The organism is Flavobacterium sp. HJSW_4 (genome assembly GCF_042436695.1).
Lineage (GTDB): Bacteria > Bacteroidota > Bacteroidia > Flavobacteriales > Flavobacteriaceae > Flavobacterium.
On record NZ_JBHNPP010000003.1, the window covers coordinates 1 to 230686 of the forward strand.

Annotated in this window: 214 protein-coding genes and 1 tRNA gene (1 of these 215 cut by a window edge); 143 read left to right on the forward strand and 72 right to left on the reverse strand. The window is 32.7% G+C overall.

Going from position 1 to position 230686, the window contains the following annotated elements; all coding sequences use genetic code 11:
- Positions 1 to 195: 195 nt before the first annotated feature.
- The 5 genes from ACE01P_RS03290 to ACE01P_RS03310 all read left to right on the forward strand — a co-directional run bounded on the left by ACE01P_RS03290 (position 196) and on the right by ACE01P_RS03310 (position 4934).
- Entirely contained in the window at positions 196 to 948 is a 753-nt protein-coding gene (locus ACE01P_RS03290) for a phage baseplate assembly protein V (RefSeq protein ID WP_379694119.1), read from the forward strand.
- An 11-nt stretch (positions 949 to 959) separates the two neighbouring features.
- Positions 960 to 1130: a hypothetical protein gene (locus ACE01P_RS03295; protein WP_379694122.1), complete on the forward strand. Its 171-nt coding sequence runs from the start codon at positions 960 to 962 to the stop codon at positions 1128 to 1130.
- Positions 1131 to 1134: 4 nt separating this feature from the next.
- Entirely contained in the window at positions 1135 to 2535 is a 1401-nt protein-coding gene (locus ACE01P_RS03300) for a T6SS phospholipase effector Tle1-like catalytic domain-containing protein (protein ID WP_379694125.1), read from the forward strand.
- Between the two features lie 38 nt (positions 2536 to 2573).
- On the forward strand, positions 2574 to 3632 hold the full coding sequence (locus ACE01P_RS03305) for a DUF2931 family protein (protein WP_379694127.1): 1059 nt from the start codon (positions 2574 to 2576) through the stop codon (positions 3630 to 3632).
- A 147-nt stretch (positions 3633 to 3779) separates the two neighbouring features.
- Positions 3780 to 4934, forward strand: a complete 1155-nt coding sequence (locus ACE01P_RS03310) for an iron-containing alcohol dehydrogenase (protein WP_379694130.1) — start codon at positions 3780 to 3782, stop codon at positions 4932 to 4934.
- Between the two features lie 89 nt (positions 4935 to 5023).
- Here the strand turns inward: ACE01P_RS03310 and ACE01P_RS03315 are convergent, their stop codons facing one another.
- Entirely contained in the window at positions 5024 to 5884 is an 861-nt protein-coding gene (locus ACE01P_RS03315) for an AraC family transcriptional regulator (RefSeq protein WP_379694133.1), read from the reverse strand.
- 155 nt (positions 5885 to 6039) lie between these two features.
- Between ACE01P_RS03315 and ACE01P_RS03320 the strand changes: the two genes are divergently transcribed.
- Positions 6040 to 6711 carry a family 16 glycoside hydrolase gene (locus tag ACE01P_RS03320; RefSeq protein WP_379694135.1) on the forward strand — a complete coding sequence of 224 codons (672 nt, stop codon included), beginning with the start codon at positions 6040 to 6042 and terminating at the stop codon, positions 6709 to 6711.
- Positions 6712 to 6788: 77 nt separating this feature from the next.
- Here ACE01P_RS03320 and ACE01P_RS03325 read toward each other — a convergent pair whose 3' ends face one another.
- The 6 genes from ACE01P_RS03325 to ACE01P_RS03350 all read right to left on the reverse strand — a co-directional run bounded on the left by ACE01P_RS03325 (position 6789) and on the right by ACE01P_RS03350 (position 12114).
- Positions 6789 to 7688 carry a helix-turn-helix domain-containing protein gene (locus ACE01P_RS03325; RefSeq protein WP_379694138.1) on the reverse strand — a complete coding sequence of 300 codons (900 nt, stop codon included), beginning with the start codon at positions 7686 to 7688 and terminating at the stop codon, positions 6789 to 6791.
- Positions 7689 to 7706: 18 nt separating this feature from the next.
- Positions 7707 to 8705, reverse strand: a complete 999-nt coding sequence (locus tag ACE01P_RS03330) for an aldo/keto reductase (RefSeq protein ID WP_379694141.1) — start codon at positions 8703 to 8705, stop codon at positions 7707 to 7709.
- Between the two features lie 105 nt (positions 8706 to 8810).
- Positions 8811 to 9680, reverse strand: a complete 870-nt coding sequence (locus ACE01P_RS03335; RefSeq protein WP_379694144.1) for a helix-turn-helix domain-containing protein — start codon at positions 9678 to 9680, stop codon at positions 8811 to 8813.
- A 134-nt stretch (positions 9681 to 9814) separates the two neighbouring features.
- Positions 9815 to 10360 carry a cysteine hydrolase family protein gene (locus tag ACE01P_RS03340; RefSeq protein WP_379694147.1) on the reverse strand — a complete coding sequence of 182 codons (546 nt, stop codon included), beginning with the start codon at positions 10358 to 10360 and terminating at the stop codon, positions 9815 to 9817.
- Between the two features lie 151 nt (positions 10361 to 10511).
- Positions 10512 to 11396: an aromatic amino acid DMT transporter YddG gene (gene yddG, locus ACE01P_RS03345; RefSeq protein WP_379694150.1), complete on the reverse strand. Its 885-nt coding sequence runs from the start codon at positions 11394 to 11396 to the stop codon at positions 10512 to 10514.
- A gap of 145 nt (positions 11397 to 11541) precedes the next feature.
- Complete coding sequence (locus tag ACE01P_RS03350) at positions 11542 to 12114, reverse strand: Crp/Fnr family transcriptional regulator (protein WP_379694153.1); 573 nt, start codon at positions 12112 to 12114, stop codon at positions 11542 to 11544.
- Between the two features lie 150 nt (positions 12115 to 12264).
- Here ACE01P_RS03350 and ACE01P_RS03355 point away from each other — a divergent pair, with 150 nt between their 5' ends.
- Positions 12265 to 13287: an LLM class flavin-dependent oxidoreductase gene (locus ACE01P_RS03355; protein ID WP_379694155.1), complete on the forward strand. Its 1023-nt coding sequence runs from the start codon at positions 12265 to 12267 to the stop codon at positions 13285 to 13287.
- Between the two features lie 58 nt (positions 13288 to 13345).
- On the opposite strand, the gene ACE01P_RS03360 is transcribed toward ACE01P_RS03355, so the two are convergent.
- Positions 13346 to 15724: an outer membrane beta-barrel protein gene (locus ACE01P_RS03360; protein ID WP_379694157.1), complete on the reverse strand. Its 2379-nt coding sequence runs from the start codon at positions 15722 to 15724 to the stop codon at positions 13346 to 13348.
- Positions 15725 to 15859: 135 nt separating this feature from the next.
- Here ACE01P_RS03360 and ACE01P_RS03365 point away from each other — a divergent pair, with 135 nt between their 5' ends.
- The 3 genes from ACE01P_RS03365 to ACE01P_RS03375 are packed head-to-tail and all read left to right on the forward strand — an operon-like array spanning position 15860 to position 18719.
- Positions 15860 to 17500, forward strand: coding sequence for a histidine kinase (locus ACE01P_RS03365; RefSeq protein ID WP_379694159.1), 1641 nt, complete (start codon positions 15860 to 15862; stop codon positions 17498 to 17500).
- A gap of 1 nt (position 17501) precedes the next feature.
- Entirely contained in the window at positions 17502 to 18197 is a 696-nt protein-coding gene (locus ACE01P_RS03370) for a LytR/AlgR family response regulator transcription factor (protein WP_379694162.1), read from the forward strand.
- Positions 18198 to 18233: 36 nt separating this feature from the next.
- On the forward strand, positions 18234 to 18719 hold the full coding sequence (locus tag ACE01P_RS03375) for a GNAT family N-acetyltransferase (RefSeq protein WP_379694165.1): 486 nt from the start codon (positions 18234 to 18236) through the stop codon (positions 18717 to 18719).
- 15 nt (positions 18720 to 18734) lie between these two features.
- Here the strand turns inward: ACE01P_RS03375 and pip are convergent, their stop codons facing one another.
- Positions 18735 to 19634, reverse strand: a complete 900-nt coding sequence (pip, locus tag ACE01P_RS03380) for a prolyl aminopeptidase (RefSeq protein WP_379694168.1) — start codon at positions 19632 to 19634, stop codon at positions 18735 to 18737.
- 202 nt (positions 19635 to 19836) lie between these two features.
- On the opposite strand from pip, the gene ACE01P_RS03385 reads away from it, so the two are divergent.
- Positions 19837 to 20811 (forward strand): GNAT family N-acetyltransferase, encoded by a 975-nt coding sequence (locus ACE01P_RS03385; protein WP_379694171.1) that lies wholly within the window; start codon positions 19837 to 19839, stop codon positions 20809 to 20811.
- Positions 20812 to 20911: 100 nt separating this feature from the next.
- Here ACE01P_RS03385 and ACE01P_RS03390 read toward each other — a convergent pair whose 3' ends face one another.
- A complete protein-coding gene (locus tag ACE01P_RS03390) occupies positions 20912 to 21700 on the reverse strand; it encodes a polysaccharide lyase (RefSeq protein ID WP_379694174.1) in 789 nt (262 codons plus the stop codon).
- 292 nt (positions 21701 to 21992) lie between these two features.
- Here ACE01P_RS03390 and ACE01P_RS03395 point away from each other — a divergent pair, with 292 nt between their 5' ends.
- A complete protein-coding gene (locus ACE01P_RS03395; protein WP_379694177.1) occupies positions 21993 to 22451 on the forward strand; it encodes a hypothetical protein in 459 nt (152 codons plus the stop codon).
- Positions 22452 to 22753: 302 nt separating this feature from the next.
- The gene (gene katG / locus ACE01P_RS03400; protein WP_379694180.1) at positions 22754 to 25027 is read left to right on the forward strand and encodes a catalase/peroxidase HPI; all 2274 of its coding nucleotides are present in this window, start codon (positions 22754 to 22756) and stop codon (positions 25025 to 25027) included.
- Positions 25028 to 25084: 57 nt separating this feature from the next.
- Here the strand turns inward: katG and ACE01P_RS03405 are convergent, their stop codons facing one another.
- The 4 genes from ACE01P_RS03405 to ACE01P_RS03420 all read right to left on the reverse strand — a co-directional run bounded on the left by ACE01P_RS03405 (position 25085) and on the right by ACE01P_RS03420 (position 27490).
- Positions 25085 to 25543 carry an RNA methyltransferase gene (locus tag ACE01P_RS03405; RefSeq protein WP_379694182.1) on the reverse strand — a complete coding sequence of 153 codons (459 nt, stop codon included), beginning with the start codon at positions 25541 to 25543 and terminating at the stop codon, positions 25085 to 25087.
- Positions 25544 to 25662: 119 nt separating this feature from the next.
- On the reverse strand, positions 25663 to 26538 hold the full coding sequence (locus ACE01P_RS03410) for a helix-turn-helix domain-containing protein (protein ID WP_379694185.1): 876 nt from the start codon (positions 26536 to 26538) through the stop codon (positions 25663 to 25665).
- A 4-nt stretch (positions 26539 to 26542) separates the two neighbouring features.
- Positions 26543 to 27007, reverse strand: coding sequence for a nucleoside deaminase (locus ACE01P_RS03415; RefSeq protein ID WP_379694188.1), 465 nt, complete (start codon positions 27005 to 27007; stop codon positions 26543 to 26545).
- Between the two features lie 117 nt (positions 27008 to 27124).
- A complete protein-coding gene (locus tag ACE01P_RS03420; RefSeq protein WP_379694191.1) occupies positions 27125 to 27490 on the reverse strand; it encodes a DsrE family protein in 366 nt (121 codons plus the stop codon).
- Between the two features lie 218 nt (positions 27491 to 27708).
- Here ACE01P_RS03420 and ACE01P_RS03425 point away from each other — a divergent pair, with 218 nt between their 5' ends.
- Positions 27709 to 28797 carry an NADH:flavin oxidoreductase gene (locus ACE01P_RS03425; protein ID WP_379694194.1) on the forward strand — a complete coding sequence of 363 codons (1089 nt, stop codon included), beginning with the start codon at positions 27709 to 27711 and terminating at the stop codon, positions 28795 to 28797.
- A gap of 107 nt (positions 28798 to 28904) precedes the next feature.
- On the forward strand, positions 28905 to 30263 hold the full coding sequence (locus tag ACE01P_RS03430) for an NAD-dependent succinate-semialdehyde dehydrogenase (RefSeq protein WP_379694196.1): 1359 nt from the start codon (positions 28905 to 28907) through the stop codon (positions 30261 to 30263).
- A 67-nt stretch (positions 30264 to 30330) separates the two neighbouring features.
- Here the strand turns inward: ACE01P_RS03430 and ACE01P_RS03435 are convergent, their stop codons facing one another.
- Positions 30331 to 30936 (reverse strand): hypothetical protein, encoded by a 606-nt coding sequence (locus tag ACE01P_RS03435; RefSeq protein WP_379694199.1) that lies wholly within the window; start codon positions 30934 to 30936, stop codon positions 30331 to 30333.
- A 176-nt stretch (positions 30937 to 31112) separates the two neighbouring features.
- Between ACE01P_RS03435 and ACE01P_RS03440 the strand changes: the two genes are divergently transcribed.
- Positions 31113 to 31811, forward strand: a complete 699-nt coding sequence (locus ACE01P_RS03440; RefSeq protein WP_379694202.1) for a DUF1826 domain-containing protein — start codon at positions 31113 to 31115, stop codon at positions 31809 to 31811.
- Between the two features lie 32 nt (positions 31812 to 31843).
- Here ACE01P_RS03440 and ACE01P_RS03445 read toward each other — a convergent pair whose 3' ends face one another.
- A complete protein-coding gene (locus tag ACE01P_RS03445; RefSeq protein WP_379694204.1) occupies positions 31844 to 32791 on the reverse strand; it encodes a hypothetical protein in 948 nt (315 codons plus the stop codon).
- Positions 32792 to 33039: 248 nt separating this feature from the next.
- On the opposite strand from ACE01P_RS03445, the gene ACE01P_RS03450 reads away from it, so the two are divergent.
- From ACE01P_RS03450 to ACE01P_RS03485, 8 genes are all read left to right on the forward strand, one after another.
- Complete coding sequence (locus tag ACE01P_RS03450; RefSeq protein ID WP_379694206.1) at positions 33040 to 33639, forward strand: murein L,D-transpeptidase catalytic domain-containing protein; 600 nt, start codon at positions 33040 to 33042, stop codon at positions 33637 to 33639.
- 77 nt (positions 33640 to 33716) lie between these two features.
- Positions 33717 to 34172, forward strand: a complete 456-nt coding sequence (locus tag ACE01P_RS03455) for a CAP domain-containing protein (protein ID WP_379694208.1) — start codon at positions 33717 to 33719, stop codon at positions 34170 to 34172.
- Between the two features lie 81 nt (positions 34173 to 34253).
- The gene (locus ACE01P_RS03460) at positions 34254 to 34841 is read left to right on the forward strand and encodes a hypothetical protein (protein WP_379694211.1); all 588 of its coding nucleotides are present in this window, start codon (positions 34254 to 34256) and stop codon (positions 34839 to 34841) included.
- A 50-nt stretch (positions 34842 to 34891) separates the two neighbouring features.
- On the forward strand, positions 34892 to 35614 hold the full coding sequence (locus tag ACE01P_RS03465) for a hypothetical protein (RefSeq protein WP_379694213.1): 723 nt from the start codon (positions 34892 to 34894) through the stop codon (positions 35612 to 35614).
- Positions 35615 to 35650: 36 nt separating this feature from the next.
- Entirely contained in the window at positions 35651 to 36502 is an 852-nt protein-coding gene (locus ACE01P_RS03470; protein WP_379694215.1) for a hypothetical protein, read from the forward strand.
- A gap of 36 nt (positions 36503 to 36538) precedes the next feature.
- Positions 36539 to 37576 (forward strand): glycine-rich domain-containing protein, encoded by a 1038-nt coding sequence (locus tag ACE01P_RS03475; protein WP_379694217.1) that lies wholly within the window; start codon positions 36539 to 36541, stop codon positions 37574 to 37576.
- Positions 37577 to 37610: 34 nt separating this feature from the next.
- The gene (locus tag ACE01P_RS03480) at positions 37611 to 39443 is read left to right on the forward strand and encodes a gliding motility-associated C-terminal domain-containing protein (RefSeq protein ID WP_379694220.1); all 1833 of its coding nucleotides are present in this window, start codon (positions 37611 to 37613) and stop codon (positions 39441 to 39443) included.
- A 185-nt stretch (positions 39444 to 39628) separates the two neighbouring features.
- Positions 39629 to 40618: a helix-turn-helix domain-containing protein gene (locus ACE01P_RS03485; protein WP_379694222.1), complete on the forward strand. Its 990-nt coding sequence runs from the start codon at positions 39629 to 39631 to the stop codon at positions 40616 to 40618.
- Between the two features lie 121 nt (positions 40619 to 40739).
- Here the strand turns inward: ACE01P_RS03485 and ACE01P_RS03490 are convergent, their stop codons facing one another.
- Positions 40740 to 41723 (reverse strand): hypothetical protein, encoded by a 984-nt coding sequence (locus ACE01P_RS03490; RefSeq protein ID WP_379694224.1) that lies wholly within the window; start codon positions 41721 to 41723, stop codon positions 40740 to 40742.
- Between the two features lie 335 nt (positions 41724 to 42058).
- Between ACE01P_RS03490 and ACE01P_RS03495 the strand changes: the two genes are divergently transcribed.
- Positions 42059 to 43036 (forward strand): helix-turn-helix domain-containing protein, encoded by a 978-nt coding sequence (locus ACE01P_RS03495; protein ID WP_379694226.1) that lies wholly within the window; start codon positions 42059 to 42061, stop codon positions 43034 to 43036.
- 41 nt (positions 43037 to 43077) lie between these two features.
- Here ACE01P_RS03495 and ACE01P_RS03500 read toward each other — a convergent pair whose 3' ends face one another.
- Positions 43078 to 44082 (reverse strand): helix-turn-helix domain-containing protein, encoded by a 1005-nt coding sequence (locus ACE01P_RS03500; protein ID WP_379694229.1) that lies wholly within the window; start codon positions 44080 to 44082, stop codon positions 43078 to 43080.
- A 214-nt stretch (positions 44083 to 44296) separates the two neighbouring features.
- Here ACE01P_RS03500 and ACE01P_RS03505 point away from each other — a divergent pair, with 214 nt between their 5' ends.
- From ACE01P_RS03505 to ACE01P_RS03520, 4 genes are all read left to right on the forward strand, one after another.
- Positions 44297 to 44947, forward strand: coding sequence for a response regulator (locus ACE01P_RS03505; RefSeq protein ID WP_379694231.1), 651 nt, complete (start codon positions 44297 to 44299; stop codon positions 44945 to 44947).
- Positions 44948 to 45510: 563 nt separating this feature from the next.
- The gene (locus tag ACE01P_RS03510; RefSeq protein ID WP_379694233.1) at positions 45511 to 46155 is read left to right on the forward strand and encodes a response regulator; all 645 of its coding nucleotides are present in this window, start codon (positions 45511 to 45513) and stop codon (positions 46153 to 46155) included.
- 36 nt (positions 46156 to 46191) lie between these two features.
- Positions 46192 to 47943: a sensor histidine kinase gene (locus tag ACE01P_RS03515; protein WP_379694235.1), complete on the forward strand. Its 1752-nt coding sequence runs from the start codon at positions 46192 to 46194 to the stop codon at positions 47941 to 47943.
- 186 nt (positions 47944 to 48129) lie between these two features.
- Positions 48130 to 49554 carry an amino acid permease gene (locus ACE01P_RS03520; protein ID WP_379694237.1) on the forward strand — a complete coding sequence of 475 codons (1425 nt, stop codon included), beginning with the start codon at positions 48130 to 48132 and terminating at the stop codon, positions 49552 to 49554.
- 139 nt (positions 49555 to 49693) lie between these two features.
- Here the strand turns inward: ACE01P_RS03520 and ACE01P_RS03525 are convergent, their stop codons facing one another.
- The 3 genes from ACE01P_RS03525 to ACE01P_RS03535 all read right to left on the reverse strand — a co-directional run bounded on the left by ACE01P_RS03525 (position 49694) and on the right by ACE01P_RS03535 (position 52820).
- Positions 49694 to 50596, reverse strand: a complete 903-nt coding sequence (locus ACE01P_RS03525) for a hypothetical protein (RefSeq protein WP_379694239.1) — start codon at positions 50594 to 50596, stop codon at positions 49694 to 49696.
- 2 nt (positions 50597 to 50598) lie between these two features.
- Positions 50599 to 52044 carry a DUF3696 domain-containing protein gene (locus tag ACE01P_RS03530; protein WP_379694241.1) on the reverse strand — a complete coding sequence of 482 codons (1446 nt, stop codon included), beginning with the start codon at positions 52042 to 52044 and terminating at the stop codon, positions 50599 to 50601.
- Between the two features lie 371 nt (positions 52045 to 52415).
- Complete coding sequence (locus ACE01P_RS03535) at positions 52416 to 52820, reverse strand: XRE family transcriptional regulator (RefSeq protein ID WP_379694243.1); 405 nt, start codon at positions 52818 to 52820, stop codon at positions 52416 to 52418.
- A gap of 182 nt (positions 52821 to 53002) precedes the next feature.
- Between ACE01P_RS03535 and ACE01P_RS03540 the strand changes: the two genes are divergently transcribed.
- Positions 53003 to 53530, forward strand: a complete 528-nt coding sequence (locus ACE01P_RS03540; protein WP_379694246.1) for a hypothetical protein — start codon at positions 53003 to 53005, stop codon at positions 53528 to 53530.
- A 77-nt stretch (positions 53531 to 53607) separates the two neighbouring features.
- Here ACE01P_RS03540 and ACE01P_RS03545 read toward each other — a convergent pair whose 3' ends face one another.
- Positions 53608 to 55140: a hypothetical protein gene (locus tag ACE01P_RS03545; RefSeq protein ID WP_379694248.1), complete on the reverse strand. Its 1533-nt coding sequence runs from the start codon at positions 55138 to 55140 to the stop codon at positions 53608 to 53610.
- 98 nt (positions 55141 to 55238) lie between these two features.
- Entirely contained in the window at positions 55239 to 57347 is a 2109-nt protein-coding gene (locus ACE01P_RS03550) for a hypothetical protein (protein ID WP_379694250.1), read from the reverse strand.
- Positions 57348 to 57862: 515 nt separating this feature from the next.
- Between ACE01P_RS03550 and ACE01P_RS03555 the strand changes: the two genes are divergently transcribed.
- From ACE01P_RS03555 to ACE01P_RS03595, 9 genes are all read left to right on the forward strand, one after another.
- Positions 57863 to 58675, forward strand: coding sequence for a formate/nitrite transporter family protein (locus ACE01P_RS03555; RefSeq protein ID WP_379694252.1), 813 nt, complete (start codon positions 57863 to 57865; stop codon positions 58673 to 58675).
- 82 nt (positions 58676 to 58757) lie between these two features.
- Positions 58758 to 59558, forward strand: a complete 801-nt coding sequence (gene modA / locus ACE01P_RS03560) for a molybdate ABC transporter substrate-binding protein (protein ID WP_379694254.1) — start codon at positions 58758 to 58760, stop codon at positions 59556 to 59558.
- A complete protein-coding gene (locus ACE01P_RS03565; RefSeq protein ID WP_379694256.1) occupies positions 59555 to 59959 on the forward strand; it encodes a molybdopterin-binding protein in 405 nt (134 codons plus the stop codon). The genes modA and ACE01P_RS03565 overlap by 4 nt, the downstream gene beginning before the upstream one ends.
- A complete protein-coding gene (gene modB / locus ACE01P_RS03570) occupies positions 59952 to 60626 on the forward strand; it encodes a molybdate ABC transporter permease subunit (protein ID WP_379694258.1) in 675 nt (224 codons plus the stop codon). The genes ACE01P_RS03565 and modB overlap by 8 nt, the downstream gene beginning before the upstream one ends.
- Entirely contained in the window at positions 60626 to 61501 is an 876-nt protein-coding gene (locus ACE01P_RS03575) for an ABC transporter ATP-binding protein (RefSeq protein ID WP_379694260.1), read from the forward strand. Before modB ends, ACE01P_RS03575 begins: the two co-directional genes overlap by 1 nt.
- A gap of 133 nt (positions 61502 to 61634) precedes the next feature.
- Complete coding sequence (locus tag ACE01P_RS03580) at positions 61635 to 62714, forward strand: cytochrome-c peroxidase (RefSeq protein WP_379694262.1); 1080 nt, start codon at positions 61635 to 61637, stop codon at positions 62712 to 62714.
- A 17-nt stretch (positions 62715 to 62731) separates the two neighbouring features.
- Positions 62732 to 63247, forward strand: coding sequence for a molybdopterin-dependent oxidoreductase (locus tag ACE01P_RS03585; RefSeq protein ID WP_379694264.1), 516 nt, complete (start codon positions 62732 to 62734; stop codon positions 63245 to 63247).
- Positions 63248 to 63590: 343 nt separating this feature from the next.
- Positions 63591 to 64052, forward strand: coding sequence for a cupin domain-containing protein (locus ACE01P_RS03590; RefSeq protein ID WP_379694266.1), 462 nt, complete (start codon positions 63591 to 63593; stop codon positions 64050 to 64052).
- Between the two features lie 18 nt (positions 64053 to 64070).
- Positions 64071 to 64952, forward strand: coding sequence for a dihydrodipicolinate synthase family protein (locus ACE01P_RS03595; protein WP_379694269.1), 882 nt, complete (start codon positions 64071 to 64073; stop codon positions 64950 to 64952).
- 82 nt (positions 64953 to 65034) lie between these two features.
- Here ACE01P_RS03595 and ACE01P_RS03600 read toward each other — a convergent pair whose 3' ends face one another.
- Entirely contained in the window at positions 65035 to 66540 is a 1506-nt protein-coding gene (locus ACE01P_RS03600; protein WP_379694272.1) for a S41 family peptidase, read from the reverse strand.
- A gap of 57 nt (positions 66541 to 66597) precedes the next feature.
- On the opposite strand from ACE01P_RS03600, the gene ACE01P_RS03605 reads away from it, so the two are divergent.
- On the forward strand, positions 66598 to 66978 hold the full coding sequence (locus tag ACE01P_RS03605; RefSeq protein ID WP_379694276.1) for a hypothetical protein: 381 nt from the start codon (positions 66598 to 66600) through the stop codon (positions 66976 to 66978).
- 49 nt (positions 66979 to 67027) lie between these two features.
- Here the strand turns inward: ACE01P_RS03605 and ACE01P_RS03610 are convergent, their stop codons facing one another.
- Positions 67028 to 67933, reverse strand: a complete 906-nt coding sequence (locus ACE01P_RS03610) for a helix-turn-helix domain-containing protein (protein ID WP_379694277.1) — start codon at positions 67931 to 67933, stop codon at positions 67028 to 67030.
- A 216-nt stretch (positions 67934 to 68149) separates the two neighbouring features.
- On the opposite strand from ACE01P_RS03610, the gene ACE01P_RS03615 reads away from it, so the two are divergent.
- The 10 genes from ACE01P_RS03615 to ACE01P_RS03660 all read left to right on the forward strand — a co-directional run bounded on the left by ACE01P_RS03615 (position 68150) and on the right by ACE01P_RS03660 (position 78176).
- Entirely contained in the window at positions 68150 to 69343 is a 1194-nt protein-coding gene (locus tag ACE01P_RS03615; RefSeq protein WP_379694280.1) for an NAD(P)-dependent alcohol dehydrogenase, read from the forward strand.
- Positions 69344 to 69355: 12 nt separating this feature from the next.
- On the forward strand, positions 69356 to 70111 hold the full coding sequence (locus ACE01P_RS03620; protein ID WP_379694283.1) for an SDR family NAD(P)-dependent oxidoreductase: 756 nt from the start codon (positions 69356 to 69358) through the stop codon (positions 70109 to 70111).
- A gap of 65 nt (positions 70112 to 70176) precedes the next feature.
- A complete protein-coding gene (locus tag ACE01P_RS03625) occupies positions 70177 to 70524 on the forward strand; it encodes a cyclophilin-like fold protein (protein WP_379694285.1) in 348 nt (115 codons plus the stop codon).
- 8 nt (positions 70525 to 70532) lie between these two features.
- Positions 70533 to 71027 (forward strand): cupin domain-containing protein, encoded by a 495-nt coding sequence (locus tag ACE01P_RS03630; protein WP_379694287.1) that lies wholly within the window; start codon positions 70533 to 70535, stop codon positions 71025 to 71027.
- Positions 71028 to 71036: 9 nt separating this feature from the next.
- Positions 71037 to 71768 (forward strand): carboxymuconolactone decarboxylase family protein, encoded by a 732-nt coding sequence (locus ACE01P_RS03635; protein WP_379694290.1) that lies wholly within the window; start codon positions 71037 to 71039, stop codon positions 71766 to 71768.
- 7 nt (positions 71769 to 71775) lie between these two features.
- A complete protein-coding gene (locus tag ACE01P_RS03640; protein WP_379694292.1) occupies positions 71776 to 72189 on the forward strand; it encodes a putative quinol monooxygenase in 414 nt (137 codons plus the stop codon).
- A 191-nt stretch (positions 72190 to 72380) separates the two neighbouring features.
- Positions 72381 to 73634, forward strand: a complete 1254-nt coding sequence (locus ACE01P_RS03645) for a TolC family protein (RefSeq protein WP_379694294.1) — start codon at positions 72381 to 72383, stop codon at positions 73632 to 73634.
- Between the two features lie 48 nt (positions 73635 to 73682).
- Positions 73683 to 74693 (forward strand): efflux RND transporter periplasmic adaptor subunit, encoded by a 1011-nt coding sequence (locus tag ACE01P_RS03650; protein ID WP_379694296.1) that lies wholly within the window; start codon positions 73683 to 73685, stop codon positions 74691 to 74693.
- 65 nt (positions 74694 to 74758) lie between these two features.
- Positions 74759 to 75058, forward strand: a complete 300-nt coding sequence (locus ACE01P_RS03655) for a DUF190 domain-containing protein (RefSeq protein ID WP_379694298.1) — start codon at positions 74759 to 74761, stop codon at positions 75056 to 75058.
- Between the two features lie 4 nt (positions 75059 to 75062).
- Positions 75063 to 78176: an efflux RND transporter permease subunit gene (locus ACE01P_RS03660; RefSeq protein ID WP_379694301.1), complete on the forward strand. Its 3114-nt coding sequence runs from the start codon at positions 75063 to 75065 to the stop codon at positions 78174 to 78176.
- A gap of 256 nt (positions 78177 to 78432) precedes the next feature.
- Here ACE01P_RS03660 and ACE01P_RS03665 read toward each other — a convergent pair.
- Positions 78433 to 78506, reverse strand: a tRNA-Arg gene (locus ACE01P_RS03665).
- Between the two features lie 116 nt (positions 78507 to 78622).
- On the opposite strand from ACE01P_RS03665, the gene ACE01P_RS03670 reads away from it, so the two are divergent.
- The gene (locus ACE01P_RS03670) at positions 78623 to 79135 is read left to right on the forward strand and encodes an adenine phosphoribosyltransferase (RefSeq protein ID WP_379694304.1); all 513 of its coding nucleotides are present in this window, start codon (positions 78623 to 78625) and stop codon (positions 79133 to 79135) included.
- A 1-nt stretch (position 79136) separates the two neighbouring features.
- Here ACE01P_RS03670 and ACE01P_RS03675 read toward each other — a convergent pair whose 3' ends face one another.
- The 4 genes from ACE01P_RS03675 to ACE01P_RS03690 form a co-directional block, all read right to left on the reverse strand.
- Entirely contained in the window at positions 79137 to 79787 is a 651-nt protein-coding gene (locus ACE01P_RS03675; RefSeq protein WP_379694307.1) for a response regulator, read from the reverse strand.
- A complete protein-coding gene (locus ACE01P_RS03680) occupies positions 79777 to 80433 on the reverse strand; it encodes a sensor histidine kinase (RefSeq protein WP_379694310.1) in 657 nt (218 codons plus the stop codon). Before ACE01P_RS03680 ends, ACE01P_RS03675 begins: the two co-directional genes overlap by 11 nt.
- Before the next feature lie 98 nt (positions 80434 to 80531).
- Entirely contained in the window at positions 80532 to 81179 is a 648-nt protein-coding gene (locus ACE01P_RS03685; protein WP_379694313.1) for a hypothetical protein, read from the reverse strand.
- A gap of 7 nt (positions 81180 to 81186) precedes the next feature.
- The gene (locus ACE01P_RS03690) at positions 81187 to 81618 is read right to left on the reverse strand and encodes a hypothetical protein (protein WP_379694316.1); all 432 of its coding nucleotides are present in this window, start codon (positions 81616 to 81618) and stop codon (positions 81187 to 81189) included.
- Between the two features lie 255 nt (positions 81619 to 81873).
- Between ACE01P_RS03690 and ACE01P_RS03695 the strand changes: the two genes are divergently transcribed.
- From ACE01P_RS03695 to ACE01P_RS03705, 3 genes are all read left to right on the forward strand, one after another.
- Positions 81874 to 83889 carry a hypothetical protein gene (locus ACE01P_RS03695; RefSeq protein WP_379694319.1) on the forward strand — a complete coding sequence of 672 codons (2016 nt, stop codon included), beginning with the start codon at positions 81874 to 81876 and terminating at the stop codon, positions 83887 to 83889.
- A gap of 77 nt (positions 83890 to 83966) precedes the next feature.
- Complete coding sequence (locus tag ACE01P_RS03700; RefSeq protein WP_379694322.1) at positions 83967 to 86114, forward strand: hypothetical protein; 2148 nt, start codon at positions 83967 to 83969, stop codon at positions 86112 to 86114.
- Positions 86114 to 86935, forward strand: coding sequence for an N-acetylmuramidase domain-containing protein (locus ACE01P_RS03705; RefSeq protein ID WP_379694325.1), 822 nt, complete (start codon positions 86114 to 86116; stop codon positions 86933 to 86935). Before ACE01P_RS03700 ends, ACE01P_RS03705 begins: the two co-directional genes overlap by 1 nt.
- A gap of 177 nt (positions 86936 to 87112) precedes the next feature.
- Here ACE01P_RS03705 and pheT read toward each other — a convergent pair whose 3' ends face one another.
- Positions 87113 to 89533: a phenylalanine--tRNA ligase subunit beta gene (pheT, locus tag ACE01P_RS03710; RefSeq protein WP_379694328.1), complete on the reverse strand. Its 2421-nt coding sequence runs from the start codon at positions 89531 to 89533 to the stop codon at positions 87113 to 87115.
- 274 nt (positions 89534 to 89807) lie between these two features.
- Between pheT and ACE01P_RS03715 the strand changes: the two genes are divergently transcribed.
- Entirely contained in the window at positions 89808 to 91313 is a 1506-nt protein-coding gene (locus tag ACE01P_RS03715) for an aldehyde dehydrogenase family protein (protein ID WP_379694330.1), read from the forward strand.
- Between the two features lie 184 nt (positions 91314 to 91497).
- Positions 91498 to 91872: a DUF779 domain-containing protein gene (locus ACE01P_RS03720; protein WP_379694810.1), complete on the forward strand. Its 375-nt coding sequence runs from the start codon at positions 91498 to 91500 to the stop codon at positions 91870 to 91872.
- Positions 91873 to 91952: 80 nt separating this feature from the next.
- On the opposite strand, the gene ACE01P_RS03725 is transcribed toward ACE01P_RS03720, so the two are convergent.
- From ACE01P_RS03725 to ACE01P_RS03745, 5 genes are all read right to left on the reverse strand, one after another.
- The gene (locus tag ACE01P_RS03725) at positions 91953 to 92876 is read right to left on the reverse strand and encodes an AraC family transcriptional regulator N-terminal domain-containing protein (RefSeq protein ID WP_379694333.1); all 924 of its coding nucleotides are present in this window, start codon (positions 92874 to 92876) and stop codon (positions 91953 to 91955) included.
- 71 nt (positions 92877 to 92947) lie between these two features.
- Positions 92948 to 93805 carry a bestrophin family protein gene (locus tag ACE01P_RS03730; RefSeq protein WP_379694336.1) on the reverse strand — a complete coding sequence of 286 codons (858 nt, stop codon included), beginning with the start codon at positions 93803 to 93805 and terminating at the stop codon, positions 92948 to 92950.
- Between the two features lie 26 nt (positions 93806 to 93831).
- Complete coding sequence (locus tag ACE01P_RS03735; protein ID WP_379694339.1) at positions 93832 to 95142, reverse strand: TolC family protein; 1311 nt, start codon at positions 95140 to 95142, stop codon at positions 93832 to 93834.
- 37 nt (positions 95143 to 95179) lie between these two features.
- Complete coding sequence (locus tag ACE01P_RS03740; RefSeq protein ID WP_379694341.1) at positions 95180 to 98278, reverse strand: efflux RND transporter permease subunit; 3099 nt, start codon at positions 98276 to 98278, stop codon at positions 95180 to 95182.
- A gap of 82 nt (positions 98279 to 98360) precedes the next feature.
- Positions 98361 to 99422 (reverse strand): efflux RND transporter periplasmic adaptor subunit, encoded by a 1062-nt coding sequence (locus ACE01P_RS03745; RefSeq protein WP_379694343.1) that lies wholly within the window; start codon positions 99420 to 99422, stop codon positions 98361 to 98363.
- Between the two features lie 477 nt (positions 99423 to 99899).
- On the opposite strand from ACE01P_RS03745, the gene ACE01P_RS03750 reads away from it, so the two are divergent.
- The 3 genes from ACE01P_RS03750 (at position 99900) to ACE01P_RS03760 (ending at position 102059) form a co-directional block, all read left to right on the forward strand.
- Entirely contained in the window at positions 99900 to 100499 is a 600-nt protein-coding gene (locus ACE01P_RS03750) for a TlpA family protein disulfide reductase (RefSeq protein WP_379694346.1), read from the forward strand.
- A gap of 30 nt (positions 100500 to 100529) precedes the next feature.
- Complete coding sequence (locus tag ACE01P_RS03755; protein ID WP_379694348.1) at positions 100530 to 101384, forward strand: hypothetical protein; 855 nt, start codon at positions 100530 to 100532, stop codon at positions 101382 to 101384.
- A 72-nt stretch (positions 101385 to 101456) separates the two neighbouring features.
- On the forward strand, positions 101457 to 102059 hold the full coding sequence (locus ACE01P_RS03760; protein ID WP_379694351.1) for a PAS domain-containing protein: 603 nt from the start codon (positions 101457 to 101459) through the stop codon (positions 102057 to 102059).
- A 183-nt stretch (positions 102060 to 102242) separates the two neighbouring features.
- Here ACE01P_RS03760 and recG read toward each other — a convergent pair whose 3' ends face one another.
- Positions 102243 to 104351 carry an ATP-dependent DNA helicase RecG gene (gene recG / locus ACE01P_RS03765; protein ID WP_379694354.1) on the reverse strand — a complete coding sequence of 703 codons (2109 nt, stop codon included), beginning with the start codon at positions 104349 to 104351 and terminating at the stop codon, positions 102243 to 102245.
- A 242-nt stretch (positions 104352 to 104593) separates the two neighbouring features.
- Here recG and ACE01P_RS03770 point away from each other — a divergent pair, with 242 nt between their 5' ends.
- From ACE01P_RS03770 to ACE01P_RS03785, 4 genes are all read left to right on the forward strand, one after another.
- Positions 104594 to 105025 (forward strand): hypothetical protein, encoded by a 432-nt coding sequence (locus ACE01P_RS03770; RefSeq protein WP_379694357.1) that lies wholly within the window; start codon positions 104594 to 104596, stop codon positions 105023 to 105025.
- A 128-nt stretch (positions 105026 to 105153) separates the two neighbouring features.
- A complete protein-coding gene (locus ACE01P_RS03775; RefSeq protein WP_379694359.1) occupies positions 105154 to 106926 on the forward strand; it encodes a hypothetical protein in 1773 nt (590 codons plus the stop codon).
- Positions 106927 to 106959: 33 nt separating this feature from the next.
- The gene (locus ACE01P_RS03780; RefSeq protein ID WP_379694362.1) at positions 106960 to 107499 is read left to right on the forward strand and encodes a DUF1697 domain-containing protein; all 540 of its coding nucleotides are present in this window, start codon (positions 106960 to 106962) and stop codon (positions 107497 to 107499) included.
- Entirely contained in the window at positions 107499 to 107900 is a 402-nt protein-coding gene (locus tag ACE01P_RS03785; RefSeq protein ID WP_379694365.1) for a DUF4348 domain-containing protein, read from the forward strand. The genes ACE01P_RS03780 and ACE01P_RS03785 overlap by 1 nt, the downstream gene beginning before the upstream one ends.
- Positions 107901 to 107903: 3 nt before the next feature.
- Here ACE01P_RS03785 and ACE01P_RS03790 read toward each other — a convergent pair whose 3' ends face one another.
- Genes ACE01P_RS03790 through ACE01P_RS03800 form a run of 3 tightly spaced genes read right to left on the reverse strand, consistent with a single transcriptional unit; the run spans position 107904 to position 109533 of the window.
- Entirely contained in the window at positions 107904 to 108407 is a 504-nt protein-coding gene (locus ACE01P_RS03790) for a hypothetical protein (RefSeq protein WP_379694368.1), read from the reverse strand.
- 1 nt (position 108408) lies between these two features.
- The gene (locus tag ACE01P_RS03795) at positions 108409 to 108789 is read right to left on the reverse strand and encodes a hypothetical protein (RefSeq protein WP_379694370.1); all 381 of its coding nucleotides are present in this window, start codon (positions 108787 to 108789) and stop codon (positions 108409 to 108411) included.
- Entirely contained in the window at positions 108790 to 109533 is a 744-nt protein-coding gene (locus tag ACE01P_RS03800; RefSeq protein ID WP_379694372.1) for a diphthine--ammonia ligase, read from the reverse strand.
- A gap of 96 nt (positions 109534 to 109629) precedes the next feature.
- Between ACE01P_RS03800 and ACE01P_RS03805 the strand changes: the two genes are divergently transcribed.
- A complete protein-coding gene (locus tag ACE01P_RS03805) occupies positions 109630 to 111690 on the forward strand; it encodes a M1 family metallopeptidase (RefSeq protein ID WP_379694374.1) in 2061 nt (686 codons plus the stop codon).
- A gap of 154 nt (positions 111691 to 111844) precedes the next feature.
- Positions 111845 to 112750 carry a patatin family protein gene (locus ACE01P_RS03810; RefSeq protein ID WP_379694376.1) on the forward strand — a complete coding sequence of 302 codons (906 nt, stop codon included), beginning with the start codon at positions 111845 to 111847 and terminating at the stop codon, positions 112748 to 112750.
- Positions 112751 to 112838: 88 nt separating this feature from the next.
- Here ACE01P_RS03810 and ACE01P_RS03815 read toward each other — a convergent pair whose 3' ends face one another.
- A complete protein-coding gene (locus tag ACE01P_RS03815) occupies positions 112839 to 113363 on the reverse strand; it encodes a hypothetical protein (protein ID WP_379694379.1) in 525 nt (174 codons plus the stop codon).
- A gap of 124 nt (positions 113364 to 113487) precedes the next feature.
- Between ACE01P_RS03815 and ACE01P_RS03820 the strand changes: the two genes are divergently transcribed.
- The 3 genes from ACE01P_RS03820 (at position 113488) to ACE01P_RS03830 (ending at position 117593) form a co-directional block, all read left to right on the forward strand.
- Positions 113488 to 114255 carry a sulfite exporter TauE/SafE family protein gene (locus ACE01P_RS03820; RefSeq protein WP_379694382.1) on the forward strand — a complete coding sequence of 256 codons (768 nt, stop codon included), beginning with the start codon at positions 113488 to 113490 and terminating at the stop codon, positions 114253 to 114255.
- A 299-nt stretch (positions 114256 to 114554) separates the two neighbouring features.
- Positions 114555 to 116891, forward strand: a complete 2337-nt coding sequence (locus ACE01P_RS03825; RefSeq protein ID WP_379694385.1) for an ATP-dependent helicase — start codon at positions 114555 to 114557, stop codon at positions 116889 to 116891.
- A gap of 81 nt (positions 116892 to 116972) precedes the next feature.
- Entirely contained in the window at positions 116973 to 117593 is a 621-nt protein-coding gene (locus tag ACE01P_RS03830) for an L-threonylcarbamoyladenylate synthase (RefSeq protein WP_379694388.1), read from the forward strand.
- 188 nt (positions 117594 to 117781) lie between these two features.
- On the opposite strand, the gene ACE01P_RS03835 is transcribed toward ACE01P_RS03830, so the two are convergent.
- From ACE01P_RS03835 to ACE01P_RS03845, 3 genes are read right to left on the reverse strand one after another with little or no spacing between them, the layout of a single operon-like run.
- Entirely contained in the window at positions 117782 to 118615 is an 834-nt protein-coding gene (locus ACE01P_RS03835) for a flagellar motor protein MotB (RefSeq protein ID WP_379694390.1), read from the reverse strand.
- Positions 118616 to 118647: 32 nt separating this feature from the next.
- Positions 118648 to 119667: a glycosyltransferase gene (locus tag ACE01P_RS03840; RefSeq protein ID WP_379694392.1), complete on the reverse strand. Its 1020-nt coding sequence runs from the start codon at positions 119665 to 119667 to the stop codon at positions 118648 to 118650.
- A gap of 22 nt (positions 119668 to 119689) precedes the next feature.
- Positions 119690 to 120142: a type I restriction enzyme HsdR N-terminal domain-containing protein gene (locus ACE01P_RS03845; protein WP_379694813.1), complete on the reverse strand. Its 453-nt coding sequence runs from the start codon at positions 120140 to 120142 to the stop codon at positions 119690 to 119692.
- A gap of 68 nt (positions 120143 to 120210) precedes the next feature.
- On the opposite strand from ACE01P_RS03845, the gene holA reads away from it, so the two are divergent.
- The 3 genes from holA (at position 120211) to ettA (ending at position 123201) form a co-directional block, all read left to right on the forward strand.
- Positions 120211 to 121215, forward strand: coding sequence for a DNA polymerase III subunit delta (gene holA / locus ACE01P_RS03850; RefSeq protein ID WP_379694394.1), 1005 nt, complete (start codon positions 120211 to 120213; stop codon positions 121213 to 121215).
- Positions 121216 to 121277: 62 nt separating this feature from the next.
- Complete coding sequence (locus ACE01P_RS03855) at positions 121278 to 121460, forward strand: CAL67264 family membrane protein (RefSeq protein WP_198855722.1); 183 nt, start codon at positions 121278 to 121280, stop codon at positions 121458 to 121460.
- A 49-nt stretch (positions 121461 to 121509) separates the two neighbouring features.
- Positions 121510 to 123201: an energy-dependent translational throttle protein EttA gene (gene ettA / locus ACE01P_RS03860; RefSeq protein WP_144212865.1), complete on the forward strand. Its 1692-nt coding sequence runs from the start codon at positions 121510 to 121512 to the stop codon at positions 123199 to 123201.
- Between the two features lie 226 nt (positions 123202 to 123427).
- Here ettA and ACE01P_RS03865 read toward each other — a convergent pair whose 3' ends face one another.
- Together ACE01P_RS03865 and ACE01P_RS03870 are read right to left on the reverse strand one after the other, a co-directional pair.
- On the reverse strand, positions 123428 to 123841 hold the full coding sequence (locus ACE01P_RS03865) for a thiol-disulfide oxidoreductase DCC family protein (RefSeq protein ID WP_379694397.1): 414 nt from the start codon (positions 123839 to 123841) through the stop codon (positions 123428 to 123430).
- Positions 123842 to 124106: 265 nt separating this feature from the next.
- Complete coding sequence (locus ACE01P_RS03870) at positions 124107 to 126272, reverse strand: DNA mismatch repair protein MutS (protein WP_379694399.1); 2166 nt, start codon at positions 126270 to 126272, stop codon at positions 124107 to 124109.
- 181 nt (positions 126273 to 126453) lie between these two features.
- Between ACE01P_RS03870 and ACE01P_RS03875 the strand changes: the two genes are divergently transcribed.
- The gene (locus ACE01P_RS03875) at positions 126454 to 127119 is read left to right on the forward strand and encodes a uracil-DNA glycosylase (RefSeq protein WP_379694401.1); all 666 of its coding nucleotides are present in this window, start codon (positions 126454 to 126456) and stop codon (positions 127117 to 127119) included.
- A 146-nt stretch (positions 127120 to 127265) separates the two neighbouring features.
- Here the strand turns inward: ACE01P_RS03875 and ACE01P_RS03880 are convergent, their stop codons facing one another.
- The 4 genes from ACE01P_RS03880 to ACE01P_RS03895 form a co-directional block, all read right to left on the reverse strand.
- Positions 127266 to 127640, reverse strand: a complete 375-nt coding sequence (locus tag ACE01P_RS03880) for a DUF4258 domain-containing protein (protein ID WP_379694404.1) — start codon at positions 127638 to 127640, stop codon at positions 127266 to 127268.
- Positions 127641 to 127676: 36 nt separating this feature from the next.
- Positions 127677 to 128876: an alanine dehydrogenase gene (locus ACE01P_RS03885; RefSeq protein WP_379694406.1), complete on the reverse strand. Its 1200-nt coding sequence runs from the start codon at positions 128874 to 128876 to the stop codon at positions 127677 to 127679.
- A 147-nt stretch (positions 128877 to 129023) separates the two neighbouring features.
- Positions 129024 to 129431: a tRNA (adenosine(37)-N6)-threonylcarbamoyltransferase complex ATPase subunit type 1 TsaE gene (gene tsaE / locus ACE01P_RS03890; protein WP_379694408.1), complete on the reverse strand. Its 408-nt coding sequence runs from the start codon at positions 129429 to 129431 to the stop codon at positions 129024 to 129026.
- A 156-nt stretch (positions 129432 to 129587) separates the two neighbouring features.
- Complete coding sequence (locus ACE01P_RS03895) at positions 129588 to 131141, reverse strand: PglZ domain-containing protein (RefSeq protein ID WP_379694410.1); 1554 nt, start codon at positions 131139 to 131141, stop codon at positions 129588 to 129590.
- 223 nt (positions 131142 to 131364) lie between these two features.
- Between ACE01P_RS03895 and ACE01P_RS03900 the strand changes: the two genes are divergently transcribed.
- The 22 genes from ACE01P_RS03900 to ACE01P_RS04005 all read left to right on the forward strand — a co-directional run bounded on the left by ACE01P_RS03900 (position 131365) and on the right by ACE01P_RS04005 (position 158403).
- Entirely contained in the window at positions 131365 to 132594 is a 1230-nt protein-coding gene (locus ACE01P_RS03900; protein ID WP_379694413.1) for an HD domain-containing protein, read from the forward strand.
- A gap of 39 nt (positions 132595 to 132633) precedes the next feature.
- The gene (lpxD, locus tag ACE01P_RS03905) at positions 132634 to 133677 is read left to right on the forward strand and encodes a UDP-3-O-(3-hydroxymyristoyl)glucosamine N-acyltransferase (RefSeq protein ID WP_379694416.1); all 1044 of its coding nucleotides are present in this window, start codon (positions 132634 to 132636) and stop codon (positions 133675 to 133677) included.
- Positions 133670 to 135058 (forward strand): bifunctional UDP-3-O-[3-hydroxymyristoyl] N-acetylglucosamine deacetylase/3-hydroxyacyl-ACP dehydratase, encoded by a 1389-nt coding sequence (locus ACE01P_RS03910; RefSeq protein ID WP_379694418.1) that lies wholly within the window; start codon positions 133670 to 133672, stop codon positions 135056 to 135058. Before lpxD ends, ACE01P_RS03910 begins: the two co-directional genes overlap by 8 nt.
- Before the next feature lie 75 nt (positions 135059 to 135133).
- Positions 135134 to 135919 carry an acyl-ACP--UDP-N-acetylglucosamine O-acyltransferase gene (gene lpxA / locus ACE01P_RS03915; RefSeq protein ID WP_125720656.1) on the forward strand — a complete coding sequence of 262 codons (786 nt, stop codon included), beginning with the start codon at positions 135134 to 135136 and terminating at the stop codon, positions 135917 to 135919.
- 126 nt (positions 135920 to 136045) lie between these two features.
- The gene (gene efp / locus ACE01P_RS03920) at positions 136046 to 136612 is read left to right on the forward strand and encodes an elongation factor P (RefSeq protein WP_379694421.1); all 567 of its coding nucleotides are present in this window, start codon (positions 136046 to 136048) and stop codon (positions 136610 to 136612) included.
- A 121-nt stretch (positions 136613 to 136733) separates the two neighbouring features.
- Positions 136734 to 137663 carry a UDP-3-O-(3-hydroxymyristoyl)glucosamine N-acyltransferase gene (locus tag ACE01P_RS03925; protein ID WP_379694424.1) on the forward strand — a complete coding sequence of 310 codons (930 nt, stop codon included), beginning with the start codon at positions 136734 to 136736 and terminating at the stop codon, positions 137661 to 137663.
- Position 137664: 1 nt separating this feature from the next.
- Complete coding sequence (locus ACE01P_RS03930; RefSeq protein WP_379694427.1) at positions 137665 to 138027, forward strand: nuclear transport factor 2 family protein; 363 nt, start codon at positions 137665 to 137667, stop codon at positions 138025 to 138027.
- A gap of 86 nt (positions 138028 to 138113) precedes the next feature.
- Positions 138114 to 138986 carry a succinate--CoA ligase subunit alpha gene (gene sucD, locus ACE01P_RS03935; RefSeq protein ID WP_144212837.1) on the forward strand — a complete coding sequence of 291 codons (873 nt, stop codon included), beginning with the start codon at positions 138114 to 138116 and terminating at the stop codon, positions 138984 to 138986.
- Positions 138987 to 139123: 137 nt separating this feature from the next.
- On the forward strand, positions 139124 to 139552 hold the full coding sequence (locus tag ACE01P_RS03940; protein WP_379694429.1) for a hypothetical protein: 429 nt from the start codon (positions 139124 to 139126) through the stop codon (positions 139550 to 139552).
- A gap of 123 nt (positions 139553 to 139675) precedes the next feature.
- On the forward strand, positions 139676 to 142204 hold the full coding sequence (locus ACE01P_RS03945) for a T9SS type A sorting domain-containing protein (protein ID WP_379694432.1): 2529 nt from the start codon (positions 139676 to 139678) through the stop codon (positions 142202 to 142204).
- 465 nt (positions 142205 to 142669) lie between these two features.
- Complete coding sequence (locus ACE01P_RS03950) at positions 142670 to 143275, forward strand: RNA polymerase sigma factor (RefSeq protein WP_379694435.1); 606 nt, start codon at positions 142670 to 142672, stop codon at positions 143273 to 143275.
- A gap of 90 nt (positions 143276 to 143365) precedes the next feature.
- Positions 143366 to 144481, forward strand: a complete 1116-nt coding sequence (locus ACE01P_RS03955) for a FecR family protein (protein WP_379694438.1) — start codon at positions 143366 to 143368, stop codon at positions 144479 to 144481.
- A gap of 231 nt (positions 144482 to 144712) precedes the next feature.
- Positions 144713 to 148423: a SusC/RagA family TonB-linked outer membrane protein gene (locus ACE01P_RS03960; protein WP_379694440.1), complete on the forward strand. Its 3711-nt coding sequence runs from the start codon at positions 144713 to 144715 to the stop codon at positions 148421 to 148423.
- Positions 148424 to 148436: 13 nt separating this feature from the next.
- Positions 148437 to 149924: a RagB/SusD family nutrient uptake outer membrane protein gene (locus ACE01P_RS03965; protein WP_379694443.1), complete on the forward strand. Its 1488-nt coding sequence runs from the start codon at positions 148437 to 148439 to the stop codon at positions 149922 to 149924.
- 19 nt (positions 149925 to 149943) lie between these two features.
- Positions 149944 to 150801, forward strand: coding sequence for a putative zinc-binding metallopeptidase (locus ACE01P_RS03970; RefSeq protein ID WP_379694446.1), 858 nt, complete (start codon positions 149944 to 149946; stop codon positions 150799 to 150801).
- A 30-nt stretch (positions 150802 to 150831) separates the two neighbouring features.
- Positions 150832 to 152196, forward strand: coding sequence for a DUF4302 domain-containing protein (locus ACE01P_RS03975; RefSeq protein WP_379694449.1), 1365 nt, complete (start codon positions 150832 to 150834; stop codon positions 152194 to 152196).
- 88 nt (positions 152197 to 152284) lie between these two features.
- Entirely contained in the window at positions 152285 to 152467 is a 183-nt protein-coding gene (locus ACE01P_RS03980) for a hypothetical protein (RefSeq protein WP_379694452.1), read from the forward strand.
- Between the two features lie 249 nt (positions 152468 to 152716).
- Positions 152717 to 153463, forward strand: a complete 747-nt coding sequence (gene fabG / locus ACE01P_RS03985; RefSeq protein ID WP_071637930.1) for a 3-oxoacyl-[acyl-carrier-protein] reductase — start codon at positions 152717 to 152719, stop codon at positions 153461 to 153463.
- A 148-nt stretch (positions 153464 to 153611) separates the two neighbouring features.
- Positions 153612 to 155639: a hypothetical protein gene (locus ACE01P_RS03990; RefSeq protein WP_379694454.1), complete on the forward strand. Its 2028-nt coding sequence runs from the start codon at positions 153612 to 153614 to the stop codon at positions 155637 to 155639.
- A gap of 26 nt (positions 155640 to 155665) precedes the next feature.
- On the forward strand, positions 155666 to 156454 hold the full coding sequence (locus ACE01P_RS03995; protein WP_379694457.1) for a hypothetical protein: 789 nt from the start codon (positions 155666 to 155668) through the stop codon (positions 156452 to 156454).
- Positions 156455 to 156465: 11 nt separating this feature from the next.
- A complete protein-coding gene (locus ACE01P_RS04000; RefSeq protein WP_379694459.1) occupies positions 156466 to 157362 on the forward strand; it encodes a LysR family transcriptional regulator in 897 nt (298 codons plus the stop codon).
- 75 nt (positions 157363 to 157437) lie between these two features.
- Positions 157438 to 158403, forward strand: a complete 966-nt coding sequence (locus tag ACE01P_RS04005) for a YeiH family protein (RefSeq protein WP_379694462.1) — start codon at positions 157438 to 157440, stop codon at positions 158401 to 158403.
- A gap of 2 nt (positions 158404 to 158405) precedes the next feature.
- On the opposite strand, the gene ACE01P_RS04010 is transcribed toward ACE01P_RS04005, so the two are convergent.
- Positions 158406 to 159356, reverse strand: a complete 951-nt coding sequence (locus tag ACE01P_RS04010; RefSeq protein ID WP_379694464.1) for a hypothetical protein — start codon at positions 159354 to 159356, stop codon at positions 158406 to 158408.
- Between the two features lie 172 nt (positions 159357 to 159528).
- Here ACE01P_RS04010 and ACE01P_RS04015 point away from each other — a divergent pair, with 172 nt between their 5' ends.
- Positions 159529 to 160527 (forward strand): zinc dependent phospholipase C family protein, encoded by a 999-nt coding sequence (locus ACE01P_RS04015; protein ID WP_379694466.1) that lies wholly within the window; start codon positions 159529 to 159531, stop codon positions 160525 to 160527.
- Between the two features lie 279 nt (positions 160528 to 160806).
- Here the strand turns inward: ACE01P_RS04015 and ACE01P_RS04020 are convergent, their stop codons facing one another.
- Positions 160807 to 162945, reverse strand: a complete 2139-nt coding sequence (locus ACE01P_RS04020; RefSeq protein ID WP_379694469.1) for an LTA synthase family protein — start codon at positions 162943 to 162945, stop codon at positions 160807 to 160809.
- 199 nt (positions 162946 to 163144) lie between these two features.
- On the opposite strand from ACE01P_RS04020, the gene ACE01P_RS04025 reads away from it, so the two are divergent.
- The 11 genes from ACE01P_RS04025 to ACE01P_RS04075 all read left to right on the forward strand — a co-directional run bounded on the left by ACE01P_RS04025 (position 163145) and on the right by ACE01P_RS04075 (position 173895).
- Positions 163145 to 163807 (forward strand): response regulator transcription factor, encoded by a 663-nt coding sequence (locus ACE01P_RS04025; RefSeq protein WP_379694471.1) that lies wholly within the window; start codon positions 163145 to 163147, stop codon positions 163805 to 163807.
- Positions 163808 to 163811: 4 nt separating this feature from the next.
- On the forward strand, positions 163812 to 165212 hold the full coding sequence (locus ACE01P_RS04030) for an ATP-binding protein (protein WP_379694473.1): 1401 nt from the start codon (positions 163812 to 163814) through the stop codon (positions 165210 to 165212).
- A 312-nt stretch (positions 165213 to 165524) separates the two neighbouring features.
- On the forward strand, positions 165525 to 166382 hold the full coding sequence (hisG, locus tag ACE01P_RS04035) for an ATP phosphoribosyltransferase (protein ID WP_379694475.1): 858 nt from the start codon (positions 165525 to 165527) through the stop codon (positions 166380 to 166382).
- A gap of 109 nt (positions 166383 to 166491) precedes the next feature.
- Positions 166492 to 167775, forward strand: coding sequence for a histidinol dehydrogenase (hisD, locus tag ACE01P_RS04040; protein ID WP_379694477.1), 1284 nt, complete (start codon positions 166492 to 166494; stop codon positions 167773 to 167775).
- Positions 167776 to 167865: 90 nt separating this feature from the next.
- Positions 167866 to 168915: a histidinol-phosphate transaminase gene (hisC, locus tag ACE01P_RS04045; RefSeq protein ID WP_379694480.1), complete on the forward strand. Its 1050-nt coding sequence runs from the start codon at positions 167866 to 167868 to the stop codon at positions 168913 to 168915.
- Positions 168916 to 169000: 85 nt separating this feature from the next.
- Positions 169001 to 170137, forward strand: coding sequence for a bifunctional histidinol-phosphatase/imidazoleglycerol-phosphate dehydratase HisB (hisB, locus tag ACE01P_RS04050; RefSeq protein ID WP_379694482.1), 1137 nt, complete (start codon positions 169001 to 169003; stop codon positions 170135 to 170137).
- A 67-nt stretch (positions 170138 to 170204) separates the two neighbouring features.
- A complete protein-coding gene (gene hisH, locus ACE01P_RS04055; RefSeq protein WP_379694485.1) occupies positions 170205 to 170786 on the forward strand; it encodes an imidazole glycerol phosphate synthase subunit HisH in 582 nt (193 codons plus the stop codon).
- A gap of 85 nt (positions 170787 to 170871) precedes the next feature.
- Positions 170872 to 171597, forward strand: coding sequence for a 1-(5-phosphoribosyl)-5-[(5-phosphoribosylamino)methylideneamino]imidazole-4-carboxamide isomerase (gene hisA / locus ACE01P_RS04060; RefSeq protein WP_379694487.1), 726 nt, complete (start codon positions 170872 to 170874; stop codon positions 171595 to 171597).
- Positions 171598 to 171697: 100 nt separating this feature from the next.
- On the forward strand, positions 171698 to 172453 hold the full coding sequence (gene hisF, locus ACE01P_RS04065) for an imidazole glycerol phosphate synthase subunit HisF (protein ID WP_379694489.1): 756 nt from the start codon (positions 171698 to 171700) through the stop codon (positions 172451 to 172453).
- Between the two features lie 90 nt (positions 172454 to 172543).
- Positions 172544 to 173146: a bifunctional phosphoribosyl-AMP cyclohydrolase/phosphoribosyl-ATP diphosphatase HisIE gene (gene hisIE / locus ACE01P_RS04070; protein WP_379694816.1), complete on the forward strand. Its 603-nt coding sequence runs from the start codon at positions 172544 to 172546 to the stop codon at positions 173144 to 173146.
- 113 nt (positions 173147 to 173259) lie between these two features.
- Entirely contained in the window at positions 173260 to 173895 is a 636-nt protein-coding gene (locus tag ACE01P_RS04075; protein WP_379694492.1) for a hypothetical protein, read from the forward strand.
- On the opposite strand, the gene ACE01P_RS04080 is transcribed toward ACE01P_RS04075, so the two are convergent.
- The gene (locus tag ACE01P_RS04080; protein ID WP_379694494.1) at positions 173862 to 174560 is read right to left on the reverse strand and encodes a carbohydrate-binding family 9-like protein; all 699 of its coding nucleotides are present in this window, start codon (positions 174558 to 174560) and stop codon (positions 173862 to 173864) included. The two genes, ACE01P_RS04075 and ACE01P_RS04080, sit on opposite strands and share 34 nt — an antisense overlap.
- 144 nt (positions 174561 to 174704) lie before the next feature.
- Here ACE01P_RS04080 and ACE01P_RS04085 point away from each other — a divergent pair, with 144 nt between their 5' ends.
- Positions 174705 to 176360, forward strand: coding sequence for a M1 family metallopeptidase (locus ACE01P_RS04085; protein WP_379694497.1), 1656 nt, complete (start codon positions 174705 to 174707; stop codon positions 176358 to 176360).
- A gap of 155 nt (positions 176361 to 176515) precedes the next feature.
- Positions 176516 to 178171, forward strand: coding sequence for a M1 family metallopeptidase (locus tag ACE01P_RS04090; protein ID WP_379694499.1), 1656 nt, complete (start codon positions 176516 to 176518; stop codon positions 178169 to 178171).
- 230 nt (positions 178172 to 178401) lie between these two features.
- Here the strand turns inward: ACE01P_RS04090 and ACE01P_RS04095 are convergent, their stop codons facing one another.
- On the reverse strand, positions 178402 to 179946 hold the full coding sequence (locus ACE01P_RS04095; RefSeq protein ID WP_379694501.1) for a hypothetical protein: 1545 nt from the start codon (positions 179944 to 179946) through the stop codon (positions 178402 to 178404).
- Between the two features lie 155 nt (positions 179947 to 180101).
- Here ACE01P_RS04095 and ACE01P_RS04100 point away from each other — a divergent pair, with 155 nt between their 5' ends.
- The 7 genes from ACE01P_RS04100 to acs all read left to right on the forward strand — a co-directional run bounded on the left by ACE01P_RS04100 (position 180102) and on the right by acs (position 190714).
- Positions 180102 to 181277 (forward strand): 2-isopropylmalate synthase, encoded by a 1176-nt coding sequence (locus ACE01P_RS04100; RefSeq protein WP_379694504.1) that lies wholly within the window; start codon positions 180102 to 180104, stop codon positions 181275 to 181277.
- 57 nt (positions 181278 to 181334) lie between these two features.
- Positions 181335 to 182453, forward strand: a complete 1119-nt coding sequence (gene leuB, locus ACE01P_RS04105; RefSeq protein ID WP_379694506.1) for a 3-isopropylmalate dehydrogenase — start codon at positions 181335 to 181337, stop codon at positions 182451 to 182453.
- 269 nt (positions 182454 to 182722) lie between these two features.
- Entirely contained in the window at positions 182723 to 184396 is a 1674-nt protein-coding gene (gene ilvD / locus ACE01P_RS04110) for a dihydroxy-acid dehydratase (RefSeq protein WP_379694509.1), read from the forward strand.
- Between the two features lie 83 nt (positions 184397 to 184479).
- Complete coding sequence (gene ilvB, locus ACE01P_RS04115; RefSeq protein WP_379694511.1) at positions 184480 to 186168, forward strand: biosynthetic-type acetolactate synthase large subunit; 1689 nt, start codon at positions 184480 to 184482, stop codon at positions 186166 to 186168.
- An 88-nt stretch (positions 186169 to 186256) separates the two neighbouring features.
- Complete coding sequence (ilvN, locus tag ACE01P_RS04120) at positions 186257 to 186778, forward strand: acetolactate synthase small subunit (protein ID WP_111291077.1); 522 nt, start codon at positions 186257 to 186259, stop codon at positions 186776 to 186778.
- A gap of 60 nt (positions 186779 to 186838) precedes the next feature.
- Positions 186839 to 188308: a ketol-acid reductoisomerase gene (gene ilvC, locus ACE01P_RS04125; RefSeq protein WP_379694513.1), complete on the forward strand. Its 1470-nt coding sequence runs from the start codon at positions 186839 to 186841 to the stop codon at positions 188306 to 188308.
- A gap of 495 nt (positions 188309 to 188803) precedes the next feature.
- On the forward strand, positions 188804 to 190714 hold the full coding sequence (gene acs, locus ACE01P_RS04130) for an acetate--CoA ligase (RefSeq protein WP_379694515.1): 1911 nt from the start codon (positions 188804 to 188806) through the stop codon (positions 190712 to 190714).
- A gap of 192 nt (positions 190715 to 190906) precedes the next feature.
- On the opposite strand, the gene ACE01P_RS04135 is transcribed toward acs, so the two are convergent.
- From ACE01P_RS04135 to ACE01P_RS04150, 4 genes are all read right to left on the reverse strand, one after another.
- Complete coding sequence (locus ACE01P_RS04135; RefSeq protein WP_379694518.1) at positions 190907 to 191503, reverse strand: PolC-type DNA polymerase III; 597 nt, start codon at positions 191501 to 191503, stop codon at positions 190907 to 190909.
- A gap of 3 nt (positions 191504 to 191506) precedes the next feature.
- The gene (locus tag ACE01P_RS04140) at positions 191507 to 193423 is read right to left on the reverse strand and encodes a DUF294 nucleotidyltransferase-like domain-containing protein (protein WP_379694520.1); all 1917 of its coding nucleotides are present in this window, start codon (positions 193421 to 193423) and stop codon (positions 191507 to 191509) included.
- A 742-nt stretch (positions 193424 to 194165) separates the two neighbouring features.
- The gene (locus tag ACE01P_RS04145; protein ID WP_379694522.1) at positions 194166 to 194549 is read right to left on the reverse strand and encodes a hypothetical protein; all 384 of its coding nucleotides are present in this window, start codon (positions 194547 to 194549) and stop codon (positions 194166 to 194168) included.
- An 89-nt stretch (positions 194550 to 194638) separates the two neighbouring features.
- The gene (locus ACE01P_RS04150) at positions 194639 to 195055 is read right to left on the reverse strand and encodes a hypothetical protein (protein WP_379694525.1); all 417 of its coding nucleotides are present in this window, start codon (positions 195053 to 195055) and stop codon (positions 194639 to 194641) included.
- Between the two features lie 147 nt (positions 195056 to 195202).
- Here ACE01P_RS04150 and ACE01P_RS04155 point away from each other — a divergent pair, with 147 nt between their 5' ends.
- Positions 195203 to 196432, forward strand: a complete 1230-nt coding sequence (locus ACE01P_RS04155; protein WP_379694527.1) for a multidrug effflux MFS transporter — start codon at positions 195203 to 195205, stop codon at positions 196430 to 196432.
- A gap of 102 nt (positions 196433 to 196534) precedes the next feature.
- On the opposite strand, the gene ACE01P_RS04160 is transcribed toward ACE01P_RS04155, so the two are convergent.
- The 4 genes from ACE01P_RS04160 to ACE01P_RS04175 form a co-directional block, all read right to left on the reverse strand.
- The gene (locus tag ACE01P_RS04160; RefSeq protein ID WP_379694529.1) at positions 196535 to 197800 is read right to left on the reverse strand and encodes an NAD(P)/FAD-dependent oxidoreductase; all 1266 of its coding nucleotides are present in this window, start codon (positions 197798 to 197800) and stop codon (positions 196535 to 196537) included.
- A 77-nt stretch (positions 197801 to 197877) separates the two neighbouring features.
- Complete coding sequence (locus ACE01P_RS04165; protein ID WP_379694531.1) at positions 197878 to 199215, reverse strand: DEAD/DEAH box helicase; 1338 nt, start codon at positions 199213 to 199215, stop codon at positions 197878 to 197880.
- Between the two features lie 204 nt (positions 199216 to 199419).
- The gene (locus ACE01P_RS04170; protein WP_379694534.1) at positions 199420 to 200958 is read right to left on the reverse strand and encodes a DEAD/DEAH box helicase; all 1539 of its coding nucleotides are present in this window, start codon (positions 200956 to 200958) and stop codon (positions 199420 to 199422) included.
- Between the two features lie 109 nt (positions 200959 to 201067).
- The gene (locus ACE01P_RS04175) at positions 201068 to 201601 is read right to left on the reverse strand and encodes a DUF6155 family protein (RefSeq protein WP_379694537.1); all 534 of its coding nucleotides are present in this window, start codon (positions 201599 to 201601) and stop codon (positions 201068 to 201070) included.
- Positions 201602 to 201741: 140 nt separating this feature from the next.
- On the opposite strand from ACE01P_RS04175, the gene ACE01P_RS04180 reads away from it, so the two are divergent.
- Positions 201742 to 202026 (forward strand): DUF3817 domain-containing protein, encoded by a 285-nt coding sequence (locus tag ACE01P_RS04180; RefSeq protein WP_379694540.1) that lies wholly within the window; start codon positions 201742 to 201744, stop codon positions 202024 to 202026.
- Positions 202019 to 203266 carry a mechanosensitive ion channel family protein gene (locus ACE01P_RS04185; RefSeq protein ID WP_379694543.1) on the forward strand — a complete coding sequence of 416 codons (1248 nt, stop codon included), beginning with the start codon at positions 202019 to 202021 and terminating at the stop codon, positions 203264 to 203266. The genes ACE01P_RS04180 and ACE01P_RS04185 overlap by 8 nt, the downstream gene beginning before the upstream one ends.
- Positions 203267 to 203454: 188 nt before the next feature.
- Here the strand turns inward: ACE01P_RS04185 and ACE01P_RS04190 are convergent, their stop codons facing one another.
- The gene (locus tag ACE01P_RS04190; protein ID WP_379694546.1) at positions 203455 to 203874 is read right to left on the reverse strand and encodes a hypothetical protein; all 420 of its coding nucleotides are present in this window, start codon (positions 203872 to 203874) and stop codon (positions 203455 to 203457) included.
- Between the two features lie 80 nt (positions 203875 to 203954).
- Between ACE01P_RS04190 and ACE01P_RS04195 the strand changes: the two genes are divergently transcribed.
- Positions 203955 to 204356, forward strand: coding sequence for a glyoxalase (locus ACE01P_RS04195; RefSeq protein ID WP_379694549.1), 402 nt, complete (start codon positions 203955 to 203957; stop codon positions 204354 to 204356).
- 103 nt (positions 204357 to 204459) lie between these two features.
- On the opposite strand, the gene ACE01P_RS04200 is transcribed toward ACE01P_RS04195, so the two are convergent.
- Entirely contained in the window at positions 204460 to 206436 is a 1977-nt protein-coding gene (locus ACE01P_RS04200) for a thiamine pyrophosphate-dependent enzyme (RefSeq protein WP_379694552.1), read from the reverse strand.
- A gap of 190 nt (positions 206437 to 206626) precedes the next feature.
- On the opposite strand from ACE01P_RS04200, the gene ACE01P_RS04205 reads away from it, so the two are divergent.
- The 9 genes from ACE01P_RS04205 (at position 206627) to abc-f (ending at position 214441) form a co-directional block, all read left to right on the forward strand.
- Entirely contained in the window at positions 206627 to 207577 is a 951-nt protein-coding gene (locus ACE01P_RS04205; RefSeq protein WP_379694555.1) for an isopenicillin N synthase family dioxygenase, read from the forward strand.
- Positions 207578 to 207690: 113 nt separating this feature from the next.
- Positions 207691 to 208023 carry a translation initiation factor gene (locus tag ACE01P_RS04210; RefSeq protein WP_379694558.1) on the forward strand — a complete coding sequence of 111 codons (333 nt, stop codon included), beginning with the start codon at positions 207691 to 207693 and terminating at the stop codon, positions 208021 to 208023.
- Positions 208024 to 208202: 179 nt separating this feature from the next.
- Complete coding sequence (locus ACE01P_RS04215) at positions 208203 to 209072, forward strand: nucleoside phosphorylase (RefSeq protein ID WP_379694560.1); 870 nt, start codon at positions 208203 to 208205, stop codon at positions 209070 to 209072.
- 72 nt (positions 209073 to 209144) lie between these two features.
- On the forward strand, positions 209145 to 209537 hold the full coding sequence (locus ACE01P_RS04220; RefSeq protein ID WP_379694562.1) for a VOC family protein: 393 nt from the start codon (positions 209145 to 209147) through the stop codon (positions 209535 to 209537).
- On the forward strand, positions 209537 to 210013 hold the full coding sequence (locus tag ACE01P_RS04225) for a DUF4265 domain-containing protein (RefSeq protein ID WP_379694565.1): 477 nt from the start codon (positions 209537 to 209539) through the stop codon (positions 210011 to 210013). The genes ACE01P_RS04220 and ACE01P_RS04225 overlap by 1 nt, the downstream gene beginning before the upstream one ends.
- 243 nt (positions 210014 to 210256) lie before the next feature.
- Complete coding sequence (locus ACE01P_RS04230; RefSeq protein ID WP_379694568.1) at positions 210257 to 211108, forward strand: substrate-binding domain-containing protein; 852 nt, start codon at positions 210257 to 210259, stop codon at positions 211106 to 211108.
- An 18-nt stretch (positions 211109 to 211126) separates the two neighbouring features.
- Positions 211127 to 212059: a transglutaminase gene (locus ACE01P_RS04235; RefSeq protein ID WP_379694571.1), complete on the forward strand. Its 933-nt coding sequence runs from the start codon at positions 211127 to 211129 to the stop codon at positions 212057 to 212059.
- A gap of 216 nt (positions 212060 to 212275) precedes the next feature.
- Positions 212276 to 212647, forward strand: coding sequence for a hypothetical protein (locus ACE01P_RS04240; protein WP_379694574.1), 372 nt, complete (start codon positions 212276 to 212278; stop codon positions 212645 to 212647).
- Between the two features lie 207 nt (positions 212648 to 212854).
- Positions 212855 to 214441, forward strand: a complete 1587-nt coding sequence (gene abc-f, locus ACE01P_RS04245) for a ribosomal protection-like ABC-F family protein (protein ID WP_379694576.1) — start codon at positions 212855 to 212857, stop codon at positions 214439 to 214441.
- 24 nt (positions 214442 to 214465) lie between these two features.
- Here the strand turns inward: abc-f and ACE01P_RS04250 are convergent, their stop codons facing one another.
- On the reverse strand, positions 214466 to 215440 hold the full coding sequence (locus tag ACE01P_RS04250) for an alpha/beta fold hydrolase (RefSeq protein ID WP_379694579.1): 975 nt from the start codon (positions 215438 to 215440) through the stop codon (positions 214466 to 214468).
- A gap of 232 nt (positions 215441 to 215672) precedes the next feature.
- On the opposite strand from ACE01P_RS04250, the gene ACE01P_RS04255 reads away from it, so the two are divergent.
- The 5 genes from ACE01P_RS04255 to ACE01P_RS04275 all read left to right on the forward strand — a co-directional run bounded on the left by ACE01P_RS04255 (position 215673) and on the right by ACE01P_RS04275 (position 218598).
- Positions 215673 to 216725: a linear amide C-N hydrolase gene (locus ACE01P_RS04255; protein WP_379694582.1), complete on the forward strand. Its 1053-nt coding sequence runs from the start codon at positions 215673 to 215675 to the stop codon at positions 216723 to 216725.
- Between the two features lie 128 nt (positions 216726 to 216853).
- On the forward strand, positions 216854 to 217171 hold the full coding sequence (locus tag ACE01P_RS04260; protein WP_008464153.1) for a helix-turn-helix transcriptional regulator: 318 nt from the start codon (positions 216854 to 216856) through the stop codon (positions 217169 to 217171).
- 4 nt (positions 217172 to 217175) lie between these two features.
- Positions 217176 to 217643 (forward strand): SRPBCC domain-containing protein, encoded by a 468-nt coding sequence (locus ACE01P_RS04265; RefSeq protein ID WP_379694586.1) that lies wholly within the window; start codon positions 217176 to 217178, stop codon positions 217641 to 217643.
- A gap of 7 nt (positions 217644 to 217650) precedes the next feature.
- Positions 217651 to 218028, forward strand: a complete 378-nt coding sequence (locus ACE01P_RS04270) for a DoxX family protein (RefSeq protein ID WP_379694589.1) — start codon at positions 217651 to 217653, stop codon at positions 218026 to 218028.
- Between the two features lie 12 nt (positions 218029 to 218040).
- Positions 218041 to 218598 (forward strand): DUF4256 domain-containing protein, encoded by a 558-nt coding sequence (locus tag ACE01P_RS04275; protein ID WP_379694591.1) that lies wholly within the window; start codon positions 218041 to 218043, stop codon positions 218596 to 218598.
- A gap of 36 nt (positions 218599 to 218634) precedes the next feature.
- Here the strand turns inward: ACE01P_RS04275 and ACE01P_RS04280 are convergent, their stop codons facing one another.
- Positions 218635 to 218985, reverse strand: coding sequence for a DUF2200 domain-containing protein (locus tag ACE01P_RS04280; RefSeq protein ID WP_379694593.1), 351 nt, complete (start codon positions 218983 to 218985; stop codon positions 218635 to 218637).
- A gap of 125 nt (positions 218986 to 219110) precedes the next feature.
- Between ACE01P_RS04280 and ACE01P_RS04285 the strand changes: the two genes are divergently transcribed.
- Positions 219111 to 219509, forward strand: a complete 399-nt coding sequence (locus ACE01P_RS04285) for a VOC family protein (protein WP_379694595.1) — start codon at positions 219111 to 219113, stop codon at positions 219507 to 219509.
- Between the two features lie 169 nt (positions 219510 to 219678).
- The gene (locus ACE01P_RS04290; RefSeq protein ID WP_379694597.1) at positions 219679 to 220095 is read left to right on the forward strand and encodes a serine acetyltransferase; all 417 of its coding nucleotides are present in this window, start codon (positions 219679 to 219681) and stop codon (positions 220093 to 220095) included.
- Positions 220096 to 220150: 55 nt separating this feature from the next.
- Here ACE01P_RS04290 and map read toward each other — a convergent pair whose 3' ends face one another.
- The 4 genes from map to ACE01P_RS04310 all read right to left on the reverse strand — a co-directional run bounded on the left by map (position 220151) and on the right by ACE01P_RS04310 (position 222867).
- On the reverse strand, positions 220151 to 220915 hold the full coding sequence (map, locus tag ACE01P_RS04295; RefSeq protein WP_379694599.1) for a type I methionyl aminopeptidase: 765 nt from the start codon (positions 220913 to 220915) through the stop codon (positions 220151 to 220153).
- A 116-nt stretch (positions 220916 to 221031) separates the two neighbouring features.
- The gene (locus ACE01P_RS04300; protein WP_379694602.1) at positions 221032 to 221769 is read right to left on the reverse strand and encodes an SDR family oxidoreductase; all 738 of its coding nucleotides are present in this window, start codon (positions 221767 to 221769) and stop codon (positions 221032 to 221034) included.
- Between the two features lie 78 nt (positions 221770 to 221847).
- Complete coding sequence (locus ACE01P_RS04305) at positions 221848 to 222417, reverse strand: Crp/Fnr family transcriptional regulator (RefSeq protein ID WP_379694604.1); 570 nt, start codon at positions 222415 to 222417, stop codon at positions 221848 to 221850.
- A 54-nt stretch (positions 222418 to 222471) separates the two neighbouring features.
- The gene (locus tag ACE01P_RS04310; RefSeq protein WP_379694606.1) at positions 222472 to 222867 is read right to left on the reverse strand and encodes a VOC family protein; all 396 of its coding nucleotides are present in this window, start codon (positions 222865 to 222867) and stop codon (positions 222472 to 222474) included.
- Between the two features lie 181 nt (positions 222868 to 223048).
- On the opposite strand from ACE01P_RS04310, the gene ACE01P_RS04315 reads away from it, so the two are divergent.
- The 5 genes from ACE01P_RS04315 (at position 223049) to ACE01P_RS04335 (ending at position 227258) form a co-directional block, all read left to right on the forward strand.
- The gene (locus ACE01P_RS04315; RefSeq protein WP_379694608.1) at positions 223049 to 223567 is read left to right on the forward strand and encodes a hypothetical protein; all 519 of its coding nucleotides are present in this window, start codon (positions 223049 to 223051) and stop codon (positions 223565 to 223567) included.
- A 13-nt stretch (positions 223568 to 223580) separates the two neighbouring features.
- Positions 223581 to 224153, forward strand: coding sequence for a hypothetical protein (locus ACE01P_RS04320; RefSeq protein WP_379694610.1), 573 nt, complete (start codon positions 223581 to 223583; stop codon positions 224151 to 224153).
- 15 nt (positions 224154 to 224168) lie between these two features.
- Positions 224169 to 224675, forward strand: coding sequence for an endonuclease V (locus ACE01P_RS04325; RefSeq protein WP_379694612.1), 507 nt, complete (start codon positions 224169 to 224171; stop codon positions 224673 to 224675).
- Between the two features lie 117 nt (positions 224676 to 224792).
- Positions 224793 to 226229 carry an MBOAT family O-acyltransferase gene (locus ACE01P_RS04330; RefSeq protein WP_379694615.1) on the forward strand — a complete coding sequence of 479 codons (1437 nt, stop codon included), beginning with the start codon at positions 224793 to 224795 and terminating at the stop codon, positions 226227 to 226229.
- Positions 226230 to 226232: 3 nt separating this feature from the next.
- On the forward strand, positions 226233 to 227258 hold the full coding sequence (locus tag ACE01P_RS04335) for a hypothetical protein (RefSeq protein ID WP_379694618.1): 1026 nt from the start codon (positions 226233 to 226235) through the stop codon (positions 227256 to 227258).
- 41 nt (positions 227259 to 227299) lie between these two features.
- Here ACE01P_RS04335 and ACE01P_RS04340 read toward each other — a convergent pair whose 3' ends face one another.
- Complete coding sequence (locus ACE01P_RS04340) at positions 227300 to 227881, reverse strand: bifunctional (p)ppGpp synthetase/guanosine-3',5'-bis(diphosphate) 3'-pyrophosphohydrolase (protein ID WP_379694620.1); 582 nt, start codon at positions 227879 to 227881, stop codon at positions 227300 to 227302.
- Positions 227882 to 228015: 134 nt separating this feature from the next.
- Between ACE01P_RS04340 and ACE01P_RS04345 the strand changes: the two genes are divergently transcribed.
- Positions 228016 to 228501, forward strand: coding sequence for a hypothetical protein (locus ACE01P_RS04345; protein ID WP_379694622.1), 486 nt, complete (start codon positions 228016 to 228018; stop codon positions 228499 to 228501).
- 20 nt (positions 228502 to 228521) lie between these two features.
- A complete protein-coding gene (locus ACE01P_RS04350) occupies positions 228522 to 229451 on the forward strand; it encodes a DUF2268 domain-containing putative Zn-dependent protease (protein WP_379694625.1) in 930 nt (309 codons plus the stop codon).
- A 5-nt stretch (positions 229452 to 229456) separates the two neighbouring features.
- Here the strand turns inward: ACE01P_RS04350 and ACE01P_RS04355 are convergent, their stop codons facing one another.
- Positions 229457 to 230017 carry a hypothetical protein gene (locus ACE01P_RS04355; RefSeq protein ID WP_379694627.1) on the reverse strand — a complete coding sequence of 187 codons (561 nt, stop codon included), beginning with the start codon at positions 230015 to 230017 and terminating at the stop codon, positions 229457 to 229459.
- A gap of 160 nt (positions 230018 to 230177) precedes the next feature.
- Here ACE01P_RS04355 and ACE01P_RS04360 point away from each other — a divergent pair, with 160 nt between their 5' ends.
- Positions 230178 to 230686, forward strand: partial view of a hypothetical protein gene (locus ACE01P_RS04360; RefSeq protein WP_379694629.1) — the 5' portion only. The gene runs 13 nt beyond the window's last position; 509 of the gene's 522 nt are visible here — the first part of the coding sequence; its start codon is at positions 230178 to 230180; the stop codon falls past the right edge of the window.

Sequence of the window (230686 nt, forward strand, 5' to 3'; positions counted from 1 at the left end):
AAAGCGTCAAGCGAAGTTCCGGGAATCATCCTTGGAAATCTGGTGAGAATAAGCGGAGTGGACATGCAGCTCGAAAGCTCGTACCGCGTAACGCAGATCACGCATTTGTGCGATGACGGAGGCAGCTACGAAAACCATTTTACAGCAGTAAACTTTAACGGCTCCGTATTTTCGCCCAAAACCAATCCCGATCTGGTGCCGCGATGCAAAAGCCAGACGGCAACGGTAACCGCCAATGCGGACCCGGACGGACTAAGCGGAGTGCAGGTGCAGATGCCGTGGCAGGAAGCATCGGGACAGACGACGCCTTACATTCCGCTGGTGCAGAAATACGGAGGAAACGCGAGAGGCTCCCATATTATCCCAGAAGTGGGAGACACCGTTTTTGTGGATTTCCAAGGAGGCAACGCCGAACTGCCTATCGTTGTGGGGACTATGACGAGCAATAAAGAAAAAAGCGGTTTCAGCACGCCGAATAATGATTTGAAAGTGATGAGAACGCGAAGCGGCAACAAAGCTATTTTTAATGATGAAACAGGAGACATTACAATTGAAAGCGAGAAAGGTCAGACGCTGGCAGTGCTTTACGGCGATGGAAATATCAAAATAAAAGCTCCGAAGAATATTGAGTTGGAAGCGGGAGAGGATGTTCTTATCACAGCAGGTAAAAATGTGAAAATTGAAGCTAAAGAAGATATTGAAGTTGAAGCAGGAAACAATATGACACAGGAAGCGGGAAATGATATTTTTATAAATGCTGAGGGTGATATTAACGAATCTGGAGACAATAAAACCGAAAGCATAACAGAAAATTATACTAGAAGCTCAAGTGAATCTGTACAGTTTGCAGAAGAGGTGACTATCATGAGCACCAAAGAAAATATGCTGTTAGAGAGTTCTCAAAAGACAGTTGAAATTAACAGCGCTGAGAAATCTAACTTATTTTAAAATTATTGTTTATGGGAATTAACAAAACAGCGAAAAATTTAAATATAAAAATTAAGAATACTTACAGGTCTTCTTCTAAGACAATAAATGAAACCAGTGAAAAGGTGGAAATTGTTGCAACAAAAGAAAATCTTATTTTATGTTCAAGTAGAAAGATACTAATTAAGGGTAATAAATCATAGAACTATGGCAAATGTAATATTTGGAAAACCACGTTTTGAGCCTCCTAAAGAAAATGATAAAGAGGTAAACGATGTTTATATGGGCGTTTTTTTTGACGGTACCTCAAACAATAGAGAAAATATTGAAGGAAGACGAAAAGACCCGAGTCTAAAAAACTCTTATTCATCAAAAAAAGATGGTTCGAACACTAGCTACGGAAACGATAATACCAATGTAGATAGATTGGAAAAAGCTTATTTGAAAGATGATAAATTACATAATTATTCTGTTTATGTTGAAGGAATTGGCACTAAAAATCCAGACAAAAAAAAGGATGGAACACTCGATTATTATGGAGATTTTACACGCGGACAAGGATATGGTAAAGGGGAAACGGGACTTTTCGAAAAAGTGGAAAAAGGATGTTTCGATGTTGTTGCAAAATTACAAGATAAAGAAGAATTGGGCATTAGTACATTATATCTGGACGTTTTTGGTTTTAGCCGTGGAGCAGCAGCAGCCCGAATTTTTGTAAACGAGTTGTACAAAAAGAAAGCTATTGGAGACAATAACAGCTATAATTTAGGATACTTAGGAAAAGCTTTCGAGAAATTAAGCTATGATGAAAAACCCCATCGCATAAAAATTCGTTTTTTTGGTATTTTCGATACAGTTTCCTCTTATGGTAGCAATGTTTTTGATGATGTTGAAAAGGACAAAGTGCCGCTTAAAATCCCTAATGTGGGCTTTACAGTGCATTTGACCGCTGAGGATGAGTTTCGTGAAAATTTTCCATTGACCACTATTGCCAGTGCAGGAGCCAACAGCATAGAATTGACATTGCCTGGCTGCCATTCAGACATTGGCGGAGGATATAAAAGCGGACCAGAGACAGTAAGTCTTACAGAAACAGCCTCTAAAATTGCTGAGGAAAAAAAATATGCACTTGAACAGGGCTGGTTTTTCCCGCATGAACTAAAAGAATTACCGAGTATTTCACCATATTATTTAGAGGGGAATAGAAAATATGTCAGTAACAGTTACACTTTTGTAATTCTTCATTTAATGGCAGAATTTGGAAACCGAAAATATAAGATTTCATGGAGAGAAAAATTATTAAATAAAGATTATAAAATACCTGAAAAATTAAATGACATAAAAAAGCGGATTGATGAATATGCCTTTGAGAGAAAGCCAAAACTTCAGTACTATACGAAAAGTGAAATTGAAGCAAAAAGAAAAAAAATATGGAAGAATAATCAAGAAATTGATGCTTTCAATATATTGGTAGCTGAACACTATATGCTTGTTGACTTGCGAAATAAATACTTGCATTGCTCAGCCAATATGGACGGCGTAGGTATGGAACCACAAATGGACAATCAAAGCAATATTATCAGAAAACGAAAAACAATATCGGGCTAAGTATGAATAATAGATATTTTAAATTATTAACACTAACAATGCTATTAAATATAACATTGATTTCATGTCAAAACAGTATGAAAGAAAAAAAATACAATTGGACGGCAGCTGTCTGCACACCAAAAAACTACCCTGCCGAAATATTTTCGGGACATTTGTTATTGAGTGAAAAAACTAATAGCAGTTATGTTTATATGCCATTTGATGATATTATAAACAGTTACCATCTTGGAGCTAATGACGGTTCTTCTTCTGGCAGAGCGGAAGGAATACCGCCTAAAATGCTGGATATTACATGGATGTCTTATACCGAGAATAAAAGCTACTCAGGCATTTTTAAACTTGATTCAGATAAAATAGAATCTTTAATGATCAATGGTTGTGATAGACCTCGCTGGAATAAAGCAACAAAAAAGATGGAGATTTTTAACAATAAACGTTTTGTTGTTAACGCTGGATTATTTCCGGGAGGAATGATAGTGTTGTATGTATTTAGCCAGTCTAACATGACAATCGTTGGACGTTATCAGGCACAGGAAGATGATAATGTTAATTGGGAAATGGCTCATCCATCAATGAAAAGCAAAGCAGGCATTAAAGATTATGTTGATTATATGAATGAAGATCTTCCACAAGAAACATTAGACCAGATTAAAAACGGTACAATACCATTCGGGTACTGGGATACCCTTTTTAGAGAATACAACTTAACCCCCAAGTTCAAGACAGATTACAAGGTAGAAAGTATCAAAATAAATTACATTAACGGCGAGTTTGAATCCATTTTTTTGAGTATGAATGGCAATGTGATTCCAATAAAAAAACGAGCTGTACCAAGAAAAATAAACATTGTTTGGCATGATGTAAATGATAGACGAATGGAAAGCGATGTGTTTTTTGATGAAAAAAAATCGAAAGCCATTTTTGAGAAATTTAAAATAGGAGAAGCTATCACTTTTGTAATTGAGATTGACAGAAATACTAAACCAAGAGAAACAAAAGGGATATCTATAAAATTAAAAACAGCATCTGACGAAGTTGATATGAAAGAAGCAATTGTTACGCAGGAATCGTTTACGAAATCTAAGCCTTATTAACAGAAACATTAAAAAGAGCAATCTTTGTTGTTATTCCAAAAAAAATCTGGCCCAAATTTATATCAAATAGACCCGATTGTATAACACTGCGCTTAATAGCTGAAATACTTTTGTACCTGTATTTAAACATAAAAACAGAGTATAAAAATGAGCAAGTTATTTATTGCAGGAGAAGTTTTCCATGGTGCGGGAAGTCTTGAGGAATTAAAAAATATTAAAGGAACTAAAGCCGTAATCGTTACAGGTGGAAGTTCTATGAAAAATAGCGGTTCTTTGGATAAAGCGGCGGCTTATTTGAAAGAAGCAGGAATAGAAACTAAAATTTTTGAAGGTGTAGAAGAAGATCCGTCATCTGCGACTTGTTTCAAAGGAGCAGAATTAATGAAAAGCTTCGAACCAGATTGGATTATTGGTTTAGGGGGATGTTCTGCAATTGATGCTGCAAAAATGATGTGGGTTTTCTACGAATATCCAGATGCAGATTTCGAAGCGATGATCAAACCTTTTAACGTTCCAGTTTTACGTCAAAAAGCGAAGTTTATTGCGATTCCATCTACTAGCGGAACAGGTACAGAAACTACAGGTTTAGCTGTTATTACAGATCGTGACAAAGGAGTTAAATATCCAATCGTTTCATACGAACTTACTCCGGATATTGCTATTGTTGATGGTGAAATTTGTGCTTCTATGCCAGCGCACGTAACTTCAAATACAGGTTTAGATGCTTTAACGCATTGTGTTGAGGCTTATGTATCTAATATCGAAAATAATTATGCAGATGTGCTTTCTAAAGGAGGTTTAGAAATTGTTTTTGATAACTTAAAAGAAGCAGTTCAAAATCCGTCAAATATTCAGGCGCGTCAGAATATGCATGATGCATCTTTCATGGCTGGATTGGCTTTCAATAATGCATGGTTAGGAATTGTTCACTCATTGTCTCACCAAGTAGGAGCGTTATACGGAATTCCTCATGGAGCATCAAACGCGATCTTTTTACCAAACGTTATTCGTTACAATTCAAAAGAAAGTAACCGTTTCCCTGATTTAGCAAAAGTAATCGGAAAAGAAACCGCAGAAGATTTAGCACAAGCAATTGAAACTTTAAGAGCCGATGTAAACAATCAAGCTGCAATTAAAGAATTCGGAATCTCTAGAGAAGACTGGGATAAAAACCTTGATTTTATTGCTAACAACGCATTTTTAGATCCTTGTACAGGTTTCAATCCAAGAAAACCTACTGTTGAGGAATTAAAAGAAATCTACAATGCTTGTTACGAAGGTGTTGTTTATAGTGAAAAATAACAAATTTCTTTTATAGAATCTAATTTGTAAATAATGAAGCTGTCAATATTTTTGGCAGCTTTATTGTTTTTTAGCTTAAAGAATAATATTTAGATATTTCCTTTTCTAAATGCAGAAGCTGTCATGCCTAAACGCAGTTTTAAAAATTTGTTCAGATGATTTTCATCTGTAAATCCTAAGGTATAAGCTATTTCACCAATCGAATGATTAGTATAGGAAAGTTTGTTTTTAATTAAATTGAATTTATAATTCAAAATATATTCTTTTGTACTGTATCCGGTATTTTGTTTGAAATAATTACCAAAATGATTTCTCGATTTATTGAATTTTAAAGCTAAATTCGATACTTTAATTTTCTCATTATCATATATATTGTCTTGAATGTAAAATAAGATTTCATTGATCTTAGCATTTGCTCCATTGGCCAATAAAGCACTGGCAGCTTCTGTCCTTATCTTTCGAGCGATTAAACATAAGATTTGTATGATGCTGTTTTGAATTATAGTTTCAAAAAATAGATTCCTATTTTTAAATTCATTTATAATGTTTGTTATCAACAATTCTATATGTGTTCTTTCTAATGAATCAGTAAAAATGGGTTGTTTGATATATTTTGAGTTTAGAATAAATAATTCTAAATGTTTGAAAATCATTGATGAATTTGTTATTTTCTCTTGATTCAAATTTTCTTTGTTGAAGTAAGTTTTATTAAAGATTAATGCAAAAAAATCTGTTTGTTCTTTTACAGAAATGGCGTGTTCGTCTCCAGGAATTAGAAGAAAAAAATCTCCCTTTTTAAATTGATATTTTTTATTGTTTATTTCATGAATTCCTTGACCTTTAGTGATATATATGATTTCAAAAAAAGTATGTTTATGCATTTCATTCGTGCCTTTTTTCCACTGATGAAAAGTTAAGTCTAGGTCCTGAAATAGAGAGAAAATTTCCATAGTGCAAAATTACTGTTTCTTCGTGTGTTTTTACAGAAAAAAACAATAGATGTTGAATAATTTTGTAATCAGCTTTTAGAGGTTAGCGTGTCTATATGATTTATAATGAGACATTCTTTTCCTAATTATTAAAAAAATATTACAAGCTTTTTACTATGAAAACGACTGTTTTAAGCATACTATTTCTATTATTTTTTTCGACATTAACTGTAGGACAGGAAATTAAACTTTCTAAAGAAAAATTAATTAAAGCCTTGGTAAGTTTTGAAGATCAAAACAGTAACGAGCAAAATGTAATTAAAGTTATAATGAATCCCGATGTTAAGGTTTTTGACGAACCTACTTTTGTAAAACTAAAGGATTTCAATTTTAAAAATGGGACAATTGAAGTAGAGGTATTAAGTAAGTTTTTGCCTGACGCGCCAGATTGGGCAAGAGGATTTATTGGAGTTGCTTTTAGAATAAACGAACAAAATTCAAAATTTGAAAGCATTTATGTTCGTCCTGATAATGGTCGAAGCGATGATCAGATTAGAAGAAATCATTCGGTGCAATATTATGGTTATCCAGATTTTAAATTCGACAGACTTAGAAAAGAAAGTCCTGAAAAATATGAATCTTATGCAGATATGGAGATGAATTCATGGATTAAAATGAGGATTGTTGTCAAAGGAGCGCAGGCAAAATTATATCTTAATCACAATGATCAGCCTTCGATTGTGGTATTAGATATGAAACACGGCTCAGAAGAAAGTGGATCAATTGGTTTTTGGGTTGGTCCTGGTACTGAAGGCTATTTTAAAAATCTTAAAGTAATGAAAGAATAAAGAATAGATTTGTATCACAAATTATAAAAGCCAGAAAAAATGATTTCTGGCTTTTGCTTTTATAGTTGAATTAAAAATTAATTATTTCGAATCTTTTCCCGAAATTCCAAAGGAGCCATTTGTGTTCGTTTCTTAAAAAGTGTACTAAACGACTGCGGATGTTCGAAACCAAGATGATAAGCAATTTCACTGACAGATAATTCGCTGGTAGAAAGTTGCTCTTTGGCCTTATTAATTAGTCTTTCATAAATATGCTCTTTTGTATTTCTTCCGGTATGAATTTTCAAGAAATCACTGAGATAGTTTGGAGAAAGATTTAGCGCTTCCGCAATTAAACTAACGCTCAAAAGACCTTTTTCTGTCGAGTCATCATTGTAATAATCATTTATAAATCTTTCGAATTTTGTAAGCAGCGCATGACTGCTGTTTTTTCGGGTTATAAACTGTCTTTCATAAAAACGGCTTGAATAGTTTAAAAGCAAGTCAATTTGCGATAGAATAATATCCTGTGTATGATGATCGATATGTTGGCATTCTTTATCAATTCGGTCCAGAATTTCAATCAAATAATTTTCTTCTTGTTCAGATAAATGCAATGCTTCATTAACAGCATAAGAGAAAAATCCAAAATCGAATATTCTTTGCGCTAATGGATGTTTTAAAAGAAAATCTTCATGAAATATAAGCAGATAACCCGCTCCGCATTCTACATTGTGCAAATCTAAATACTGGACTTGATTCGGCGCAGTAAAACTTAATACACCTTTATCATAATCATAATGCCCTTGACCATATCTGATTTTTCCTTTTGCCTCTCTTTTTAAAGCAACACAATAGAATTTATTGGTAAATCCTTTCCAGACTTCATCATCAAGAAAAACACTTTCAGCTAAATTGATAACACTAACCATTGGATGTTTAGGCTCAGGCAGAGAAAGCAAACGGTGAAAAGCAGATACACATGCAATAGTATTCATAACAGCGTCTTTTTAAGTTTAGTCAAGAAGTCCCATACTGAACTCATCGTATGGAGCTCCAGTATCTGTTCCCAAAGGTACGATACTTTCTAATTTTTGAAGATCGTTCTCACTCAATTCTATATTCGCAGAAGCGATATTTTGTTCCAAATACTTTCTGCGTTTAGTTCCTGGAATCGGTACAATTCCTTTACTGATAATCCATGCTAAAGCCAATTGAGAGGAATTGACATTTTTCTCTTCAGCCATTTTTTCAACGGCTTTAACTAATTCAATATTTTTATGGAAATAGTTTTCTTGAAAACGCGGAATAGCTCTACGAAAATCATTTTCAGGAAGATCATCAATAGAACGAATTTGACCAGATAAAAATCCGCGGCCTAAAGGAGAATATGCCACAAAACCAATTTCAAGTTCATCTAATGTTTTTAACACGCCTCTTTCTTCTACGGTTCTTTCAAACAAAGAATATTCACTTTGAACCGCAGTGATAGGATGAATGTTATGCGCTTTTTTAATGGTTTCAGAAGATACTTCCGAAAGTCCGATGTATTTTACTTTACCCTCTTTTACAAGTTCACTCATCGCCTCAACAGTTTCTTCGATAGGCGTGTTTTTGTCCAAACGGTGCATGTAATACAAATCGATATAATCTGTATTTAAATTCTTAAGCGAACGTTCAACTGCTTTTTTGATGTATTTTTTGCTTCCGTTGATAGCCCAAGTTACTTTTCCGTTATCGTCTATTTCCCAACCAAATTTTGTAGCCAAAATATATTTATCGCGATCATTTCCCATGGCTTTAGCAATAAGCTGTTCGTTTTTTAAAGGGCCGTACAAATCTGCCGTATCTAAAAAATTACCACCCAATTCAAACGAACGATGAATAGTCTGAATCGCTTCTTTTTCATCTGCAAGACCATACATATTTCCTTCTTCAAAACCTGTCATTCCCATACAGCCCAAGCCAATTTGCGGAATGATTAATCCTTGATTTCCTAATTTAATCTGTTTCATCTTTTTATCATTTTTTGTTGATACAAATTTCGAGAGAAACAGAACAAACAAAGGTTTGCTGATTACGGAAGATTGTATTTAAATTACAGGTGGTTTATAAATTATTTAAAATATGCCATTTTGATAATCAGCTAAGAACTCAGAAGTCGTCATGCCGGTTTGTATTTTAAAAAAACGCATTAAATGACTTGGTTCTGAAAAATTGAGTTCATCCGCAATTTCCGAAACATTTTTTCCAGAATGGATAAGATCGTTTTTGATTTCAAAAAGCAATCTTTGTTTCAAAAGATGTGTTGCCGTGACATTAAACTGTTTTTTGACAGCAGAATTGATCGTAATGCGACTTATTCCTAATAAGAAAGCATAATCATCAATTCGTTTTTTGTCTTTAATGTAAAGTTCTAATAACTGTTTGTACTGATAGGCATAATTATTCTCAGGTTTATACATAGGCAGTTTATTTATTGAAGCATATTCTCTATTAAACTTTAATAAAAGATAATAAGTAAGAGAACGAACAATATGAATACTGTCGGGATACCTATTTACGAGCTCTGTTTTGATTTCAGTAAGAATATCACAAGCTTTTTCTATTTCTTGTCTGCTAATTTGAATGTTTAAAGGATGATTCAACTGATAAAAATAGAGCAGACGATACGTAAAGAGTTTATCGGAGAAAAAATCATTTAGAAAGTCTTTCTGAAAGGCTAATATGGTAAAATCAAAATTATCAGTATCCAATTCCCATTTTCTTTTTTGAAAAGGCGAAATAAATAGTACTGTATTATCTGTAATCGTTATCTTTTTTTGATTGAGTATAACTGAACCCGATGCTTTTTTGAAAAGCAGAATTTCGAAAAAATCAGTGTTGTAGGTTTCTCTATCCTGATAATTAGCAATTACATTTTCGCCTCTTAAGACATTTAGCAAAATATCAACGCCACATTCGGATTTATGAAATTTGATTGTTTTCAAAATAAACTATTTACAGATTTTTTATAAACAAGAAACACTTGCCATTTCAGGCAAGCGTACTTTTCTTGTGCTCTAAATGAAAGGGCAATAGAGCAAATTTAATGAAAATTTATAAGCGTGAATTGCTTATAATTTTAAGCTAAAAGATAGTCTTTAGTATTTACAACTGAAGCATAGAAAAAACTTAATGCAGATAAGAATGAAGTTTGTACATCAGCTGCTTTTACTGTAGTCCCGTTTATTTCTAAATCTCTCGTTGCGCATGCATCACCAATTACGGTACAATCAAATTCAAAATCTTTTGCTGCTCTCACTGTCGCGTCTATGCACATGTGTGTCATCATTCCAGTAAAGACCAATTCTGTAATGTTTTTTGATTTTAGATATTCTAAAAGTTCTGTATTTCTAAAACTATTTGGATAATGTTTTATAATTAATTTCTCCGAATCAAGAGGTTGCACATTTTCATGAATTTTTACTCCTTCTGTTTCCGGAAGAAAGAAAAACGAACCAGGCGCAACAGATAAATGTTGAACGTGAATAACAGGTAGATTTTTATCTCGGAAATCGGCTATAACTTTCTTTGCATTTTCGCTTGCTTCTAAAGAACCAGAAAGTTCCATTGCTCCATTTTCGAAATAATCGTTTTGTATGTCTATTACAATTAATGCTTTGCTCATAATTTGTTGTTTTAAAAATATAATACAAAGTTAGATTGCTTTAGAAATTAAACTTCTACCAATTCTGTTATATAAACTACCATTTTGATAAATGATTTGATAAGGATTTAGACGAAAAGAGCTGTCAAAATTGTAACAGCTCTTTTTATTTCTAGAATTTTTTAGTTGAAAGCCAACACAATATAGATCCCACGCAAACCATTAAAGCACCTTGCCAAAAAGATAAACCTAATGCGGCAGAGAGAAGAATAGAAGAAAGCATCGATGATAAAACTGGTGTGAAATAAGAAGCTCCAGCCAAAGTTGTAACGTTTCCGTACATAATTCCGATATTCCAAGCGGCGTAACCAAATCCCATGGCAGCTCCAGCGAGGATTAGATAAATGACAGATGATAGACTAAAGGATAATTCAGGCTGATCGTGTAGAAATAAACATTTAATCCATAAAATAGCTGCTACGATCATAAAAAATAAAGTGATTCCGTTTGCTCCATTAGAAAGACGAATGGTAACAATGCAATATCCTGCCCACAATAACGCGCCTAAAAATGCAAGTCCGTAGCTTAAAGGATTAGATTGAATGTGAGCGATCATTTCTGAAACATTAAAACCTTTATCTCCGCCCAAAACCCAAACTATTCCTAACATCGAAACAATAATTCCTGGAATAATGAGCCAATTTGCTTTTTTCGAAGTAAAAAGAACCGTAGCAATCATGGTAAAAGTAGGCCAAAGATAATTGACCATTCCAACCTCAATTGCTTGAACGCTGTTTTCAGAATAACCGATAGACAAGGCAAGGCACAATTCGTAAGAAACCATTAATAAAGATCCGTAAATGAGATACTTTTTTGGGAACTTGGAAAGTGGAGTCCATTTTATGCTTAAAAGTAAAAATAAAGATGCTACAGTATAAATAAATGCTGCGCCCAAAGTTGCCCCAAAAGAATGGCTAACTTCTTTGATTAATCCCACAATGGAACTCCATAATAAAATAGCACAGAATCCGATTGCGGTTGCTTTAGATTGATTCATGATTTTAGATTACAGCTTTTGTAATTCGTTTGGTACGAAAAGATTTTTTTCTTCATGTCTATTCTTTGTTAAAAAGAAGACACAAAGTTTTGGATAAAATTTATTAATTCAAATGATACAGATCACAGTATTGGCGTGATATAAATCACAACGAAGCATTAGAAATCCTGCTGAGCGTTTCTCTTGTGATTCCTAAATAAGAGGCTATAATTGATTTCGGAAGACGCTCCATAAGCATTGGATATTGCTGAACAAAGATTTCGTAATGTTCTTTGGCATCATTAGAAAGCATAGAAACCAATCGACGCTGAAAAGCAGAATATGCGCCTTCAATCTTTTTTCTAAAGAAGTAACCAATCTCTGGAAATTCTTTGCAAAGTTTTTCGCGATCCTGAAAAGAAAAAGCAAGCACTTCGCAATCTTCAAGAGCTTCTATACTTAGAGTTGCAGGATTGTTTTTGAAATAAGCGTCATAATCGCTAACCCACCAATCTTCTACAGCAAATCGGATAATCTTTTCTTTTCCGTCTTCTAAAATATAGGAAGCTTTTAAACAGCCTTTAAACACCCAATATTCATGAGAAACCAAATCGCCACTGCTAATGATAATGCTGTTCTTTCTGATTTTCTTGGGTTTAAAAAAAGAATATACATAATCAAAAGTTTCATCATTTAATGGCGATATCTTTTCGATGTGCTGTCTAAACTGCTCCTTCATTATTATTGCAAAGTTTTGGCTAAATATACTAAATAGGATGAAATATTTTCGATAAAACAGATTTGTTCTTTTTTGGATTTCTTAAAACAGAAAGTATAGTATTACTCAGTTTTGATACGTATATTTGATAGCATAAAAAATAAAGCCATTATGAAGAAAATAGGATTTTTATCATTTGGGCATTGGGCAAATCATCCGTCATATAAAACACGTACGGCAGCAGATACATTGTTGCAATCTATTGATTTAGCAGTTGCTGCTGAAGAAATAGGTGTAGATGGGGCTTACTTTCGTGTGCATCATTTTGCGCAGCAATTAGCATCTCCATTTCCGTTGCTTTCGGCAATAGGAGCGAAGACAAGCAAAATTGAGATCGGAACGGGCGTAATCGATATGCGTTATGAAAACCCATTGTACATGGTAGAAGATGCTGGATCCGCTGATTTAATATCGGAAGGTCGTTTGCAGCTAGGAATAAGTAGAGGATCACCAGAACAAGTTATTGACGGTTGGAGCTATTTTGGTTATGAACCAGAACAAGGAGAAACCGATGCCGATATGGGGCGAAAAAAAGCTTTGGAATTTTTGGATAAACTAAAAGGAGAAGGATTCGCAGAACCAAATCCGTACCCGATGTTTCCAAATCCGCCTGGATTGTTGCGTATTGAACCGCATTCTGAAGGATTAAGAGAAAGAATCTGGTGGGGAGCAGCTTCAAATGCAACAGCTATTTGGGCTGCAGAAAACGGAATGCACCTTCAGAGTTCTACGCTTAAATATGATGAAAACGGAAAACCTTTTCACGTTCAACAAGCAGAACAAATTAGATTGTATAAAGAAGCGTGGAAAAAAGCAGGACATCAGCGTGAAGCGAGAGTTTCGGTAAGCCGTTCGATTTTTGCTATAACCAATGAACAAGACCGATATTACTTTGGTTCACAAGCTAAAGGAAATGATAGTTTTGGTTATATCGAGCAAGACAAAAGAGCAATCTTTGGCAAAAGTTATGCCGCAGAACCAGATAAACTGATAGAAGAATTGGCTCAAGACGAAGCGATTCAAGAAGCAGATACTTTATTGCTAACTATTCCAAATACTATCGGTGTAGAGTATAATATTCATATTTTGTCTTCTATTTTAGAACACGTTGCGCCTGCTTTAGGTTGGCGATAAGTTTTGATAAAAGAAAAAAGAAAGCCCTCTGTTTATGGAGGGCTTTTTTTATGAGAAATCAATTTCTATTAGCATCATTTGCCTGCCTGATTGCTTTTGTATCAGTTAAGTTAAAACGATAGACAAAACTCAGACGATATCTTGCTGCGTTTGGAATGCTATTATCCTTAAAAACATAATCAGATCCAGTTGTAACGCTTTTGAACTGTCGAAGATTAAAAGCATTCGTAACATCAAAAACAATTGTCGCTTTATCTTTCAGCAGCAATTTGCTTAATCCAAAATCAATTGATTGTAAGGCTTCGTTTGTGGTTTGAGCATTTCGTTTTTCTCCACGGAAGTTATAGCGACCTTGAAAACTAAATTTAGAAGGAAGTTTAATCTGCGCGCTTAATCTTGCCGTGAAGTTCTGACTGCTGTAATCAAGATTTTCAGCCATATAATTTCCTTTTTGCTTAAAATGATAATAATTCATTTCAGCATTAACTTGAAGCCATTTTAACGGATTATATAAGGTCGATAATTCAATTCCGCTTCGTATTTCATAATCAATATTTATTGGGGTTGTAAGGAAGATATCATCTTTACGATACGTATAATCTTGAATAAAGCCTTTTTCGTATTGATAATATATTGAAGGATTCAAAGTAAATGTTTTCCAATTTTTAAGAAACGCCATTTCAAATGCATCGGTATAGGAAGGATTCAAATCTGGATTTCCAATGTATTGCGCATTCAAATCTGTAACTTCATTAAAAGGATACAAAGCATATAAGGACGGACGTCTAATGCGTTTGCTGTAATTTAATTGCAAAGCAGAAGCATCAAACTTATAGCTTAGATTTACAGTAGGAAAGAGCTTGTTGTAGTTTTTTGTATCGTTATAAGCATTTTCTACATCTTTAATAGAAATATCTGTAAGCTCCGCTCTCAATCCCAACATATAACTGAACTTATTGATTTTACTGCTAAATTGCGTATAAGCGCCAGTTATGGTTTCATCATAATTTAAATCATTATCAATATTTTGATAAACGACCCAATTATTTCCCTGTTGTTCTTCTGCTAGATAATCGCTGGAAACAGTTCGGATTTCAGTCTTTATTCCGAATTCTAAAGTCGAAAGGCTGTCAATTGGCTGTATAAAATCGGTCTTTGCAAGAAAATCTTTGCTGTTTCCTACCGAACTAGTTCTAATGCCAGGATAAACCAATTCATCTGGAAGCAAACGTTGTGTAGAAAGATCCCACTTTTTGTCGCTATTCCACCAATCATATTGAACGTCAATCGTCCATTTTTTTGTTTTTTGTTTGAATGTTCGAGTATAATTAAACTCAAGCTGACTGTAATCGCGTTTTTCCAGTGATTTTCCGTGTCTGGTCAAAAGACTATCTGGCGATGTATTTGCAAGATCACTATCGTATTGATATCGCAAATCGGTTTTATCATTATCGTGCGTAGCATTCTTTAAAAAAGCCGCTGTTATAGTCTGATGTTCATTAATAAAATAATCAGCTCCCATGTAAAGCAATTTTCCATCGTCATGACGATCTTCATTTTGCACGCGATGCATGTAATTGGGAGAAGTTGTGCTATTAGTCACTTGATCGGTGGTGTACAAACCAACATAATCGCTAGAACGAATACTGAAATTAGAAAAAATATTGATTTTGTTTGATTTGAAATTGATGCTCGGATTCAAACGGCTATCATTTGGCGAACCAGCAACCAATCGAACCTGACCGCTAAAACCGCTTTTTTTATTCTTTTTCAAAATAATATTAATAATTCCCGCAGAACCTGCCGCATCATATCTTGAAGAAGGATTGGTAATAACTTCGATTCGTTCAATTTGATCGGCTGCTATTTGATCAAGTGCATTGCTTTGGGTAAGTCCAGATTGTCTTCCGTTAATTAATACCAAAACATTGCTGTTGCCCCGCAAGCTTATTGTTCCCGTTGGATCTACTGCAACAGACGGAACGCCATTTAAAACATCATGAGCCGAACCATTCTGCGAAAGCACATCTTTACCAACTTCAAAAACCTTTTTATCTAGTTTTAAACTAACATTCGATTTCTGGCCATTAATTTCTACAGCTTTCAATTGTACAGCATCAGTAATTAAATCAATTGTTCCTAATTCAATTTTTTGTTTTCCTGAAATGATGATTGATTGTGAATGAGTTTGATAACCTGTGTAGCTAAATAAAATTGTTGTTGAACCAGTTGAAGCAGTTTCAAGACTAAACAAACCGTGATCGTCAGTTATGCCTGTAGCCATTGTTTTTGATGTGTTATCTTGTATCGAAACTGTAACATAAGGCAACGCTTCTTTTGTAGTACTGTCTTGAATTTTACCAGAAACAATAATTTGTTGTCCGATTCCGAGAAAAGGAATAAATAGAGTTAAGGTTTTGATTATTAAATGTTTCATTTTTTGATTGATTTGATTGATTTTGTTGTACAAGATTAATTCATAAAATAAAGTGGCGTTTCTAAAAACATTCAAACGGCTCTATAAGCTTCTCAAATGCATTTAGCAAATCGATATTTGTTCTATCTTTATCTCATGTATAAATCTTACTTTTTCAGCGTTTTGTTTCTTCTAATGTTTACTTCGTGTAAGTACTACAAAGAGTACGTTACAACCGATGTAACTTATGAAGTTGATTATGATCATGAGCAGATAGCTTGGGGTAAACCAGATAGCTCGAGCTTTAAATTTCAAACAGATGTTGAGATTCAGAAACGTAAAAACAGTTCCGAATCCTTGGGACTTCAGATTAATGCTTTTGGCGCTTTTGATGTCTATTGGGATGGCGTTTTGGTAGGAAGAAATGGTCAAATGGCGAAATCTGGTCAAGCTGAGATACCAGGAACAGAAACGTCCTATTATCAAATTCCGAAAAAATTATCAAATCTTGGCAAACACACTGTTATTTTAATCGGAACGCAAACTTATCATAGAGAGGAAGAACGCGGTATCGATGTTAAACTTAAAGATTATTTGTTGCTTCAGCGCTCTCCGCTTATTGTAGTTTCTTTTATGAATCTTATGGCTGGCGCATTTCTCATTGCAGGAATCTATTATTTCTTTTTATATCTAAATAGCACACGAAAAGAACTTGCAGTTTTGCTTTTCGGAATTATTTGTCTGCTTTTCTTTTGCTTGTTAATTATCGAATATGTCAAGTATTATCTATATATTCCGTATGATCAATTTTATACTCGTTTGAAAATTATAGGTTGGTTGACTTTTGCGATTTCAATGCTTGTTCCGTGGTATTTTATGCTTCAGTTTGAATTTAAAAGAAAGAAACTATTTTTGATTCTTTTATTCATTTCTCTTTTAGCAGTTTACATTGGTTATTACGGTCATTATGATATTTCTGCAGCTTATTTTACAATTACTGCCCGATTTTTTTCTATCATCATCGCTATTTATGCTGCAATTAAAAAAGTAAAAGGCGGACTTATTGTTGCAATTGGTTTATTGGCAGGTGTTGTAGTCAATTATTTTATGTTTTACGATTTCGGATTGTTTATCGCTTTTACCATTTTAGTGCTTTGTATGCTTTATCTGCATACCATTCGAACAAAAGCGATGGAAGAAGCGCATAATGCATCGTTGTTGCTTTCTTCGAGATTGCAATTGGAATTGATTAAGAAAAACATTCAGCCACATTTTCTACGAAATACTTTAACTTCTTTAATTGATTGGATCGAAGAATCTCCAAAAGAAGGAGTGGTTTTTATTCGCGCTCTCGCGGAAGAATTTGATATAATGAATGATATTGCCGAAGACACGCTTATTCCAATAAGACAAGAGATTGATTTGTGCCGAAGACATTTGGAAGTAATGTCTTTTCGGAAAGAAATTTGTTATGAATGGCAAGAAGAAGAAATTGATGAAAACGAAACGATTCCGCCTGCAATTTTTCATACTATAATAGAAAATGGAATTACGCATAGTCTTCCTCCAGAACAAGGCTGTATTGTTTTCTGTTTAAAATTCGTCAGAGAAAAGAAATTCAAACAATACACTTTATTGACTTATGCTAAAAATCGACAAACTAAAAAAGAGAAGCGAATAGGAACTGGTTTTAAATACATTGAAGCGAGATTAACAGAAAGTTACGGCACCAATTGGTCTTTCGATTCTCATCCTGTAGAAAAAGGCTGGGAGACCATCATTAAAATTTTGGATTAAAATGAAAATACTCATAATTGAAGACGAAGCTCGTATTGCCAAAAGAGTAGAAAGAATGACGCGCGATTTCTTCGATAAAGACGTGCAGATTCTACTTTCCGATTCTCTCGAAAACGGATTTTCGGTTATCGAAAATAATCCAATTGATCTGCTGCTTTTAGATTTAAATCTGAATGGAGAAGATGGTTTTGAAATTCTGCAGACTTTTGTTGCTGGTCCGTTTCAGACCATAATCGTTTCGGCTTATACCGATAAAGCCATTACAGCTTTCAATTATGGGGTTTTAGATTTTGTACCCAAACCTTTCGATCAAAATAGATTGGCGCAAGCATTTACGCGTTACACCACACAAGGAAAGCAATCAGGAGGCGATATTCGTTTTTTGGCAGTAAGAAAAGGGAAGACATTTCGACTTGTGCCTGTTAATGAAATTCTGTACATCAAAGGAGCGGGAATTTATACTGAATTGCATTTAGTGAATAACAAAATAGAATTGCACGATAAATCGCTTGAAGCCTTAGAAAAATTGCTTCCTGAAACCTTCGAAAGAATACACAAATCGTATATTCTCTGTTGGGAACAAGCAGACAAAATTGTTGTTGAAGCAGGAGGAAAGTACAGCATGCAACTCAAAAATGGCGATTTACTGCCAATTGGACGTTCAAAGTATAAGGAAATTAAAAACAAGCTGATTTGAAAGAATAACTTTAATTTTGTATAAAAAAATAAAACTATGATTACCTTTAGAAATGCGACATTAAATGATCTTGAAGCAATAACTGTTGTTGAAAATGTTTGTTTTCCTCCAAATGAAGCTGCGACTGCCGAATCATTCACAAAAAGATTACAAGTTTATCCAGAACATTTTTGGCTATTAGAATCTGATGGTGAATTGGTTGGTTTTGTAAATGGTATGGTAACCAATCAAGAAACGATAAGTGATGAGTTGTTTGGCGACGCACACCTTCATGATAAAAATGGAAAATGGCAAAGTATTTTCGGAATTGCTGTTTCACCACAATATAGAAATCAGGGTTATGCTGCACAACTTATGAATCATTTAATTGCGCAATCGAAAAAAGAAAATCGTAATGGCATAATCTTAACCTGCAAATCGCATTTAATTCCATACTACGAGCGTTTTGGTTTTGTAGATAAAGGAGTTTCAGCTTCTGTGCATGGCGGCGAAGTTTGGCATGATATGACTTTAGCTTTTTAAAATATCTTACTTCAGCTAGTTGATTTGATTTATCACTTCAATTAGTTTTTTTTCAATTTCTGGTTCAGAATCAGAATGGCCTCCTTCTACAATAAAAAGTTCGCTATTGGCTAATTTGGAATTTAATTCAATTGCAAATTTTACAGGACAAATAGCATCTTGTTTTCCGTGAATTATTGTGGTAGGAATGTCGATAATTTTATTAATGTTTTTGAAAATATAATCTTCATCTATAAAACAACCATTAGTCAGATAATGCGCTTCCATTATAGATAAAGATTCATATGGGAACTTTCCTAAAATAGCCGGAACTTCTTCTTTCGATATATTGTTTTTAAAAATTGAAATTTCATAAAAAGCCCATTCGTACGAAAAGTATTTTTTCTCTTCGTCTGAGCCGTTTGTCATTTTATCTAAATAATATTTAGGGATAGAAAGTTCAGATTCTTTAGGAACATTATCACGAAACCTTTTCCATATTTCAGGAAATTGTTCTTCGATGCCACCATTTAAGTAATAATCAATAGATTCTTTATTCCCTAGAAATATCCCTCTTAACAATAATCTTTTAATTCTATTTGGATTTTGAATGGCATAAACCAATCCAAGTGTTGTGCCCCATGAACCTCCAAAAAGAGTGACTTCATTGATTTCTAAAAAATCCAGAAGTTTATTAATATCATCTACTAAATCTTGAGTGGTATTTTCAATAATAGAACCAAAAGGAGTACTTTTTGAAGATCCTCGCTGATCAAAGAATATAACTTTATGTTTATCAAAATTAAAAAAGCGTTTATCTTCTTGAGAAAATCCAGCTCCAGGCCCGCCATGAACAAACAATATTGGTTCTCCGTTTGGATTTCCATATACTTCATAATGTAAATTGTGAATTTCGCTTACTTTGAAAAAATTCATTTTTTAGGTTTAATAGGTTCATAATAAATGGCACTTACAAATATAAATGTTTTAAGTTCGATAGTATTCAAAAGCTCGTTTGTCAAGTGCTAATTTAATTTCATAATGCAAAAAATGCATTAACAAATAAAAAAATAGCATTTTTACGCATTAGGTTTTTGCCTAGTTTTATCATTCGAAAACACAACGACAAAAGACCAAAATGATAACAACCAAAAACCTTCTAATAAAGCCTTACAAACTGGAAGATTCAGAATGCTTCTTTAAAAGCATAGCCGATAACAGTGACTATTTGTATGATTACTTTGCAAACATGATAAAAGTAAATGATAGCTTAGAATCAACAAAGAAATATTTGGAGCAGAAAGAAATAGATTGGCAAGAAAATAAAAGTTATGCTTGCGGTATATTTTCTTTAGAAAACAATGAATTTATAGGTCATATATCTGTTAGAGAAATTGATTGGAGAATTCCAAAAGGCGAATTAGCTTATTTTATTTTTGAAAAATATAAGGGCAATAATTATGGAGCCGAAGCATTAACATCCTTTAAAAATTGGTGTTTTGCAGAAAAGAAATTCAATAGACTTTTCATGAAAATTGCGGAAGAAAACACAGCAAGCATTAAAGTTGCCGAGCGTTCTGGATTTACATATGAAGGGCTTTTAAAGAAAGATTACAGAAAAAGAGAAGAAGACTTAACGGATATGAAAATATACGGATATACAGAAGATTTAGAACTCGTAAGAACAACGTCTCAAAATTTAGATTTTGCAAATCTAATTGTAAAACTAGACGAGAATTTAGCAAGCCGAAATGGTGATATGCAAGAATACTTCAATCAATTTAATAAGGTTGATGCTATCAAACACGTTATTATCGCTTATATCAACGGAATTGCAGTGGGCTGTGGCGCTATAAAACAGTTTGACAACGAATCTGTTGAGGTAAAACGCATGTTTGTTTCCGATGAATACCGAGGAAGACGCATCGCTTCTAAAGTTTTAAACGAATTAGAAAACTGGGCTAAGGAATTGGGTTATGCATCAGCAGTTTTAGAAACAAGCAATGTGCAAACAGAAGCAGTCGGATTATATACTAAAACGTATGCCGTTACCGAAAATTACGGACAATATGCTGGAATAGAAACGAGTATTTGTTTTAAAAAAGAATTATAGAAACCTTTAAACTAAAACAACTTCGATGCTTTTATTAAAAAACATCGAAGTTGTAGGGTTTATTTTTTCGGTTCAAATGGTTTTTAAAATGTATTAGATATTATAAAGCATCCCAAGATGCGCTTGGATAGGAGATAGAGCTTGTTACAGGAGCTTTCCAGTACTCTTGGCTTCCGCCACGGAAAGTGTGAAAACTTACTGCATTCACATTTCGCTTAGAATCATTAGTTACCCAACGAATTTTTTCGTTCAATATCTCTGTACCATTTACGTAATATTTAATGTATCCGTCTGTATTTGAACCCGTATTTAATTTTACTGAGATTTGGCAATTATAGGTAACGCCTTCCTGAATGTAATATTTCTTTCCGAAATCATTACCATATTGTCCAGGCTGGTCTCTATAATACACATAAGGCTGAAGATAAGCTCCACTTCCTTTAGCAGAATTAGATCCGTTCGGACAATACCACATAAATCTGGCACTACCGCCATTTCCGTCCCATGCTGCATCACCGCCCGTATTTTGGTCACCAATTAAGATACCGTATCCGCATTTACCGCCACGGCTCCAATAAAATCCGTTGTTAAATTTCATTTGAAACCAAACCGTATAAACGCCAGTTGACCAAACGCCGTACGATGTGCACAAACCGCCTGGACAAGTCAATGTATTGGTTTTTAGTGTAATTGTTGTTGCTCCAGCAGTTCCTTTTGCAGTCTCGCTTCCTTGAAGCTCAGAATTGGCTGCAATAGAATCTTTATTAACGATTAGCGACGTGTCTTTTTTTGCAGTTTGAGGTGTATCTAAATCTTGTTCTTTTTCACAAGAATAAAGTACTAATGCTGCGGTCGCCAGCATACAAGTTAATTTTATGATTTTCTTCATTTTTTAAATGTTAAGGTTAGTAAACAATTAATAGTTAGTAAAATAGATAGTAGTATTTGAAACCGAAAGTGTAAAGTTGATTATTAATAATTTACACAAGGAGTAATAAAGTACGTTTTTACGTACACAGAAATCCAGCGTACGTATTTACTGCTCAAATCGGTTTATTTTGGAAGTAAAAACTCGTGCCTGTTTTTTAATATATTTGTTTAAAAAGTACTATAAATTCAATTAAGGTAAAGTGATAAAAAGAATAAGAGTAGCAATTTTTACTTTTCTTATAATTTACAATATGATTGCATCCAGTGTGCTAACATTTGGAAGTCTCTACACGCAAAGTTATTTTAGCGAATACGAAAATCTAAAAAGTTTTAGAGATAAGAATAAATATATGATTAATCATTTATTATTGATTAAACGAATTTCTGAAGATACTGGAACGGGTGAGGGAACAAGGTTATCTTACTTGGTGAAAGGAATAATTTTAGGCGATCATTCAGAAATAGAATTGAGAGTAACTAAATTAGAATATTTAAAATCAAAATTAGATAAACAGCCACTTTATAAAAGTAAATTGACGGGTGATATTTTTTTAAGAGATGCTCCATTAGAATACTATAATGCTCAAATTCGATCTTTTTATTTCAATATTTATCTTAAAATTTCTTTTTATATAATTCTCGGACTAATACTATATAAAGGAATAGGCTATGCACGAGAAAAATTGTTTTATGCTAGAATTATAAGATAACAAAAAAGCTCATTTATTCGTAAATGAGCTTTTTTGTTATTCTAACACATTAATTTTCAAATCATTTTATATTAGATTAAAACAAATTGACTTATTTTTAGTTAAATTTATAAGATCATTATTCTAGACACTTAAAGAAGTGATTTATAAGTTTTTGTTTTTTATATCGCTATAAAGAATAACATTTAGAATATTTTTTAAAATAGATTTCATCTATTCCGTAAGTGTTATTTATGATTCACTGTCGGAATTTTCTCTTTCATTAGTTTGTAATTTAGTCAAAAATAAAAATATTAAAAACTATGGACAATCAATCGAATGACATCAGCAAATGCCCATTTCATAATGGGAGCATGGACAAACAAGCCGCAGCAGGTACGAAAAATCGTGACTGGTGGCCTAAACAATTAAAGGTAAATATCTTGAGACAAAATTCAGCATTATCAGATCCGCTGGATAAAGATTTTAATTATGCAGAAGCTTTTAAAAGTTTGGATCTTGAGGCAGTAAAGAAAGATCTACATGCTCTTATGACTGATTCACAAGATTGGTGGCCTGCTGATTTTGGTCACTACGGAGGACTTTTCATAAGAATGGCTTGGCACAGTGCTGGTACTTACAGAGTTCATGACGGACGAGGCGGAGCAGGAGCAGGACAACAGCGTTTTGCGCCTCTTAATAGCTGGCCTGATAACGTGAGCCTTGATAAAGCAAGAAGACTGCTTTGGCCAATTAAACAAAAGTACGGACAAAAAATTTCTTGGGCAGATTTGCTAATCCTTACTGGAAATGTTGCTTTAGAATCAATGGGCTTTAAAACATTTGGTTTTGCTGGAGGACGCGCTGATGTTTGGGAAGCAGACGAATCTGTATACTGGGGATCAGAAACTACTTGGTTAGGTGGTGATGAGCGTTATAAAGATGGTTCTGAAGGTGTTCCGAAAGATCATGGTGTTGTTTCATCAGATGATAATGCAGATGGAGATATTCATAGCAGAAATCTTGAAAAACCTCTTGCAGCAGTTCAAATGGGACTTATATATGTAAATCCTGAAGGGCCAGACGGAAATCCTGATCCTATTGCTGCAGCCAAAGATATTAGAGATACTTTCGGAAGAATGGCAATGGACGATGAAGAAACGGTTGCATTAATAGCTGGAGGACATACATTTGGTAAAACGCACGGTGCAGCTTCTTCAGATCATGTTGGCGATGAGCCCGAAGCTGCTGGTTTAGAATCGCAAGGATTAGGTTGGAATAATAGTTTTGGTTCAGGAAAAGGTGGAGATGCTATTACAAGCGGACTTGAAGTTACTTGGACAACAACGCCAACGCAATGGAGTAATAACTTTTTCGAAAATTTATTTGCTTACGAATGGGAGCTTTCTAAAAGTCCAGCAGGAGCACACCAATGGGTAGCAAAAAATGCTGAAGCAATTATTCCAGATGCTTTTGATCCTAATAAAAAACACTTGCCAACAATGCTTACGACAGATTTGTCATTAAGATTAGATCCAGCTTATGAGAAAATTTCACGTCGCTTTTTAGAAAATCCAGATGAATTTGCAGATGCTTTTGCTAGAGCATGGTTTAAATTGACACATCGTGATATGGGACCACGTGCTCTTTATTTAGGTTCTGAAGTGCCTGCGGAAGAACTTTTATGGCAAGATCCTATTCCAAATGTAAATCATGCACTAATAAATGACCAAGATATAGCTCAACTGAAAGATAAAGTGCTAAACTCAGGATTAACTACATCTCAATTGGTTTCTACAGCATGGGCTTCGGCTTCTACTTTCAGAGGTTCAGATAAACGTGGTGGAGCAAACGGAGGTCGTATTAGACTTGCACCACAGAAAGATTGGGAAGTAAATAATCCAGCAACGCTAAAAGTAGTTTTAGACAAGTTAGAAACTATTCAAAAAGAATTTAATGCTGCAAATGGCGATAAAAAAGTTTCATTGGCAGATTTAGTTGTTCTAGGCGGTAACGCTGCGGTTGAAAAAGTAGCTAGAAATGCAGGAGCTTCTGCGACAGTGCCTTTTTCACCAGGACGTATGGATGCCTCTCAAGAACAAACAGATGTTGAATCATTCGGATATTTAGAACCAAAAGCAGATGGTTTTAGAAATTACCGAAAAACAAAATCATCTGTTTTAACAGAAGAATTGCTTATTGATAAAGCACATTTATTAACTCTTACTGCTCCAGAATTGACAGTACTTCTAGGAGGACTTCGTGTTTTGGATATTAATGCAGATGGAAGTAAAAATGGTGTGTTTACCAATAGACCAGGTCAGTTGACAAATGATTTCTTTGTTAATTTATTGGATATGAATACACAATGGCAATCAGTTTCTAATGATAAAGAACTTTATACAGGAAATGACAGAAGTACTGGTCAGCCAAAATGGATAGGAACGCGTGCAGATCTTGTTTTTGGATCAAATTCAGAATTGAGAGCAATCGCAGAAGTTTATGCTGCTGGAGATGCACATGAAAAATTTGTAAACGATTTTATTGCAGTATGGACTAAAGTAATGAATCTAGATAGATTCGACTTGAAAAAATAATTTAGCTGAGAAGCAGTAAATGAAAAAGACGCCAATTACGGCGTCTTTTTTTATTTTTTAAGAACGTGGTTTAGACAAATTTCGATCATACATAACAATCGTTCCTGCCACAGCCACATTTAAACTTTTCTCTGATTTGAATTTTACCAGATGATGGCATTTCTCCATTACTTTTTTAGATAAACCATGATCTTCTGCTCCCAATACATAAACGCATCGTCTTGGATGTTCAAAGGTTTCTAAATCAGAAGCTTTGTCTGATAGTTCAACGCCTACTAATCTTGCACCTTTTGGTAGATTTTCAAAAAATGCTTCAAAAGTATCATAATGAAAATAAGGAATTGCTTTTACCGCATCATGAGTATCACATGCTTGTTTAGCATATCTATTACCAATAGTAAAAATAAAAGTAGCACCCAAATTTTGAGCAGATCGCCACAAAACGCCTAAATTTTCAGGTGTTTTACCATTTTGTATCCCTATGCCGAAGTATTCATTTATAAAATTATCATTCATACGGCAAAAGTACAAAGTGTAAGCAGATAAATCAATATTTTATTGAGACGAAAAATGAATCCTTTTTAAGAAGAAATCAATGTGAAAGTATTTCTTGGAAAAATTAGGAATAAGATAAATTACGCTCCTCTATTAAAACCAATTGTATCTCTATATAATTGAGGAGAAATATCGGTTTTGCCTTTAAAAACTCTGCTAAAATAATATTCATCGTCATAACCCAGTTCATAGGCAATTTCTTTGACGGTTTTGTCTGTTAAGTACAATTCTCTTTTGGCTTCAACAATTATTCTTTCGGTTATTAAATCTGAAAGCGTCATATTGAAATGATTTTTTGCTGCACGAGCTAAAACTACTGGCGTTACATGTAGCATATCTGCATATTCACTGGCAGAATGTTTTGTTCTAAAATTATCTTCAATAGCATTTCTCAAGTTTTGCACCATAAGAAGCTGCTTTTCATTGCTGTTAACTTCTCTAATAGATTGTTGTTCGAGTTTTATTCGAGTAGCGAAAACCAAAAATATTTTCAAATAAGAAACCAAAACCTCATCTTTTCTTAAAGCTTCCATTTTTAGTTCGTTGACGATTTCTCGAACAATATTCATTAAGGTTTGTTTATTGTTTTCGTCAAGAAAAATAAAAGGCTGCTGGTAAACATTATTAAACAAAATTCCGTTTGAAGCAATTTCTTTATGATGTCTGTAAATGCAGAAAAAATCATGATGAAACTGAATAGAAATACCCGTCAGTGTTCCTTCAGACACCAACATAAAAGGCTGATAAGGATAGAAAGCAAATAAAGTATTTTCTTTGAACGAATACTCGCAAAGATCAACTTTAGCCAATCCTTCGCCCGAAGTGATTATGATTATAGTAAAATAGTTATTTCGCTGAATGTGATCAAAATAACTACTATTGTCAAACTCAAAAACTTTAAAGGATAAATTCCCATTTTGCTGATTGACAAGTGTATGTACAGATTGAGATAACATATTTTCACTGTTTGTTTAATTCTAAAAATGCAGAATTAAGCTTATCGCATTCTTCAACACAAACATCACCAATTATTTGAGGTTTATTTCCCCATTTTGGAACATCTTCTGTAGAAAGAATATTAAATCGAGAAGTTGATCCTCCGACATATGGAACAGATGTACCATAGATAATTTCAGCTATTTTATGATGACGAATCATATAAGAGCACATAATGCAAGGTTCGTGTGTAGTGTACATCTTTGCCAAATAGAGTTGATCTGAATGCCCATTTTTTAAGGCATCTCGAACCGCTAATATTTCTGCATGATTGGTAATATCTCCAGTAGATTTTCCAGATTCAATTCCCGTTCCAATTATTTTTCCATCCAAAACAATGAGCGCACCAACAGGCGGATTGCCAGCTTTTAAAGCACTCTTGGCTAGATCTAAACATTGATGCATGTAATATTGAAAATCTTCTTGCATGATTGATGAATTAAATATTTTTATGAAGTATTCGAACTACGCTAAATTACTTAAAAAGTAACAATTTTGAATCATATAAAAACTGCCCTCTCAACTAAAAAGAGAGCAGTTTTTAATTTAGAAAACCAAAATATCGTAACCTTCTTTTTTAAGATTTACAAAACTTGGTAAACCAGGAGTTCCAGGAACTTCATTATCGTTTAGTAATTCATAACCAGATACTTCAGTTCCAAATACTGCAACGCAACCTTTTGAAAGTCCGTGAACGTGATCTTTTACTTCTTTATAAAGTGCATTAACTGGATGCTCAGGTTTTTCAAGCTGTTCTGGCCATCTTATACCTGTACCTTGAAAAATAATTTTTACATCTTCTCCTTCGTGTTTGAATTCATAAGCTGATGCTAAAGCATTGAATACACGTCCTAAAGCTTCTTCTGAACCCGCTTTTGGATCAGAAAGAATAATAATTGCTGTTTTTTTCATTTTGAAATTGTTTTTATTGACAAGGCAAAGATCTTGCGACAATGGCTGCTAAAGAATGGAGGAAATTTACTTTATGATGGAGAATTTTCATCTTGTTATCTCTCCGTTCAAAACGTCCATTATAAAGTAAAAATCCTCCATTTTTCTCAATTGATTATCTCGACAACTTTGCATTCAAATAATAATTCACACAAGTAGAACTTTAAAAAATAAACAATATGTCTGTTTCCGATTTATTTAAACCGCTTACCTTACTTCATGGTCCAGCAATGAGAAACCGTTTTATGTTGGCACCTTTAACCAGTCAGCAAAGTGAATTTGATGGTACTGCATCTGAATATGATCAATATTGGATGGAGCAACTTGCGCAAGGCGGTTACGGTTTAATTCAAACGAGTGCTTCTACTGTAGAGGCTGGAGGAATTGCCTTTGAACGCCAATTAGGAATTCATAGCGACGATCATTTACTCGGATTAACCAAAATGGCATCGGCTATTCGTGATGGCGGGGCTTTATCTGCGGTGCAATTGCATCATGGGGGACATCGTGCTAAACCTTCAATTGGAGGAATTCCAGCTCCAGCGTCAAGCAAAACTTTAGAAGGAATTAAAGCCATTACGACTGAAGAAGTAGAACGAATTCGAGACAGTTTTATCGCTGCTGCGAAAAGAGCTCAAATGGCAGGTTTTGACGGAATCTCAGTTCATGGCGCTTTCGGTTGGATTCTTTCTGAATTTATGTCGCCAAATTTGAACGATCGTACCGATAAATATGGAGGAAGTTTAGAAAACCGCGCTCGTTTTACAATAGAAGTTATTGAAGGAATTCGTAAAGCTTGCGGTCCAAATTTTCAGATTGGCTGGCGATTATCTATTGAACGTTATGGACTGCTTTTAGAAGAATTGAGAGAAGTTACTGCTGATATTTTTGATCGTGAATTAATCGATTATTTGGATTTAGCGCTTTGGGATTCAGCCCAAATAGTTCGTGACGGAACTTTTAAAGGAAAAACAATGTTGAGTGTTTTTACTGAAATTCCCCGTAAGGGAGTTCGTTTGGGTGCAGCAGGAAAAATTATGAGCGCACAGCGTGCAGGAGAACTTCTAGATGAAGGTTGTGATTTTGTACTTATTGCTCGTGCAGCGATTCTTCAGAGAGATTTTCCGCTTCAGGTAAAAGCAAATCCAATGTACGATAGTCCGCAATTGCCTGTAATGGCAGATTATTTAAGACAAGGTGGTTTGAGCGAGCGTTTTATTGAAACCATGCGCGGTTGGCAGACTTTTGTAAAAGCAGGATCTTTATAAGCTAAAAGACTTTATTCAAAAAATAATTAGACTTTTCACAATTTAAAAATTAAAATTAGTTGTACCTTTTATATCGTTTTTAAACAGATACAATAAAAAATAATATTATGATAAAGTCTATAAATCCTTATAATCAGGAGATTGTATATGAAGTTGCTGAATTTGATAGGAAAGAGGTAGAAAATGCAATTGATAAAGCAGATGCTCAATATAAGATTTGGAAAGAAATTCCCTTTTCTGAACGTTCCGTTTTAATGAAAGCTGTTGGTCAAGAACTGCGAAAAAATTCACGCGAATACGCTGAAGTTATTACCCAAGAAATGGGAAAGCCAATCACTCAGTCATTAGCTGAAGTAGAAAAATGTGCAGCATTATGTGATTATTATGCTGAGAATGCTCCAAAGATGCTTGCTGATAAAATAATAGAAACAGAAGCGCATAAAAGTTACGTAAGCTACGAACCAATAGGAATTGTCTTGGCGATTATGCCTTGGAATTATCCTTTTTGGCAAGTGATGCGTTTTGCTGTTCCGGCGTTAATGGCAGGAAATGTTGCGGTTTTAAAACATGCTAGTAATGTGATGAAAAGCGCCATGAGTATTGAAAAAATATTCGAAAGAGCAGGATTTCCAGCAGGATGTTTTACGAATCTGCCTATTGGAAGTAAAATGGTAGAAGAAATCATTAGAAATCCAAAAGTCAAGGCTGTTACATTGACAGGAAGTGAGGCCGCAGGAAGAGCTGTCGCAGGTGTTGCAGGAAATGAAATTAAAAAAACAGTTTTAGAGTTAGGAGGAAGCAATGCTTTGGTAGTTTTTGCAGATTGTAATTTACAGAAAACGGTTAAAACTTGTGTGCAAGCGCGTTTTCAGAATGCGGGACAAAGCTGTATTGCTGGAAAACGTTTGTTGGTAGAATCGTCTATTGCAACAGAATTTACAAAAGCTTTTGTAGAAGAAGTTAGCAAACTTCGTTCGGGCGATCCTTTGAATGAGGAAACAACAATAGGAACAATGGCGAGAGTTGACCTTGCTGAAGAACTGGAAAAACAGCTTCAAGATGCATTAGATAAAGGAGGAAAAGTTTTATTAGGCGGAAAAAGAAATAAAGCCTATTTCGAACCTACTGTTATTGGAAATGTGACAACAGATATGTCAATTTTTAAAGAAGAAATCTTTGGACCGTTAATTGGAATTACCACTTTTAAGGATGAAAAAGAAGCTGTTGCACTTTCTAACAGCAGTCCATTTGGATTAGGAGTTACCATTTTTACAGAAGACTTCGAAAAAGCATTCCGATTAGTGCCAAAATTTGATGAAGGTGCCGTATTTGTAAATGAACTGGTAAAGAGTGATCAGAGATTGCCTTTTGGAGGAACTAAAAATTCAGGATATGGACGCGAACTTTCGCAAGATGGTATTCAGGAATTTGTAAACAAAAAAACGGTTTACATTAATAAGTATTAGGCCTCAGTAGCATAAATTAAGAGAAAAGGTGTTTGAGAGTTTCAAACACCTTTTCTTTTTGAGGATCTTATGATGGATTAACTAAATCGGAATCAGGAAGATTAAAAGATCCTTCAGTTACTTCTACAACTTCTCCTGAACTATTTCTAACTTTTCCAGAAAATGTACCTTTAATACCTTTTTCGCTAATAGATTCAATTTTTACTGTAAAAACGTCATCAGCAGTTTGAGTGCTATAAACAGTAGTTCCTTCTTTTTTTTGAACCGCATATCGAGCCACCATTTCTGGTTCTGTAGGAGTAGAATACGTGCCCGAAGGAATATTTCCTCCTGTTCTCCATATTTCAAAATCTAACGAGTTGGGTGCAAGCTGACCAGGAGTTTTAGGATAAGGTGTTTCAAATCCTTTAATTATAATGTGCTCAAAACGACCATTGTTGCCACTAAATTGAAAATTGGCATCATAATAAGTTATTTTACGGCCATCCAAAGTGGCTTTAAAGTAATATTCAGATTGATTGTTGTCTGATTCGCTGTCATTGCTTGAACAAGCTGAGAAAAACACTGCTAAAACAGAAATATAAAAAAGTTGTTTTACAAAACGTGCTGTTTTATTCTTAAAAGAAAATGATTTCATTACTTTAAAATCCTTGATATTACTATCTTTCATCATATATTTATTTTAGTTGATAACAAATTTACCAACGTCTAAAAGAGAAAACAATACCTGATTTCATGGTTATTTACTATTGAAAAGTTGTAACAGCCGAATAGATGAAATTAGCATTATAAAGATTTTGGAAGTAACTACTATTGCATATTTTTGTATTCTATCTTAATTTCCAAACTATGAATAATATATTTTCTTCCAACATTCAAATAGGTGTAGTTTCTACTTTTTCTGAGCTCATGAATACCGACTTCAAGGGAGAAATGAATGCGTTATGCTGGTTCAGAAATTTGGATGGCGATTTTAGTGAAATTGTAAATCAATTAAGTTTAAAAGAAAATATCACGGAAGTTTGCGCTGAAGATCTAATCGCACTCCAACTATCAGAAAAGGGAAACATAGCGAGAGAAACCATCTTAAATGATTTGCAATTATTAACCGATTTTGGAGCTTCGCCTTCTCTTAATTTACTAAAGTGTTACGAACGAGATGACGAATTTGATTTCATATCTACTGATGTATATTCGTTTCACGTAGATCGCTCACCCATTGCGACAGATACTTTTTTGTGCACCTATCATGGAGCGGCAAGCGATATTGTTTCTAATTCGCAGGCAGAACAAAAAATTTTAATTCCAGAAATCAGAGCAAAGCTAAGAGAACTGCATGATGGAACAGAAGAAGAATTCGAAGACTTTTTGAAAGAGAATTACTTTGATTTGCATTATCAGTTAAATGAGAATGCTCAACCTATTAATTTAGGGCAAATGCATATTTGGCGTTTGGCTGTAGATCATCCAAAACAAAAAGTATTGCCTTGCATTCACAGAGCACCAAAAGAAAATGATGGCGAATATCGGTTATTGCTAATTTGCTAAACTATTGGATACAGTAACAGAAGAATTTACATTTAATTATCCAGCTCTGTTTTAGATGCGATAAGACGAAAGAGCGGTTCATACTTTTTTATCTCAAATCCTAAATCCTCATTTTTGTCTGCAGGCCCGATGCTGCCTTGTAAACAATACAATTTGTTTTTATCTACAATCATAAATTGGATCATTCTTATTTTCATGTTGTTTTCATTCTCTATAGATTCTTCAACTTCAATCATAAAGGCGGGAATGTTATCAATAGTTAAAGTCTCTGAACGAATTATTTTAGTTGTCGGAGGCAGTAAAGATGAAACGGATTTATCATTCAGTTTAAAACCATGCAATTCTTTAGGTAAATCATAAACTACAATCAATATTTTTTCCGTTCCATTTCCATCGCAACTTGTAAACTGCTGAATTGTTTCAGGCATATGTGCTTCTTGCGCCAGCCAACTTTTCGGTACGGGAACTTTTATGGAAGTATTTTCTGCTTTTGGATGATTTTCACTATTAAAAAAATTGACATGACCATCTGTAATTTCTTGGTGAGGTGCGTCGTAATATCTAAAAGATAAAATTCCCTTCGGAAGCTGTTCTTGGTTATAATTTGATCTGTCTTTTAGTTTTAAAAGAAAATCATGAGCATGTTGTTCTTTTTCAATAGGATTTGATAGTTGCCGATTGAGAAGCGAATCCATTAATATATGAAGCGAATCCATTTGAGAAATCTCAAGTTCTTCTTTTAGAAATTGTTTAAGATTTTTTTCAGTCCGTCCAAACACCGTTTTTAAGTTTTTCTCTGCTTCATATACTTTAGGTGTGAGGTGCGGAAACTGTTGTGCTACTTTTTGTAACGCAGCATTCTGCCCTTTAAGAAAGGCATAAGTTTCAATAGCGAATGCAACTTTCGCGTTATATTTTTCGCTCTGCGAAAAACAGAAGCATGGAAAAATTAGAATCAGTATATATATAATTTTTGCCATCAGATTTGAGAAATCAGCTTAAGTCGTTCAATCTTCAAATGTCTTAAACCTCACCACAAAACCTTTACATGATTTAAATAAAGCATTATACGATTTCCACTTTGTAAATGGTTTTGTTGTTGATTTTCAGCTGGTTTTATCTAAAATATAGTCTTATTGTTATGTTTTTGAGTCTTAGTTTTCAGTATAAATAATGAGAGTACCCTCAACTTTGCAGTGTTAAAATTAGAAACTTTAAAACTGATAAAATGTTTAGAATTGTACTAATGCTGACTTTCAAGTCAATATTTGTTTTTCCGGTAAAACATATAAATAAAAAAGAGAGAGATTTTGATAGTGATGCTGAAAGATTTGAAGCAGAAGTTCAAGATGTAAAACAATTTATTACTACACATCCGAAGTATAATAAAAAGACGGCTTTTTTAATTGACATGAGAGTTAACTCTGGGAAAAAACGATTTTTTGTCTACGATCTTGAAAATGGAAAAGTTACAGACAGCGGACTTGTAGCTCATGGATCTGGATCAGAAACAGGCATCATTGGAAATTTAAGATTTGGCAATGAACCAAATTCAAAAATGACTTCTCTAGGAAGATGTGCAATTGGCAATAAATATAAAGGGAGTTTTGGAGAGTCATACAAACTATATGGTTTGGATTCTTTAAATAGTAATGCCTATATGCGACATGTAGTACTTCATTATTATTCTGCGGTGCCTCTTGAAGAACAGAATTATCCAATTTCGGATAGTCACGGATGTCCTATGGTTAATGAAATTTTCTTCCACAGAATTGAAAAGATAATTGATGGCTCAAAATCAAATATTCTTTTAAAAATATACTATTAGAAATCTATCAATTAACAACTTAAGAGATGAATAAATTTATTTGGAGAATAGTTCTCATAGTATTGGCTTGTACAGTTATGAATTGTTCAGCTGAAGCGCAAGGGATAGAAGAAAAAGATAACGATAATGAGCAAATAATTTTAGAAAATTACGATTACTCTACTATGGAGGTCGAAACACTTCTATTAATAAACAAATACAGAGCATCAAATGGTTTGGATTCTTTAGAAATATTAAATCATCTTTCAATTAAATCGGAGGAACACAATATATACATGATAGAAAAAGGTATTCCTAGTCATGATGATTTTACAAACAGATCGGAGGAAATTATAAAAACTTTGGGTGCAAAAAAAGTTTCAGAAAATGTTGGTTACAATTACCGTTCGGCCGAAGGTGTTTTAAACGGATGGGCAAAAAGTCCAGAGCATAAGGAAGTTATGTTGGGAGATTTCAATTATTTCGGAATTTCCATTAGGGAGAATCAAGATACTGGTAAGAAGTATTTTACGAACATTTTTATTAAGATCTAATTAGATTTTCGTCACTCTCAATTTTACTTCGAAAGGACATATTTAAATTCAATAGTTTGTGAAATATTGAAAGTATAAAAAATGAAAAATCAATTAATAGTAAAGACAAAAAAAGGCAGGATCAAGAAGGAGTTCCATATCCTCATTTTATTGATGGTTCTATATTTTCTGCCAATGAAGTTTTATGCTCAAACTAAAATAGGAGGAGTGCCTGGTCCTGTTGATTCTAATGCTTATTTACAATTAGGAGAAAAAGACGGAAATAAAGGATTTTTGATGCCAAGAGTGTCTTTGATTTCTACAAAAGAGTCAACGCCTCTTAAAACTCATGTTGAGGGAATGCAGGTTTACAATTATGCTCATGTTAATGATGTCGCTCTAGGTGTTTATTACAATGACGGAAATCAATGGATTAAGATAGCTGGTGATAATACAGAATCGATAAGCAATAAAGTAATCAAACAAAAAACGATAGCCGTAAACGGACAAAAAAAATTCAGCACACCAATTCCTATTAATTCTCCTGATAAAATTCAAGTTTTTAGAAATGGGGAAGAAATCGAATTTACATCTGTTATAGGCGAATCAGCAATAATACTTCAATTGTATTCAGACACTAACGAAGGATGCTTTGAAGGAGATGAGATTAAAATTTATCAATGGAATTAATAAATATATAATAGTAATTTAAAAAGAAGAAAATGAAAAAGGAAATGAGTATGAAAACAAAAAAAACAGTAAAAAAACTTGGCAAAATAGTTTTAGTTCTTGCTTTATTTTTAAGTGGATATTATGCACAAGCACAGGAAAAAGCGGCTGCAATAACAAAACAGGCACCTACAACTTTAGGACAAATAGGAGATGGTACGGCCGCAACTCAAGGAGCAGTAAGAGTTGTTGATAATAAAGGAACTATAAAATATTTGCAAGTAAAAAATGGTATTACTCAAATCACAAATACAACTCCAGATAAAGGCATTGTTACGACATGGCAATTGGGAGGAACATTGACAGATGATACTTTTATTGATGCAACGGGTAAAGTTTTTGCTTTAGACGGTATTAAATTGATTAATCCTGCAACAGACGCAGCTTCTACTGATGCAGTAGATGGATCGAAACATGGTACGGGAACTGGTTTCACAATGTTAGTGCGTGATGAAGCTACTGGTGAGACAAAAAAAATGCTAATGTCTAGTTTGGTAAACGGTGGTGAAACACAATTGAGTGCGGTAGCAGCTACAGATGCAACATTTACAGATACTACTTTGCCTTCAACAGTTCAAAAAATATGGGTGTATCGTAACGGAGCAAAATTATTGGCAGATACAGATTATACCCTTGCAGGTACAACAGTAACTATAAAAAATGCAAATGGTACTGATCCTGATGATTATGCTTTCATTACAGGAGATAAAATTGAAATTCACTGGATAAAATAATCGTTGTATAGGCTTTTGGCTAATTCTAAAATAAAAATGAAAAACGTTATTACCATATTACTTTTAACAATGTTTTCTTCTCCGCTTTTAGCTCAGAAAGAGATAAGAGTGGTTGATAATAAGGGAACTATACAATATGTTGATTCTAGTAAATGGTATCGTATAGGAAATAATTTATTTAATAAGGATTATGACGGTAATGTTTCAATTGGAATAGATACTACCTCAATTGTGGGTGCAAAACTGGTTGTAAATGGAGATGGAAAATTGCCTCCAATAATTTTACAGAATCTCTTAGAAGGTACTAATGCCAATAGTTTATTGACTTGGAACAGTACAACTGGTGCAGTAGAAAAAGTTCCTGCGGGAGCTTTTTCTTGGCTCACAACTGGAAATTCAGGAACAGTGCCACAAACCAATTTTTTAGGAACCACCGATTTAAATGATTTGGTAATTAAAACCAATAATACCGAAAGGTTAAGGATAATGTCAAACGGCAATGCAGGTATTGGAACCAGCAATCCTAATGAAAAACTGGATGTCAATGGTACAATAAATGCAAACAATTACACGACTCCAATACAAGTACTGACAGGGGGTGGATGGGATATAAATAAAGGAGCAAGCGCTCAATGGTCTTTAGGGAGCGGTGTAAACACTTTAACAATTTCTAATGCTAAAAAAGGCATGTATGGAACTATAATAGTTACAAATTCTGGAAATAGTACCATAACATTTGCTGGTTTAGCTGCAGGGAAAAATAGTAAGGTAATGTCTGGGGGAAATGGTGTGGTAACTTTAACAACTGTTGCGGGGGCTGTTGATATTTTAGCCTTTTTGTATGATGGAACAACTTTTTGGTGGACAGTAGCTAATAATTACAATTAATTTTTAGTAAATGGTTATGTAATTAATGACTTAAATATGGGAAATATTGTTGTAGCAAATACAAAGACTTTTTTTATTACGTTGTTTTTTAATTTATTGTTTTTTAATGGATTTGGACAGTCTCCAGTTGCTCAATTTTGGTCAGCAAATCAAACTCGATGGGGACAAAAAGTAAACGTCAATAATGCCTTTGCTGATATTTATTGGTCGGCAATATCCAATATAAATTACACTTATCGTAGCCCGTTAAAGAATATAATATCATTTGCCATCGTGAAAGGAAATTTGCCAGAAGGCCTTTCCATGGATTCAAATGGCGTAATAATGGGTAACGCACCAAATAGAGAAGGATTGGGAGATATTGTTTACAATTTCACAATTGAACTTACTGCAAATGATGGTACAAAATACACACACGATTATACTTGGAAGGTAAAAGAGCCCGTATTTCAAATTTTCACTAAGAATACAGCTTTTAAATACCCTGATGGTTTCACGGCCAGTGGTTTACCTAGCATTCTGTGTGTAGGTGGCGGCGGTGGCGGTAAAACTGGAAATTATGGAGATGGTGGTGGTGGTGGCGCAGTAATAAGTGCAAATATAGATTTGACACCCCTTGCATCTGTTTCGGTAATAATTGGAAATGGCGGTATTGCTGGGCAAAATGGTAGTGAAACTAGTTTTGGAGAGTATTTAACAGCACAAGGAGGTTGTGCTGGACAAAGTAATGGAGGCGCTTACGGTAATAATAATGGGGGAAAAAATAATGGACAATGTGGTCGCGCTGGGTCAAATATTGGTCAGAATGGTGTTGAGGCACCTATTTTTTCAGCAGTAATTGCTGGTATGTTTGATATATCGCCTACTGAGGCATTGCTTGGCGCTGGCGGCGGAGGCGGAAGCTGGTATAGTCCAGGAGCAGGAGGCAAATTTGGAGGAAGTACGTCCAAAGGAGGTGGTGCGAATGCTGGCGCAATTGACGGTACTGCAAATACTGGCGGTGGCGGAAGTGGCGGCGGTGGCTATGGCGGTGCTAGAGGAGGCGGAAGCGGTATTAGCATAATAAAATATTAATGCTTTTCAAAGTAGTTCCAGAAGTAAATGAATCTTGATAACAGTATTTAAGTTTGTGAATCAATCAGTTTTTATATCATATATTTTCAGGTTTTTTACACTCCTGTCGTCGATTTATGGAATGGCTCAATCTGAGTCAGTTTATATTGATGGCCCATATTATGTTTATAAAGGACAAGAAGAGCAATGGTATGGAGATGTCGTCTTGGGGCCAAAAGCTGAGCTATATATTGAAGATGGTGCAAAGATTTTATTCTATGGTGTATCTTTCAAAATGGAACTTGGCGCGAAGATATACGGAGCAGATAAAAGTTGGACTCATTTTACGCAAGGATCCGGTACTGGAAGTATTGTTTTTCAGCAGCCAAACCCGATAAATGGATATATAGGTCAGCAAATTTTAGATGGAGGAAGCAAGGAATCGACTGTAGATTCTAATGTTTTTTCTAATATTGAAATCAACAATCCAAAAGGAGTTATACTTAAAAATACCAACACAGTTGTTGGAAATAGCATACTTTTTATTTCGGGCAATTTGTTCTTGGATACGAATGATTTAATAGTGAATCAGACTGCTGTGTTGAAGGATTATGATGCATCAAAATTCGTGGTCACAAACGACAGCGGACATTTGGTGAAAGAGAATTATAAAGGAACATTTGAATTCCCCGTCGGTATTGCAGCTAATAATTATACTCCGGCTTCAATTAAATTAAAAACGAATAATACTATACATGTAAATGTTGCTAATTATGCCCTTTCAGCATCAATTGAAGAAAAAGCAAATGGTATAGATAGAACATGGAATATATATGCAAGCACTGTAGTTGAGGCAGAAATTACCTTGCAACACAATAGTTCAACCAATGGATCTGATTTTGATTCTAAAGCAAATTGCGTTTCACAGTACGGAGCTTCTGATTTGGCAGGAAAAATGGGCTGGCAGATTAATAACGCAGCACCAAGCAAAATCAATGGCATTACAGAAATTAATATTGGAATTTTTTCATCCTTATCGATTAATCCAATAAATGAGAAAGCGTATTTTACCAAATTAAGTAATAAAACAGAGTCACAGGTCAATCCACTAGTACTATCAATTTCTAAAACAGATGTATTATGCAATGAAAAAGGATCTGCAACAGCAAATGTATCAGGAGGAAAAGAACCTTATTTATACAACTGGAATAACGGTGCAAAAACACAGACAATTGATAATTTAGGAAAAGGAACTTATGATGTAATCGTGTCAGATATTGACGGAAATGTGATTACCGCAAATATTGTTATTGATGAAACAGAAGCTCCAAATCCAGGTATTATTTCAGGCGATGAAAATATTTGTTTCAACGATACAACACAGTTGACAACTGATGGAGTTCAAGACGGAATATGGACATCATCTGATATTCGCATTGCTGAGGTAAACCCTTCAACGGGTGAGGTAAGTGGTAAATCTCAAGGATTAGTAACTATAACTTACACTGTTTCAAACGATCAAGGCTGTACAAGTAAAGTTAGTTATCAGGTGATTGTTGAAGATTGCAAGCCAGTAGTCAAAGATGATATTGAGGTATTTAATGCCATTACGCCAAATGAAGACGGAGTTAATGATCAATTGATTATAAAAGGATTAGAAAATTATGCAACTAATAAATTGGAAATCTTCGACCGATGGGGCGTTAAGGTGTTTTCAACTGAAAATTATGGTAAAAACGACAATTTCTTTAAAGGAATTTCAAATGGAAAGGCTGTAATAGATCAGAATTCAGGATTGTCAAAAGGAACTTATTTTTATGTTCTTATTTATAAAGATTTTGAAGGAGTAGAAAAAGAAAAGGTTGGCTATCTGTATCTTTCACGATAAAAAAAATGATGTTTTTGTAGAATTTAATCTACTAAAAATGAGGGTGTAAAACTACATTCTATTTTAATGTCTATGTGCTATTTTGCAAAATAAAGCAGTCTGACAGGTCTAACATTGAGAATTACATTATTCTTCAGTTGTTACTAAACATTGGCTGTATCAGAATTTTAAAGACATTAAACCTTATGGATAAAATAGAACTGAAAAAAAATGCTCAAGCCTATTATTCAACTTTAGATCAAGTCTATTGCATTTCACAGGGATATGAAACGAAGTCCAAAAATACCTTATCAGAGGTTTTCAAAATCAATAACAACTCATACAGTTACTTTCAGGAGGTAGTAAAAAATGAAATATTTTTGTTTTACATGGATGAATCCTGTACAAACACTTTGCAGTTAGCAAAAAGGAGTTTAAAAGATGACTTTGTTGGACTTTATTACAATTTGTCAGATGAGAATTCGAAAATGACTTTTAAGATTGGTCCAGAAATTATAAATGGAAAAGATTCTAATTGTTTAATAATTAATAAATTCCTAGAAGTTGAATTAGGAACAGACGGAAGCGAGATTGCCGTTTTTTCTATTTTTATAAAAAAAGAATTTGTTAAAAGACATTTTGAAAAGAATAAAAACTTTCCAGAAACAGAAGCTTTCTTTTCATGTTTCAGCGAAGACAACATTATGAAACATGAAATAATGAGCATAGAAAGTTTTCAGCTTCTTAAGGATTTGCAGAAACCTTATCAGCCTAGAATTTTATTTGATCTTAGCGCAAAAGCTACTGTGCATTTATTGATTTCTGAGTACTTAGAAAAAATAGCTAACGAATCTATTGGTCGTCCTGTAGTTAGAAAAAAAAGTATTGCAGGTATAATGCTGGCGCAACGGCATATAATTAAGAATATAGATAAACAATTTCCTGGAATTGATGCCCTTTCAGATATTTGCGATATGTCTGCTACAGATTTCAAAAAATCATTTAAAAAAATTAGCGGAGATACTGCACATTCATTTTTTATGGATAATAAACTATTCAAAGCAAAGGAATTTCTAGAAGAAAGCGACTTGACAATAGCTGAAATTTCCAATACATTAAACTTTAGTAATCCTTCTTATTTTAGCGTCATATTTAAAAAAAAGTTTGGAATATCTCCGAAGTTTTATAGAAAGTAATTTGCATTTTTTAAGATTTTTTGACTTGATACTAAATTTAAAAAGGAGTAAGACTTATGTCGCTACTCCTTTGCTCCAAATTATAATAAAAAAGGCTAAAAATTCTTTTAACAATTAAGATTTAACTCGCTCTCCCAATAAAATCGTCGATAGGCAATTTGTTAAATTGTTTAAAGTATTTTAAACTTAAAGTTTTAGAATGACTGTAATTAAGATTGTCTTTAACAGAATTTACGTTATCGAAATTTCCACTGGTAAGAAGTTCTCTAGCAAGTTTCATTTTCTCGACTATATAAAACTTTTTGGGTGTAGTAAGCATGAGTTTGCTAAAAGTTGTTTTGTATTTCGATTTTGACATTCTCGCCATGTTAGACAAAAATTCAATTGTTGGAAATGGATTGTGCAGGTTGGATAATAAAAATAATTTTGTTCGATCTATTGCCTCTTTATCCAAGACTCTGATTTTATCTTGTTCTGTAGCTGAAGTATTATTGCTTAATAAATTAGCAACTAATTTTAAGGTAATACCAGTTATAAAAGAATGGAAAGAAACATCATAAATATTTTTGTTTTTTAGCGAATGCAATAAAATTGCACTTTTGCTATCTGCTTGGCCATAAAAGAATTCTTCCTTCTTTAATTTTTCAGCATAATTGGGTGATGCATAAGGATAATTTGATTCAAAATCTGGGAATAGTTTTTTATCAACTAATATTTGTAAGGCAAACGATTCTTTGTTTATTTGTGTTTCATAATATGCTGAATTTTTATTGTCAGTTATAATAAGGTTTGGTTTTTCATAAGTGCCAATTTTTAATTCTTTATTTTTAATTTTAAGAAGATTTGAATGATTGCTCATGTCATAAAAAATGATAAAAGAATCATCAGAAGATTCTTCTCTATTAATTGAAATTTTACTTTTAAGAGATAAATTAGTCAAGGAAACAGAAATTCCAGGAATTATTCCAGTAAAGTACATATATCCTTTTCCTATTTCTTTTGGAAATTCAATTATTTTATCATCTATCACCTTTGAGCCAATTTGTTCAGCTAACTGATCTTGCCATCCAGATGTTAAAGTAAAGTAGTGCGAAATTTTTTTCATAAATAATACTTGATTATATTAGAGTCAAATTAGTTGTCATTCTTTGGATTAACTATATAAAAAGATGTAAATTCTTTTGAAATATTACATGGTTTATAAGTAAGCAAAAGACTAAATCAAGAATTTACCCTGATTATTTTTTATGTTTTGGTTTATTGTAATTCAATTGATTTGGTAAAAGTAAAATGCAATGACAGGAGTTTTTGTAGTATGACTTGTTTAACATTTGAAGTTCTAGTTCTACAATTTTTTAAGCGAACATAAAGAGTTACTCTTTAATCGAGCAAATGAAGCACAATTGATTAAAGTTTTATTTTCATCCTAAAATTGAATATATGATCACAATTGAACATTCTTTTGGAGCTGATCTGAATTGGATAGCATCTTATGCCGAGCAATTAGAAGGAAAAATAGAGGGAAACTCTATTCTTATTCCTGAAAAAATAGGCAGTGGCGTTAGGTATTTCCTAGATTGCGGGCATGACATTGTACTTTTATATATAGATGCAGTATATAATACAGACATAAAATTTATACAAAAAAATACCACAACAGATTTTATTGGTTTTTACTATGATCTAACCGATGGCGAAGCTCAAAAAAGGAGCAGTAATTTCTTCTATAATGTTGGCCGTTTTGGTTATAATTTGTCTATCATCGACAGTATTTTGGATACTAGTTATGAAGTCAAAGCAGGAAGTAAAACAATGGCACTTTGTATATTTATAAAAAAAATAAAAATAAAATCCTTTGCTGAAAACAATCCTGTTTTTTTAGAAAACATGGATAAAATAATGGATTCCTCAAAAAATACATTCATTAAATTCGATCGAATTTCTGTTAATAGCAGTATAATTTTAAAGGATCTGCAAAAAATGGAAGTGTCTGGAAGCGTGTTTAATCTATCACTAATTTCTGCAGCTCATATGTTGGTTTCTGACTATTTAATTCAAATGGTAAATAATAATATTGTTATTGAGAAAGTTGACCAAAAAGATTTTTTAAGCATCATTGACATTCAACATTATTTGATGGATAATATTAGTGGCGTTTTTCCATCGATCAAACATATTGCAGAAAAAAGTAATATGTCAGAATCAAAATTTAAAAAATTATTTAGCAAAATGACGGGAACTCCAGCCAATAGTTTTTTTATGAACTATAAACTCCTAAAAGCGAAAGAACTTCTCGAACAAAAAATGAGCATTTCAGAAGTTACAGACGAACTGAATTTTACCGATTATGCCTACTTTATTTTTAGGTTTAAAAAACATTTCGGAGTTTCACCATTGACATTTGTAAAAGGGCTGTAAGGTATTTTCAGCTTTAAATTTAGAACTAATTTTATTCTGAATTATGCGTTGTCAGAAGCGTCTTTTTTGACAAAATCGTCTATTGGTTTTCGATTAAAAATGGAAAAATATTTAATAGAAAATTGCTTTGTGTTGTAATAATTCAAATCTTTTATTATTTCTGATAGGCTTACATAGTCGCCGCTTTGCAAGAGTTTATTTGCCTGTATCATTTTTTCTTTTATAAATAATTCTTTTGGCGTATTGCGAAAATATTTTTTAAACAAAAGTTTGAATTTTGTGGTAGACATTCCTGCTATTTTTGAAAGAGTTTCAATTGACGGAAAAGCCCCAACGATATCTTTAAACATAAAATCTTTTGATTTATGCAATCCTTGAATATCAATTTTTGATATTTTTTTTTCATCTAAATTATTTTCTGCCAATTTAAGAAAAGTATTAGCCAACAGTTTTAATGAAACGCCTCTAAGATTAGTCTCATAGGATGTTGTAGTAATAGGCATATTTTTTAGAGAGGTCAGCAACAGAAGACTTTCACTATCAATATCTGTATTGTAAAATAAATTCTTTTTTGTAAAATCAATATTTTGATTAATCAAATCCTGTTCCGGATTATTTTCAATCAATTGCATCAGTAATCTTTTGTCGATAGACAGGCTTATAGCGAAAGTTCGAGATTCAAGAGATGGTTTAAAAACGGCAGTATTAATTCTATCAAAAATGGATAAACCTGATTTTGAAACATTCCCAATTTTTTGAGGGATATTTTTAATAACTAAATGATTTTCAGTATCGCTGATGTCGTAATGAAATGAAATTCTATCAATATTGTCATTTGTTTTTTTTATAAGAAAGGGTTTAGCCAATAGAAAATCAAATAGCATTACAGAAATTCCGGGGATTACCTGTATAAAAAAGATATTCCCTTTCCCTAATTTTTCTGGAAGAGTTAATGTATTGTTGTTTACTAAATTGGTCTGCAGCTCCTCAGCCATATCTTTTAGCCAGTCTGGAGAGACACAATAAAAATCACCTCTTTTGTACATTCCGAGTCGCTATTAGAAAATGAAGTTTTTTTAAGGTTTTATTTTAAAATAAAATGCTATATAAATTTATGCTATTTTTTTAAAAATTATCATAACTCGTTTTGTTTTTATTTTATAATTTGTTAATTAATAGCTTATTATAATGTTTTAAAGTCTTACTTGTATCTTTTCTGTAGAGTTGCGATCATACATTTGCTTTTATATAATTTTTTAGATGGAGACAAATAAAACATTTGTGGTCGCAGACGACCATGCTATGATAAGACAAGGAATTTCATTTTTACTGAAAGATATTTTTCCGTCTGCCAATATCTTGCAGACAGGAAATTTTCTAGAAATCTTAAAACTCGTAAAACAGCAAAAAATAGATTTACTCTTATTAGATATTAATTTTCCCGACGGAATAAGCCTAAATATAATTCCAACCATAAAAGAATTGCAGCCAAACATCAAAATTCTAATTTTTTCTGCTTGTGATGAAGAAGTATATGCTATTCGTTATTTAAATGCCGGAGCAAATGGTTTTATGAGTAAATTAAGTGAAGAAACGGAGATTTCTTATGGAATAAACTCAGTTCTTTCATATGGAAAATTTGTAAGTCCAAATATTCAAAACAAAATTATGGACTCTTATATTTTAAAAAAGCCTATAAATCCATTAGAACAATTGTCAAACAGAGAAATCGAAATTGCGAGATTAATGGCAGAAGGCTATGGAAATTCTGCTATTGCAGAAACATTAAATATACAAAGAACCACCGTAAGCACTTATAAAAATAGACTTTTTGAAAAACTAGATATTAATAATCTCTCTTCATTAATAAGTATTTTTAATTTGTATTATTTGAAAGAATGCGAAGTTTAAATGATTGAAAAAAGGTGATGTTTTAAATTTAAAAGAAAGGTTTCAGTTTTATGAAGCCTTTTGTTTTGTTTGCTAATATTGTTTAAAGCTTTTTAAATTCGATTAAATGTGATTAAAATCAACATCTTTTAATGTGTTTTTTACTACTTCTTACTGTGAAAATATTTCAATAAAACGGCATACATTATTAAAGGGAATCTACCATTTCTTTTTTGAAGTTGATACAATATTCAAGAGTTTTTCTGTCTTTATATTTTTTCAGTTAGCATACAAACATGGGATTGTTTGTTTATTGCCGATGCTAATTTGTAACTGTAAATGAAATGTTTCTGATAATATTTTATTCTAAAGCGTCGTATTAAATCTACATTTAAAGAGTAAAATGTTCTATAAGGTTAAAAGAGCAAGACAGCTATTTTTGTTTCGATTTTTATATGAATAAATACAAATGTAAAACATGAATTGATTAGTGTTTGTAAAAAGATTATGTCCAGTTTTTAAAAGAAATTTTGCAAATCGAAATAATTTATTATAAGCCTTTTTTTAAGTAATCTTTTAATTTAATGATAGCCAATAACACGTTTCTAGTTGCAGATGACCATAGTGTAATAAGACAAGGAATTGTTTTTTTACTAAAAGATAAATACCCTTCTTCTACGGTTTTGCAAGCCGCAACCTTTAAAGAAGTTTTAAAATTAGTTAAAGGAAATAAGATAAATCTATTGTTTTTAGATATCAATTTTCCTGACGGAGTTAGTCTAACCGTAATTCCTACTATAAGGAAGTTTCAGCCCAATATTAAGATTTTAATGTTTTCTGCTTATGATGAAGATATCTATGCCATAAGATATTTAAATGCTGGCGCAAATGGGTATTTAAACAAGTTAAGTACAGAGGAAGAGTTTACAAATGCTGTTAATTCAGTTTTGGTTCATGGAAAATACATGAGTGAGAATATTCAAAACAAAATAACAGATGCTTACATTTTTAAAAAACCAACGAATCCGCTTGAGCAATTATCAAACAGAGAAATTGAAATCGCCAAACTTTTGATAGATGGCGTTGCTAATAATAGTATTGCAGAATTATTAAATCTAAAAAAAACAACAGTAAGCACTTATAAAAATAGAGTTTTTGAAAAATTAGGAATCGATAATGTTCCAGCTCTAATAAATCTTTTTAGCCTCTATTATTTTAAAGATGTATAAGATAATAGTCGTATTTAATTTTACAAAAGGTTTATTATGAATTCATTACTAGTTAGTAAGATGTTTAGTTTTTTTAAATTAAAATTGAGTTACAGGAAAATTATACATTATGTTTTACTTGCAACTGTAATTTTATTGCAGATAATTGTGATCGGAATTTGGTATAATGAAAAATTAGGCCAGTCTGAAACGGTTAAAGATCTGGACTCCATTAATTCATTAAATAAACTTTCCCAGATTAACAATCAAATAAATTATTCTTTTATAAACTCTCAGAAGAGTTTCAATAATTACAAATTAAATAAAAATAAGGAATCTTTAAAAAGATATATAAATTCTTTGAAAGGAGTAAACACTTTGATTGATAGTCTTAATCTATTGACTGGTAAGGATAAGCAGTTTGCTCGTGTTTTAATTCAGAAAAAAAACGCTGAAAGAATCATTCAAAACTTACAAGCAAATATTGATTCGATTATAAATGTGCAGGTTGATCCAAAAAGAAACAATATTTCAAAATTGTTTCTGCTAAATGAATTCGAATACAAGAAAATTTTAGATAGCATAAAAACAGAATCCTACGTTAAAACCGATAGTGTTTCTAAGAAAAAGCTATTCAATAGATTAGGAGATGCGCTTAAAGGAAAAAGAGAGGTTCAAAAAGAACAGGTAAATACTATTATCACCATGAAATTCAACAATAAAGTGGTAACCGGTAGTGTTGAAGAGCAAATGGCTAATATATTTAATACCACTTTTAATTATTATGATTATCAATTTAAAAGCCTAAAAAAGAATTTTATAAGTTTAAGAGAACAGGATGAAAAATTGACAGAACTCAACAATAGACTTCTTATTCTTCAAGACGCATTGATGCCTGTATTTAGTAAAGCTATAAATTCCCTCGAAAACGATGCCCAAAAACGCCTAAGAAATCGCTCTGATTCTAATGTTATTGTAAAGAATTATACCATTGTTATTTTAGTAATGATAATGCTAATCATTTCACTTATAATTTTAAGTTTTACTAGATTTTCGTTCTATTATGAAAAGAAACTTACTTCGGCACAAATAAAAATAATGAAGAACTTAAGTTTTAAAAATAGAATAATGGGAATGATTAGTCATGAAATACGATCTCCATTGAGTGTAATTTCTATTTATGTAAAAATTTTAAGTCGATCAGCCATGGATCCTGAAATGAAGGAATCTTTTAAAGTTATTGATTTTACAACAAGTTCCTTAATGCTTTTAACGAATCAAATATTAGAGTATTCCAAAAATGAAGGGCAGGATTTGAAATTAAACAATAGAAAATTCCATTTGGCAGAAGAAATTAATCAAATTGTGGGTTCGATGTTTTCTTTAGTAGAAAGCAAGGGAAATAGAATTGAAATTAATTCTAGATTGGATACAAGTTACAATGTTAATGCTGATGTTGTAAAAATCCATCAGCTGTTTTATAACTTAATCGGAAATGCTAATAAATTTACTACCGAAGGACTAATTTCTGTTTTTGTTGATTATGAAGTTATTGAAGATAAAAAACTCAATTTGAAAGTTGAAATTATCGATAGTGGTGCAGGAATTTCTGAAGATGATTTGAAAAATGTATTCGATAAATTTTATCAAGGTGCATTTTTAAACAGAACAAATGATTTAGGAGTAGGATTGGGATTAAACCTTTGCAAAGAAATTGTTGAATTGTTTGATGGAAAAATCAGTGTGGAGAGCAAACAAAATCAAGGAACAAAAGTTTCTTTCAATCTGATATTAAGTTTGTTGTATTAAATAATTTGAAAAATAGCTCTATTTAAATCATTCCATAAATTGACAGATTGATTTTTTAAAAACTTAAATGTTTATATTTGACTCTGACAGATGCGACAGAACGAGGCTTTGTGCGATTCTTTTTTTGACTTATCTTCGCTGTTTATACATCTGTGAGTACATTTAACTCATTTAAAAATCTAATTTGTGAAAAAAAATCATGATGCTGCAGAAGAGAATCAGCTTAAACGTGGACTAACTAATCGACACATTCAGTTAATTGCCTTAGGCGGATCTATTGGTACAGGTCTTTTCCTTGGTATTGGTCCAGCAGCCGTATTAGCAGGGCCGTCTGTTATTTTAGGATACGCCATTGCCGGAATTATCGCTTTTTTTATAATGAGACAACTTGGCGAAATGGTTGTTGAAGAGCCTGTTTCAGGAAGCTTTAGCTATTTTGCCTATAAGTATTGCGGTTCTTTTGCGGGTTTTGCATCAGGTTGGAACTATTGGATTTTGTATATTCTGGTAAGTATGGCCGAACTTACAGCCATTGGCGTTTACGTACAGTTTTGGTGGCCAGAAATTCCGCTTTGGGCATCCAGTTTATTTTTCTTCTTGGTTATCAATGCTTTGAATTTTGCCTCTGTAAAAGTGTACGGAGAAACTGAATTTTGGTTCTCCATTATAAAAGTCGTTGCAATTATTGCCATGATTCTTTTTGGAACTTATTTGCTAGTAAGTGGAACAGGAGGAGAGCACGCTACAATTCATAATTTATATAATGATGGGGGTTTCTTTCCAAAAGGTTTCTTTGAAAAAACGGCAAATGGAAGTTTTCAAGGTTTATTGTCTGCAATGGCTTTGATTATGTTCTCTTTTGGAGGTTTAGAACTAATTGGAATTACCGCTGCTGAAGCCGAAAATCCAGAAAAAAACATTCCGAAAGCAACCAATCAGGTTATTTATAGAATTCTGATATTTTATGTGGGTGCATTGGTTATTTTATTTGCGTTGTCGCCTTGGCAGCAAATTACAACAGACAGCAGTCCGTTTGTGATGGTTTTTCAAAACTTAAACGGAATGGAATTTGAATTATTTGGCAAGAAAATATTCTTTACAAGCCTTATCGCTAATGTGCTTAATTTAATTGTTTTAACTGCCGCTTTGTCTGTGTATAATAGTAGTGTTTACAGTAATTCAAGAATGTTATTTGGTTTAGCAGATCAAGGGAGTGCGCCTAGTTTTTTAAAGAAACTAAACAAACACTCCGTGCCAATTAATGCCATTTTAGTTTCGTCATGCTTTGCTGCAATCTGTATTTTAATAAACAAAATAATGCCAGAAGAAGCGTTTAGTATTTTAATGTCTTTAGTAGTTTCTTGCTTGGTTATTAACTGGGTTATGATTTCGTATACGCATTTAAAATTTAGACAAGCGAAAGACGAAGAAAACACAAAAACGAAATTTGCTTCTATATTTTATCCCGTAAGCAATTACATCTGTTTCGCCTTTTTATTAGGGATTTTAGCCATTATGTGGATGACGAATATGGAGTTATCTGTAGAATTGATTCCTGTTTGGTTGGGGATTCTTTTTGTGTTTTATAAGGTTTTTAAAGTGAAGGGATAATAAGCTAAAAAAAATCCCATTTCGTAAGAAATGGGATTTTTATTTTTGTGATCCCAATTTACTTGGTACTATAGCTTCGGAATTTTTTCAGTGCTATTAAAAATATACTTTGCGGGGATGGATTACAAATCTGCACTATCTATGTTGTTGTATCCCTTTGAAATAATCTTCTCCCTTTATTATCAATCTCAGATTTAATTGTATTGCATACAAATATGTCTATTTTCCAATTTGGTTCGCTAACTAAAATATTCGCTGGATCATTATCAAATTCAATAATTAAATTATTAAACATAACTCTCCTTTCATGAATATTACTTACTGGTGCTCTGTAAACATAAACTGCACATCTATTAAAGAAATCTCTAAGGATTCTATATTGATTGCTTCTTTCAACTATATCAAAAGATCGGTGTTTTAGGGTATAATAATCAAATGCTAATCCTTTATTTTTGAAAAAATCATAATATCTATGTGTAAGATTTATATTTTTATCAAAAATAGTTATTTTATTTTTTGTTCTTAATTTATAAATATCTTCTAAAAACAATTTTATGTCATCGTCTGTGTCAAAATCATAAAATCTTTTTGTTAAGCTTATCGGATTGTAGGCTGCTAAATAAAAGAATGTATAATCTTTTGATTTTTTATCAGATAAATTATCCAAGACTGCACTAAATTCATTTTTTAAAGAATTGGCAGCATTATCTGATAAATTCATGTAAATTTCATTACATGTCTTTTCAGCAAGATATTTTTTTTCAGAATCTTGTAAAACTTCATCTAAATTGATTTTTTGAGTTCCTTTATTTATTCCTCTACCGTTCAATAAATGAACCATTTCATCTTGAAACTTTACAAACTCATAACTATCTGGTGAAAATTCAGATTCATAAAGTTCTAGCAACTTTTTATTTACTATGAAGTTATTATTTTCATTGTCAAAAAATAGATGAATTATTTTTTCTGCATCATTTTTGTTTATTTTATTTAAACTTTTAATATATGATGATACTAATTTAGGAGTAATTAATAGGTCCATATTTAATCCAACAAAGCTTTAGACAAAATGTAAGAATTATCGAAAAATCCAGATGCAAAGATTGGTTGTAATTTACCATTATCTTCAATACTATGAACTGTTACGTTTGTTTGTTGTTCGTCTCTTATCATATAATGAATGGTAACATCATTAGGTATAAATTTATCAGATTTCTCTTTAACTAAGACTTGCATTTTTCTAATTATATGTTCACTATGAGTTTCAATAAAATATGAAGTATGTTTTGAAAGACTAAATAAAGTTTCTATTAATTTAGCATGTAGTTTTGGGTGTAAATGAACTTCGGGTTGTTCAATAAATATTATAGAACCTTTTCTTTCTGGAAGAACTTCTGCTAAGTAACACTTAAGTATTATTGGAAGTTGTAATGAAACTCCATATCCTACATCATTTATATTGCTTAATAAATTTTTAATTTTCACCCTTAATTCCCTTACAGGAAGTCGATCATCTTTTAATATTTCTAAATCATTTAATATGCCGAATTTATTCAATACTTTAATAAAATCGGGTAAAATTTCATCATTTGTTTTGCTAAAGAAATTTACAAAATCTTCAATATCATTTATGTGATTAGTTTGTTTGTCATCTTTAACTAAATATATTCTATTAGGAGATGTATTTATCGGATTTATATAGTCAATCTTGTCAATATAGTACTTTAAATAGTTCTGACATATAATCATATATGCAATTGTATAATATATAACGTCAACCTTATTTTTGAAAGTTTCATCATTCTCATAATCTTCCATCTTTTTGTTATTATACTTGATTATTGAATTTACCAAACTGTTAGCAGTTATTAAACTTAAAAAGCCATCTTTTTCATAATTTAAATCTTCTAAAATTATAGTTTCGTTAGTTTTCTTATAAAAAAATTCTAATGTACAAGTGGGACCAAAAAGAGTATTTATTTTTTTATTTTTAATGGTTTTATTATGTATAATTTTAATAGTTCCATATTGGGAATTATTAATCTTTGTCATAATTTTATTATGTTTATCTAGTTCCTTTGTTAAGGAGAAATCAATTTTGGTAGTTGCTTTTGGATCTGGGTTAATTAAAGTTTTAATACTATTTGCAAACTCTAATTTTTCTTTATTTGTGCCTTTAGATTGACCTATGAAAAGAAAACTTCTAAAAAAAATATCATAATCTGCAAATGTGAAACTGAATTCAAGTGGTAAGTTTTCATCGTGATAATATATAGTTTCTTTATAATTGCCTAAATCAGTGTACTTCCCGGTCGTTGCAAAATTACTATCCTTGTAATTATGAATGTCAAAAGTTTGTTTTAACGCTAAGAAGAATTTTATAAGACTACTTTTCCCTGAACTATTTTCTCCAATTAAAATATTCATCTTGGAAAAATCAAAGCTTTGGTCTTTAAAACTTCTATAATTTTTTATATTTAAACTGAACATAAATTTTATTTTTTATTTTTTAACGAGTATTTTTTTAACTTTTATTTTTTATAGTAAATTATCATTGAATTAAAGATAAATAAACTTCCTAAACTTAATGAAATATTTTATTCTTTTTCTTATTAATAAAAACATATTGATTACAATTTACCCATATTCTTTTACAGAAAATTTGTGCTAGTTGTATTTTACCTGTGTAGTTGACCCTCTGTGTAGCTAAGTCTCAAATTACACTATCCAAATGTCTTTAGGTTTTTCATAACTTATCTATATTAGAATTTAAGACTTTTATAAGTAGTTTAACTAATTTTCAAAAAGACAAAAGAGACTTTTTAATCTCTTGCCTAAACCAAGTTTCTTTTTGTAAATAATCATTTACCAATCAATTTCTCAAGCCTAACCATCATTTCCTCTTTCTCCTTCAACATCCTTTCATACAAAGCAATCTTTTCTTCATGAAGCTTTAAAATTTCTTGCAATGGATTAACATTATAAGTACCACCAGAATTACCGATGAATGCTTCATCATGAAAAGTATTAGAAATAATATTTATTGCTTGTTGCTCATCAAAATTCTGAAAAGCTTCAACAGGAATTTTCAATACAGCTGAGATTTGTTTCAGCAAATTGTCTTCAATTACATCTTTCTGCTCCAGCATCGAAATTTTCTTTTGGTTCCAGTCTTCGCCCAGATCATAAGCCAATGCTTCTTGCTTGACGTTAAGCATTTCTCTAAAACGTTTTACGTTTCTTCCTTGATGTATTTTCTGTTCCATAATGAATATCAATTTTCTAAAAGCTCAAGACAAATCTGTTTAGATTAAAAAATCCTGAGTTTCAAAGATAGAAAATTATACTATAAAAACGTGTCTATTTTTGTAAGATAATATATCTGTTTTTAGAATAGTTTATCCTTTCGAAAGAATAGAATTTCGCTGAAAATTTTAAACTAACTACAATGAAAAAGAATAAAATATCCTTTGAAACAAGCTTTTGGGCGGGATATGCGGGAGGAAATCCGTTTAAAGCAATGAATGCCTTTTTTGACTTTGCACATATTGATTATTATAAACAGAATTTAAGCCAAGCGGTACTATACTGTTATAAAAAAGAAATCTACAAACAAGACAATCCTTCAGATGCTTTTGTTTTGTATAGTACTGTAAGCTCTTTTCTCAAAATTTGTTATTGTTTGAAAGAGAAAAGTAAAAAATGGAAAGTCGCAACATCTTCGCGCTCTGAAACGGTTTTTTGTCTTTCTTCTCTAACGAAAGAAGAATACGAAAATCCTTTTATGGTATTTCAAAAAGCATTTGAAGAAAAAACACTTGAAGAATTTGAATTGTTTCTACGTCAAATCCTAGAGTTTTCATTGTCGCCTCATACCACAGATCCCGATCCTGACTTGACAACGCCTTACATTCATTTAATCAAAATGCTCGACGCAGTGGAATTGATGAGAGAAAGGGGAGTTGAGAAAATTTAGTTTTCATCAAAAATTCAGCAAAAAAAGCCGTCTCAAAATTGAGACAGCTTTTTCAAAAGTGAGTATAAATAGCGTGGTTATTTCTTCATTGACCTTTTCTTTTCATCGCTTTTTGCAGAAGGATATTTCGCAAAAGAGATCGCAAAACTAAAATCACCAAATTTATTGTTGTTTACACTATCTCTAGGATACGGCGCAATTGTGCTAAAAACATGGCAATCGTAGCAGGTTTTTGTCGATTGTACATAGGTTTCCATTGTTGAATTTGCCACAATATTTGCCCCGCTCGTCATTGCTGAATTGTTTATTTTTCTTGGAGAAGGAATTGCCGTAGTTGGATCTGCCTGAAAACTTTGTGACCAGATTACATCAACTAATTGGTAATATTGCCAAACCGAATTAGGATAAAATTTTCGGATATTTTGCTGCATTAACGCATTAATAGGCGCTGCATCAATTGGATCGATTTTGTTTATCCTCGTAGTTTGCGTCGGCACAGGACCAGCCTGATTCAGATAATAAGGAGGCGACGTATTTGGCACACACGTGACGACTTTTGTAGAATCTCCGGTAGGGGTTCTAATAACTACATTTTGATTCTTACAATTCGGATTGTAAAAACTATAACCATATTGAGATGGAGGCGTACCGCTTAAGTTGCTCTGATCGGGAGCATTGTCGATCTGCTCAAAAGTAGCCCAAACCCACGTAGGCTGATTTTGTGTTTTATGCAATATGTGAAGTCCTACAAGTGCCACTACTGTATTTCTAAGTTTTTTTGTAATGGGATCCAAAACTGTGGCATTTGACAATTTATATCTTTGCCATTTAGGTGATTTTACATCTTTAACTTCCATCCATGCGGCTTTTAATTCAATTGCACCGACAAATCCGTTGTAGCTGCCTTGAGGAAAATTAATAGGCTGATTTAGTTTTACGGTATCATGCTGAACTTGTGCATTATAGAATCCTTTTTTTACGATATAATCGTAATAGTCTTTATTGAGCATAATTTCGTACCATAAATTAGTGCTGTTTTGTGCACCCATCCAACTTGGTTTTCCAAATGGTGCCGCCTGATCAGGACTAAAACTTACTTCGGCATCGTTTTCTTCAATTTTACTGACAAATGTAAGGAGTTTGGTCTGTGTTTTTTTTAGCAGCATTTTTTGCGATTTGAAAAGTCTGCTATATTCATCTGATACCAAAGTTCCCCATGCTGGTGGTTTTGAACCATCGTCAGGAAATAAAACTTCTCTTGGCATATAGGTTTCCCATTGCACAAAGCCAAAATCGTTTGGAGTTCCAAAACTTGCATTTGGATTCGTGGGCCAATTTAGAGCAATAAATTCTTTCCAAGCAAAACAATTTGCCAACGGCTGATTAAATGATAATAAGTCACCCGGAACGATATTGTTAAATGTAATGGGAAGAATAGCGCTTGGTAAACTTGTAGAATAACAATCGCAAGTATTGGTTTGTGATGTCGGAATCAATTGGTATTGAGAGGCTTCGTTTCCAAGTTCTGCTTTAGAAGCAATAACAGCCAATGGAATTATGACAAGACCTAACCAAAATATTTTTTTAGATAATGTAGTTTTTAAATTCATTGTTTTATTATTTAAATGAAATAAAAAGAGGGAAATATAAGGTTTGAAGCATATCCTTATAACCTATATTTCCCCCGAATTAGTAGATTCGGTAATGATTATCCAACAGTAATTTTTACCGTAATATTTCCAATATTATCTGCAAAGCCAACTCCGTAGATAGCATTTAAATCATCATTAATGCACAACTGCAATTCGCCCTGAAGATTAGCAGGCACAGTAGCGCCCATACCAATAAAAAATACCGTGCTGCCTACTTTTCCTATAAGCGAGCCTTCATTTTTGCCAGGCATTGTGTAGCCAGCTTGAGCAGGAATAAAATATGGATTTCCATCAGCATTATACAATCGTCCGCCATTGTCATTTGGGTTTGCTGTCCAAAGACCGCTTTGATAAGTAACATTTACAGGAGTTCCAGATTGAACAATTACGCCCGTATTTTGCCATTTAACATTAGCTTGCACAGTTGTAGGAGATACGATAAGCATTCCAGGCATTGCAGGACTTTGCTGTTGTCCAGAATTGGTAATGAATATTCCATGAGCACCCGCAGAAGCATTAACACCTACACTAACGCTAATAAACAAAGCGGTATAAGTGCTTGGCATACTGTTTCCTGGCACTGCATAAGTAATGTTATTTTGAACAGAATTTACAACTGCTTTAATATTAGAATCGTCAAAAGTTACAGATGGATAAGTGCTAGGATTACCCGGAACGGCAGTGCAAGTATCGCAAATCAATACCATATTGACTCCGCTTGCCGAATTAAAAATGGTTGGCGGAATAAAAGTACTGTTACTCAAAAGAGAAATAGGATGATTAACAGGATTAGGCACATTAGTTTTGTACATAGCATTAAAATAATCCTGATAGAAAAGCTGTAAAGGCTGAGCAAAAGTAACGTTAGGAGTACCCACAGCATCATAACCTTTAGGAATTGTTGGGCTATTGTAACTGCTGGCAACAATTTGCATTTTAAAAGTTGATGCAACTTGAGATCCCCAATCAATTTTTTCACCTCTGATCGTTATATCGCTGATTGTGTAATTTTTATCTGCTGGAACTTCAAATACAGCGTGCAATATAAAATTACCCGGCATTGGATTACCGTATTGATCATTCAAGGTTTCAGATCCGCGTGCAATTTTCCAAAATGTAGCAGCATTTGTTCCATCTGGAGTTTGATAATGAGTAAAATCAGGCATTTGAATATAAAGTCCCGGTGGATCTGCAAGAGTAACTACCTGTGGCCCTAAATTAGGGATTATTACATTACCAGTTACAAGATTGTTTACCGTACCTCCAATATTAGGATCGCTATTTCGGTTTTTCTGTCCGTATTGCGCATCACACAATAATTCATTGTAAAGTCTTGAAGGCCAAATAGTATTTCCTGTTGTGCCTGATGGATTATTACGCTGTACGGTTGCCGCAGTAGCCAATCCAATTTCTGTTTGCAAAGTATTTGGTGTACTAGTTAAATGTATAGCGCCTCCCAAATTAGCGTTTGATACAGGTCCAGAATTCCATTTATTCAACGGATTGTAAATTGGTCCTCCTGTAGCAGGATTTACAGCGCCTGGTAAACTTAAATCTTCTAATGTGATTTGCGGCTTATTCAATATAGATTGATAAAGCGATAGAACTTTGTTAGGATCAATAATCCAAAGGCTGTTCCAGTATTCTGGATTTTCGCAGGTAAAATCTATACGTGTAATTTTATTTTGAGCATTTCGAGTTACTGCCCATTCGCAATATTCATCTTGCCAACCTCTTGGTCCATAAGGAAAATAAGGAATAGTTTGAGTAGGTGTACCGCATGGATTATTATTAATTAGCGATATCATATTACCAGTATCTGCCATTTGGTTCAATTGATCTTGCGAAGCAGCGGGGAAATTAAAAGCTAATCTTCCTGGAAAAGCAGACCATGTAACATTGTTTACAGCACTTTTAGGATTGTTTTGTATCGGATTGTAGTAGTTTGTGACCGCAGGAGTATTAGTAGTATTCCACGGATTGCTTAGCATACCTTGCTGTGTGAATTCATCCAGATTTGCACTCCACAGCTGATTCATTGCGGTTTGCTTCGAAGGATCTGTTTGAAAATCCTGAATACCAGCTGGTGTTCTAAATTGAAAATTGCTGTTTACATCATTGATTACAGCAACGTCCTCTTGTTCGTTTGTGTTTTTTAGTTCCATAATATTAGTATTTTAAGTGTTAGTCCTACTCGTATGGCTTTTCAGAAGTCGCCCCCGTTTTTTAAAGTGAATTACAGGTCTCCACTTTTTTATGGCTTGAATTGGGAGGTTTTTTGGTGTACAGAAGAGTTGTACAAATAAAGGGGCTTGTAGAGCTTTTTTTTCTGAAGTAAAATTAAAAACAAGAAATGTAAGAATTTAGCGTAAAAACACCTGTTTTATATTATTGGAAGTTAAATAATTGTAAATAAAGGACTATAATTTTTGCTTAAAGCTAAAATACAAGAAGCTATTTCGTTTTGATTCAACTTCTTTTAAAGGATTGAAAAATAGTAACATCCGTTAAATTCTAACCATTTTTATTTTTCTATTTATGGGATTAAGAAGGAATCATTCTAAAATATTTCAAATCGGCTAAGTATTTATAAGTATTAATACTTATATTTGTACGTATAAGTATCTATTTTTTTTGCTTTAAATCTAAAAATGAATTTCTAATCTAAATTTTTAAAATTATGATGGACTACATCACACCTAAGGAGGTTGCCGAAAATATGATGACAACTGCAGTTAATAAATCAAAGTTGAGTATCAAGGATTTATTGATTAGAGGAGCTTTATCGGGAGCTTTGTTGGCAATTTCTGTGGCCCTTGCATTGATGGCGACTACACAAACGTCATTGAGTCTTATCGGAGCATTTGTATTTCCGGTGGGATTTGTAATTATCGTTATTCTTGGACTTGAATTGGTAACAGGAAGTTTTGCATTAGTTCCATTAGCTTGGCTTGAGGGCAAAATATCGGCTTCTAAAATGCTTAAAAATTTATCTTGGGTATTTATAGGCAATTTGCTTGGGAGTTTACTTTTTGCCGTTTTATTTTGGGCAGCTAGCACAGAGACTGGACAAATAAAAGAATTGGGATTAATCGAACAGGCGATAATCAAAATTAGTGAGAAAAAAACCATTGGATATGCAGAACATGGAATGTTGGGACTTTTCTCAGCATTTGTTAAAGCTATTCTATGCAATTGGATGGTTTGCATGGGAGTAATTATGTCCATGACTTCAAAGTCAACATTAGGAAAAATATTAGCAGCAGGTATTCCTATTTTTATCTTTTTTGCATTGGGGTATGAGCATGCCGTAGTTAATATGTTTGTGATTCCCGCAGGAATGATGTTTGGAGCGAAAGTAAGTATAAGCGATTGGTGGCTGTATAACCAGTTAATAGTTACTGCAGGAAATATAGTTGGAGGATTGCTTTTTACAGGTATGGCTATATATTACACGTACACAGCCAAGATAAAATCTACTGTAAATGAGTAAAAAAGTTTTATCTGTAGAGTAGTTTTTTACATTCTGAATGAGAATGCTTATTTTTACAGTTATAATACTTATTTTTTTTGTTATGGAGAAGAGAAATAAATCAGTTCAGTATGAAATCAAAAGAAGATTTTTAATATGTCTGGCATTGTTTTCAGTATTGTCTTTTGGAACTCTTCGCGCTCAGCAGAAATTTACGATTGTGGCTGCAGCTAATCTTAAAATAGCTTTAGATTCTATAAATACTGTTTTTAAAATTCAAAATAAAGGTATAAATCCGCAAATTACTTATGGCGCTTCAGGAAAATTTTATGAACAGATTTCCAGCGGAGCTCCATTTGATTTATTTTTTTCAGCAGATATGGATTATCCTAATAAACTGGAAAGTAATAAAATGACAGCTTCAAAAGTGAAGATGTATGCAACAGGAAAATTGGTTATTTGGAGCAAAAAAACAGATCCGAATAAAGCAAAGATTAATAGTCTTTTAGATGCATCCATTCGAAAAATAGCGATTGGAAATCCTTCAACTGCGCCGTACGGAGAAAAAGCGGTTGAGAGTTTAAAATTCTACAAAATATATGATAAGGTAAAAAGCAAATTGGTTTTTGGAGACAATATTACGCAAGCTACACAATTTGTAACAACAGGAAATGCTGATATCGGAATTACAGCTTTATCTCTTGTCCTGACTCCAAATATGCAGAAAGAAGAAGGGAAATATTATATCATTCCTGAAAAAAGCCATTCACCTTTAGAACAAGGATGTGTAATTTTGAAACATGGAAAAGACAATGCGAATGCTCTAAAATTTTATAATTTTATATCTTCAAAAAAAGCAATTACAATTCTAAAATATTACGGATACGATACAAAGACAAAATGAATGTACTAAAAGGAATTATTTCTGAAATTCAATCTTACGAAGGCATTTCTTTAGTTAAAGTAAAATCAAATAAAAATAGCTTTTCTTCGATTGTTTTAGACACGCCAGATACAGCAGATTATTTAAGTGAAAATAAGACAGTAAAAATTATTTTTAAGGAAACGGAGGTAATTATAGCTAAAGATTTAAATCCATCTATTAGCATTCAAAATCAGATTTTGTGCCGTATAGAATCTATAAAAAAAGGAGTAATTCTTAGTCAGATTGCTTTATCGATGGGAGAAGAAAGTATACAATCTATTATTACGACTAATGCTTGTGAACAATTAGATCTAAAAGAGAACGAAAATGTAATGGCTTTAATAAAAACAAACGAAGTAAGCTTATCTGCCGATGATTAACCTAGATCCATTATGGCTTACTGCAAAACTGGCTTTAATTACTACATTAATTCTTTTTGTGGTTTCAATTCCGCTATGTTATTGGTTGTGTTACAGCCGATTTCGATTAAAAGCCATTATTGAAGCTTTAATAAGTTTGCCTTTAGTTTTACCGCCATCTGTTTTGGGTTTTTATCTTTTAATAGCTTTTAGTCCAGAAAATACTTTCGGTAAATTTCTATCAGACTATTTTGATGTGAGACTGGTTTTTACTTTTGAAGGATTAATTCTCGCTTCCGTTTTGTACAGTTTGCCTTTCATGGTAAATCCGATTTTATCAGGATTAAAAAATCTTTCACCAGCTTTGCAGGAAGCTTCTTTTACTTTAGGCAAATCGAGATTTACGACAGTTACAAAAATTTTACTTCCTAATATTCGCGCTTCTTTATTTACGGGAATCATTATGACATTTGCCCATACTCTTGGAGAATTTGGTGTTGTTTTAATGGTTGGCGGAAGTATTCCGGAGGAGACAAAAGTGGTTTCGATTGCGATTTATGAAGAAGTAGAATCTATGAACTATCAAAATGCGAATATATATGCTGGAATATTGTTTGTTTTTTCTTTTTCAATTCTGTTGGCAGTTCATTTAATTAATAATAAATCCAGAAAAACAATTCTTTATTAATGATACAGTTAGATGCTTACAAAATGCTCCAGACAGCAGATGGCGAATTGCCATTGGATATCTCTCTGACTATTAAAAAAAGAGAATTTGTTGCTATTTACGGAAATTCTGGAGCAGGCAAAACAACCATTCTAAGAATTTTAGCAGGACTTACTGAGGCAGAAAAAACATTAGTAAAAGTAGGAGAATCAATTTGGGATGATTCGAAGAAAAAGTTTCATCTCCCTGTTCAAAAACGTTCTATTGGTTTTGTATTTCAGGATTTTGCATTGTTTCCTAATTTAACTGTAAAGGAAAATTTAGAGTTTGCTTTATCAAAAAATGATTCTAAAGAGATTGTTTCTGAGCTGATTGAATTAATGGAATTACAGTCATTGCAACATAGCAAACCGCAAAATTTATCTGGCGGACAAAAACAGCGCGCGGCATTGGCTAGAGCAATTGTTCGAAAGCCAGAAATACTTTTGTTGGATGAGCCTTTATCAGCATTGGACGATGAAATGAGGTTCAAACTTCAGGATTATATTCTAAAAATTCATCAAAAATATAAATTGACTACTTTAATGGTGAGTCATTCGATTTCGGAAATTTTTAAACTTTCTGATAAGGTTATTGTTGTCGACAAAGGTAAAATTATAAAAGAAGGGATTCCAGAAAGCGTTTTTTCGGAACAGAAAATTAGCAGTAAATTTCAGTTAACAGGAGAGATTATCAGTATTGCTAAAAGTGATATTATTTATGTTGTTCAGGTTTCTTCTGGAAATACGATTGTAAAGGTGATTGCTACAGAAGAAGAGGCAAGAGAATATAAAATTGGACAGAAAGTGCTGGTTGCTTCTAAAGCATTCAATCCTATAATTCAGATTCTGAAATAAGCTATAAAAATCGAAAAACAATTGTGTTTTTTTAAAACCGGTATTCATTTAAAAGCATAATGAAGGTATTAAGGAGTTTTAAATTATTTCTTTTTATAAAAAGATGATGCATATTAAATCACAGTATAAAAAAATGACATTATTGTCTGTGTTAGCAGCGGCTGCATTGTTTATGGCTGTTACTGACGTAGAACCTTTGTATACTGATCCTTATAAGTTAGAATATCCCGATTATTTTGGAAATAGAATCAGTATTCCTGAAGATAATATGACTACAAAACAAGGTGTTTATCTGGGCAGGATGCTGTTTTATGAAACCAAACTTTCTTCAACCAAAACGATTTCTTGTGCAAGTTGCCATCAGCAAAAACTCGCTTTTACAGATGGAAAAGCATTTAGTTCAGGTATAAATGATGTACCGACGAAACGCAGTTCGATGTCATTGGCGAATTTGCTTTGGGTTCGAAATTTTTTCTGGGACGGAAGAGCAAAAGGCTTAGAAGATCAAGCAAAATTTCCTCTTAACGATCCGCACGAAATGGGAGCGTATTTGAATGAAGCCGTTAAGGAACTTCAGAAAACAAAAGAATATCCGCCTCTTTTCAGACAAGCATTTGGAACGGCTGAAATAACGCCAGACAGAATTACAAAAGCAATTGCACAATTTGAGCGCACTTTAATATCGGCAAATTCAAATTATGACAAATATCTTAAAGGCGAATATAAGCCTTCAAAAGAAGAATTAAATGGTATGGAATTGTTTATGAATTCGCCACAGCCAGAAAGAAATATTCGCGGTGCCAATTGCGCGCAATGCCACGGAACACCTAAAATGTACATGGAATTATTTCATAACAATGGTCTTGACACAGAACCAAAAGACATAGGCCGTGAGGAATTGACAGGAATGGCAAATGATCGAGGAAGATTTAGGGTTGCAACGCTTCGCAATATTGCACTTACTGCACCGTATATGCATGATGGTAGATTTAAAAACCTGGAAGAAGTGTTGGATCATTATAATGAACACATTAATGCGAGCAACTCTTTAAGCATATCTTTGAAAGACCGTTCGAACGATCTAAATGGAAAATATCTCGGGCTTACAGCAAATGAAAAATCGGATATTATAAGTTTTCTTAAAATGCTCACGGATTCCACTTTCATTAATGATCCAAAATTTTCAAATCCACATTTGACAAGAAGCAATTAACTTTTAAAACAACAAACATGAAAAAGCATTTTTTAGCCATTACCTTTCTAATAAATTTATTTATTGCTACTATTTCTAACAATTTATATGCACAAAATTCTTCCAAAGAAGCTATTGTAAAAGTTGAAGGAGAGGTTTCAAAAACACTTTCTTTAAGAATTTCAGATTTTGAAAAATTACCGCATGTTGATGCTGTTATGAAAGATCGTGATGGTAAAAATCAACAATATTCTGGAGTACCTGTCATTGAACTATTGAAACAGGCAGGAGTAACACTTGGAAAAGAACTTAAAGGAGAAAATTTGACAAAATATATGCTAGTGCGTGCAAGCGATGGTTATGAAGTTATTTTTTCATTAGCAGAATTAGATCCAGCTTTTACAAACAGAGTCATTATTTTAGCCGATAAAAAAGACGGAAAACCATTAGAAAATGGAGTAGGCCCCTTCCGTTTAGTTGTTCCTGACGAAAACAGACCAGCACGCTCTGTTCATGAAGTTTCGCACTTAATCATTCGATTTGCAAAAGATTAAAAATAAGCTTTAAATATAATACCTTTTTCAGCAGTTTTTTGCTAAGTGTTCCAATCTGCGAATACTTTAGAGTATATAGATTTGGTTGTATAAGCCTGAAAATTTATTTTCAGGCTTTTTTATTTTAAGCATTTCAAGAATTATCAAGTTTATTCTAATAAAAGAACAATTAGCTTACTTTTTGGTGAATTTGTAAAATAATCCTTCAAATATCATACTGAATTTCAAATTTCCAAGGTTTCAGCATCTGGACTACCTATTTGTGTTAAAACTGCACCATATAGGTGTTCCAATGTTGCGATATTTTTGTCACGCAATAATGCACTAATAAAACAAATTTAATATGGAAACGAACGAAAAAAAATTCTCATCTAAGGACTTTCACCAAACTTTTGCACGACCAACTTTTGTTATGCCTGACAAATTAATCCACCGAAATGTTGAAAATGCAGGAGAGCATAACCAATTCTCTACCGAAAGAAAACACCCTGTATTTTTTGTGGATCTTCCAAGCAAAAATGTCAGTATGACTATCGGCGGACTGCTTCCAGGACAGTTGACCAACAGACACCGTCATACTTACGAGACGCTTTTATATGTTATTGAAGGAGCAGGATTTACAGAAATTGAAGATCAAAAAGTAGAATGGAAAGCAGGGGATGCAGTATATATTCCAGCATGGACTTGGCATAGACACCAAAACTTAAGCGATACTGAAAGTGCAAAATATATTGCTACAGAAAATGCTCCTCAGCTTCAGAACCTTGGTGTAGCTTTAAGAGAAGAAGAAGGAAGGGATTTATAATTAAAATAAAAGTAAAAAATGAAAAACACGCAGTTCAAAGGTATCATCTCATATCCAATCACTCCATTTGATCATAATGAAAAAGTAGATATTCCATTATACAAACAGCTACTAGAACGGTTAATTACTGCCGGCTCTCACGCAGTTGCTCCTTTGGGAAGCACTGGAGTAATGCCTTATCTTAACGATGAAGAAAAATTGGCAATCACCAAGGCTACAGTTGAACAGGTTAATGGCAGAGTTCCAATTTTAGTTGGAGTATCAAACTTGACAACTGAAAGAACAATTTATCATGCAAAGGAAGCTGAGAAGGCTGGTGCTGATGCCGTGATGATTATTCCTATGAGTTATTGGAAACTTAGTGATGATGAAATTGTAAAACATTATGATGCAGTAGCAAAAGAAATTTCTATTCCGATAATGGCTTACAATAACCCTGCAACAGCAGGTATTGATATGTCTCCAACTTTACTGAAAAGGATTCTTGAAATTCCTAATGTCACTATGATTAAGGAAAGTACAGGAGATGTACAGCGAATGCATTATCTTAAAAAGGAATTGGGAGATAGCGTTGCTTTTTATAACGGGTCAAATCCTCTTGCGCTTTCTGCCTTTGCCGCAGGCGCGACAGGATGGTGTACTGCAGCTCCAAATTTGATTCCCGAATTGAATATTGCTTTATATGACGCGGTCCAGAAAAATGATTTTAACGAAGCTCAGAAATTATTCTACAAACAGATCAATCTTTTAAGGTTTATTGTAGAAAAAGGTTTGCCTCGAGCTATTAAGGCAGGTTTAAATCTTCAGGGAATTGACGGAGGACAATTAAGGAAACCACTTCAGCCTTTAAATGATCAAGAGGTTGCACAGCTAAAAGATATACTTGATTCACTTCAATAGATTTTCATTAGTAAAAAGGAACAGCAGCTATTTCGAGTGCTGTTCCTTTTTTTATCTAGAAATTTTGTGATAGAAAAACCAATTATTTATTGTTTTTCAACTTTTTAAAATCCTCTATATATAAACCTTTTGCAGTATTTGTAGGGTTGAATGCCGCAAGATTGTCAATTTTTAATGAAAAAGAAGGATTGGCGTTTTTTGCTGTAGCTTGAATAGTTTGGCCTGTAATTAATTCGAGAGCTTTATTCAAATAAGGATCTTTTACATTTCCAAATTCAACCAGATTTAAGAAGGTGCTATATGGATTAATTTCGTGATCAGGTATAATTTTCGCTGGATTTGGGTCTTTGTCTTTGTTATAATATGAAAATGTAATAGGCTGTAATTGCCATTTGTGTTTAGTGTTTCGATTGGCATAGGAGGTATAATCAGAAGCGGGAGAATCGTATAGTGTGTTGGATCCTACAAATTTGCCAACCGTTTCTTCGCCTATTGTGATTACGTTAATGTATTTTTTTAGACATTGTATGGTGAGTTCGCTGGCAGAAGCGGTTTGAAAACTTACCAGTACATATATATTTGTCAAAGCAAGGCTGTTTATAGTTTCTTCTCTCTGAAAAGTTGGTTCGTTATCAACCAGATTAAAAATGTTTACTTTATCGGAAAGATTTTCAAAGCCGTCTTCACTATTGTGTTTATTATTGAAGTCTAAGTAAATATATGGTTTGTTGGTAAAACCTCCATTAATCATTTGCGCCAGAGCAACTGCAGTTTCTAATGAACCACCTCCATTGTATCTTAAATCTAAAACCAATTCGTTAATTCCATCTAATCCCATTTTATAGAAAGCCGCATTAAGCTCGTCATTATAATCTGACTTGAAAGCATTAAACACCAGATAACCAATGTTCTTTGTTCCGTATACTTTCTTTTCGTAATAAGCAATCGGATTTTCATCAATATCAGCTTTGGTTACAGTTACAGTTCCTGCTTTGTCTGTGGTTACCAAACTATTGCTTGTAAATTGCACGCTTGCTGCCAGAGTAATGGTGAGTTGTGTGTTTTCTAGTTGGTCATAATTACTTGTAGTAAGCTGGCTTCCATTTATTTTTGTAATAACGTCACCTCTTTTCAATCCTGCCAAAGCTGCTGGTGAGCCAGGTACAATGTAGTTAATTAACGCTACCATATTTATATTAGATGCATCTTTAGGATAAATTGCATAACTAAAACCGCCTTTTTTTTCAACTTCTGCAATTTTTGAAACTTGCACTATCTCATTACTGTTTTCAATCCAGGAGAATCTATCAACACTTCTTCTTTGATATAGAAGTGAATAAAAAAGCGCATCGGGAGTTTTTCCATTGATAAAATTGTTATATGCAGTAGTAGAAGTGATTTTGCTGTCAGACAAATCGGCAACGTTGGACTGCCAATAATACCAGGAATTCATAGCTTTCCAAACAAAGTTGTTAATCTCGTCAGGCTGTGTAGTTGTGGCTTCTTTAGCATCAGAATCAGAATCCTTGCTGCAAGCTGTAAAAACCAATCCTACAAGTAATGTTTTAACAATATATTTTAATTTCATTATTTTTGCGATCGTTTAATTTAAGTTAAATTTGTTGGGTGTAAAAACGCTAAAAATATGAAAAATAGTATTCCTAAAGCCGTCTTTTTCTTGTTTTCTTTTGGACTTTTTTTCCTTTTTTCCTGTTCCAAACAGCTTTTAGATGTTAAAAATCAAACGTATAAAAGTTATAACAGTAATAGTGAAAGAGGATATAAAGTTAGTTTTGTATTAAATGACACTGCTATTGTTCCTAAATCGGTTGTTATTAATGGTATTATTCAAGATATATCTATGGCAAATAAAAGTGGGGATACTTACCAAGTAAATGTTATTGCACAAACTGCCTTAATTCGTAACTACAAAGTAAAATTAGATAAAAAAGAAAATGGAATTTATTTTGAGAAAAATTCAAATATATTTTTTCAACCTGTAAAATTCAAATTAATTACAGACTAAGGTCGTAAGGGGTAAATGTTAAAAGGAGACAAGAAGTAACACCTTTTTTCTAATTCATTTTATTTAAGCTTTTAAACTCTACAGGCGCCATTCCTACTTTCTGTTTAAACAGTCTTGTAAAGTGCTGTTGATATTTAAAACCAAGTTCATCAGACACTTCTGTGATGGTTTTATTCTGCTCTAATATTTTTTCTTTAGCAAGTTCAATTAATTTTGACTGTATATAATCTAATGCAGTGCTGCCTGTTTCTTTCTTAATCAAATCACCAAAGTAATTAGCAGACAAGTTTAGCTGATCGGCAAAATACCCCACAGACGGCAGACCGATTAAAGCAGGTTTGTCTGATAAGAAATATTCACTCAGCTGATTTTCAAATCGGGTTAAAATATCGTTGTTAACATGTGTTCGGGTAATAAACTGACGGTCGTAAAAACGCATGCAGTATTTAAGAAAAAGTTCAATATTCGATACTATTAAGCTTTTGCTGTGCTTATCGATGTTCAATTCAATTTCAGTTGCAATTTTATCAAAACAGTCATTAATAACGGCACTTTCTTTTTTAGAAAGATGGAGCGCTTCATTGACTTCATAAGAAAAGAAGGAGTACTCTTTAATTGTTTTTCCATGATTAGTTCCCGCAATCAGATCAGGATGAAAAACCAGTGCTTTGCCTTTTGGAGTAATCTTTTCACCTTTCGTATCTATGCCATAAACCTGTCCAGGCGCAATAAAAACTAATGTTCCGTCATCATAATCATAAGGCTGGCAACCGTACCTAATATCCCCACACTTTACTTCTTTTAGAAATACAGCATAAACCCCCATGTAACGGCGGAAATAGCTAAATGGCGGAATGTTCTTGAAATCTACCACAGTTACAAGCGGATGCAGCGTATCAGCACCCACCGAATCATTATACTGTTTTACGGTATCAAATCTTTCTACAGAACTCATAATAGTAATTTTTACACAAAGGTATTGAATCTAACGCCCTTTTGTATGCCTTAAATAGCGAATCAGTAAAAGTGGTAAGTACAACCGTAGAATGTATAAGCGCTGTCTTTCAGCTTATAGTGAACTTTGTAAAAGTTAAATGAACATTGAATTGCGAAGGTTTTCTTTGGAAAAGATAGATATGTATAACAGAAATATAAAAAATTAAAAATTGATATGGAAAAATCAAGAAGAAAGTTTCTGCAGCAGGCAGCATTGGCCGGAACTGGTTTAGCACTTGCGGATGTTTCAGGTCTGCTTGCCAGCGAAAGAAATAATAAAAATAACGAAATTAAAAATGGTACTATGGACAAATTGATAAAATCAAAAGGGTATGCAGGAACAGATAAAGAATCACCTCTTAAATCTTGGGAATTCGAACGCAGAGCAGTAGGCGATTATGATATTCTTATAGATATTAAATTCTCAGGGATATGCCATTCGGATATTCATACTATCAGAGACCACTGGGGACCACAAAAATATCCACAGGTGCCTGGGCATGAAATTGCGGGAGTTGTTGCAGCAGTGGGTAAAAAAGTAACCAAATTTAAAGTAGGAGATAAGGCAGGTGTTGGTTGTATGGTAAACAGTTGTATGGAATGTACGAGCTGTAAAAATGGAGAAGAACATCATTGCGAAACTACAGGTATGGTAGGGACTTACGGTGCTTCAGATGCTACATCACCAAGTGGTATTACGCAAGGGGGATATTCAAACAATATTGTGGTTATAGAACATTTTGCTATAAAGATTCCTCAAAATATAGATCTGCAATATGCTGCACCGTTATTGTGCGCGGGTATCACAACGTATTCTCCGATGATGAAAACAGGAATAAAAAAAGGGGATAAAGTCGGTGTTATTGGTATTGGAGGACTTGGACACCTTGCCGTGAAAATAGCAGTAGCAAAAGGTGCTGATGTATATGCTTTTACAACTTCTGCTGATAAAGTAAACGATATCAAATCATTCGGAGCTAAAGAAGTAATTATTGTTGATGAAAAACAGAAGCAGCTTAAACCGCTTTTTGGGAAATTGGATTATATCATTTCTACTGTGCCTTACGCTTATGAGATGTCAAATTACATTTCGTGCGTTAAACCAAACGGATTTTTCACTCAGGTTGGACAGCCAATAAATGGCGAACTGACGATCAATAATTTCAATATGATATTTAACCGCGTTAATTTCAACGGTTCGCTTATTGGAGGCATTCCAGAAACTCAGGAAGTAATAGATTACTGCGCACTTAATAAAATCTATCCCCAAATCGAGATTATCAAGGCAAATGAAATTAATGACGCTTGGGATAAAGTAGTAAATAAAAAAGCACGTTACCGCTATGTAATTGATGCTTCAACGTTTTAAAAAATAAAAGAAATGAAAGAAGATTTTAAAGACAAAGTAGCAGTAGTAACAGGCGCTTCAATGGGTATGGGACTTGCTGCAGCTAAAGCATTTGCTGCAACCGGGGCATATGTAGCTTTGGTAGATATATTAGATGCCAGCTCACAAGCGGAAGAACTGAAAGCCGCAGGACATAAAGCTGAAGCATTCACCTGTGATGTTGCAGATGAAGAACAGGTTAAAAGCACAATTGAAAAAATAGTAAAACAGTTCGGAAGCATTGATTTTGCCTTTAACAACGCAGGAATACAGGCACCGCCTCAAGAACTTGCTGATGTGAGTAATGAAATATACGACCGTACTCTGAATGTAAATCTAAAAGGAGTGTGGAATTTTATGAAATACGAATTGCAGCAGATGCGCAAGCAGGGAAGCGGAGCTATTGTAAACAATTCTTCATTAGGAGGATTGGTTGGAGTTCCAGGACGTGCAGCTTATCATGCCTCTAAACATGGTATTTTAGGGATGACAAAAAGTGCTGCTTTGGAGTATGCGCCTCAGAATATCAGAATTAATGCAGTCTGTCCAGGAATTATCATTACGCCAATGGTAGAGGATATGCTGGTTAATCAAGCGGATGAAATGGAAATATTAGTACAGCAGCTTCCTATTAAACGTTTAGGCAAGGCTGAGGAAATTGCCGATGTAGTGCTTTGGCTTTGCAGCAGCGCATCTACCTATGTAATCGGACAGGCTATTTCTGTTGATGGAGGTTATACAGTACAGTAATTTGAAACTATTGATTGTTCATTTTATTGGATGTCAAATATTTAGTAAATTTAATCAATTAAGTAATGAAATTAAGAATACAGATAGGAGATAAACTGGCAGAAGCAGTTTTGCATGACAATCCCACAAGTCTGGACTTTGCTGCGTTATTGCCTTTAACATTGACTTTGAGAGATTACAATAATACAGAAAAAGTAAGTGATTTAAGCAAAAGACTTACCACTCAGAGTGCGCCAAACGGCTATACGGCATCTGTTGGTGATCTTACTTACTATGCACCTTGGGGCAATCTTGCATTGTTCTATAAAAATTTCACTTATGCAACGGGTTTGGTTTCTTTAGGTAAGATTACAAGTGGCATGGAAGCCTTTAATACGAAAGAAGCTGTAATAGTAAAAATAGAATTGGAATAGAACCAACTATGAAAAAAACAATTTTAGCATGCCTGATTATAAGCGGAGCTTTACTATCATCGGGATGCAGTATTAATAAAATTAAAAAAGAGATGACAGAGCAAAACAACAATTCGATTTTTCCAAAAGGAGATAAATTATCAAATGACTGGTTTACAGGAAATGCTTTTCTAACGCCATTATTAGCAAAAGATAAAAACAACGAGTTTGCAATGGGAAGCGTAACATTTGAGGAAGGAGCAAGAACCAATTGGCACACGCATCCGAAAGGACAGGTATTAATTGTGACGGAAGGAGAAGGTTTTTATCAGGAAAAAGGAAAACCAGCCAGAAATATTAAAAAAGGTGATGTGGTAAACATTCCAGAAAACGTAGAACATTGGCATGGTGCATCGGCAAAAAACAAATTGGTTCATATAGCCATTACGAATTATTCGGGCGACACCAATGTGATCTGGCTTGAAGCAGTTTCGGAAGAGGATTATAAAAATGTAAATAAATAACGGTAAATTATGAGAAACAAAAGAAAATTTCTGCTGATACTATTTTTTGTTTTCATGTTAATTGCAAATACAATGGGTGCACAAAATTCTATAAATAAATCCTTAAATACTCAGGAACAAAGTATTGTAACAATTTCAGCACTAACATCAGTTGGTGATATTGAGCTTTTAAAAGTTGAATTAAACAACGGCCTTAATGCTGGTCTTACCATAAATGAAAGCAAAGAGATATTGGTTCAGCTTTATGCATATTGTGGTTTTCCGCGAAGCTTAAACGGAATCAATACTTTTATGGCTGTTTTGGAAGAAAGAAAAGCAAAAGGGATTCAGGATAAAGAAGGAAAAGAAGTCTCTAAAATTGATACTACATTAGACAAGTATCAATCGGGAAAACAAAATCTACAGAAACTTACAGGCATTGAAGAAAAGGAATTGAAGGGCGCAAATGCATTTGTACCAGCAATTGATACTTTTTTAAAGGAACACTTGTTTGCCGATATCTTTAATCGCGATGTACTGACTTTTGAGCAGAGAGAATTGACAACTATAGCGGCTCTCGCTTCAATGTCTGGTGTAGCTCCTCAATTACAAGCTCATATTGGAATCGGTATGAACACTGGAATTACAGAAACGCAATTATTGCAAGCTTTCGATTTAATCGAAAAACATATTGGAAAACAGCAGGCCGATACAGCTAGGGAAGTTTTGGCAAAAGTAATAGCAATAAAACAAAACAAATAATTAGTTTATGAAAAAGGCATCGATAACTCCATCTGGATTATTTCTTTTTATATTTTTTTCATTGTTAAACAGCAATATCGTTTCTGCACAAAAAAAAGATCAAATGGTTCGAATGTCTGAAATTGAAATAGTGCCAGAATATCTGGAAGAATACAAAGCAATTCTTAAAGAAGAATCGGAAGCATCTGTTCGTTTAGAACCGGGAGTAATTGCAATTTTCCCGATGTTTCAAAAGGAGAATCCAAATCAGGTAAGAATTTTAGAGATTTATGCTGATAAAGAATCGTATCAATCACATTTGAAAACACCACATTTCTTAGTCTACAAAACTTCTACACTTAAAATGGTTAAATCATTAAAACTTGTAGATATGGATGTTTTGGATGAGAACACAATGCTAGAGATCTTTAAAAAAATATAGATAATATTTATAGAAGGTCTTTAGTTGTTTCCGATAACATGATTAAAAGTCTCCAAATGAATAATTGCAAAGCCTTAGTTTTATCTAAGGCTTTTTGTTAGCTATTTGTTTCTAAATATTTTTTTAATATGTAATTGTTTGTTAATTAGGTTTTTCGTATATTTATGAAGCAATAAATAAAAAACAAAGCTATGCAAAAACATTACTTTCTTTTATTTCTTTTGTTGACTTTGCCTTCCGCCAAAGTTGTTTCACAAACCAATTATGGTCTTCAAAAATCCCTTCAAACAGCAAAAAAAAATAATCTCGTTCTAAAAGGTCAATACTATGATGTAGATATTGCCGAAAGCGATATTGTAACGGCGAAATTAAGACCAAATCTAATTTTTGGATTCAATTATATTGGTGTTGCAAAAGAACAAAATTATGCGCCAAATACAGGTTTTTTGAATAGTGCAAATACCCAAACCAATTTGCAATTGGGTAAAGTTTTTCAGCTTGCGGGAACACGCAAAAATAAGATTGATTTTGCGAGTCAGAACTCAGTTTTAACACAAAAAAACTACAATGAAATAGAACGTAATCTTTTTCAGGATGTAGGTTTAAAATGGGTTGATGTCTGGGCGGCGCAAAAGCAATTAGAAATTGTGAAAAAAGCTGGCGGTAACTTAGATAGTTTGGTAATTATAAATAAAGTGCGATTAAAAAATCAAGTAATTACAGAAACAGATTTGAATCGTACCACTTTGCTGGCCAATCAATATGCATTAGAGATAAAAAAATCAGAACAAAATTTAAAAAACGAATTGCTCAGTCTTAAATATTTACTGGGTACTCAGGAAGAAATAAATATTGATTCTACTGATGATTTTGTATTTGTTTTGCCTTCAAATTTAGAAGAATTTTTGCAGGAAGGTTTAGATAAGCGAACTGATGTTTTGGCTTCTAAATCAATATTAGATGTTGCCAATACCAATATTAATCTTCAAAAATCATTAGCTTATCCGCAGCCTGAACTGGGATTGATTTATAATCCACAAAATACCATTCCGTATGTTGGTTTGTACGGTACTGTTGAACTTCCGTTTTTTTCGAGAAATCAGGGTGAAATAAAAAAATCAAGTTATTTAAAACAACAAGCTGAGCAGAATCTAGAAGCTACGCAGGTTTTAATTCGTACAGAAATAACCAATGCATTTAATGCTTACCAGATTCAAAAAAGCAATCTTGAAAATTTTAAAGAATTGCTGCCCAAATCAGAAAATATTTTAAAGAGTGTAAAGTATTCTTATTTAAGAGGAGGTACTACCATTATTGATTTTCTGGAAGCACAACGCAGCTGGCTCGATATACAGCAGCAATATTATGATTCGATGCAAGAATACAGAAGAAGTTACATTACACTACTTTATACTTCAGGTTTAATTAATCAAATAGCACAATGATGATTCTTGCAGTCGTTGAGATTCATTAAAAAACAAATACGTCTAGATATGAAACATTTAATAAAGTATAGCGGCATCATAATATTGTTTCTTTATGCCTGCAGCGGAAAAGATAAGAAACCAATTCAGGCTGTAAACAATATGCCAGAGGTAACAAACAATGGAAAAAATATTGTGTTTCCTAGTGATAGCAGTGCTGTTTTCTTTGAAACAGAATCTATAGGAAATTCAGTTCTTGATAATCAAATTATGGCTCCTGCAAAAGTCTCTGCAACGGTAATGAAATCGCAGGAAGGAGCATCACAAAATATTATTTTATTTGAAAATCCTGATTTGGCAGCCAGTTATACCCAGCTTATTCAGCATTTAGCTAATGTTAATCAAATTCAGAATAAAAACATAAAGCAAAAACAAATAGAAGTTGACCGTGCTAAGGATCTACAGGCTCATGGTGCTGCAACGGGAAAAGATTTGCTGGAAGCGCAGACAGCACTATCTGTTGAGCAGACCAATTTGGCTAACGAGAAAGCAGCTTTGATTGAATACGAAACGGATTTGAAAGCCGGCGGATTTGAACCAGAAATACTCAAAAGAGCAAAGGCGGGAACATCATTTATTATTTGTGATATTCCAGAAAATCAGATTGGCAGAATAAAAAGCGGAGATAATTGTACGGTTCAGTTTACTGCCTTTCCGAATGAAAAATTCTCTGGAAAAATTGATGCTATTGCTGATATGATTGATCAGTCTACCCGAATGGTTAAACTTCGAATAAGTTTAAACAATGCAAGCGGTAAATTTAAGGCAGGTATGTTTGCAACAGTTTCTTTTGGCATAAGCGAAGGAGACAATATCAGTATTGATAAAAATTCATTGGTTACAGTTCAGGCAAAAAATTATGTTTTTGTAAAAAAAAGCAATAAAGAATTTGAGCGTACAGAAGTTACGATAGGAAATCAAATTGGAGATAGAATCATTGTTTATAATGGTCTAACAAGCGGTGATGCTATAGCTGTTAAGGGTGTAATGCAATTAAAGGGGCTCAGTTTTGGGTATTGAAAATAAAGATTATGTCTACAAAAACAAGTGAAAATAGTATTGGCTAACTCTTTAAAGAAAAAACAATGACACAAGCACAAGTTTACATAGATAAAGACGAATTAAAAGGAACACAGCCTTTGTATGAGTACATTTTAAGGTTTTTGATCGAACACAAAATTGAGGGCGCAACTGTATTTCATGGCAAATTAGGATATGGCGCAAGTCGATATCTTAACAGGCCACATGATTTGTTCAGTTTTGATAAAATACCCTTATTGATCAATTTTATAGATGAAGATGAAAAGGTAAAATCTGTTTTGACGGCTTTGAGAAAAGTATACAAAGGAGGTTTTATAGTTACGAATCAAGTAGAAAAATGGTAAACAGATGATTAAAAATTTACTCATATTCAGTCTTCGTAACCGCTGGGTTATAATTGCAATTAGTGCTGTTTTAATGGCAATAGGTTTTTGGTGTTTTACCAAATTAAAAATAGAAGCATATCCGGATATTGCAGATACCAATGTAATCATAGTAGCGCAATATGACGGAAGAGCAGCTGAGGAAGTAGAACAGCAGGTTACCATTCCTATTGAAAGAGCTTTGCAAAATACACCAAATGTTTTAGACCGAAGAAGCAGAACTATTTTTGGTTTATCTGTAGTGCAACTTACTTTTAAAGACGGTACGGATGATTATTTTGCACGTCAGCAAGTTACAGAACGGCTCACAGAAGCCGAATTGCCAGATGGGGTTACGCCTTCATTAGCGCCGCTTTCTACTGCCGTTGGTGAGATTTTTCGATATGTTGTCGAAGCGCCATCAAATTATAGTCAGGCTGAGTTGAGAGATCTTCAGGATTGGGTTATTAAACCTGCTTTGCTACAAGTTCCTGGAATTGCTGATGTAACCACTTTTGGCGGACCATTAAAGCAATTTCATATTATTACTTCGCCAGAAAAACTAAGAAAATACAATCTGACGCTTAAAAACGTAATGGATGCGGTAGATGCAAATAATCTAAACACAGGCGGAAATATAATTGAAAGAGGGGGACAAGGTTTTGCAGTGCGTGGTTTGGGAGCCATTAAAACGGAAAGAGATATCCAGAACATTGTTCTTAAATCTGAAAATGGAGTGCCTGTTTTTGTTCGTGATGTAGCAACTGTCGAGATCACCCCGCCACCGCCAAGTGGTGTAATGGGATATACGGTTACCCAAGATAAAAAAGATGTTAGCAGTGGCGTTGAAGGGATTATTCTTTTAAGACGATATGAAAATCCAAGTGAGGTTTTAAAATTGTTAAAAGATAGAATGGCTGATTTACAGGAAAATGATTTGCCTCAAGGCGTAAAATTGCGTCCTATGTATGACAGAACATTTCTTATTGATCATTCGCTTGAAACTGTTGCGCATACCTTATTTGAAGGAATTTCTATTGTAGTCATTCTGTTGATTCTGTTTCTTGGAAGTGTTCGAAGTGCCTTGGTAGTAGCTTTGACGATTCCGTTTGCATTATTGTTTGCATTTATTTTAATGAGACTTACTGGTATTCCAGCCAATCTGCTTTCGCTTGGAGCAATAGATTTCGGAATTATTGTAGACGGAGCCTGTTTAATGGCAGAACATTTAATAAGGAAATATAGAACAGCAACACCAGAAGAAAAACAGCAAGGAATTGTACAAATTACTTTGCAGGCAGCCCAAGAAGTAGGTAGAGAAATTTTCTTTTCTGTAACGATTATCATATTAGCATATATGCCTATCCTTTTAATGACTAGAGTAGAAGGTAAGCTATTTTCTCCAATGGCTTTGACTTTGGCTTTTGCCGTAATCGGTTCAATGTTGGGAGCGCTTACATTTATTCCTGTTCTAATTTCGTTTGTTTATAGAAAGGCAATGCTTGATGTTGATAAGCCTATAAAAGAACACAAAAATGTAGCACTAGATTATTTGACTCGATCATACGAAAAAACATTATCTGGATTTTTAAATAATTATAAAAAAACTACGGTAATTGGTTTCTCTATCGTAGCAGTATTTATTCTGTGCGGTTTAAAATTAGGAACTGAGTTTTTGCCAACATTAGATGAAGGATCAATCTTTTTAAGAGGAAATTTTCCTGCTGGAATTTCGATTCAGGAAAATACAAAGTATGCTCCTAAAATTAGAAAGATAATTGCTAAATATCCTCAAATCTCTTACGTAATAACGCAAACGGGACGTAATGATGATGGTACCGACCCGTTTCCAGCAAATAGAAATGAAATTTTGGTGGGATTAAAAGATTACAAACTTTGGAGCGATACGATTGCTAAAAAAGATTTGGTCGAAATCATTAAGAAAGACCTACAGCAGCAAATTCCATCTGTACAATTTTCGTCAGGACAACCTATTATTGATCAGGTTATGGAAATTGTAAATGGTAGTGCGGCAGATCTTGCAGTTTCTGTTGTGGGGGATGATTTGGAAATGATGAGAAAAAAGGCAGAAACAATTGCACAAATTGCTAAAAACACTCAAGGCGCAGATAATGTTAATATTGAACAAGAAGGGGAGCAAGAGCAATTGGCAATTGATATTAATAGAGAACAAGCAGCGAGATTTGGAATCAATGTGGCTGACATTCAAAACATGATTGAAGTAGCAATTGGAGGAAAAACAATTTCAACTTTATACGACGGAGCAAAGCGTTATGATATTGTAGTTCGTTTTTTACCGCAGTATAGAAATTCTATTGATGCGATAAAAGATATTTTAGTGCCATCTTCAAATGGCGCATTAATACCAATGAACCAATTGGCAAACATACATTTTGTTGAAGGACAAACTAATATTTATCGTTATGGCAGTAAACGTATGATTACCGTTAGAACTAATATCAGGGGACGAGATCAGGGAAGTTTTGTGAAAGAATTACAAGAAAAAGTAGGTAAAAATGTAACAGTGCCAAAGGGATATAGTATTATTTATGGAGGACAATATGAAAATCTGGAACGAGCAGGAAAACAATTGGCATTTACCATTCCGCTAACAATTCTTATGGTTTTCTTATTTCTGTTTATGTTGTACAAAAACTTTCAGCATACCATGATTACCATGAGTTGTATTTTGTTTGCTCTAGGAGGCGGAATTATTGCTTTACTTCTTAGAGGTTATTATTTTAATGTTTCTGCAGGTGTTGGTTTTGTCAGCATTTTTGGAATTTCAGTAATGTCAGGCGTACTTCTTGTATCAGCTTTAAACAGAAAAACATTATTTAAGAATGATAATCTGGAGGAAAACGTATTGACAGCTTCAAAAGAACAATTAAGAGCCTTATTGTCGATTCTGGTTGTTGCTATAGTTGGTCTTATTCCCGCCGCTACATCATCAGGAATTGGTTCAGATGTACAACGACCACTTGCAACAGTAATTATTGGCGGATTAACCAGTACATTATTTTTTGCTCCAATACTAATTCCGCCTTTATACCTTTGGATGAATAGCAGAAAAAAGTAATAAACCAATTTTTAGCGTCAGTCGAGTAATAATTAAGTATAATTTCCAAAACTCGTTAGAATTTTAAATTGTTGTTAAAATAAAGATTGAGATTTTCTTTAAGTACTATGTTTACAGTCTTTAAGCGGTTTAAATCCAGTAAGGACAACTCTACAGGACAACCAAACCATTTTTTTTTAGAGGTATTAACTGGTTAAATCGATATAAAAAGGTCAAAAAAAAATCCCATTTCGTTAGAAATGGGATTTTAAGTTTGTGACCTCGACTGGATTCAAACCAGTAACCTTCTGAGCCGTAATCAGATGCGCTATTCAGTTGCGCCACGAGGCCTTTTTTATTATCAATTAGCTATTTTTTTTGTAGCTTTGTTGATTGCTTATTGCGGGTGCAAAGATAGACATAAATGTGAGATAAACAAGGAAAAAATAACAGAAAATTAAAAAAAAATGATGATTAAAAATTATATACGTGATATTCAGGGGTTTCCAAAAGAAGGAATTTTGTTTAAAGATATAACTCCGTTGCTAATTAACCCTGAAGCACGAACAAATTGCCTTAGAATTTTGCTCGATTCATTAAATGGACAAAAAATAGACAAGGTCGTTGGGGCAGAAAGTCGTGGCTTTTTCTTCGGAATGTTGTTGGCTCAAGAATTAAATGCCGGATTTGTACCTGTTCGAAAACCAAAAAAGCTTCCGTTTGATACAATTTCTGCTTCTTATGAGTTAGAATATGGTTTTGATAGTTTAGAAATGCATACAGATGCCATCAAAAAAGGTGACCGTGTTTTAATTCATGACGATGTGCTGGCAACGGGCGGAACTGCAAAGGCTGTGTGTGAATTGGTAGAGAAACTTGGCGGTGAAATTGTGCAGTGTAATTTCTTAATGGAACTGACTTTTCTTAACGGAAGAGAAAAAATTGCGGCATATCCCATTTTTGCGGCATTAACTTATTAGTTTAAACAAAAACAATTTTATGCTTAATGGCATAAAGCACAAGTCCGATTCGGGTTTTTATTTCAAGTTTATCAAAAAGTGATTCTCTGTAGCCATCAATGGTCTTAGGACTTAAACACATCTCTGATGCAATTTCTTTATAAGTCATTTCGGTGCAGGCGTGTTTAATAAAAACAATTTCTTTTTCTTTTAAACAGATCTTTTTGTTATCGCTGTTGACTTTATTAATCAGCATTCCAGAAACAAGTTCGGTAAAATAAAAACCCTTTTCGACGACGCATTCAATCGCTTCTTTAAAAATCTCAGGAGAAGTGTCTTTTAGCAAATACCCTTTTGCGCCATTTGTAATCATTTTAATGATGATTTCTTCGTCATCGTTAACAGATAAAGCAATCACTTTAAGGTCGGGTCTATTGTCTTTTAGCCATTTCATAGAGCTTAATCCATCTAGGACAGGCATATTAACATCAAGCAAAATAAGATCGATTTCAGTGGCGTTATTTTCTTCGAGATAGTCTATAAATACTTTTCCGTTTTCAAAACGTTCTATAACTTCATAATCGCCAAAACTCTTGATTAGTAGTTCAAGAGACTGAGAAAAAAGCAAATGATCGTCTACAATTATTAGTTTTCTTTTTAGGTTAGTTTTCATGGTTTTGGGTTAAAGGATATTCGATAGTTACACTGGTTCCGGTGTTGTCTGAATGTAGAGTTAATTTGGCGCCGATAAGTTTGGCGCGCAATTTCATATTATTTAATCCGATTCCTGAATTTGACTTTTTTAAATCATAACCAATTCCGAAATCTTTTAATTCTAATGTAAAAAGAGAATCGGTAGTTTCGATATGAACATCAAACAAATCGCTTCTGGAGTGTTTTAAGCTATTGTGAAGTGCTTCTTGAAAAATTCTGTAGATAATAAGTTCGTGTTCTTCATTTATTATAGGCGCTGGGCCAATTTGCTTAAAATTGAATTTGATCTTTTTAAGCTTTTTAATTCTTTCTAAATCCTGCTGAATAGCTTCAAGAAAATTGTTTTGAAGCAAATTGTCTTTGTTTATAATTCGAGAAAGAATTCGTAGTTCGTCTAAAGATTTGGCTAAAACACCTTTTAAATCTTTAAGTTCTTCTATTTGAACATTTTTAGTGCTAATACAGATATTAAGCTGCATAATGGCAACTGAAATAATCTGACCTATATTATCGTGCAATTCTTTACTAATTTCAGATAAAGTCTGGTCTTTTATTTCGATTCTCGTTTTGACCAATTCAGATTGGAAATACAAATCGGCCTCCATTTTTTCTACTAAAAACTTATTTCTTTTCTTTAAAAAATAAAAGAAAATAATAAGTAGAATAACGATTAGGGTAAAGAAAACGATACCCAGGGAAATAACTAATAGTTGTATTTCTTTTCGCTCCATATAAATCCAATTATAAAACAGCTATGCGCCAGAAAATTCAAAATGAATACGACCAAACTAAAGATAGAATCGTCATGTTTGATTAAAAACCAATTGATAGCCAGCATAAAAGGTGTAAAAGGAACATGAAAAACAAGTATCCCGAGAATGTACCAGAAAAACACCGATTTTTTAAAATTAAGTATTTTTTCCGAATTGAAAATTTCAATGAGATACAAGCAGGATAATATTAGAATTAATAACACACCAATAGCAAAACTATATGTATACGAACGGTTTATGTCTTCTTTGAAATATAAAATATTTAAGAAAAAGGAAACGATAAACAAAATTAAAAAAAGGACAGCCGAAATTCTGTGATCTTTTTTGATTAGTAGGGCTCTTAGAAGTAAAATATAGGCAGAGAGGCTGGCAAACATGTAGAAATTGTAAACGTGAAAATTGAGTAAACCCGTCCATTGGGTAAAATAATAGCCTACAATTTCTATTGCAATAGAAAACCAAATCAAAATTACTAAAAATTTAGCTTTATTACCAGGAAGTTTTGGCAGTGCAAACAAACCAACCGTTCCTGATAATAAAGCCATATAAATGATATAAGATCTTAAAAATTCGAACATAATTTTTTTAGTATAATAAGCTTGGCGGTCTTCCGATGTTTCCGTAGTTCATTGGTTCTAAGCTTTGTATGTCTGCTGAAGAAGCTTCTTTTATTAAAGAAAAACTTTGAACTTGGTCATTCTTATTTACTGCTTTTTTACCTGTCGGAACTAGAAATAAGGTCGTTAATCCGGCTTTTTCTCCATGCGCTTCATCATCTGGATAAACTCCAAAATAAAAACGGATTCCGTCTACATTGTAGCCGTCTTTTGCGCCATTAGTTTTGATATAATGAATGTAGTTTTCTAATTCTTCTAGAGAATACCAAATAGCATTAGCGTCTTCTTTTTGCGCTTTTTTTGCGGTAAGCGAAGCTTTTTTATTGTTGTAATTCACATTTAATTGTCTAGCAAATTCTTTAGTGATTAACTGACTTGGTTTTGCGGGTGGATTTTTCATGATTTTTTATTATTAATTGGTTAAATGTTTAGTAAACAGCTTTTTGAGTTGTTGTACGAGACAAAATTATCTGAAACGAAAAATTCCGACAAGGGGAAATATACCCTTTTTTGGTTAGGTAAAATTATTTAAAAAAATGGGTTAAACGACTGTTACATAATAATTTGTAAAAATAGAATTTTACATCGTCAGTTTTAAGGTAAAACGGGCAATCAAAAATTAACCTATTAAGTAATTAACTAAATTTTTTAAATTATGTCACAACCAACACCTCTAGGCTATCCTCATGCGGGAGCCGGAACAGTAGAAATTCTTTTAGAAAAAGAAGACGGAGCAGATTTTGCAGTGCTTTTTTCACCAGATCCTAATAATATGTTATTAAGAGATGCCGGTCTGCCAATGCAGTTTTATTATTACCCAAAAGCGCCACGTCTAGCCAAACACCCAGATGGAAGATTTAAATTTGCGATGCAGGTTTTTAAATCAGAAGGAGATTCTTCAACCGTAATTGGTGCTGAAGGATTAGAAGAAGAAGCAGGAGCGTACACTACTTTGACTAGTACAATTGATCTGCCTGAAGCATTATTAAAGAAAGCGATCGACAAGCTAAAAACAAAATTACATACCAGTTATAATAACCAAAGACAATCAAAACTTTTTGGATTGTTTTCTTATCTAAAAGGTGTCGATCGAGATTTTAATGAAACAAATGTTAGACCTATTCAGTTAACGGAGAACACTATAACAATGCATGTGGTGGGCGAAAAATCACCAAATAATCCCTTTGGAGGAGCTAACCCTTGGACTTTTAACATTCAAGGAGAAGGCGCTGGAACTACATTTGGATTAGGAGATAATGCACTTTCTGTATTGATGGGCCGCAACAGTGCTTCATTGGTGAAAAATGCCTTAGAATCTGGGGCTAATAATTTGGTAGTTGAAAACAAAATTAAATACAAAGGCTATATGCCGACAACAACGATCAAAACTACCGTTGATGTGAAAAAAGTTCATACTTATTTTTCTGCAAAAGCCAATGTAAGCTGGTCATTTGTTGATGTAAACTGGGAAAGCGAATATGAAAAAATCTTGACTCAAGGTGGAATTGTTAGTGAAATTATTACAGACAATCAGTTTTCTAATGAAGAAAGAAAAAAAGTAGAGGAAGCACTTTTTACCAAACAAAGAGAATTTGCTTTTCAGATGGTTCAAAAACAAATTTTTGATGCTCCAGAAAAACAATTTACACCAGCATCTACGCCCGAAAAACCAGGAAGTTTCTTTAGAATTCTTTTTGGAGGTGGAAGTGTAGGAGTGAGTTTAAAACATGGAAGTCAAATTAGAGAAGTCAAATTTACAGACGAAATCAAATTCTCTGCAATCGAGGTTTTAGATTCAAAAATCAGTGGAAATCTTACGCCTTTGACTTTAAAATCTGGAGCTGATGCAAAAGCTGATTTGAAAAAATACATTACTGAAATTCAATTAGATGAAGATTTTTCTAAAGTACAGGTAATTGCTTCTTTAAACGGAGGTTTAATTAAATTGGACAAAGACAGTGATATTGTGAATGATAATCCGGTGAGCCAAGTTTCTATTGAAGTTGGATATCCAGACTCAAAAGGCAAAATGATCTGGAAAAGTTCGGGCAGAATGATCGCTCCAGAAGGAACTCCTTATGTGAAAAATACAAGTAAATCGGGTAAAGAAATCGATGCTATTTTTCCAGCAACTTGGAACGATAAATCGAAAGAAAAAAATGCTTTTGTATTTGATTTTGTAAAAAATAACGGTTCTTCTAAAATTAAAGTAAGACAAGAGGTAATGTACGAAAAAGATAAGAGAATCAAGTTGAAAGATACAACGAGAGAATATGAATTTGAAGGAACTAAAATATTCGTTCCGCTTCCAATTCAAAACATGATCAATTATACTTTATCGACAGAAGAACTTTATGATTGCGATACTCTTGAAGTGACTTTAAAAGCAGATAAAATGACTTCTAAAAAGTACAAGTTTACAGTTGATAATTTTGAAGATGCTGTTCCTTACAGAGCTTGGTACGAAGCAGATTATACTGTAAAACCAACAGAATACAAAGTAAAATATACTTGTAATGGCAAAATCGGTAAGAAATCTAAAAAAGTTTCTGTTTCTACAGATTACATCAAATTAGATTATCAGGAAGGCGATGTTTTATTTGAAATCCCAACAGGAACTGCAGCTCAAAATGCCGATATCGAGAAAATCAGAGCTCCATTTATGGAATAATTTTTTTGAGACATTTTGCAAAAGGGACGTAATGTCCCTTTTGTTTCTTAAATCATCACTCATTAAACCTAAAGACCATGCCAGATTTAAACACATTTAAGCTAGACGGAACCAAGTTGGTTCCTGTAAATCGATTCAATCTCGAGCCTGCGAAACCGAGTACCGTATTTATGGCTACAGCAGTTGTAAAAGAAACTGAATTTAAGGTAATACAACATCCGATTATTCATTCGATAGATATTAAACCCATTTTGATTTTACCGATTTTTGAGAATTATTTTCCTTTAATTGAGGGAGATAGCGCTATTACAGAGAATGATTCCTTTAAGGATTATTTTAAAAATGAAGTCACTTTATTTTTTCCTCAAGTAGAAGTAGAACCTAATAATGGAGCTTTATTTTATTATGAAGAAGTGCCAGGAAAATCTGCAAAAGACGGCGGACTTATGGGAAGGGTTACTTTAAAATATAGCATCAAAAACAAACCATTACAAGACAATCAAAAAAGTATCGTATTGAACTTAGGACAGGCGGTTTTAAACCTAAAAGTAAAAAATGATATCGTTAAGATAAACGGAATTATAAATGCTGTGACTCAAGAAATTCAGTTTGATTTAATTGATGAAGCTGTGAAAATTGCCTATTCCAATTTAGTTTCTAAAATAGGCGATTTGATGTGCAATATCGATTTGTTTTTTGATTTTAAAGGCTATTCTAAGGTAAAACGCAATTTTTTATTTGCACGAGATTTAGCCGTTTTAAGAAGTCAAATTATAACAAAAAAGGATGTTACAGCCAAAACCACATTACAGCCAAAAGCGACGCTTATAAATAGTCCGCTGATCGTGAAAACAAGAACGGCTGGAACTGTCGCGCCAAAAATGGTAATTTCAGAAATCAGAAAAGACAATAATATACAAGCCGAAGTTCAGGAAGAATACGTAAAAAGTACCTTTTTGCTTAAAATCAATAAAACGGTAAATTATCCGCGTTTGCCAAATGCTGATCCGAGATTATATCAGAACAGCGATGGTGCATTTGCCAATAATCCTTTCAATTTAAATGAAGATTTTTCGGAGTTCAAACAAATATTCGTTTCAGGATACAATTTTAGCAAGCTATCGATTTATAAATCAATGGTTCAGCCGAATACATTTTTATTGATTTCTAAAACGTACAGTCTTTCAAAAGACTTAAATAGTATGAAGCCTTGCGTCACAACCATTTTTCATGCTTACGAAGAAGGAGCAGGAACGTCTGAAGAAATTTCACAAATCACTTTTGAGTTTGCCATTGGTCCCAATCTTTCTAGTTTTGATTTGGCTAAATTGAAAATTGCCTTATTGCAAAACAATTTTATAGACGGAGATTCAGCTGATTATTTTGATAAAGTACAATTTCTGTTTCCAAATGATTTGGGAGCTGAATATGACGTAAACGGAAATTATTTTCTTCAGAAAGCGCAAATTACCTCTGACGGAAAACATTTTATATTTAAAATCTCAACCGAAAATCTTTCTGAAGCCAGTATTTTGATTAATGCTTTAAACAATACGATTACGCAGTACGCAAACATCAATTTTAAGTATAAAGAAATAAAAGATACCAGTGTTATAGAACTTAATTTGGAGCAAACCATCGGAGAGATTTTGGATGCTATGATCGACAATCCGACCAAAAAGATTCAGATTAATAACCAGTCCATTTCAAATTGCAAACTCAATTCAATTTTATTGGTTTACAATCAGAACGCGACGTATTTGAATAGTGTTTTCTTTAAAAATTATCCGCAATTAATTAGTAACGATGTGAAATTTTTAGATTTTACAGCCATAAATCCGACGGCTTTAGGTGAAATTAAAAATGTGTTTTTTGATTTTGAAAATATAGAAAACATTAGTTCTGAGTTTAATCAAGTGGTTTCGCAATCAACAGCTTACAATAGATACATTCAAGTTCAGATTAAAAGCCAGGCCGCGGCAACGAGCAGAATTACAATTGAATTAACCGTTCAGGAAACGGGAAGCAAATTTGCTATAGAACGTTTGAAATCTGAATTCTCGACACCTATATTGTTCAATTTTATTGTAAAAAATACAGCGAACAATAATACTTTGATTTCGTATCAAGTCAATTATTTTGACAAGAATGATAATCTAACAGGTTCTAAAAATGATGTTTTCGATTTTTCTAAAGCATCGATTATCACCATAAATAAAAAGTGATGACAACTATAAAATCCGGTACAAGATCTCCTGAAGTTTATTATTTAAACGAGCTTTTGTCCAAATTGAATTACAGCGTACTTGTTACCGATTATTTCGGGACAGAGACAGATAAAGCGATCAAAGATTTTCAGTTAAATAACAATCTTGTGGTTGATGGAGTAGTGGGACTTAAAACATGGTCGGCACTTTTAGAAAAAGGTAAAAATGGTTTTTCGGTAAATAATAAACTATTATCAGAAAAGGATTTGATCGATTTTTCGAATCAATTTAATTTAGAATTGGCAGTTGTAAAAGCGGTAAACGAAGTAGAAAGTAACGGAAAAGGCTTTTTGATTGATGGCCGTCCGAAGATTTTGTTTGAAGGCCATATTTTTTGGAATCAATTGGAGAAAAGAAATATCAATCCGAGACTATATGTAAATGCAAATACGCAGGATATTTTGTTTGAAAATTATACTAAAAAGTATTATGTCGGCGGAACGGCTGAATATACGCGCTTAGAAAAAGCAATAAATTTAAGCCAGGATAAAAAAATAGCCGATGCGGCAAATTGTGCCGCTTCTTGGGGACTTTTTCAAATTATGGGCTTTAATGCAGTATCTATTGGCTATAATAGTATAGACGAGTATGTGGAAAAAATGAATGAGAACGAAGGCGAACATCTCAAAGCTTTCGGATTGTTTCTCGAAAAGAATAATTTGATAGGACTTCTTCGAAACAAAAATTGGGCTTCATTTGCTTTAAAATACAACGGACCAGCGTACAAAACCAATAAATATGATGAAAAACTAGCTAGAGCTTACGCCAAATATGCTTGATGTTTTTTGTGTTTTAAGTTTCAAGTTTCATGTTGTTTAATCGCAAAGTTGTATGTTTTTTCAAAGCGGGGGTAGAAATAAACGCTCTTTGCGGTTAATCTGAAACTTTAAATCTGAAACAAAAAGAAAACCCGACGAGATTATCGTCGGGTTTTGTATTTTAAACTAAGAAAGAAATTATCTTAAGGTTGCTCCAAGTTCAGTTTCGAAAGTCTGCTGTAATTTAGACATGATTTTATCGATCTGAGCATCGGTTAATGTTTTAGTATTATCTTGAATAGTAAAACTCAAAGCGTATGATTTTTTTCCTTCTGGCAATTTATTTCCTTGATAAACATCAAACAAATTGATGTCTTTTAAAAGTGCTTTCTCTGTCTGTTTCGCCAGATTGAAAATACTTTCGTAAGTCGTTTTTTCATCAATTAATAAAGCTAAATCACGACGAACTTCAGGATATTTAGGAATTTCTGTATACTTAATTTTTCCTGTAATGATTTTTAAAACCAAATCCCAGTTAAAATCAGCGTAATAAACATCTTGTTTAATACCGAAATGTTTTAAAATAGGCTTTTTAATAACACCCATTTCAACTAAAATATCGTTGTTGTACGTAATTGCAGTTCCTTCAGAATAAACATCAGATTGAACTGGCGCATTACCAATTTTTTCAATTCCTAAACGAGATAAAATCGCTTTTACATATCCTTTCAACAAGAAAAAATCTGTTGTTTTTTGCGGATTTGTCCAGCTTTCTTTGTTTCTGTTTCCAGAAATCAATAAAGAAAGGTGTTTGTGCTCTTCGTATCCGTTTAAATACTTGTGATATGTTTTTCCAAATTCAAATAATTTTAAATCTGAATTTTTTCTATTAATGTTGTAAGAAACAGCTTCTAGTCCAGAAAACAATAAAGACTGGCGAAGTGTTGCTAAATCGCTACTCAACGGATTCAGCATAGAAACATTATGTTCTTCTTTTAATGAAGTTGATAATTTCGCGTAAGCTGCAGTTGTCAATGAATTGGCCATCATTTCGTGGAATCCTTGAGAATTCAACTGAGAAGCAATTACATTTTGTACTTTATAATCTTCTGTTCTTGGTGAATTTGAAACGGTAGCATTAAATTTCTTAGAGAAGTTAATGTTGTTGTAACCATAAACTCTTAAAATTTCTTCGATTACGTCAATTTCACGCTGAACGTCAACACGATATGCAGGAATAGTTAAACCTAAACCAGTATCAGAAACGCTGTTTACTTTAATATCTAAAGAAACCAAGATCTTTTTGATCGTATCTTTTGGAATTTCTTGTCCAATAATTTTAGATACATGACTGAAATTCAATAAAACAGAAAAATCTTCTACTTTTTTAGGATAAACTTCTACAACATCAGAAGTGATTTTTCCACCAGCAACTTCTTGAATTAAAAGCGCTGCACGTTTTAAAGCATATTCTGTAATTGTTGGATCAATTCCTCTTTCAAATCTAAAAGAAGCATCTGTGCTTAATTGGTGTCTTTTTGCTGTTTTACGAATGCTAACTGGATCGAAATAAGCACTTTCTAAGAAAATAGAAGTAGTTCCTTCAGAAACTCCAGATTTTTTTCCTCCGAAAACTCCTGCAATACAAAGCGGACCTTTTTCGTCACAAATCATTAAATCTTCTTTATGAAGTGTTCTTTCAACGTCGTCAAGAGTAACAAATTTAGTTCCTTCTTCAACAGTTTTCACAATCACTTTTCCGTTGATTTTCGCAGCATCAAAAGCGTGTAAAGGTTGTCCTAATTCGTGTAAAACATAATTAGTAACGTCAACAATATTATTTTTTGGAGTTAATCCAATAGCTTTTAAACGATCTTGTAACCAGCTTGGAGATTCTTGAACAGAAATTCCAGAAATAGTTACACCACAATATCTTGGCGCTAAATGAGAATCTTCAACATTTACGTCAATTTTAAGCGTACGCATGTCTACTCTAAAATTGCTTACAGAAGGTGTAATCAATTCTACGTTTACACCGCGTTGTAACATTCCCGCTCTTAAATCACGAGCAGTTCCAAAATGGCTCATTGCATCGGCACGGTTTGGCGTTAATCCGATTTCGAAAACTTCATCATTTGCAATTTGGAAAACTTCAGAAGCAGGAGTTCCAGGAACTAAATCTTCAGCCAAAACCATAATTCCGTCATGGCTAGTTCCTAAACCTAATTCATCTTCAGCACAGATCATTCCGTGACTTTCTTGCCCACGAATTTTTCCTTTTTTAATGGTAAATTCTGCACCTTCTTTATCGTACAAAATGGTTCCTATTGTCGCAACAGGCACTTTTTGTCCAGCCGCAACGTTTGCTGCACCGCAAACAATTTGAATAGGAGCTTCTAAACCAACATCAACTGTAGTAACTCTCAATCTATCAGCATCAGGATGTTTTTCGCAAGTTAGAACATGTCCAACAACAACACCTGCTAAACCACCTTTAATTGATTCGTATTTTTCGACAACTTCTACTTCTAAACCTAAATCTGTCAGCAATTCAGAAGTCTGCTCAGATGTCCAATCTGTTTTAATAAATTGTTTTAACCAGTTGTAAGATATTTTCATTGTAGTTATTTAATTCTTGAATAAGGTTACAAATATAAGGATTGCGCTTTGGAGTAGGAAAAAATTAGGTGGTTTTTTCAAGTTGTTTTGTTGTCGAAGGGAAAATGCTCTGTTTTAAGTTTTTAATAATTTATATGCCAGTATTTTAACAAATACATATTGTAAAAGGTTAAAAAAATAGAATGTGTAATTTTTGTGCTACAAGATGAATGAAAAATGCTATTCTGTTTCTTTTTATGAAACTAAATTTGGAGTAAATCAAAAAAAGAATATTATGAGCACCTCAGTAAAAAGACCTGAATTTAAGGCAAAATACGATAACTATATTGGCGGAAAATTTGTTGCGCCAATTGCAGGAGAATATTTTGATGTTGTTTCTCCAATTGATGGAAAAGTATTTACAAAAGCAGCGCATTCTGGAAAGGCAGATTTAGAATTGGCTGTAGATACGGCTTATGAAGCTTTTAAAACCTGGGGAAAAACTTCGGTAACCGAAAGAAGCATTTTACTAAATAAAATTGCTCAAAGAATTGAAGACAATCTAGAATACATCGCGGCGGTTGAAACGGTAGATAACGGAAAACCAATTCGTGAAACGCTTGCCGCTGATATTCCGTTGGCAATTGATCATTTTAGATATTTTGCAGGCGTGATTCGTGCCGAAGAAAGTTCTATTGCTGAACTAGATTCTCAGACAGTTTCTATCGCTTTAAGCGAACCTCTTGGTGTTGTGGCACAGATTATTCCGTGGAATTTCCCGATTTTAATGGCAGTTTGGAAAATCGCTCCAGCACTTGCAGCAGGAAACACAATTGTTTTGAAACCAGCAGAAAGCACACCAATTTCGATTATGGTTTTAATGGAATTAATTGGAGATATCCTTCCTCCAGGAGTTTTAAATATCGTAAACGGTTTTGGTGCTGAATTAGGTCGTCCGTTAGTAACCAATAAAAAAGTATCGAAAGCTGCGTTTACAGGTTCTACAACGACAGGACGTTTGGTAATGCAATACGCAACAGAAAATATTATTCCGGTAACATTAGAATTAGGTGGTAAATCGCCAAATATTTTCTTCCCATCTGTTGCAGATCACGATGATGATTTCTTTGATAAAGCAGTTGAAGGCGCAGTATTATTCGCTTTAAATCAAGGTGAAATCTGTACTTGTCCTTCCAGATTATTAATTCACGAAGATATTTACGACAAGTTTATCAAAAAAGTAATTGAAAGAACTGAAGCCATTATTGCTGGAAATCCGTTGGATAAATCGACTATGATTGGTGCTCAGACTTCGATTGTTCAGAAAGAAAAAATCATGTCTTACATCAATTTAGGAAAAGAAGAAGGTGCAGAATTATTGACAGGAGGTGATGAAAATAATTTGGGTGGCGAATTAGAAGGCGGTTATTACATTAAGCCAACTTTATTTAAAGGTCATAACAAAATGAGAATTTTTCAAGAAGAGATTTTTGGACCAGTTCTAGCGGTTACGACTTTTAAAACTACAGAAGAAGCAATTGAAATTGCAAATGATACGATGTACGGTTTAGGAGCAGGAGTTTGGACAAGAGATGCACACGAAATTTATCAGGTTCCAAGAGCGATTCAATCGGGTCGTGTTTGGATTAATCAATATCATTCTTATCCTGCTGGTGCTCCGTTTGGAGGTTACAAACAGTCTGGAATTGGTCGCGAAAACCACAAAATGATGTTGAGCCAATACCGCCAAACTAAAAATATGCTGATTTCTTATGACAAAAAGAAATTAGGATTCTTTTAAATATGAATTTTCAAATCCTGGAAAATTTACAAATCGGAAGTTTGTGACATGCATGGGGCATTAGACAAAATCTAATGGCGTTGAACAAACTTCTTCCAGGCTATTTGATTTAATTGGTTAGTTATATAAAGCAGTAGATTTCTTAATTGAGTTTGCTGCTTTTTGAATTTTAAAGACAAAAATGATGATTAAACGAATTGATGCCACAGAAAAAGCAATAGAATTAATTAATATTCTAAAAGAAAAACATGGTGATTTGATGTTTTATCAAGCGGGCGGATGCTGCGAAGGTACACAGCCACAATGTTTTGAAAAAGGAGGTTATTATCAGCGTACGGGCGATGTTTGCATTGGAGTCGTTGAAGACACCGAGTTTTGGGTAGACAAAGATTTATTTGAATATTGGAAACATGCTCATTTTACTTTAACTGTAATTGATGCCTTTGGAGTTGGAGGTTTTTCTTTGGAAACTCCTTTAAAGAAAACTTTCCAAATAGAATACCGCGTTTTTACTCCCGAAGAAGAAAAGGATTTGGAACCAGTTACAAGGATTGAGTAGTTTTTTTAGTCTCAGTCCCAGTCTCAGTTTTCAGTTTAGAAAAAAACTTAGAAACTCAGTATCTTAGCATCTTAGAACCTTTAATTAATATAAAGCAATTGATATTGTTTCGGAGTAATGCCTTCGTATTTTTTAAATAATCGAATGAAGTAATTTGCATCTTCAAAACCTGCCAAATAGCAAACTTCGTTGATTTGAAGCGTTGGATTTCTCAATAGATTTTTAGCGCATTTTATTTTTTCATTCAAAATATATTCAATCGGACTCATTCCGAGTTCGCGTTTAAAGAAACGATAAAAAGAAGTTGTACTCATGCATGCTTTTTCGCTCAACGTTTTTAAGCTCATATTTTCTTTCAAATTCTGTTTGATGTATTCTGTAACTTCTTTAATTGGATTGTTATTTTCAAAAGCTTTTCCTTCATCCAAAGATTTTACTGTTTGAGTTTGGATAATTCTAATCAATAACTCTTTTAAAGTTAAATCCGCAAAAATGTCTTTGGTAATCGAAGTGCTCATACATTCTTTGATGAGTTTATTGATTGTAGCCGCCATTTCGACATTGTTATAAAAGAAATAATTCTGGTAGTTTAACTGCCAATACATGTTATTTCCGTCTTTTGGATATTGCTCGTTTAAGAAATTTAAAATTTCAGCAATTTTATCTTGATCAATAGCTAGAGCCAAACATTGCGTCGGATTGTTTTTTGAAGCTTCAGGAAAATCAATTTTCATTTCCACATTAGAAGGCACAATCACAGTTTCGCCCGGAAGATATACAAATTCAGGATCATCAAAAAGATGCATGATTTTTTTGCCGCGAAGCATGCTGGTGACAACCAAATCATTAAATTTTAAAGGAACTTTTTGGGTCGATTCGTAGGTTTCAAATAGATTTAATTCACAATGATTCAAATTGTAAATAGTTCTGTTTTCTACAAGAGTTTTTAATGATTTCTCTTGCGATAATTGAAGCGGATTGACTAAAAATCGTTGATTGTTCATTAAATTTAATTTTTGGTGAAGACTTTAAATTTAATGAAAATAAGAATATAAACTGCAGATTTAACGTTTAATTAAATCAGTTCTTCAATGTGTTTTTTAATGTTTTCCGAAATTTTCTTTGTTGGAAGATCATTTTCATCATTCCCGAACGGATCTTCAATTTCTTCGGCAATAAGCTCTAAACTTGCCAAAACATAAAATATAAAAACCACAACAGGTGCAACTAGATACCCTAAACTAATAGAATATCCAAACGGAAGCGTCATCGTGTAAAAGAAGATGAATTTCTTTATGAAAGCGCTGTAAGAGTAGGGAATAGGAGTGTTTTTAATGCGTTCGCACGCTCCGCAAATGTCTGTAAAAGCAACTAATTCGTCATTTAACGTAATTAGCTGCTCTCCAGATATTTTTTTATCATCATACAAATCATTGATTTTATGATACATAATTCTTTTTAATTGATTTGGCTTGTGTTTGTGTTGATCAATTTCAACATCTTCAAACAGCATTTTGCCCGTATCTTCATCTTTCAAGTGTTGGTGAAGAATATCTGCATACATGGGAATGTATTTTCTAAAAAACTTTCTGTCATTTTCGTCTTTTAAAATTGCAGAAAGCTTGATAGCCAAATTACGGCTGTTGTTTACAAGTCCGCCCCAAAGTTTACGGCCTTCCCACCATCTATCATAAGCTGTATTGGTTCTAAAAACAAGCAAAAGAGAGATTACAAAACCAAGCATTCCGTGCATCATCGGAATGTTGTGAATGTAATCGTTTTTGGTTACTTTAAAATAATGAAGTTCAACATAACAGACGGCTGTAGCATAAATTCCAATTGCAATCATAATCGTAAACAGTTTTCGTACTGTATCTGACTTATGAAAATGAAAAATAAAAGTAAACCAATCTTTGGTGTTGTACGAAATCATTTAAGTATGTTTTGAAACAAATTTACTTAAAAATTGATATTCCCAGCTAATTCTTTTAAGACAATTTCAGATAATTTTGCCTCGTATTGTGCATTGCTGTAACGTACTTTTGCGTTGACATAATTCAGCTGAGCTGTTCTAAAATCAAGTGTTGTAATGGTTCCGATTTTAAATTTGTCAAGCGTGATTTCTAAATTTTGTCTCGCAATAGCTTCGTTGTCTTCTTCCAGATCAATTAATTCTAAATTAGTTAAATACGTTTGAAAAGCAGTGCTCAACTGTGTGTTTAAAGTTGTGTTTTGCTGTTCTATTGCAAGTTGTGAATTTTCAATCTGTAATTTCGCAACCTTCTCATTACGATGCTGATTGAAACCGTCAAAAATATTCATTGAAGCATTAAATCCGTAGTTCAAACCTCTATTTGAAGTCTCACTCGTAAATCCTAAACTAGACTGACTTTCAGAAAAGTTATATCCTGTCGTTAATCGTAAAGTAGGATAACGGTCTCCTTTTACTTGTTTTAGCTGTAATTCGGCAATACGTTTGTTGATGATTTGAGTTTCTAATCCAGGGTTTTGTTTTTGAGCCAATTCCATTAAATCAGCCAAAATCAATTTATTGTCTACCGTAACTTTGTCAGTAACTTTAAAATCAATTTTTGGATCACGCGCTAGATGCTGATTCAATAAAATTTTACCATTTGCATATGCTTCCTTTTGTCTCAACATAGCCACTTGATCTGAGTTTAAATCAACTTGAGCGTTTAAAACTTCTAATTTTGAAGCTTTACCAATGCTGAAACGATTTTTAGCTAAAGTTAATCTTTGATTCGAAATTACGATCGTAGTATCCAATGCAGATAATTGCTGCTGCATTTGCACTAAATCATAATAAGCTGAATTTACTTGAGCAATTTTAACTAAAATAGTTCTTTTAAGTTCTGAATCACCCAATTTTTGAAGCTCTTTCAACTGATCAAGTTTAGCAAACATTTTCATTCCGTCAAAAACAGTCCATCCAATGCTCACTCCATAAGTCAAGCTGTTGTTTTTAGCATTGTCTAATGATGTTGAAGTGCCATCTTGTCGAACTTGAGTAGAGTTTGTAATATTATTGTTGTCTGTAATATTTGCGGTTGCTGTTGGCAGCATTCCTGCGTTTCCAATCGTAACGTTTGTTTCGGTTATTTTGGAATTATTTTTAGCAATTTTAATTTCAAAATTATTCTCCAAAGCTATAGTCATAGCCTGTTCAATAGTAAGAACTTCCTGCGCCTTTGATTGAAAAATGCAAAGGAACAGGATAATTGCTGTGCAGTATATTTTTTTGATATTCATATTCGTTTTCTTTAACCAAAAATCTGGTTTTTGGTTTCTATTTAATGCTGTCTCTTTCGTATTCGTCAATATGATCAAATTCAGGATAGTGTTTTCTAGCCTTAGACCACATAAAATAAATGGCAGGAATTACAAAAAGCGTTAAAGCCAATGAGAATATAGTTCCACCCACAATTACAACTCCCATACCAATTCTACTCGTAGACGCAGCTCCAAGTGACATTGCAATTGGAAGCGCTCCTAATGCAATAGCCAAACTCGTCATTAAAATTGGACGTAAACGTGCTTCCGAAGCTTCTAAAATAGCTTCCATTTTTGGTTTGCCTTGTTCTCGTAACTGATTGGCAAATTCTACAATCAAAATACCATTCTTGGTAACCAGACCAATCAACATTACCGTACCAATTTGACTGAAAATATTCCATGTCTGATTGAATAGCCATAATGAGAATAAGGCTCCAGCAACCGCCATTGGAACCGTTAAAATGATAATAAACGGATCTATAAAACTTTCAAATTGAGCTGCTAAAATCAAGAAAATTAGTAATAAAGCCAATCCGAAGGCGAAAGAAGTATTCGAGCTACTTTCTACGAAATCTCGTGATTCTCCACTTAAATCGGTTGTAAAACTTTCGTCCAAAACTTTCGCTTTAATTCTGTCCATTTCTTGAATACCATCGCTGATACTTTTTCCTGGTGCTAAACCAGCAGAAACAGTTGCAGACATATAACGGTTGTTATGAAACAATTGCGGCGGATTACTTTGCTCGTAAACCTTCACAACGTTATCCATTTGAATCAATTGGCCGTTTCTGTTTTTTACAAACATAGAAGTTAAATCCAGAGGTTTAGATCTGTCTTTTTGGTCAAATTGTCCAATTACTTGATATTGTTTTCCGTTTCTAATGAAATATCCAAAACGCTGTCCGCTCAAAGAAAGCTGTAAAGTTTGCGCGATATCTATAATTGAAATTCCTAAACTTTCTGCTTTTTCACGATCAATTGTAACGTTGATTTCGGGTTTATTGAATTTCAAGTTTACGTCTGTCGTAGAAAACACATCACTTTTATTCACCTCATTCATAAATACAGGAATTTTTTCTCTCAATTTATCAAAATTAGGAGCCTGAATAATATATTGAATCGGTAAACCTCCACGTCTGTTTACAGCAATTGTAGGTTGTTGAATTACAGCAGTTTTAGCATCTGGATATTTTTTCGTCCATTTTGTCAATTTATCAGCAATATCTTTTTGAGACACCGTTCTTTCGTCTGGTTCTTTTAATGAAAGTCTGATAAATCCTGTGTTTGTTGCCGAAGCTCCAAAACCTGGCGCTGTAATAACTAAACTTACTTTTTTCTCAGGAATAGAATCATCAACCAATTGTGAAATTTCCTGCATAAAACGGTCTGTATATTCGTATGAAGATCCTTCTGGAGTTGTCATACGCATAGTTACAGAACTTCTGTCATCGTAAGGTGCTGTTTCTTTTGGAAGAATAGTAAAGAATAAATAAATCAATCCGAAACAAGCAAAAAGAATAGGGAAGCTGATCCATTTTCTTTCCATAAATTTTGAAAGCGCTTCAGCATAACTGCTGTTCATTTTTTCAAAAAATGGTTCTGTTTTAATATAGAATTTTGATTTTTTCTGTTCTCCGCCTTTCATTAAATAAGCGTTCAACATTGGTGTCAAAGTCAGAGAAACAAAAGCAGAAATTAATACCGCAGCACCAATTACAACTCCAAATTCCCTAAACAATCGTCCAACGAAACCTTCAAGGAAAATTACAGGTAAAAATACCGCTGCTAATGTTACCGAAATCGAAATTACGGCATAGAAAATCTCATTAGAACCTTTAATAGCGGCTTCAATTGGCGACATTCCTTCTTCTACTTTTTTGAAAATATTTTCGGTTACAACAATACCATCATCTACCACAAGTCCCGTTGCCAGTACAATTGCCAATAAAGTTAATACGTTGATTGAGAATCCGAATAGCCACATAATGAAGAATGTAGCAATCAACGAAACCGGAATATCAATTAAAGGTCTGAAAGCAATCGCCCAGTCTCTAAAGAAAAGATAGATAATAATGATTACCAGAATTACCGAAATTCCTAATGTTTCTGCAACTTCTAATACTGATTTCTTTACGAAAATTGTATTGTCGAGCGCAATATTTAATTTGATATCTTTTGGAAGATCCTTTTTTAAGGCTTCGTATTTTTTGTAAAATTCTTTAGAAATATCTAAATAGTTTGCTCCGGGCATTGGAACAATAGCTAAACCGATCATCGGTAAACCAGATTGGCTTAATTTTGTTTCAATATTTTCCGGACCTAATTCTGCGCCTCCAATATCGCTTAAACGAACGATTTTATCTCCGTCTGTTCGAATGATAATATTGTTGAATTCTTCTGCTTTAGAAAGATTTCCGATAGTTTTTACTGTAAGCTCGGTATTGTTACCAGTCAATTTTCCTGATGGTAACTCAACATTCTGTGCATTTAACGCAGTACGAACATCAGATACTGTACAGCCATAAGCAGTCAGTTTTACAGGGTCGATCCATAAACGCATTGCGTAACGTTTTTGTCCCCAAATTTGAACACCACTCACTCCTGGGATAGTTTCTAAACGTTGAGAAATAACATTTTCTGCGTAATCACTTAATTCTAAAGAATTTCTGGAATCACTTTGAACCGTCATCGAAATAATAGCGTCACTGTCTGCATCTGCTTTAGAAACAACTGGCGGCGCATCAATATCTTGCGGAAGATTTCGAATAGCTTGAGAAACTTTATCACGAACGTCATTTGCCGCTTCTTCAAGATCTTTATCCAGATTAAACTCTATAGTAATGTTACTGCTTCCTTGGTTACTAGAAGAAGTAATATTTCTAATTCCGTCAATTGCATTTACTGCTTTTTCAAGAGGTTCGGTGATTTGCGATTCAATAATGTCGGCATTTGCACCCGTATAATTGGTACGAATAGAAACCTGCGCAGGGTCAATAGAAGGGAACTCCCTAACACCCAAAAAAGTATAACCAATAAAACCGAATAAAATAATTAATAGATTCAGTACTATAGTTAAAACAGGTCTTTTTATACTTGTAGTTGATAAACTCATGTGAGATTTTAGATTTTAGAGTTTAGATATTAAGTGTAATTTTTTACTCATAATTTATAATTCAAAACTCATAACTTAAATATTATTTTTGAACTTTAACTTTAATCGGAGCTTCGTCTTTTAAAGACATAACGCCGCTTGTAATTAAAGTATCTCCAGGTTTTAATCCAGCTAAAATTAAAATCGAAGAATCTGTTCTTGTTGTTGCATCAACCATTACTTCTTTTGCTTGGCCATTATTAGCAACATATACTTTTTTACCATCCTGAATTGGCACAATAGCTTGAGAAGGAACTACAATAGCATCTTTAATAATATTTAAAGGCAATTTGATATCTGCAAAAGTTCCAGGGAAAAGTTTTCCGTCAACATTATCTGCAAGCGCGCGAATTTGAAGCGTACGCGTTGCAACGGCAACTTCTGGTTCGATTGCATAAATTTTCGCATTATAAGTTTTGTCTGAACCAGAAACTTTAAAATCGATTACAGATCCAGATTTTACTTCTGCAGCATATTTTTCTGGGATAGAAAAAGTGATTTTTAATTTACTTGTATTAACCAATTTTGCTACTAAAACAGTTGGCGTGATATAAGTTCCTGGAGAAATCGAACGTAAACCGATTTTTCCTGAAAAAGGTGCTCTAACAGAAGTTTTAGAGATTTGCGCTCTTATTAATTGTGTTTGTGCTTGTGCAGAAGCGTGATCGGCTTTGGCAACATCGGCTTCTTCTTGGCTGATTGCTTCTTTTTGCAATAGTAATTTTGCTCTTCTTTCGTTTTCAGCAGCCAAACCTTCTCTCGTTTGAGCTTGTTGCAATTGCGCTTTTAGTTCAATATCATTTACTTTAAGAAGCACTTGTCCCTTTGTTACATTGCTGCCTTCATTAAAAAATATTCCTTCCACAATTCCAGAAACCTCACTATGAATTTCTACTTGTTCATTTGCTTCAATAGATCCTGATAATGCTAAATTATTGTCAAAAGTGGCAGTTTTTATTACGATTCCATTAACAGTTGTTGGAGATTTTTTGTCATTGAACTTTTTAGAATCATCGTTTTTTCCCTTGTTTGAAATAATTCTGTAGGTGACAAAGCCACCAATTCCAACGATTAAAAGGGTGTAAATGAGGTGTTTTAGTTTCATAAAAATGAGGTGAATATAGATTTTAGGTTTGTGTTTTTAGTAAGCTTACAAATTTAACTTTTTGGTGCGAAATCGAAAGCTGTTAGCGTTTATTTAACATTTGTATGTACAAAGGTTTGCATTTAGACTTAAAGCGTGCAAAAAGGTTTAATTGAACATTAATTTTTTTTAAAGAAAATTAATTGTTTAAGTCTCAAAGTAAGTTCTAAGACTCGTAAAAGGCTTGCTTTTTCTAGGTTGAAAGAAAATTTCTTCAATTTGTCTGATTTTTTTTGCACTTTATCGATTTTATTTGTAACATTGGTATGTTAAACAAAATGATAAGATTTTAGCTGAACACTATAATAATTGTTTAGTGTTAATGTTAAAATGTGTAAATAGAAGTTGTTTTTTTGGAGTTTTTACTAAAGTGAGCGAGAAATAGTATTAACAAGTGTTTATTCTTTTGGTGTTTAAATAATAATAAAAAAATGATATATGAAGAAAAAATTACTTCTGAGTTTATGGTTTACACTTTTGCTTGCGGCAATTGGCTATTTGTTTTGGCAGAATGAATTTAAATACAGTCTTCCAACTCCAATTCCAAAAAATTACCACGCGATTGCAATGGGATCTAAGATAGAACTTGGTCCATGCTGCGCATTTGATAACAAACCTATTTTTATCCATTTTTTTAATCCCGAATGTCCTTGTTCGCGATTCAATGTGCCGCACGTTAGTGGTTTGATTAAAAAATATGGAGATCAAATCAATTTTAAAATTGTTGTCTTAAACAAACAGAAAAATTTTACTATTGATGAAATACAGCAAAAATTTGACGCCAAAATCCCTGTTTATTTTGACGAAGCAATTGCTAAAAAATGTGGCGTTTTCTCAACTCCTCAGGCTGTTTTGTTAGATCAGTCGCATAATTTGTATTACAGAGGCAATTACAATAAAACCAGATATTGTACAGATGCCGAAAGCAATTATGCTCAAATGGCGATTGATTCTCTTCTTAGCCAAAAAGAAAATCCTGCTTTCAACGCTTTAGCCCTTAAAGCCTACGGATGTTCATTACCAAAATGTACTAAATAACTATTTCCAAAAACCTAAATCTAATAACCTATGAAAGCAAAAGCTAGCTTAAACGAACAAGATTATCTGCACAGTTTTATGTCTACAATGACACAAAAATCAGATACTATTATTAATTATGTACTTGCAGTATATTTTCTGCTTGGTATCGGACTTTCTTTTAAATATGATACTTTCGAAATTGGTGTTGGTGTCGGGACATTGAATCTTTTGGCTTATTATTCGGCTAAATTTTTCATGAAAAACTCTAAATTTTACCAATACGTTTTATCAGTCGTTCTGGCTATTTTTATGGCACAGTACATTTATCAAATGCATGGAATGTTTGAAATGCATTTTACGGTATTCATCGCCAGTACGATTTTAATTATTTATCAGAATTGGAAACTTCAAATTCCGCTAACTTTATTAGTTGTATTGCACCATGCTGGTTTGGCTTATCTTCAAAACTTTATCTATAATGACGCCAACGGACTTCAGGTTTATTTTTCACAGGTAAATTTTGACATGGAAACTTTAATCATCCATACCGTTTTGGCTGCTGTTGTATTTTTAATGAATGGTTACTGGGCGTATTACTTTAAAGAACATAGCGAAAATCATATTTCTAAAATTTCAGACGAATATGAATTAGAAAACATGAAATTGGCTTCGGCAAAATACAGTTCAATGTCGGCTACAAAAGACTACAATGATTTTATTCATAGAACAACTTTAGATTTAAAACTGCCAGTAAATTCGGTTTTAAAATTGATTGATGTTTCAAAAGGGCATACAGACAACGATAAATTGCTTACTTATCTTGAAATGATGAGAGAGAGCGCGAAGAAAATTGACGATTTGGTTAATGATATTCATGTAAAATCAACAAATACTAGGAGTTAGATTTTTTCCGAGAAATCGGAGCCAACTTCCAAAAAATATTAATTTTTTAAAATTAATTTAAATGTAAAATTTATGGATGCGAAATTGCACCGTCCAACACCTTCTGATAGAGAAGTAGACTGGAATAAGAATAAAGTATTGCTTAGTAAAACTGATAAAAAAGGAACCATTTTATATGCGAACGAAGACTTTATAGATGTTTCTGGTTATGATGAATTTGAGCTTGTCGGACAGCCTCATAATATAGTGCGCCATCCAGATATGCCAAAAGTGATTTTTAAATTCTTGTGGGACAGTATAAAATCCAGCGAAAACATTCATGTCATCATAAAAAACATGGCAAAAACGGGGCGTTATTACTGGGTTGTAACCGATTTTAAAATCGTTGCAGATACAGATGGTGAGATTGTAGGTTTCTTTTGCACTCGAAAATCGGTTCCAAATGATATTATTGTGAAATTTATTGAGCCTTTGTACAAAAAGCTTTTACAGATTGAAGAAACAAGTGGCATGCACGCTTCTGAAGAATATCTAGTTGGCTTTTTAGAAGAAAGAAAAAAAACATACATGGAGTATATCGATTACATGATTGCGACCGGAAAGGATGATAAAAATAAAGTAAGTAAAGGCTTATTTGGCGGACTTTTTGAAAAGAAAAATGAGCCAAAAAAATAATAACTAATAATATACTTCATTGTATCTAATAAAACATTCAATTTTAAATTTGAGCCCCCATCAAAACTAAATCAAATGAATACAATGGAATGCAATGGAGTATATGTTTTTTTGTTTCAAGTTTCAGGTTTCAAGTTCCGTTAGGAAAACCTTTGAACCTTTGCCTCTCAGAACCTTAGCGCCTTAACTAATATAATTCCAAATATTCTTCTTCTTGGTCATTTCGATGAAAATCGCTCTAAGAATAGCATTTTCAGGCTTTTGAAGCGCAGAATCTTCTTTTAAGATTTTCATGGCATAATTACGAGCCAAAGAAAGAATCTCTCTATCTTTTACAATATCAGCAATTTGCAGATTCAATACACCACTTTGTTGCGTTCCCATTAAATCACCAGGACCGCGAAGTTTTAAGTCGACTTCGGCAATTTCAAAACCATCGTTGGTTTGAACCATAGTTTCCATTCTGGTTTTACTGTCAGAACTCAATTTATGTCCCGTCATTAAGATGCAATAACTTTGTTCGGCACCACGACCAACACGTCCGCGCAGCTGATGCAATTGCGAAAGCCCAAATCTTTCAGCACTTTCAATAATCATCACACTGGCATTTGGCACGTTTACACCAACCTCAATTACAGTTGTAGCGACCATAATATTGGTTTTTCCTTCAGAGAAACGTTTCATTTCAGAATCTTTATCTGCTGGTTTCATTTTTCCATGAAGAATAGAAATAGCATATTGAGGAAGTGGAAAATCACGAGAAATACTTTCGTAACCGTCCATTAAATCCTTATAATCCATTTTTTCAGATTCCTTAATAAGCGGATACACAATATAAATCTGTCTTCCTTTTGCAATTTCATCACGAAGAAACTTCCAAACTTTCAAACGATTGGTGTCATAACGATGCACAGTCTGAATCGGTTTTCTTCCTGGAGGCAATTCGTCAATAACCGAAATATCTAAATCACCATATAAACTCATGGCTAAAGTTCTCGGAATAGGAGTAGCGGTCATGACCAAAACGTGTGGCGGAATATCATTTTTCTTCCACAATTTTGATCTTTGCTCCACACCAAAACGATGCTGTTCATCAATTACAGAAAGGCCTAAATTCTTGAATTTTACTTTATCTTCTAACAAAGCGTGAGTTCCAATCAAAATTTTAAGTTCGCCGCTTTCTAGCTCTTCGTGAATAATTTTTCTTTCAGAAGTTTTAGTAGAACCTGTTAAAATTCGAATATTGATATTTAGCGTTTTAGCAAATTCGGATAAACCAAGAAAATGCTGATTCGCCAAAATTTCTGTTGGCGCCATCAAGCAAGCCTGAAAATCATTATCAATTGCCAAAAGCATGCTCATAAAAGCAACAATCGTTTTTCCCGAACCCACATCACCTTGAAGCAAACGGTTCATTTGAGCGTTGCTTCCCATATCCGTTCGGATTTCTTTGATTACTCTTTTTTGAGCATTCGTTAAATCAAAAGGCAAATGATTTTTATAGAATTCATTAAAAAGTTCGCCGACTTTATCAAATGGATGTCCTTTTATTTTATGTTTTCGAATGAGATTCTTTGTAATTAATTGCAACTGAATAAAGAACAATTCTTCAAATTTCAGTCTGAATTGCGCTTTCGCTAAAATCTCAGCACTTTTCGGAAAATGAATATTGAATAACGCTGCTCTTTTCGAAATCAGTTTTAATTCTTCAATTAAAAAAGGAGGAAAAGTTTCTGTGAACAAAGCTTGTGTTTCCAGAAAAAGCTGTTCCATCAATTTATTAATCGTACGGTTCGAAATTCCTTTATTCGCTAAAGCTTCCGTTGAAGGATAAACAGGTTGCATAGCTGAGCGTAAGCTTCTTTCGTGTTCGCTTAACAATTCAATTTCCGGATGCGCCATACTGAATTGGCTTCCATAAAGAGAACATTTTCCAAAAATCACTATTGTTTCATTCAGTTTTAAACTCTCGCGAATCCATTTGTAACCTTGAAACCAGTTTAAGTCAATTTGCCCTGTATCATCAACAAAAGTGGCTACGAGACGCTTTTTGTTTTTAGCAAATTCAACCGTTTTTATGTGAATTATTTTCCCAATAATCTGAACTTCAGAACCTGTATTCTGCAATTCATTAATCTTGTAATAACGCGTTCTGTCAATATATCGATTCGGAAAAAGATTGACTAAATCTCCATATTTATGAATGCCCAATTCCTTACGAAGCAACTGGCCACGACTCGGACCAACACCTTTTAAGTATTCAATTGGAGTTTCTAGGAGATTGTTTGACATTCGAAGATTTAGATTTTTTGAGAAGAAAGAAGCAAGAAAAAAGACCAATTACAATCTCATTATCTTTCTTCTTGCTTCTTTTTCTTTAGAAAAGCGAAGATAGATTTTAATTGGGAATTTTGAAAATGAATTGTAGTTTTCAAGTCTCTGAATATTAACTTATCGTTAAGTCGAAGAATTTTGACGCAACCGTTTAAAGAAAGTAAAGTCTTATTAATAGTTAACCATCAAAAACTTTAAAAATGAAAAAAATTGGACTTTTAATTTTAACGCTTCTTTCTCTTGTTTCCTGTTCTGATAACGATGACAAACCATCTGAAAGTTACGTTGGAAAATGGGCCTTAAAAAGAATGGGCAGTAATAATCCTGCTGCAAATTCTATAGATATATTAGAATGGGAGGAATCTTATACATTTAATTCTAATAATACATTTTCTAAAACGAGAAAGAAAGACAATAAAACTACAACTATTTCAGGAACTTATTCCGTAATAAAAACGACTGACCAAATACAATTTGAATTAAATTATACTGCTGAAAGCGATATAGTTGCATCTTGTTTTTCAAATGTAAAAGAAAATTTATATATCCTTAATAGCATGGGAAATTTGTATGGAACTTGGTCCATATGTGACGGTCCAATGCTTGTTTATGAAAAAAGAGATAAATTTTGAATGCTTACTAATTTTTTTCTTGAGCTCCGTTTCTGACGGAGTTTTTTTATTTTTATCGTCAGTAAAATTTTAATAAAAAAAGATAATTGCTAGATTTGTTAAAACATTTAAATTATAAGCCTCAAATTATGATTAAAGAAGAAAAAGTTCCTTTTGAAACTATGGTGTTTTCTGGTATTACATTCAAAGTAATTAACCGACACGAAGCGCACACGATTATTGGCGATCTTACCGATTTCAACAATAATAAAATTTATAATGTTTTTGAAGACACTTGGCGTTTTCCCGATTACGAAGAAAATCCGATATTTCTATTAGCCGAAGAAGATGTAGAAATGGATTCGTTTGAAATGGATTTCAGTACCGAAGAACATTCCGATATTTTCATTTTAGGATTTATTTTTAAAGGAAATCTAACTGTTGCTAAACTTATCAGTTCTTACGATACCGATAATTCTCCTGCCTTAATTGTTTTAGGAAAAACTACAACAGTTAATATTAATTTGTTCGGAAGCGTGCATTATTTAGGCGGAGGCTTGCAATGCGATTCATTAGTCGGTGAATACAATCACGGAGAACTTTTTGTAAAAGGCGATCTTACAGCATGGTTGATTTATGCTGATGACATGCTGCTTCATTTTGAGCGTTTTACAGATGTTCAAGCGATTATTAGTAGCGGCAGACCCGATGTTTTGATTTGCAGCAATGTTCAAGATACCGATGGATCCGTTATTACTGTAGAAAATTATCTGCCTTCAACACATAAATTGTCTGATATTGTAGATGATGCTTTTATAGAATTTTCAAGTTATGGAAGTGAAATATTAGGCAACAATTATTTAGATGTTTTTAAAGACGGACTTTCAATCTTAGATTACGACAAAAAAGAGAAATATTCTTATGCCGATTTTCGTAATCAGTTTATCAATATGGTTGAAGTTCTCTCTGAAAATGAGGAATTAAAAGAGAACGGAAAAATCGTTAGACACATTTCTGGAACAACTTATTTGTTTATTCCTTTTGATTACGAAGGAAAGAAATACAGTCAGATTTCTCAGGAAATTTCGAATGGTTTTAGCATTAGAATGCGCGCTTTATGGTGTCATGAAGATGAAGATATTCTACTTATTTTAGAATATTTGAATGAAGATGGAGATCCAAAATATCAATGGATGAATGATGAAAATGCTCCTGGAATTGAGCTTTTCTGCGTAAAAAATGCTGCGATAGAAACTTTCGAAATGTTGACTGCTGAAGTTGTTGAAGAAGACGATGAAGAGGATGATGAAACAGAATATGCAGATTATGACAGTAGTTTTTCATTGGAGGAATTTGCAGTTCAATTTGGTGATTATAACGTGCCTGCTGATTTAGTGAAATTACATGAATTTGAGCAGGAATATGGAGCAGAATCTTATTCTGAATGCTTTGGACTTACGATTACAGATGATAAAACAGGAATAAAAACATGGTCTGAGGAAGAAGAATTTTATAACAGTTTTATCGAATTTGCAGGAGCGAACGGCTCAGGAAGTTCGTATGCGTATTGGCTTATCGATAAAGATTTGAATAATTGCCCAATTGTAGTTTTTGGTGACGAAGGCGGAATTCATATTGTGGCAGAAAACACTCAAAAATTGATTCAGCTTCTGACTTTAAACACAGAAATATCAGTTGATTTTGATAAAGCTTATTTCTATAAAGACGAGGAATATTATGAAGAAAGTGAAAACTTGCAAGAATTTCATGATTGGGTTAAGGAAGAATTTAACCTTGATGCAATAGAATCTAACGAAGAAGCAGACGAAATTGTAGCCCAAGCACAAAGAAAATACAAGCAAGAGTTCAATGATTTCTTAGTAAAGTTTGATATTGAAATTAGCGAAGAAGATGATGAATAGTTTTTTTTATCTTTGAATTTAAATTAAAAAATAATGAAAACACATTTAGCGCTTTTACGCGGAATCAATGTTTCTGGGCATAATATGATGAAAATGGAAGCTTTGAAAGCAATGCTTGAGAATCTCGGTTTTCAGAATGTTCGAACGTATCTGCAATCTGGAAATGTCTTTGTTGACAGCGAAGAAGAAGCTTCAAAAGTTGGGTTTATGATCAAACAGGAAATTTTTAAAGTTTTCGGACACGAAGTTCCTGTTGTCATGATTACCAAAGAAAATTTGCAATCTTGTTTTGATAATAATCAGTTCTTAAAAGAGAAAGATGTTGATACGAAAAAGCTTTACGTTGCTTTCGTTTCAATGGATTTAAAAAAAGAAAGTATTAATGATTTGAAAATTAGTCAGTTTAAACCAGATGAAGCAAGTATTGATGAAAACAGAATTTTCATTAAATATGCCGTTGGCGCTGGAAAAACACGATTTGATCAAAAATATATCGAGAAAAAATTAAATGTAACCGCAACAATTCGAAACTGGAATACAGTGACGAACTTGCTTAAAATGTATGAAGAATAATGAAAAAGTATTTTTTTATAGTTTTTGTTTTTGCCATGAGTTTAAGTTCTACAATTTATGCTCAGAATACAAAAACAGCACCAGAAGATTTTAATGTCTTTTTTAAGAAATTCAATGAAGATAAAAAATTTCAAATCACCAGAGTTGTTTTTCCTTTAAAATACAAAATGAACAATGATGATTTAGAATTAACGGATTATACTATGACAAAAGAAAAGTATAAAGCCCTTAATTTGAATAATAAAGCGGATGAAAAGTATTTGAAAAGAACAATATCAGTAAAGAAAAACACAGCCACTCTTCAACAGCGCGGACTTGATAATGGAATTTATACAGATTATATTTTTGAACTAAAAGATAATAAATGGTTCTTGAAAACTTGGGTTGACGAATCTACCTAAGAGTTAATCTCGAAGCCATTTTTGCATAGCCGGAAAAGGAAGTTTGTTTTCTTTTTCGGCTTTTTCATTTCCAAGACACAAACCCATCCATTCCAAAAGAGGTAGTCCGATATATTGTCCGGATTCAAAGTTTGAAATAAACCATTCAGAATCATTTTTATATCCATTTGGATGGAATACAAAATCGGCAGGAAGCTGTAAATGATGCAACGCCGCGTAAGACCATAAAATAGCTGCATTTTCGTCACCTTGAGTTGGCCAGTCTTTTGAAATTTCTGCTGTGCCGACCAATTTTCTTTCTGAAGCAATAGTTACTGCAAGATGTCCCGCTTCATGTAAAATATCACCAGGATAAAGCAATTTATCATAATCGATATATATGCAATCAGGACCTAATTCTAAGCCTGGCAAAAAGGTTTCTTCAAGTTCTTTTTCAATAATTTCAATACCAATTTCTTTTAAAAAGAATACTACTTTTTTTACTTCATCATTTTCTTTTAAAGCCATATCAATTTGTTTTTAAAATATTTTTCTTGATGTAAATTGTGTCAGCATTATGAAAAGCTCCTTTTTTCATTCCACCACCAAAAGGCTGCATAAATTGTATGTTTTGAGATTCGTAACCTTCTTTTTTAATTGCTTCATTAACGGATAAAGTTGGTGCTTCAAAAGCAAAAAAAGTAAATTGGCGATATCTTTTTTCATCTAAAGAAAAATACCCATTTGACTGACTTAAAGTCTCGCCAACTGTACAATTTTCAATAGGTTGTTTCGTTTCTGCATCATAAATATAACCCGTAATTTGAGGCCTTTTGCATCGATTTACCAAACAGCTTTGCAAGGCGAATGAAACGAGAACTAGAATAATAAATTTATAAAAAAACTTCATTTATTTTTTAATTAAATCACAATACCAAAATCCAAAATCAAAAGCGGTTTCATCATTGGTATCGCAGGCTGTGTTAGACGAATCTTTCTTTTCTGGTTTTTCATATTTTCGGTAAACAATTTCGCCAATTTCAAAATCAATTGGTTTGGAAAATATTGGTCCATCGAAAGTAAAAGTATGAAATTCACCATTTTCACCACAAACATCTACGTTTTCAGGTAAATCATTTATAAAATCTTGATCAATAACTCTTCCAACAAAACTTTTATCTAAATATTTTTCATTTACACAAACCACAATTGTTTTAAAACCTAACGAAATAAATTCTTGAATTAAATCTTGCGTTGGAATTTTCCAAATCGGAAAAACTCCTGTAAATCCAATTTTAGCCAATTGATTTTCACGATATAAACGCAAATCTTCCAGAAAAATATCTCCAAAAATAGAATGAGTTATGCCGTTTTGTTTTAGTTCGGTTAAAGTTTCAGTCATTACTTTTTCGTAGACTTCCATTGTTGGCATTTCTGGAACTTCAAGAATTTTTAACGGAATTCCGATGCTTTCAGCTTGTTCCTGCAGTAATTCAACACGAATTCCGTGCATCGAAATGCGCTGAAATTGCTGATTCACACTTGTAAGTAGACATTCGATTTGAAAATCTTTATTTTGTAGCGTTTTATATAAAGCAAGAGCAGAATCTTTTCCGCTGCTCCAGTTAAATAAGGCTTTTTGAGGTGTAGACACGATTTGGCAGTTTTATATTGTAAACTTACAAATTTCATTCTATTTGTAAAGGAAACCTTTGTAACTTTGGGATTTCGCCTTTCAAATTTGTTTTTAATGAAATACATTTTTCTATTCTTCACCAGTTTTCTATTTGCACAGCAAACTAAATACGTTGATTTCAAATCTGTTTCTGGACAATTGTCATTAAATCCGAAAGATAAAATGATTTCTGGAACTGTCGATTTCCAATTTGAAGTTTTGCAAGACACTGATACCATTTCGCTTGACGCTAAAAATATGGAATTTTCAAAGGTGAAAATCGATGAAAACGAAATCATGTTCATCAATACTAGCAAAGAACTAAAATTGGTTTTCCCTTTTAAAAAAGGACAAAATCATTTGACTTTTAGTTACACTGCAAAACCAAAGCAAGCCTTGTATTTTGTTGAAATGGAAAATGAAGAAGTACAAATCTGGACGCAGGGGCAGGGAAGATATACCAGTAATTGGTTTCCTAGTTTTGATGATGTAAATGAAAAGTTGATTTTTAATTTAGGTATTTCTTACGACAAAGATTATCAAGTAGTTTCGAATGGAGTTTTAAAAGAAAAAATAGCCAACGGAAATCTAAATCATTGGCAATATGAGATGGAAAAACCAATGAGTTCGTATTTATTAATGCTGGCAATTGGAAAATATGATAAAAAAGAATTTAAATCTAAAAGCCGAATTCCTTTAGAATATTACTATGAGCCAAAAGATGCAGATCGTTTTGAGCCAACTTATCGCTATTCAAAGCGTATTTTTGATTTTCTTGAAAAAGAAATTGGCGTAAAATATCCTTGGAAAATTAACAGACAAATTCCCGTTAGAGACTTTTTGTATGCAGGAATGGAAAATACTACTTCGACACTTTTTGCAACACGTTATGTAGTAGATTCAATAGGTTTTTGCGATAGAAATTATACCAATGTAGACGCGCACGAATTAGCACATCATTGGTTTGGAGATTTAATTACAGCTGAGAGCAGTACGCATCATTGGCTTCAGGAAGGTTTTGCGACTTACTTTGCTTTGCTTGCTGAAAAAGATATTTATGGCGAAGATTACTTTTACTCGAAATTATACGACACAGCGCAACAAATCAAATTTGCTTCTCGTACAGATGCGATTCCAGTTTTAAATGCAAAAGCAAGTTCTTTGACTTTTTACGAAAAAGGAGCTTGGACATTATTCGTTTTACATGAATCTATTGGTGATAAAGCCTTTAAAAAAGCAATTAAAAGTTATTTGAATAAATATGCTTATCAAACTGTAAACACGCAGAATTTCTTCGATGAAATTAAAAAAGTTTCCGATTTTGATTTGGATAAATTTCAGAAAACTTGGTTAGAATCAACTGTTTTTGATACGCCAACTGCAAATGAATTGTTGAGTAAAAACAAAACCATTCAAAAGCGATTAGAAATTGATAAATTGAAAAAAACGCCTTTGAAAGATAAAACGGATATTTTGAAAAATACTTTAGAATCTGATGTTTATCAATCTGTAAAAGAAGCTGTTGTTGATCAATTAGAAAATGAAAAATACGAAGATAAAAAGTCTCTTTTGCTTTTGGCAATGCAAACTAATAATGTCAGAGTACGTCAAAATCTGGCAGGATCTTTAACTCAAATTCCAGAAGATTTTAGAACAAATTACGAAACACTTTTGGATGATAAATCGTATCAAACACAAGAAATTGCGCTTTATTGGCTTTGGCGAAATTTTCCCGATCATAGAACAGAATATTTGGATAAATCTAAAAACTGGATTGGTTTCAACGATTATAATCTGAGAACTTTGTGGCTTTCGTTAGCTTTATCTACACCAAACTACAGCAGTGAAAAAGATACTTTGGTAAATGAATTAATTGCTTTTTCTTCTACAAAATATGAAGCTACAACTCGACAAAATGCTTTAGAAAAGTTAATTGCTTTTAAAATCATTAACGATCAGGTTTTGAGTAATTTAGTTGGCGCGACTACACATCATATGTGGCAATTTTCGAAATTTGGAAGAGACACAATTAGACTTCTGCTAAAAAATCCTGAAATGCGTGCTTCATTTAATAGAATTTTGCCTAATTTGACCCCCGATGAGCAATTCCAATTGAATCGTTTGTTGAAAGAGTAAATTAGAGTTGAGTGAAGCAAGAAAATTGAAAAATAGAAGAAAGAAGCAAGAGGTAAGATTTCTAGAAATAAGGTAAAAAGTCTTTCTTCTTGCTTCTTTCCTCTGCCAAGTCTAAAAAAAAATATCCCAAAAAACAAAACCTACATTACAATTTATGAGAGCATTGGTTATTTCAGGAGGCGGCAGTAAAGGCGCATTTGCCGGCGGTGTTGCCCAGTATTTAATAGAAGAAAAAAGACACGAATACGATTTGTTTTTAGGAACTTCAACAGGAAGTTTACTGATTCCGCATTTGGCTCTCGGTCATATTAAAAAAATACATTCTGTATACACCAATGTTACCATGTCGAGTATTTTCAATATTTGTCCATTTGTGGTGAAAGCCAAAGACGGAGTGGACATTGTGACAATTAATCACTTTAATGTTATACGTCAGTTTTTTAAAGGAAAACGAACTTTTGGAGAAAGCAAAGGGTTGAAAAAATATATTCAGAATAACTTTTCTCTTTCCGATTTTAATAAATTGAAGAAGCTTAAAACCGACGTAATCGTAACTGTAACGAATTTTACAACAAACGAATCTGAATATAAATCGGCTAAAGATTGTACGTATGAGGAGTTTTGCGAATGGTCTTGGATATCGAGTAATTATGTTCCGTTTATGAGTTTGGTCGAGAAGAACAACTTTGAATACGGTGATGGAGGATTTTCAAGTTTAGTTCCAATTCGCGAAGCTATAAACCGTGGCGCTACAGAAATTGATGTAATTGTACTTGAAACAGAAGTGAATACCACGAAAACAGTAATTGGAAAAAATCCGTTTTCATTAATGATTGACTTGTTTAGAATTGCTTTAGATCAAGTCGAAAAACACGATATTGCTATAGGAAAACTTATGGCAAATACTAAAGATGTAAAACTTAACTTATATTATACTCCGATTAAATTAACAGACAATGCGTTGATTTTCAATAAGGATGTAATGAAAGAATGGTGGGAGCAAGGTTACGAATATGCTCAGAATAAGTCTGAGGTTATGAGTGATAACAGGAAGATGTAGATTTGAGATTATAGACTTAAGATTGCAGATTTTAGATTGTTTTCTAGTTTCAATCTAAAATCTGCAATCTAAAATCTAAAATATATTTTTAGTACCAAAGATCTGCAACTTCATTTTTAACAAAACTTAAAGCAGCATTACTAGGAGATTGCTTTTCTAGTAAATCATTCAAAATTACTTCGCGAAGTTTATCAGCGTTTTCAACTTTATCGCTCATTGCAGCTTTACGAATCATTTGGATTGTTGCATTTTTTGCAGTAGAAATGATTGTCCAGCATTCATCAGACATATAAATTTGTTGCGTTAAATTATGCTCAAATTCCTGTTCGATTTGCTCAATTAGGTAATTTTCGTAGTCGTGTTTATTTTGAGAAATTGGAGAAATTCTAATTAATAATTTAGTCAAATTAATACGTTCCAAAAATAAAGTCATACGCTCGTATGCTTGTAAACGTATTGGCAACGATTCCTTGTGTGCTTGTTTGTTTAATAAAAATGCACGTTTTTTATCATTGTTTTTAATGTGCAGTTCAAAAAAACTGTAAGCAACAAATCCAGTAACAATTGCAGGTAAAGTGTAACTGGCTAATTCTATAATTCTTGTAAAATCCATTGGGTTAATTTTTTAGCAAAAATATACTTTTTGATGAGAAATCAACTTTAAATTTTTGGTAATAAACAAAAAGGAAGCTGTACTTTTGCAACTTGTTTTTTACGGAGACTAAAATATATTTTTAATGGATTCATATATAATACTTTTTCTTTGTTTGGCGGCGTTTGCTGCAGGATTTATTGATGCAATTGTTGGCGGCGGCGGATTAATCCAAACTCCTATGGGATTAATTTTATTGCCAAATCTCCCCGTTTCGACTGTAGTTGGAACTTTGAAGATTCCAGCTTTTAGCGGAACTGCTTTTGCCGCTTTTCAATATTTAAAGAAAGTTGTTATTCAGTGGAAACTCTTAATTATTATGATGTGCTTGGCAGTTCCGTCAGCATTTTTAGGTTCTACAATTTTAACAATGGTCAGCAATGATTTTATGAAACCGCTTTTATTGGTCGTCTTATCCTTATTGTTCGTTTATACTTATGCCAAGAAAAATTTCGGACAACACGAGGCAAAAGATCATTCGGCCGCAACTCAAATATTTTATGCTGTTGTTATCAGTATGATTATTGGGTTTTACGACGGATTTATCGGACCAGGAACAGGAAGTTTCTTTGTTGTAGCTTTTATTGCGCTTTTAGGATTTGATTTTCTTCACGCTTCCGCGAATGCTAAAATGGTAAATCTAGCAACCAATTTCGGTTCGATTTGTCTGTTTATGATTAAAGGAAAAATTATTTGGGCAATTGCAATTCCGATGGCAATTAGCAACGGACTTGGTGGATGGCTTGGAGCAAAACTAGCCATCAATAAAGGAAACGGATTTATTAGAATTTTCTTTTTAATCGTTGTAATCGGAACTTTAATACGATTTGCTTACGATGTGTTTTTTAAATAAGATGCTAAGTTTCTAAGATTCTAAGCTACTAAGTTTTTTTAAGTAAAGAGAATAAAGCTTAGAGCCTCAGTAATTTAGTGTCTTAGAAACTTTAAAAAAAACTGTTTTTTTCTTAGCCCCGATTGAGGCGGTATCCTCGCAGCGTAGCGGAGAGATATAGCCGAAAGCGGGAAACCATGTTTAATAAAATGCCTAAATGTTTGGCTTCAAAAAAAGAAAAAAACTTAGTGTCTTAGAACCTTAGCCTCTTAGGAACTTTCTTTTTAAATTCTTATTTTTGCATAAAAGGAGAAAATTACATGCAGAAATATATTGACCAGCTCAACGAAGCGCAGAGGGCGCCTGTTTTAAAGAAAGACGGGCCGATGATTATTATTGCTGGTGCAGGTTCGGGAAAAACACGTGTTTTAACAATTAGAATTGCGTATTTGATGGCTCAGGGAATTGATGCCTTCAATATTTTGTCGCTGACTTTTACTAATAAAGCAGCCCGCGAGATGAAACACAGGATTTCGGATATTGTGGGTGCGAGCGAGGCAAAAAACCTTTGGATGGGAACTTTCCACTCTATTTTTGCTCGTATTTTGCGTGCCGAATCAGATCATTTAGGATATCCTTCCAATTTTACTATTTACGATTCTCAGGATTCGGCTAGATTGATTTCTTCGATTATCAAAGAAATGCAGCTGGATCGCGACATTTACAAACCAAAACAAGTTTTAGGACGTATATCTAATTATAAGAATAGTTTGATTACGGTTAAAGCTTATTTTAATAATCCGGAATTGGTTGAAGCGGATGCGATGGCAAAAAGACCTCGATTAGGAGAAATTTATCAGCAATATGTTGAGCGCTGTTTTAAGGCAGGTGCAATGGATTTTGATGATTTGTTGTTGAAAACCAATGAGTTGCTGACTCGTTTTCCTGAGGTTTTGGCTAAGTATCAAGATCGTTTCCGTTATATTTTGGTTGATGAGTACCAAGATACGAATCACTCTCAGTATTTGATTGTTAGAGCTTTATCGGATAGATTTCAGAATATTTGTGTCGTTGGAGATGATGCGCAGAGTATTTATGCTTTCCGTGGCGCGAACATCAATAACATTCTGAATTTCCAAAAAGATTATGAAGGTGTAATTATGTTCCGTTTAGAGCAAAATTACCGTTCGACAAGAAATATTGTTGAAGCGGCAAATACCGTGATGGAACACAATAAAACCAAACTGGATAAAGTGGTTTGGACAGCAAATGAGTTTGGGCCAAAAATTAAGGTTCACAGAAGTTTGACTGATGCAGAAGAAGGCCGTTTTGTTGCAAGTACAATTTTTGAGCAGAAAATGCAAAATCAACTGCATAATGGTGCTTTTGCTATTTTGTATCGTACCAATGCACAGTCGCGTGCAATGGAAGATGCTTTAAGAAAACGTGATATTCCGTATCGAATTTATGGAGGTTTATCTTTCTACCAACGTAAAGAGATTAAGGATGTTTTATGTTACTTGCGTTTGGTTCTGAATCCGAAAGATGAGGAAGCTTTGATTCGTGTAATCAATTATCCAGCGCGTGGAATTGGAGATACAACGGTTGAGAAACTGACAATTGCTGCCAATCATTACAAACGTTCGATTTGGGAAGTAATGGTTAACATCGATAAAATCGATTTGAAACTGAATGCTGGTACGAAAAATAAGTTGAAGGATTTCGTTACCATGATTCAGAGTTTTCAAGTTATTGATCAAAATCAGGATGCTTTTTATATAACAGACCACGTTGCGAAGAAAACAGGTTTGGTTCAGGAATTGAAGAAAGATGCTACTCCTGAAGGAATGGCGAAAATTCAGAATATCGAAGAGCTTTTAAACGGTATTAAAGATTTTACTGAAGGACAAAGAGAAATTGACGGAGCAAGAGGTGCACTTTCTGAATTTATGGAAGATGTGGCTTTGGCAACTGATTTGGATAAAGATACAAACGATGATGATCGTGTGGCTTTAATGACGATTCACTTAGCAAAAGGATTGGAGTTTCCGCATGTATTTGTGGTGGGAATGGAAGAAGATTTGTTTCCTAGTGCTATGAGTATGAGCACGAGAAGTGAATTGGAAGAAGAACGCCGATTATTTTATGTAGCATTGACTCGTGCAGAGCATCAGGCGTATTTGACTTATGCTCAGTCACGTTACCGCTGGGGGAAACTTACAGATAGTGAGCCTTCAAGATTTATTGAAGAAATAGATGGTCAATTTTTGGAATATTTAACGCCATCTGAAACAAGCTATCGTTATAAGTCTCCAATTGATGGCGATATTTTTGGTGATGTTGACAAATCAAAATTGCGTTTGGCAAAACCAGTAGGAGGAACTCCTCCAAAACAGATTACAGATAATAGTCCGAAACCAGATTTAAATATTCGAAAATTAAAACCTGTTTCTGGAAACACACCAAGTAGCGGAAATTCAAATTTATTTGATAGTAAGCTGACAATAGGAAACGTTGTGATGCACGAACGTTTCGGAAAAGGAGAAGTGATTAACCTTGAAGGTGTTGGAGCAGACAGAAAAGCAGAAATTAAATTTGAAGTAGGCGGAATTAAGAAATTGTTGTTAAGATTTGCTAAATTAGATGTTGTAGGGTAATAATTTTAGTTTGATGTTTCAAGTTTTTTGGAACGTTAAACTTGAAACCTGAAATAAATTTTAACTTGAAACAAAAAACAAATGGCTGAATTTATAAAAATATACCCAGATAAACCTAGTGAAGCGGCTATTGCAAAAGTGGTAAAAGTGCTTCAGAATGGTGGTTTGGTAATTTATCCAACTGATACTGTTTATGGTTTAGGTTGCGATATTACCAATTCGAGAGCGTTAGAAAAAATTGCTAGAATAAAAGGAGTAAAATTAGAAAAGGCGAACTTTTCATTTATTTGTTCTGATTTGAGTAATCTGTCAGATTATGTTAGACAGATTGATACTTCGACTTTTAAGATTTTAAAAAGAGCATTGCCAGGACCTTATACTTTTATTTTACCTGGAAATAATAATCTTCCAAAAGAATTTAAAAAGAAAACTACAGTTGGTATTCGTGTTCCTGACAATAATATCATCTTAGAGATTGTTCGTCAGTTAGGAAATCCTGTTGTTTCGACTTCTATTCGTGATGAAGATGATGTAATAGAATATACTACCGATCCAGAATTAATTTTTGAAAAATGGCAGAATCTTGTCGATCTTGTAATCGATGGTGGTTATGGAGATAACGTGGGATCAACTATTATTGATCTTTCTGAACATGAGCCAGTTATTGTCAGAGAAGGTAAAGGTGATATTGATATTTTGTAAAAAAATACTCTAAAAGTATAAAATCATAAAAAATATGAGTAACTTTATTATAGTTAAAATTTAGTTAGTTACTTAAAGATAATGCTATTCTTGATTTATATTTAATTGGTTATTAAAAAAATTAAGGATACATAAAAGCAGGTCGAATGACCTGCTTTTTCTGTATTATAAAGTATGTGAAACTCTAATTATTTTTGTTGTTTCTTCATTTCTTTTTCAATCATATCATAGAATTGATCAATTTTTGGCATAACTACGATACGAGTTCTTCTGTTACGAGCTTTGTTCTCAGCAGAATCGTTTGCAACTAATGGTACGTAAGAACTTCTACCTGCAGCAATCAATTTAGCTGGGTTAACACCAAGATCGTTTGTTAATACACGAACGATAGAAGTAGAACGTTTAACACTTAAATCCCAGTTGTCTAAGATAACTCCGTTGCTTTTGTATGGAACATCATCAGTGTGTCCTTCAACCATACACTCAAAATCAGGTTTGTCGTTTACAACTTTAGCAACTTTAGCTAAAACAGATTTAGCTTTATCACTTACGTCATAGCTTCCGCTTTTGAATAATAATTTATCAGCGATAGAGATGAATACAACTCCTTTTTCAACATTAACTTCGATGTCTGGATCGTTGATTCCAACTGCACCTTTCAAGCTTGTAACTAATGCTAAAGTAACACTGTCTTTTTTAGTTAAAGCGTCTTGAAGTCTAGAGATTTTCAAATCTTTTTCTTTTAAACTTTCAAGAGATTTTTCAAGGTTTTCAGCACCTTTAGTAGTTAAGATAGTTAAATCTTTAGAGCTGTTGATTAAATCTTTATTATGTTCTTTGTAGCTTTCAGCTGTTGCCGCTAATCCAGCTTTTTCTTCTAAGCACGTATTTAATTTTACAGTACATGAGTTTAACAAATCTTGAGTCTCTTTGTTTTTTGCTTCTAACTCAGCATATTTCTTTTTAGAAACACATGATGTCAGAGCCATTAATACTGATAGTGCGATAACTATTTTTCTCATAAATTTAATTTTAATTAGACTTGATTACAAATTTAGTTTTTAATATTTTGAATACTGTTAAAGATTTCTTTAAATAGAGTCAATTTCCTGATATAATAAAGGAAAACGATGCTTTTTACAGAATAGTATTGCTGTATTTGAAAATCTTTTCGTTTTTTAAGATATTTTAAAGATAAGCAATAAAATGAAAAATGCGCCTTTAAAATGGCAATAGTATGTCCAAATTTACCTTGTGTAAGAAAACGGATACCTGCAATTCCATCCAAAACCATTCGGAAAAAAATCACAAAGAATAATCCTCTTTTTGGTAGATTTTTTACCAACATTAATAATGAATTTCTAAAATTCAAATATGTTTTCTTTGGATTTCCCTGTTGTAATGTTGCTCCGCCAACGTGATAAACGAGAGACTGATAATTATATTTAATAATATGTCCTTCGTTTGCTGCTCGCCAGCATAAATCAATTTCTTCTTGATGTGCAAAGAAGCTTTCATCGAAACCGCCTAATTCATGATAAACACTTTTTCTTATGAAAAAACAAGCGCCAGAAGCCCAGAACAATTCGATATTATCATTGTATTGCCTATTGTCTTTTTCAATTGTATCAAATATTCTTCCCCTGCAAAAAGGGAAACCATATTTATCAATAAAACCACCCGCTGCACCTGCATATTCGAAATATTCTTTGTTTTTAAAATCAAGAATTTTAGGCTGAATAATAGCGGTTTGTTTTTCTTTTTCGAAAGTATCTAGAATCGGTTGAAGCCAATTTTCTGTGACCTCAATATCTGAATTAACTAATGCGTAAATTTCTGCATCAATATGTTTCAAAGCATCATTATAGCCTTTTGCAAAGCCATAATTGCCTGAATTTTTTACAATTTTTATGGTTGGAAAATGTTCTGTAACGTATGCAACAGAATTATCCGTAGAATCATTGTCAGCAACATAAATTGCTGCGCCTTCTGAAAACCGAACAACAGATGGTAAAAACTGCTCTAGCAATTTTACTCCGTTCCAATTTAAAATGACAACTGCTATTTTATCCAAAAGTACTTAGTTATTAATTTTTTTAATGGTTTTCTTTATAGTCTGGTAGGTTTCTTAAAAACTCATATTTTTCGTTTTCAAAATCCATTTGACAATAAAAATGGTTCAGTCCGTTTGTGACATTCAAAAACCGTGCCTGCATTGTCATATTGTAACGCGCAATTTGATCAAAAGTTGCCTGAGAAATTTTAACTTCTGGGGCTTTGCATTCTACTAATATATGTATAGAACCATCTGAGTTAAATACCACAACATCGTATCGTTTTCTTAATCCATTGACAGTTAAAACTTTCTCTACATTTATAAGTGATTTTGGGTATTTTTTTTCATGCATCAGATAATGAACAACGTGCTGACGAACCCATTCTTCTGGAGTAAGAATTATAAATTTTTTCCTGATTTCATCAAAAATAGACACTTTATTTTCGCTATTTTTGAATCGGAAAGTGTAAGTAGGGAAATTTAGCTTTAACATAAAGCAAAAATATAAAATAGTTTTTTGTTTCAAAATAACTTGAAACTTTAAACTTGAAACAAGTATAAATGGACGAAGTAGTAAAAATTGTTAATGATATAAAAGCTGGAGATATTAAACCGATTTATTTTTTAATGGGTGAAGAACCTTATTACATAGATAAGTTGTCGGAATATATTGAAGGGAATGTTTTGGCCGAAGAAGAAAGAGGTTTTAATCAGACAGTTTTATATGGAAGAGATGTATCCGTTGATGATATTGTTTCAACGGCCAAGCGCTATCCGATGATGGCTGAACGTCAAGTTGTTATAGTGAAAGAAGCGCAGGATTTATCAAGAACAATTGATAAAATCGAATCTTACGTAGAAAATCCGATGCCAACAACTGTTCTGGTTTTTTGCTATAAATATAAAACACTCGACAAACGTAAAAAAGTTACTAAGCTTTTAGGGCAAAAAGGAGTTGTATACGAAAGTAAAAAATTATACGAAAATCAAGTAGGAGACTGGATTAAGCGTGTTTTGGCGGGAAAAAAATATACAATTGACCCGAAAGCAAATGCCATGTTGGTTGAGTTTTTAGGTACAGATTTAAGTAAAATCAATAATGAGTTAGAAAAACTGCAGATTATTTTGCCAAAAGGCACCATGATTACAGCAGAACATATTGAAGAGAATATTGGTTTTAGTAAAGATTATAATGTATTCGAACTTCGAAAAGCAATTGGAGAGCGTAATCAATTGAAAGCATATAAGATAGCAGATAATTTTGCTCATAATCCAAAAGAATATCCTTTAGTTATGACTACTGGTTTGGTATTCGGTTTTTTTGTTCAGCTTTTAAAATATCATGGATTAAAAGATAAAAGCGCGAAAAATGTTGCGAGCGCACTTGGAGTAAATCCGTATTTTTTGAAAGAATATGATTTGGCAGTAAAAAATTATCCAATGAGAAAAGTTAGTCAGATTGTTGGTGCTTTACGCGATATTGATATTAAAAGTAAAGGTGTGGGTGCTAATGCTTTACCTCAGTCAGATTTGTTAAAAGAAATGCTTTATAAAATATTTAATTAAGCCATTAAAATTCACGATATTTGCGTTTCTAAAAATTTGACGCTAATAATATTTACACAATTATGGGAATGAATAAAAACACCATTTTAGGATGGGCCACTTTAATAATGGTACTTATGGGATTTTTGCTTATAGGTCTAGGAATCTTTAGATACAGCGATGTTTCTGGTTGGGGATTTGGTGCTGTTGGAGTTGGTTTTCTTGCTAATGCTTGGGTTTTCAATGCTTTGAAAGGTAGAGTCTAAAATGTTAGAATTCAAAAAAGAAATAAATAATTATAATAAAAAATAAAAAATGTCAGACGATAAGAAAGTAATTTTCTCAATGCAGAAATTGAGTAAAACCTATCAAGGAGCAGACAAACCAGTTCTTAAGAATATTTACCTTAGTTTCTTCTACGGAGCTAAGATTGGTATTTTGGGACTTAATGGTTCTGGAAAATCTTCACTTTTAAAAATTATTGCTGGAGTTGATAAAAACTATCAAGGTGATGTAGTTTTTCAACCTGGTTATACAGTAGGATATTTAGAGCAGGAACCAATTCTTGATGATTCTAAAACAGTTATCGAAATTGTTCGTGAAGGAGCAGCTGAAACGATGGCAGTTTTAGAAGAATACAATCAAATTAATGATTTATTTGGTCTTGAAGAAAACTATTCAGATCCAGATAAAATGGATAAATTGATGGATCGTCAAGCGGCTTTACAAGACAAAATTGATGCTCTTGGTGCTTGGGAAATCGATACAAAATTAGAAATCGCAATGGATGCGTTGCGTACTCCAGAAGGAGATACACCAATTAAAAACCTTTCAGGAGGTGAGCGTCGTCGTGTAGCTTTATGCCGTTTGTTATTGCAACAACCAGATGTATTGTTATTAGATGAGCCTACCAACCACCTTGATGCTGAGTCAGTTCTATGGTTAGAGCAACACTTAGCGCAATATTCTGGAACTGTTATTGCTGTAACGCACGACCGTTATTTCTTGGATAATGTTGCTGGTTGGATTTTAGAGTTGGATAGAGGAGAAGGTATTCCATGGAAAGGAAACTATTCTTCTTGGTTAGACCAAAAATCAAACCGTATGGCTCAAGAAGAAAAAGTGGCTTCTAAACGTAGAAAAACTTTAGAGCGTGAGTTAGAATGGGTTCGTCAAGGAGCTAAAGGTCGTCAGACTAAACAAAAAGCGCGTTTGCAGAACTACGATAAATTATTAAACGAAGATCAAAAACAATTGGATGAAAACTTGGAAATCTACATTCCAAATGGTCCACGTTTAGGAACTAATGTAATTGAAGCTAAAAATGTAGCAAAAGCTTTTGGTGAAAAATTATTATATGATAATTTGAACTTTACTTTGCCACAAGCAGGAATTGTTGGAATTATTGGACCAAACGGTGCTGGTAAATCGACTATTTTCAAAATGATTATGGGCGAACAATCTACTGACAGTGGGGAATTTTCAGTTGGAGAAACTGTAAAAATCGCTTACGTAGATCAGTCGCACTCTAATATTGATCCGAATAAATCTATTTGGGAAAACTTTGCTGACGGTCAGGAATTGATTATGATGGGAGGAAAGCAAGTAAACTCTAGAGCTTATTTATCTCGTTTCAACTTTGGTGGTGGTGAGCAAAACAAAAAAGTTTCTATGCTTTCTGGTGGTGAGCGTAACCGTTTACACTTAGCAATGACTTTGAAAGAAGAAGGAAACGTACTTTTACTGGATGAGCCTACGAATGACCTTGACGTAAATACGCTTCGTGCTCTTGAAGAAGGTTTGGAAAATTTTGCAGGTTGTGCTGTAATTATTTCTCACGACAGATGGTTCTTAGATAGAATTTGTACACACATTTTAGCTTTCGAAGGAGATTCTGAAGTTTATTTCTTTGAAGGAAGTTTCTCTGATTATGAAGAAAACAAAAAGAAACGCCTTGGTGGTGATTTAACTCCGAAACGTTTGAAATACAGAAAATTAATTAGATAATATTTCTAAATTAATTACAAACAAAAAATCCCAAATTCCAATTAATGTGAATTTGGGATTTTTTATATTTTTAAGTTTTTCCATCTAGTTTGTCATTTCGACGAAGGAGAGATCTCCGTAAGTAGCTCCATTCCAATTGGCTAATCTTTGTAGAGTTTCTTGCGAAGATCTCTCCTTCGTCGAAATGACAATATTGAGAAAAATTGTAATTTTTATTTTGGAATTTTTACAAAAACTTAGCTTTCAACTCCGGCGTAGGTATCATACAACTCTCTTTTTTACCATACCAATTATATCTGTTTTTTGCAACATAATTATAAATTCTGTCGCTGATAAAAATCGGTACAATTCTAAAAATCGGAGTTAATTTCCAAATACCACCAAAATTTTTAGCGATTTCAAGAATAGCAGAAGATTTGTAGAAATATGCTGTTCCAGGATCGTACAAAATAATACTATCCATTTTAGAAAAACTGATTCCTAAATGTTTGCAGATAGAAATTCCTAAATCAGATTGCAATGCTACAAATCTAAAAATATCTTTTTTGTCATGATTGATAATAAACTGTACAGCGGAACTGCAGAGATTACAAACTCCATCAAAGAGAACTATTTTTTTATTTTTTGGAAGACTTTCCATTTTATAGTTTTAGGGTAAAGCTTTACTAAAGTTCTAGACTTTGATAAAGCTATATTTAGTGAAATCAATTTTATCTATCGATTTTTGATAATTATAAATTTAATAAATCAAAAACTGCTTTCATAAATTAATTTAAATCGACTTTTAAAAATAAGTAATGATATTTTACTTAAAAAATAAATTCATTTCTTAAATCGCTTTATTTTAATTTTGATCTTTTTTTTGCAAATTTAAAGACCTAAAAACTGCGACTGAGACTGAAAACTTATTTTTTCACTGCTTCAACTAATTCCAATTCATCTAAACTTACTTTCGAAGTAAAAATTCCATAATTTACTGTCGCTTTGTTTTTTTCGATAGAATCGATACTTCCAACAGATCTTCCGTCAAGCATTCTTACTCGGTCACCAACTTTTAAAATTGGTTTTGGTTTTTCTACAACAGGCTTAAGTTTCTTCTCTTTTTTCTCTTTTCTAATTTCTTCAACTTTTACCTGAACTTCAGCGATAATTTCTTTTTGCTTTTCAACTTTTGCTTTTACTTCTTTTGGCGTAGCTTTTTTACGTTTAGAATTTTCAATTTCAACAATTTTCAAAAACTCGCCAATCAGTTCTTTTTTGTTTTTGTTGTTAAAATACTTTTCAGCAATGTCATCAATTTTTTGTCCGATATAAATTATCTTTTGATTACTATCATATAATTCCTGATAGCTTTCTAATTTTTGCTGGATTTTAGTATTGATGTTTTCCATCTTTTTGCTTTCCTCGCGCGCTCGGGTTTCTTCTTCTTTTAAATTCAAAGAAGTTTTTTCCAGTTTCGATCGCTCTTTTTGTAGCGTTGCAATGGTTTTGTCAAAACGAACTTTTCCAACTTCAATTTTCTTTTTTGCACGATTAATCAAACCAAACGGAATTCCATTTTTCTGCGCCACTTCAAAAGTAAACGAACTTCCTGCTTGACCCAAAGCCAATTTGTACATTGGTTCCAATGACTTTTCGTCGAACATCATATTCGCATTTGTTGCGTATGGCAATTCGTTCGCAAGAATTTTTAAATTAGAATAATGCGTTGTAATAATTCCGAAAGCTTCACGGTGATAAAATTCTTCTAAGAAAATTTCAGCCAAAGCTCCACCCAATTCAGGATCAGAACCTGTACCAAATTCGTCAATTAAAAACATGGTTTTTCTATTACATTTCTTTAAAAAGTAATTCATGTTTTTTAATCGATAACTATAAGTACTTAAGTGATTCTCAATAGATTGATTATCTCCAATGTCTGTTAAAATTCTATCAAACAAGAAAGTTTCACTTCTTTCGTGAACCGGAATCAAAATTCCAGATTGCAACATTAATTGTAATAATCCAACTGTTTTTAAGGAAATGGTTTTTCCTCCGGCGTTTGGTCCAGAAATTACAATAATTCTATTTTCTTGTTTTAACTCAATGGTCTGTGGATGCGTAACTTCTTGTTTTTGTTTGTTGTTCAAATACAAAATCGGATGATACGCTTCTCTAAAGAACAATCTTCTTTCATCTGTAATTGTTGGTAAGATTCCGTTAATGCGATTTGCGTATTTTGCTTTTCCAGCAACTACATCAATATCACTTAAAAAATCTTGATATTCAACCAATAAAGGAAGAAACGGACGAATCACATTCGATAAATTCTTTAAAATTCTCGTAATTTCTTCTTTCTCTTCGTATTCTAAATTAGCTAATTCTCTGGAGTATTTTAAAGTAGCTTCTGGTTCGATGTAAGCGATACTTCCAGTTTTAGAACTTCCTAAAATTGAACCTTTTACCTTGCGACGATACATTGCTAAAACCGCTAAAACTCTACGATTCTGAACAAAACTTTCTTTAATATCGTCCAAATAGCCTAAGCCATTATATTGAGTTAAAGCCACACCGAAACTTTGATTCACTTTTCCGCGAACCAAATTCATATTTTGTCGAATTCCAGCTAGAGCAGGAGAAGCATTGTCTTTAATTTCTCCGTATTTATCAACGATTGCGTCAATTGCAGTAATGATGTCTTTTGTCAATTCTACTCTTGAAGCTCTTGCATTTAGATTCGGATAATAATCATCGAATTTTTTTAAGAAGTTCAATAAGACATTTGTTGTAGCAGAAAGGTTAGCGATTTTTCTAAAACTTCCAACTTCAAGAAAACTGTCTTCGATTGCTAAAAATTTAATTTCGTGCGTAATAGCATCAAATCCGTGATTCGGAATTGCGTTGTTATTTTGAAAAGAAGATACATACTCTGATGTCTGCATCAAAGATTGCATTAATTCTTCTTTATCTCTAAATGGTTTTATTTGTAAAGCCTTTTCTTTTCCAATGTCGGTGTTGCAGCCATCTGAAATGGTTTCTAATACAGTTGGAAATTGTAAGTCTTGTAATGTTTTTTCTGTAATACTGATCATTTAATTTCTTTATGAAAGCAAAGGCAAAAGTACGAAAACATTAATGAATTGTGAATTATGAATCGTGAATTATTAATGATAAGTTATGAATTATGAGTTATTTGTTTGTTTAGTTTTTAACTTGGACTTTTGACTTTTTTGATTTTAAGTAATTATTTCTGAAATTCGCATAAAAAAAATTATGGACGTAAAAATGCATTCTTCTTGGAAACCTGTTTTGAATGAAGAATTCGAAAAACCATATTTCAACGATTTAATTGAATTTGTAAAATCGGAATATGCAACTAAAATTTGTTATCCAAAAGGGAATCAAATTTTTTCTGCTTTTGACCATTGCCATTTTAATGAAGTAAAAGTGGTGATTATTGGACAAGATCCTTATCACGGACCAAATCAGGCAAATGGTTTATGTTTTTCTGTAAGCGATGGAATTCCTTTTCCACCTTCTTTATATAATATTTTTAAAGAAATTGAAACCGATTTAGGAAAACCGCTTCCTAAAACTGGAAATTTAGAACGTTGGGCAGATCAAGGAGTTTTTCTTTTAAATGCTACTTTAACAGTTAGACAATCCGAAGCTGGAAGTCATCAAGGAAAAGGCTGGGAAAAATTTACTGATGCTGTAATCAAACAAATTTCTGCTGAAAAAGAAAATGTTGTTTTCTTGCTTTGGGGAGGTTTCGCTCAGAAGAAAGCCGCATTGATTGATGCTTCAAAACACCATATTCTAAAATCTGGACATCCTTCGCCATTGAGCGCAAATAGAGGATTTTGGTTTGGTAATAAACATTTTAGCCAAACAAATGATTTTCTAAAATCGAAAGGGCTAAAAGAAATTGAGTGGTAATTTTTTGTAAGTAGCAAATTTTCAGAGAGACAAAGGTGCAAAGGGTAAAACTTTGTGTCTTTTTCTCAATGTTGCGATTTCTGCTTTCAGTCGAAATGACAAAAAAAATCTTTTGAATCTGTGAGAAACAAAAGATTTTACTTGTTTTATTTTTTTACGATTTCTTCTAAAACAGCTTTGTTTTCGTAATTCACTACTTTTAGAATAATCTCTTGATTTTTAGCTGTTTTTCCTTCAATGATATAAAGCTTTCCACTTTTAACAGGAACGTTACTTTGGTCAAAATCAACATCTCCGTAAGTTAATGTGTTTTTGATATCAGCTGTGTCAACCCATTTTTCGCTTAAAGTCTGAACGGCTTTTGGAGAATATTGAAAAGGTTTTGTTCTAAGATTATTTAAAACTCTTGCATTTGGAAAATAATTACAACGAGTATCTTTTCCAATAAAAAATCCTGATACGATAAAACATCCCATTACGAGACCAATCAGATAATATGCAAAACGGTGTACGAACTTCATGAAATAAATTTTTTGCAAAGGTACATTAAAGTTCCTTTAAAATACAAGTAAATTAATATCGTTATCAGGTAAATCAAACCAATCGCCAATGGCTTTGTTTGTTAAAATTCCATGATAAAGATAAATTCCGTTTTTAAGTCCTTTGTTGCATCGAATTGCACTTTCAATACCACCATCTTCGGCTATCTGATGCAGATAAGGAGTTAAGATGTTACTTATTGATAATGAAGCAGTTTTAGAATAACGTGAAGGGATATTTGGTACACAATAGTGTAAAACATTACTTTTTATGAATGTTGGTTTTTCGTGTGTAGTTACTTCTGAAGTTTCGAAGCAACCACCAGTATCAATGCTAACATCAACAATCACTGCACCTTTTTTCATGTGTTCAACCATTGTTTCGTTTACAACAATCGGGCAACGCTCTTTACCGCGCATGGCGCCAATTGCCACGTCACAACGCCTTAAAGCCTTTAATAAACCTTTTTGCTGTATCGTTGAAGTGAAAATTCTTTGGCTCAAATTGTTTTGAAGACGACGTAATTTGGTAATTGAATTGTCAAAAACTTTTACGTTTGCTCCCAATCCAATTGCGGTTTTTGCAGCAAATTCGCCTACAGTTCCGGCTCCTAAAATTACAACTTCGGTAGGAGGAACGCCTGTAATGTTTCCGAATAAAAGTCCTTTTCCGAATTCATCAGTAATCATTAATTCAGCGGCAATAAGGATTGAAGCGGTTCCTGCAATTTCGCTTAAAGATTTTACTGCTGGATAAGATCCGTCTTCGTCTTTAATATATTCAAAAGCTAATGCTGTGATTTTCTTTTTTGCTAAAGCTTCGAAATATTCTTTCTTTTTGGTTTTTAGCTGAATAGCAGAAATAATTACCGTTTCTGGATTTATCATTTCAATTTCAGCCAATGTTGGCGGTTCTACCTTTAATAGGAATGGACAGCCAAAAACTCTTTTGGTGTCTTTTGTAATTTCTGCACCAGCATCTGCATATTCTTTATCCGTATAACTCGAACTCTCGCCAGCTCCAGATTCAATCATGACACGATGACCTTCGTAAGTTAAGGAATTGACCGCATCAGGCGTAAGACAGATACGACGTTCTTGATAACTTGTTTCTTTAGGAATTCCTATAAAAAGTTCTCTTTTAAAACGACCAACCTCAAGTTTTTCTTCCTGTGGTATTAATTGTTGTTTTGTAAATGGAGTTAACGTGATTGACATGGATAGTGCAAAATATTAAGAGTACAAATTACGTAAAAAGTTTTAGAATTAGTGTAAAAATTCTGCTAATACTCACAGTTAAAAGTTAAGAAACGTAAAAACTTTCAATAAAGGAGGATTTTTCTTTCCGTAAATATTTGTGCAGGTTTAAACTAATTCAAGTTCTCTTTTTCCATCAGAAAGTAATTCGATATTTATGGTAGAATGTTCTTCAGGGATCAAGCTTGCAATTTTTTCAGACCATTCAATAAAACACCAATTTCCAGAATATAAATAGTCATCAACCCCCATGTCGAGTGCTTCAGTTTCTTTATTTAATCTGTAGAAATCAAAGTGGTAAACGGTTTGATTATTAGAAGTTTTGTATTCATTTACAAGAGAAAAAGTCGGACTGCTTGTTGCATCTTGAACTCCTAAACTTTTGCATAATTGTTTGATTAAAGTGGTTTTTCCAACTCCCATTTCACCATTAAAAAGAATGATTTTTTTAGGATTTGAAGCTATAATCTGCTCAGCAACTTCTTGAATTTGATCTAATGAAAAAACGATATTCATTTTTAATTACATATTTAATTAGTCTCAGTCGCAGTCACAGTTTTCAGTATTCACTGAGACTGAAAACCGCGACTGAGAACTTCATTTATTTTAGTCTCAGTCGCAGTCACAGTTTTCAGTTTTGACTGAGACTGAAAACCGCGACTGAGAACTTTTTTATTTCGGGTTAAATACCAAAAACGGAATAATCATTTCTTCTAATGAAATTCCTCCGTGCTGGTAAGTATTTTTATAATAACTCACATAATGGTTGTAGTTGTTTACGTAAGCCAAGAAAAAATCATTTTTAGCAAAAATAAACGAACTGCTCATGTTTATTGCAGGCAATCCGATGGTTTTAGGTTCTTTTACCACATAAACATCTTTTTGCTCGTATGTCAAACTACGTCCAGTTTTATAACGCAAATTTAGACTTGTATTTTTATCTCCCACAACTTTCGACGGATTTTTTACATTAATTGTTCCGTGATCTGTTGTTAGAATTAGTTTGAAGCCTAAAAGTTGTGCTTGCTGAATAATTTCTAATAATGGAGAATTTTTAAACCAACTTAAAGTTAAAGAACGATACGCTTTGTCGTCTGAAGCCAATTCTTTTACCACTTCCATTTCGGTTTTGGCGTGAGAAAGCATATCAACAAAGTTGTAGACTACAGTAACTAAGTCATTTTCTTTTAAAGCTTTAAAGTTTTCGGCTAGCTTTTTACCGCCAGCATAATTGGTGATTTTAAAATAATCTTCTTTAATGTTTAAGCCTAAACGTTTCAATTGAGCCGATAAAAATTCAGCCTCATAAAGGTTTTTACCGCCATCATCAACATCATTTTTCCAATATTGAGGGAACTGTTTTTCCATTTCCAAAGGCATTAAACCTGAGAAAATTGAGTTTCTTGCATATTGTGTAGCAGTTGGCAGAATAGAGTAGTACGGAACTTCTTTTTCTAATTTGTAATAATTTGATATTACGCTTTCAAAAGATTTCCATTGGTCGTAACGAAGGTTGTCGATTACCACAAAAAGAACCGGTTTGTCTTTCTTTTTAAGTTCAGGAACAACTAATTCTTTAAATAAAGTATTGGATTGTATTGGTTTATCTGCTTTTGGTGCAAACCAATCTTCATAATTTCTTTCAATGAATTTTCCGAATTGAGAATTGGCTTCAACTTTTTGAGATTCCAAAATTTCGATCATCGCGGTATCGTTGATGTCTTCCAATTTCAATTCCCAAAAAAGCAATTTTTTATATAATTCGATCCAATCTTCATAAGAATTAACCATTGCCAATTCCATTGAAATTTTCCTGAATTCTTTCTGATAATCTAATGTTGTTTTTTCTGTAATTAATCTCGAATCATCCAAGTTTTTCTTCAAACTCAACAAAATCTGATTCGGATTTACTGGTTTAATCAAATAATCAGCGATTTTAGAGCCAATCGCTTCTTCCATTATATATTCTTCCTCACTTTTGGTAATCATAATCATCGGAATAGCTGATTTTTTCTCTTTCATTTCAGAAAGCGTTTCCAATCCGCTCATTCCAGGCATGTTTTCGTCTAGAAAAACTATATCAAAATTATCTTCTTCAAACAATGCAATCGCATCTAATCCGTTATTACAAGTAGTAACTTCGTAGTTCTTTTTTTCTAGAAATAGTATGTGTGGCTTTAAAAGATCGATTTCATCGTCGACCCAAAGTATTTTTATCTTATCCATAAATCAATTTAATTTTACTGCAATTTAAAGTTATAGAACTTAAAAAGTATTAAAAATAGTATAAAATTACCAAAGTTTAGACATGATTTTATTTTGAATTTTAACATTTTTTAATGTATTTTATTGATAATCATCGTAATTTGGAATATGATTTTTAAATAAAAAACACCGAACTCTTTATACTTATTTACTTATATTTGTTGACCAAAAAAATAACCGGACTGTGACTCAGATCAATAAATTAAAAATATTCAACGATCCTATATATGGCTTCATTACGATTCCGAATGAGCTGGTTTACGACTTAATTCAGCATCCTTATTTTCAGCGTTTGCGCCGTATTTCACAGATGGGATTGTCGTATTTGGTGTATCCAGGAGCCAATCACACTCGTTTTCATCATGCATTAGGATGTATGCATTTGATGAAAAAAGCAATTGATACGCTTCGTTTTAAAGAAGTTGTGATTTCTGAAGAAGAAGAAAATGCTCTTTTGATAGCTATTTTACTTCATGATATAGGGCATGGGCCTTTTTCGCACGCAATGGAAAAAAGCATTGTTGAAGATGTGCATCACGAAGCCATTTCGCTATTATTTATGAATCAGCTAAATGAAGAATTTGGCGGAAGATTAAGTTTGGCAATTCAGGTTTTTAAAGGAGAATACCATAGAAAATTCATGTTGCAATTGATTTCAAGTCAGTTAGATATGGATCGAATGGATTACTTAAAACGAGATAGTTTTTATACAGGTGTTGCTGAGGGAAATGTAAATTCTGAACGATTGATTCAGATGATGAATGTTGAAAATGATGTTTTAGTAATTGAAGAAAAAGGAATTTATTCTGTAGAGAAATTTTTGCTTTCAAGAAGATTAATGTATTGGCAGGCTTATTTGCATAAAACCAGTTTAGTAGCCGAATTAATTTTGATGAAAGTTTTAAAAAGAGCTAAAGAATTGGTCTTAAAAGGAGTAGAGCTTCCTTGTAGCGAACCGCTTTCTTATTTTATGCACAATAAAATTACTCTTGAAGATTTTGATGCTGAGAAATTAGGTTTGTTTTCTCAATTAGATGATTTTGATATTATTAGCGCCTTAAAAGCTTGGCAGAGACAAGACGATTTTGTTTTAAGCACTTTGAGCAAAATGATTATCAACAGAGATTTGCTTAAAATTAAAATGAGTGCTGAAAAAGTCTCAATGGAAGAGTCTCAGGCTTTGAAAGAGCAGTTTGCCAATAAGCATCATATTTCGCAATTGGATGCAGGATATTTTATTTTTAGAGGGAAAATTAAAAACCAAGCCTACAGTAAAGAAGCAGAACCTATTCGTATTTTGAAAAAAGATAAAACAATTGAAGATGTTGTTGAAGCTTCTGACCAGCTGAATTTGAAATCGTTATCTAAATTGGTAACAAAATATTATATCTGTTTCCCAAAACAACTTATATAAAATTAACATTTAAAACCTATTTTTTATATTTTTGTCGCGATGAAATTTACAGCAGAACAAATAGCAGGAATTTTAGAAGGAGAAGTTGTTGGGAATCCCAATGCAGAAGTTTCTAAACTTTCTAAAATCGAAGAAGGAGACGAAGGATCGCTTACTTTTTTGGCTAACCCAAAGTATATCAATTATATATATACTACAAAAGCGACAGTAACAATTGTTAACGACAGCTTTATTCCGGAACAGGAAATTACAACTACACTAATTAAAGTGGAAGATGCTTATGCGGCGTTTTCTAAACTTTTACATTTTTATAATCAGGTAAAATTAAACAAAACAGGTATCGAACCTCAGTCATTTATGTCTGAAGGGACTAAGTATGGTGAAAATTTATACTTAGGAAGTTTTAGTTATATCGGGCAAAATGTAGTTTTAGGTAATAATGTGAAAATTTATCCAAATAGTTTTATTGGTGATAACGTTGTTATTGGTGATAATGTATTCATTTTCGCAGGTGCAAAAATCTATTCAGAAACGGTAATTGGAAACAATTGTACGATTCACTCTGGCGTTATTATTGGCGCTGACGGTTTTGGTTTTGCTCCAAATGAAAACGGTGAATACAGTAAAGTGCCTCAAATCGGAAATGTTATTATTGAAGATAATGTAGATGTTGGTGCTAATACTACAATTGATAGAGCTACTCTTGGTTCTACTATTATTAGAAGAGGAGTTAAATTAGACAATCAGATCATGATTGCCCATAATGTAGAAATTGGAAAAAATACTGTGATAGCCGCTCAAAGTGGTGTCGCTGGTTCTACAAAAATTGGCGAAAATTGTATGATTGGAGGACAGGTAGGTATTGCAGGTCACTTAACAATAGGAAACAATGTAAGGCTTCAAGCGCAATCGGGTGTAGCCAGAAACATTAAAGATGATGAAGTTTTACAAGGAACTCCGTCACTTGGATATACAGATTTTAATAAATCGTATGTTCATTTTAAGAATCTGCCTAAAATTGTGGCTCAAGTTGAAGAATTAAAGAAACAAATAATAAACCCAAAAAATGGAAATAATGGTTAAACAGAAGACCATCAAAAATGAAATTTCGCTAACAGGAGTTGGTTTACACACTGGAAAAGAAGTTACAATGACTTTTAAACCTGCACCCGTTAATAATGGTTTCACTTTTGTAAGAGTTGATTTGCAAGGTCAACCAGTAATTGAAGCTGATGCTAATTATGTTGTTAATACTCAAAGAGGAACAAATCTTGAGAAACTTGGTGTGAAAATTCAAACACCAGAGCACGTTTTGGCTGCAGTAGTAGGTTGCGATTTGGATAATATCATTATTGAATTGAATGCCTCTGAACTTCCAATTATGGATGGTTCATCAAAATATTTTGTTGAAGCTATTGAAAAAGCTGGTATTGAAGAACAAGACGCTAGCCGTAATGTTTACGTGGTAAAAGAAGTTATTTCTTTCACTGACGAAGCTACAGGAAGTGAAATTCTTGTTATGCCAAGCGATGAATATCAAGTTACAACTATGGTGGATTTTGGTACTAAAGTTTTAGGTACTCAAAATGCTACTCTTAAAAGTTTAGCAGATTTTAAATCTGAAATCGCAAGTTCAAGAACTTTTAGTTTCCTTCACGAATTAGAGTCTTTGTTAGAGCACGGACTTATTAAAGGCGGAGATTTAAACAATGCAATCGTTTATGTAGATAAAGAAATTTCTGAGTCTACAATGGCGAATTTGAAGAAAGCATTTGGTAAAGATGAAATTTCTGTAAAACCAAACGGAGTTTTAGATAACTTGACTTTACACTATCCTAACGAAGCAGCAAGACACAAATTGCTAGACGTTATTGGAGATTTATCTCTTATTGGAGTACGTATTCAAGGTAAAATTATTGCAAACAAACCAGGTCACTTTGTAAATACTCAATTTGCTAAGAAATTGGCAAAAATTATAAAAATTGAGCAGAGAAACCATGTTCCAACTTATGATTTGAATCAAGAACCTTTGATGGATATTCATAAAATCATGGCAATGCTTCCTCACAGACCTCCATTTTTGTTAATTGACAGAATTATTGAAATGTCAGATCGTCACGTAGTAGGATTGAAAAATGTTACTATGAATGAGAATTTCTTTGTAGGTCACTTCCCAGAAGCTCCAGTTATGCCAGGTGTATTGATTGTTGAAGCAATGGCGCAAACAGGCGGAATTTTAGTATTAAGCACTGTTCCAGATCCTGAAAATTATTTGACATATTTCATGAAAATTGACAATGTTAAATTCAAACATAAAGTATTGCCAGGTGATACTTTAATTTTCAAATGTGAGTTGATTTCTCCTATCAGAAGAGGAATTTGTCATATGCAAGCAAACGCTTATGCAAATGGTAAATTAGTTACTGAAGCAGAATTAATGGCACAAATAGCAAGAAAACAATAATAAATTATCAAATTTATTGTTTAGGTTTGTTGCTTCAAATTTAGAATATTTTAATTAAAAATATAAAACATACAGATGAATCAACCATTAGCATATGTTCATCCAGGCGCGAAAATCGCTAAAAACGTTGTAATAGAGCCATTTACAACAATTCACAATAATGTTGTTATTGGTGATGGTACTTGGATTGGTTCAAACGTGACCATTATGGAAGGAGCTCGTATTGGAAAAAATTGTAATATTTTTCCAGGAGCTGTAATTTCTGCAGTGCCACAAGATTTAAAATTCGGAGGTGAAGATTCTCTTGCTATTATCGGTGATAATTGTACGATTAGAGAATGTGTAACTATAAATAGAGGTACAGTTGCTTCAGGGCAAACAATAATTGGAAATAACTGTTTAGTAATGGCTTATGCTCACATCGCACACGATTGTGAAATTGGTAACAATGCTATTATTGTAAATGGTGTTGCACTTGCTGGACACGTAGTGGTTGGTAATCATGCCGTTATCGGAGGTTTGGCTGCAATTCACCAATTTATTCATATTGGAGATCACGCAATGATTTCTGGTGGATCTTTGGTTAGAAAAGATGTTCCGCCTTTTACAAAAGCGGCAAAAGAACCATTGTCTTATGTAGGAATTAACTCCGTTGGTTTAAGAAGAAGAGGATTTACAACTGAAAAGATTAGAGAAATTCAGGAAATCTATAGAATTTTATACCAAAAGAATTACAATACAACTCAAGCTTTAAGTATTATAGAAGCTGAAATGGAAGCGACTCCTGAAAGAGATGAGATTTTAGATTTTATCAGAAATTCGTCTCGAGGAATTATGAAAGGTTATTCAGGAAACTATTAAATTTTAGAGTTTAGATTTCTGATTTTAGATTCTAAACTTCGGATAAAAAGTAAACAATAAATGAATGAAGATTGATTCTTAGTATAGAATTTAAAATCTACATTCTAAAATCAAAAATAAAAAACAATGGCATCTACATCAGATATTAGAAATGGATTGTGTATTAAATTTAATCACGATATCTATAAAATTATTGAATTTCTTCACGTTAAACCTGGAAAAGGTCCAGCTTTCGTAAGAACTAAATTGAAAAGTTTAACTTCAGGAAAAGTATTAGACAATACTTTTTCAGCTGGTCATAAAATTGACGTTATCCGTGTTGAAACACACACATTCCAATATTTATATCCAGAAGGAGATGAGTTTCACTTTATGAATGCTGAGACATTTGAGCAAATTTCTTTAAACAAAAACATCTTGGATGCTCCAGATTTGTTAAAAGAAGGAACAAATGTAATGGTTCAAATCAATACAGAAACAGATTTACCATTATCAGTAGATATGCCAACATCTGTAATTCTTGAAGTTACTTACGCTGAACCAGGAGTAAAAGGAAATACTGCTACAAACGCGACAAAAAGCGCTACTGTAGAAACTGGTGCTAACATCAACGTTCCGTTGTTCATCAACGAAGGTGATAAAATTAAAATTGATACAGCTTCAGGTTCTTACATGGAGCGTGTTAAAGAATAGTTATTTTAATTAAGATAATTTGACAATGAGTCAATTAGATAATTTGTGAATCGACATAATTTTGTATATTCACATTCTAATTGACTCATTTTCTAATTTACAAGTTTTCTAATTATACTATATGAAATTTCCAAAGAGTCATTCTTTACAAGAAATTGCCAATTTGCTTAACTGCAAATTTATTGGAGACAAAGATTTTCAAGTTTTAGGCATGAACGAGATACACGTTGTTGAGCCTGGAGATATTGTTTTTGTTGACCATCCAAAATACTATGATAAAGCTTTGCAATCGGCTGCAACTATTGTTTTAATAAACAAAGAAGTTGAATGTCCAGAAGGTAAAGCCCTTTTAATTTCAGATGATCCGTTTAGAGATTTTAATATTCTTACGAGACATTTTAAACCGTTTCAGTTTGCTAATGTGGCTATTGCTCCTTCTGCAGAAATAGGCGAGGGTACGGTTATTCAGCCAAATTCTTTTGTTGGTAACAATGTTAAGATTGGAAAAAACTGTCTAATACATTCTAATGTGTCTATTTATGATCATACTATTATTGGTGATAATGTGATTATACATGCTGGAACTATTTTAGGAGCTGATGCTTTCTATTATAAAAAACGTCCAGAAGGTTTTGATCAGTTAGTTTCTGGCGGAAGAGTTGTTATTGAAGATAATGTTGGTATCGGTGCTTTGTGTACAATCGATAAAGGGGTTACTGGAGATACAACAATTGGTGCGGGCACTAAATTAGACAATCAAGTACATGTTGGACATGATACTGTGATTGGAAAAAAATGTCTGATTGCGTCACAAACAGGTATTGCAGGCTGTGTGATTGTAGAAGATGAAGTAACATTGTGGGGACAAGTTGGAACTACAAGTGGCATTACAATTGGCGCAAAAGCAGTTGTAATGGGACAAACTGGAGTGACTAAGTCAGTTGAAGGTGGAAAATCGTATTTTGGTACTCCAATTGAAGAGTCTAGAGAGAAATTGAAACAATTAGCCAATATTAAGAAGATTCCTGAAATTTTAAGTAAATTGAAGTAATATGTCTATTAAAGAATTTGTTCAGAAATTTTATAAGTCAGATGCCTTAATTGATAGCGAAATTTTAAAAACTTATCTGCATCCTGATGTTACGCTTGAATGGAACAGCAGTAAAGGTTTTATTCAGATGAATTATGACTCTATAGTTGAAATGGCAAATGAGCTTAGTCGTGCTTATGTACGATCTAAGGTCAGAATTAGCCATATTATAGCTGAAGACGATTTAGTATCAGTGCGTTACTCTCATTTTGTGAAAACAATTGAAAATCCTAGAGAGGAAATGCTTTTGGCGCATTTTGCAACCATTTGGCAGATAAAAGATGATAAACTTTATAAAGGTTATCAAATGAGTCAATTTTCTTAATATTTTTTTGACAATAAAAGAGGCAAAATACATTACAAAACCTTATTTTTGCAACACAAATTTAAAAACTACATAAAATATATATCATGAGTGTTTTAGTTAATAAAGATTCCAAAATAATTGTTCAGGGATTTACAGGAAGCGAAGGAACTTTCCACGCTTCTCAAATGATTGAGTACGGTACTAATGTTGTTGGAGGTGTAACTCCAGGAAAAGGTGGTACTAGCCATTTAGATCGTCCAGTTTTTAATACAGTGAAAGATGCTGTTGATCAAGCTGGTGCTGATACTTCTATCATTTTCGTTCCGCCAGCTTTTGCTGCTGATGCAATTATGGAAGCTGCTGATGCTGGAATTAAAGTAATTATTGCTATTACAGAAGGAATTCCTGTAGCAGATATGATTAAAGCAAATAATTATGTTAAAGAAAGAAATTCAAGATTAATTGGTCCAAACTGTCCAGGTGTAATTACTCCAGGTGAAGCTAAAGTTGGTATTATGCCAGGTTTCGTTTTCAAAAAAGGAACAGTTGGTATCGTTTCTAAATCAGGAACTTTAACTTATGAAGCTGCTGACCAAGTTGTAAAACAAGGTTTAGGTATCACTACAGCTATCGGAATTGGTGGAGATCCAATTATTGGAACTACAACTAAAGAAGCTGTTGAATTATTAATGAATGATCCAGAAACTGAAGCAATCATTATGATTGGTGAAATTGGTGGTCAATTAGAAGCTGATGCTGCTAAATGGGTAAAAGCTGATGGTAACCGTAAACCAGTTATTGGATTTATCGCTGGAGAAACTGCTCCTGCTGGTAGAACAATGGGTCACGCAGGTGCTATCGTTGGAGGTTCTGATGATACTGCTGCTGCTAAAAAACAAATTATGAGAGACAACGGAATTCACGTTGTTGATTCACCAGCTGAAATTGGTAAAAAAGTAAAAGAAGTATTAGGATAATCTCTAATATCAAAATAATAAATTCCAAAAAAGTCTCAATATTTTGTTGAGACTTTTTTACATTTTTGAAATACTGAGGTAAAACAAAAAAATGTAGCGTCCTAGAACCTCAGTATCTTAGGAGCTAAAAAAATAATATGTACAAAGAATTAGAAAAATTTAAATCAACAAGCAGCTTTACTTTTACTGTAAATGATAGTTTAGAAGAAGCTTGCAATGCTCCAGAAGGAAGTGCAGGAATCTTTGTTGTTTATGCTGTTGAAGGTGGCGAGAAAGAATTGATCATGGTTGGTTCTACTGGAACTGTTCAGAATGACGGAACTTTAAAAAGTAAAAATGGCGGACTTTACGACAAAATTGTAAACGGACATCAGTTTGCTAAAACAGGAAGAAAATATTCTTGGCCAGCTCAAATGAAATTAGAAAATATTTCTGAGCTAGAAGTAGTTTGGTATGAAACTTTCTCAGGAGATGTAAAAGCAATTCCAACAGCTGTAGAAGGTCAAGTTTTACAAAACTTCTTAGATGAAAACGGTAAATTGCCAAGATGGAATGTAGCTTTTTAAGCTTCTTTCAATTTAAAAATTATAAAAAACCTTACTGATTAATTAGTAAGGTTTTTTTTATGGAGTTGTAGGTTTTTAATTTTTGGTTTAATATATTTAAACACCAAAAAACTAACTAAATCTATGATAAAGAACTACTTGCTATCGCTGGCTTTGTGCTTTTTTTCTTCTTTAAATGCGCAAATAATTAATATTCCAGATGCTAATTTCAAGGCAAAACTTTTACAGGCCGATATAGATAATTCGATATCTATGAATGATGATGGAACTTCACAAAAAATTGACAAAAATAATGACGGAGAAATTCAAGAGTCTGAAGCATTGTTAATTTCATCATTGGATATTCGAAAAAGCAATATTTCATCTTTAGAAGGAATTCAAGGTTTTAAAAATTTATTGTTTTTAGAATGCTCTGATAATAAGATTGCAACATTAAATTTGACAGGTTTAAACAATCTGCAAGTAATTTCCTGTGACAGAAACAATTTGATAAGCTTAAATGTGCAACAACTAACCAAACTTAAAACTATTTCTTGTTGGACTAATAAATTGACAGAATTAAATCTAGATGGGGTATCAGGTTTACAATATCTGGAATGTAGCGAAAATATGATTACATCACTTGATCTTATGCAATGTCCTGATTTAATAAATTTAGGATTTTACAAGAATAAAATATCGAATTTAGATTTAAGTACTTTTTCAAAACTCGAAAATTTATTCTGTGGTTATAACGAATTGGTTGATCTGGATTTAAGCAGTTCGATTAACATGAAAACATTACACTGTGATAACAACAAATTGACTAATTTGAAATTAGCAGTAACTGACAAATTATGGCAATTAGGATATGATCATAATTTTTTAAGTGATCTAGATGTTACTCATTTATCGGGTCTTTTAGTATTATTATGTACGTCTAATAAAATAACAAAGTTAAATTTGAAAGGGCTTGAAAAGCTTCAATATTTGGATTGCTATAATAATGAAATTGATAAATTAAATTTATCGGAAGTGCCAGATTTAACATTTTTAAATTCTTCAGGAAATTTGTTAACAGAGATTGATGCTACAAAATCTAGTAAACTGCAAAATTTTTATTGCAATGATAATCCATTATTGAAAACTGTCTTTTTGAAAAATGGCAGTATTGAAACAGATTTAGACTTTTCAAACAATCCTAAGCTAGAATATATCTGTGCTGACGATGATCAATTAATGAGTATTCAAAATATTCTTAAACAAGAGGGGTATTCAGAATACAATGTAAATTCGTATTGTACTTTTGAACCAGGAGGAGAGCGCTATTCAATTCAGGGAACAAATCGAAATGATTTGAATAATAATGGTTGTGATGCTTTGGATATTCCAGCTTCGTTCTTAAAGTTCAAAATTGAAAATGGAGTGAAATCTGGAAATTTTATAAGTAATGAAACAGGAAAATATGACGTAAAAGTTCCAGCTGGAAATTATAAAGTAATACCAGTTTTAGAAAACCCAAGTTATTTTGCTATTTCTCCAACAGAAATTCAGGCAGATTTCCCAGCAGTTTCTAGTCCGAAGGTGCAAGATTTTTGTATTAAGGCAGTAGGAATTCATAACGATTTGGAAGTAATGATATTGCCAATATGGCCGTCAAGACCAGGTTTTGTGGCGAGGTATAAAATTATTTATAAAAATAAAGGAAATACGGCTCAGTCAGGAACTGTTACTTTTGAATTTAACGATTCAGTCCTTGATTTAATGAGTTCGAATCCATTAGTTTCAACAACAGCATCAAATAAAATGTCGTGGAACTTTGCCAATTTGAAACCATTTGAATCTAGAGAGATTGATTTAAATTTGCATGTAAACTCTCCTACTGAAACTCCCGCAATTAATAATGGGGATATTCTTTCTTATACCGCTTCGATAACTTCTTCAGAAACAGATGAGTTACCATTAGATAATACTTTTGTATATAATGAAACAGTTCTCGGTTCATTGGATCCAAATAATAAAACTTGTTTAGAAGGAAGTGTTATCAAGCCTCAGCTTATTGGTGAATATGTTCATTATTTAATCCGTTTTGAAAATACTGGAACTTACAATGCTGAAAATGTTGTGGTTAAGGATGTAATTGATGCTTCGAAATTTGATGTTTCAACGTTAGTTCCTACTAGCGCAAGCCATTCTTATACAACTAAAATTTCAGACGGAAATAAAGTAGAGTTTATCTTCAAAAAAATAGATCTTCCTTTTGATGATGCGAATAACGATGGTTATATTGCTTTTAAAATCAAAACATTACCGACTTTAGTTGTAGGAGATTCTTTTGAGAATGAAGCAAATATTTACTTTGATTATAATTTTCCGATTTTAACCAATAAAGAAACCTCAACGTTTAAAACTTTGGCAACGCAAGATTTTGAGTTTTCGTCTTATTTTTATGCTTACCCAAATCCAACTCAGAATGTTTTGAATGTGCTTTCCAAAGATTCAGTCAAAATGCAAACAATCACCGTTTACAATCTTTTGGGACAAGTTATTTTAACAATTCCTAATGCTCAAGATATATCTAAAGTTGATATTTCTAAATTTCAATCAGGAAATTATATTCTTCAAGTTAAAACAGAAGTTGGAAATTCTGCAATCAAATTCATTAAGATTTAAGAAGATGTCTTTAACTTAAAAAAAAGCCTTATTTTGAATAAGGCTTTTTTTTTGCTATTTTTTTTGTGGAACAAATCAATTATCAAAAAATATAAAATCCGATTAGTTAATTAAAATTTAAATTATGGTAAATTTAAGTTTAATCTAAAAACAAAGGGCAAATACTGACAAATTTAGAAAAAGTTACATTTTTTTGTAATAAATTGGGTTTTGATTATTAGCTTTTCTATATTTATCACACAAAAATAAAAAATAATGTTAAAATTTGATTCTTTTTGTAGTGTGAAAATAGAGGTGTAATGTAAAACACTTGTTTATTTTTTGTTAAATTAAGTGTATTTTTCTTCTGTTTTTGATTAAAAAAAGAGCAAAATTTTAGGTGTAGTTTTAATCTCATGTAATTAATCTTTCTATTCTAAGTGCATTCTTAAAATAATTTGATTTTTACGCCCCAAAGTGTTTTGTATGAGCCAAATTTTAAAAAACAAGGTTTTAGACGATTTTATTCTGTGGAATAATTTGAAAAATGGGAATGAAAAATCATTCTCTCTGCTTTTTGAAAAATACTATAGAGACCTGATCAATTACGGTAATTCACTTTGCCCGTATGCTGAAAAGGTGCAAGATTGCATACAAGATGTTTTTGCTGATATTTGGCTTTATCGTGACTCATTACAAGATAATGTTGTGGTTAAGGCATATTTGCTTTCTAGCGTTAGAAAGAGAATTGCTCGTTTGCACGAAAGAGATCATGTATTTAGAAAAACGACTACTACTGATGTTTTAGAATTTCTTTTTGACTTTTCTATAGAAAATGATTTGGTTGAAGATGAATTTACAGCTGAACGAGTTCTTCTTTTAAATAAATTATTAAATGATCTTCCTGGCCGTCAGAAAGAAGCGTTGTATTTGCGCTATCACCAAGGATTAAGTGTAGATCAAATTGCTGATTTATTGGACGTAAATTATCAATCTGCGAGTAATCTTTTGCATCGCGGTTTGTTGAGTCTTCGTAAAGAATGGAAAGGCAGTATTCCGCTTCTAGCCCTTATATCTTCAGGACTTTTTTAAAAATTTAAGAAAAAATCAAAAAAAAATCTTAAATAGGTGAGTATATAATAAAAAAAGTGTCCTCTATGTTTTTGTAACCTTAATAGTAAGATGCAAAAACGTAACAATTATACCGAAATAGAAGACTTCTTAGCTGATGAATCTTTTCAATTATGGATTTTATCTAAAGTTGATGAACAAGGCTGGGAAGAATGGACTTTAGAAAATCTTGAAAGAGCCAAACTGGTAGAAGACGCAAGACTTGTACTGTTGGCAATGCGAGTTCCAGAATCTAACTTATCTTCAAATGAAGTTCATGAAGCCTTACAGGAAACTTGGCGAAAAATTGAACAAAGAGAAGAACTTTCTCAACAAACATTAAAAATCAAAAAACTAAAAATACAGAGATACTGGATTAGCGGTGTTGCAGCAGCTATTTTGGTTGGTATTTTCTCTGTATGGTTTTTTAAAAATGACATTTTAGCTACTGATAATGTAGTTACTTACAACGAACTTGTTCAGGATAATGATGAAGGTTTGGTAGAACAAACCAACAATTCTGAAAAATCTCAGATAATCACTTTGTCTGATGGAAGTTCTGTCTTATTACAACCCAATAGTAAATTAAGTTACCCTAAAATCTTTACCGGGAACGAAAGAAAGGTGTATTTATCCGGCGAAGGTTTCTTTGAAATTAGTAAAAATCCTAAAAAGCCTTTTTTTGTTTATGCTAACGAAATTGTGACTCGCGTTGTTGGAACAAGTTTTAGAATTAAAGCTTATCCAGATCAGCAAAATGTTGAAGTTCTTGTTCGCACCGGTAAAGTTAAGGTAAAGTCTAATGATTTGGTTGCTACTGCTGAACGTGAGGAAATTGTTCTGCTTCCTAATCAGGCATTGCGTTTTGCTCGTAAGCAATTGGTATTTAATAAGATTACCAATATTACTGAAGATCCAATTTTAGTAAATAGTGTTAGAAATATCGAGCAGTTAAGCTTTGAATTTACTGATATTCCTGTAGAACAAATTCTCGAAACAATTGAACAGGCATATTTAGTAGATATTGATTTTCCGCACGATAAATTAAAAGATTGCCGATTAACAACTTCTTTAAGCGATCAGCCGTTGGCCGAAAAGCTTAAAATAATTTGTAAAAGCATTGGAAACGATACCAATTATGAAATGAATGGTAATCAGATTGTAATTACGACTTCTGGCTGTAACTAGAGTTCGAGATTCGATCAAAAAAAACAAAAATCCAAAAACCAAAATAAAACGAATTAACAACTAAAAAAACAATTTGTAATGCCTATGTAGAAAAAAAATACATAAAAAAAGTGCCGAGAATGCTGTAACATTATCGACACTTAAATCTGAATAAATCACTCTCTGTAAAGGGTAATTTATGATGTTTCTTAGAATACACTCGAATAGTATTAATCAAAACAAACCAAAATTATGAAAAAACCTGTTGTCAAGCAACGATTACTTCACCAAATCATGAAAATAACGCTGTTTCAGTTTGTGTTAGCGCTTGTGTTTTCAAGCGTTACTCTCGCAAATAATGTAAATGGGCAGAAAAAATTAGATACTAAAGTAACTATTACAGTTGATAACCTAACTTTAGATAATGCTTTATCAAAAATTGAAAAGTCTGCTCATGTAAAATTTTCCTATAACTCAAGACTTCCTCAACTGGGAGAGAAGGTTAGTATAGAAGCTAATCAAGAAACTCTGTCTAGTATTTTGAGTAGGATATTGGTTCCTTTTAATATTACTTTTTCAGAAATTAGCAATCAGATTGTGCTTCAGAAAACTGCTGTTTCTTTCTCTAATGCCAATAACCATGATTCTTTGTTCGAAATTTTAACTTTTGGACCAATTATCAAAGGTAAAGTTACAGATCAAAGTGGTTCGCCGCTTCCTGGTGCTACTGTAATGGCTAAAGGAACAAAAACTGCTGTTTTAACAGATTTTGATGGAAACTTTTCTATCGAAATGCCTGCTAACGTAAATCGTCTTGTGATTTCTTATGTTGGAATGGAAACAAAAGAAATCGGAATTGATAACCCAACGCCAACTGTTGTTTTGACAGAGGCAGGGCAAAATCTTAAAGAGGTTGTAGTTACAACAGGTTACGAAAAAACTTCAAAAAGAACATTTACAGGAGCTATCAGTAAAATTTCTGGATCAGAATTAAAGGTTGATGGTGTTGTAGATGTGAGTAGAATGATTGAAGGAAAAGCTGCCGGAGTTACTGTGCAAAACGTTACAGGATCTTTTGGTGCTACTCCAAAAATTACTGTTCGTGGATCTTCTTCTATCTTTGGTGATACAAAACCTTTATGGGTTATTGATGGTGTGGTTCAAGAAGATATTATCAATGTAACATTTGCAGATTTAGCATCTGGAAACTCTGCCACATTATTAAGTTCTGCAGTTGCAGGTTTAAATGCAAATGATATTCAAAGTATTGAAATTCTTAAAGATGCGTCTGCTACTTCAATCTATGGTTCAAGATCGTTAAATGGAGTTGTGGTTGTTACAACAAAACAAGGACGTAGAGATTCTCCTTTAAAAATTAACTATTCTGTAGAAAATACAGTTAGAACTGTACCAAGTTATACGCAGTTTGATATCTTGAATTCTCAAGAATCTATGAGTGTTTTTCAAGAAATGAGAACGAAAGGTTATTTGGATCAAAGTTCTTCATTAACGGCTAGATTTAGTGGTGTTTATGGAATTTTGGCAAAACAGATCAATTTGTATGATAGTTCAAATGGTCAATTCGGAATTAGAAATGAACAGCCATATATTAATCAATTTTTGCAAAAATATGAATTAGCTAATACTGATTGGTTTAAAGTTTTGTTTAGACCATCAATCACTCAAAATCACTCTTTAAGCTTTTCTGGTGGAGGAAAAAACAACACTTTTTATGCTTCTCTAGGATATTATACAGATCCAGGATGGACTGTAGCAGATAATGTAAAACAGTTATCGGCTAATATTAAAGGTACATTTTACATCAACGATAAATTAAATATTACTCTATCTACTTTAGGATCGATGCGTGATCAAGATGCTCCTGGATCTTATGATAGCAAAAATGATCTTGTGTTTGGTAAAGTGACCAGAGATTTTGACATCAACCCTTTTAATTATGTATTAAGTACAAGCAGAACGTTAAGACCTTATGATGATAATGGAGATCGAGAATATTATCAAAATAACTGGGCGCCAATGAATATTCTTAACGAATTAGAAAATAATACATTAGATATTAAAGTAAATGATATTCGTTTTCAAGCAGATTTAGATTATAAAATCAACAAAAATTTAAGCTACAACCTAACAGCTTCAGCACGTTATGCTAATACATCAAGAGAGCATAAAATCTATGAAGGTTCAAACGTAGTGGGTGCTTATAATGCAGGTGTTGGTGAAACGTTGAATACTCAAATTCAAAAAGACAACGTGTTTTTATATCAAAATCCAAATGATTTAACAGCTCCTAAAGTTTCTGTATTGCCAAATGGTGGATTTTTAAGAAAGTTTACTAATGACATGACTTCATACAATGTTAGAAATAGTATTACGTACAGAAATACATTCAATGACAAACATGAATTAGAAGGGTTTTTTGGTACAGAGTTTAGATCTGTAGATAGAAATAATGACAACTTTACTGCTGCTGGTATTCAGTTTCAAAAAGGTCTTACTTCTTTCGTAGACCCTAGATTGATTGAAAAATTGGTAAACGAAGGAAACTCTTACTACGAGTTTGGTGCAGAAAGAGAGCGTACAGTTGGTTTCTTTGGTAAAATAGGATATACTTACGATCGTCGTTATACAGCTTCTGTAACAGGTCGTTATGATGGTTCAAACAGACAAGGAGATACTGGTTCTTCTAGATGGTTGCCTACATATACTGTGAGTGGTAAATGGAATGTGAAAGAGGAAAGTTTCATGAAAGATGTTGAGCCAATTAATACATTGGCACTTAGAGCATCTTATGGTCTAACAGCAACAGCTGGGCCTGCAACAAACTCATTAGCAATTTATAAAAGTTTCATTACAGACCGTTTTAATGTTGGAGACAGAGAAAATGCAATTCGTATAGAAGATTTGCAGAATAAAGATTTAACATGGGAAAAACAGTATGAAACCAATATTGGTGTTGATCTTGGAATGTTTAGAAATAGAGTCCAGTTTACAACAGATGTTTACCGTCGTAAAGCATTCGATTTGATTGATTATGTAATTACTTCAGGAGTTGGAGGAGAATCTATTAAGCAAGGTAACAATGCAGATATGGAAACTAAAGGTCTTGAGATTGGATTTACTACTCAAAACATTGTTTCAAAAGATTTCAAATGGTCTACTACAGTGAATTTTTCTGTTTACGATCAGAAAATCACAAAATTGGCGAACAAACCAGCAGTATTTGATTTGATTGCTACAAACGGAGGGAATACAGTAGGACACCCTAGAAACTCATTATATTCTTATCAATTTACAGGTTTAAATAATGAAGGACTTCCAACTTTCATTTTACAAGATGGAGCAGAAAACAAGATTACAGAAGCTAATTTCCAAGATACAAATGATGTGACAAAGTATTTGAAATATGAAGGATCTGTAGAGCCTAATAAATCTATTGGTTTTGCTAATACATTCAATTATAAAAGCTGGTCTTTATATGTTTTTGTTGTAGGATCTGGAGGAAACAAAGTAAGATTAAACCCTGTGTACAGCAATAGATATACAGATCAGACAGTTTTCACAAAAGATTTTGCAAACAGATGGATTAACCCAGGAGACGAAAACTATACTAACGTTCCTGTTATTGCTGATAAATTGTTGAATAGAAATTATGGCGCGAGTGATCTTCAGATTGCTTACAATACTTATAATTACTCTGATGTTAGAATTGCAAGTGGTGATTTTGTACGTTTAAAAAATGTCTCTTTAAGCTGGGAATTCCCAAGTGATTATAAGAGAAAATTAGGATTATCAACTTTCACATTGAAAGGTTCGGCGGTTAATCCTTGGCTGATTTATTCAGATAAAAAATTAAACGGACAAGATCCTGAATTCCGTAACACAGGAGGGGTAGCTTTCCCAATTACGGCACAATATACTTTTGCAATTAATATTTCATTCTAATACTAAATTGATTATGAAAAATATAAAAATAGCACTGTCATTATTATTACTAATTTCTATTAGCAGTTGTGATGATTTCCTTTCAGAAGTGCCAGATAATAGAACACAGATAGATACTCCAGAAAAAATATCAGAATTATTAGTTACCGCTTATCCAAGCAGATCATACTTTCCGATTGCAGAGTCAATGTCAGATAACGTTTTTGATACTGAATCAAAAGAATCTGTGAATATAATTAATGAAGAAAGCTACAACTGGCAAATGCACACCCAAATCGGAACGGATAGTGAAAGTGCATTTTGGATGGGATCTTATGAAGCAATTGCTGCTGCGAATCAGGCTTTAGACGCTATAGAAAAACTAGGCGGACAAGAGACTCTTGACCCATTAAAAGGAGAGGCGTTAATAGCAAGAGCATACAATCATTTTATGCTGGTTTCATTTTGGGCAAATCGTTACAATCCTGCAACAGCTGGAACAGATTTAGGAGTTCCTTATATTACTAAACCAGAAACGGCTTTATTGGTAGCCTATAAACGTAATACAGTAAAAGAAGTATTTGATTTTATTGAGCAGGATATCAATGAAGGAATGAAATATATTGGAAATGAGTATAAAGAGCCTAAATATCACTTTACTGTAGAAGCTGCAAAAGCATTCGCATGTCGTTTTTATTTAATTAAAGGTGATTGGGATAAGGTATTAGAATATTCTGAAGGACTTGGTTCTAAACCAACAAAAATTAGAAATTATGCTGCTTTTAATGCAGTAGCTTTTGCGCAAATGCCAATCGAATATTCAAAAGTGGAACAAGAAACTAATTTATTGGTGGCTTATCCAAATTCAATTGCAAATAGATGGGCAGCATACAGATTTGCACTTCCAGGAAATAGATCTGATGAAATATTAGGAACACAAACGAATATCTGGGCAAAGCCTCATTTAATTAGATCTAATGGTCAATATTTTGGAGGTACAAACGTATTTGTTCCAAAGCTTTATGAGTATTTCAAATACACGAATTTAACATCTCGTACAGGTGAACCTTATACTGGTTCTGTGTTATTTAGTAATGACGAAATGTATTTGAACCGTATTGAGGCATTAGTAATGAAAAACAGAATTGCTGAAGTAAATACAGAATTCGGATATTTCTTAGGAACTAGAACTTCAGGATATAATGCAACAACAGATATATTAGACGAAACAATTATTACTGCTAAATATCCTGTTATTGCAAATGAATTTACGCCTTTTTATGCATTATCAGATCTTCAAAAATCTTATATCAAAGCAATTGCTGAAGCAAGAAGAAGAGATTTTATTCGTGAAGGTCTTAGATGGTTTGATATTAAACGATTTAATCTTGTTGTAACGCATACTACTCTTGAATTTGGAAAAGCGATAAAAACTAATGTCTTGGAAAAAGATGACAAAAGAAGAGCGTTACAAATACCGCTTAGAGCTTCAGATAATGGTATTGAAAAAAATCCTAGGTAAATTTTAATTAGAAAGTATTATGAAGATATTTAAAACATATAAAACAGTAGTTATTGCAGGTGTCTTATTGCTGGCATCATGCGCACATGAAGATCAGCCAAAAGATAGTCAGTTAGATTTTTCTACACCTTCTAAAACAGAATTAGATAATTGGATTGGTACAAATTTCTTAAATCCATATAACATCAATGTTTATTACGAATGGAACCAAAATTTGGTAGACGAAAATAGATATTTATACCCTCCACAAGGAGATAAAGTACAGCCAGCAATGGAGGTTGTAAAGAAAATTTGGATCGATAGTTATAGCATTATTGGTGGGGTAAATTTTGTTAAAAAAATAGCTCCAAGAGAATTTGTACTTGTAGGAGGTGTGAACTTAAACACAAATGGTACTGTAACACTTGGACTAGCAGAAGCTGGACAAAGAGTATCTCTTTTTCAAGTTGATAATCTTAATAGAAAAAGCAGAGCAAGTGTGACGCAATTCATTCACACGATTCAGCACGAATATGTACACATTTTAAACCAAACAAAACCTTTTGACGAGCAATCTTGGGCAAAATTAACACCATCTGGATATACTACATCTTGGTACGCTGAGTCAATTGCGACTTCTAGATCGTTAGGTTTTATTACAAGTTATGCTAGATTAAATATATATGAAGATTTCGCAGAGACTGCCGCTACAATTCTAACGAGTTCAAAAGCAGAGTACGACGCCATTTTAGCAAGTATTACAGATGCTAATGCAAAAGCTAATATTAAAGCAAAAGAAGCTTTGGTGGTTAAATATTATAAAGATTCTTTCAATATAGACTTTTATGCATTAAGAGACGAAGCTCAAAAAAATACTGATGCTGTAATAAACAATTAAGGACAATAAATTTTTATAAAAATTAATATTATGAAAGTAAAATATATATATAAGTGCTTGATGATCGCTTTTGCAGCTTTGCTTTTGGGATCATGTTCAAGTCCAGAAGTAGATGCAAAATTTGATCAAAATGCTACTGACCGATTAAGCGGACGCCAGAAAGAGTTAAACGATTTATTGCTTTCATCAGCAGATGGTTGGAAAGCAGTTTATTATACTGATAGTACGCAATTAGGAGGATGGACGCATTTGTTTAAATTTTTGCCAGGAGGAAAAGTAGATATGGCATCAGATTTTACAGGTAAAGATGGAGAGATAGATACAAAAGTATATCAAAGTCAATACGAAATGCAGGTAGGAAGTACTGTAAGTTTAGTTTTTACAACACAGAATAGAATCCATCTTTTGTCAGATGCAAGTAATTTTCCTACAGGGGCGCTTCTTGCAAAAGGGTATTTAGGTGTTTTCCAGTTTTATTATTATGGAGAAAAAAATGGCGATATTATTTTCAGAACGAATAGAAATAGTCACTTTCTTCGTTTTGTAAAAGCTACGCCAAAAGATTGGACTGATTTATCAGGTAATGTTCCAATTATCAAAGCAATTACAGGTGATATGAATAGTCCATTATTTAGATTGTTAGAAATAAATGATGGTACAACGACTAAAAATTATGATTTTGATTATAATACGGCTGCTCGTTTTGGTACGGGTTATTCTTTAGATCCAGATGTAAATACAAGTTATGACCTAGCATTTTCATTTAATCCAACAGGAGCTTACACAAAACTCCCATTAGAGGTTAAAGGTCAGAAGCTTACCGATTTTGTTTATGATAGTACAACTAACACTTTTATTGCGACAGGAAAAGATGGGGTTAAGGCTACTATTATGTATACAAATGCACCACCTAGACTTACAGATGATTATAAAGTGACATTGCCAGCAGCAGGAGCTCCGTCAACAGCTTATGGTTATATCGCGGCGAATCTAGCAAGCGCTCCAACAAATACGCCATTGTGCAGATTTTTGCTAAATGAAATTAACAGCGCATCTGCTGCAAAAGTAAATAGAGTTCAATTTACATTTTATAATAATCGAACTGTAGATGTCATGTACAGTTTTACTGGAGGAAAAGCAACAATCTACCATAGAGCAACTATTACAGAAGATGCTGTTAATAAAACCGTTATTTTAAAACATTCATTTTGGCATAATGGAACAGCAGTTATTGCAGCAGATGCTTTAGTAAAAAATCTTGATGATAAATTAATGGATCCAAAAGGTTTATATGTTACTAGAGAAAACTTTAGATTTGGTGGAGCATCAAACGCAATCTATACTTTTACTGGTGCATCAAGCAGTTTTAGAATCACTACTTACGCATTTCAATAATTAGTTAAATTTAGAAAAAGCAACTCATTTTATGAGTTGCTTTTAAAATTTACTCTATCAAAATAACTAGGTTCTTATCATGTAAATTATGATGAAAAAAGTTTTAACACCAGCAACAATTGCAATTTTCTTTTGGGGAATAGGTTTACTTTTCATAAATGAATATTACCATGAATATTTAAGGCCTTATCTATATCTATCAATAATAATTGCGATTAGCTGTATAGTTATTGACAAGATTAAGGAGGATAAAGAAGAAAAAAGCGAATAGGCGCAAGGCAAAAATTTTAAGGTTACAAACAATATTTGTACTAATTGCATTTTTTAAATCGAAAAAAATCACATTCAAACTTTTTAGTTTTGTTTTTTTATTTTGGGGGGGAAACAGCTCATTTTTATGAGCTGTTTTTTTTGTTTTGTCAACATCTAAAATTCTTAAGCCAATTTTTGGATTACAAATTTTATTAAACGCCCAAATAATCTATATTTGTAATTCAAAAAATAAAACGAATACCTTAATATGAAATTACTAGAAGGAAAAGTTGCAATTATTACTGGTGCAAGCCGTGGAATTGGAAAAGGAATTGCAGAAGTTTTTGCTAAACATGGAGCAAACGTTGCTTTTACATATAGCTCATCTGCTGCATCGGCAGAAGCTTTAGAAGCAGAATTAAATAGTTTAGGCGTTAAAGCAAAAGGATACCAATCTAATGCAGCAGATTTTAACGAAGCTCAAACTTTTGTTGACGCTGTTTTAGCTGATTTTGGAACTGTTGATATCTTAATCAACAACGCTGGAATTACAAAAGACAATTTGTTAATGCGTATGTCTGAAGCAGATTTTGACCAAGTAATTGATGTAAACTTGAAATCGGTTTTCAATATGACAAAAGCGATTCAGAAAACTTTCTTGAAACAAAGAGCAGGATCTATCATTAATATTAGTTCTGTTGTTGGAGTTTCTGGAAACGCTGGTCAAACAAATTACGCAGCTTCAAAAGCAGGTGCAATCGGATTTACAAAATCTGTAGCTCTTGAATTAGGTTCTCGTAATATTCGTTGCAACGCAATCGCTCCAGGTTTTATCGAAACTGAAATGACTGCAAAATTAAGCGAAGATGTAGTAAAAGGATGGAGAGAAGGTATTCCGTTGAAACGCGGAGGAACTACAGAAGACGTTGCAAATGCTTGTCTTTTCTTAGCTTCAGACATGAGTGCTTACATCACAGGACAAGTTCTTAATGTTTGCGGAGGAATGCTTACCTAAGGTACTGAGGTACTAAGTTACAAAGGTTCAAAGGTTTTTAGTATTCAGTCTATTCTGATTCTAGATTAAGCTGAACACTTTTATAGTCAAATTATTTGACTTTTTTTAAATCTGACGACTGTAAACTGATACTGAATACTAAATAAATATGACTACAAACACGATTCTTTTATTATTGCTTTCTTTAGTAATTGCTGGTGGGTTGTCGTATTTTCAATATTTTTTTAAAGCCAAAAGTAAATCCAATGTGATTATACTTTTGGCTTTTTTACGTTTTTTAGCCATTTTCGGATTATTGGTTTTATTGATAAATCCGATTATTTCTAAGAACTCACTCGAAATTACCAAAACGCCTTTGGCAATCGTGGTCGATAATTCGAGTTCGATTGTTGCTTTAAAATCAGATAAAAAAGCAGTCGAATTGTACCAGAAATTGGTTTCGAATGCTGCGTTAAAAGAAAAATTCGATATTCAAACCTATCAATTTGATAATGATTTTAAAACTTCTGATAAATTTGATTTTAAAGGGAATCAAACTAATTTAGATGAAGTTGCTAAAAATTTAAAAAGCATCAACAAAAATCTGATTTTCCCGACAGTTATCGTTACCGACGGAAATCAAACTACAGGAAATGATTATGTATATCGTTTTGATCCTGTCAATAAAGTTTATCCTTTGGTTGTGGGAGATACAACCACTTTTTTTGATTTAAAAATCAATCAGTTAAACGTAAATAAATACGCTTTTCATAAAAATAAATTTCCAGTTGAAGTTTTTCTGCAATACGCAGGAGACAAAACAACAAATGCAGAATTTACCATTTCGCAAGGAAATACTATTGTCGCAAAAGAAAAACTTTCATTTTCGCCATCAAAGAAAACAGCTTCTTTAAATTTGCTTCTTCCAGCAGACAAAGTTGGATTGCAGATATACAAAGCAAGCATTCAATCTTCGGCAAAAGAGAAAAATGGTTATAATAACATCAAAAATTTTGCAGTAGAAATCATCGATCAAAAGTCGACTATTGCGATTGTTTCTTCGATAAATCATCCGGATATTGCAGCATTAAAACGTTCTATTGAAGTTAATGCACAGCGTAAAGTAATATTAGTTAAACCAAATCAGATTAATGATTTAGATGATGTTTCTGTTTTGGTTTTATATCAGCCAACAACAGCTTTTAAAGCTATTTTTGACAATAATAAATTAAAAGGAACTAACACCTTTATTATAACAGGAAACAATACCGATTTCAATTTCTTAAATCAGCAGCAGAACAATTTAGTTTTCAAAATGAGTAATCAGCGAGAAGACTTTCTTTGTGAATTCCAATCGGCTTTTAATTTGTTTGCGATAGATAATATTGGTTTTGAAAATTTCCCGCCTTTACAAAATCCGTTTGGAAATATTAGTACTAACGGAAATGTATCTGTTTTGCTTTCTTCAAAAATTAGAAACGTTTCTATCAATGCGCCTTTATTGGCTTTCGCCGAAAATCAAGGAAAAAGAACAGCTTTTCTTTTGGGAGAAAACAGCTGGAAATGGCGTTTGCAAAGCCATGTTGATAATCAATCTTTTGAAAAGTATGATGTCTTTATAGATAAAATTATTCAATATCTAGCATCGTCTACTTCAAAAAAATCTTTGGTTGTATCTCACGAAAGTTTTTACAATTCTGGAGAAGAAATCATTATCAATGCGCAATATTTCAATAAAAATTATGAGTTTGACGAAAAAGCAAGACTTACAATTACTGTAGTAAATGCAGCGACTAAACAAACTAAAAATTACGATTTACTGAAAGGAAGCAATTCTTTTTCAGCTAATTTAGAAGGACTTCCAGCTGGAAAATATAACTTTACAGTAAAAGAATTGAATTCAAACACTTCATACGCAAGTCATTTTGAAATTCTAGATTTTGATATTGAAAAGCAATTCGTAAATCCAGATGTTACCAAATTACAGCAATTGGCGCAGCAAACAGGAGGAAAGGCTTTCTTCGAAAACCAAGCTGATCAATTGATTAATTCACTTTTAGAAAACAAAGAATACAAATCAATCGAGAAAAATATCTCAAGCAAAACTCCAATTATTGATTGGGTTTGGTTATTGATTTTGATTGCTTCTTTACTAACAATTGAATGGTTTGTTAGAAAGTACAATGGTCTTCTGTAGTTTTTAGTTTAAACTAATTTTATAATATGTCTAATTTTTCCGCAAATAACAATCAGAAAGATGATGTTGTTTTTAATAAATTTCAAAAACAACTAGAAAAAAATGGATTAAGCATTCAATCAGTTGATGCAGATGGATTCATTTATGTAAATATCGGAGAAACTGACCTGAAAGTTAGTTTAGAGAATGTTAGACGAAATTTCGAAAGAGATTTTGATGAAAGGCATATTACTGATTTAGTAGAAGTAATTGTGCAACATTCCTTTAAAATTGAAGATTGGGAACAAGTAAAAGATAAAATATATTTGCAGTTTGTTCCAAATGATTTTGAATTTGAAAATATTATAAACGAAAAAGTTACTAATGAATTTAGTAAAGTTTTTGCGCTAAATCTCAATAATGGTTTTTCATTTATAACTAAAGACGATTTATCAGACTGGAAAATAGACGTTACAGAATTAGAAAAACAAGCTGATTTTAATTTAGGAACTCTATTAGATAAAGTTAAGATAGAATTTGAAGATATAGAAAATCATAAACTAGGAATGATTAATGTTGAAGAAGTGTCACTTAAAAGTTCTTGTCTTTTTTCTTCTAAAATAAAAAATCTAGTTGAAAATAACATTGGTTTTCCTTTTTATGCTGTGATTCCCGTAAGTGATTTTTGCTATATTTTTGCTGAAGAAGATTTTGAGTATTTTTCTCAGCGTCTTGGTTCTGTAGTTCTTGATGAATATAATAACTCGGGATATCCAATCACAACCGAAATTTTAAGATTTTCAGAAACAGGTGTTGAAGCAATTGGAAAATATTAAATAGAAAAAAAATGGATTTCAGGCTAAAAGTATTTTACACCGTTGCGCTCCGCCTTAATTTTACTAAAGCGGCAACGGAATTATACATCACTCAGCCAGCGGTTTCTAAGCATATTCAAGAATTAGAAGAAACGTATAAAACCAAACTTTTTGAGCGAAATGGCTCTAAAATAGCATTAACTCCAGCGGGAAAAATTCTTTTAAAATATACTAAAAATATTTTCGACATCTATCGCGAAATAGACTTTGAAATGAGTTCTTTCAATAAAGAACGTCAAGGTTTGCTGCGATTAGGAGCAAGTACAACGATCTCACAATATATTATTTCTCCAGTTTTGGCTAGTTTTCATCAGAAGCAAAAAGACATAAAAGTCAATTTGTTGAATGGAAACACGGAACAAATCGAAAATGCTTTAATCAATAAAGAAATAGAAATCGGAATTGTAGAAGGACAATCTAAAAATCAATCTATAAAATATATTCCGTTTATTAAAGACGAATTGGTTTTAGTCTGCAACAGTAAAAATCCGTTAGTGCAACAAAATGAAATTTCGGTAAACGATTTAAAATCAATGAAATTCATTACCCGAGAACGTGGATCTGGAACACTTGAAGTTATAGAATTTGCTTTAAAAAAAGCAGGATTAAAATTTAATGATCTGCAAATCGAAATGCAATTAGGAAGTACGGAAAGCATAAAATCATATTTGTTAAATTCAGATTGTTTTGCTTTTATGTCTATTCATGCTGTGGGCAAGGAGTTGAAAAATAAAGAGTTAATTGTTTTGGATGTTGAACAATTATCAATTGAAAGATATTTTTACATTATCACTTTACAAGGAAAATCAGATTCTTTATCAGAACTATTTATTCAAAATTTGGCATCTCATTATAACTTGAAGTTATAGTCGATTGTAATTTACGATTGGCGTTTTCAAGATAAACAACAGAACTTTGCAAGGTAAATATCAATTACCTTTATTTTGAAAACAAAAGAACAAACATCAGCACAATTATTTGAAATTAATCAATCACTACAACAAGTACTTTTTCTTGTTGTGATTCTATTATGTTTATTTTCGATTATTTCTCCGCCAATAGCACTTTTATTAGGCGTTTTACTTGTGAATCTTTTCGGAAATCCATTTGTAGAATTCAATCACAAAGCAATAACATTTTTGCTGCAATTTTCTGTAGTAGGTCTAGGATTTGGAATGAATGCTAACAGTGCAGTTTCAGCAGGAAAAGAAGGATTTGTTTTAACGGTTTTCTCCATATTCAGTACTTTACTTTTCGGATTGCTATTAGGAAAATGGCTTAAAACAGAGAAAAAAACATCTCACTTAATCTCCTGTGGAACAGCTATTTGCGGAGGAAGCGCAATTGCAGCGATTTCTCCTGTAATCAAATCAAATGAAAACCAGACCTCAATTGCTTTGGGAGTTATTTTTATACTAAACTCAATCGCTTTATTTGTTTTTCCGTTTATCGGACATCAATTAGATTTGTCACAAAAAGATTTTGGTCTTTGGTGTGCGATCGCCATTCACGATACCAGTTCTGTTGTGGGCGCGGCAAATAAATATGGTGCAGAAGCGCTTCAGGTTGCGACAACAGTGAAATTGGCCAGAGCTTTATGGATTATTCCGATTTCTATTTTAACTGCATTTTTATTTAAAAGCAAGAATTCGAAAATCAAAATTCCTTATTTCATTGGCTTGTTTGTTATAGCCATGTTGGTAAACACTTATATTCCGTCAACAAGCATTTTCACAGCTCATTTTGTTGGCATTGCAAAAATTGGTTTAACAATTACTTTATTTTTAATTGGTGCAACTTTAAACTTTGCAACTTTAAAAGCAGTAGGAGTAAAACCTTTGCTTCAAGGTGTTTTTCTTTGGATTTTTATAGCCATTTTAGCTTTAGTATCAATACTTTATTTAGGATAATACTATTTTACATTGGAGAATTTTACAATTGGTTTGTCAATCATTTTGTAAAATTTTCCTTTGAATGAGAAGCGTCTTTCAATCTCAAAACTAAATGATTTTTTGGTTTTTGCCATTGTAGCGATTTCTTCAGGGAATTCAACATCAAAGTCATCTTCAGCTCTTGCTTTTATATTGTAAGTGCCTTTTGTTGTGATAATAATATCTCTAAAATGTTTTTTAGAATTATCATTTACAATCTTATACGATCCAGACCAAGAAATAAACGAAGAATTGGTCAACTGATAATTATTGACTTCCATTATTGGCTGATACTGACCTCCAAAACCTGCTATAAGATATAAATAACCTTCATAAGCTCCACCAGCTCCGCCATTTGCATGTATTAAAGTAAACGCAAATTGATCTTCGCCAATTTCTACCAATTTTGGAGTAGGGCATCTCGCAAATGCCCCGAATGCGGCAACTGCAGGCTGAAAAGATCTCATTTCCCAAACATTGTTATTCTTTGCAAATTTTGCCACGCCTAACAATCCGCCAGAAAAACGGCCTGTTTGAAGTCCGTCTTCGTCATGAACAGAATGATTAAACGCTAAAATTTTAAACTCATTTCCTTTTGAATCTTTATAATCAATATTAGCTATAAGTCTTGTGGCAACACCTTCTGTATAAGGAAACATTTGATCGCCTTCTACGCCATTTACATCTAAGAACGGTGAAGGTTTACACGATTTACATTTCCAACTAATGAAAGTATTTTTATCAGAAAGATGATATAAATTACCAGGAAACAGTTTTTGCATTGTTTTTTCTCCGTTTAACGGATCAGAAACTTTCAGTGTTCTTTTTTGATTTAATATGGTATCGCTAACATTTTTTAGCTGTAAATCAGTTTCTTGTGCAAAGCAAAAAGCAGAAATTAATAGAAATAAATTTAAAGTAATCTGGCGCATAAAATTGAATTTGTTGGTTAAACAAACATACAAAGAAAAATATTGTTAATATGAACTTCTCTCATTTTTAGGCTTATAAATCATAAAAGCTAAAATTGTTGAATCTTAATGATAGTATTTTTTGCGTATTCTTTAATTAAAGCTAAATTTGCTCCCTCTAATAAAAAAACAAATGAAAAAAATCCAAATGAGACCAAAATTAATCGCTTTCGGCGCATTGATTATTGGGTTTATTACTCTATCATGGGGAAATGTTGGCCATGAGCGTATTAACAAAGCTGCTGTAATGGCTTTACCAAAACAATTACAGATATTTTTTTACAACCACATTGATTTTATTACGCAAGAAGCTTCGGTTCCAGATATCCGTAAGTATGCTTTAAATTATAAAGAAGAAGGTGCAAGACATTATTTTGACATGGAAAATTTTGGTCCTGCAGACACTTATCCACAAACATTAGAAGAAGCAAAACAAAAATACGATGCTAAATTCTTAAATGATAATGGAATTTTACCTTGGTATTTAGAAGAGATGATGACAAAATTGACTAAAGCTTTTAAGGACAAAAACAAATCAGAAATTTTGTTTCTTGCAGCAGATTTAGGACATTATGTTGGTGATGCACACATGCCATTACATACTTCAGCGAACCACGATGGACAATTGACTGATCAAAAAGGAATTCATTCACTTTGGGAAAGTAGATTGCCAGAGTTATTCGTTAAAAACTACAAATTAAACGTTCCTGAAGCTCAGTATTACACAGATGTTCATAAAGCAATTTGGGATTTGATTAATGATACTCACAGTTTTGCTCAACCTTTATTGGATATTGATAAAAAGCTAAGAACTGCAACTCCACAAGACAAAGTGTTTAAAATGGATGCTGCAGGAAATGTATTGAAAACTAGATATAATACTGCTGTTTTCTCTGATGAATATGCTAAAAAATTACACGAGCAATTAAATGGAATGGTTGAAAGCCAAATGAAAAAAGCAATTACAGCAACTGCAAGTTTTTGGTATACTGCATGGGTAAATGCAGGAAAACCAGATTTGAGTGATTTGGATGCTCCAGCAGTAACTCAAAGAAACTACCAATTTTTGCAAGATGATTTAAGATTATTCCAAAAAGGAGATTTATTCGGAATGAAAAATCAAATCGACTAAAAGTTGTTTCAAGATTTATAGTTTAAGGTTTCAAGTTTACTTGAAAACCTAAAAAAAAGCCTGAAATTCTTTATGATTTTGAGGCTTTTTTATATTTACATGCTTTTACTTTTTTAATGCAAAGAGCACTGAGAATTTTTATAAATTTTGTAAAACTATGTGGTGAATGAGATCACAAAGTAAACCCGATAGGTTTCAAAAAGCCTATCGGGTTAAAATCGTGGAACTTATTTTTCTGAAATAAAGAACGCAAGAAATAAGCTTATCTTTCTTCTTGTATTAATTATGAACGTTTGCATATAATTTTTTATTCTTATCAGCTATATCTTTAAACTGATATTCTTTCTCTTTCAATACATAAGAAGCTGATTGATAGTAAGAAATAGTTTCGTCAAGCAAATTGGTGTTTTCTGCTTTTAATGGAATTTCATCGTAGTGAATTTGAAATTCAGGAGAGATTCCAGTTTTTTCATTAAGTTTTAATTGAAATTGTTTTATCTGTTGTTTCGGAGAAAGAATAGTTAAAACATTATCTTTTATTAAACCTAAATCCTGATAAGTCGCTATAAAAGCTCGAGGCTGATAATCTGATTTGAATACATCGCGTCCAAAGAATTTACTTTGATAATCAAAATTCAGAAGTCCGAATAATGTTGGCATAATATCAATCTGCGACATTAATTTGTTGAATTTTTCAGGCTTCATATTTGGCGTATAAATCAAAGCTGGAATTCTGTATTTATCCAACGGAAGTTCTGTTTTTCCTGCACTTGATGCACAATGATCGGCAACAATTACAAAGACAGTATTTTTAAACCAAGGCTGTTTTTCTGCTTGTTTAAAGAATTGATGCAAAGCATAATCAGTATATTTTACACCTCCATCACGAGATTTAATATTTCCAGGAATATCAATTTTATTGTTTGGATAAGTAAAAGGTCTGTGATTGCTAACTGTCATAATATGATTAAAAAAAGGCTTATTCTGCTTAGCTTCAGCATTCATAACTTTAATTGCCTTGTTGTACATATCTTCGTCACAAACTCCCCAAACGTTAGAAAAAGTAACTTCATTTTCTGCGAAGCTCGATTTGTCAATAATCTGATAACCGTTTCCAGTATAGAAATCTTGCATATTATCAAAAAAGGCATCTCCGCCGTACATAAATTTTACGTTGTAGCCCTTTTCAAGGAAAACAGATCCAGTTGAAAATTTATTTTTGTTGTCTTCTCTTTTTACAACGCTTTCTCCAGCTGTTGGAGGCAAACATAAAGTTACAGCTTCAAGCCCGCGAACTGTCCTGTTTCCTGCAGCGTAGACATTTGTAAAAAGCAAGCTTTTTTGAGCAAGACTGTCTAAAAACGGCGTAATATTTTGCTCGTTTCCATACATTTTCATGAAATCTGCACTTAAACTTTCAATTGTAATTAAGACCACATTTTTGTGTTGTTCCAACGAATCTTCCTTAATCAATCTTAATGTGTTCTTACCTGAAATAGCAGGCATATCTTGTTTTAAGATCGCAAAAGCTTTCTCATTCGGAATTGTTTTGTAGAATTTAAAGTAATCTAGTTTATTGTTCTGGAATGCCAAATAGAACTTGTAGATACCGTTAGACTGCAATTCATTAACAAAAACATTTTTTGAATTCTCAGTTTTTGCTAATCCGGGAACAGCTAATAAAGACGAAACAAATAAAACGGCATAAATAGCTGTAATTTTTAATTTTTCATTGAAACTTGGAATTTCATCAATATAATTTCTAGATTTCTTGATGATGAAATAAGTGATCGTTGCTGTAATGATGAACAAAGCAGAAAATATTGGAACTACAGGGTAAGATTGCATAATGTTTCCGATAACTTCATTTGTGTAAATCAAATAATTAACAGCAATGAAATTGTATTTTACACCAAACTCATTCCAAAAGAAAAATTCGCTTATTGCATTTTGAAGAATCAATAAAACGTAAAGGAAAACCACAAAAGAAAAAAGCCAGAATCTAATTTTATCTCTGTGTTTTGGCAAGAAAAGAAAAAGCGCAAACAAAAGTGTTTTTATCGAAACAAAAATTAAAACAATTTTAGGCAAAGCTCCACCGTATTCATCAAAAATACTTTTTCCAGAAGCTATATAGATCAAAAGCGCAACAAAACCTGCTAGTATTATATATCCATAAGGTTTGTTGTATTTTGAATTGGAGATAAAAATAAGATACAGCCACAAGAAAGCTGAAGCCAGAACAAAAACGAAAAAGTCTGATACAAAGCCTAATGAAAATATCTTCAAACTTTCTGTAATTGTAAAAGAACTTTGAGTGATCGGATGAAAAAGCAATACTATTCTAAGAGTAAAACTCACGATAAAATATAGTAATGTAAGGCTGTAAAAAGGCGAAAGTTTTTTGTAAAAATTCATCAGTTTATTTTTTTTACAAAATTACTTACGATTCATTAACGCCAGATTAAGTTCAACTTTTACCTTACTTAACATTAACTTAATGTTTGCTTAAGATGCTGATTTTGTTCATTTATTGGCAGATTGGACTATTTCTGAGTGCTAAATTATCTATCTTTGAATTGAAAAATGAAGTTCAAATTTTAATCAGATACGATAAATGCATATTTTAATAGTTGAAGACGAAGTAGGAATTGTCCAATTTCTTAAACAAGGATTGCAAGAAGAAGGCTATCAAATTACCACTGCGGCCGATGGTTCTAAAGGTTTTGAAGTGATTCAAGATCAGAAGTTTGACTTGATTCTTTTAGATTGGATGCTTCCAAAAATCAATGGTCTTGATTTGTGCAAGGCGATTAGAGTTAAAGATCAAACTACGCCAATCATTTTTTTAACTGCAAAAGATACCGTTCAAGAAACTATAGAAGGCTTAAAAGCTGGAGCAAACGATTATATCAAAAAGCCATTTAGCTTCGAGGAATTGGTCGAGCGAATTAAAGTTCACTTTAGAAATAAACAGCAAACTGAAACCTTAACGCTTGGAAACATAACGATGGATTTATCCAGACACATTGTTTTAAAAGGGGAAGAGGAAATTTCGCTTACACAACGTGAATTCGAATTATTGGCTTATTTAATTCAGAATAAAGGAAAAGTTTGCACGAGAAATCAGATTCTAAGAGATGTCTGGGAAATCAATTTTGAGTACGATACTGGTGTTATTGATGTTTTTATGAATGCAATTCGGAAAAAACTCAACCTTAAAATTGAAGAAGATTATATAAAAACTATCCGGGGCATTGGATATATCGCCAATGATTAACAAAATGACATCATTATCTTTTAAGAATAGAATTGCACTAAATTACATTGTAGGTACCGGACTTTTGGTTTTGGCAGTCTTTTCTGCTATTTATTTTATTGTAAAATTGACGGTTTACAACCATATTGATGAAAACTTAAACATAGAAGTTCAAGATCATTTAAAAGAATTAAAAATCGAAAATGGTGTTGTAATTTTCATGGATGCTGAAGAATGGGAGGAAAGAGAACATAATTCTGTTGATGTAAATCCTGTATTCGTTCAGTTTTTAGATTTGAATAAGAAAATAATAGAAAAGTCTCCTAATTTAAAAAATGAGAAACTCGTTTTTCATGAAAATAAAGATCATTTTCAGCTTTTTGACACTAAATTATTAGGAAATAAAATTCGCCAGATTCAAGTTCCGCTTCATGTGGAATCAAGGAAAATTGGGTATTTAATTATTGCAATGTCTCTATCCGATTCCTCCAAGGTTTTGGATAATTTGATGGATACCTTATTAATTACTTTTCCAATCATTCTTTTGATTTTGTTTTTCTTGGCGAGATTTTACGCTGGAAGAAGCATTAAGCCGATAAATAGCATTATTCAAACTTCTAAAATTATTACAAAAGACAATCTGAAAGCAAGGATTCCGTTGCCAAAAACTAGGGACGAATTGTTTACGCTTTCTAAAACAATTAATAATTTATTGAACCGAATAGAAGATGCCATTGAACGTGAAAAACAGTTCACATCTGATGCTTCACATGAGTTAAGAACGCCTCTCACTGTTATTAAAGGAACACTTGAGGTATTGATACGTAAACCTAGAGACAGCAAGGAATATGAAGAAAAAATTAATTACTGTATTAATGAAGTTGACCACTTGAATTCTCTTGTAGATCAGTTGCTTATGATGGCTCGTTTTGAGAATCAAAAACAAAACATTCTTAAAGAAAAAATTTATTTAAATGCAGCAGTTTTAGATGTTCTCAAATTGAATTCAGAGAAGATTAAATCGGGAAGAATAAATGTTACTTTAGATGCTTCAGAAGAATTTTATATTTATTCAGATAATTATTTAGCGGTAACGATTCTGCGAAATATTATTTCAAATGCTGTAAAATATTCAAAACCGGATAGTGAAGTTCGGGTTTCGTTATCAAGAGAAAATAATAAAATTATCTGCAACATTTCAGATCAAGGAATCGGAATTGCAAAGAAAGATTTAGAATCCATTTTAAATCCGTTTTTCAGGTCAGATTCGTTGAATCACTCAGAAATTAAAGGTACCGGACTTGGTTTGTTTATTGTGAAAAGAATGACAGATTTGCTTCAGATTAAATTTAAAATTGAAAGCGAAATAGGAAAGGGAACTCGAGTATTGTTGGTTTTTGAAGAATATAATAATTCGTTAAAGTAATTTTAAAATCATTAACTAAAATGCTGTCTAAAACATTTTTTAACAATAAACTCTCGTTAAGTTAAAATAAAAATTGCTTTTTAATTATTTTATCTAGTATATTTGCAACCGAATCAAAGAAGAAAAACAAAAACAAATCATGATTTCAATTCAATTACATCATCATCATTTACATTATTGCTCTCAAGCGATGTGTTAATGGTATGCGTGTAAATCATCATATTTTAAAACCCGTTTGAGTACATCAAACGGGTTTTTTATTTCAAGCTCTCTTTGTACTCAAACTATTAATCCAAACAAACAACTAAAAAAATGAGTACTTTAAAAATTGCAATTCAAAAATCAGGTCGTTTAAACGAAGACAGCATTCAAATCTTAAAAGACTGCGGCATTTCAATCAACAACGGAATCGATCAATTAAAAGCCGAAGCTTCTAACTTTCCTCTTGAAGTTTTATACTTGAGAAATTCAGATATTCCTCAGTATTTAATTGATGGAGTAGTAGATTTAGCAATTGTTGGCGACAATCTTTTGGTAGAAAAAGGCAAAGGAATTGAGGTAGTTCAAAAATTAGGGTTCTCAAAATGTAAAGTTTCTGTAGCAGTTCCTAAAACTTTCGAATACAATTCGGTTCAAGATTTAGCAAACCTTCGTATTGCGACTTCATATCCAAATACAGTTAATGAATTTTTTGGTAAATTTGGTATAACTGTGGATATTCACCAAATTTCTGGTTCTGTGGAAATTGCACCAAATATCGGACTTGCAGATGCTATTGTCGACATCGTTTCAAGCGGAAGCACACTTTTCAAAAACAACTTAAAAGAAGTTGAAGTAATCTTGAAGAGTGAAGCTGTTTTAGCAGTTTCTCCAAAAGTTTCTCCAGAAATTCAAAAACACATTGATACTTTAAAATTCAGAATTCAAGCAGTTTTAAGAGCTAGAAATTCGAAATATATCTTAATGAACGTTCCAAACGACAAAATCGAAGCTGTTGGAAAAATCCTTCCAGTTTTGAGAAGTTTAACGGTTCTTCCGTTGGCACAAGAAGGTTGGAGCAGCGTTCACTCTGTAATTGATAAAGACACTTTTTGGGACGTTATTGATCAATTAAAAGAAGTTGGTGCAGAAGGAATTCTAGTTTGTCCAATTGAGAAAATGGTACTGTAAAAAGAAATTTCAATTTTTAAATTCCAAATTCCAAGTTAAGGATTAAAATTTTAAAACAAAGAATTGGAATTTGGGATTTTAGAAATTTGGAATTTAATATTAAAAGATTATGAATAAAATAGACAATCCAAAACCAGAAATCTGGTCAGAAATATTAAAAAGACCAACTAAAACTGTTGATGATATTGAAGTTACGGTTAAAGAAATTTTTAAAGAAGTTCAGAGAAAAGGAGATGAAGCTGTAGCGAAATATACTTCGATTTTTGACGGAATTTCTCAAGATAACTATGAAGTTTCGCAAGATGAAATCAACGAAGCAATTAGTTTGATTCCAAACGAATTAAAAGCAGCTATTGAATTAGCAAAAGACAATATTTATAAATTCCACAACGCCCAAAAAACAGAAAGAATTTCGGTTGAAACAATTGAAGGAGTAAACTGCTGGCAAGAGAAAAGACCAATTCAGAAAATTGGTTTATATATTCCTGGAGGAACAGCGCCTTTATTTTCGACTGTTTTAATGTTGGCAGTTCCAGCTGAAATTGCAGGTTGCAAAGAAATCGTATTGTGTTCTCCGCCAGATAAAAAAGGAAAAATTAATCCAGCAATTTTATATGCAGCGAATTTATGCGGTGTAACTAAAATCTTAAAAGTTGGCGGAATTCAAGCGATCGCAGGAATGACTTTTGGAACGCAGTCAATTCCGAAAGTGTATAAAATTTTCGGACCAGGAAATCAATTTGTAACAGTAGCAAAACAATTGGCAACGCAATTTGGTGTTGCAATCGATATGCCGGCCGGTCCTTCAGAATTATTGATTGTTGCTGATGATACTGCGGTTCCTGCTTTTGTGGCTTCAGATTTATTGTCTCAAGCAGAACACGGAACAGATAGTCAAGTGATTTTAGTTTCAACTTCAAAAAAACTGATTGATGACGTAGAAAAAGAAGTGCAATCTCAATTAGAAGTTCTTCCAAGAAAAGCAATCGCAGAAAAAGCAATCGAAAATTCAAAATTAATTTATGTTGAGAATGATCAAATCGCTTTAAATTTAATAAACGAATACGGCCCAGAACACTTTATAATCTGCTCAAAATATGATGATTTCTATTGCAACGGAATCGTAAACGCAGGTTCAGTTTTTATTGGAAATTACACTCCTGAAAGTGCCGGAGATTATGCATCCGGAACCAATCATACCTTGCCAACTAACGGTTATGCAAAGAATTACAGTGGTGTAAATCTAGATAGTTTTATGAAGTCAATGACATTTCAGAAGATTTCAGAAAAAGGAATTCAAAATATAGGAAAAGCTATTGAAACAATGGCAGAAGCTGAAGGCTTGCAAGCGCATAAAAATGCCGTGACCTTAAGATTAAAGAGTTTAGAGTAAGAAAGAGAAAGTAGAGAAAAGAAGAAAGAAGCAAGATAAAAAGTCTTTCCTCTTGCTTCTTTCTTCTATAAATCTAAAAAAGAAAAGACAATGAGTACCTTCGATATAAATACAATAACACGTGAAAACGTAAAATCTTTAAAACCGTATTCGTCTGCGAGAGATGAGTTTGAAGATTTTGATACAGCCGAAATGATTTTTTTGGATGCTAATGAAAATCCGTTTCAAAATGGAGTAAATCGCTATCCAGATCCACAACAGAATTCGGTTAAAGCCATTTTAGCTAAAAATAATTTGGTAAAACAAAATAAGATTCTATTAGGAAACGGAAGTGATGAAGTTCTAGATTTACTTTTTAGAGCTTTTTGCGAACCTAATAAAGATAATATTATTTCGCTTCCGCCAACTTACGGAATGTATGGCGTTTTAGCGAACATAAATGCAGTTGAAAATAGAGAAATTCTACTGTCAACAGACTTTCAGCCACAAGTAGAAAAGATACTAGAAGCCGTTGATGAGAATACAAAAATCATCTTTTTATGCTCGCCAAATAATCCAACAGGAAATTCTTTTTCAGATGAAAGCGTGGTAAAATTGCTTCAAAACTTTAAAGGTTTAGTTGTGATTGATGAAGCTTATATTGACTTTTCAGATAAAGAAAGTTGGCTGACAGAAATTGACGAATATCCAAATTTAGTGATCACACAAACGCTTTCTAAAGCATATGGTTTGGCAGGAATTCGTTTGGGAGTTTGTTATGCTTCTGAAGCTGTGATTTCAATTTTAAACAAAATCAAACCACCTTATAATGTTAATGAATTAACGCAACAAAGAGCAATCGAGCGTTTAAAAGATTCTGATAAAATAAAAAAAGAAATAGCTTCTATTATTGAGCAAAGAGAAGAATTGCTTAAAGTGTTACTTGAAGTGAGTTTTGTTGAAAAAGTATATCCAACGGAAGCCAATTTTATCTTAGCAAAAGTTGATGACGCTAATAAAAGATACGATCAGTTAATTGAAAAAGGAATTGTAATTCGTAACAGAACAACACAACCTTTATGCGAAAATTGTCTTCGTTTTACAATCGGAACAAAAGAAGAAAATGCGGTTGTTATTAAAGAATTGAAATCATTAAGCTAAAAATATATTAGCCACGAATTTCACGAATTACACTAATTAAATTCGTGCTAATTAGTGTAATTCGTGGCGACAGAAAATATAAATTATGAAAAAAGTACTTTTTATCGATCGTGACGGAACGATTGTTTTAGAACCAGAAAATTATCAATTAGACAGCTTAGATAAATTAGAGTTTTATCCGAAAGCATTTCAATATCTGGCTAAAATTGCTAACGAATTAGATTACGAATTAGCAATGGTAACGAATCAAGATGGCTTGGGAACAGATAGTTTTCCTGAAAATACGTTTTGGCCAACGCAAAATTTCATTTTAAAAGCTTTTGAAAATGAAGGAGTTGTTTTTGATGAAATCTTCGTTGACAGAACTTTTCCAGAGGAAAATGCTCCAACACGCAAGCCAAGAACTGGAATGTTGACTAAATATTTGAACAATCCAGAATATGATTTAGAAAACTCTTTTGTCTTAGGAGATCGCTTGACGGATGTTGAATTGGCTAAAAACTTAGGGGCAAAAGCCATTTTTATGAACGATACAGATGGAGTTGGAAGCAATGAGATTTCATCTAAACGTGAAGAATTAAACGATACAATAGTTTTGCAATCAATGGATTGGAAAACTATTTATGAGTTCTTGAAATTAGAAGCGCGTTCGGCATCAATTACAAGAAAAACAAACGAAACCGATATTTACATCAACTTAAACCTTGACGGAACAGGAAAAAGTAAAATCGACACCGGAATTGCATTTTTTGATCACATGTTAGATCAGATCTCACGTCACGGTCAAATGGACTTAGAAATTACTGTAAAAGGCGATTTAGAAGTTGATGAACACCATACAATCGAAGATACTGCAATTGCTTTAGGGGAAGTTTTCGCGAAAGCGTTAGGAAACAAACTAGGAATCGAGCGCTACGGATTCTGCTTGCCAATGGACGATTGTTTAGCACAAGCTGCAATTGACTTCGGAGGAAGAAACTGGCTAATCTGGGAAACGGAATTTAAACGTGAAATGGTTGGAAAAATGCCAACTGAAATGTTTTATCATTTCTTTAAATCATTCACAGACGGTGCAAAAGCCAACTTAAATATCAAAGCAGAAGGAATCAACGAACATCACAAAATCGAGGCAATTTTTAAAGCTTTCGCGAAAGCAATAAAAGTTGCCGTAAAAAGAGATACCGAAAAAATGATTTTGCCTTCAACGAAAGGAATGCTTTAAAGTTTATGGTTGTTGGTTGATAGTTGTTAGCCATCAACCAATAACCATCAACCAACAACTAAAAAAAATGAAAATAGTAATTATAAATTACGGAGCAGGAAATATTCAGAGCATTATGTTTGCTATTGAAAGATTGGGTTTTAAGGCAGTTTTGAGTAATAATTCAGACGAAATTAAAGCGGCTGATAAAGTGATTTTTCCAGGCGTGGGCGAGGCGAGTTCGGCAATGACAAAGCTTCGTGAAAGCGGATTGGATTATTTGATTCCGCAATTGCAACAACCTGTTTTAGGAATTTGCCTTGGAATGCAGATGATGTGTAATAAAACTGAAGAAGGAAATACAGAAGGTTTGGGGATTTTTGACATTGATGTTTTGAAATTTTCAAATAACGTAAAAGTGCCTCAAATGGGGTGGAATCAGATTTATGATTTAAAAACCGATTTGTTTAAAGGAATTTCTGAAAATGAATTCATGTATTTAGTTCATAGTTTTTATGCACCAAATTGCGAATATGCCGTTGCTAAAACCAATTATGATGTTGAATATGCATCGGCTTTACAGAAAGATAATTTTTATGGAACTCAATTTCATCCAGAAAAAAGCGGTGATGTTGGAGAGAAAATCCTTGGAAATTTTTTGAAAATGTAAAATTCAATTTCAATATCAAAAATCAATCAAAATATCAATTTTTAGAGAATCTAAAATCTGAACTCTAAAATCTAAAATAATAAAAATGAGAATAATACCAGCCATAGATATCATTGACGGAAAATGCGTTCGTTTATCCAAAGGTGATTATGATACAAAAATAATTTACAATGAAAATCCGCTAGAAGTAGCGAAATCATTTGAAGCTCACGGAATTGAATATTTGCATTTAGTCGATCTTGATGGTGCAAAATCAAGTAAAATTGTCAATTATAAGATATTAGAGCAAATCGCAACGCAAACAAGCTTAAAAATTGATTTTGGCGGTGGATTAAAATCTGATGATGATTTGAGAATTGCTTTTGAAAGCGGTGCAAATCAAATTACTGGCGGAAGTATTGCAGTTAAAAACAGAACAATTTTCGAAAAATGGATTTCAGAATACGGAACGGAAAAAATCATTTTGGGTGCAGATGCAAAAGATGAAAAGATTGCCGTTTCTGGTTGGTTAGAAGAATCAAATGAAGATTTGGTTCCATTCATTCAAGATTATCAATCAAAAGGAATTCAGTATGTTATCTGTACTGATATTGCAAAAGACGGAATGCTTCAAGGTCCAAGTTTTGATTTATACAGCAAAATTTTAGCGGAAGCTAAAGGAATAAAATTAATTGCTTCAGGTGGAATTTCAACTTTCGATGAATTGCCCAAATTAGCTGAGTTAGGCTGTGAAGGAACTATCATCGGAAAAGCGATTTACGAAGAAAGAATCAGCTTAAAACAACTAGAAAACTATATAATTAGTAAATGAGAAAATGAGGCAATTAGATAATTTTACGCAGTTGCTAAACAATTATCTAATTTTCTAATTGACACATTATCTAATTTTACAAATTGACACATTAGAAAAAATGTTAGCAAAAAGAATCATACCTTGCTTAGATATAAAAAACGGAAGAACTGTAAAAGGCGTCAATTTCGTTGATTTACGAGATGCCGGAGATCCTGTGGAATTAGCGGAAATTTATTCGGCTGAAGGTGCGGACGAATTGGTTTTTCTGGATATTTCGGCAACAGAAGAAAGACGTAAAACGCTTGTAAATATGGTGCGAAGCGTGGCGGAGAAAATCAATATTCCGTTTACGGTTGGTGGTGGAATTTCATCTGTTGAAGATGTTGATATTCTCCTAAATAACGGTGCCGATAAAGTTTCGATTAATTCATCGGCAGTAAAAAATCCGCAATTGATTAATGACTTGGCTCAGAAATTTGGAAGTCAGTGCGTTGTCGTTGCAATCGATGCCAAACAAATTGACGGACAATGGATTGTGCATTTAGTAGGCGGGAAAGTACCAACAGAATTAAATTTATTCGATTGGGCTGTTGAAGTCGCAGAACGTGGAGCTGGCGAAATTTTATTCACTTCGATGGATAATGACGGAACGAAAAATGGTTTTGCAAACGAGGCTTTGGCTAAGCTTTCGGAACTAGTAAATATTCCGATTATTGCTTCGGGAGGTGCTGGAAATATTCAACATTTCGTAGATTCGTTTAAAGAAGGAAAAGCTGATGCAGCTTTAGCGGCAAGTGTTTTTCACTTTAAGGAAATCGAAATCAAGGCTTTGAAACAGGAACTTAGAGATAATGGAATTGAAGTTAGACTCTAAATTGTAGAGGAAAGAAGCAAGAAGAAAGATAGTATTTAATCTAAAATAACAGGATGCCAGAAATCAAAAATCTGAAATCAAAAATCTAAAATTAAAATGGAAATCGATATAAAAAGCGCGCACGGATTAATCCCGGCGATCATTCAGGATTCAGAAACTAAAAATGTTTTGATGCTGGGTTACATGAACGAAGAATCGCTTCAAAAAACAATAGAAACTCAGAAGGTAACTTTCTTTAGTCGTTCCAAACAAAGGCTTTGGACAAAAGGCGAGGAGAGTGGTAACTTTTTAAACTTAGTAAGCATTAAAAACGACTGCGATGGCGACACGCTTTTGATTCAAGCAAAACCTGTTGGACCAACGTGTCACACAGGAGCTGATACGTGCTGGCAAGAATCGAATTCTGCTAATTATGGTTTTATTTCTCAGTTAGAAAATACGATCAAAACTAGAAGAGAAAATGCTGATTCAGAGAAGAGTTATGTTGCTTCATTATTCGAAAAAGGAATCAATAAAATTGCTCAAAAAGTTGGTGAAGAAGCTGTAGAAGTGGTTATCGAGGCAAAAGATGATAATGACGATTTGTTTCTTAGCGAAAGCGCAGATTTACTTTTTCATTATTTAATTCTGCTTCAAGCCAAAGGATATCAGCTAAATGATGTTGTTGAAGTTTTGAAGAAACGTCAGAAGTAGTTCTTTGAATTTTTCTTTTCAAATAAATCAAATCGTATTATGACTGCGATAATGCGATTTTTTTATGTCTTATATCTTAAAAAAAAGTATTTTTAATTTCTTAATAGAACTTTATGAGACTTTATTTTTGTTTGCTATTATTGCTTTATTCTGTGTTTAATTACGGGTTTAAGAAAAATGTAATGCCATATTCTTTGGTCGTTTCTAAAGCTATTTTGATTGTTGATGGAACTATTTCTAAGGTTTCAAAGAATGAATATGAGTTCACGATAAGTCAATTTATTAAAGGGAAATCTAGCACAAAAATTAATGTAGCAATTTGGAAAGAATGGCTTTGTGATCCAAGAATGAAGGAATTAAAGTCTGGACAGCGAATGATTTTGTTTTTAGAAAAATCACCATATGGGAATTTTTATCCAATTAATGAAAGTACGGGAGAATTATATGTAGATAATAATGCTTTTCTAGATATTTTTCTTCCAAAAGAACTTTCGAATCCAACAGTTTTAAAGAAAGGTATTACTATGTTTTTAGATACATATAAATGCCATGAGGATTTAAATTACAGGTTTGATACAAATTTGTACTTTGTTCGAAATAAATCAATCTTTGAAGTTTATGAAATGAAAATGACTAACTCATCTTTTGATTATTTGGCTGGTAATGCAGAATATTTTAAAGTAATAGAATATCAACAATTTCAATTTATTAAACGCTATTTAACAAACTCAAAAACAGCAAATTCTTGAGGCTGATGAAAGCCAAATTTTAAACTCTTATAAGGCTGTAATGCAAGATATTCTGTTGTGTTACCGTAATCGATTCTAAAAGTATTTGCTTTCCATTTGGTTCCAATTTTAGGTTTTGTAAAACCGCTATTTTCTGCTTTTTCAAGGCTAGAAAATGGGATTTTGATTTCTACAACATATCCGTCATTAGTGATTTTGCCGACTGATTCTAAGCCAGCAATATTAAAATCCATTGAAGTATTCCAGCCGCCGCATTCTTCTGAAATACATTTTAAAAGCAAATCGTAGTTGGTAGAAAATGCATTTATTCCAATTTCAATATAATTCTTGCCATCTCCATCTGGATCAAGAAAAATTTCTACCAAGTCATCTGTATAAAAAATCTCTGTGTCTTTTATTTTTGGAGCTCCAACAATTTTAGAATCAGTGCATTTATAAGCGATATAAAGATTTTTTTTATTCCACGAAAGTGAAACAAAAGTGTTTTGAGTGGCTTTTTCTCCTGTGTTATGAATTACAAACGGACCAAGAAAAGGTGTTTTCCAATCTGTTAGATCTCCGTCAATAGTTATTTTTTTATTTGTTTTATGAATGGGAATTGTTTGTGAATAAATGGGTAATTGGCAGATAAAAAATGTGGTAATAATAAAACTAGATAATTTCATAAAATGTAAAATATAATTCAAAAGCTAAAATAGAGAAGAATATTTGATTCCAAGAGCATTTTTAAATAATAAAAAACAAAAAATTAACTTGAATGTTTACATTTGTTAAAATTTAGCGAAATATTTTACTCCAATTTTTTGAATATGAAAAATTATTTTGGAAGCATTCTAACTGCTTTCCTAATCGGTTTTACAGCCAATGCTCAGGGACTTTTAAGGAAGTCAGAAACGGCTTTTACACATCAGGATACTTTACGCGGAAGCATTACAAAAGAAAGAGCTTGGTGGGATTTGAAATATTATCATCTTGATATTAAGGTGAATCCGGCAGACAGAACAATTTCGGGATCAAATACGGTGCGTTATACTGTTTTGACAGAATACAATCGTATGCAAATCGACCTTCAAGAGCCGATGAATATTACGAAAGTTACTCAAAATGGAAAGGAATTGAAATTTGAAAGAGACGGAAATGCTTTTTTTATTACTTTAACAGAAAATCAAAAAGTTGGAGAAACTAAAGAAATTATAGTTTCATTTAGCGGTGTTCCGAAAGAAGCGGTTCGTCCACCTTGGGATGGAGGAATTACTTGGAAAAAAGATAAAAACGGAAAAGATTTTATAGCTTCATCTTGCCAAGGTTTAGGCGCTAGCGTTTGGTGGCCTTGCAAGGATCATATGTACGATGAAGTTGAAAATATGTTGATTAGTGTGAATGTTCCAGGAGATTTAACTGATGTTTCAAATGGAAGACTGCAAAGCGTTAAAAAACAAAAAGATGGAACTAAAACTTTCAACTGGTATGTTGCCAATCCGATAAACAATTATGGTGTGAACATCAATATTGGAGATTACGTTAATTTCTCAGAAAAATATAAAGGAGAAAAAGGTGATTTGGATTGCAATTATTATGTTTTGAGAGATAATTTGGCTAAAGCAAAAGAACAATTTAAAGATGCTCCAAAAATGCTGAAAGCTTTTGAAAGCTGGTTTGGACCTTATCCTTGGTATGAAGACAGTTATAAATTGGTTGAAGCTCCGTATTTAGGAATGGAACACCAAAGTTCTGTAACATACGGAAACAACTATCAGAACGGTCACAACGGTCATGATATAAGTGGGACAGGTTGGGGATTAAAATTTGATTATATCATTATTCATGAGTCAGGGCATGAATGGTTTGCTAACAATATTACGTACAAGGACATTGCTGATATGTGGATTCACGAGAGTTTTACAACTTATTCTGAAATTCTGTTTATCGAATATTATTACGGGAAAGACGCAGCGAATGAATACGCAAGGGGAATCAGAAAAATGATTTCGAATAAAGAGCCAATTATTGGATATTATGATGTAAACAGAGAAGGTTCTGGAGATATGTATCCAAAAGGGGCTAATATGATTCACACGATTCGTCAGGTAATAAATGATGATGCAAAATGGAAATCGATTTTGAGAGGAATGAATAAGACTTTTTATCATCAAACCGTTACAACAAAGCAGATTGAAGATTTTATAAGCAAAGAATCTGGCATAGATTTAAGTCTAGTTTTCGATCAATATTTGAGAACACCGCAAGTGCCGACTTTTGAATATTATTTTAAAAATAAAAAATTAGTTTACCATTGGATAAATACTGTCGAAAATTTCAATCTTCCTTTGAAAGTTACATTAAACGGAGTTGAAACTTGGCTAAAACCAACAACTGATTGGCATACTATAGATTTGAATAGCGAAAAAACAGATTTAACTGTAGACAAAAACTTTTACGTGACAGAATCTAATATCACAAATTAGATTTCTTTAAGAATAATCAGCTAAACCCAATAGATTTTTAATTTATTGGGTTTGATTTTATAGAGAAATCATAAAATTTTAGAAAACTTAATTCGAATGTTTACATTTGTTGCAGATTAAGTTCGAATACTTTATTTATTTTATAATTCTAACCAATGAAAAATTACTTTGGAAGCATTTTAACTGCTTTTCTAATTGGTTTTACTGCCAATGCTCAGGGACTTTTAAACAAGTCAGAAACCGTTTTTACACATCAAGATACTTTACGCGGAAGCATTACGAAAGAAAGAGCTTGGTGGGATCTAAAATATTATCACCTTGATGTAAAGGTTAAACCATCTGAAAAATCTATTTCAGGTTCAAATACAGTTCGTTATACTGTTTTAACAGAAAACAACCGTATGCAAATCGATTTGCAAGAACCGATGAATATCACCAAAGTAACGCAAAACGGCAAAGAATTAAAGTTTGAAAGAGACGGAAATGCTTTCTTTATCACTTTAAACGAAAAGCAAAAAGTTGGCGATACAAAAGAAATCGTTGTTTTCTTTGAAGGAAAACCAAAAGAAGCGGTTAGAGCTCCGTGGGATGGCGGATTTTCTTGGAAAAAAGATAAAAACGGAAAAGATTTTATTGCTACATCTTGCCAAGGTTTAGGCGCAAGTGTTTGGTGGCCGTGTAAAGACCACATGTATGATGAAGTGGAAAATATGTTAATCAGCGTGAATGTTCCTGGTGATTTAACAGAAGTTTCAAACGGAAGATTAAAAAGCGTTAAAAAAGAAAAAGACGGAACTAAAACGTTCAATTGGTATGTTTCGAACCCAATCAACAATTATGGTGTAAACATCAACATTGGAGATTACGTTAATTTCTCTGAAGTTTTTAAAGGAGAAAAAGGAGACTTAGATTGCAACTATTATGTTTTAAGAGATAATTTGGCTTTAGCTAAAGAACAATTTAAAGATGCTCCAAAAATGCTGAAAGCTTTTGAAAGCTGGTTTGGACCATATCCTTGGTACGAAGATAGTTATAAATTGGTTGAAGTTCCGTATTTAGGAATGGAGCACCAAAGTTCTGTAACTTATGGAAACCAATACAAAAATGGTTATTTAGGACGCGATTTAAGCGGTACGGGCTGGGGATTGAAATTTGATTTTATCATTATTCACGAATCTGGTCACGAATGGTATGCAAACAATATTACCTACAAAGATATTGCTGATATGTGGGTTCATGAGAGTTTTACGAATTATTCTGAAAGCCTTTTCGTAGAATATTATTATGGAAAAGAAGCTGCAGCAGAATATGTAATTGGATGCAGAAAAAATATTAAAAATGATACTCCGATTATTGGTCATTATGATGTAAATAATGAAGGATCTGGAGATATGTATCCGAAAGGAGCTTCAATGCTTCACATGATTCGTCAGGTAATTAATGATGATGCAAAATGGAAATCGATTTTAAGAGGTATGAATAAGACTTTTTATCATCAAACAGTTACAGGAAAACAGATTCAAGATTATATAAATGAGCAATCTGGAATTAATTTCAATAGAGTTTTTGCTCAATATTTGACTACAACTCAAATTCCAGTTTTTGAATATATGTTTAAAAACGGAACTTTCGGATACCACTGGACAAACTGCGTATCTAAATTTGATATGCCAGTAAGAGTGAAATTAAACGGTGTTGAAACTTGGTTGAAACCAACAACAGAATGGCAATCGGTTAAAACAACAAACGAGGACAGAAAACTGGAAGTTGATAAAGATTTCTATGTAACAACTTCTAATATTGTAGAATAAGTTTTAGGGAAATTTCAATTTGGAGTTTTATAAATAGCAAACCCGACAGATTTTAATAACCTGTCGGGTTTGTTTTTGCTTATAGTTTTGTCATTTCGACGAAGGAGAAATCTCCACAAGTGGCTCGACAAAGATTGAAGAATTTCTTTCGAAGATTTCTTGTTCCTCGAAATGACAAAAAAAGGCGTTAAGAACTTATTCTTAACGCCTTTTTTATTGGAACTTAAAACCTATCTATTATTAAGCTTCGCTTTCTCCTTAATAATATCAGCGATTTTTCTATTCTCAATTTTACTTTCTAACCACGAAATAATATCAAGATAAAGGAAAGCTCTCTTTTCGTATGTGATTTTTTCAAGTTCTACAAAACGCGCATGCATTTTCTTGAATTCTTTTTTAATGTCAGCAGGGTAGAAGTTATTTAAGTTTCTTAAGAATTTGATGATTTCTTTTTGAACTTCGTGTAAGTCATTCATTTTTAGTAAAAACTTATACGTGCTCTTTAGATGATTTTCTAAATAATAATCTTTTCCAAGTTCATAATGCGCAATCAGAGACAACAATCTTGCGAAACACATTAAATCTTCACGCATCGTCAAATTCTTGTTATTGATGATTTTATCTAAATAATTGATGCATTCATTGTATTTTTCGTTACCAAAATAAATAGAAGCGATTTTATAGAAAAACAGCATTTCGTGATGTTCATCAAGATGTTCACTGTGTAATTTTAGTTTATTTAAAATCTCAGGAATCAAATATTCGCTTTCCGCGAAAGTACCTTCTAATATATGTAGATTCAGCTTATTGTTGTAAACATAAAGAAATGATAGTGATGCAATGTTATCATTTACAGGGAATTTCGGATCAGCAATAGTTTCTTCAAAAAGATTCAGATATTTCTTGAAATTCGATTTATACTTTAGCATATAAAGTGATTCTAAGAAATAATGATTTCCTTTCAAGAAAAACACAGGATTCAGATAAATCATGTTTGGATTATCATAAAATAATCTTACCCATTTATAGGCAAATTTATAACTAGCCAAAAAATCCTGAACAAGAAAACTTCTCCAAAGACTTGCATTGTAAAACCAGTATTTTTCGCGAAAGCCAAATTTACTTTCATCTAATTTTGCAATATGTCTGTTGAAATAATCATCAATATATTTATATTCTTCATCACTTTTTACGTAACCCGTTTTTAGCATGATTCCGTACAATTGAAGTGATAAGTTCGAAAGTTTGCTTGAAATTGTATTTCTATAATTCAATTCTTTCGCCTGAACGACTAATTCGTCGGCGCGACCTTGAATACTTCGTGTAATATATTGTGATTCGATCAATTTTTCGAACTCCACAATTTCATACGCCATATATTTTTCATCATTTTCAAGAGCCTGCTGTTTTGTTTTGTCTAAAATTTTCAAACTCTGTTTGTATAATCCTTTATTATAAAGAATAACAGCAAAATCCATTTGCTCGCGAAGCTGATAACGAATGTTCTGGCTAGGAATATTTAACCTTATACTTACTAAGATTTGTTTGTATAAGTATGATTTTAAGTTAGATAACTGTACTTTTTGGATAACACCGTTCTTAAGAATGAGTTTTTCGTCGTAAACCTCAGACTTATCTAAAATGTTGAATAATTCGATAAATTTTGTGTTTGAACTCGTTTCTAATCGGCTTGCAAAAATTTTAAACTGCCTTTTTTCTGATTTCGAAAGTGATTTGATTAGAACAAATAAGAAATCTTTTTGATGGTTAGCCATTGTAAAAAATAATAATATAACTTATTGATTATAAGTTAGTTAATACGGTATAAAACGTTTTATGAACAGTATAATTTCATTAAAATGAATTTCATACTGTAATAGTACAATATATATTTGTTATCAAGATGTGAAATTACATTAAATAAATGAATATGAATAGAGAGAAAGTTCAAATTTTTGACACCACATTGCGAGATGGTGAACAAGTTCCAGGATGCAAGTTAGATACTAAGCAAAAATTAGTTATCGCAGAACGACTAGACAAAATGGGAGTTGACATTATCGAAGCAGGCTTTCCTGTGTCAAGTCCGGGCGATTTTTTATCGGTCTCTGAGATTTGTAAAATTGTAGAAAATGCAACCGTCTGCGGACTTACAAGAGCCGTAAAAAATGACATTGATGTTGCCGCAGCTGCTTTAAAGCACGCTAAGAAACCTAGAATCCATACTGGAATCGGAACTTCAGAATCTCATATACTCCACAAATTAAATACTACGCCTGAAGATATTATTGCAAGAGCAAAATATGCTGTAGCACATGCAAAATCGTATGTAGAAGATGTTGAATTCTACGCTGAAGATGCTGGTAGAACAGATAATGCGTTCTTGGCTAAAGTTTGTGAAGAGGTTATCAAATCTGGAGCAACGGTATTGAATATTCCTGATACTACTGGATATTGTCTTCCAGAAGAGTACGGAGCAAAAATTAAATACTTAAAAGAAAACGTAAAAGGAATCGAAAACGTAATCCTTTCATGCCACTGTCATAATGATTTAGGAATGGCAACTGCAAACTCAATCGCAGGAGCTATTAATGGAGCAAGACAAATCGAATGTACTATTAATGGTATTGGAGAAAGAGCAGGAAATACTGCACTTGAAGAAGTGGTAATGATTTTCAAACAACACCCTTACTTAAACTTAGATACAAACATTAATACAAGAGAATTAAACGAAATGAGCCGTTTAGTTTCTGAAAGTATGGGAATGATTGTACAGCCAAATAAAGCGATTGTTGGAGCAAATGCATTTGCGCACAGTTCTGGAATTCACCAAGATGGTGTTATCAAAAACAGAGCAACTTACGAGATCATGGATCCGTTAGATGTGGGTGTGAATGAGTCTTCAATTATTTTGACAGCAAGAAGCGGAAGAGCAGCTTTAGCTTACCGTGCTAAAAAAGTAGGTTACGAATTAACAAAAACACAATTAGATATCGTTTACATCGAATTCTTGAAATTCGCTGACATTAAAAAAGAAGTTGTAGACGCAGATATTCACCAAATTATAGAAGCTTCTAAAATAGAAGGTGATTTAATCAGAAGTTAATATTTCAAAAATAAACTAGGAACAATAAGGATTTAAAGACATAAAGAGCGAGAGATTATGAATTTAAAAATTGCAGTTTTACCAGGAGATGGAATTGGGCCTGAAGTAATTTTACAAGCTAAGAAAGCTTTATACGCCATTGGCGAAGTGTATAATCATGAATTTGTTTTTGAAGAAGCGCTGATGGGAGCGGTTGCTATCGATAAAACAGGAAATCCGTTACCGGAGCAAACCCTGAATCTTTGTCTGAACACAGATGCAGTTTTGCTTGGTGCAATTGGAGATCCTAAATACGATAATAACCCAAACGCAAAGGTTCGTCCGGAACAAGGATTATTAAAACTGCGAAAAGAATTAGGATTGTTTGCTAATATTCGTCCTATAAAACCTTATAAAGCCTTAATAGAATCTTCTCCTTTAAAAAGAGAAATCATTGAAGGAGCTGATTTTACCATTTTTAGAGAATTAACTGGTGGAGCTTATTTTGGAGAAAAAACACTTAATGAAGAAGGAACACATGCTTCAGATTTATGTGAATATTCAGAAGAAGAAATTACAAGAATTGCACATTTAGCTTTTAAATCAGCGCAAAAAAGACGTAAAAAGCTAACAATGGTTGACAAAGCAAATGTTTTGGAAACTTCAAGATTGTGGAGAAAAGTGGTTCAGAAAGTGAGCGCAGATTATCCAGATGTGGCTTTAGATTTCTTATTTGTTGATAACGCGGCAATGCAGTTGATTTTAAATCCGAAACAATTTGATGTGATTTTAACGGAGAATTTATTTGGAGATATTTTATCTGATGAAGCTAGCGTAATTACAGGATCTATTGGTTTATTGCCATCGATTTCTATAGGAGAAAAAAATGCTTTGTTTGAACCAATTCACGGATCATATCCGCAGGCAAAAGGAAAAAACATTGCAAATCCGATTGCTTCGATTTTAGCGGCGGCGCTTTTGTTGGAACATTTTGGATTAACTAAAGAAGCTCACGTAATTTATAAAGCGGTAGAAAAAGCAATTGAATACAAAGTAGTTACAGTTGATTTGAAACCAGACTCAAAATTCGGAACAAACGAAGTAGGAGAGTTCGTTTCTAATTTTATTTTCAGCAAAGACGATTTGCTGTATTTTAATAATGACAATGTTAGTATTGGACAATCTACAATTGTTTAATATTTTTTGTTAAAAAGTGAAGATAATAACAAGAAGTGTCGGAAATGTTGAGATTTTATTTTTTTAGTTCCTGAAGTTTATTTACTTTTGTAAGACTAAAAAATTAAAGGATGCAAATCTCAATTATTATTACTTCTGTCGTTGTTGTCAATGTGATTCACACATCTGCATCGGGAATGTTATAAATATAATTGAAAGACTATATTACAAACCTTCCAAATACTTGGAAGGTTTTTTTTTGAACAAAAAATTAAAAAATAAATAGAATAATGGAATTAAATAAGTACAGCAAGACCATCACACAAGATCAAACACAGCCAGCGGCACAAGCGATGTTGTACGGAATTGGTTTAACTGAAGAAGATTTAAAGAAAGCACAAGTTGGTATTGTGAGCATGGGTTACGATGGTAACACTTGTAACATGCACTTGAACGATTTAGCAAAAGATGTTAAAAAAGGTGTTTGGGATGCAGATCTTGTCGGACTTATTTTTAATACCATTGGTGTCAGTGACGGTATTTCTAACGGAACTGAAGGTATGCGTTACTCATTAGTTTCTCGTGATGTAATCGCAGATTCTATTGAAACTGTTGCCGGAGCGCAATGGTATGACAGTATTATCGCAATTCCTGGTTGTGACAAAAATATGCCTGGAGCATTAATCGCAATGGGAAGACTAAATCGTCCATCAATGATGATTTACGGAGGTTCTATTCACTCTGGAAAATGGAAAGGAGAATCTTTAAATATTGTTTCTGCTTTTGAAGCTTTAGGAAAAAAAGTAAAAGGCGAAATCACTCCAGAAGATTTTAAAGGTGTAATTCAAAATGCTTGCCCAGGAGCTGGTGCTTGTGGTGGTATGTACACTGCAAACACAATGTCTTCTGCTATTGAAGCATTAGGAATGAGTTTACCTTATAGTTCTTCTAACCCAGCTTTAAGCCAAGAAAAAAGAGACGAATGTCTTGAGGCAGGAAAAGCAATCAAAATATTATTAGAAAAAGATATCAAGCCAAGAGACATTATGACTCGTAAGGCTTTTGAAAATGCTATTACAATTGTAGCTGTTTTAGGAGGTTCTACAAATGCGGTAATGCACTTAATTGCAATGGCGCACTCAGTTGGAATTACGATCACTTTAGATGATTTCCAGGCTATTAACGATAGAACTCCAGTATTGGCAGACATGAAACCAAGCGGTAAGTACATGATGGAAGATATTCATGAAGTAGGAGGGATTCCTGCAGTTATGAAATACTTGTTGAAAGTAGGACTTATTCAAGGAGATTGTTTGACAGTAACAGGAAAAACAGTTGCAGAAAATTTAGCTTCAACTCCAGATTTACAAGACGGACAAGAAGTAATTCATGAAATTCAAAAAGCATTAAAACCAACAGGAAATATCCAAGTTTTATACGGAAATCTTGCTTCTGAAGGTGCTGTAGCAAAAATCAGCGGTAAAGAAGGAGAATATTTCGAAGGACCAGCTGTTGTATTTGAAGGTGAATTTGAAGTAATTCCAGGTCTTCAAGCCGGAAAAATTAAACCAGGTAATGTAGTCGTCATTAGAGGTTGTGGGCCAAAAGGTGGTCCGGGAATGCCTGAAATGCTAAAACCTACATCTGCCATTATCGGAGCTGGATTAGGAAGCACCTGTGCACTAATTACAGACGGTAGATTCTCGGGCGGTTCGCACGGTTTCGTGGTAGGTCACGTTACACCAGAAGCATATGATGGTGGTGGTATTGCATTAGTAAAAGATGGTGATTTAATTGCTATCGATGCTGTGAAAAATACAATCGACCTGAAGATATCCGACGAAGAATTTGCAGCAAGAAAAGCGGCTTGGATTCAGCCGAAATTAAAAGTTGACAGAGGGGTTTTACTTAAATACGCTAAATCGGTTTCGAGTGCATCAACAGGATGTGTAACCGATAATTAATTTTAAAAATAACAAAATCAAAAAGCAAACTTCAATAGCAATAAAAATTAAATTGAAGTTTGACTTTTGAAAAACAATATACTATGAAAATATCAGGGGCAGAAGCCGTTATAAGATGTTTATTAGCAGAAGGAGTAGATTTAATTTATGGTTATCCAGGTGGAGCTATAATGCCTGTTTACGACGAATTATATAAATTTCAAGATCAACTACACCACGTTTTAGTACGTCACGAACAAGGTGCAACACATGCAGCTCAAGGTTATGCAAGAGCTACAGGAAAAGTAGGAGTGGCAATTGCTACTTCTGGACCAGGAGCTACAAATTTAGTAACTGGTATTGCAGATGCTCAAATCGACTCAACGCCTTTGGTTTGTATTACAGGGCAGGTGGGAAGACATTTATTAGGATCTGATGCATTTCAGGAAACAGATATTATCGGAATCTCAACTCCGGTTACAAAATGGAATTTTCAGGTAACTGAAGCTTCTCAAATTCCTGAAATTATTGCAAAAGCATTTTACATTGCTCGTTCGGGTCGTCCAGGGCCTGTATTGGTTGATATTACTAAAAATGCTCAATTTGATGAGTTCGAATTTAGTTATGAAAAATGCACAGGAATTAGAAGTTATGTTCCGATTCCAAAATTGAATTTAGATAAAGTTGCTGAAGCTGCAGCTTTAATTAATAGTGCAAAAAAACCATTTATTGTTTTTGGACAAGGAATTATTTTAGGTCAAGCCGAAGCAGAATTCAAAGCAGTAATTGAAAAATCTGGAATTCCAGCTGCTTGGACAATTTTAGGATTATCAGCTTTACCAACAGATCATCCTTTGAATGTTGGAATGCTAGGAATGCACGGAAATTATGCGCCAAATTTATTGACAAACGAATGTGATGTTTTAATTGCTTTCGGAATGCGTTTTGACGACCGTGTTACAGGTAATTTGAAAACTTATGCTAAACAAGCAAAAGTAGTTCACTTCGAAATTGATCCAGCAGAAGTTGACAAAAACGTAAAAACTGAAGTAGCTGTTTTAGGAGATGTAAAAGAATCTTTAGCTGCTTTATTACCATTATTGGATGCGAAATCTCACGATTCTTGGCTTAATGAATTTAAAGAGTTAAGCAAAGTAGAATTTGATTCTGTTATAAAAGAAGAATTAAATCCAACGAATGGAAAAGGAATTTCAATGGGAGAAACTATTGAAATGATCAACAAACATTCAAAAGGTGATGCAATTATCGTTTCAGATGTTGGTCAGCACCAAATGTTTGCTTGCCGTTACGCTAAATTCAATTCAACAAAAAGTAACATTACTTCTGGAGGTTTAGGAACTATGGGATTCGCATTACCTGCTGCAATTGGAGCAAAAATGGGAAAACCAGAGCGTGAAGTAGTGGCGATTATTGGTGATGGAGGTTTCCAGATGACAATTCAGGAGCTTGGAACAATTTTCCAAACAGAAGTTCCAGTAAAAATTGTGGTTTTAAACAACGAATTCTTAGGAATGGTTCGCCAATGGCAAGAATTATTCTTTGATAATAGATATGCTTCTACAAAAATGATTAATCCAAATTTCATTGCAATTGCAGAAGGATATTATATCAAATCTAAAAAAGTTACACAACGTGAGGATTTAGATGCTGCCGTCGCAGAAATGCTGGCTTCAAAAGATTCTTATTTCTTAGAAGTTGTAGTCGAAAAAGAAAACAACGTTTTCCCAATGATTCCAACAGGAGCTTGTGTATCAGAAATTAGATTAAGTTAAGAAAAGTTTCATGTTTCAAGTTCCAAGTTTCAAGTTCTGTTGAGAACGTGAAACCTGAAACTTGAAACAAAACAAACTAAAAAACAACATGGAAGATAAAACATTTACCATATCGGTATACTCAGAAAATAACGTGGGTTTATTAAATAGAATATCTGGAATATTCTTAAAGCGTCACATTAATATATTAAGTCTAAATGTTTCAGAATCAGAAATAGAGAATGTTTCAAGATTTATCATCGTAGTAAATACGACAGAGAAATGGGTTCAGAATATTGTAGGACAAATTGAAAAACAAATTGAAGTTATAAAAGCATTTTATCATACAGATGAAGAAACAATTTTCTTAGAAAATGCTTTGTTTAAAATCGCTTCAAGTTTGTTATTCGACGAGAAACAAATTCAGAATATCATCAAAGAAAGCCAGTCTACAATTGTAACGGTTTCTCGTGATTTCTTCGTGATTTCAAAATCAGGAAGACGTTCTGAAATTGAAGAATTATACCAAAAGTTCAAACCATACGGAATTATGCAGTTTGTACGTTCTGGAAGAATTTCGGTTTCGAAACAAAAAATGGAAATTTCAGCTTTGCTAGAAACTTTTAAATAATACAATCTTAGTTATATATATCAATTATTAAATTTCATTTCATTAAATATTAAAACAAAAATGGCAAATTATTTCAATACATTACCACTTAGATTACAATTAGAACAATTAGGAGTTTGCGAATTTATGGAGCAATCAGAATTTGCAGACGGAATTGCAGCATTAGCTGGAAAAAAAGTTGTAATTGTTGGTTGTGGAGCACAAGGTTTGAATCAAGGATTAAACATGAGAGATTCTGGTTTAGACATTTCTTATGCATTGCGTGCAGATGCAATTGCAGAAAAAAGAGCTTCTTATAAAAATGCAACTGAAAATGGTTTTACTGTAGGAACTTACGAAGAATTGATTCCAACTGCAGATTTAGTTTGTAACCTTACGCCAGACAAACAACACACAGCTGTGGTAACTGCTATTATGCCATTAATGAAACAAGGTTCTACTTTGTCTTACTCTCACGGATTCAACATTGTTGAAGAAGGAATGCAAATTCGTAAAGACATCACTGTAATTATGTGTGCTCCTAAATGTCCTGGTTCTGAGGTCCGTGAAGAATACAAAAGAGGATTTGGAGTTCCAACTCTTATCGCTGTTCACCCAGAAAATGATCCAAACGGATTTGGTTTAGATCAAGCAAAAGCTTATGCTGTAGCAACTGGGGGACACAGAGCTGGAGTTTTAAGATCATCTTTCGTAGCTGAAGTAAAATCAGATTTAATGGGTGAGCAAACTATTCTTTGTGGTTTATTGCAAACTGGATCTATTTTATGTTTTGATAAAATGGTTGAAAAAGGAATCGATGCTGCTTACGCTTCTAAATTAATCCAATACGGATGGGAAACTATTACTGAGGCTTTAAAACACGGTGGTATTACAAATATGATGGATCGTTTAAATAATCCTTCAAAAATTGAAGCTTACGAATTAGCTGAAGAATTGAAAGATATCATGCGTCCATTATTCCAAAAACACCAAGACGATATTATTTCTGGAGAATTCTCTAGAACTATGATGGCTGACTGGGCTAATGATGATGTTAACTTATTGAAATGGAGAGCTGCAACAGGAGAAACTAACTTCGAAAAAACAGCTCCACAAGAAGCTCCAATTTCTGAGCAAGAATATTTTGATAATGGAGTATTAATGATTGCAATGGTAAAAGCTGGTGTTGAATTAGCTTTTGAAACAATGACTGAAGCTGGAATTATCGAAGAATCAGCTTACTACGAGTCATTACACGAATTGCCATTAATTGCAAACACAATTGCAAGAAAGAAATTATTCGAAATGAACCGTGTAATTTCTGATACTGCTGAGTACGGATGTTATTTATTTGACCATGCTTGTAAGCCATTATTGACTGAATTCATGAAAAAAGTTGAAACTAACATTATCGGAAAACCATTTTCAGCTTCAAACGGAGTAGATAATGCAGTATTAATTGCTGTAAACAAAGAAATTCGCCAACATCCTATCGAAGAAGTAGGAGCTTGGTTGAGAGAGTCTATGACTGCAATGAAAAAAATTGGATAATTAAAAAAAAAATGGGAATTCCCGCAGAATTCGATTTTGCGGGATTTGCACTGTATCAATGATTTGTAATATTTTGAATTAGTAAGCACTTATTAAGATAATAGATATAGATGCATATTGCATTCACTTAACTTCAGTGAGATAGTTAAGTGAAGCGGGTCCCGAAAATGGGGTATATTTTATAAAAATATACTTGTTGAAATTTCTGTTTTAATTAATAAAGATGCTGCTATTTTCAAAATAGACAAAAGTCTCGCAGTGCGGTTCGCAAAAATTAATTGTTATTGAAATTTGTTAAATTAAAAAAGGCATAATATCTATTTATTATGCCTTTTTTGCCCTTTCTAAATTGCTTTAAAAAACAAAAACTTAAAACAAACGCAAATAATTATCATATTTTATTAAATAAATGTTTTTTTTTGATAAAATTTATAGATTAAATTATTTCACGGATACGTTCAGATTTAATACATTTATAAAAAAATTCAACAAACGATGAGCTATTACAAAATTGAAAATTTAGAACAATATTTCAAGCATTACAATAAGTCAATAAGAGAGCCAAGAAAATTTTGGGGAAAAATAGCTGAGGAAAATTTCACATGGTACCAACAATGGGAAAAGGTTGTTGATTTTAATATGGCTGAAGCTGAAGTAAAATGGTTTACAGAAGCTAAAGTTAACATTACCAAAAATTGCATTGATAGACATTTAAGCAAAAAAGGAGATAAAACGGCAATTATTTTTGAGCCAAACGATCCTTCTGAAGAAGCTATACATATAACGTATAACGAATTATACGAAAGAGTTTCAAAAATGGCAAACGTTCTTCGCGAGCAAGGTGTTCGTAAAGGAGACAGAGTTTGTATTTATTTGCCAATGATTCCAGAATTGGCTGTTTCTGTTTTGGCTTGTGCTAGAATTGGAGCAATTCACTCTGTTGTTTTTGCTGGGTTTTCTGCTTCTGCAGTTACTGCAAGAATTAACGATTGCGAGTGTAAAATGGTTATTACTTCTGACGGAGGTTATAGAGGAAACAAAACAATTGACTTAAAAGGAATTGTTGATGAAGCTCTAGAAACTTGTCCTTCTGTTACAAAAGTTTTAGTTGCAAAAAGAACTAATACTGATGTAAAAATGAAAGAAGGCCGTGATATTTGGTTACAGCCATTATTAGATGCGGCTCTAGATAACAGTGTTGCAGAAATTATGGATGCAGAAGATCCTTTGTTTATCTTATATACTTCAGGATCAACAGGAAAACCAAAAGGAATGGTTCACACTACTGCTGGTTACATGGTTTATACGGCATATACTTTTAAAAATGTTTTCAATTATGAAGACAATGATATTTTCTGGTGTACTGCAGATATTGGATGGATCACAGGTCACTCGTATATATTATACGGACCATTGTTGAACGGTGGAACAACTGTGATTTTTGAAGGAGTTCCTTCTTATCCAGATTTTAGCCGTTTTTGGGATATTATCGAAAAACATAAAATTACACAATTCTATACTGCGCCAACTGCAATTCGTTCGTTAGCAAAAGAAAGTTTAGATTATATTCAAAAATATCCTCTAAAATCTCTTAAAGTTATTGGATCTGTTGGAGAGCCAATCAACGAGGAAGCTTGGCACTGGTTCAACGACCACGTTGGAGATAAAAGATGTCCGGTTGTTGATACTTGGTGGCAGACAGAAACTGGTGGAATTATGATTTCTCCAATTGCTTTTGTAACACCAACAAAACCAACTTATGCAACATTGCCATTACCAGGAATTCAGCCAGTTTTGATGGATGAAAAGCGTAATGAAATTGAAGGAAATCAGGTAGTTGGAAGTTTATGTATTAAATTCCCTTGGCCTGGTATCGCTAGAACAATCTGGAATAATCATGACCGTTACAAAGAAACTTATTTCTCTGCATTCCCTGGAAAATATTTTACAGGAGACGGAGCTTTAAGAGACGAGGTTGGTTACTACAGAATTACTGGTAGAGTAGATGACGTTGTAATTGTTTCTGGACACAATTTAGGAACTGCACCAATTGAAGATGCTATCAACGAACACCCAGCTGTTGCAGAATCTGCTATTGTTGGATTCCCACATGACATTAAAGGAAATGCATTATACGGTTTTGTTATTCTTAAAGAAACTGGTGAAGTTAGAAATAAAGAAAACTTGACTAAAGAGATCAACCAATATATTGCAGATCACATTGGACCAATCGCTAAATTAGATAAAATCCAATTTGTTTCTGGTTTGCCAAAAACACGTTCAGGAAAAATTATGCGTAGAATTTTACGTAAAATTGCTGAAGGAGATTTCTCTAACTTTGGAGATACTTCAACTTTGTTAAACCCAGAAGTGGTTGAAGAAATTATGAAAGAAAGAATTTCTTAATTGAAAATTTAATAACGAAAAAAGCCTCTTAATTTTTAAGAGGCTTTTTTTTATGTTTCAAGTTGAAGTAGATTGTGTTTGTTTAGCTAAGTTTATTTTAAACGCAAAGTTCGCAAAGCTTTATGAAAAAAACTTTGCGAACTTTGCGGTTAAGTCAAACAACTTGAAACTTTAAACCTGAAACAAAAAAATCTATTTAATTCCTAATCTAGATTTTAATTTTAAGAACAAAAGTCCGATTTTGTATGCATCTTCAGAAGAAGAATTTCTATCGCTTTTTGGAATTTTATAAATTTCGCATAAATCGTCAAGCGAAAATTGTTTATCGTTTACATCTGTAAGTTTTCTGTACATTACATCAACATCAAGAGCTTCATTTTTTAATCGGCCACAATCTAAACGTTCCAGAGCAGCATTTAGCATTTCAATATCAAAATTGATGTGATGCCCAACTAAAATAGAATTTCCAATAAAATTCACAAAAGCTTCAAGTGCATCAGGTTCAGGCATTTTTATCATTTTACTTTCAATGATAAATTCATTCGAAAGTCCATTATCCTGAAGATATTTGTATTGCAACAAAACTGTTTCGAAATTTTCCTTAATAACAATGCTGTCGTCAATAACTGAAAAGGCTCCAAGAGATAAAATAACATCCTTATCCGGATTGAGCCCAGAAGTTTCAGCTGATAAAACAACAAACTTATTAGGTTTGGTTTCGAATTTCGTTAAATAGTCTTTCCAGAAATCTGGATAGTCCTTATTAATGTTTTTAAGCCAGTCTAGCATATTCTATGAGAATTGTGTCAATTGAAATTTACTCTTAATCAGTTCCTCCAGGTCTTTCATTGGGGACAGCGCATTTTTTAATTTCTCTTTGTCAGTTTTTGACATTTCTCTTAAATTAATATATTGGCCAGAGTCATCATTTTTTAATCCTTCAACAGTTCTAAATTTAGAAAGTGTCAAGAAAGCTTCGGCGCAGCTTAAATAAATTTCAGCATTTTTAGAATCTGTGATTGCTAATTGTTTGAATCTTAGATAAGTATTTTGAATTCCTTTAATGTTGGCATTTAATATTAATAAACGTGCTCCATCAATTAAAGGCATTAAAGCTCTTGTTTTAATATCAAATTTTTCTTTGTGCGGACCGTCTTCTTCAACAATGAATTTCTTGAAAAAGCTTAAAGGAGAATTTCTCTTCAAAGCATCATTTCCTAAAAAGTCAAAGAATAAAGTGTTGTTAACCGCATTCTTAAAGATAACATTTTCAATCGCTTCTTCAATTTTTGCTTCTCCAAAAACAATTTCATAATCAAAGAAAATACTGCTCAAATCATTACTGTTTTCACCAGGAGTATTCATCCAGCTGTTGTATTGTTTTGTCCAGTCGCTCAATGACTTACACCAAAGCATATTGCTTCCCATATGTCCGTTTGGACAATAATCGTAGCCTACTTTTTCTAATATAGAAGTCGTACGTTTTGCTAATCTTAAGAAATAATCTTTTACTTCTCTGTATTTCTCAGGAGTTACATCTTCAAAGATTAAAATGCTATCTTGATCTGTAAGTAATAATTGCTCTTTACGCCCTTGACTACCAATACTTAACCATGCGAAACGTGCAGGAGGGGAGCCTAAATCTAAAATTGATAATTCGACTGCTCTCTTAATGATCGCTAAGTTAATTTCACTTGCAATATTGCTAACATGCGATATTGGAATATTTTTTTGAATCGAATTCTGAATCAAATCTGACAGACGATCACGTATTTGTTTTAAATCTTTAGGAAGCTGAGATCGCTTAATCTCTTTAATTAATACACCAGGGTTACTAGCTTGTGCCACAATAAGATCGTGTTCAGAAATAATTCCCTTAACTACAGATTTACTTGTGCCATCTTTAGTAACGCATAAGTGCGTTACATTGTGCTTCAACATCAATAATTGCGCTTCTGCCAAAGACACATTTTCTAAAACTGTTACAACTGGCGAAGACATAATCTTATCTATAGTTTCAGTAATAGGATAGCGTCCTGTTGCAATTTTTGACGATAAATCGGCATTAGTAACAATACCAATTGGGTGATTTTTCTCGCCACAGATTATGATATTATCTAACATCGAATCTGTCATTAAGATTGCAACATCCTTAATTATAGATTCCGCCTGTGTTGTTAAAGGCGAATTATTATAGTTAAGTGACTGAATATATTGCATTTCGGTCTGCTGATCCAAATAATCAGTATCTGAAACTAATTTGCCGTTAGAGTTCATACTGTCTTTGGTATGACGTGAATTTACAGCAAAACTCTCAAGCAAAAAGTTTAATACATCAGAATTATTTGCAACAAAAGGTCTAAAAACAGCGATCGGAATAGCATATACGATACTTTCCTCACGAGCTTTAGCCGTCATCATGTAGTTATTTTTTGCAAAAAATGGGCGTAAACCAAAAATATCGCCTTCATGACACTTATTTATAATCGTTTCCTCAGCATCTGCGATAGTCGTAAGATTAATGACACCAGAAGCTACAACATAAAAGTTTTCATGAAGCGGATCGTTATTTTGAAATAATACCGCATGCTTTTCTAAATTTATGACACGAATATTCGTAGCAATATCTGATAATTCCTGGAAAGTTAAATTATCAAACGGTTTGTATTCTTTTAAAAAATCTGCAATATGTTCAGCAACTGTATTCATATATGTGATAATTTATTTTTAAAGTATCGAATGTAAAAATAGTAAAATAAACTCTTACAATGAAAGTATCTTCATAGAAACTAACTATTTTAAAATAATGTTAAAAGATAATGACAATAAGACTTGCAAAACTTTTTATGTTTTCAAAATTTGAATATTCTAAATTAGAAAAAATAATTTTTTATTTATCGCAAAATATACTGACCAATAATCACACCAGCTAAATTTTTAATATTTAGAAAATAAATAAATTGAAATCTGTACAGCGCATTTATGGATCATTTAAAATAAACTAACCAAATACCAAGTTGGTCAAATTTTCAATATTTGAAAATTTTTTAAAACAAAATTCATACAGCGCATTTATGGGCGATTCAAATTTGAAGAAAAAATGCTTTCTAATGAACGAGCAATGAATTATGAGATGATCTGATTTTTTAATATTTGAAAATTTTCCAAAATAAAAATCATACAGCGCATTTATGATCAATTCCAAATTTTAGATATTCTAGAATTTTTTCTAATTAAAATCATACAGCGCAATTATGCGAGGCAGAGATTTACGCTTTTAAAATTATTTAAAGAAAATGTAATACAATGCGAAAGTATAGAAGTCAGGTTTTGTAACATTGATATATTCTAAACTAAAAGCTTTATATAAGATCTGTAGGTGGGATTCTAAAATATTCTATTTTACATAATATAAATTATAGTTCAAATAGAAATAACTCCGAGAGGGAGCTTATTCGTATAATTTATTCAAAATCATGTCTTTTGGTACGATATCACCTCCGCCATTTTTGGTAAACTGTATTACAGCATCTTCTACAAATAAAACTGCGCTAGATGTAACTCCGTTTTTATCTTTAAATTTTATTTGAGCTTTATCGCCATGCGGATACACATGTCCAGAAACTTCTAGAATTCCAGAATTCAATTCTTTGTGTTCGCTTGTGACTTCAGCGGTTCCAAAAATCTTGTAATTAGATTGAGCAATCGTAATCATAAAAATATATTCTTTTTTGCAGTCTTTACATTTTTGATTTCCCCAAGTTCCTGAGAATTTATTTTGCTGTGCAAATGATTGTAAGGAAATTATAAATGCCAGGAAAAGAAATTTTTTCATTGTAGTTTGTTTTATTAAAAATATAAATCAAATATAAATCAAAAAAGCATCACATATTTGCGATGCTTTTTCTAAAGTTTTCTTAAAATTTATAATTTCTTCAAATAAACTGATTTTCCGTTTAATGACACGTCAACTTGATTTGTTTTTTCATTAAAAGTCGTTCTTAAAGCATTTCCGTTAAAAATCGTAACGTCGCCGTATACGTGACCAGCTTCGGTAGATACGTAATCAAATTTTAGTTTTTTATTTCCCGGCTCAATTCCTAGTTTGTAGCTTGAAAATTTTGTGCCTCTTAAATCAAAATCTTGCTGCGAGTCAATGATGTTTCCATCGGCATAAAAATTGGTGACAGACTTACTTAATGTAATATCTGGATAATACTGGTTAATTTTTTTGAGAAGTTCGTATTGTGCAACACTGGCTTCTTCTTGTTTAGATGTAATGGTTTGTGCAAACGAAATCGATGAGCATAAAACTGCTAATAATAAAAGGTACTTTTTCATAATTTTTTCTAATTTAAAGATTAATAAATAGTTACGCTAAATAATGTTGGCAATTACTTTAATTTATTGTTATAAACTTCTTCAAGTTATACAACAAGATATGAAATCTTTACCTTTGCAAAAAATTATAAGCCGTTTTTTAAGATAATGACAACAAAAAAATATGTTCAGCTGATCCTGATTTTAGGATCTTTGACCGCTCTTGGTCCTTTTTCTATTGATATGTACTTACCTGGTTTCTCGGGAATTGCAAAAGATTTAAATACTAGCGTCGCTAAAGTTTCGATGAGTTTATCCAGCTATTTTATCGGAATTTCAGCAGGACAATTGCTTTACGGACCTTTATTAGATCGTTTCGGACGTAAAAAACCTTTATTTATTGGGTTGATGGTTTACATTCTAGCTTCTCTAGGATGTGTTTATGTCACTGATATTGATCAGTTTATTCTCTTACGTTTTATTCAAGCTGTCGGTAGCTGTGCCGCAACAGTTGCATCTGTAGCGATGGTTCGTGATTTGTTTCCTGTAAAAGATATTCCTAAAGTATTTTCGCTTTTAATGCTTGTACTTGGGCTTTCGCCGATGCTGGCGCCTACAATTGGAGGTTATGTTACAGAAGATTATGGCTGGCATACTGTATTTTTTATTTTAATGTGTATGGGAATTGCTATTTTATTGGCTTCTCAAATTGGTCTTCCAAATAGTTACAAACCAGATACTTCAATATCATTAAAACCAAAACCTATTATTTCGAACTTTTTAAAAGTTCTTAAAGAACCGCAATTTTATACTTATGCATTTACTGGAGCAATCGCGTTTTCGGGATTATTTACTTATGTAGCGGCCTCGCCTATTGTTTTTATGGATATTTACCATGTTGATGCGAAAACGTATGGTTGGATTTTTGCTTTTATGTCTGTAAGTTTTATTGGCTCAAGTCAGTTAAATTCTGTTTTATTGAAGAGATTTTCGAGCGAACAGATGATTTTTGCAGCATTAATTTTGCAATCTATTGTTAGTATTGTTTTTCTTGTACTTTCTCTGAATAATCTTTTAGGATTGTACGAAACCATTGCAATTCTTTTCATCTTTTTAGGTTGTTTAGGAATTTCAAATCCAAATACAGCGGGACTTACAATGGCACCATTTGCTAAAAATGCAGGAAGCGCTTCCGCCTTAATGGGCGCTATACAATTAGGTCTTGGATCTTTAGCATCCTTTGCAGTTGGAATTTTTGTAAAAGATTCTGTTGCGCCAATGGTTTTCATTATGACCGTTACTACAATTATTGCCTTTATAGTTTTAAATATCGGAAAGAAATTTATCAAAAATAAAGTAGAATTATCAGATAGTGACGATGTTATAATTGGCCACTAAGTATTTAAATTTCAAATCCCAATGGATTAAGAAATAGGAAAAGCCAAAATCAAATGATTTTGGCTTTTTTATTGGAATTTTAAAAAATTGGAATCTGAAACCCTAGTTCTGATTCTTTTTGTCAGGTCTAATAATCATTCTAAGAGATTGATCTTTAGCAAAATAAGCTACCATCCAGTTCCAGAATGTATTTAATCTATTTCTATATGTGATTAATGAAATTAAGTGAATAAACAGCCAGATAATCCATGCAAAGAAGCCTTTAAAGTGCCATTTCGGACTTGGCAAATCAACAACGGCTTTGGCTCTTCCTATGATTGCCATCGAACCTTTATCATTATAAGCAAAAGGTTTAAGAGGTTTGTTCTCTACCATTGCTTTAAAGTTTTTAGCTAGATTCAATCCCTGTTGGATTGCAACCTGCGCAACTTGCGGATGTCCATTCGGGAATTTTGCGTCACCAGATGCTATAGCAGTATCTCCAATAGCATAAATGTTGTCAACAGCGTTTACCTTATTGTAAGCATCTGTTGCCATACGTCTTCCTCGGCCATAACTCTCTGTTGGAATTCCTTCAAAGATTTTAGCAGAAACTCCGGCAGCCCAAATTAAGTTTTTAGTTTGTATCGTTTCTCCGTTTTCAAATACTACTGTGTCATCAACGTAATCAACAACTTTGGTATTTAATTTAACAACAACCCCTAATTTGGTTAGGGCTTCAAGTGTATCTTTTTGAGAATCTTTACTCATTGGAGCCAACAAAGCATCGCCTCCGTCAACTAAATATACATTACTTGCAGATGTGTCTAATTCAGGATATTCTTTTAAAAGAATGCTTTTTCGCATTTCAGCAAACATTCCAGAAACCTCTACTCCTGTCGGCCCCCCTCCTGCTACAACAATTGTAAGTAATTTACGTCTTTTACGCATGTCTTTACAAATGGCTGCTTTTTCAAGGTTTTTAAGCAATGTATTACGCATTACGATGGCATCATTTAAGGTTTTCATCGGGATCGCATTTTTCATTACGTTTTCCATGCCGAAATAACTAGTTTCAGCTCCAGTCGCAAAAACTAGATGATCGTAATCCAATTCTCCGTTGCTTAAAGTGATTTTCTTTTCGGCTGGAGAAACAGATAATAACTCGCCTAAACGAAATTGTAAGTTTTTTTTGCCAGCAAAGAATTTTCTAAAGGGATAACTAATGCTAGATGGCTCTAAAAACGCAGTGGCAACTTGATATATAAGTGGAGGGAAAAAGTTATAATTATTCTTGTCTACAAGTGTTACTTGTATTTGAGGCTGATTTACAAGCTCTTTTGCTAAATTAAGACCTGCAAATCCACCTCCAATAATGACTATTTTCATATAAGTTGTATTAAGTAGGATTATAAAATAATTCCTTATAAATATACAACTTTAATATGCAATGACAATTGTCATGCTTATTTGTTTTTGAATTTTTTAACAGGTTTTTCAACTATATCGATTTTGTTTTGCAAAATATAATTTGCCATTAATTTCTCGATTAGTTCATCTTTTGTTAAATGATGAAAAATAGTTTTTACCCTCGTTTTTTGATCTTGAGAAAGTTCATGATTTGGTTTTGTTTTGAAGATTTGTTTTGCCCACAAAAGCATATTATTTTCTTCAAGACTTGCTGCTGATGGCTTTTTGAACTCAGAAAATTTGATTCCTAATTCTCTTTCAAAATCAGCAATTTCAAAAACTTCTTCTTGTTGTAAAACAGTTAATGAAAGTCCTTTTGCTCCTGCTCTCGCGGTTCTTCCGCTTCTGTGAACGTAATTTTCGTAAGTGTCAGGAAGGTGATAGTTAATTACATACGAAATTTCTTTTACGTCAATTCCTCTTGCTGCCAAATCTGTTGCAACTAAAATATTGATATGGCCTTCGCGAAATTGCTCCATAATTCTATCGCGAATTCCTTGCGTTAAACTTCCATGAAGCGCTCCAGAAGAAAATTTATTGATAGCCAGATTTTTGGCCAATTTATTTACTGCGGCTTTAGTTTTACAGAAAATAATTCCTCTTTCGCCATCTCTAGAATTCAAGAAATGCATCAAAACTTCTAATTTTTCAATCGGATCAACTACAATATATTCGTGGTCAATTCCTTCGTTTCCAACAGTTTCCATGCTAGCACTTATTTGAACTACATTTTTGTTCAAATAATTCTGAATCAATTGTTTAATTGCTCCAGGAAGTGTTGCTGAAAATAATAAAGTTCTATGCTTTTTAGGTAATTCAGCAATAATTTCATCCAAACTTTCTTTAAGAATCGAAACCATTTCGTCAGCTTCGTCTAAAACCAAATATTCAGCTTTTGTGATATCAATTGCTTTACGCTGAATTAAATCAATTAAACGTCCTGGAGTTGCTACAACAATTTGAGCGCCTTCTTTTAATCTCTCGATTTGAGGTTTTATTGGAGTTCCTCCGCAAATTGATGCAATAGATATATTCGGAATATATTTTGAGAAACTTTCCAAATTTCTAAAAATCTGCTGACCTAATTCTCTCGTAGGAACCAAAATTACTGCTTGAACTTCAGTAGATTCTGAGTTTACTAATTGCAATAAAGGCAACCCGAAAGCGGCTGTTTTTCCTGTTCCCGTTTTAGCTAAACCAACAATATCATGAGTTTCGCTCAAAAATAATGGAATCGTTTTTTGCTGAATTTCTGTTGGTTCAACAATATTTAATTCGCTTAAAGCCTTTAAAATTGGAGCAGAAAGTCCTAATGTTGAGAATGGTTTAGACATGTGTATTTTAGATTTTTTTGTTTGCTTAGCCCGTTCGGCATTCTGCCTCGGGTCACGTTTCATGTTTCAAGTTACATAGAAACTTAATAAGTTGAAAGGAGAAATTACATTTCTTTTGAAATGCGATTTCTCCTTTTGTATTATAAATAATGTTTTAGATCCCAATAACTTGAAACATGAAACCTGAAACAACATAAAATTTTATCAATCTGGTTCGTTCATGATTTTCTCACGATACTTTTTACCGATTAATAAAGTTAATCTCTGTTTGTAATCATCAACCAGCCATTCGCGGTAGTTTTTACTGCATTGGCTTAAGCATTTAGAATAACGTTTAATACGGTCTTCAATATCATCTTCTAATTCTTTAGCAAGCATTTTAGCTTCTTGAAGTGTTTCTGTATTGTCTACACACATTCCAGCATGTTGTTCTAAAGATTTGTCTAAAACAACTTTAGATCGAAGATTTTGCTTAATGATTAATTTATGTTCTTCATCAACATCAAAACTAACATCGGCAGTTTTGCTGAATTTTGCACGCAATTCTGGTGGCATGCTGTATTTAAAGAACAATTCAATTTCGTGGTCATCACGTAAGTTTTCTAAGTAAAACTCAGGAGATTTAAAGATATGCTGCCAGTTTACAGGATCGCTCCATAAACCAAAACGTGCGGCATTATTACCTAAATCAATAACTGTAAATTCATCTTTTCCAGGTAATTTACGAGAACCACGACCAATCATCTGGAAATATAAAGTCAACGATTTTGTTGCTCTGTTCAAAATAATTGTTTCTACAGTTGGTTCGTCAAAACCAGTTGTCAAGATTCCGACAGAAGTCAAAATTGCATCTGGAGTCTTTTTAAACCATTGTAGAATGTCTTTACGCTCTTCAGAGCTACTTGTGTTATCTAAGTGTCTAATGTCATAACCAGCTTCTCTAAACGTTTCATACACATATAATGAAGTATGAATACCGTTGTTGAAAATCAACGTTTTCTTTCCTAAAGAACGTTCTGTATACGCATGAAGCAGTTTTTCCTGCATCAAAGTATTTGTATATAAATCATCTGAAGATTTTACTGTATAATCTCCATTGATACCCACTTTTAATGAAGTCAAACCAACATCATAACTATATGTAGTTGCTTTTGCCAAGAAACCTTTTTCAATCAATGAGCCAATTGTGTCACCAACGATAAGTTCGTTGTAACTTTGGTGCATTGGTAATTTTATGTTTGAACTCAAAGGTGTTGCCGTTACTCCAAGAATAAAAGCATTTTTGAATGAGTTTAATAACTTTCTAAATGAATTGTAATGCGCCTCATCAATAATAACCAAACCGATATTATCCAGATGAAGTTTTTCATCATTAATACGGTTTTTTAAAGTTTCAACCATCGCCACGAAACAAGAAAAATCATTCTGATCTGGCAATTCTTTTACTTTACTATTGATTATTTTGTTTGTTACACCAAAACCAGTTAACATTTTTGAAGTTTGTTTACAAAGTTCGATACGGTGCGTTAAAACAACCACTTTTTTATCATTATGAGATAAATAGCGGCGAACGATTTCAGAAAATATTACTGTTTTTCCTCCTCCTGTTGGAAGCTGATACAGTAAGTGGTGTTTTGGAGGAGCATTGTCTAAACGGTCAAAAATAGCGTCAATATCGCCTTTTTGGTATGCATAAAGTTCTTTCTTCTCTTCTCTTTGTATTTCTAAAGTGTTTTGAGACATTGTTTATTTTTGGATTTTTGCAAAAATACACCGAAAAAACAGTTATTCATCTTTTTTTAACCTAAAATAAATATTTTTTTTAAATAAAGATTTTTTATGAGAAGGGGTTTTAGTAGTCGATTTTCTCTAAAATTGCCTCAAATTCGTACTTATTTTTCCATTTTTGCTCCGAAGTTTCGTCTTGAATCGCGTTAATTCGCAATTTAAAATCGTTAAAAATGCCGTTTGAGACAATAAAATTTACTGCTTGCTCAAAAGAATTTAACATGCTTTTGTAAAATAATTCCTGTTTGATGAAATTTTGAGAAGAAAACGTTTGCGCAATTTCGATATTGTAAAGCATAATATCGGCAACAATGTATGAATCTACTCCAAGCATAGTAAAATGCTTAATCAGCTTTTGAGCAACCGATCTTCGCATTTTGGCTTTTGGGCGCCATTTTGCTCCGGGTTTTTTAATTGGGAAATATTCGTGTGAAATTTTGACCTTTGCATCCTGAAGCAATTTGTCTTCTTTTGGGTTGAAAACAAAGTCATAATACACCTTTACAGGAGCAAATTTTTCATACAATTCGATCAATTGTTCTTCTAATTGCTCTTTGGTTAGCTCGCCTAAATATTTTTTTAAATCTCTTTTGCTCATAGAGTAAAGATAATTTCGAAATTTTTAAATTCCAAATACCAATTTTTACTGCATTTAACTTGTTTAATTTTGAATTTTTAAATTCTAAAATCAATCCAGAATCCTTAATTTTGCTGGCTTAAAACCTAAAAAATATATTCATGCTTAAGATTTTCAAAGTTACTGCCATTTTAGAGGGAATCTCTTATTTAGTATTGTTTGCTAATATGTTGATTATCAAAAATAATAATCCTGAACTTTATCATACATTATTACGTCCGTTAGGAATGACACATGGTGTTTTATTTATCGGATATATCATTTTAGCATTTTTATTGAAAAAATCAATGAATTGGGATTTAAAAACTTTCGGAATTATTCTGGTTGCTTCGCTTATTCCGTTTGGAACTTTTTACGTAGAGAAAAAGTATTTGGAAAATGCATAAGCTCTTGGAGAAAATATTCAATTTTTTATATCCTATTTTTCGAGATTGGGGAATGAGTCGCAATTTTGCGTCTTACACCAGCCTAATCTTTAATATTGCTATTTTAATAGCGCTGGCATACGTTATATATTATGTTGCCAAATTTATTTTAGTCACTTTGACTGCCGTTTTTGCTCAGCGAACAAAAACCAAATTTGACGATTATTTAATTCAAAACAAAACCACTAGATATACAGCTTATTTAATTCCGTTTTTCTTTATCTACAAAGCAGTTCCTGTTATTTTAGATAAATACGAATATTGGGAATCCATGTTCGGAAAAATTGTAGGGATTTATATTGTATTGTTAGGATTATGGATCGTAAGAACCATTTTTAATTCGTTACGCGATTATTTAAAACAAAAGCCCGAATACAGCGACAAACCAATTGACAGCTTCGTTCAGGTTATCATGATTGTGCTTTGGATTTTTGGAGTTGCCATGATTATTTCGACTTTGTTTGGAATTAAACAAGGCGAATTGCTAGCCATTTTAGGAACACTTTCAGCTATTATTATCTTGATTTTCAGAGATACAATTCTTGGGTTTGTTTCGAGTGTTCAAGTTGCCATAAACGACATGGTTCGTATTGGAGATTGGATTACAATGGATAAATTTGGTGCTGATGGAGACGTTATCGAAATCAATTTGACGACTGTAAAAGTTCGAAATTTCGATAATACCATTACCACAATTCCAACATACGCTTTAAGTTCAGACTCGTTTCAGAACTGGCGCGGAATGCAAAAATCCGAAGGAAGACGTATCAAAAGACACGTTTTGATAAAAAGCAGTACAATTCGTTTTTTAAATGATGAAGATTTACTTCAATTAAGAAAAGTACAACTGATAACTTCTTATATTGATAGCCGTCAAGCGGAAATTGACCGATATAACGACCTTAGAGGAGTGGATAAAACGCTTTCGCTAAATGGCCGAAATATGACCAATTTAGGATTGTTTAGAAAATACATTATGCAATATTTGAACGATCATCCTGGATTGAACAAAAATATGCATATCATGTGTAGACAATTACAATCAACTGCGCATGGAGTTCCGTTGGAAATTTATGTTTTTTCTAGTGATAAACGCTGGGCTAATTACGAATATATTATGTCCGATATCTTTGATCACGTAATGGCTTCGGTAAGATATTTTGATCTTGAAATTTTTGAATTGCCGTCAACGATAGGATAGGTTTAACCGCAAAGACACAAAGAATACGCAAAGTTTGCAAAGTTTTTTTAGACAAAGCTTTGCGAACTTTGCGTTTTTACTACGTTTAGTTTGTCAAAAAAACCTTGCTCCCGATAGCTATCGGGATTGCGGTAAAATACACACAATCTATTTCAGCAACTTGAAACTTTAAACCTGAAACAAAAAACTTACTCCTTCTCTATTCGTTCGAAAATAAATCCAGATTCTTTATAATCGATTGGAACTTCTGGAACATAGCATGGAAGATTGAAATAAGTTCCAATAACTCCTGTTCCTAAAAATAATTTTTGATCTTTCTTTAAAAGTGCTAAAGGAACTCTTTTCCAAGCTCCTCCAAAAGAAATGTAGTGATAATCTCCACGAAGCGTGTCACCTCGCAAATCGCCACGCACATCGCCAGAATCTTTTCCAGTTCCGTAATGACTAATTTCGTAACGTCCGTAAAAACGTTTATCATTGATATGAATATCCAAAATTGCTGTGTCTTTATTGTTTACAGCACGATATAATTGATGATTGTATTTTTCTTTATCTTCTTTAGAATTGCAAGAAGCTAGTAATAAACATATAAACAGAAATAATCGCATAATTTATTTTTATAAAAACAAAAATAGGTTTTACTGTGGGATTATTTCGTTAACTTTAAATAAAACTAAAAAGAAAAAACATGGAAGATAGAGACACTTTTTTAAAAGAATTCAGAGGCGAAACTTTAGGAACCGTAAGTGCTCAATCTTCAGCAGATGAGTTGTTTCAAAACCAAACAATCAGGCCGATTTTAAAACTTCAAAACGATTTATTTATTGCTGTTTTTATTAATTATGTAAACAAAAACAAACCTGATTTCCATTCTTATTCAGTTGAGAAAAAACTGCAGACAATCGAAAATTCCATTCAAAAAGACATAAAATTTCGAAATTCATTAAAAGGAATAGTTATGGCGCTTTTTACAGTAGAAGAATACAATACATACATTCAGAATTCTTCTGATTTAAACAAACGAATGATGAATTTATTGATCGAAAGATTGAAAAGTCAAGTGCAATTGTTTGAAGTAGAGACTAAATAAAGATTCTGAGTTTTTCCTCAGAGAATATAATAAAGAAAAAGGATGAGTTTTACTCATCCTTTTTTATGTTTATTAAGTTTTCAAAACTTAGGGTCTCAGGATCTTAGTATCTTAGTAACTCTAATAAAGTTTCCTCAAATCTATCTCTCGGCAAAAACTGATCTTCCAATGCTTTTGTAAACGGAATTGGCGAATCTAAACTTGCCACACGTTTTACTGGAGCGTCAAGATATTCGAAGCAATTTTCCATAATTAAAGCTGAAATATCACTTGCAATTCCACCAAACATAGTGTCTTCTTGGTAAATTATTGCTTTTCCTGTTTTCTTAACCGATTCAAAAATTGTTTTTGTGTCTAAAGGCTGTAAAGTTCTTAAATCAATTAAATCAGCATCGATTTCTGGATGTTTTGCCAAAGTGTCTAAAGCCCAATGAACTGGTGCTCCAAAAGAAATAATCGTTACCGATTTTCCTTCTTTAACCAATGCTGCTTTACCTAAAGGAATAGTGTAATAATCTGTCGGAACATCTTGATAAATACTTCTGTATAATAATTTATGTTCGAAGAATAAAACAGGATTTGGATCATTAATTGAAGTATTTAAAAGTCCTTTTGCATCATAAGGAAATGCTGGATAAACGACTTTTAAACCTGGAGTTTTAGTAAACCAAGCTTCATTTGTCTGTGAATGAAAAGGTCCTGCTTGAGTTCCTCCGCCGCAAGGCATACGAACGACAACATCCGCATTTTCACCCCAGCGGTAATGAGATTTTGCTAATAAGTTCACAATTGGGTTAAAACCAGTTGAAACAAAATCAGCAAATTGCATTTCTACAATTGCTTTATATCCATTAATTGACAATCCCATTCCAGTTGAAACCACGGCGCTTTCGCAAATTGGCGTATTTCGTATTCTGTCTTTTCCAAAAGCATCAACAAAACCGTCTGTAATTTTAAAGGCACCACCATATTCAGCGATATCTTGTCCCATTATAACTAAGTTTTTATGACGCCACATAGATTGCTCTAAACCGTTACGGATGGCATCTATAAATCGAACATTTTTAAAATCAGAATTATGAGTATATTCCTCATATTGAAATGGTTTGTAAACATCATCTAATTCTCCACTATAAGTTGGTTCAATTTCAGGTTCTGCATTTGCCATTGCCCAATTCTCGTCAATTTCCTTTTTGATTTCAGCGTGAAATTGTTCGTCTTGTTCAGCAGTTAGAATTCCATTTTCAGTCAAATATTTTCTGTAATTTGTAACAGGATCTCTCAATTCCCATTGATCCATTAAATCCTGAGGAACGTATTTTGTGCCACTCGCCTCTTCATGCCCACGCATTCTGAAAGTCTTAAATTCCAATAAAATCGGACGAGGATCTTCCTGCATTTCTTTTTTAAGCTGAGATAATTTATTGTAAACTTCAACAATATTATTTCCGTCAATAATCCAGCTTTCAATTCCGTAGCCAATTCCTTTATCAGCAAGGTTTTCGCAAGCATATTGTTCGTTGGTTGGCGTCGAAAGTCCGTAACCATTATTTTCAATGATAAACATTACAGGAAGTTTCCAAACTGCGGCAATATTCAAAGCTTCATGAAAATCACCTTCACTCGTTGCGCCTTCTCCTGTAAAAACAGCTGTAATTTTTTTATTGTCTTGAAGTCTATTCGCAAGTGCAATTCCATCAGCAATTCCTAACTGCGGACCTAAATGCGAAATCATTCCTATAATATTGTATTCTTGAGTTCCGAAGTGAAAACTTCTGTCACGACCTTTTGTAAAACCATTAGCTTTTCCTTGCCATTGCGAGAACAAACGATGAAGCGGAATTTCTCTTGTTGTAAAAACACCAAGATTTCGGTGCATTGGAAGTACGTATTCAGATTGGTCTAAAACTGCAGTAACACCAACCGCAATGGCTTCTTGTCCTATTCCAGAAAACCATTTAGAAACTTTTCCTTGTCGAATTAAGATGAGCATCTTTTCCTCGATCAATCTTGGCTTTAATATCTTTTTATATAAATCTAATAACTCGGTGTCAGTAAGGTTTTGTCGGTAAAAAATCATGTAATTTTTTCTTTTTTTAGTGTTTCAAATATAACAATTTGCGTTAGTTTTATTGGATTTTCAAATAAAATTTAATCAGAAATTTGCTTTTAATGCTTGTGCTTAAGATTATTTTCTAAAAATATTATCTACCTTTGTTAGCGGAAGGTGCTTATGACACCTTTCTTCTTTAAAATAAAAAATGTAAAGTATGCAAAACATTCCTAGTGTAGACTTACGTGATTTCCTTTCGGACGACCCGAAACGTAAACAAAAATTTGTAAATGAAATCGGCAGTGCATTTGAAAACATTGGCTTCGTTGCCTTAAAAGGTCATTTCCTTGATGATCAGTTGGTAGACGAACTTTATGGTGAAATTAGAAACTTTTTCGCCTTGCCAATAGAAACTAAGCATAATTATGAAATTCCTGGAATTGGCGGACAAAGAGGGTATGTTTCTTTTGGAAAAGAACATGCTAAAGGCCGCAAAGAAGGAGATTTAAAAGAATTTTGGCACTTTGGTCAATACGTTGACAAAGATTCAAGATGGGCTTCTGAATACCCAGACAATGTTGAAGTTACCGAATTACCACGTTTTAATGTTGTTGGTAAAGAAGCGTATCAAAAACTAGAAAAAACAGGTGTTTATGTTTTAAGAGCTTTGGCTTTACATTTAGGTTTAGATGAGTTTTATTTTGATGAATATGCAAAAGAAGGAAACTCAATTTTAAGACCAATCCACTACCCTCCAATTACTTCTGAGCCAGAAAACGCAATTCGTGCGGCGGCTCACGGTGATATCAACTTAATCACTTTGTTGATGGGAGCTCAAGGTAAAGGATTACAAGTTCAAAATCATGATGGCGAATGGATTGATGCTATTGCTCAGGATGATGAATTAGTAATAAATGTTGGTGATATGTTGTCTAGACACACTAACAACAAATTAAAATCTACGATTCACCAAGTGGTAAATCCACCAAGAGAATTGTGGGGAACTTCACGTTATTCAATTCCATTTTTCATGCACCCAGTGAGCGATATGCGTTTGGATTGCCTTGAAAATTGTATTGATGCAGAAAACCCTAAGAAATATGAAGATATTACTGCAGGTGAGTTTTTATACGAACGTTTAGTAGAATTAGGTTTGATTAAAAAATAAACTTAGATAAATTCTAAAATTAAAATTCCAAATTCCGAGTTTTTCTTGGGGTTTGGAATTTAATTTTTAAATATCTTTATGCTTCGAATTTATTTTTAGAATAAAAAAAAAACATGGACTTAAAAGATCAATTAAAAAATCTATTTCCAGATCACGAAGAATCGAATGAACCTGAGCAAGTTGAAGAACAAGAACACGTTCTTTACGTTCAGAAAGAACCTATGATTTGTAAATTTGAAAAAAGAAAAGGAAAACCAACTACTATAATTGAAGGTTACGAAGGCTCTGATGAAGATTTTAAAATTTTAGCCAAAGAAATCAAAACCAAATTAAGCGTCGGCGGTACTTTTAAAGATGATTCAATTATAATTCAAGGAGATTACCGAGATAAAATTATGGCAATCCTAAAAGAAAAAGGATTCAAAACCAAACGAGTTGGAGGTTAGAAATTTTAGATTTCTGATTTCTGATTTTAGATTAAAAAAAATAAAAAAATAACCGCAAAGTTCGCTAGAAATTAAAATAGGAGTTTTTCAAAATAAAAGTTTACAAGCTTATATAGTTTTAAGCAGTATTTATTAAACCTCAGAACCTTAGCGTCTTTGCCTCTTTGAACCTTAGAAAAATGATACAATCTTCAGAATTGATATTAAATCCAGACGGAAGCGTTTACCACTTAAACCTTCGTCCAGAACATATAGCACACGACATTATTTTTGTTGGTGACCAAAACAGAGTAGAAAAAATTACTCAATTTTTCGATTCAATCGAATATTCTACTCAAAAAAGAGAATTTAAAACCCAAACGGGAATTTATAAAGGAAAAAGAATTTCTGTGGTTTCTACAGGAATTGGGCCTGATAATATTGATATTGTAATAAACGAATTAGACGCTTTAGTCAATATTGATTTAGAAACGCGTCAGCCAAAAGAAAAACTGACTTCTCTAAATATCATTAGAATTGGAACTTCAGGCTCATTGCAAGAAGATATTCCTGTTGATAGTTTTGTAATGTCAAAATTTGGGTTAGGTTTAGACAATATGCTTCGTTCGTATTTAATTGATGATGTTTCAATTACTGAAATCGAAGATGCATTTGTAAAACACACCAATTGGGATCCAAAAAAAGGAAAACCTTATGTAACGCAATGTTCTGAGGCATTAGAAAAATTGATCGAATCAGATAAAATTTTCAAAGGTATTACAGCAACAGCTGGTGGATTTTATGGACCTCAAGGAAGGGTTTTGCGTTTAAATATTCAAGATGAAGAATTGAATAATAAAATGGATAATTTTAGTTTTAATGAGACTAAAATCACTAATTTAGAAATGGAAACAGCAGCAATTTATGGGCTTTCTGCTTTGTTAGGCCACAACGCATTATCGCTTAACGCTATTATTGCAAATCGTGCTAGCGGAACTTTTAGTGAAGATCCGTACAAAGCAGTAGATGAATTGATTGCGTATACTTTAAATAAATTAGCAGGAAACTAATTTAAAGTTTTTAATGACCGATTATGTAGAGCATTTGGAACATCATATTAATCAAATAAAATCATAAAAATTATGTTTTTACGAGTTGCACGACATACAAATGATTTAGAAAAAATAGAAAATTTTTATGTAGATGTACTCGGGTTTGAACGATTGGGAGGATTTGAAAATCATAATAGTTATGATGGCGTCTTTATCGGAAAACCGGGCTTAGACTGGCATTTAGAGTTTACTCAATCTGAAGTCGCGGCCAAACATACTTTTGATGAAGATGACGTAATGGTTTTATACCCTAAAACTATTGCAGATTATGATAAATTAGTAAATAAATTAACGCAACAGAATATTGCAGTCATACCATTACTGAATCCATTTTGGAATGAAAATGGAAAAATGATTCAGGATCCAGATGGCTACAGAATCGTAATATCACCTTTAAAAGCTGTAATTAGCGAAATTGAATAATGGAACAGGAAACACATAAAAAAATATTATTTAAATACTATAGTGATTATCTAGACGAAGTAGTATCTGAAACCATGTGGGCAGAAATTATAGATTTAGAGAAAGGACTTTTTAAATTGGATAATATTCCTTTTTTTGGGCCTTTAATTGCTACAGATGACATTTTTTATGCTGAATATGACGAAACAGAAGAACGTTTTATGCATAGAAAAACAATTCAGAATTCTGGAAACTCGATTATTCAGGTTGCTGTTTTAGAAAAGGATTTTGACAAAGAAATCATTCGCGAGAAATTAAAAGCACTTAATTGCTTGTCTGAAGGATTAAATGAAACTTTTTTTGCTGCAGAAATAGCTAAAGATGTAGATTATTCTTTGGTTCGAAGCCTTTTGACGGAATACGAATCACAAGATATTATCGAATTTGCAGAGCCTTGTCTTTCAGAAAAACACAGGGCTGATTTATTGAAAAATTAAAATTTAATTTAAACACATAGAAACATAGATTTTATTAAATCTGTTTGAGATTACAGAAAAGCAAGCTATAACACATAGTCCTGAAGCTTCGGGATGAACTGAAATTAGTGAAACGCCTTTTTCAAGATCTACAAAAACTATGTTTCTATGTGTTGAAAATAACTTTAACAAATAAAACTAACCCAATTTAACCATAGGATTACGCATACGCATACCAAGCAACTTAACTTAAACTTAAAATAAATGAAAACTGTCAAAATTGCGGGTGTTCCGGAACACTTCAATTTGCCGTGGCATCTATGCATCGAAAACGGCGAATTTGAAGAAGAGAACATCGACTTACAATGGACAAATGTACCCGAAGGAACGGGGAAAATGTGCCAAATGCTTCGCGACGGAGAAACAGATTTAGCGGTAATTTTAACTGAAGGAATTCTAAAAGATATCTCGGCGGGCAATCCGAGTAAAATCGTTCAGATTTATGTTCAGTCGCCTTTAATCTGGGGAATTCACGTAGATGCAAAATCTGATTTTCAGACGTTGAAAGATCTTAAAAACAAAAAAGCTGCTATTTCGAGATTAGGTTCGGGATCACAATTAATGGCTTATGTAAATGCAAATGAGCAAGGCTGGGAAATGGATGATCTTGAATTTGAAATTGTAAATACCATAGATGGTGCTGTTGATGCTTTGACGAATAAAAAAGCCGATTATTTTATGTGGGAACGTTTTATGACTAAACCTCTTGTAGATAAAGGCGTTTTTAGAAGAATTGACGACTGCCCTACTCCTTGGCCTTCATTTATTATTGTTGGTCGTGATGAATTCTTGAAAAAGAATGCTAAAACGGTGGAAACGATTCTTAAAATAATAAACAAAACAACAGTTGATTTTAAAGAGATTCCAGAAATTGACAAGAAATTATCTAAACTTTTTAATCAAAAAGCAGAAGATATTAAAGAATGGTTGAAACTGACCCAGTGGTCACAGAAAAATTTGACAGAAAAATCTTTTAATAAAATTCAAAATCAATTATTTGATCTGGGAATTATTGATAAAAAAAGTATTTTTGTAGAAACAGTAAAAGCATTGTAATACTGCTTTTTGATTCGTATGATGAAATTCCCTAAAATTGACTTACCGTATTTAAAATCCAAGCTGCAGGTGAAATCACCGTGGGATAGGATTATTATTTCGCTGTTGAGTCTTTTGATTACGATACCGATTTTCATCATACTGCATCAAAATTTAATCGATTTAGAATGGGCATTCAATCTAGATCGTGTATTCATCTTTATTTTTGTTTTCGCAGCCATATTTTTTCTTCTGATGTATCTCAGAACAATAATTATTTTATGTGTTGCAGTTTATTTGCTGATTCTATTTTATGGATCGGTAATTGGAAATTATGGTTTTAGCGAAATCTCAGAAGATTATAATTCTATGATTTATACCATGTCTGACAACCCTTTTCCGCAGGATATTATTGTCGCAAAACTGCTTCCGTTTCCTAATAAAACCAAGATTATAAATGCTATAGAATACCAAAATCCTAAAGTGCGAAATTTTGCTATTATGGCAACTACAAAGCATTTTAAAGGTATTAGAGGTTATTCAGATTATCGAACTATAATTCAATGTTTTGCCGTTTTTAAAGAAATAAATGGCAGATGGAATTATGTAAACGATCCAAAAGAAGGTGATTACATCGCAACCGCCAGCGAATCTCTTGAGTATTTCTCAGGCGATTGCGATGATCACTCTATTTTGATGGCTGCAGCCGTGCGCGCAATCGGCGGAACTCCTCGTCTTATTCATACTAAAGGGCATATTTATCCTGAAATTTTAATTGGTTCGATGATTGATCTGGAAAAAGTCAATTATTTGATTAAAAATGTTCTTTTTGTAAAAGAAAGCTACGGCAAAAAACTCCATTACCACATAGACGAGCGCGGACAAGTCTGGATGAATCTAGATTATACTGCAACTTATCCTGGAGGTCCGTTTATGTATGAGGAAATTTTAGGGGCTTTAACTCTTAATTAAGCCAACTAAAAAAGCTTATTTTATTAATTTAAACGATTTTTCGAGTTGTTTTATAAATAGCTGGTTATCAGTTCAAGTTCCGAAAACAAAGGCTTTCCGTATTAAAAGCTATTAGATTTAAGAAGTAAAAAAAATCTTTATAAATATTTGATTACGAATATTTTAATGTCATTTTTTTTTGTAACTTTTTCCTGTTTAACTTTTAATCACAAAATCATGAAAAACTCTAAATTATTTACCCTCGTAATTGCCATTGCTGTCGTTGTATTAATTGTTTCATGCCATATGAAAAGAGACAAGCTTGTGAATTCATGGAAAGTTACTGCTGTAGAACCAAAAGAAGCCGTTTCTGATTCTACAAAAAACGCGATTTTAACCAATGGAATGCTTACTTTTACTGAAGACGGGCATGTTACTGGATACTTGCTTCGTGAAATCACGGACGGAACTTACGCGTTAACACAAAAAGGTAAAAAACTTGTTATTAAAGACGAAGTTGGAACGCCTTATGTTTGCGAAAGCACTATCACAGAAGATAAATTAATTCTAGACACCAAAGAAGCCAAACTAACATTTGATAAAATTTAAAATAGGAATTACACTGTAATTCGATATAAAAAAACCATTCATTACTATTGTAAGAATGGTTTTTTTGATTTTAAAACTAAAATAAATACCTTTGTACTTCTTAAAATAAGCACTGCTCTATGTGAAAAATAATTTCTTTCAGGAAAATTAAGTAAGCGCCCACAACTTTGTGGCTGCTAGAATATTTATCTATAAAAGAAAGGAATTATGCTTATTCTTCAAAATATCTCATATCAGCATGAGAATAAAGACATGCTGTTTCAAAACATTGGCTTTACGCTAAACAATCACGACAAAACCGCTTTGGTCGGAAATAACGGTGTTGGAAAATCTACACTTTTAAAAATTATTGCTGGTGAATTACAGCCTTTTTCTGGACAGATTATTCAGAATTCAAAACCTTATTTTGTGCCACAATTATTCGGTCAATTTAATGATTTGACTATTGCTGAAGCTTTACATATAAAGGAAAAAATAACCTCACTTAAAGAAATACTTGAAGGTCTTGTAACCGAAGAAAATCTTCAATTACTAGATGACGATTGGACAATTGAAGAACGTTGCAATGAAGCTTTGTCTTATTGGCAATTGCACGATTTGGATTTAAATCAAAGAATGGAAACTTTAAGTGGAGGACAAAAAACAAAAGTCTTTTTGGCCGGAATTATGATCCACGAACCCGATTTGGTTTTGTTAGACGAACCTAGCAATCATTTAGATTTTGCGGGAAGAACTTTGCTGTATAATTTTATAAAGTCAACGTCAAGCACGCTTTTAATTGTCAGTCACGATAGAACGTTGCTTAATCTTTTGAATAAGACTTTAGAAATGACCAAAAATGAAATTTCGGTCTATGGCGGCGGTTATGATTTTTATAGCGAACAGAAAAAAATAGAAAACAATGCTTTAGAACAAGATGTTCAGAGCAAAGAAAAGGCCTTGAAAAAAGCCAAAGAAAAAGAACGAGAAAGCATCGAACGTCAGAATAAATTGGATTCTAGAGGAAAAAAGAAACAAGAAAAGTCTGGTGTTGCCAGAATTATGATGAATACGCTTCGAAATAAAGCTGAAAACAGCAGTTCGAAAATGAAAGATGTTCATGCTGAGAAAATCAGTGGTATTTCTGAAGATTTGAGGCAATTACGTTCTTCGCTTCCAGCAATTGATCAAATGAAGTTTGGTTTTAATAATGCTTCTTTTCTTAAAGGAAAAATTCTCTTTAAAGCTTTAGAAATCAATTACAGTTATGGCGAAAAAGATCTTTGGAAAGAAAATCTCAATTTTGAAATTCTGTCTGGTGATCGCCTAGTTATAAAGGGATTAAATGGTTCTGGAAAAACAACTTTAATCAAAATTATCCTGGGAGAATTGAATCCAACAAAAGGACAAATTACATCTTTGGCAAAAAAAGCAATTTACATCGATCAGGATTATTCTTTATTAAACCAAAATCTGAAAATTTACGAGCAAGCTCAGGTTTTTAATGATTGCGGTTTAGAAGAGCACGATATAAAAATGAGATTAAATCGTTTTTTATTTTCTAGAAATGATTGGGACAAGCCTTGTAATGCATTAAGTGGTGGCGAAAGAATGCGTTTAATGCTTTGCTGTTTGACCATTAGCAACGAATCTCCCGAAATTATAATTCTAGATGAGCCAACAAATAATCTAGATATTCAGAATATCGAAATCCTGACTACGGCAATCAATGAATATCAAGGCACTTTAATTGTGATTTCACACGATCAGTCGTTTTTGGAACAAATTAATATCGAAAAGAATATTTTGCTTTAAAATAAAAAGAATTAGCGCTGAGAATTATCTTGGCGCTATTTTTTTAATTTCGTTGCAAATTAAATCTGGCTCCTGAAGTGTGATATAATGGCCGCTTTTGGTTGCGAAAATTTGTGTGCTGTTTGATGACAATCTCAATAAATCGATTTGCAACGCATTATGAACGGCTAAATATTCGTATTCTAGTTCTTTATCTCTTGCCCCTTCTACTCCATTAGGATATTTTGCTGTGATAACAGTTAACGGAATTGAGCCGAAATCATTAATTTGAGAAGCTTCATTCATGAGTTTTTCATCATTTTCAAGTTCTGTCATCATTCCATCAAAAATACGATAGAAATAGTTTTTTACATTTTGGTTGAACCAATGTGTTTTCTGAACGGCAGATGTAAAAGCAACATTGCTGTAAAGTATTCTGATTACGCCTATTTCGTTCAAAAAGCTTAAAAGCATTCTTGGCGGCGGCTGAACAGAATTTCTTAATGCCTCCGACGATTTCTTCATTTGTTTAGGATGCGATACATCAACAAAAACAATTCCTGCCATATCTTTTTTATTCTTTTGAATAAAAAATCTAGGAGTAATTCCGCCGAAAGAATGTCCAACCAAAATATATGGTTTTGGGCAATTGGTTTGTTCTAACAGCTCTTGTAAATCATTAGAATATCTTTTTAATGAAATGTCTTTAGAAGAATCACTCCATAAAATTCCGGCTTTGTCATAAGAAATCGTGGTATATTTTTTAGAAAGTTTCTTTTGAATTTCCTGCCAATGCAAATAATCTCCACCTAAACCAGATTCAAAAATTATAGTGCATGAACCATTTCCAAGCTTTTTATAATGAATATTTCTTCCGTCAATCTTCGCAAACTCATTATTATCAGGTCGTTTACTGTCAAAGTAAAAGCGTGCAATTTGTTCAAATAAAAATCCAATAAGAATTAGAACAAGAAGTATTAGGAATGAAATTTTTAAGATTTTGAGTATATTTTTTATCATTTGATGTTATTTAGAATATATTCTGAAGGCTCCAAAATTAAGTTTATTTTATTCCAATTCAAAACTATTTATAATTATTCTAAATAATATTTTTAATTTTATAGCGCTCGATTTTATAGCCAATTTTTTACAGAAAATCAGTAAATTGCAGAGAAGCTTTTTAGAAAGCTATTTCTCCTTAAAATACACTGTTGAAAATCAAGACTTAACGTTTAATCAAATGCTTAAATTTATGAAACCAAAAAACAGAATTTTCCCTATCCTACTTGCTTTTACTTTATTGATAACCGAAACTGTTCTTCCTTGTACGAGAGTAGTTTACGAAGGTTTAAACGGAACAATCATTACTGCGCGTTCTATGGATTGGAAAGGTGAAATTCCTGCCAATTTGTGGATTTTTCCTCGAGGAATTGAAAGAGCTGGCGAAGTTGGAACTAGTTCTATTAAATGGAAATCCAAATACGGAAGCGTAATTACGAGTTCTTGGGATATTGCTTCTTCTGATGGAATGAACGAAAAAGGACTTGTTGGCAATCTTTTGTGGTTGGTAGAATCACAATATCCTGCATTTGAGAAGAATGGGAAAGTAAAAGGTTTGGCTGTTTCTTTATGGCTTCAATATGTTTTAGACAATTTTTCGACAGTTAATGAAGCTGTTTCAGCATTAGAAAAGAACGATTTTGTTATTACTTCTTCTCATATTCCGGGAACTAATATTTTTGCAACTGTGCATTTATCTATTTCAGATTCTAGCGGAGACAATGCTATTTTCGAATATATAAATGGTAAGCTGGTTATTCATCACGATAGAAAATATGTGGCAATGACTAATTCTCCGATTTTCGACCAACAATTGGCTATTAATGCTTATTGGAAAGGAATTCCAGGTACAATTATGCTTCCTGGGACTAATCGCGCGGCAGATCGTTTTGTGAGAGCTTCTTATTATATAGATGCAATTCCAAAAACAGATAATACCAGAACGGCTTTAGCAAGTGTTTTTGGAGTAATCAGAAATTGTTCTGTTCCTCTTGGAATTTCTTCTGAAACCGAACCAAATATCTCCTCTACTCGTTGGAGAACTGTTGCAGATCAAAAGAATTTGGTTTATTACTTTGATAATGTTCTGAATCCGAATGTGATTTGGGTTGAATTTAGTAAAATAGATTTTAGTGAAAAGGGAAAAATCAAGAAATTAAGTTTAGCTAATAATGAAAATTATTCAGGTGAATCATTAATAAATTTCAAGGAAACGAAACCTTTTCAGTTTGCAGGTCTAGATTAATTTCAATTAAAAAAAATACTTAAAACCTTCAAATTGAAAAGTTTGAAGGTTTTCTTTTTGAAAATAAATAGGAAAAAATATTGCGCAGTCAAATGACTTCATTATATTTGCAGTCAAATAACTGCGTAATGGAAATTAGAAGAGACGTTTTTCAAGCCATAGCCGATCCTACTCGAAGAGCTATTTTAAGTTTAGTTGCCATTCAGGCTATGACTCCTGGGGCAATTGCCGAGAATTTTAATTCGTCAAGACAGACGATTTCAAAACATATTCAAATTCTAAACGAATGCGAATTATTGCATCAGACACAAAACGGAAGAGAAATTTATTATCATTTAAATCCAGAAAAAATGAAAGAAATTGACAAATTCATCGAGCCTTTTAGAAAAATGTGGGATGATCGTTTTAATAAGTTAGAATCAATTATGAAAAACTATAAAAAATAAAACCATGGAAAAAAAGACCAAAATTGATGCTGAAGACGACCGACATGATCTTGTAATTACAAGAGAATTTGATTTGCCTCTAGAATTATTGTTTAAAGCCTACGAAGATCCTGAAATTGTAGCACAATGGATGGGAACAAAAGTCTTGAAACTTGAAAATAAAAAATACGGCGGATGGGAGTTTGAAACGAGTGATGCGAATGGAAATGTAGTTTTTAAAGCTAATGGTGTTATTCATGATTTTGTTCCAAACCAAAAAATAGTGCGAACTTTTGAGATGGAAAACATCAATTTTGCACCTCAATTGGAATTTTTAGAGTTCGAAAAACTAACAGACGATACTAGTAAATTAACGATGCAGATTATTTACAAATCGATCGAGCATAGAACGACTCAGTTAAAACTGCCATTTGCGCAAGGTTTAAATATGGCACACAGTAGATTAGAAGAAATTGTAACTAAACTAAAATAAAGGAATCATGACAAAACGTAATAAAATTATTTATTGGATCGCCACGCTTTGGTTGGCTTTAGGAATGACATCAACGGGAATTGTACAGCTTATACCAATGAAAGAAGAAGCTGAAATGATACAGCGTTTAGGTTATCCGCTTTATTTCTTGACTCTTTTAGGAGTTTGGAAACTTTTAGGCGTTATCGCCATTTTGATTCCTAAATTCGGTTTATTGAAAGAATGGGCTTATGCTGGTTTCTTTTTTGCAATGTCTAGTGCTGTAGTTTCGCATTTGGCGATGAAAGAAGACGCTTCAACACTTTTCGGACCGATATTATTAATTGTTTTAACTGTAATTTCGTGGTATTTCAGACCAGAAAACAGAAAATGCACTTCTAATTAAAAACCTCAAATCATGAAAAAACAACTAACAGCAAACGAACAAGAAGAACTTTTAAGCATTCTTGAAAAGCGTTTTGAAAAGAATAAAAATCGACATGAAAATCTAGATTGGGCGAAAATAGAAGTCAAATTAAAAGCAAATCCGTCAAAATTATGGTCGCTTGACGAAATGGAAAGAACTGAAGGTGAACCAGATGTTATTGGTTATGATAGCAAAACTGATGAATATCTTTTTGTAGATTGTTCAGCAGAAAGTCCAAAAGGTCGCAGAAGCATTTGCTATGATCATGAAGCGCTCGAAAAAAGAAAGGAACATAAACCTGCGGATAGCGCAATAAACATGGCGCAAGAAATGGGAATTGAAATTTTGAATGAAGAGCAATACAAAGAATTGCAAAAACTAGGAAAATTTGATGCTAAAACTTCGAGCTGGATTTTAACTCCGCCAGAAATAAGAAAATTGGGAGGAGCAATTTTCTCAGATTTCAGATATAATACGGTTTTTGTATATCATAATGGCGCCGATTCTTATTATGCTGCGAGAGGTTTTCGCGGTTTATTGAGAGTTTAAAAATTAAAAGACCTTCAAATACTTGAAGGTCTTTTTTTATTCTCTTAATATTTTTTCCATCTTTTTGCCTTTCGCAATTTCATCAATTAACTTGTCTAGATAACGCATTTTTTGAATTAATGGATCTTCGATCTCCTCTACTCGATAACTGCAGATAACTCCAGTAATTTTAGACGCATTTGGATTAATTTCTGGAGCTTCGGCAAAGAAAGTTTGGAAATCTACTTTCTTTTCAATTTGTTCTTTAATTTGATCGTCACTATATCCTGTAAGCCATTTGATTACGATATCTAATTCCTCTTTTGTTCTTCCCTTTTTTTCTACTTTTTGAATGTATAAAGGATATACGCTAGAAAATAGTAATTTGTAAATTCTTTCCGTTTTCATGATAGTATGATTTTGCTAGAAATGCGTTTATGTAAATATAATTCAAAAGCAAATAGAATAAAAATACGAGCAATATTTTATACCTTAGATTCTAGAAAAATTCTTCCAACTAAAAAGTTATTTCTATGGAAAATCAAGATAATAAAACACCAAAAGTAATTGGAATTGGCGGTATCTTTTTTTATTCGGATAATCCGAAAGAAACAAAAGATTGGTACACTAAAAATTTAGGTTTTGATATAAATGCTTGGGGTTCTTCGAGCTTTGATTCGAGAGATTTGGAGAATCCTGATCAGGTAAATTCCCTGCAATGGAGTCCGTTTCCAAAAGGAGATCATTATTTCTTGCCTTCAAAAAAAGATTTTATGATCAATTATCGTGTTCAAAATATTGAAGGTTTAGTAGCGCAATTAAAAGAAAATGGTGTCACTATTTTGGACAATATAGAAACTTACGATTATGGAAAGTTTATTCATATTATGGACGCAGAAGGCAATAAAATTGAGCTTTGGGAAGCGGTTTGATTCTAAATTGTGAGTTAGAGGTCTAAAGAAAAATGTTAGATAAAAGAAATTAAAACAAATGTTTGCTAGATTAATTAAGATTAATTGCCACTCAAAAAATAGATTTTTAAAAGAAATTGCAGGTAATTTATTAGAGAAGTTTTATTGTTGTGAAATAAATTGCGCAGAAATGGACAAAAGTGTTTTGTTTGCGCACAACGGACGCGGATGTACTATTGTGGCTTCTAAAATCTGTGAGAATGTGGTTATATTTCAAAATGTATCTATTGGTGCCAATTTGAAATACAATAAAATAACCAACGAATGGGAAAATGTTGGAAATCCAATTATTGCTAAAAATGTTATTATCGCTGACGGTGCCAAAATTTTAGGTCCAATTGTTATTGGAGAAAATTCGGTAGTTGGTGCAGGATCAATTATAACAAAAAATATCCCTGCTGATAGTATAGCGTATGGCGTAAACCAATTTAAACCAAAAGATAAAAATTACGATTTTATATTTAATGCCAATATGATTAATCCTGAGAAAATTATAGAAGCAAATAAAAAATTAGTTGCCGCTTTTAATCAGAATAAATTAGCCTAAATAAAACAAAACTCCATTATTGCTAATGGAGTTTTGTTTTATTTTGATCGGATTTTTAATTCCAAATTTCATTCATTTCTGTCAAAATAATTGGCTTTCCTTCTGTTACTACAATTGTATGTTCGTGTTGCGCCATAAAACCGCCTTTATTTCCAACCATTGTCCAGCCATCGTTTAAGGTTTCTGCATATGTAGAAGTTGTCGAAATAAAAGTTTCAATGGCTACAACAGAATTCTTCTTAAATCTCGTTTGATTAAAACGGTCTCTGTAATTAGCAATTTCATGCGGGGCTTCGTGAAGACTTCTCCCTACTCCGTGTCCAGTTAGGTTTTTAATTACTTTGTAGCCGCGTTTCTTCGCTTCTGTTTCAATTAAAAATCCAATATCAGAAATACGAACGCCACCTTTTATATTATGAATAGCTTTATGCAGAATATCTCGAGAAGCTTCAACCAATTTTTGATGCTCATTTACGTCATTTCCAATTACAAAAGAACCTCCATTATCTGACCAAAATCCGTCTAATTCAGCCGAAACGTCAATATTAATTAAATCACCTTCTTGCAAAATTCTTTTTTCAGAAGGAATTCCATGGCAAAATTCGTTATCCACACTAATGCAAGTCCAACCAGGAAATCCGTAAGTTAAATATGGCGCAGATTTCGCTCCTAAATCATTTAAAATTTGTCCGCCGTAATCGTCTAATTCTTTTGTAGAAATTCCAGGTTTGGCAAATTTTCTCATTTCTTTTAAAGTAAAAGCTACTGCTTCACTTATTTTTTTCATTCCTGCTAATTCTGCTTCGGTTGTAATAGACATTCTTTTGCTTCTTAAAATTAATAACGGGCTAAATTTACCACTTTTCTAGAAAACGAATCGTTATTAAAATGCTAAAAATCTTCCAAAATCAACGACTTTGAAAGGTTTTCTTATTTTTACCAAGGGCTCTCCTCGCTTTCGTCTTCGATATCATTGCTAAAGAATTTTCCTGTTGGCCCATTTTCATCCACTAAAGTGTATTTTATAATGAAACTTGCAGCGCTTTCTACGCTTCCAGGTCCATTGTGGTGATTAAAATCGGTTGCTGTATAGCCAGGATCAATTGAATTTACTTTGAATGGAAGATCTCTCAACTCATGAGCCAAAGTCACTGTAAAGGCATTTAAAGCGGTTTTAGAAGAAACATAAGAAACTGCTTTGATTGCGTAATATTTCCAAGTTGGATCACTGTGCAAAGTAAGAGAACCAAGTCCAGATGTAATGTTGCTAATTCTAGGACTATCTGATTTTTTCAATAAATCAATAAAAGTCTGTGTAACGGTGATTACTCCGAAGAAATTCGTATCAAAAACCTTTTGAATGTTTTCTATAGAAGTTGTAGAAGGATCTTGCGGAATATCTCCTAAAATTCCAGCATTATTAATCAAAATGTCTAGTTTGCCTTTTTCTTTTTCAACGATATTTTTTGCCGCTAAAACACTTTCTGCATTTGTAACATCAATTTGAATCGCTTGAATGTTTTGAAATCCTTTTTCATTTAATTCTTTTACTACTTCTTCTCCTTTTGCAAGATCGCGAGTTCCTAAATAAACGAATAATCCTTTCTCTGAAAGCTGTTTAGCAGTTTCTAAACCAATGCTTCTATTTGCGCCTGTAATTAATACTGTTTTCATTTTTATCTTTTTAAATTATCTGGAGCAAAGTTCGACCGATAAAAAACAAAAACATTTGCCATATGGCAAAAAGCGATTTTAGCGGATATTTTTTCTAATTCTGCTCAAAGAAGATTGCGTGATTCCAAGATACGAAGCCAAATACGAAAGCGGAACTCTATTAATTACTTTTGGAAACATTTCCATAAAAGATAAATAACGAGTTGTTGCATCTTCTGAAACCAATGGACTTCTTCTAGCTACTTTCTGGATTAATGCTTTTGAAATGATTTTATGTACAATGGTGTCCCAACCTACAATTGTGTCTAGCAATTCTTGCCAATCGGCTTTAGAAAACACGATAACTTTGCAATCTGTAACCGCTTGTACATAAGCAGACGAACAAATATTATTATCAAAACTTTCTAAGTCTACAACTAGATTGTTTTCGTCTATAAAGTATTTTGTAATTTCCTCGCCTTTGTTGTTGTAGTAGCAAACGCGCATTATTCCGTCTATAATAAAACCAACTTCAGCAGAAATTTTCCCGGCTTCAGAAAAATATTCCTCTTTTTTGATTTCTTTTTCTCGGGCTTTCGTTAAAATCAAATCAATCTGTTGTTGATTCAAATTACCAAACTGCAATATATAATTTACTAATTCTTTCATGCACGAAAGTTAGGCATAAGTTTTTATTGAGAATTTGTCATATGGCAAAAAAAACTACATTCCCGGCCAGTATAAAAAATTAAATTTATGACCATCAGGATCTGAAAAGCCAAAAGTGTAACCAACTTCAAAATTTTCAGGTTCAGAAAAAATGGTTCCGTTGATTTCTTTTATTTTTTGATACCAAAGATCAACTTCCTCTACACTGGATGCAGACAAAGAAAATACAATTTCGTTATCTACTGCTGTATTAGAAAGTTTTCCTCTTATAGCATCTTCTAATCTTTTAGGCTCGAAAAAATTAATTACAAAATCATTTTCTCCAAATACAAAACTTACCAATTCTTTAGTTTCTTGTCCATTTTGTTTGAAGCCAAGATCAGTATAAAATTGAATCGTTTTCTGTATATCGTGTGAGACCAAGTTGGCCCATATGATTTTAGTTTTCATAAACTTAAGATTTTATTGATAACTAATTTAATCAATTAATTTCGCAAAAACTTCGTTTGAATTTTTAAATTGAATAGTTATATTAAAATTAACTACCTCTAAATTTTGATGATATTTCTTATATTAGCTCCAAAAAAAATCTTTTAAAACTAAAAAAGATAAACGATTCCAATTAATTGACATGAAAACTATACTTCTTGTATTTGCCTTATTTTTAAGCACTTTTAGCGGACACTCTCAACAAAAGAAAATAAAAAAAACAGTACCAGTTTCCGTTTCTAATAATACTGCAAAAGAGAGCCAGAGAATAGCAAAAATAAAACTTAAAGGGCATGTTTATGATGTTTATCAAAATGACATCAAAGATTTAATGTCTGAACAAACTCCGAAAGATACCTTAATCGAATATGATTTTACTTTTGAAAATACTAAATCGACTGTAGCAAATATTCAAAAATATGCTACTATAAAAGGTAAAATTGGTAGAGAGGGATTTTACAAAGTAAAAGGAGATACCTTAATTCTTACCGTTAATTACTACGATCCATATCATGGTGGCGCATTAATTGAAAGTTTTGTTCCAGATAAAAAAGGCTGGTTAAGAGAGGTCAAAAGTATAATGAAACCTATAGATACAGATACTGTTTCTGAAAGATATATTAAAACAGAAAGAATGTCAGCGCCATATTTGGGCCATTAGTAAAATATTAAATATGAAAATTTTAAGACCATTTACTTCATTATTTACTTTGGTAGTTACTGGATGTGTTGGAAACATGAATCCAACAGGAGGAAATTCAACTCCAAACTATCCTTATTATATTACTACCGAAACTATGTTGGTTAAAAATATAATGGTTCCAAAAGGAACAAAACTGACTTATAATGAACATTTTTTTGCGAAAGGAAAGCAAGAACATAAAATGAGTGAACAAAGATTAACGAGCATAAATCTACCCGAAGGACAAACGATAGATTGGGGCGGCGTTCCTGTATATTGGATTGAAGAATTTTTTAATTCGGAAATGCGTGGTTATACTGTTTATGCCGATTTCAGCAAATTAAGTGCCGATAAAAAAACTAAATTTTCAGAACTTTGGCAAAGCTGTAGTGATGGTTTAGGGATTACAATTAAAAATAAAGAAGATTGGTCATTTAATAAAGAAAATATAGCCGACGTAGAAAGTTGTAGTGTGAATTATCAGCGTTATTTCAAGGATGATTCCAGGCAACAGACATTTTTAAATGAAATGCACTCAGAGTTGCAGAAAATTAATTCAAAATAAATATACAATACCCTTATGATCTTAGCTTTTGACACTTATTATTTTGACCAAAAAGCAAAAACAATCTGTCTTGAATTCGCAGAATGGAATGAAGACAAAAACTTTAAAATTCATTCTGAAACCATAGACAACATTGAAGAATACATTCCTGGAGAATTCTACAAAAGAGAATTGCCTTGCATTTTGAGTTTATTAAATCAAATTGATCTCTCTACAATTGATGTTATTGTCGTTGATGGTTTTGTTTATTTGGATGATGAAAACAAATATGGTTTAGGCGGTTATTTATACGAAAAGTTGAATAAGGAAATTCCAATTATTGGTGTAGCTAAAACCAATTTTGCTTCTATAGGAAAGAACAAAAAAGCGCTTTTTAGAGGCGACAGCAAGAAACCGCTGTACATTACTTCTATCGGAATTGATTTGGATGAAGCTTATAAAAAAGTGGAAAGTATGGCCGGCGAGTTTAGATTTCCGACTTTATTGAAAGAATTGGATAGATTGACTAAGGAGAATGTTTAAATCATGAATGAAAAATAGAACCTCATTAAAGTAATTTTAAAAGTTAGTTTTCTATATTCGCCAAAAATATTTTTTAAATATTTAAGATTGGAAATTTATAAACATCTTTAATAGCATATGCTTTTTAACTCTATAAACTTTGCCATTTTTTTACCAATTGTCTTTCTTTTGTATTGGTGTTTGGCTAAGAAAAATCTAAGACTTCAAAATATTCTTTTACTTGTTTCGAGTTATTTTTTTTATGCTTGTTGGGATTATAGATTCTTATTTCTTCTTATTTTTTCAACATTATTAGATTACTTCACTGGAATTAAAATGGCTGATACAGAAAATCAAAACAAAAAAAAGTTTTGGTTCTGGTTAAGTATATCAATCAATTTAGGTTTTCTAGGAGTATTTAAATACTATAATTTCTTTGTAGAATCTTTAGCAGAAGCTTTAAAAAATACTGGATTACAAACCAATTTATGGACACTTAAGATTATTCTACCGGTAGGTATTTCTTTTTATACATTTCATGGTCTATCCTATGTAATAGACATTTATAAAGGGCGTATCAAAGCTGAGAAAAACTTTATTGATTATTCTTTATTTGTTAGTTTTTTCCCATTATTGGTAGCAGGACCAATTGAACGCGCAACTCATCTTCTGCCTCAGATAAAAAAAGAGCGATTTTTTGATTATAACAATGCTGTTGACGGTTTAAGACAAATTTTATGGGGATTATTTAAGAAAATAGTAATCGCTGATCAATGCGCAAAACATGCAAATGAAATTTTTAATAATTCGATAGGCCATTCTGGAAGCGATCACGTACTTGGAGCAATCTTTTTTACATTTCAAATTTATGGAGACTTCTCAGGATATTCTGATATTGCTCTAGGAACTGCTCGTCTTTTCGGAATTGATCTTTTAAAAAACTTCGCCTTCCCTTATTTTTCAAGAGATATCGCAGAATTTTGGAGACGTTGGCATATTTCACTTTCAAGCTGGTTTCGCGATTATCTTTATATTCCTTTAGGAGGAAGTAAAGTAAGTACATTAATGAGAGTGAGAAATACCTTTATTATTTTTATAGTAAGCGGATTTTGGCATGGAGCAAATTGGACCTTTATATTCTGGGGCTTACTAAATGCTTTGTATATTATGCCTTCAATATTATTTAATACTAACAGAAATAATATAGAAATTGTTGCAAAAGGAAAACTTTTTCCAAGTCTTAAAGATTTTCTTTCTATTGTAATTACATTCGGCTTAACAGTATTTGCATGGATATTTTTTAGAGCAGAAAGCTTAAGTGATGCATTTAATTACGTTTCGCAAATATTTTCAAGCTCTTTATTTACTATTCCAACAATTAGACCAACTTCCTTAATTGTTTTACTGATAATATTTATATTGATAGAATGGTTTGGTAGGGAAAAAGAATATGCAATTGCTTCTTTAGGTCTAAAATGGAAACCTTTTTTTAGGTATGCTTTTTATTATGTAATAATCATTTTAGTTTTTTGGTTTGGAGGAAAGGAATCAGAATTCATATATTTTCAATTTTAAGCTATGAAAAAGTTTATTCTAAAAACATTACCATTCATCTTACCATTCTTTATTTTATATCTGATTTCATTCCTATTTTATTCTGATAAGGAGAATCCTGATTTATTGCGCTTGGGATATATACCAAACATGGATAAGGGGTATATGGGAATCCTTGATTCAAATAAAAAAGTAAAACTTGAATCATTATCAAAAACTAAAAGCAAAGAATTCAAAATTCTGACTATTGGAGACTCATTTTCTAATCGTGACTCTATTGGATACAATGATATTCTAGCAGAAAATTTTAGCGTATTGAATGCTGATAATTTTAAAGCTGAAAATCAAATTCAAGCTATATTCAAACTAATTAATGGAGATTTTTTTTCAACCTACAAGATTGACTATGTGATACTTCAAAATATAGAACGAAATATTATTTATAATGCAGAAAGTGCAGATCTCAATCGAAAAATGGCTATTAGTGAGATATATGCTTTAAATAAGGATAACCATTTAAGACATCAAAACCATGATTATGAATTATTTTCTAAAACAACTTTAAAATTTCCATTCTCACTTTTGAAATTTTTTATTAATAAAAATTATTTATCTAATAATAAAGTTTTTAATCTAGAACTTAACGACAATAACTTATTTAGCAATAACTCTAATAAATTACTTTTCTTAAATCGAGACCTTTATTCACTAGAAAGAAATAACTCATTAAATAAGGTTGAAAAGCTTAATGATAGATTGAATTTTTTAGCAAAGAAACTTGAACAGAAAAATGTAAAATTAATTGTATTGCCAGCTCCCGATAAATACGACATGTACTATTCATACATTGCAGATAAGACAAATTTTACAAAACCGATTTTCTTTGAAAATTTAAAAAAACTTAAAAAAGATTACATTTATATAGATTCAAAAGAATTACTGTCAAAAAATATGGAAAGTAAAAAAGACATGTACTATTTTGCTGATACTCACTGGTCACCTGTAGCTGCAAAATTAATTGCAGATGAAATAAAGGAAAGAATAAAATAAAGAAACAAAAAAAACTCCTCATTTCTTGAGGAGTTTTTTTATCATACTAATTGATTTGAACTAAGAAACCTATTATATTCTTTTATCTTGATTTTTAGTCTGTTTGCTAAATATTCGTTTCCATCTTTCAGCTCGTTGTATATGGTTTCTGCTTCTGCCATATATTTTAGTTTTTTATCATCGTTCCAATAAAATGGAGGTTCCTGTAGATTTGAGATTCTGTCCGCCATTTTAACTGCCCAAACTTCTTTTGGCTGTTGTTTGATTCTTTTCAAACTGTCAAGCATTTTTTCTGATGAATCTTCGATTTTATCATCTTTAGTTAAAGCAAGAACTCCAGACGCAACCTGATTACCAAATAAGTCAATCACTTTTTCATATTTCATTTCGGTATCTTCTATCGTATCATGAAGCATGGCGCATTTAATGGCTAGATCGGCATTCATATTTTCAGTATATCGAACAGCATTTAAAACCTCAAAAACAACACTTCCGATATGATTAAGATATTCTACTCTTTCGTTTTCATTAAATCCTCCATATTTTTGTCCGTCGTGAAGTTTTGAAACCAGCTGCCAAACATTCTGAATTTCATCTATTGACCAGTCTTTTTGTTGTTGCATAATTTTAATTTTTATTTGATGTAATTTATTGATTTTTCTAAAGATTTGCAATCGTTTAATTAAAGTTTAAAATTTAAAGCAATAAGATTTTACTTATATTCGCATGAAAATAAAGAAAATCAAAATCCGTTTTAATGGATAAAACAATCATCGAAAACTTAAAAATTTTATCAGAGAATTTCAATTACAGATTTGATACTTTCTTAAAATCAGTCGTTTTTGTAAATGAAGTAAATAAAATTAGAGTTCAGCTTGAAGATGATGCTAATTTTAGAATTACGTATAATTTACATTTTACTGAAAAAATGATTTTAGTATCAAGAGAAACAGTTTATCATTTTTGCTTGGCTTTATTTAAAAGGCAAAACGTTGATAGTGAAGTTATTTTCAGCATAAGCAAACCAATTGATATTGACGAATGGTTTAAAATCGAAAAAAAAGAATCTCTAGACATAATTAATGCTATTCAAAAAGAACTTGATTACAATTATAGGTTAAAGCATTTATCTTCAGAAAGCAGCCGATTTGAAATAGCGTATTTTAATGGTTTGCTAGTTTTAGAAGATAAACAGCAAGAGTATTTTTCTAATGTCTTTGATTTTAAAATCTTTATAGAATAACATCCTTAAAAAGAAACCGTATGAAGCTAAAGTTTATTATTGTAATTGCTTTAATTTATTTTCATGTGCCTATTTTCGGGCAAAATAACTTCTCAGATAATCCTTTAGACGCCATTTTTGAAACAAAAGATTCGAAAAATTTCTGGATAGCTTTTGATAAAATGGACAAAACGAAAGAAAATCCATTTGTTGAGTACATGCAAAAAGGCTCTCTTGGCGTTAAAGCTTTTACAGAATACCGAATAATCAATGCAGATTCTCTTTTTAGTGTTGTGAAGAAAAGAAAAGCAGATTATGAGTCTTCAAGAAATGTACTGAACGGTCTTTCTTCCAAAGAAAAGCGAGTAAGAGCTATTTACAGCGCATTAAAATATTGGTATCCAAAGGCAAAATTCCCTCCTATTTATTTTGTTTATGGAAGATTCAATTCAGGTGGAACTTCTGCTCCAGAAGGTGTTGTTGTCGGAATAGAAAAGCTTCAAAATCTAGATGGAATTTCGGGTTTAATTGCACACGAACTCATACATTATCAGCAAAATATAACTGGTAAAGATATGCTCTTAAAATGGTGTTTGATGGAAGGTGGCGCAGATTTTATTGGCGAACTTATTTCGGGAGAATCAATTAACCAGTTTTCATACCAATATGGAGCAAAGCATAAGGATAAATTGTGTGAAGAATTTGTTTCAAGACTTAAAAATACAGACAATCAAGATTGGCTATATGGAACTTCCAATAAAGATGACAGACCAAATGATTTAGGCTATTGGATAGGCTATAAAATAACAGAATCTTATTTTAATAAACAGAAAGACAAGCAAAAAGCAATCGACGAAATTCTGAATGTAAAAGATCCATTACAATTCTTAAAACAAAGTGGATTTTTGGATGTTTATATCGAAAAATATCAAAAATCTAAAAAAGAAAATTATGATGCATTTTTCAAATAACAATCTTAATATATACCTATCTCTAAGAATCGCATAATAGCTATTGCAACGATAAAAGTTCCAATAAGGATGTAATTGATCTTCTGTGGAATTTTTGCTAAACCGTTTAAGAGTAGCATAAAGCCTAAAAAGAAAGAAATTATGTTTTGTCGAATTTTGTACAACTCTCGGTTATGATAGAATTCATCTTGCGTCATTAAAGAGTTTCCATTTAAACTAAGGCCGATAACAGTAATCTCATCTTTGCCTTCAGAAAGATATTTAAAATCGGATGATTTTATTAATAAATCGACTTTTTGGCCCTTTTTTAAATTTTCTACAGCGCCCTTTTTTCCTTTGGAAATGCTTGCGTTCAAAATATTAAATCGATTCTTAAAGTTAGTGGCCCAAAATTTATAATCGGCGGTACCTCTGCCCTTTGCGCTGACAATGTCCTTTTGCAGTTCTACTGTAATTTCTTGTAATTCTGATTTTTTAGATATCGCATTATTGGATAATCCAAAATAAAACATCAAAATCCCTACAAGTATAAAATACCAATTTAAATTAGATTTTTTTTTTGCCAATTTTTGTGTTTAAAATTATATATCTTAGATTTAGGCTGAAAAATCAGATTAATCTAAATGATTTAGTGTGCTAATATAGAAACAATTCTATAATTTACCATTTATGCAAATGGACGTTTTAAATCCTATTTTTTGCTAAGTTGAAAACAATTAATTCTAAATGACTGAGATAAAAATAATTTTTCGTTTCAATATATCTGAAGTTGCATATCCCTCGGTTGAAGAAATCTTATATTCTGAAAAAGAATTAAATATTATTTCGGGAAATCGAATTAAAAATGATTTCTTGAAAAGTGAAAATACAATAGCAAATAAAATTAATAGCTGTATAGAAAACGGAGAATTGATCCCAGCAGAATTGTGGTACCCATTTTGTATTTCAATGATTTCTGAAGGAAAAACAAATGTTTTTGCAGCAGGAATTGGAGATCTAAAAGAATTTGAAGAATGTCTTGAAACGAATAACTTTAGGCTTTCTGAAATCATTTATTTAAAACTAAATGATATTTCTAAAATTACTCAAATGGCAAAAGTGAAGTATCCAAAAATGTATGATGATGAGGAAATATTGAAGAATGATATTGAAAGATATAATAAAATGAGAGAAGAGATAATAAATTATGCTTTACCAAAATATAAAGTGGTAATCGAGGATTTCTTTTCAAAACA

Bases quoted from the DNA above. Each gene is read 5' to 3' on its own strand.
- ACE01P_RS03295 (WP_379694122.1), top strand. From the start codon at position 960: ATGGGAATTAACAAAACAGCGAAAAATTTAAATATAAAAATTAAGAAT.
- ACE01P_RS03300 (WP_379694125.1), top strand. From the start codon at position 1,135: ATGGCAAATGTAATATTTGGAAAACCACGTTTTGAGCCTCCTAAAGAA.
- ACE01P_RS03305 (WP_379694127.1), top strand. From the start codon at position 2,574: ATGCTATTAAATATAACATTGATTTCATGTCAAAACAGTATGAAAGAA.
- ACE01P_RS03310 (WP_379694130.1), top strand. From the start codon at position 3,780: ATGAGCAAGTTATTTATTGCAGGAGAAGTTTTCCATGGTGCGGGAAGT.
- ACE01P_RS03315 (WP_379694133.1), bottom strand. From the start codon at position 5,884: ATGGAAATTTTCTCTCTATTTCAGGACCTAGACTTAACTTTTCATCAG.
- ACE01P_RS03320 (WP_379694135.1), top strand. From the start codon at position 6,040: ATGAAAACGACTGTTTTAAGCATACTATTTCTATTATTTTTTTCGACA.
- ACE01P_RS03325 (WP_379694138.1), bottom strand. From the start codon at position 7,688: ATGAATACTATTGCATGTGTATCTGCTTTTCACCGTTTGCTTTCTCTG.
- ACE01P_RS03330 (WP_379694141.1), bottom strand. From the start codon at position 8,705: ATGAAACAGATTAAATTAGGAAATCAAGGATTAATCATTCCGCAAATT.
- ACE01P_RS03340 (WP_379694147.1), bottom strand. From the start codon at position 10,360: ATGAGCAAAGCATTAATTGTAATAGACATACAAAACGATTATTTCGAA.
- yddG (WP_379694150.1), bottom strand. From the start codon at position 11,396: ATGAATCAATCTAAAGCAACCGCAATCGGATTCTGTGCTATTTTATTA.
- ACE01P_RS03350 (WP_379694153.1), bottom strand. From the start codon at position 12,114: ATGAAGGAGCAGTTTAGACAGCACATCGAAAAGATATCGCCATTAAAT.
- ACE01P_RS03355 (WP_379694155.1), top strand. From the start codon at position 12,265: ATGAAGAAAATAGGATTTTTATCATTTGGGCATTGGGCAAATCATCCG.
- ACE01P_RS03360 (WP_379694157.1), bottom strand. From the start codon at position 15,724: ATGAAACATTTAATAATCAAAACCTTAACTCTATTTATTCCTTTTCTC.
- ACE01P_RS03365 (WP_379694159.1), top strand. From the start codon at position 15,860: ATGTATAAATCTTACTTTTTCAGCGTTTTGTTTCTTCTAATGTTTACT.
- ACE01P_RS03370 (WP_379694162.1), top strand. From the start codon at position 17,502: ATGAAAATACTCATAATTGAAGACGAAGCTCGTATTGCCAAAAGAGTA.
- ACE01P_RS03375 (WP_379694165.1), top strand. From the start codon at position 18,234: ATGATTACCTTTAGAAATGCGACATTAAATGATCTTGAAGCAATAACT.
- pip (WP_379694168.1), bottom strand. From the start codon at position 19,634: ATGAATTTTTTCAAAGTAAGCGAAATTCACAATTTACATTATGAAGTA.
- ACE01P_RS03385 (WP_379694171.1), top strand. From the start codon at position 19,837: ATGATAACAACCAAAAACCTTCTAATAAAGCCTTACAAACTGGAAGAT.
- ACE01P_RS03390 (WP_379694174.1), bottom strand. From the start codon at position 21,700: ATGAAGAAAATCATAAAATTAACTTGTATGCTGGCGACCGCAGCATTA.
- ACE01P_RS03395 (WP_379694177.1), top strand. From the start codon at position 21,993: ATGATTGCATCCAGTGTGCTAACATTTGGAAGTCTCTACACGCAAAGT.
- katG (WP_379694180.1), top strand. From the start codon at position 22,754: ATGGACAATCAATCGAATGACATCAGCAAATGCCCATTTCATAATGGG.
- ACE01P_RS03405 (WP_379694182.1), bottom strand. From the start codon at position 25,543: ATGAATGATAATTTTATAAATGAATACTTCGGCATAGGGATACAAAAT.
- ACE01P_RS03410 (WP_379694185.1), bottom strand. From the start codon at position 26,538: ATGTTATCTCAATCTGTACATACACTTGTCAATCAGCAAAATGGGAAT.
- ACE01P_RS03415 (WP_379694188.1), bottom strand. From the start codon at position 27,007: ATGCAAGAAGATTTTCAATATTACATGCATCAATGTTTAGATCTAGCC.
- ACE01P_RS03420 (WP_379694191.1), bottom strand. From the start codon at position 27,490: ATGAAAAAAACAGCAATTATTATTCTTTCTGATCCAAAAGCGGGTTCA.
- ACE01P_RS03425 (WP_379694194.1), top strand. From the start codon at position 27,709: ATGTCTGTTTCCGATTTATTTAAACCGCTTACCTTACTTCATGGTCCA.
- ACE01P_RS03430 (WP_379694196.1), top strand. From the start codon at position 28,905: ATGATAAAGTCTATAAATCCTTATAATCAGGAGATTGTATATGAAGTT.
- ACE01P_RS03435 (WP_379694199.1), bottom strand. From the start codon at position 30,936: ATGATGAAAGATAGTAATATCAAGGATTTTAAAGTAATGAAATCATTT.
- ACE01P_RS03440 (WP_379694202.1), top strand. From the start codon at position 31,113: ATGAATAATATATTTTCTTCCAACATTCAAATAGGTGTAGTTTCTACT.
- ACE01P_RS03445 (WP_379694204.1), bottom strand. From the start codon at position 32,791: ATGGCAAAAATTATATATATACTGATTCTAATTTTTCCATGCTTCTGT.
- ACE01P_RS03450 (WP_379694206.1), top strand. From the start codon at position 33,040: ATGTTTAGAATTGTACTAATGCTGACTTTCAAGTCAATATTTGTTTTT.
- ACE01P_RS03455 (WP_379694208.1), top strand. From the start codon at position 33,717: ATGAATTGTTCAGCTGAAGCGCAAGGGATAGAAGAAAAAGATAACGAT.
- ACE01P_RS03460 (WP_379694211.1), top strand. From the start codon at position 34,254: ATGAAAAATCAATTAATAGTAAAGACAAAAAAAGGCAGGATCAAGAAG.
- ACE01P_RS03465 (WP_379694213.1), top strand. From the start codon at position 34,892: ATGAAAACAAAAAAAACAGTAAAAAAACTTGGCAAAATAGTTTTAGTT.
- ACE01P_RS03470 (WP_379694215.1), top strand. From the start codon at position 35,651: ATGAAAAACGTTATTACCATATTACTTTTAACAATGTTTTCTTCTCCG.
- ACE01P_RS03475 (WP_379694217.1), top strand. From the start codon at position 36,539: ATGGGAAATATTGTTGTAGCAAATACAAAGACTTTTTTTATTACGTTG.
- ACE01P_RS03485 (WP_379694222.1), top strand. From the start codon at position 39,629: ATGGATAAAATAGAACTGAAAAAAAATGCTCAAGCCTATTATTCAACT.
- ACE01P_RS03490 (WP_379694224.1), bottom strand. From the start codon at position 41,723: ATGAAAAAAATTTCGCACTACTTTACTTTAACATCTGGATGGCAAGAT.
- ACE01P_RS03495 (WP_379694226.1), top strand. From the start codon at position 42,059: ATGATCACAATTGAACATTCTTTTGGAGCTGATCTGAATTGGATAGCA.
- ACE01P_RS03500 (WP_379694229.1), bottom strand. From the start codon at position 44,082: ATGTACAAAAGAGGTGATTTTTATTGTGTCTCTCCAGACTGGCTAAAA.
- ACE01P_RS03505 (WP_379694231.1), top strand. From the start codon at position 44,297: ATGGAGACAAATAAAACATTTGTGGTCGCAGACGACCATGCTATGATA.
- ACE01P_RS03510 (WP_379694233.1), top strand. From the start codon at position 45,511: ATGATAGCCAATAACACGTTTCTAGTTGCAGATGACCATAGTGTAATA.
- ACE01P_RS03515 (WP_379694235.1), top strand. From the start codon at position 46,192: ATGAATTCATTACTAGTTAGTAAGATGTTTAGTTTTTTTAAATTAAAA.
- ACE01P_RS03525 (WP_379694239.1), bottom strand. From the start codon at position 50,596: ATGGACCTATTAATTACTCCTAAATTAGTATCATCATATATTAAAAGT.
- ACE01P_RS03530 (WP_379694241.1), bottom strand. From the start codon at position 52,044: ATGTTCAGTTTAAATATAAAAAATTATAGAAGTTTTAAAGACCAAAGC.
- ACE01P_RS03535 (WP_379694243.1), bottom strand. From the start codon at position 52,820: ATGGAACAGAAAATACATCAAGGAAGAAACGTAAAACGTTTTAGAGAA.
- ACE01P_RS03540 (WP_379694246.1), top strand. From the start codon at position 53,003: ATGAAAAAGAATAAAATATCCTTTGAAACAAGCTTTTGGGCGGGATAT.
- ACE01P_RS03545 (WP_379694248.1), bottom strand. From the start codon at position 55,140: ATGAATTTAAAAACTACATTATCTAAAAAAATATTTTGGTTAGGTCTT.
- ACE01P_RS03550 (WP_379694250.1), bottom strand. From the start codon at position 57,347: ATGGAACTAAAAAACACAAACGAACAAGAGGACGTTGCTGTAATCAAT.
- ACE01P_RS03555 (WP_379694252.1), top strand. From the start codon at position 57,863: ATGATGGACTACATCACACCTAAGGAGGTTGCCGAAAATATGATGACA.
- modA (WP_379694254.1), top strand. From the start codon at position 58,758: ATGGAGAAGAGAAATAAATCAGTTCAGTATGAAATCAAAAGAAGATTT.
- ACE01P_RS03565 (WP_379694256.1), top strand. From the start codon at position 59,555: ATGAATGTACTAAAAGGAATTATTTCTGAAATTCAATCTTACGAAGGC.
- modB (WP_379694258.1), top strand. From the start codon at position 59,952: ATGATTAACCTAGATCCATTATGGCTTACTGCAAAACTGGCTTTAATT.
- ACE01P_RS03575 (WP_379694260.1), top strand. From the start codon at position 60,626: ATGATACAGTTAGATGCTTACAAAATGCTCCAGACAGCAGATGGCGAA.
- ACE01P_RS03580 (WP_379694262.1), top strand. From the start codon at position 61,635: ATGACATTATTGTCTGTGTTAGCAGCGGCTGCATTGTTTATGGCTGTT.
- ACE01P_RS03585 (WP_379694264.1), top strand. From the start codon at position 62,732: ATGAAAAAGCATTTTTTAGCCATTACCTTTCTAATAAATTTATTTATT.
- ACE01P_RS03590 (WP_379694266.1), top strand. From the start codon at position 63,591: ATGGAAACGAACGAAAAAAAATTCTCATCTAAGGACTTTCACCAAACT.
- ACE01P_RS03595 (WP_379694269.1), top strand. From the start codon at position 64,071: ATGAAAAACACGCAGTTCAAAGGTATCATCTCATATCCAATCACTCCA.
- ACE01P_RS03600 (WP_379694272.1), bottom strand. From the start codon at position 66,540: ATGAAATTAAAATATATTGTTAAAACATTACTTGTAGGATTGGTTTTT.
- ACE01P_RS03605 (WP_379694276.1), top strand. From the start codon at position 66,598: ATGAAAAATAGTATTCCTAAAGCCGTCTTTTTCTTGTTTTCTTTTGGA.
- ACE01P_RS03610 (WP_379694277.1), bottom strand. From the start codon at position 67,933: ATGAGTTCTGTAGAAAGATTTGATACCGTAAAACAGTATAATGATTCG.
- ACE01P_RS03615 (WP_379694280.1), top strand. From the start codon at position 68,150: ATGGAAAAATCAAGAAGAAAGTTTCTGCAGCAGGCAGCATTGGCCGGA.
- ACE01P_RS03620 (WP_379694283.1), top strand. From the start codon at position 69,356: ATGAAAGAAGATTTTAAAGACAAAGTAGCAGTAGTAACAGGCGCTTCA.
- ACE01P_RS03625 (WP_379694285.1), top strand. From the start codon at position 70,177: ATGAAATTAAGAATACAGATAGGAGATAAACTGGCAGAAGCAGTTTTG.
- ACE01P_RS03630 (WP_379694287.1), top strand. From the start codon at position 70,533: ATGAAAAAAACAATTTTAGCATGCCTGATTATAAGCGGAGCTTTACTA.
- ACE01P_RS03635 (WP_379694290.1), top strand. From the start codon at position 71,037: ATGAGAAACAAAAGAAAATTTCTGCTGATACTATTTTTTGTTTTCATG.
- ACE01P_RS03640 (WP_379694292.1), top strand. From the start codon at position 71,776: ATGAAAAAGGCATCGATAACTCCATCTGGATTATTTCTTTTTATATTT.
- ACE01P_RS03645 (WP_379694294.1), top strand. From the start codon at position 72,381: ATGCAAAAACATTACTTTCTTTTATTTCTTTTGTTGACTTTGCCTTCC.
- ACE01P_RS03650 (WP_379694296.1), top strand. From the start codon at position 73,683: ATGAAACATTTAATAAAGTATAGCGGCATCATAATATTGTTTCTTTAT.
- ACE01P_RS03655 (WP_379694298.1), top strand. From the start codon at position 74,759: ATGACACAAGCACAAGTTTACATAGATAAAGACGAATTAAAAGGAACA.
- ACE01P_RS03660 (WP_379694301.1), top strand. From the start codon at position 75,063: ATGATTAAAAATTTACTCATATTCAGTCTTCGTAACCGCTGGGTTATA.
- ACE01P_RS03670 (WP_379694304.1), top strand. From the start codon at position 78,623: ATGATGATTAAAAATTATATACGTGATATTCAGGGGTTTCCAAAAGAA.
- ACE01P_RS03675 (WP_379694307.1), bottom strand. From the start codon at position 79,787: ATGAAAACTAACCTAAAAAGAAAACTAATAATTGTAGACGATCATTTG.
- ACE01P_RS03680 (WP_379694310.1), bottom strand. From the start codon at position 80,433: ATGGAGGCCGATTTGTATTTCCAATCTGAATTGGTCAAAACGAGAATC.
- ACE01P_RS03685 (WP_379694313.1), bottom strand. From the start codon at position 81,179: ATGTTCGAATTTTTAAGATCTTATATCATTTATATGGCTTTATTATCA.
- ACE01P_RS03690 (WP_379694316.1), bottom strand. From the start codon at position 81,618: ATGAAAAATCCACCCGCAAAACCAAGTCAGTTAATCACTAAAGAATTT.
- ACE01P_RS03695 (WP_379694319.1), top strand. From the start codon at position 81,874: ATGTCACAACCAACACCTCTAGGCTATCCTCATGCGGGAGCCGGAACA.
- ACE01P_RS03700 (WP_379694322.1), top strand. From the start codon at position 83,967: ATGCCAGATTTAAACACATTTAAGCTAGACGGAACCAAGTTGGTTCCT.
- ACE01P_RS03705 (WP_379694325.1), top strand. From the start codon at position 86,114: ATGACAACTATAAAATCCGGTACAAGATCTCCTGAAGTTTATTATTTA.
- pheT (WP_379694328.1), bottom strand. From the start codon at position 89,533: ATGAAAATATCTTACAACTGGTTAAAACAATTTATTAAAACAGATTGG.
- ACE01P_RS03715 (WP_379694330.1), top strand. From the start codon at position 89,808: ATGAGCACCTCAGTAAAAAGACCTGAATTTAAGGCAAAATACGATAAC.
- ACE01P_RS03720 (WP_379694810.1), top strand. From the start codon at position 91,498: ATGATTAAACGAATTGATGCCACAGAAAAAGCAATAGAATTAATTAAT.
- ACE01P_RS03725 (WP_379694333.1), bottom strand. From the start codon at position 92,876: ATGAACAATCAACGATTTTTAGTCAATCCGCTTCAATTATCGCAAGAG.
- ACE01P_RS03730 (WP_379694336.1), bottom strand. From the start codon at position 93,805: ATGATTTCGTACAACACCAAAGATTGGTTTACTTTTATTTTTCATTTT.
- ACE01P_RS03735 (WP_379694339.1), bottom strand. From the start codon at position 95,142: ATGAATATCAAAAAAATATACTGCACAGCAATTATCCTGTTCCTTTGC.
- ACE01P_RS03740 (WP_379694341.1), bottom strand. From the start codon at position 98,278: ATGAGTTTATCAACTACAAGTATAAAAAGACCTGTTTTAACTATAGTA.
- ACE01P_RS03745 (WP_379694343.1), bottom strand. From the start codon at position 99,422: ATGAAACTAAAACACCTCATTTACACCCTTTTAATCGTTGGAATTGGT.
- ACE01P_RS03750 (WP_379694346.1), top strand. From the start codon at position 99,900: ATGAAGAAAAAATTACTTCTGAGTTTATGGTTTACACTTTTGCTTGCG.
- ACE01P_RS03755 (WP_379694348.1), top strand. From the start codon at position 100,530: ATGAAAGCAAAAGCTAGCTTAAACGAACAAGATTATCTGCACAGTTTT.
- ACE01P_RS03760 (WP_379694351.1), top strand. From the start codon at position 101,457: ATGGATGCGAAATTGCACCGTCCAACACCTTCTGATAGAGAAGTAGAC.
- recG (WP_379694354.1), bottom strand. From the start codon at position 104,351: ATGTCAAACAATCTCCTAGAAACTCCAATTGAATACTTAAAAGGTGTT.
- ACE01P_RS03770 (WP_379694357.1), top strand. From the start codon at position 104,594: ATGAAAAAAATTGGACTTTTAATTTTAACGCTTCTTTCTCTTGTTTCC.
- ACE01P_RS03775 (WP_379694359.1), top strand. From the start codon at position 105,154: ATGATTAAAGAAGAAAAAGTTCCTTTTGAAACTATGGTGTTTTCTGGT.
- ACE01P_RS03780 (WP_379694362.1), top strand. From the start codon at position 106,960: ATGAAAACACATTTAGCGCTTTTACGCGGAATCAATGTTTCTGGGCAT.
- ACE01P_RS03785 (WP_379694365.1), top strand. From the start codon at position 107,499: ATGAAAAAGTATTTTTTTATAGTTTTTGTTTTTGCCATGAGTTTAAGT.
- ACE01P_RS03790 (WP_379694368.1), bottom strand. From the start codon at position 108,407: ATGGCTTTAAAAGAAAATGATGAAGTAAAAAAAGTAGTATTCTTTTTA.
- ACE01P_RS03795 (WP_379694370.1), bottom strand. From the start codon at position 108,789: ATGAAGTTTTTTTATAAATTTATTATTCTAGTTCTCGTTTCATTCGCC.
- ACE01P_RS03805 (WP_379694374.1), top strand. From the start codon at position 109,630: ATGAAATACATTTTTCTATTCTTCACCAGTTTTCTATTTGCACAGCAA.
- ACE01P_RS03810 (WP_379694376.1), top strand. From the start codon at position 111,845: ATGAGAGCATTGGTTATTTCAGGAGGCGGCAGTAAAGGCGCATTTGCC.
- ACE01P_RS03815 (WP_379694379.1), bottom strand. From the start codon at position 113,363: ATGGATTTTACAAGAATTATAGAATTAGCCAGTTACACTTTACCTGCA.
- ACE01P_RS03820 (WP_379694382.1), top strand. From the start codon at position 113,488: ATGGATTCATATATAATACTTTTTCTTTGTTTGGCGGCGTTTGCTGCA.
- ACE01P_RS03825 (WP_379694385.1), top strand. From the start codon at position 114,555: ATGCAGAAATATATTGACCAGCTCAACGAAGCGCAGAGGGCGCCTGTT.
- ACE01P_RS03830 (WP_379694388.1), top strand. From the start codon at position 116,973: ATGGCTGAATTTATAAAAATATACCCAGATAAACCTAGTGAAGCGGCT.
- ACE01P_RS03835 (WP_379694390.1), bottom strand. From the start codon at position 118,615: ATGAGAAAAATAGTTATCGCACTATCAGTATTAATGGCTCTGACATCA.
- ACE01P_RS03845 (WP_379694813.1), bottom strand. From the start codon at position 120,142: ATGTTAAAGCTAAATTTCCCTACTTACACTTTCCGATTCAAAAATAGC.
- holA (WP_379694394.1), top strand. From the start codon at position 120,211: ATGGACGAAGTAGTAAAAATTGTTAATGATATAAAAGCTGGAGATATT.
- ACE01P_RS03855 (WP_198855722.1), top strand. From the start codon at position 121,278: ATGGGAATGAATAAAAACACCATTTTAGGATGGGCCACTTTAATAATG.
- ettA (WP_144212865.1), top strand. From the start codon at position 121,510: ATGTCAGACGATAAGAAAGTAATTTTCTCAATGCAGAAATTGAGTAAA.
- ACE01P_RS03865 (WP_379694397.1), bottom strand. From the start codon at position 123,841: ATGGAAAGTCTTCCAAAAAATAAAAAAATAGTTCTCTTTGATGGAGTT.
- ACE01P_RS03870 (WP_379694399.1), bottom strand. From the start codon at position 126,272: ATGATCAGTATTACAGAAAAAACATTACAAGACTTACAATTTCCAACT.
- ACE01P_RS03875 (WP_379694401.1), top strand. From the start codon at position 126,454: ATGGACGTAAAAATGCATTCTTCTTGGAAACCTGTTTTGAATGAAGAA.
- ACE01P_RS03880 (WP_379694404.1), bottom strand. From the start codon at position 127,640: ATGAAGTTCGTACACCGTTTTGCATATTATCTGATTGGTCTCGTAATG.
- ACE01P_RS03885 (WP_379694406.1), bottom strand. From the start codon at position 128,876: ATGTCAATCACGTTAACTCCATTTACAAAACAACAATTAATACCACAG.
- tsaE (WP_379694408.1), bottom strand. From the start codon at position 129,431: ATGAATATCGTTTTTTCATTAGATCAAATTCAAGAAGTTGCTGAGCAG.
- ACE01P_RS03895 (WP_379694410.1), bottom strand. From the start codon at position 131,141: ATGGATAAGATAAAAATACTTTGGGTCGACGATGAAATCGATCTTTTA.
- lpxD (WP_379694416.1), top strand. From the start codon at position 132,634: ATGAAATTTACAGCAGAACAAATAGCAGGAATTTTAGAAGGAGAAGTT.
- ACE01P_RS03910 (WP_379694418.1), top strand. From the start codon at position 133,670: ATGGTTAAACAGAAGACCATCAAAAATGAAATTTCGCTAACAGGAGTT.
- lpxA (WP_125720656.1), top strand. From the start codon at position 135,134: ATGAATCAACCATTAGCATATGTTCATCCAGGCGCGAAAATCGCTAAA.
- efp (WP_379694421.1), top strand. From the start codon at position 136,046: ATGGCATCTACATCAGATATTAGAAATGGATTGTGTATTAAATTTAAT.
- ACE01P_RS03925 (WP_379694424.1), top strand. From the start codon at position 136,734: ATGAAATTTCCAAAGAGTCATTCTTTACAAGAAATTGCCAATTTGCTT.
- ACE01P_RS03930 (WP_379694427.1), top strand. From the start codon at position 137,665: ATGTCTATTAAAGAATTTGTTCAGAAATTTTATAAGTCAGATGCCTTA.
- sucD (WP_144212837.1), top strand. From the start codon at position 138,114: ATGAGTGTTTTAGTTAATAAAGATTCCAAAATAATTGTTCAGGGATTT.
- ACE01P_RS03940 (WP_379694429.1), top strand. From the start codon at position 139,124: ATGTACAAAGAATTAGAAAAATTTAAATCAACAAGCAGCTTTACTTTT.
- ACE01P_RS03945 (WP_379694432.1), top strand. From the start codon at position 139,676: ATGATAAAGAACTACTTGCTATCGCTGGCTTTGTGCTTTTTTTCTTCT.
- ACE01P_RS03950 (WP_379694435.1), top strand. From the start codon at position 142,670: ATGAGCCAAATTTTAAAAAACAAGGTTTTAGACGATTTTATTCTGTGG.
- ACE01P_RS03955 (WP_379694438.1), top strand. From the start codon at position 143,366: ATGCAAAAACGTAACAATTATACCGAAATAGAAGACTTCTTAGCTGAT.
- ACE01P_RS03960 (WP_379694440.1), top strand. From the start codon at position 144,713: ATGAAAAAACCTGTTGTCAAGCAACGATTACTTCACCAAATCATGAAA.
- ACE01P_RS03965 (WP_379694443.1), top strand. From the start codon at position 148,437: ATGAAAAATATAAAAATAGCACTGTCATTATTATTACTAATTTCTATT.
- ACE01P_RS03970 (WP_379694446.1), top strand. From the start codon at position 149,944: ATGAAGATATTTAAAACATATAAAACAGTAGTTATTGCAGGTGTCTTA.
- ACE01P_RS03975 (WP_379694449.1), top strand. From the start codon at position 150,832: ATGAAAGTAAAATATATATATAAGTGCTTGATGATCGCTTTTGCAGCT.
- ACE01P_RS03980 (WP_379694452.1), top strand. From the start codon at position 152,285: ATGATGAAAAAAGTTTTAACACCAGCAACAATTGCAATTTTCTTTTGG.
- fabG (WP_071637930.1), top strand. From the start codon at position 152,717: ATGAAATTACTAGAAGGAAAAGTTGCAATTATTACTGGTGCAAGCCGT.
- ACE01P_RS03990 (WP_379694454.1), top strand. From the start codon at position 153,612: ATGACTACAAACACGATTCTTTTATTATTGCTTTCTTTAGTAATTGCT.
- ACE01P_RS03995 (WP_379694457.1), top strand. From the start codon at position 155,666: ATGTCTAATTTTTCCGCAAATAACAATCAGAAAGATGATGTTGTTTTT.
- ACE01P_RS04000 (WP_379694459.1), top strand. From the start codon at position 156,466: ATGGATTTCAGGCTAAAAGTATTTTACACCGTTGCGCTCCGCCTTAAT.
- ACE01P_RS04010 (WP_379694464.1), bottom strand. From the start codon at position 159,356: ATGCGCCAGATTACTTTAAATTTATTTCTATTAATTTCTGCTTTTTGC.
- ACE01P_RS04015 (WP_379694466.1), top strand. From the start codon at position 159,529: ATGAAAAAAATCCAAATGAGACCAAAATTAATCGCTTTCGGCGCATTG.
- ACE01P_RS04020 (WP_379694469.1), bottom strand. From the start codon at position 162,945: ATGAATTTTTACAAAAAACTTTCGCCTTTTTACAGCCTTACATTACTA.
- ACE01P_RS04025 (WP_379694471.1), top strand. From the start codon at position 163,145: ATGCATATTTTAATAGTTGAAGACGAAGTAGGAATTGTCCAATTTCTT.
- ACE01P_RS04030 (WP_379694473.1), top strand. From the start codon at position 163,812: ATGACATCATTATCTTTTAAGAATAGAATTGCACTAAATTACATTGTA.
- hisG (WP_379694475.1), top strand. From the start codon at position 165,525: ATGAGTACTTTAAAAATTGCAATTCAAAAATCAGGTCGTTTAAACGAA.
- hisD (WP_379694477.1), top strand. From the start codon at position 166,492: ATGAATAAAATAGACAATCCAAAACCAGAAATCTGGTCAGAAATATTA.
- hisC (WP_379694480.1), top strand. From the start codon at position 167,866: ATGAGTACCTTCGATATAAATACAATAACACGTGAAAACGTAAAATCT.
- hisB (WP_379694482.1), top strand. From the start codon at position 169,001: ATGAAAAAAGTACTTTTTATCGATCGTGACGGAACGATTGTTTTAGAA.
- hisH (WP_379694485.1), top strand. From the start codon at position 170,205: ATGAAAATAGTAATTATAAATTACGGAGCAGGAAATATTCAGAGCATT.
- hisA (WP_379694487.1), top strand. From the start codon at position 170,872: ATGAGAATAATACCAGCCATAGATATCATTGACGGAAAATGCGTTCGT.
- hisF (WP_379694489.1), top strand. From the start codon at position 171,698: ATGTTAGCAAAAAGAATCATACCTTGCTTAGATATAAAAAACGGAAGA.
- ACE01P_RS04075 (WP_379694492.1), top strand. From the start codon at position 173,260: ATGAGACTTTATTTTTGTTTGCTATTATTGCTTTATTCTGTGTTTAAT.
- ACE01P_RS04080 (WP_379694494.1), bottom strand. From the start codon at position 174,560: ATGAAATTATCTAGTTTTATTATTACCACATTTTTTATCTGCCAATTA.
- ACE01P_RS04085 (WP_379694497.1), top strand. From the start codon at position 174,705: ATGAAAAATTATTTTGGAAGCATTCTAACTGCTTTCCTAATCGGTTTT.
- ACE01P_RS04090 (WP_379694499.1), top strand. From the start codon at position 176,516: ATGAAAAATTACTTTGGAAGCATTTTAACTGCTTTTCTAATTGGTTTT.
- ACE01P_RS04095 (WP_379694501.1), bottom strand. From the start codon at position 179,946: ATGGCTAACCATCAAAAAGATTTCTTATTTGTTCTAATCAAATCACTT.
- ACE01P_RS04100 (WP_379694504.1), top strand. From the start codon at position 180,102: ATGAATAGAGAGAAAGTTCAAATTTTTGACACCACATTGCGAGATGGT.
- leuB (WP_379694506.1), top strand. From the start codon at position 181,335: ATGAATTTAAAAATTGCAGTTTTACCAGGAGATGGAATTGGGCCTGAA.
- ilvD (WP_379694509.1), top strand. From the start codon at position 182,723: ATGGAATTAAATAAGTACAGCAAGACCATCACACAAGATCAAACACAG.
- ilvB (WP_379694511.1), top strand. From the start codon at position 184,480: ATGAAAATATCAGGGGCAGAAGCCGTTATAAGATGTTTATTAGCAGAA.
- ilvN (WP_111291077.1), top strand. From the start codon at position 186,257: ATGGAAGATAAAACATTTACCATATCGGTATACTCAGAAAATAACGTG.
- ilvC (WP_379694513.1), top strand. From the start codon at position 186,839: ATGGCAAATTATTTCAATACATTACCACTTAGATTACAATTAGAACAA.
- acs (WP_379694515.1), top strand. From the start codon at position 188,804: ATGAGCTATTACAAAATTGAAAATTTAGAACAATATTTCAAGCATTAC.
- ACE01P_RS04135 (WP_379694518.1), bottom strand. From the start codon at position 191,503: ATGCTAGACTGGCTTAAAAACATTAATAAGGACTATCCAGATTTCTGG.
- ACE01P_RS04140 (WP_379694520.1), bottom strand. From the start codon at position 193,423: ATGAATACAGTTGCTGAACATATTGCAGATTTTTTAAAAGAATACAAA.
- ACE01P_RS04145 (WP_379694522.1), bottom strand. From the start codon at position 194,549: ATGAAAAAATTTCTTTTCCTGGCATTTATAATTTCCTTACAATCATTT.
- ACE01P_RS04150 (WP_379694525.1), bottom strand. From the start codon at position 195,055: ATGAAAAAGTACCTTTTATTATTAGCAGTTTTATGCTCATCGATTTCG.
- ACE01P_RS04155 (WP_379694527.1), top strand. From the start codon at position 195,203: ATGACAACAAAAAAATATGTTCAGCTGATCCTGATTTTAGGATCTTTG.
- ACE01P_RS04160 (WP_379694529.1), bottom strand. From the start codon at position 197,800: ATGAAAATAGTCATTATTGGAGGTGGATTTGCAGGTCTTAATTTAGCA.
- ACE01P_RS04165 (WP_379694531.1), bottom strand. From the start codon at position 199,215: ATGTCTAAACCATTCTCAACATTAGGACTTTCTGCTCCAATTTTAAAG.
- ACE01P_RS04170 (WP_379694534.1), bottom strand. From the start codon at position 200,958: ATGTCTCAAAACACTTTAGAAATACAAAGAGAAGAGAAGAAAGAACTT.
- ACE01P_RS04175 (WP_379694537.1), bottom strand. From the start codon at position 201,601: ATGAGCAAAAGAGATTTAAAAAAATATTTAGGCGAGCTAACCAAAGAG.
- ACE01P_RS04180 (WP_379694540.1), top strand. From the start codon at position 201,742: ATGCTTAAGATTTTCAAAGTTACTGCCATTTTAGAGGGAATCTCTTAT.
- ACE01P_RS04185 (WP_379694543.1), top strand. From the start codon at position 202,019: ATGCATAAGCTCTTGGAGAAAATATTCAATTTTTTATATCCTATTTTT.
- ACE01P_RS04190 (WP_379694546.1), bottom strand. From the start codon at position 203,874: ATGCGATTATTTCTGTTTATATGTTTATTACTAGCTTCTTGCAATTCT.
- ACE01P_RS04195 (WP_379694549.1), top strand. From the start codon at position 203,955: ATGGAAGATAGAGACACTTTTTTAAAAGAATTCAGAGGCGAAACTTTA.
- ACE01P_RS04200 (WP_379694552.1), bottom strand. From the start codon at position 206,436: ATGATTTTTTACCGACAAAACCTTACTGACACCGAGTTATTAGATTTA.
- ACE01P_RS04205 (WP_379694555.1), top strand. From the start codon at position 206,627: ATGCAAAACATTCCTAGTGTAGACTTACGTGATTTCCTTTCGGACGAC.
- ACE01P_RS04210 (WP_379694558.1), top strand. From the start codon at position 207,691: ATGGACTTAAAAGATCAATTAAAAAATCTATTTCCAGATCACGAAGAA.
- ACE01P_RS04215 (WP_379694560.1), top strand. From the start codon at position 208,203: ATGATACAATCTTCAGAATTGATATTAAATCCAGACGGAAGCGTTTAC.
- ACE01P_RS04220 (WP_379694562.1), top strand. From the start codon at position 209,145: ATGTTTTTACGAGTTGCACGACATACAAATGATTTAGAAAAAATAGAA.
- ACE01P_RS04225 (WP_379694565.1), top strand. From the start codon at position 209,537: ATGGAACAGGAAACACATAAAAAAATATTATTTAAATACTATAGTGAT.
- ACE01P_RS04230 (WP_379694568.1), top strand. From the start codon at position 210,257: ATGAAAACTGTCAAAATTGCGGGTGTTCCGGAACACTTCAATTTGCCG.
- ACE01P_RS04235 (WP_379694571.1), top strand. From the start codon at position 211,127: ATGATGAAATTCCCTAAAATTGACTTACCGTATTTAAAATCCAAGCTG.
- ACE01P_RS04240 (WP_379694574.1), top strand. From the start codon at position 212,276: ATGAAAAACTCTAAATTATTTACCCTCGTAATTGCCATTGCTGTCGTT.
- abc-f (WP_379694576.1), top strand. From the start codon at position 212,855: ATGCTTATTCTTCAAAATATCTCATATCAGCATGAGAATAAAGACATG.
- ACE01P_RS04250 (WP_379694579.1), bottom strand. From the start codon at position 215,440: ATGATAAAAAATATACTCAAAATCTTAAAAATTTCATTCCTAATACTT.
- ACE01P_RS04255 (WP_379694582.1), top strand. From the start codon at position 215,673: ATGAAACCAAAAAACAGAATTTTCCCTATCCTACTTGCTTTTACTTTA.
- ACE01P_RS04260 (WP_008464153.1), top strand. From the start codon at position 216,854: ATGGAAATTAGAAGAGACGTTTTTCAAGCCATAGCCGATCCTACTCGA.
- ACE01P_RS04265 (WP_379694586.1), top strand. From the start codon at position 217,176: ATGGAAAAAAAGACCAAAATTGATGCTGAAGACGACCGACATGATCTT.
- ACE01P_RS04270 (WP_379694589.1), top strand. From the start codon at position 217,651: ATGACAAAACGTAATAAAATTATTTATTGGATCGCCACGCTTTGGTTG.
- ACE01P_RS04275 (WP_379694591.1), top strand. From the start codon at position 218,041: ATGAAAAAACAACTAACAGCAAACGAACAAGAAGAACTTTTAAGCATT.
- ACE01P_RS04280 (WP_379694593.1), bottom strand. From the start codon at position 218,985: ATGAAAACGGAAAGAATTTACAAATTACTATTTTCTAGCGTATATCCT.
- ACE01P_RS04285 (WP_379694595.1), top strand. From the start codon at position 219,111: ATGGAAAATCAAGATAATAAAACACCAAAAGTAATTGGAATTGGCGGT.
- ACE01P_RS04290 (WP_379694597.1), top strand. From the start codon at position 219,679: ATGGACAAAAGTGTTTTGTTTGCGCACAACGGACGCGGATGTACTATT.
- map (WP_379694599.1), bottom strand. From the start codon at position 220,915: ATGTCTATTACAACCGAAGCAGAATTAGCAGGAATGAAAAAAATAAGT.
- ACE01P_RS04300 (WP_379694602.1), bottom strand. From the start codon at position 221,769: ATGAAAACAGTATTAATTACAGGCGCAAATAGAAGCATTGGTTTAGAA.
- ACE01P_RS04305 (WP_379694604.1), bottom strand. From the start codon at position 222,417: ATGAAAGAATTAGTAAATTATATATTGCAGTTTGGTAATTTGAATCAA.
- ACE01P_RS04310 (WP_379694606.1), bottom strand. From the start codon at position 222,867: ATGAAAACTAAAATCATATGGGCCAACTTGGTCTCACACGATATACAG.
- ACE01P_RS04315 (WP_379694608.1), top strand. From the start codon at position 223,049: ATGAAAACTATACTTCTTGTATTTGCCTTATTTTTAAGCACTTTTAGC.
- ACE01P_RS04320 (WP_379694610.1), top strand. From the start codon at position 223,581: ATGAAAATTTTAAGACCATTTACTTCATTATTTACTTTGGTAGTTACT.
- ACE01P_RS04325 (WP_379694612.1), top strand. From the start codon at position 224,169: ATGATCTTAGCTTTTGACACTTATTATTTTGACCAAAAAGCAAAAACA.
- ACE01P_RS04330 (WP_379694615.1), top strand. From the start codon at position 224,793: ATGCTTTTTAACTCTATAAACTTTGCCATTTTTTTACCAATTGTCTTT.
- ACE01P_RS04335 (WP_379694618.1), top strand. From the start codon at position 226,233: ATGAAAAAGTTTATTCTAAAAACATTACCATTCATCTTACCATTCTTT.
- ACE01P_RS04340 (WP_379694620.1), bottom strand. From the start codon at position 227,881: ATGCAACAACAAAAAGACTGGTCAATAGATGAAATTCAGAATGTTTGG.
- ACE01P_RS04345 (WP_379694622.1), top strand. From the start codon at position 228,016: ATGGATAAAACAATCATCGAAAACTTAAAAATTTTATCAGAGAATTTC.
- ACE01P_RS04350 (WP_379694625.1), top strand. From the start codon at position 228,522: ATGAAGCTAAAGTTTATTATTGTAATTGCTTTAATTTATTTTCATGTG.